At 28.0% G+C, this 230686-nt stretch carries 225 protein-coding genes, 8 tRNA genes, 3 rRNA genes and 1 pseudogene (2 of these 237 only partly in view); 118 read left to right on the forward strand and 119 right to left on the reverse strand.

Annotated features, from left to right (window positions below; all coding sequences use genetic code 11):
• The 9 genes from AACT_RS01235 to rpsT all read right to left on the reverse strand — a co-directional run.
• A protein-coding gene (locus AACT_RS01235) for a phosphate signaling complex PhoU family protein (RefSeq protein WP_172124229.1) crosses the window boundary here: on the reverse strand, positions 1-229 show its 5' portion. Its footprint begins 440 nt before the window's first position; the window shows 229 of its 669 coding nt (coding positions 1-229); its start codon is at positions 227-229; the stop codon falls past the left edge of the window.
• A complete protein-coding gene (gene pstB, locus AACT_RS01240; protein WP_172124231.1) occupies positions 229-1002 on the reverse strand; it encodes a phosphate ABC transporter ATP-binding protein PstB in 774 nt (257 codons plus the stop codon). Before pstB ends, AACT_RS01235 begins: the two co-directional genes overlap by 1 nt.
• Positions 1003-1017: 15 nt before the next feature.
• Positions 1018-2205, reverse strand: a complete 1188-nt coding sequence (gene pstA / locus AACT_RS01245) for a phosphate ABC transporter permease PstA (protein ID WP_172124233.1) — start codon at positions 2203-2205, stop codon at positions 1018-1020.
• A complete protein-coding gene (pstC, locus tag AACT_RS01250) occupies positions 2202-3131 on the reverse strand; it encodes a phosphate ABC transporter permease subunit PstC (protein ID WP_172124235.1) in 930 nt (309 codons plus the stop codon). The genes pstA and pstC overlap by 4 nt, the downstream gene beginning before the upstream one ends.
• 69 nt (positions 3132-3200) lie before the next feature.
• Positions 3201-4931, reverse strand: a complete 1731-nt coding sequence (locus tag AACT_RS01255; RefSeq protein ID WP_172124237.1) for a GGDEF domain-containing protein — start codon at positions 4929-4931, stop codon at positions 3201-3203.
• A 123-nt stretch (positions 4932-5054) separates the two neighbouring features.
• Positions 5055-6110, reverse strand: coding sequence for a substrate-binding domain-containing protein (locus tag AACT_RS01260; RefSeq protein WP_172124239.1), 1056 nt, complete (start codon positions 6108-6110; stop codon positions 5055-5057).
• 94 nt (positions 6111-6204) lie between these two features.
• A complete protein-coding gene (locus AACT_RS01265) occupies positions 6205-6423 on the reverse strand; it encodes a DUF1653 domain-containing protein (RefSeq protein WP_172124241.1) in 219 nt (72 codons plus the stop codon).
• Entirely contained in the window at positions 6413-7480 is a 1068-nt protein-coding gene (prfA, locus tag AACT_RS01270) for a peptide chain release factor 1 (protein WP_172124243.1), read from the reverse strand. The genes AACT_RS01265 and prfA overlap by 11 nt, the downstream gene beginning before the upstream one ends.
• A gap of 25 nt (positions 7481-7505) precedes the next feature.
• Positions 7506-7766: a 30S ribosomal protein S20 gene (gene rpsT / locus AACT_RS01275; RefSeq protein ID WP_172124245.1), complete on the reverse strand. Its 261-nt coding sequence runs from the start codon at positions 7764-7766 to the stop codon at positions 7506-7508.
• Between the two features lie 83 nt (positions 7767-7849).
• Here rpsT and glmM point away from each other — a divergent pair, with 83 nt between their 5' ends.
• The 6 genes from glmM to AACT_RS01305 all read left to right on the forward strand — a co-directional run bounded on the left by glmM (position 7850) and on the right by AACT_RS01305 (position 14561).
• Positions 7850-9184, forward strand: a complete 1335-nt coding sequence (gene glmM / locus AACT_RS01280; protein ID WP_172124247.1) for a phosphoglucosamine mutase — start codon at positions 7850-7852, stop codon at positions 9182-9184.
• Positions 9181-9654 (forward strand): signal peptidase II, encoded by a 474-nt coding sequence (lspA, locus tag AACT_RS01285; RefSeq protein WP_172124249.1) that lies wholly within the window; start codon positions 9181-9183, stop codon positions 9652-9654. Before glmM ends, lspA begins: the two co-directional genes overlap by 4 nt.
• A gap of 64 nt (positions 9655-9718) precedes the next feature.
• The gene (locus AACT_RS01290) at positions 9719-10999 is read left to right on the forward strand and encodes a 3-isopropylmalate dehydratase large subunit (RefSeq protein WP_172124251.1); all 1281 of its coding nucleotides are present in this window, start codon (positions 9719-9721) and stop codon (positions 10997-10999) included.
• 1 nt (position 11000) lies between these two features.
• Positions 11001-11606 carry a molybdenum cofactor guanylyltransferase MobA gene (gene mobA / locus AACT_RS01295; RefSeq protein WP_172124253.1) on the forward strand — a complete coding sequence of 202 codons (606 nt, stop codon included), beginning with the start codon at positions 11001-11003 and terminating at the stop codon, positions 11604-11606.
• Between the two features lie 83 nt (positions 11607-11689).
• Positions 11690-13156, forward strand: coding sequence for an NAD(P)/FAD-dependent oxidoreductase (locus tag AACT_RS01300; protein WP_172124255.1), 1467 nt, complete (start codon positions 11690-11692; stop codon positions 13154-13156).
• 229 nt (positions 13157-13385) lie between these two features.
• Positions 13386-14561 (forward strand): rhodanese-like domain-containing protein, encoded by a 1176-nt coding sequence (locus AACT_RS01305; protein ID WP_172124257.1) that lies wholly within the window; start codon positions 13386-13388, stop codon positions 14559-14561.
• A 68-nt stretch (positions 14562-14629) separates the two neighbouring features.
• On the opposite strand, the gene rplT is transcribed toward AACT_RS01305, so the two are convergent.
• The 4 genes from rplT to thrS form a co-directional block, all read right to left on the reverse strand.
• Positions 14630-14986: a 50S ribosomal protein L20 gene (rplT, locus tag AACT_RS01310; protein WP_172124259.1), complete on the reverse strand. Its 357-nt coding sequence runs from the start codon at positions 14984-14986 to the stop codon at positions 14630-14632.
• A gap of 104 nt (positions 14987-15090) precedes the next feature.
• A complete protein-coding gene (gene rpmI / locus AACT_RS01315) occupies positions 15091-15288 on the reverse strand; it encodes a 50S ribosomal protein L35 (protein ID WP_172124261.1) in 198 nt (65 codons plus the stop codon).
• A gap of 145 nt (positions 15289-15433) precedes the next feature.
• A complete protein-coding gene (infC, locus tag AACT_RS01320; RefSeq protein ID WP_172128471.1) occupies positions 15434-15928 on the reverse strand; it encodes a translation initiation factor IF-3 in 495 nt (164 codons plus the stop codon).
• A 29-nt stretch (positions 15929-15957) separates the two neighbouring features.
• Entirely contained in the window at positions 15958-17766 is a 1809-nt protein-coding gene (thrS, locus tag AACT_RS01325) for a threonine--tRNA ligase (protein ID WP_172124263.1), read from the reverse strand.
• A 152-nt stretch (positions 17767-17918) separates the two neighbouring features.
• Between thrS and AACT_RS01330 the strand changes: the two genes are divergently transcribed.
• Positions 17919-18392: a hypothetical protein gene (locus tag AACT_RS01330; RefSeq protein WP_228720510.1), complete on the forward strand. Its 474-nt coding sequence runs from the start codon at positions 17919-17921 to the stop codon at positions 18390-18392.
• A gap of 39 nt (positions 18393-18431) precedes the next feature.
• On the opposite strand, the gene AACT_RS01335 is transcribed toward AACT_RS01330, so the two are convergent.
• Together AACT_RS01335 and AACT_RS01340 are read right to left on the reverse strand one after the other, a co-directional pair.
• Entirely contained in the window at positions 18432-19922 is a 1491-nt protein-coding gene (locus AACT_RS01335; protein ID WP_172124265.1) for a DUF3373 family protein, read from the reverse strand.
• A 109-nt stretch (positions 19923-20031) separates the two neighbouring features.
• Complete coding sequence (locus AACT_RS01340; RefSeq protein WP_172124267.1) at positions 20032-20352, reverse strand: cytochrome C; 321 nt, start codon at positions 20350-20352, stop codon at positions 20032-20034.
• 90 nt (positions 20353-20442) lie between these two features.
• On the opposite strand from AACT_RS01340, the gene AACT_RS01345 reads away from it, so the two are divergent.
• A complete protein-coding gene (locus AACT_RS01345; RefSeq protein WP_172124269.1) occupies positions 20443-21771 on the forward strand; it encodes an NFACT RNA binding domain-containing protein in 1329 nt (442 codons plus the stop codon).
• 48 nt (positions 21772-21819) lie between these two features.
• Here AACT_RS01345 and AACT_RS01350 read toward each other — a convergent pair whose 3' ends face one another.
• Entirely contained in the window at positions 21820-23184 is a 1365-nt protein-coding gene (locus AACT_RS01350) for an IS4 family transposase (protein WP_172124271.1), read from the reverse strand.
• A 149-nt stretch (positions 23185-23333) separates the two neighbouring features.
• Here AACT_RS01350 and AACT_RS01355 point away from each other — a divergent pair, with 149 nt between their 5' ends.
• Both AACT_RS01355 and ruvX (AACT_RS01360) read left to right on the forward strand, forming a co-directional pair.
• Positions 23334-24245 (forward strand): methylenetetrahydrofolate reductase, encoded by a 912-nt coding sequence (locus AACT_RS01355; protein ID WP_172124273.1) that lies wholly within the window; start codon positions 23334-23336, stop codon positions 24243-24245.
• A complete protein-coding gene (gene ruvX, locus AACT_RS01360) occupies positions 24242-24622 on the forward strand; it encodes a Holliday junction resolvase RuvX (protein WP_172124275.1) in 381 nt (126 codons plus the stop codon). The genes AACT_RS01355 and ruvX (AACT_RS01360) overlap by 4 nt, the downstream gene beginning before the upstream one ends.
• A 16-nt stretch (positions 24623-24638) precedes the next feature.
• Here the strand turns inward: ruvX (AACT_RS01360) and acpS (AACT_RS01365) are convergent, their stop codons facing one another.
• Together acpS (AACT_RS01365) and AACT_RS01370 are read right to left on the reverse strand one after the other, a co-directional pair.
• Positions 24639-24992: a holo-ACP synthase gene (gene acpS, locus AACT_RS01365; protein WP_172124277.1), complete on the reverse strand. Its 354-nt coding sequence runs from the start codon at positions 24990-24992 to the stop codon at positions 24639-24641.
• Positions 24993-25156: 164 nt separating this feature from the next.
• Positions 25157-26716 (reverse strand): glycerol-3-phosphate dehydrogenase/oxidase, encoded by a 1560-nt coding sequence (locus AACT_RS01370; RefSeq protein ID WP_172124279.1) that lies wholly within the window; start codon positions 26714-26716, stop codon positions 25157-25159.
• A 502-nt stretch (positions 26717-27218) separates the two neighbouring features.
• Here AACT_RS01370 and AACT_RS01375 point away from each other — a divergent pair.
• From AACT_RS01375 to glpK, 7 genes are all read left to right on the forward strand, one after another.
• Positions 27219-28307 carry an ABC transporter ATP-binding protein gene (locus tag AACT_RS01375; protein ID WP_172124281.1) on the forward strand — a complete coding sequence of 363 codons (1089 nt, stop codon included), beginning with the start codon at positions 27219-27221 and terminating at the stop codon, positions 28305-28307.
• Positions 28308-28321: 14 nt separating this feature from the next.
• Positions 28322-29401, forward strand: a complete 1080-nt coding sequence (locus tag AACT_RS01380; RefSeq protein WP_172124283.1) for an ABC transporter ATP-binding protein — start codon at positions 28322-28324, stop codon at positions 29399-29401.
• Positions 29398-30267 carry a carbohydrate ABC transporter permease gene (locus AACT_RS01385; protein WP_172124285.1) on the forward strand — a complete coding sequence of 290 codons (870 nt, stop codon included), beginning with the start codon at positions 29398-29400 and terminating at the stop codon, positions 30265-30267. The genes AACT_RS01380 and AACT_RS01385 overlap by 4 nt, the downstream gene beginning before the upstream one ends.
• 2 nt (positions 30268-30269) lie before the next feature.
• A complete protein-coding gene (locus AACT_RS01390; RefSeq protein ID WP_216658210.1) occupies positions 30270-31100 on the forward strand; it encodes a carbohydrate ABC transporter permease in 831 nt (276 codons plus the stop codon).
• A gap of 11 nt (positions 31101-31111) precedes the next feature.
• Positions 31112-31390 (forward strand): DUF2160 domain-containing protein, encoded by a 279-nt coding sequence (locus AACT_RS01395; RefSeq protein WP_172124287.1) that lies wholly within the window; start codon positions 31112-31114, stop codon positions 31388-31390.
• 34 nt (positions 31391-31424) lie between these two features.
• Complete coding sequence (locus tag AACT_RS01400; protein ID WP_172124289.1) at positions 31425-33128, forward strand: ABC transporter substrate-binding protein; 1704 nt, start codon at positions 31425-31427, stop codon at positions 33126-33128.
• Positions 33129-33219: 91 nt separating this feature from the next.
• The gene (glpK, locus tag AACT_RS01405) at positions 33220-34590 is read left to right on the forward strand and encodes a glycerol kinase GlpK (RefSeq protein WP_172124291.1); all 1371 of its coding nucleotides are present in this window, start codon (positions 33220-33222) and stop codon (positions 34588-34590) included.
• A gap of 4 nt (positions 34591-34594) precedes the next feature.
• On the opposite strand, the gene AACT_RS01410 is transcribed toward glpK, so the two are convergent.
• Positions 34595-35158, reverse strand: a complete 564-nt coding sequence (locus AACT_RS01410) for an IS630 family transposase (protein WP_172124293.1) — start codon at positions 35156-35158, stop codon at positions 34595-34597.
• Positions 35159-35201: 43 nt separating this feature from the next.
• On the reverse strand, positions 35202-35600 hold the full coding sequence (locus tag AACT_RS01415; protein ID WP_172124295.1) for a helix-turn-helix domain-containing protein: 399 nt from the start codon (positions 35598-35600) through the stop codon (positions 35202-35204).
• Between the two features lie 389 nt (positions 35601-35989).
• Between AACT_RS01415 and AACT_RS01420 the strand changes: the two genes are divergently transcribed.
• A complete protein-coding gene (locus AACT_RS01420; RefSeq protein WP_172124297.1) occupies positions 35990-36721 on the forward strand; it encodes a GntR family transcriptional regulator in 732 nt (243 codons plus the stop codon).
• A gap of 139 nt (positions 36722-36860) precedes the next feature.
• On the opposite strand, the gene AACT_RS01425 is transcribed toward AACT_RS01420, so the two are convergent.
• On the reverse strand, positions 36861-37379 hold the full coding sequence (locus tag AACT_RS01425; RefSeq protein WP_228720511.1) for a pyruvate kinase alpha/beta domain-containing protein: 519 nt from the start codon (positions 37377-37379) through the stop codon (positions 36861-36863).
• Positions 37380-37492: 113 nt separating this feature from the next.
• On the opposite strand from AACT_RS01425, the gene AACT_RS01430 reads away from it, so the two are divergent.
• Complete coding sequence (locus AACT_RS01430) at positions 37493-39094, forward strand: IS1634 family transposase (RefSeq protein WP_172124149.1); 1602 nt, start codon at positions 37493-37495, stop codon at positions 39092-39094.
• On the opposite strand, the gene pyk (AACT_RS01435) is transcribed toward AACT_RS01430, so the two are convergent.
• The 7 genes from pyk (AACT_RS01435) to zwf all read right to left on the reverse strand — a co-directional run bounded on the left by pyk (AACT_RS01435) (position 39091) and on the right by zwf (position 48350).
• Positions 39091-40554, reverse strand: coding sequence for a pyruvate kinase (gene pyk, locus AACT_RS01435; protein WP_172124299.1), 1464 nt, complete (start codon positions 40552-40554; stop codon positions 39091-39093). The genes AACT_RS01430 and pyk (AACT_RS01435) overlap by 4 nt on opposite strands.
• Before the next feature lie 11 nt (positions 40555-40565).
• Entirely contained in the window at positions 40566-42188 is a 1623-nt protein-coding gene (locus AACT_RS01440) for an NADP-dependent glyceraldehyde-3-phosphate dehydrogenase (RefSeq protein WP_172124301.1), read from the reverse strand.
• Between the two features lie 91 nt (positions 42189-42279).
• Positions 42280-43938, reverse strand: a complete 1659-nt coding sequence (pgi, locus tag AACT_RS01445) for a glucose-6-phosphate isomerase (RefSeq protein WP_172124303.1) — start codon at positions 43936-43938, stop codon at positions 42280-42282.
• A gap of 13 nt (positions 43939-43951) precedes the next feature.
• Positions 43952-44584 carry a bifunctional 4-hydroxy-2-oxoglutarate aldolase/2-dehydro-3-deoxy-phosphogluconate aldolase gene (gene eda, locus AACT_RS01450; protein WP_172124305.1) on the reverse strand — a complete coding sequence of 211 codons (633 nt, stop codon included), beginning with the start codon at positions 44582-44584 and terminating at the stop codon, positions 43952-43954.
• Entirely contained in the window at positions 44584-46404 is a 1821-nt protein-coding gene (gene edd, locus AACT_RS01455) for a phosphogluconate dehydratase (protein ID WP_172124307.1), read from the reverse strand. The genes eda and edd overlap by 1 nt, the downstream gene beginning before the upstream one ends.
• Positions 46397-47095, reverse strand: coding sequence for a 6-phosphogluconolactonase (gene pgl, locus AACT_RS01460; protein ID WP_172124309.1), 699 nt, complete (start codon positions 47093-47095; stop codon positions 46397-46399). The genes edd and pgl overlap by 8 nt, the downstream gene beginning before the upstream one ends.
• Positions 47085-48350 carry a glucose-6-phosphate dehydrogenase gene (zwf, locus tag AACT_RS01465; RefSeq protein WP_228720512.1) on the reverse strand — a complete coding sequence of 422 codons (1266 nt, stop codon included), beginning with the start codon at positions 48348-48350 and terminating at the stop codon, positions 47085-47087. Before zwf ends, pgl begins: the two co-directional genes overlap by 11 nt.
• A 140-nt stretch (positions 48351-48490) precedes the next feature.
• On the opposite strand from zwf, the gene AACT_RS01470 reads away from it, so the two are divergent.
• From AACT_RS01470 to AACT_RS01560, 19 genes are all read left to right on the forward strand, one after another.
• A complete protein-coding gene (locus tag AACT_RS01470) occupies positions 48491-49855 on the forward strand; it encodes an IS4 family transposase (protein ID WP_172124311.1) in 1365 nt (454 codons plus the stop codon).
• Positions 49856-49934: 79 nt separating this feature from the next.
• Positions 49935-50711, forward strand: a complete 777-nt coding sequence (locus AACT_RS01475; protein WP_172124313.1) for a complement resistance protein TraT — start codon at positions 49935-49937, stop codon at positions 50709-50711.
• Between the two features lie 138 nt (positions 50712-50849).
• Positions 50850-51608, forward strand: a complete 759-nt coding sequence (locus AACT_RS01480; RefSeq protein ID WP_172124315.1) for a phosphatidate cytidylyltransferase — start codon at positions 50850-50852, stop codon at positions 51606-51608.
• The gene (gene dxr, locus AACT_RS01485; protein ID WP_172124317.1) at positions 51605-52672 is read left to right on the forward strand and encodes a 1-deoxy-D-xylulose-5-phosphate reductoisomerase; all 1068 of its coding nucleotides are present in this window, start codon (positions 51605-51607) and stop codon (positions 52670-52672) included. Before AACT_RS01480 ends, dxr begins: the two co-directional genes overlap by 4 nt.
• 43 nt (positions 52673-52715) lie before the next feature.
• Positions 52716-52946 carry a hypothetical protein gene (locus AACT_RS01490; RefSeq protein WP_228720513.1) on the forward strand — a complete coding sequence of 77 codons (231 nt, stop codon included), beginning with the start codon at positions 52716-52718 and terminating at the stop codon, positions 52944-52946.
• The gene (locus AACT_RS01495) at positions 52946-53371 is read left to right on the forward strand and encodes an Lcl C-terminal domain-containing protein (RefSeq protein WP_172124321.1); all 426 of its coding nucleotides are present in this window, start codon (positions 52946-52948) and stop codon (positions 53369-53371) included. The genes AACT_RS01490 and AACT_RS01495 overlap by 1 nt, the downstream gene beginning before the upstream one ends.
• Positions 53372-53383: 12 nt before the next feature.
• Complete coding sequence (locus AACT_RS01500; RefSeq protein WP_172128479.1) at positions 53384-53947, forward strand: RBBP9/YdeN family alpha/beta hydrolase; 564 nt, start codon at positions 53384-53386, stop codon at positions 53945-53947.
• An 11-nt stretch (positions 53948-53958) separates the two neighbouring features.
• Complete coding sequence (tsaD, locus tag AACT_RS01505; RefSeq protein WP_172128481.1) at positions 53959-54969, forward strand: tRNA (adenosine(37)-N6)-threonylcarbamoyltransferase complex transferase subunit TsaD; 1011 nt, start codon at positions 53959-53961, stop codon at positions 54967-54969.
• Complete coding sequence (locus AACT_RS01510) at positions 54960-55316, forward strand: SUI1 family translation initiation factor (protein ID WP_172124323.1); 357 nt, start codon at positions 54960-54962, stop codon at positions 55314-55316. Before tsaD ends, AACT_RS01510 begins: the two co-directional genes overlap by 10 nt.
• 147 nt (positions 55317-55463) lie before the next feature.
• A complete protein-coding gene (locus tag AACT_RS01515; RefSeq protein ID WP_172124325.1) occupies positions 55464-55898 on the forward strand; it encodes a permease in 435 nt (144 codons plus the stop codon).
• A gap of 203 nt (positions 55899-56101) precedes the next feature.
• Positions 56102-56401 carry a hypothetical protein gene (locus AACT_RS15670; RefSeq protein WP_346726246.1) on the forward strand — a complete coding sequence of 100 codons (300 nt, stop codon included), beginning with the start codon at positions 56102-56104 and terminating at the stop codon, positions 56399-56401.
• An 8-nt stretch (positions 56402-56409) separates the two neighbouring features.
• Positions 56410-57795 carry an NAD(P)H-hydrate dehydratase gene (locus AACT_RS01525; protein WP_172124329.1) on the forward strand — a complete coding sequence of 462 codons (1386 nt, stop codon included), beginning with the start codon at positions 56410-56412 and terminating at the stop codon, positions 57793-57795.
• Between the two features lie 103 nt (positions 57796-57898).
• Positions 57899-58678 (forward strand): thiazole synthase, encoded by a 780-nt coding sequence (locus AACT_RS01530; protein ID WP_172124331.1) that lies wholly within the window; start codon positions 57899-57901, stop codon positions 58676-58678.
• 116 nt (positions 58679-58794) lie between these two features.
• Positions 58795-58872: transfer RNA gene (locus tag AACT_RS01535), tRNA-Pro, on the forward strand.
• Between the two features lie 18 nt (positions 58873-58890).
• Positions 58891-58967: transfer RNA gene (locus tag AACT_RS01540), tRNA-His, on the forward strand.
• A 15-nt stretch (positions 58968-58982) separates the two neighbouring features.
• Positions 58983-59059, forward strand: a tRNA-Arg gene (locus tag AACT_RS01545).
• A 54-nt stretch (positions 59060-59113) separates the two neighbouring features.
• Positions 59114-59198, forward strand: a tRNA-Leu gene (locus tag AACT_RS01550).
• A gap of 7 nt (positions 59199-59205) precedes the next feature.
• A tRNA-Gly gene (locus AACT_RS01555) sits at positions 59206-59282 on the forward strand.
• A 75-nt stretch (positions 59283-59357) separates the two neighbouring features.
• Positions 59358-59434: transfer RNA gene (locus tag AACT_RS01560), tRNA-Arg, on the forward strand.
• Between the two features lie 208 nt (positions 59435-59642).
• Here AACT_RS01560 and AACT_RS01565 read toward each other — a convergent pair.
• From AACT_RS01565 to AACT_RS01575, 3 genes are read right to left on the reverse strand one after another with little or no spacing between them, the layout of a single operon-like run.
• Positions 59643-60446: an ABC transporter ATP-binding protein gene (locus AACT_RS01565; RefSeq protein WP_172124333.1), complete on the reverse strand. Its 804-nt coding sequence runs from the start codon at positions 60444-60446 to the stop codon at positions 59643-59645.
• On the reverse strand, positions 60443-61351 hold the full coding sequence (locus AACT_RS01570) for an ABC transporter permease (RefSeq protein WP_172124335.1): 909 nt from the start codon (positions 61349-61351) through the stop codon (positions 60443-60445). The genes AACT_RS01565 and AACT_RS01570 overlap by 4 nt, the downstream gene beginning before the upstream one ends.
• A gap of 14 nt (positions 61352-61365) precedes the next feature.
• On the reverse strand, positions 61366-62325 hold the full coding sequence (locus AACT_RS01575) for an ABC transporter substrate-binding protein (RefSeq protein WP_172124337.1): 960 nt from the start codon (positions 62323-62325) through the stop codon (positions 61366-61368).
• A 165-nt stretch (positions 62326-62490) separates the two neighbouring features.
• Here AACT_RS01575 and AACT_RS01580 point away from each other — a divergent pair, with 165 nt between their 5' ends.
• The 6 genes from AACT_RS01580 to rrf all read left to right on the forward strand — a co-directional run bounded on the left by AACT_RS01580 (position 62491) and on the right by rrf (position 69801).
• Entirely contained in the window at positions 62491-63726 is a 1236-nt protein-coding gene (locus tag AACT_RS01580) for a glycosyltransferase (protein ID WP_172124339.1), read from the forward strand.
• Between the two features lie 441 nt (positions 63727-64167).
• A 16S ribosomal RNA gene (locus AACT_RS01585) occupies positions 64168-65684 on the forward strand.
• A gap of 104 nt (positions 65685-65788) precedes the next feature.
• Positions 65789-65865: transfer RNA gene (locus tag AACT_RS01590), tRNA-Ile, on the forward strand.
• A gap of 95 nt (positions 65866-65960) precedes the next feature.
• A tRNA-Ala gene (locus AACT_RS01595) sits at positions 65961-66036 on the forward strand.
• A 425-nt stretch (positions 66037-66461) separates the two neighbouring features.
• Positions 66462-69417: ribosomal RNA gene (locus tag AACT_RS01600) — 23S ribosomal RNA — on the forward strand.
• Positions 69418-69685: 268 nt separating this feature from the next.
• Positions 69686-69801: ribosomal RNA gene (gene rrf, locus AACT_RS01605) — 5S ribosomal RNA — on the forward strand.
• The 16S, 23S and 5S rRNA genes sit together here with 2 tRNA genes alongside, the layout of an rRNA operon.
• A 415-nt stretch (positions 69802-70216) precedes the next feature.
• Here the strand turns inward: rrf and AACT_RS01610 are convergent.
• From AACT_RS01610 to AACT_RS01650, 9 genes and pseudogenes are all read right to left on the reverse strand, one after another.
• Positions 70217-70929 (reverse strand): annotated as a pseudogene (locus tag AACT_RS01610) (EAL domain-containing protein).
• A gap of 211 nt (positions 70930-71140) precedes the next feature.
• On the reverse strand, positions 71141-72742 hold the full coding sequence (locus AACT_RS01615) for an IS1634 family transposase (protein ID WP_172124149.1): 1602 nt from the start codon (positions 72740-72742) through the stop codon (positions 71141-71143).
• A gap of 146 nt (positions 72743-72888) precedes the next feature.
• Positions 72889-73626, reverse strand: a complete 738-nt coding sequence (locus AACT_RS01620; RefSeq protein WP_172124341.1) for a CRISPR-associated endoribonuclease Cas6 — start codon at positions 73624-73626, stop codon at positions 72889-72891.
• Between the two features lie 109 nt (positions 73627-73735).
• Positions 73736-77209, reverse strand: a complete 3474-nt coding sequence (locus tag AACT_RS01625; RefSeq protein ID WP_172124343.1) for an acyl-[ACP]--phospholipid O-acyltransferase — start codon at positions 77207-77209, stop codon at positions 73736-73738.
• 3 nt (positions 77210-77212) lie between these two features.
• Entirely contained in the window at positions 77213-78298 is a 1086-nt protein-coding gene (locus AACT_RS01630) for a cobalamin B12-binding domain-containing protein (RefSeq protein ID WP_172124345.1), read from the reverse strand.
• Positions 78288-80684 carry a putative bifunctional diguanylate cyclase/phosphodiesterase gene (locus tag AACT_RS01635; RefSeq protein WP_172124347.1) on the reverse strand — a complete coding sequence of 799 codons (2397 nt, stop codon included), beginning with the start codon at positions 80682-80684 and terminating at the stop codon, positions 78288-78290. The genes AACT_RS01630 and AACT_RS01635 overlap by 11 nt, the downstream gene beginning before the upstream one ends.
• A 1-nt stretch (position 80685) precedes the next feature.
• Positions 80686-83913: a chemotaxis protein CheB gene (locus tag AACT_RS01640; protein ID WP_172124349.1), complete on the reverse strand. Its 3228-nt coding sequence runs from the start codon at positions 83911-83913 to the stop codon at positions 80686-80688.
• 92 nt (positions 83914-84005) lie between these two features.
• A complete protein-coding gene (locus AACT_RS01645; protein ID WP_172124351.1) occupies positions 84006-84176 on the reverse strand; it encodes a hypothetical protein in 171 nt (56 codons plus the stop codon).
• Between the two features lie 12 nt (positions 84177-84188).
• Positions 84189-85370: an IS4 family transposase gene (locus AACT_RS01650; protein WP_172124353.1), complete on the reverse strand. Its 1182-nt coding sequence runs from the start codon at positions 85368-85370 to the stop codon at positions 84189-84191.
• A 213-nt stretch (positions 85371-85583) separates the two neighbouring features.
• Between AACT_RS01650 and AACT_RS01655 the strand changes: the two genes are divergently transcribed.
• Positions 85584-87074: a SulP family inorganic anion transporter gene (locus AACT_RS01655; protein ID WP_172124355.1), complete on the forward strand. Its 1491-nt coding sequence runs from the start codon at positions 85584-85586 to the stop codon at positions 87072-87074.
• Position 87075: 1 nt separating this feature from the next.
• On the forward strand, positions 87076-87915 hold the full coding sequence (locus AACT_RS01660) for a universal stress protein (RefSeq protein ID WP_172124357.1): 840 nt from the start codon (positions 87076-87078) through the stop codon (positions 87913-87915).
• Positions 87916-87932: 17 nt separating this feature from the next.
• Here AACT_RS01660 and AACT_RS01665 read toward each other — a convergent pair whose 3' ends face one another.
• Positions 87933-88553 carry a methyltransferase domain-containing protein gene (locus AACT_RS01665; protein ID WP_228720514.1) on the reverse strand — a complete coding sequence of 207 codons (621 nt, stop codon included), beginning with the start codon at positions 88551-88553 and terminating at the stop codon, positions 87933-87935.
• An 88-nt stretch (positions 88554-88641) separates the two neighbouring features.
• On the opposite strand from AACT_RS01665, the gene AACT_RS01670 reads away from it, so the two are divergent.
• Positions 88642-89046, forward strand: a complete 405-nt coding sequence (locus tag AACT_RS01670) for a DUF350 domain-containing protein (RefSeq protein ID WP_172124361.1) — start codon at positions 88642-88644, stop codon at positions 89044-89046.
• Positions 89047-89060: 14 nt separating this feature from the next.
• Here AACT_RS01670 and AACT_RS01675 read toward each other — a convergent pair whose 3' ends face one another.
• The 3 genes from AACT_RS01675 to AACT_RS01685 are packed head-to-tail and all read right to left on the reverse strand — an operon-like array spanning position 89061 to position 90596.
• The gene (locus tag AACT_RS01675) at positions 89061-89291 is read right to left on the reverse strand and encodes a thioredoxin family protein (RefSeq protein WP_172124363.1); all 231 of its coding nucleotides are present in this window, start codon (positions 89289-89291) and stop codon (positions 89061-89063) included.
• Between the two features lie 8 nt (positions 89292-89299).
• Positions 89300-89626: a YnfA family protein gene (locus AACT_RS01680; RefSeq protein ID WP_216658211.1), complete on the reverse strand. Its 327-nt coding sequence runs from the start codon at positions 89624-89626 to the stop codon at positions 89300-89302.
• Between the two features lie 4 nt (positions 89627-89630).
• The gene (locus tag AACT_RS01685) at positions 89631-90596 is read right to left on the reverse strand and encodes a permease (protein WP_172124365.1); all 966 of its coding nucleotides are present in this window, start codon (positions 90594-90596) and stop codon (positions 89631-89633) included.
• Positions 90597-90714: 118 nt separating this feature from the next.
• Between AACT_RS01685 and AACT_RS01690 the strand changes: the two genes are divergently transcribed.
• Positions 90715-91170, forward strand: coding sequence for a protein-tyrosine phosphatase family protein (locus AACT_RS01690; RefSeq protein WP_172124367.1), 456 nt, complete (start codon positions 90715-90717; stop codon positions 91168-91170).
• Between the two features lie 32 nt (positions 91171-91202).
• Here AACT_RS01690 and arsA read toward each other — a convergent pair whose 3' ends face one another.
• The 9 genes from arsA to AACT_RS01735 all read right to left on the reverse strand — a co-directional run bounded on the left by arsA (position 91203) and on the right by AACT_RS01735 (position 97283).
• A complete protein-coding gene (gene arsA, locus AACT_RS01695) occupies positions 91203-92933 on the reverse strand; it encodes an arsenical pump-driving ATPase (protein WP_172124369.1) in 1731 nt (576 codons plus the stop codon).
• A 1-nt stretch (position 92934) separates the two neighbouring features.
• Positions 92935-93258, reverse strand: coding sequence for an arsenite efflux transporter metallochaperone ArsD (gene arsD, locus AACT_RS01700; protein ID WP_172124371.1), 324 nt, complete (start codon positions 93256-93258; stop codon positions 92935-92937).
• A 23-nt stretch (positions 93259-93281) separates the two neighbouring features.
• Entirely contained in the window at positions 93282-93707 is a 426-nt protein-coding gene (locus tag AACT_RS01705) for an arsenate reductase ArsC (RefSeq protein WP_172124373.1), read from the reverse strand.
• A 15-nt stretch (positions 93708-93722) separates the two neighbouring features.
• Positions 93723-94196, reverse strand: a complete 474-nt coding sequence (locus AACT_RS01710) for an arsenate reductase ArsC (protein WP_172124375.1) — start codon at positions 94194-94196, stop codon at positions 93723-93725.
• A 21-nt stretch (positions 94197-94217) separates the two neighbouring features.
• Positions 94218-95468 carry an arsenic transporter gene (locus AACT_RS01715; protein ID WP_172124377.1) on the reverse strand — a complete coding sequence of 417 codons (1251 nt, stop codon included), beginning with the start codon at positions 95466-95468 and terminating at the stop codon, positions 94218-94220.
• A complete protein-coding gene (locus AACT_RS01720) occupies positions 95465-95824 on the reverse strand; it encodes a gamma-glutamylcyclotransferase family protein (RefSeq protein WP_172124379.1) in 360 nt (119 codons plus the stop codon). The genes AACT_RS01715 and AACT_RS01720 overlap by 4 nt, the downstream gene beginning before the upstream one ends.
• Positions 95821-96141, reverse strand: a complete 321-nt coding sequence (locus tag AACT_RS01725) for an ArsR/SmtB family transcription factor (protein ID WP_172124381.1) — start codon at positions 96139-96141, stop codon at positions 95821-95823. The genes AACT_RS01720 and AACT_RS01725 overlap by 4 nt, the downstream gene beginning before the upstream one ends.
• Positions 96142-96226: 85 nt before the next feature.
• Entirely contained in the window at positions 96227-96940 is a 714-nt protein-coding gene (locus AACT_RS01730; protein ID WP_172124383.1) for an LrgB family protein, read from the reverse strand.
• Complete coding sequence (locus AACT_RS01735; RefSeq protein ID WP_172124385.1) at positions 96930-97283, reverse strand: CidA/LrgA family protein; 354 nt, start codon at positions 97281-97283, stop codon at positions 96930-96932. Before AACT_RS01735 ends, AACT_RS01730 begins: the two co-directional genes overlap by 11 nt.
• 106 nt (positions 97284-97389) lie before the next feature.
• On the opposite strand from AACT_RS01735, the gene AACT_RS01740 reads away from it, so the two are divergent.
• Complete coding sequence (locus AACT_RS01740; protein WP_172124387.1) at positions 97390-99855, forward strand: transporter substrate-binding domain-containing diguanylate cyclase; 2466 nt, start codon at positions 97390-97392, stop codon at positions 99853-99855.
• Here AACT_RS01740 and AACT_RS01745 read toward each other — a convergent pair.
• The 9 genes from AACT_RS01745 to AACT_RS01785 all read right to left on the reverse strand — a co-directional run bounded on the left by AACT_RS01745 (position 99852) and on the right by AACT_RS01785 (position 110899).
• Positions 99852-100559, reverse strand: a complete 708-nt coding sequence (locus tag AACT_RS01745; RefSeq protein WP_172124389.1) for a glutamine amidotransferase — start codon at positions 100557-100559, stop codon at positions 99852-99854. The genes AACT_RS01740 and AACT_RS01745 overlap by 4 nt on opposite strands.
• A gap of 133 nt (positions 100560-100692) precedes the next feature.
• On the reverse strand, positions 100693-101085 hold the full coding sequence (locus tag AACT_RS01750; protein WP_172124391.1) for a tautomerase: 393 nt from the start codon (positions 101083-101085) through the stop codon (positions 100693-100695).
• A 12-nt stretch (positions 101086-101097) separates the two neighbouring features.
• The gene (locus tag AACT_RS01755) at positions 101098-101949 is read right to left on the reverse strand and encodes an NAD(P)-dependent oxidoreductase (protein WP_172124393.1); all 852 of its coding nucleotides are present in this window, start codon (positions 101947-101949) and stop codon (positions 101098-101100) included.
• 140 nt (positions 101950-102089) lie between these two features.
• Complete coding sequence (gene tkt, locus AACT_RS01760) at positions 102090-104006, reverse strand: transketolase (RefSeq protein ID WP_172124395.1); 1917 nt, start codon at positions 104004-104006, stop codon at positions 102090-102092.
• A 173-nt stretch (positions 104007-104179) separates the two neighbouring features.
• Complete coding sequence (locus AACT_RS01765; protein ID WP_346726259.1) at positions 104180-104653, reverse strand: tetratricopeptide repeat protein; 474 nt, start codon at positions 104651-104653, stop codon at positions 104180-104182.
• 6 nt (positions 104654-104659) lie between these two features.
• Positions 104660-105112, reverse strand: coding sequence for a tetratricopeptide repeat protein (locus AACT_RS01770; protein ID WP_172124399.1), 453 nt, complete (start codon positions 105110-105112; stop codon positions 104660-104662).
• Positions 105113-105129: 17 nt separating this feature from the next.
• Entirely contained in the window at positions 105130-106122 is a 993-nt protein-coding gene (locus AACT_RS01775; protein ID WP_172124401.1) for a hypothetical protein, read from the reverse strand.
• An 8-nt stretch (positions 106123-106130) separates the two neighbouring features.
• Complete coding sequence (locus AACT_RS01780; RefSeq protein WP_172124403.1) at positions 106131-108308, reverse strand: EAL domain-containing protein; 2178 nt, start codon at positions 108306-108308, stop codon at positions 106131-106133.
• Positions 108308-110899: a TolC family protein gene (locus AACT_RS01785; RefSeq protein ID WP_172124405.1), complete on the reverse strand. Its 2592-nt coding sequence runs from the start codon at positions 110897-110899 to the stop codon at positions 108308-108310. The genes AACT_RS01780 and AACT_RS01785 overlap by 1 nt, the downstream gene beginning before the upstream one ends.
• A gap of 501 nt (positions 110900-111400) precedes the next feature.
• Between AACT_RS01785 and AACT_RS01790 the strand changes: the two genes are divergently transcribed.
• Complete coding sequence (locus tag AACT_RS01790; protein WP_228720558.1) at positions 111401-112984, forward strand: transporter substrate-binding domain-containing protein; 1584 nt, start codon at positions 111401-111403, stop codon at positions 112982-112984.
• An 11-nt stretch (positions 112985-112995) separates the two neighbouring features.
• On the opposite strand, the gene AACT_RS01795 is transcribed toward AACT_RS01790, so the two are convergent.
• On the reverse strand, positions 112996-115788 hold the full coding sequence (locus AACT_RS01795) for a DEAD/DEAH box helicase (protein ID WP_172124409.1): 2793 nt from the start codon (positions 115786-115788) through the stop codon (positions 112996-112998).
• 113 nt (positions 115789-115901) lie between these two features.
• On the opposite strand from AACT_RS01795, the gene AACT_RS01800 reads away from it, so the two are divergent.
• Both AACT_RS01800 and AACT_RS01805 read left to right on the forward strand, forming a co-directional pair.
• A complete protein-coding gene (locus tag AACT_RS01800; RefSeq protein ID WP_172124411.1) occupies positions 115902-116552 on the forward strand; it encodes a hypothetical protein in 651 nt (216 codons plus the stop codon).
• Between the two features lie 50 nt (positions 116553-116602).
• On the forward strand, positions 116603-117199 hold the full coding sequence (locus tag AACT_RS01805; protein WP_172124413.1) for a GNAT family protein: 597 nt from the start codon (positions 116603-116605) through the stop codon (positions 117197-117199).
• Here AACT_RS01805 and AACT_RS01810 read toward each other — a convergent pair.
• From AACT_RS01810 to AACT_RS01825, 5 genes are all read right to left on the reverse strand, one after another.
• Positions 117158-117721, reverse strand: coding sequence for an IS630 family transposase (locus AACT_RS01810; protein ID WP_172124293.1), 564 nt, complete (start codon positions 117719-117721; stop codon positions 117158-117160). The two genes, AACT_RS01805 and AACT_RS01810, sit on opposite strands and share 42 nt — an antisense overlap.
• A 43-nt stretch (positions 117722-117764) precedes the next feature.
• Positions 117765-118163, reverse strand: a complete 399-nt coding sequence (locus tag AACT_RS01815; protein ID WP_172124295.1) for a helix-turn-helix domain-containing protein — start codon at positions 118161-118163, stop codon at positions 117765-117767.
• 222 nt (positions 118164-118385) lie between these two features.
• Positions 118386-118520: a hypothetical protein gene (locus AACT_RS15590; protein ID WP_272953562.1), complete on the reverse strand. Its 135-nt coding sequence runs from the start codon at positions 118518-118520 to the stop codon at positions 118386-118388.
• Between the two features lie 13 nt (positions 118521-118533).
• Positions 118534-119514: a calcium/sodium antiporter gene (locus AACT_RS01820; RefSeq protein ID WP_172124415.1), complete on the reverse strand. Its 981-nt coding sequence runs from the start codon at positions 119512-119514 to the stop codon at positions 118534-118536.
• A 60-nt stretch (positions 119515-119574) separates the two neighbouring features.
• Positions 119575-120450: an AraC family transcriptional regulator gene (locus tag AACT_RS01825; RefSeq protein ID WP_172124417.1), complete on the reverse strand. Its 876-nt coding sequence runs from the start codon at positions 120448-120450 to the stop codon at positions 119575-119577.
• A 130-nt stretch (positions 120451-120580) separates the two neighbouring features.
• Between AACT_RS01825 and AACT_RS01830 the strand changes: the two genes are divergently transcribed.
• From AACT_RS01830 to AACT_RS01840, 3 genes are read left to right on the forward strand one after another with little or no spacing between them, the layout of a single operon-like run.
• Positions 120581-120823 carry an OadG family protein gene (locus AACT_RS01830; RefSeq protein ID WP_172124419.1) on the forward strand — a complete coding sequence of 81 codons (243 nt, stop codon included), beginning with the start codon at positions 120581-120583 and terminating at the stop codon, positions 120821-120823.
• A gap of 5 nt (positions 120824-120828) precedes the next feature.
• The gene (locus AACT_RS01835; RefSeq protein WP_172124421.1) at positions 120829-122670 is read left to right on the forward strand and encodes a biotin attachment protein; all 1842 of its coding nucleotides are present in this window, start codon (positions 120829-120831) and stop codon (positions 122668-122670) included.
• A gap of 15 nt (positions 122671-122685) precedes the next feature.
• Complete coding sequence (locus tag AACT_RS01840) at positions 122686-124014, forward strand: sodium ion-translocating decarboxylase subunit beta (protein ID WP_216658184.1); 1329 nt, start codon at positions 122686-122688, stop codon at positions 124012-124014.
• A gap of 54 nt (positions 124015-124068) precedes the next feature.
• Here the strand turns inward: AACT_RS01840 and AACT_RS01845 are convergent, their stop codons facing one another.
• Positions 124069-124218 carry a hypothetical protein gene (locus tag AACT_RS01845; RefSeq protein WP_172124423.1) on the reverse strand — a complete coding sequence of 50 codons (150 nt, stop codon included), beginning with the start codon at positions 124216-124218 and terminating at the stop codon, positions 124069-124071.
• A gap of 235 nt (positions 124219-124453) precedes the next feature.
• On the opposite strand from AACT_RS01845, the gene AACT_RS01850 reads away from it, so the two are divergent.
• From AACT_RS01850 to AACT_RS01860, 3 genes are all read left to right on the forward strand, one after another.
• Positions 124454-125854 (forward strand): EAL domain-containing protein, encoded by a 1401-nt coding sequence (locus AACT_RS01850; RefSeq protein ID WP_228720515.1) that lies wholly within the window; start codon positions 124454-124456, stop codon positions 125852-125854.
• A 210-nt stretch (positions 125855-126064) separates the two neighbouring features.
• On the forward strand, positions 126065-127666 hold the full coding sequence (locus AACT_RS01855; RefSeq protein ID WP_172124149.1) for an IS1634 family transposase: 1602 nt from the start codon (positions 126065-126067) through the stop codon (positions 127664-127666).
• Between the two features lie 15 nt (positions 127667-127681).
• Positions 127682-127828 (forward strand): hypothetical protein, encoded by a 147-nt coding sequence (locus AACT_RS01860; protein WP_228720516.1) that lies wholly within the window; start codon positions 127682-127684, stop codon positions 127826-127828.
• A 12-nt stretch (positions 127829-127840) separates the two neighbouring features.
• Here the strand turns inward: AACT_RS01860 and AACT_RS01865 are convergent, their stop codons facing one another.
• Positions 127841-130381, reverse strand: coding sequence for a [protein-PII] uridylyltransferase family protein (locus AACT_RS01865; protein ID WP_172124425.1), 2541 nt, complete (start codon positions 130379-130381; stop codon positions 127841-127843).
• The gene (locus AACT_RS01870; protein ID WP_172124427.1) at positions 130378-131130 is read right to left on the reverse strand and encodes a sigma 54-interacting transcriptional regulator; all 753 of its coding nucleotides are present in this window, start codon (positions 131128-131130) and stop codon (positions 130378-130380) included. Before AACT_RS01870 ends, AACT_RS01865 begins: the two co-directional genes overlap by 4 nt.
• Before the next feature lie 173 nt (positions 131131-131303).
• Here AACT_RS01870 and AACT_RS01875 point away from each other — a divergent pair, with 173 nt between their 5' ends.
• Positions 131304-133055: an ATP-binding protein gene (locus tag AACT_RS01875; protein ID WP_172124429.1), complete on the forward strand. Its 1752-nt coding sequence runs from the start codon at positions 131304-131306 to the stop codon at positions 133053-133055.
• Positions 133056-133072: 17 nt separating this feature from the next.
• Here the strand turns inward: AACT_RS01875 and AACT_RS01880 are convergent, their stop codons facing one another.
• Positions 133073-133936: a hypothetical protein gene (locus AACT_RS01880; protein WP_172124431.1), complete on the reverse strand. Its 864-nt coding sequence runs from the start codon at positions 133934-133936 to the stop codon at positions 133073-133075.
• An 88-nt stretch (positions 133937-134024) separates the two neighbouring features.
• Positions 134025-134234: a hypothetical protein gene (locus AACT_RS01885; RefSeq protein WP_172124433.1), complete on the reverse strand. Its 210-nt coding sequence runs from the start codon at positions 134232-134234 to the stop codon at positions 134025-134027.
• 106 nt (positions 134235-134340) lie between these two features.
• Between AACT_RS01885 and AACT_RS01890 the strand changes: the two genes are divergently transcribed.
• Both AACT_RS01890 and AACT_RS01895 read left to right on the forward strand, forming a co-directional pair.
• The gene (locus AACT_RS01890; RefSeq protein WP_172124435.1) at positions 134341-134946 is read left to right on the forward strand and encodes an ISAs1 family transposase; all 606 of its coding nucleotides are present in this window, start codon (positions 134341-134343) and stop codon (positions 134944-134946) included.
• Positions 134947-135010: 64 nt separating this feature from the next.
• Entirely contained in the window at positions 135011-135514 is a 504-nt protein-coding gene (locus tag AACT_RS01895; protein ID WP_172124437.1) for a hypothetical protein, read from the forward strand.
• Here the strand turns inward: AACT_RS01895 and AACT_RS01900 are convergent.
• A complete protein-coding gene (locus tag AACT_RS01900) occupies positions 135511-137220 on the reverse strand; it encodes an ankyrin repeat domain-containing protein (protein WP_172124439.1) in 1710 nt (569 codons plus the stop codon). The two genes, AACT_RS01895 and AACT_RS01900, sit on opposite strands and share 4 nt — an antisense overlap.
• 184 nt (positions 137221-137404) lie before the next feature.
• Here AACT_RS01900 and AACT_RS01905 point away from each other — a divergent pair, with 184 nt between their 5' ends.
• From AACT_RS01905 to pyrC, 5 genes are all read left to right on the forward strand, one after another.
• Positions 137405-138619 (forward strand): ammonium transporter family protein, encoded by a 1215-nt coding sequence (locus tag AACT_RS01905; RefSeq protein ID WP_172124441.1) that lies wholly within the window; start codon positions 137405-137407, stop codon positions 138617-138619.
• A gap of 13 nt (positions 138620-138632) precedes the next feature.
• A complete protein-coding gene (locus AACT_RS01910) occupies positions 138633-138971 on the forward strand; it encodes a P-II family nitrogen regulator (protein WP_172124443.1) in 339 nt (112 codons plus the stop codon).
• 119 nt (positions 138972-139090) lie between these two features.
• Positions 139091-140278 (forward strand): ammonium transporter, encoded by a 1188-nt coding sequence (locus tag AACT_RS01915; RefSeq protein WP_172124445.1) that lies wholly within the window; start codon positions 139091-139093, stop codon positions 140276-140278.
• 86 nt (positions 140279-140364) lie between these two features.
• Positions 140365-140703: a P-II family nitrogen regulator gene (locus tag AACT_RS01920; RefSeq protein WP_172124447.1), complete on the forward strand. Its 339-nt coding sequence runs from the start codon at positions 140365-140367 to the stop codon at positions 140701-140703.
• Positions 140703-141734: a dihydroorotase gene (gene pyrC, locus AACT_RS01925; protein ID WP_172124449.1), complete on the forward strand. Its 1032-nt coding sequence runs from the start codon at positions 140703-140705 to the stop codon at positions 141732-141734. Before AACT_RS01920 ends, pyrC begins: the two co-directional genes overlap by 1 nt.
• A 15-nt stretch (positions 141735-141749) precedes the next feature.
• Here the strand turns inward: pyrC and fliM are convergent, their stop codons facing one another.
• Positions 141750-142847 (reverse strand): flagellar motor switch protein FliM, encoded by a 1098-nt coding sequence (gene fliM / locus AACT_RS01930; RefSeq protein ID WP_172124451.1) that lies wholly within the window; start codon positions 142845-142847, stop codon positions 141750-141752.
• Position 142848: 1 nt separating this feature from the next.
• Entirely contained in the window at positions 142849-143898 is a 1050-nt protein-coding gene (locus AACT_RS01935; protein WP_172124453.1) for a flagellar basal body P-ring protein FlgI, read from the reverse strand.
• A 96-nt stretch (positions 143899-143994) separates the two neighbouring features.
• On the opposite strand from AACT_RS01935, the gene AACT_RS01940 reads away from it, so the two are divergent.
• The 11 genes from AACT_RS01940 (at position 143995) to AACT_RS01990 (ending at position 150133) form a co-directional block, all read left to right on the forward strand.
• Positions 143995-145095 (forward strand): hypothetical protein, encoded by a 1101-nt coding sequence (locus AACT_RS01940; protein WP_172124455.1) that lies wholly within the window; start codon positions 143995-143997, stop codon positions 145093-145095.
• Positions 145096-145097: 2 nt separating this feature from the next.
• The gene (locus AACT_RS01945) at positions 145098-145358 is read left to right on the forward strand and encodes a flagellar biosynthetic protein FliQ (RefSeq protein ID WP_172124457.1); all 261 of its coding nucleotides are present in this window, start codon (positions 145098-145100) and stop codon (positions 145356-145358) included.
• Position 145359: 1 nt separating this feature from the next.
• The gene (locus AACT_RS01950) at positions 145360-145776 is read left to right on the forward strand and encodes a hypothetical protein (protein WP_172124459.1); all 417 of its coding nucleotides are present in this window, start codon (positions 145360-145362) and stop codon (positions 145774-145776) included.
• The gene (locus AACT_RS01955; protein ID WP_172124461.1) at positions 145773-146264 is read left to right on the forward strand and encodes a MotE family protein; all 492 of its coding nucleotides are present in this window, start codon (positions 145773-145775) and stop codon (positions 146262-146264) included. The genes AACT_RS01950 and AACT_RS01955 overlap by 4 nt, the downstream gene beginning before the upstream one ends.
• Before the next feature lie 2 nt (positions 146265-146266).
• The gene (locus AACT_RS01960) at positions 146267-146521 is read left to right on the forward strand and encodes a hypothetical protein (RefSeq protein ID WP_216658213.1); all 255 of its coding nucleotides are present in this window, start codon (positions 146267-146269) and stop codon (positions 146519-146521) included.
• A gap of 107 nt (positions 146522-146628) precedes the next feature.
• A complete protein-coding gene (locus AACT_RS01965; protein WP_172124464.1) occupies positions 146629-147804 on the forward strand; it encodes a transposase in 1176 nt (391 codons plus the stop codon).
• A gap of 170 nt (positions 147805-147974) precedes the next feature.
• On the forward strand, positions 147975-148298 hold the full coding sequence (locus AACT_RS01970) for a flagellar basal body-associated FliL family protein (RefSeq protein ID WP_228720517.1): 324 nt from the start codon (positions 147975-147977) through the stop codon (positions 148296-148298).
• A 4-nt stretch (positions 148299-148302) separates the two neighbouring features.
• Positions 148303-148731, forward strand: coding sequence for a hypothetical protein (locus AACT_RS01975; RefSeq protein ID WP_172124466.1), 429 nt, complete (start codon positions 148303-148305; stop codon positions 148729-148731).
• Complete coding sequence (locus tag AACT_RS01980) at positions 148721-149419, forward strand: flagellar basal body L-ring protein FlgH (RefSeq protein ID WP_172124468.1); 699 nt, start codon at positions 148721-148723, stop codon at positions 149417-149419. Before AACT_RS01975 ends, AACT_RS01980 begins: the two co-directional genes overlap by 11 nt.
• A 112-nt stretch (positions 149420-149531) precedes the next feature.
• On the forward strand, positions 149532-149888 hold the full coding sequence (gene fliS, locus AACT_RS01985; protein WP_172124470.1) for a flagellar export chaperone FliS: 357 nt from the start codon (positions 149532-149534) through the stop codon (positions 149886-149888).
• Positions 149864-150133, forward strand: coding sequence for a hypothetical protein (locus tag AACT_RS01990; protein WP_172124472.1), 270 nt, complete (start codon positions 149864-149866; stop codon positions 150131-150133). The genes fliS and AACT_RS01990 overlap by 25 nt, the downstream gene beginning before the upstream one ends.
• On the opposite strand, the gene tilS is transcribed toward AACT_RS01990, so the two are convergent.
• From tilS to AACT_RS02010, 4 genes are all read right to left on the reverse strand, one after another.
• Positions 150122-151102, reverse strand: a complete 981-nt coding sequence (gene tilS, locus AACT_RS01995) for a tRNA lysidine(34) synthetase TilS (RefSeq protein ID WP_172124474.1) — start codon at positions 151100-151102, stop codon at positions 150122-150124. The two genes, AACT_RS01990 and tilS, sit on opposite strands and share 12 nt — an antisense overlap.
• Position 151103: 1 nt before the next feature.
• Positions 151104-152444 (reverse strand): 30S ribosomal protein S12 methylthiotransferase RimO, encoded by a 1341-nt coding sequence (gene rimO, locus AACT_RS02000; RefSeq protein ID WP_172124476.1) that lies wholly within the window; start codon positions 152442-152444, stop codon positions 151104-151106.
• Between the two features lie 64 nt (positions 152445-152508).
• Positions 152509-153327 carry a pantoate--beta-alanine ligase gene (gene panC, locus AACT_RS02005; protein ID WP_172124478.1) on the reverse strand — a complete coding sequence of 273 codons (819 nt, stop codon included), beginning with the start codon at positions 153325-153327 and terminating at the stop codon, positions 152509-152511.
• A 29-nt stretch (positions 153328-153356) separates the two neighbouring features.
• Positions 153357-154316, reverse strand: coding sequence for an ABC transporter permease (locus tag AACT_RS02010; RefSeq protein WP_172124480.1), 960 nt, complete (start codon positions 154314-154316; stop codon positions 153357-153359).
• Positions 154317-154345: 29 nt separating this feature from the next.
• On the opposite strand from AACT_RS02010, the gene acpS (AACT_RS02015) reads away from it, so the two are divergent.
• Complete coding sequence (acpS, locus tag AACT_RS02015; protein WP_172124482.1) at positions 154346-154699, forward strand: holo-ACP synthase; 354 nt, start codon at positions 154346-154348, stop codon at positions 154697-154699.
• A 29-nt stretch (positions 154700-154728) separates the two neighbouring features.
• On the opposite strand, the gene ruvX (AACT_RS02020) is transcribed toward acpS (AACT_RS02015), so the two are convergent.
• Together ruvX (AACT_RS02020) and AACT_RS02025 are read right to left on the reverse strand one after the other, a co-directional pair.
• Positions 154729-155109 (reverse strand): Holliday junction resolvase RuvX, encoded by a 381-nt coding sequence (ruvX, locus tag AACT_RS02020; protein WP_172124484.1) that lies wholly within the window; start codon positions 155107-155109, stop codon positions 154729-154731.
• Positions 155106-156017, reverse strand: a complete 912-nt coding sequence (locus AACT_RS02025; RefSeq protein ID WP_172124486.1) for a methylenetetrahydrofolate reductase — start codon at positions 156015-156017, stop codon at positions 155106-155108. The genes ruvX (AACT_RS02020) and AACT_RS02025 overlap by 4 nt, the downstream gene beginning before the upstream one ends.
• Positions 156018-156098: 81 nt before the next feature.
• On the opposite strand from AACT_RS02025, the gene serB reads away from it, so the two are divergent.
• The 3 genes from serB to AACT_RS02040 all read left to right on the forward strand — a co-directional run bounded on the left by serB (position 156099) and on the right by AACT_RS02040 (position 159312).
• The gene (gene serB / locus AACT_RS02030) at positions 156099-156722 is read left to right on the forward strand and encodes a phosphoserine phosphatase SerB (RefSeq protein WP_172124488.1); all 624 of its coding nucleotides are present in this window, start codon (positions 156099-156101) and stop codon (positions 156720-156722) included.
• Between the two features lie 94 nt (positions 156723-156816).
• Positions 156817-157809 (forward strand): transaldolase, encoded by a 993-nt coding sequence (locus tag AACT_RS02035; RefSeq protein ID WP_172124491.1) that lies wholly within the window; start codon positions 156817-156819, stop codon positions 157807-157809.
• Positions 157810-157950: 141 nt separating this feature from the next.
• Entirely contained in the window at positions 157951-159312 is a 1362-nt protein-coding gene (locus AACT_RS02040) for a class II 3-deoxy-7-phosphoheptulonate synthase (protein ID WP_172124494.1), read from the forward strand.
• Between the two features lie 37 nt (positions 159313-159349).
• Here AACT_RS02040 and AACT_RS02045 read toward each other — a convergent pair whose 3' ends face one another.
• Genes AACT_RS02045 through tgt form a run of 3 tightly spaced genes read right to left on the reverse strand, consistent with a single transcriptional unit; the run spans position 159350 to position 161157 of the window.
• The gene (locus AACT_RS02045) at positions 159350-159691 is read right to left on the reverse strand and encodes an arsenate reductase family protein (RefSeq protein ID WP_172124497.1); all 342 of its coding nucleotides are present in this window, start codon (positions 159689-159691) and stop codon (positions 159350-159352) included.
• A gap of 8 nt (positions 159692-159699) precedes the next feature.
• Positions 159700-159990 (reverse strand): Asp-tRNA(Asn)/Glu-tRNA(Gln) amidotransferase subunit GatC, encoded by a 291-nt coding sequence (gene gatC / locus AACT_RS02050; protein ID WP_172124500.1) that lies wholly within the window; start codon positions 159988-159990, stop codon positions 159700-159702.
• A 45-nt stretch (positions 159991-160035) separates the two neighbouring features.
• Complete coding sequence (tgt, locus tag AACT_RS02055) at positions 160036-161157, reverse strand: tRNA guanosine(34) transglycosylase Tgt (RefSeq protein WP_172124502.1); 1122 nt, start codon at positions 161155-161157, stop codon at positions 160036-160038.
• A gap of 143 nt (positions 161158-161300) precedes the next feature.
• Here tgt and AACT_RS15595 point away from each other — a divergent pair, with 143 nt between their 5' ends.
• The 9 genes from AACT_RS15595 to nhaA all read left to right on the forward strand — a co-directional run bounded on the left by AACT_RS15595 (position 161301) and on the right by nhaA (position 171055).
• Positions 161301-161429 carry a hypothetical protein gene (locus AACT_RS15595; protein WP_272953563.1) on the forward strand — a complete coding sequence of 43 codons (129 nt, stop codon included), beginning with the start codon at positions 161301-161303 and terminating at the stop codon, positions 161427-161429.
• Between the two features lie 149 nt (positions 161430-161578).
• The gene (locus tag AACT_RS02060; protein ID WP_172124504.1) at positions 161579-162691 is read left to right on the forward strand and encodes a TolC family protein; all 1113 of its coding nucleotides are present in this window, start codon (positions 161579-161581) and stop codon (positions 162689-162691) included.
• Positions 162678-163559 carry a PhnD/SsuA/transferrin family substrate-binding protein gene (locus AACT_RS02065; RefSeq protein WP_172124506.1) on the forward strand — a complete coding sequence of 294 codons (882 nt, stop codon included), beginning with the start codon at positions 162678-162680 and terminating at the stop codon, positions 163557-163559. The genes AACT_RS02060 and AACT_RS02065 overlap by 14 nt, the downstream gene beginning before the upstream one ends.
• Positions 163560-163562: 3 nt before the next feature.
• Entirely contained in the window at positions 163563-165164 is a 1602-nt protein-coding gene (locus AACT_RS02070) for a HAMP domain-containing sensor histidine kinase (RefSeq protein WP_172124508.1), read from the forward strand.
• A gap of 78 nt (positions 165165-165242) precedes the next feature.
• A complete protein-coding gene (locus tag AACT_RS02075; protein WP_172124510.1) occupies positions 165243-166670 on the forward strand; it encodes a COG3400 family protein in 1428 nt (475 codons plus the stop codon).
• 13 nt (positions 166671-166683) lie between these two features.
• Positions 166684-167814: a succinyldiaminopimelate transaminase gene (locus AACT_RS02080; protein WP_172124512.1), complete on the forward strand. Its 1131-nt coding sequence runs from the start codon at positions 166684-166686 to the stop codon at positions 167812-167814.
• Complete coding sequence (locus AACT_RS02085) at positions 167807-168388, forward strand: hypothetical protein (protein WP_172124514.1); 582 nt, start codon at positions 167807-167809, stop codon at positions 168386-168388. Before AACT_RS02080 ends, AACT_RS02085 begins: the two co-directional genes overlap by 8 nt.
• Complete coding sequence (gene murC, locus AACT_RS02090) at positions 168389-169693, forward strand: UDP-N-acetylmuramate--L-alanine ligase (RefSeq protein ID WP_172124516.1); 1305 nt, start codon at positions 168389-168391, stop codon at positions 169691-169693. It abuts the gene before it with no gap.
• 180 nt (positions 169694-169873) lie between these two features.
• On the forward strand, positions 169874-171055 hold the full coding sequence (gene nhaA, locus AACT_RS02095; RefSeq protein ID WP_172124518.1) for a Na+/H+ antiporter NhaA: 1182 nt from the start codon (positions 169874-169876) through the stop codon (positions 171053-171055).
• Here the strand turns inward: nhaA and AACT_RS02100 are convergent.
• The 3 genes from AACT_RS02100 to ilvC all read right to left on the reverse strand — a co-directional run bounded on the left by AACT_RS02100 (position 171052) and on the right by ilvC (position 174149).
• Positions 171052-171825 (reverse strand): DNA-processing protein DprA, encoded by a 774-nt coding sequence (locus AACT_RS02100; protein ID WP_172124520.1) that lies wholly within the window; start codon positions 171823-171825, stop codon positions 171052-171054. The genes nhaA and AACT_RS02100 overlap by 4 nt on opposite strands.
• Before the next feature lie 41 nt (positions 171826-171866).
• Positions 171867-172958: a divergent polysaccharide deacetylase family protein gene (locus tag AACT_RS02105; RefSeq protein ID WP_172124522.1), complete on the reverse strand. Its 1092-nt coding sequence runs from the start codon at positions 172956-172958 to the stop codon at positions 171867-171869.
• 168 nt (positions 172959-173126) lie between these two features.
• Positions 173127-174149, reverse strand: coding sequence for a ketol-acid reductoisomerase (ilvC, locus tag AACT_RS02110; RefSeq protein WP_172124524.1), 1023 nt, complete (start codon positions 174147-174149; stop codon positions 173127-173129).
• Positions 174150-174282: 133 nt separating this feature from the next.
• Here ilvC and AACT_RS02115 point away from each other — a divergent pair, with 133 nt between their 5' ends.
• Entirely contained in the window at positions 174283-176133 is a 1851-nt protein-coding gene (locus AACT_RS02115) for an RNB domain-containing ribonuclease (RefSeq protein WP_172124526.1), read from the forward strand.
• On the opposite strand, the gene fliW is transcribed toward AACT_RS02115, so the two are convergent.
• Positions 176126-176497, reverse strand: a complete 372-nt coding sequence (gene fliW / locus AACT_RS02120; RefSeq protein WP_172124528.1) for a flagellar assembly protein FliW — start codon at positions 176495-176497, stop codon at positions 176126-176128. The two genes, AACT_RS02115 and fliW, sit on opposite strands and share 8 nt — an antisense overlap.
• A 66-nt stretch (positions 176498-176563) precedes the next feature.
• Between fliW and AACT_RS02125 the strand changes: the two genes are divergently transcribed.
• From AACT_RS02125 to rpsR, 4 genes are all read left to right on the forward strand, one after another.
• Complete coding sequence (locus AACT_RS02125) at positions 176564-177544, forward strand: DNA polymerase III subunit delta (protein WP_172124530.1); 981 nt, start codon at positions 176564-176566, stop codon at positions 177542-177544.
• 82 nt (positions 177545-177626) lie between these two features.
• On the forward strand, positions 177627-177983 hold the full coding sequence (rpsF, locus tag AACT_RS02130; RefSeq protein ID WP_172124532.1) for a 30S ribosomal protein S6: 357 nt from the start codon (positions 177627-177629) through the stop codon (positions 177981-177983).
• A gap of 21 nt (positions 177984-178004) precedes the next feature.
• Positions 178005-178511: a single-stranded DNA-binding protein gene (locus AACT_RS02135; RefSeq protein ID WP_172124534.1), complete on the forward strand. Its 507-nt coding sequence runs from the start codon at positions 178005-178007 to the stop codon at positions 178509-178511.
• A gap of 14 nt (positions 178512-178525) precedes the next feature.
• The gene (gene rpsR, locus AACT_RS02140) at positions 178526-178792 is read left to right on the forward strand and encodes a 30S ribosomal protein S18 (RefSeq protein ID WP_172124536.1); all 267 of its coding nucleotides are present in this window, start codon (positions 178526-178528) and stop codon (positions 178790-178792) included.
• Positions 178793-178844: 52 nt separating this feature from the next.
• On the opposite strand, the gene AACT_RS02145 is transcribed toward rpsR, so the two are convergent.
• From AACT_RS02145 to nusA, 3 genes are all read right to left on the reverse strand, one after another.
• Complete coding sequence (locus AACT_RS02145; protein WP_172124538.1) at positions 178845-180581, reverse strand: nitrite/sulfite reductase; 1737 nt, start codon at positions 180579-180581, stop codon at positions 178845-178847.
• A gap of 89 nt (positions 180582-180670) precedes the next feature.
• Entirely contained in the window at positions 180671-182074 is a 1404-nt protein-coding gene (gene cysS, locus AACT_RS02150) for a cysteine--tRNA ligase (RefSeq protein WP_172124540.1), read from the reverse strand.
• Position 182075: 1 nt separating this feature from the next.
• Positions 182076-183254 (reverse strand): transcription termination factor NusA, encoded by a 1179-nt coding sequence (nusA, locus tag AACT_RS02155; protein WP_172124542.1) that lies wholly within the window; start codon positions 183252-183254, stop codon positions 182076-182078.
• Between the two features lie 149 nt (positions 183255-183403).
• Between nusA and AACT_RS02160 the strand changes: the two genes are divergently transcribed.
• From AACT_RS02160 to AACT_RS02175, 4 genes are read left to right on the forward strand one after another with little or no spacing between them, the layout of a single operon-like run.
• Positions 183404-183646, forward strand: coding sequence for an HP0268 family nuclease (locus AACT_RS02160; protein WP_172124544.1), 243 nt, complete (start codon positions 183404-183406; stop codon positions 183644-183646).
• Between the two features lie 23 nt (positions 183647-183669).
• Positions 183670-184980, forward strand: a complete 1311-nt coding sequence (miaB, locus tag AACT_RS02165) for a tRNA (N6-isopentenyl adenosine(37)-C2)-methylthiotransferase MiaB (RefSeq protein WP_172124546.1) — start codon at positions 183670-183672, stop codon at positions 184978-184980.
• Complete coding sequence (locus tag AACT_RS02170) at positions 184980-185594, forward strand: lysophospholipid acyltransferase family protein (RefSeq protein ID WP_172124548.1); 615 nt, start codon at positions 184980-184982, stop codon at positions 185592-185594. Before miaB ends, AACT_RS02170 begins: the two co-directional genes overlap by 1 nt.
• Before the next feature lie 20 nt (positions 185595-185614).
• Entirely contained in the window at positions 185615-187186 is a 1572-nt protein-coding gene (locus tag AACT_RS02175; RefSeq protein ID WP_172124550.1) for a hypothetical protein, read from the forward strand.
• A gap of 29 nt (positions 187187-187215) precedes the next feature.
• Here AACT_RS02175 and mqnE read toward each other — a convergent pair whose 3' ends face one another.
• From mqnE to AACT_RS02215, 8 genes are all read right to left on the reverse strand, one after another.
• Entirely contained in the window at positions 187216-188277 is a 1062-nt protein-coding gene (gene mqnE / locus AACT_RS02180) for an aminofutalosine synthase MqnE (RefSeq protein ID WP_172124552.1), read from the reverse strand.
• Positions 188278-188285: 8 nt separating this feature from the next.
• On the reverse strand, positions 188286-188603 hold the full coding sequence (locus tag AACT_RS02185; protein WP_172124554.1) for a hypothetical protein: 318 nt from the start codon (positions 188601-188603) through the stop codon (positions 188286-188288).
• Complete coding sequence (locus AACT_RS02190) at positions 188593-189246, reverse strand: carbonic anhydrase (protein WP_172124556.1); 654 nt, start codon at positions 189244-189246, stop codon at positions 188593-188595. Before AACT_RS02190 ends, AACT_RS02185 begins: the two co-directional genes overlap by 11 nt.
• Entirely contained in the window at positions 189233-190336 is a 1104-nt protein-coding gene (locus AACT_RS02195; protein ID WP_172124558.1) for an aminotransferase class I/II-fold pyridoxal phosphate-dependent enzyme, read from the reverse strand. Before AACT_RS02195 ends, AACT_RS02190 begins: the two co-directional genes overlap by 14 nt.
• 211 nt (positions 190337-190547) lie before the next feature.
• Positions 190548-190880: a YraN family protein gene (locus AACT_RS02200; protein ID WP_172124560.1), complete on the reverse strand. Its 333-nt coding sequence runs from the start codon at positions 190878-190880 to the stop codon at positions 190548-190550.
• Positions 190881-190886: 6 nt separating this feature from the next.
• A complete protein-coding gene (thiS, locus tag AACT_RS02205) occupies positions 190887-191087 on the reverse strand; it encodes a sulfur carrier protein ThiS (protein ID WP_172124562.1) in 201 nt (66 codons plus the stop codon).
• A 49-nt stretch (positions 191088-191136) separates the two neighbouring features.
• Positions 191137-192144 carry an SAM-dependent methyltransferase gene (locus AACT_RS02210; RefSeq protein WP_172124564.1) on the reverse strand — a complete coding sequence of 336 codons (1008 nt, stop codon included), beginning with the start codon at positions 192142-192144 and terminating at the stop codon, positions 191137-191139.
• 69 nt (positions 192145-192213) lie between these two features.
• Positions 192214-192939 carry an OmpA family protein gene (locus AACT_RS02215; protein WP_172124566.1) on the reverse strand — a complete coding sequence of 242 codons (726 nt, stop codon included), beginning with the start codon at positions 192937-192939 and terminating at the stop codon, positions 192214-192216.
• A gap of 126 nt (positions 192940-193065) precedes the next feature.
• Between AACT_RS02215 and pyk (AACT_RS02220) the strand changes: the two genes are divergently transcribed.
• Complete coding sequence (gene pyk / locus AACT_RS02220; protein ID WP_172124569.1) at positions 193066-194526, forward strand: pyruvate kinase; 1461 nt, start codon at positions 193066-193068, stop codon at positions 194524-194526.
• Positions 194527-194548: 22 nt separating this feature from the next.
• On the opposite strand, the gene AACT_RS02225 is transcribed toward pyk (AACT_RS02220), so the two are convergent.
• The 8 genes from AACT_RS02225 to AACT_RS02260 form a co-directional block, all read right to left on the reverse strand.
• Positions 194549-195517, reverse strand: coding sequence for a L,D-transpeptidase (locus AACT_RS02225; protein WP_172124570.1), 969 nt, complete (start codon positions 195515-195517; stop codon positions 194549-194551).
• Between the two features lie 13 nt (positions 195518-195530).
• Positions 195531-196373, reverse strand: a complete 843-nt coding sequence (locus AACT_RS02230) for an SPOR domain-containing protein (protein ID WP_172124572.1) — start codon at positions 196371-196373, stop codon at positions 195531-195533.
• 9 nt (positions 196374-196382) lie between these two features.
• Entirely contained in the window at positions 196383-196895 is a 513-nt protein-coding gene (locus AACT_RS02235; protein ID WP_172124574.1) for a hypothetical protein, read from the reverse strand.
• A 69-nt stretch (positions 196896-196964) separates the two neighbouring features.
• Complete coding sequence (locus AACT_RS02240; protein ID WP_172124576.1) at positions 196965-197600, reverse strand: response regulator transcription factor; 636 nt, start codon at positions 197598-197600, stop codon at positions 196965-196967.
• Positions 197601-197618: 18 nt separating this feature from the next.
• Positions 197619-199244: a sensor histidine kinase gene (locus tag AACT_RS02245; RefSeq protein WP_172124578.1), complete on the reverse strand. Its 1626-nt coding sequence runs from the start codon at positions 199242-199244 to the stop codon at positions 197619-197621.
• Positions 199245-199266: 22 nt separating this feature from the next.
• Positions 199267-200457, reverse strand: coding sequence for a TolC family protein (locus AACT_RS02250; RefSeq protein ID WP_172124580.1), 1191 nt, complete (start codon positions 200455-200457; stop codon positions 199267-199269).
• On the reverse strand, positions 200429-201628 hold the full coding sequence (locus AACT_RS02255; protein WP_172124582.1) for an aspartate aminotransferase family protein: 1200 nt from the start codon (positions 201626-201628) through the stop codon (positions 200429-200431). The genes AACT_RS02250 and AACT_RS02255 overlap by 29 nt, the downstream gene beginning before the upstream one ends.
• 74 nt (positions 201629-201702) lie before the next feature.
• Positions 201703-204033, reverse strand: a complete 2331-nt coding sequence (locus AACT_RS02260; RefSeq protein ID WP_172124584.1) for a fatty acid cis/trans isomerase — start codon at positions 204031-204033, stop codon at positions 201703-201705.
• A 101-nt stretch (positions 204034-204134) separates the two neighbouring features.
• On the opposite strand from AACT_RS02260, the gene AACT_RS02265 reads away from it, so the two are divergent.
• The 3 genes from AACT_RS02265 to AACT_RS02275 are packed head-to-tail and all read left to right on the forward strand — an operon-like array spanning position 204135 to position 206571.
• Positions 204135-205013, forward strand: coding sequence for an aspartate carbamoyltransferase catalytic subunit (locus tag AACT_RS02265; RefSeq protein ID WP_172124586.1), 879 nt, complete (start codon positions 204135-204137; stop codon positions 205011-205013).
• A 1-nt stretch (position 205014) separates the two neighbouring features.
• Positions 205015-205986, forward strand: a complete 972-nt coding sequence (locus tag AACT_RS02270) for an aminodeoxychorismate synthase component I (RefSeq protein ID WP_172124588.1) — start codon at positions 205015-205017, stop codon at positions 205984-205986.
• A gap of 12 nt (positions 205987-205998) precedes the next feature.
• Positions 205999-206571 carry an aminotransferase class IV gene (locus AACT_RS02275; RefSeq protein ID WP_172124590.1) on the forward strand — a complete coding sequence of 191 codons (573 nt, stop codon included), beginning with the start codon at positions 205999-206001 and terminating at the stop codon, positions 206569-206571.
• Here AACT_RS02275 and AACT_RS02280 read toward each other — a convergent pair.
• Complete coding sequence (locus AACT_RS02280) at positions 206553-207194, reverse strand: transglutaminase-like cysteine peptidase (protein ID WP_172124592.1); 642 nt, start codon at positions 207192-207194, stop codon at positions 206553-206555. The genes AACT_RS02275 and AACT_RS02280 overlap by 19 nt on opposite strands.
• A gap of 40 nt (positions 207195-207234) precedes the next feature.
• Here AACT_RS02280 and AACT_RS02285 point away from each other — a divergent pair, with 40 nt between their 5' ends.
• From AACT_RS02285 to AACT_RS02295, 3 genes are read left to right on the forward strand one after another with little or no spacing between them, the layout of a single operon-like run.
• Entirely contained in the window at positions 207235-207669 is a 435-nt protein-coding gene (locus AACT_RS02285; protein ID WP_172124594.1) for a hypothetical protein, read from the forward strand.
• A 14-nt stretch (positions 207670-207683) separates the two neighbouring features.
• Positions 207684-208370 (forward strand): AzlC family ABC transporter permease, encoded by a 687-nt coding sequence (locus AACT_RS02290; protein WP_172124596.1) that lies wholly within the window; start codon positions 207684-207686, stop codon positions 208368-208370.
• On the forward strand, positions 208363-208683 hold the full coding sequence (locus AACT_RS02295) for a branched-chain amino acid transporter permease (RefSeq protein ID WP_172124598.1): 321 nt from the start codon (positions 208363-208365) through the stop codon (positions 208681-208683). The genes AACT_RS02290 and AACT_RS02295 overlap by 8 nt, the downstream gene beginning before the upstream one ends.
• Before the next feature lie 77 nt (positions 208684-208760).
• On the opposite strand, the gene AACT_RS02300 is transcribed toward AACT_RS02295, so the two are convergent.
• The 6 genes from AACT_RS02300 to AACT_RS02325 form a co-directional block, all read right to left on the reverse strand.
• On the reverse strand, positions 208761-209759 hold the full coding sequence (locus AACT_RS02300) for a beta-ketoacyl-ACP synthase III (protein WP_172124600.1): 999 nt from the start codon (positions 209757-209759) through the stop codon (positions 208761-208763).
• Positions 209760-209786: 27 nt separating this feature from the next.
• Entirely contained in the window at positions 209787-210794 is a 1008-nt protein-coding gene (gene plsX / locus AACT_RS02305; RefSeq protein ID WP_172124602.1) for a phosphate acyltransferase PlsX, read from the reverse strand.
• A complete protein-coding gene (gene rpmF / locus AACT_RS02310; protein ID WP_172124604.1) occupies positions 210794-210946 on the reverse strand; it encodes a 50S ribosomal protein L32 in 153 nt (50 codons plus the stop codon). Before rpmF ends, plsX begins: the two co-directional genes overlap by 1 nt.
• 11 nt (positions 210947-210957) lie before the next feature.
• A complete protein-coding gene (locus AACT_RS02315; protein WP_172124606.1) occupies positions 210958-211335 on the reverse strand; it encodes a hypothetical protein in 378 nt (125 codons plus the stop codon).
• A gap of 26 nt (positions 211336-211361) precedes the next feature.
• Positions 211362-211775 (reverse strand): nucleoside-diphosphate kinase, encoded by a 414-nt coding sequence (gene ndk, locus AACT_RS02320; RefSeq protein ID WP_172124608.1) that lies wholly within the window; start codon positions 211773-211775, stop codon positions 211362-211364.
• Positions 211776-211893: 118 nt separating this feature from the next.
• The gene (locus AACT_RS02325) at positions 211894-212169 is read right to left on the reverse strand and encodes an NADH-quinone oxidoreductase subunit I (protein WP_172124610.1); all 276 of its coding nucleotides are present in this window, start codon (positions 212167-212169) and stop codon (positions 211894-211896) included.
• A gap of 287 nt (positions 212170-212456) precedes the next feature.
• Between AACT_RS02325 and AACT_RS02330 the strand changes: the two genes are divergently transcribed.
• The 12 genes from AACT_RS02330 to AACT_RS02385 all read left to right on the forward strand — a co-directional run bounded on the left by AACT_RS02330 (position 212457) and on the right by AACT_RS02385 (position 224791).
• Positions 212457-213053, forward strand: a complete 597-nt coding sequence (locus AACT_RS02330) for a peroxiredoxin (protein WP_172124612.1) — start codon at positions 212457-212459, stop codon at positions 213051-213053.
• A gap of 182 nt (positions 213054-213235) precedes the next feature.
• Positions 213236-214564, forward strand: a complete 1329-nt coding sequence (gene rho / locus AACT_RS02335) for a transcription termination factor Rho (RefSeq protein WP_172124614.1) — start codon at positions 213236-213238, stop codon at positions 214562-214564.
• 125 nt (positions 214565-214689) lie between these two features.
• Positions 214690-215646, forward strand: a complete 957-nt coding sequence (locus AACT_RS02340; protein WP_172124616.1) for a methionine ABC transporter ATP-binding protein — start codon at positions 214690-214692, stop codon at positions 215644-215646.
• Positions 215646-216284, forward strand: a complete 639-nt coding sequence (locus tag AACT_RS02345) for a methionine ABC transporter permease (RefSeq protein ID WP_172124618.1) — start codon at positions 215646-215648, stop codon at positions 216282-216284. Before AACT_RS02340 ends, AACT_RS02345 begins: the two co-directional genes overlap by 1 nt.
• A 12-nt stretch (positions 216285-216296) precedes the next feature.
• On the forward strand, positions 216297-217121 hold the full coding sequence (locus AACT_RS02350) for a MetQ/NlpA family ABC transporter substrate-binding protein (protein ID WP_172124620.1): 825 nt from the start codon (positions 216297-216299) through the stop codon (positions 217119-217121).
• A gap of 354 nt (positions 217122-217475) precedes the next feature.
• Complete coding sequence (gene gdhA / locus AACT_RS02355; protein WP_172124622.1) at positions 217476-218828, forward strand: NADP-specific glutamate dehydrogenase; 1353 nt, start codon at positions 217476-217478, stop codon at positions 218826-218828.
• Positions 218829-218939: 111 nt separating this feature from the next.
• Positions 218940-219725, forward strand: coding sequence for a glutamate racemase (gene murI, locus AACT_RS02360; RefSeq protein ID WP_172124624.1), 786 nt, complete (start codon positions 218940-218942; stop codon positions 219723-219725).
• Complete coding sequence (locus AACT_RS02365; protein WP_172124626.1) at positions 219722-221866, forward strand: DNA polymerase III subunit gamma/tau; 2145 nt, start codon at positions 219722-219724, stop codon at positions 221864-221866. Before murI ends, AACT_RS02365 begins: the two co-directional genes overlap by 4 nt.
• A 66-nt stretch (positions 221867-221932) precedes the next feature.
• A complete protein-coding gene (locus AACT_RS02370; RefSeq protein WP_172124628.1) occupies positions 221933-222769 on the forward strand; it encodes a thioredoxin domain-containing protein in 837 nt (278 codons plus the stop codon).
• Positions 222770-222787: 18 nt separating this feature from the next.
• Positions 222788-223726 carry a hydroxymethylbilane synthase gene (hemC, locus tag AACT_RS02375; RefSeq protein WP_172124630.1) on the forward strand — a complete coding sequence of 313 codons (939 nt, stop codon included), beginning with the start codon at positions 222788-222790 and terminating at the stop codon, positions 223724-223726.
• A gap of 133 nt (positions 223727-223859) precedes the next feature.
• Entirely contained in the window at positions 223860-224402 is a 543-nt protein-coding gene (locus AACT_RS02380) for a hydrolase (RefSeq protein WP_172124632.1), read from the forward strand.
• A complete protein-coding gene (locus tag AACT_RS02385) occupies positions 224402-224791 on the forward strand; it encodes a thioredoxin domain-containing protein (protein ID WP_172124634.1) in 390 nt (129 codons plus the stop codon). Before AACT_RS02380 ends, AACT_RS02385 begins: the two co-directional genes overlap by 1 nt.
• A gap of 22 nt (positions 224792-224813) precedes the next feature.
• Here AACT_RS02385 and prpF read toward each other — a convergent pair whose 3' ends face one another.
• The 4 genes from prpF to prpB all read right to left on the reverse strand — a co-directional run.
• Positions 224814-225992: a 2-methylaconitate cis-trans isomerase PrpF gene (gene prpF / locus AACT_RS02390; RefSeq protein ID WP_172124636.1), complete on the reverse strand. Its 1179-nt coding sequence runs from the start codon at positions 225990-225992 to the stop codon at positions 224814-224816.
• A gap of 93 nt (positions 225993-226085) precedes the next feature.
• On the reverse strand, positions 226086-228683 hold the full coding sequence (gene acnD / locus AACT_RS02395) for a Fe/S-dependent 2-methylisocitrate dehydratase AcnD (RefSeq protein WP_172124638.1): 2598 nt from the start codon (positions 228681-228683) through the stop codon (positions 226086-226088).
• A 121-nt stretch (positions 228684-228804) separates the two neighbouring features.
• Entirely contained in the window at positions 228805-229959 is a 1155-nt protein-coding gene (gene prpC, locus AACT_RS02400) for a bifunctional 2-methylcitrate synthase/citrate synthase (protein WP_172124640.1), read from the reverse strand.
• 54 nt (positions 229960-230013) lie between these two features.
• Positions 230014-230686 carry the 3' portion of a methylisocitrate lyase gene (prpB, locus tag AACT_RS02405; protein WP_172124642.1) on the reverse strand. It continues 212 nt past the right edge of the window, so only the last 673 of its 885 coding nucleotides appear in the window; its start codon lies beyond the right edge, outside the window; it ends in the stop codon at positions 230014-230016.

Below are 230686 nucleotides of genomic sequence, written 5' to 3' on the forward strand. Positions count from 1 at the left end.
AATCTGTTGCTTCTGGTGAATATAAAGCTAAAGTTGTTACAATTAAATTATCAATTTCATTTGATTTGATTTGTAACTTTTTTTCAGTAATTTCAATATTTTTTAAATCGTTGATATTATTATCTTTTAATGCTTTTAGGCATAATTCTAATGATTCAACAACTTCTGTTCCTACTTTTAGGATTTCATCTTTTATATTTTGTAATTTTTGCTCATAAGGCTTTAACATTATCCAAATCTCCCTGTAATATAATCTTCTGTTTTTTTATTATGTGGATTAACAAAAATAGTTTCTGTTTCATCATACTCAATCAATTTACCTAAGTGAAAAAAGGCTGTATAATCTGCAACTCTTGCTGCTTGTTGCATATTATGAGTAACTGTAATAATGGTATAATCATTTTTTAATTCAAGCATTAAAGCTTCAATTTTTTCAGTACTAATAGGGTCAAGTGCAGATGTAGGCTCATCCATTAATATAACTTGTGGTTTAATTGCAATAGTTCTTGCAATACAAAGTCTTTGTTGTTGACCTCCTGAAAGTGATGTTCCTGGTTGATTTAATTTATCTTTTACTTCATTCCAAAGTCCCGATTTAATAAGAGATGTTTCTACTAATTCATCACACTCTTTACCTTTTTTTACAATTCCATGTTTTAATGGAGCATAAGCCACATTGTCATAGATTGATTTAGGAAAAGGGTTAGGTTGTTGAAAAACCATTCCTATTCTTTTTCTAACACTTACTTCATCAACATCTTTATCATAGATGTTTTTATTATCAATTACAATTGAACCATCAATCTTAACGATTGGGATTAAGTCATTCATTCTATTTATACATCTTAAAAACGTAGATTTTCCACATCCTGAAGGACCTATTAATGCTGTTATTTTATTTTCATATAAACTAGCCGTAATATCAAACAAAGCTTGATTTGTTCCATAAAATAAATTTAAGTTTTTTACGTCTATTTTAATTTTGTTATCATTTATTATCATTTTAATTTTTCCTTCTTACCATTTAACTTCGAATTTTTTTCTTAAATAAATTGCTATTGCATTTAATGAAATTAGTATTGTTAATAATACCATAATACCAGCTGCTGTTTTTTCTATATAAGTACCCTCTGGCATCCCAGCCCATGTAAATAACTGTGCGGGCATAACAGTTGCTGCTTGTGTTACCATTGTTGGAGCATCTGGAATAAATGCAATCATTCCTATAATAATCAATGGAGCTGTTTCTCCCATCGCCTGTGCTAAACCAATAATAGAACCTGTTAATACACCTGGAAATGCTAAAGGTAAAACATGGTCACGTGTCACTTGAATTTTATTTAATCCTAATCCATATCCAGCTTGTCTTATACTATCTGGAACGGCTCTTAAAGCTGCTCGTGAACTAACTATTATAATAGGTAGTGTCATAAGTGCAAGTGTTAAACCTCCAACTAAAGGTGAGCTTCTTGGCATTCCAAAAAGATTAATGAAAATAGCAAGTCCTAAAAGACCAAATAAAATAGAAGGTATTGCTGCAAGATTATTGATGTTTATTTCAATAAATCTTGTAAATTTATTATCACCTGCAAACTCTTCTAAATAAATTGCTGTCATTACTCCAATTGGAAAGGCAACAATCATAGTGATAATCAAAGTTAAAACTGAACCTATCATTGCAGAATATAAACCTGCATATTCAGGAATTTTTGAATCTCCATTTGTAAAGAAAACTGTATTAAATCTTTTTTCAATCAAACCTTGAGCATATAGTTCATCAACTAAAGCAATATTTTTACTTTTTAGTTTATTATAATGACCTTTAAGATATTGATCAACTTGATCGTCTGCTAGAACCCAAGTTTCTTTTGTAGTATTCATTAATTCTGGATTTTGTTTTACAAAATTTGGTACATCTCTTAACCAAGCTCTTGAAACAACGTTTCTATATTTACTTTCAACAGCATATCTACTATCTGCTAGTGTGCTTTCATTATAAGTTACATCAACTTTTATATAAGCTACATTAAAAGCAGGAAGACCTTTTCCAACTATATCAAATAAAAAGAAAGCTAAAAATGCAATAGAAAAGATTAATGAAGTTAATGTAAACTTTTTAAATCTATTTGCACTAGCATGTCTTGCTTTTAATGCTGGGTCATAAAATGGATTATCTTGTTTATTTTTCTTTTTTCTTTTAATCATAATGTGTTCACTTTATATTTTTCTTTAAATTTTCTAATAAGAGATAATGAAATCATATTTAGAATTAATGTAACGATGAATAGGATAAGTCCTAAAGCAAATGCAGAAAGAGTTTCAGGTGAATTAAACTCAAAATCTCCAACCAATGAATTAACAATAGTAACTGTTACAGTTGTCATATCTTCAAGTGGATTCCAAGAAAGATTTGGTCTTAAACCTGCTGCCATAACAACAATCATTGTTTCACCCAATGCTTTTGACAGACCAAGAAGTGAAGCTGAAATAATTCCTGGCATTGCAGATGGTAAAACAATGTTTCTAATAGTTTCACCATGTGTCATCCCAAGTCCAAAAGCTGCTTTTCTTTGACTATCTGGAACTGCTCTTATAACATCATCTGAAAGTGATGAAATAACAGGAATAATCATAATTCCCATTACAATTCCAGATGCAAGCGCTGAGTTAAATGTAGCTTCAAGCCCTACAGATTCAGCAATTTTTACAACTAATGGTGCAACAGTAATTGCGGCAAAGAAACCATAAACAACTGTTGGAATACCTGCTAATACTTCTAGCATTGGCTTTAAATAATCTCTTACTTTTGGACTTGCATATTCACTCATATAAATAGCACTTCCTAATCCAATAGGAATCGCAACTGCTAATGCAATAATTGTAATTACAAAAGTACCTGCGAAAATTGGAAGTGCACCAAATTGGCTTCCTATAACACCTGGAGACCATACGGTTCCTGTTATAAAATACCAAAAACTTCTAAGTTTAAAGAACTCAATTGCCTCAAATAATATTGAAAATAAAATTCCAAATGTAGTTAAAATTGAAATAGCAGCAGCACCAATTAAAGCAAATTTAATTAGTTTTTCATTAAGTTCTCTCTGTTTTTTTCTAGATTCAAAAGTGCTCAATACCTTTGCCTTTGTATTAAATTTAATGAAAGTCTAGAAGAACTTGATTACAGTATGGTTACATGGAAATTAAAGTATGCTAGAAATAGGTTCTCTTGAACCTTTAGAAGCTTTTTTTAGTATGTTAAGAGTATTGTCAAAATTGGAGATATTTGACTTAGAATTTATCTCAATAATTGCAGCTGATACAGATAATAAGTCAAACCTTCTTTCCATATTAAATCTATCTTTAGATAATATAAAGCCATTTTCTTTATCTGTTTTTTTGTAGATATTTTCAGCTGTTGATTTAAACTCTTTTTGAACTTCTTGAGTTAGATTTAAAATATCTTGATATTTATGATCTTTTAATCCAACAAAAAAGTCATCTCCCCCAATATGAGCAATAAAAGCATCTTTAGGGTATCTTTTTTGTAATAGTTCTGAGAAAATTAAAATAGCACGATCTCCTTGTCTAAATCCATAAATATCATTAAAAGGTTTAAAATCATTAAAATCAAAATATATAATATGAGTAATATTCTTTTGATTTTTCTTTAGAGTTTTCTCTATATATTTCTCAATTTGATTATTACCTGGTAACTTTGTAAGAGGATTTTGATTAGTAGCAATTTCAATATTTCTCTTATAAGATAAGGTAAGTAGTGAATTTAAATTTATAAATCCTTTGTATTTACCTGATTGTGTGATAAATATACCTAAAGAATCTTTTGATTTGAGATTATACATTTCTAGAATTTTGTCAATACCCCACGATATTTCAACACTAAGTGCTGGTTTGATATATTTAATCAAAGATGAAGAGTATGTCATATTTTGTGCAAGTGATAATCCATATTGTGAATATGAAATTTTCTTTATATCACTTTCATAGATTATTCCTAAAAAGTTTTCAAAGTCATCTACAATTGGAACAAAATTATTCTTTGTATCTTCTTTGAAGTGAACAAATAAATTATATAAAGAAGTATTAATATCAAGAGCAATAATAGATTCAATAAATTCACTGTCTATTGAGGCATTTCCATTTGCTCTTTTATCATCATTTATAAGACTTACTATATTTGGATATATGTTTTTAATTTCATTAATATCTAAAGTAGGATATTGTACTAAATATCCTTGAATAAAATCAGCTCCAATATCTTTGCAAGTATAAAATTCTTTTGCAGTTTCAATACCTTCTGCGATTACTTGCATTCCCATTATATGGGCCATTTCAATTATTGATGAACAAAATAGTTTTTTCTTTGAATCCTGATCAATATTTGTAATAAAGAATCTATCTAGTTTTATTACATGTGCTTCACTAAAATATAAAAGTTTAAGTCCAGATACACCAATACCAAAATCATCAATAGCTATTGAATATCCACTTTCTTTATATTTTTGAATCATAGATGAAAGGGCATTTTGCTCTATTGCTGTACCTTTTTCACTTAGTTCAAAACAGATTCTATTTTTATCTAATTTATATTTGTCTAAAATCTTTGCTGTATTACCTTGAGTATATTTTTTATTGTAAATTATTCTATTGTCTAAATTATAAAATATTTTCAGATTTTCGATTTCAATATTTGAAAATTTACTAATTGCTTTTTCTCTTAGTTGTAAGTCTAATTCATATAAGAAATCATCATTAAATGCTTTATCGAATAAATCATCAATACAATTTAATCCATCTATATTTTGAACACCTCTAACTAAAGCTTCAACAGCGTAAATCTTCCCTGTATGAGAATAAATAATAGGTTGAAAGGCATAGTCTAGTTTTGCAATTATTTCATTCCACTTTTGCATATATACCTTAATAATTTTATTATTAAGCCCTTATCTCTTCGTTCGCGTAAACAGATAAAAACTTAATAATAAAATTTGTTGTTGAATTTTTTTAATAAAGAAGAGAGTTTCTCTCCTTTATTTTTAGTGTTTTAAAGCTTCTAAAGTTAATTTCTCATTATTCATAACTTTTGTTCTAGCAGCACTTCTAACATCATCAGGTAAAACAATAAGACCTAATTCTTTTAAAATTCCATCTTTTCCAATCATTTTCTCAGACATAAATAAGTTTGTATAATCATTTAAAGGTTTAACATCTTTTGCATGTGAATTTTTGATATAGAAAAACATAGATCTTGCAATTGGGTATTTACCAGAAGAGATAGTTTCAGCTGTAGGCATTGTATTATCAATACTTAATCCAACAACTTTATCTTTATTCTCTTCTAAGAATGAGTAACCAAAAATACCGATAGCAGCTTCATTTTTTGTTAATTTTTGAACGATTAAGTTGTCATTTTCTCCAGATTCAACATAAACACCATCAGTTCTAATTACAGAATAAGCTTTATATTTTTTGTTAGCTTTTTCATCAGCTTTATAAAGGTTTGTATAAACATCCATTTTTTCAAAAACATGTTGTAATACTAATTCTTCGAATGAATCTCTAGTTCCTGAAGATTTTGGTGGTCCATAAACAATAATTTCTCTTTCTGGTAAAGATGCATCAATATCTGACCATTTTTTATATGGATTTGCAATTAATGATTTTCCATCAGTTGATGGAACTTCTGCTGCAACTGCCAATGCTAATTGAGCTTTTGTTACGTTAAAAGCTTTTACACTTGCAGATTGAGAAATTGCAATTCCATCAAATCCAATAATAGCTTCAGTGATATCAGTTACACCATTTTCTTGACACATTGTAAATTCTTTGTCTTTCATTCTTCTTGATGCATTAGTAATATCAGGAGTATCTATATCATTTCCAGCACAAAATAATTTCATACCTCCACCTGTACCTGTTGATTCAACAACTGGAGTTGGGAATTTTGTAGTTGCACCAAATTCTTCAGCTACTGAAGATGAAAAAGGATAAACAGTTGAAGAACCAACGATTTTAATTTGATCTCTTGCAGATAAAGTTGTTGCTAATAAAGCACTTGCGAATAAAGCCATAGATGTTTTTTTGAATGTCATATTTTTCTCCATAAATTTTTTATGTTGAAAGTTTAATGATTTCTGGTTACATTTTGGTTACTCAAGATATTCTGAGTGAGTTAATAATTATAGCTTATTTATTTGATTTAGTGAATTTTTCTTCAAATTCTTTGTAAGCTCTTACGAATAGTTCTTCACAATTATTTGGTTTATAAACTATTGCATTTACCCAAATATCATTTTCTTGGATTTTGCAAAAGTATAAAGTAGTGTAAGATTCTTTGTTCTTGTAGTGTGTATAAGTTTTGTTTAGTTCAATCATATTAAAAAAAGCTAATGGATTATAATCCATTAGCCTCGATAAGTCTAGATTGATGATCAGCAATAAGAGGATCAATTACTTCATCAAATAGACCATCATTCATGATGTAATCAAGTCTATATAAAGTCAAGGTGATTCGATGATCACTGATTCTATTTTGTGGATAATTATATGTTCTAATTCTTCCACTTCTATCACCAGTACCAACTTGTTCTTTTCTAGTAGCACCTTCTGATTCCATTTTCTTTTGAGTCTCAATATCGCAAAGTTTAGCTTTTAAAACTTTCATAGCTCTATCTTTGTTTTTATGTTGAGACTTTTGATCCTGGTTGGTAACTACAATTCCAGAAGGAATATGAGTGATTCTAACGGCTGAATCTGTAGTATTTACAGATTGACCACCATTACCACTGGCTCTCATAACATCAATTTTTAAATCATTTGGATCAATTTCAACTTCTACATCATCAACTTCTGGCATAACTGCTACAGTTATTGCTGATGTATGAACTCTACCTTGTGATTCTGTTGCAGGAACTCTTTGAACTCTATGTGTACCACCTTCGAATTTTAACTTCGAATAAACATGGTCACCTTTAACTAGAATTACAACTTCCTTATATCCACCAGATTCACTCTCACTAGAGCTCATGATTTCAACTTTCCAATTATTGTTTTCTGCATATCTTAAATAACCTCTGAAAAGGTCACCAACAAAGATAGCAGCTTCATCGCCACCTGCACCTGCTCTTAACTCTAAATAAATATTTTTATCGTCATTAGGATCTTTTGGAATCATTAAGAATTTAATTTCATCTTCTAAGATAGGTTTTCTTGTTTCTAATTCTTTAAGTTCTTCTTTTGCTAATTCTCCAAGTTCTGGATCATCTAACATAGATTTATTTTCGTCAATGTCATCCATTAACTTAATATACTCTCTTGCTTTAGTAACAATAGGTTGCATGTTAGACTGCTCTTTAGAAAGATCAGTCATTCTTTTTATATCATTTGTAATATCAGGAGCCATCAATAAATTATTGATCTCTTCGTGTCTATTAATAAATGGTAGTAATCTGTTTTTTAACATATATATATTTTAGTTTATATTCAAATTATATAGCGTTAACTTTGATTTGTAATCTACCAACTTTTCTTGATGCAGTTTCTTTTTTAAGAACACCTTTAGATACACAATGGTGTAAATATTTGTTTGCAGTTTTCATTGTTTCGATTGCTTTTTCTTTATCAGCTGATTCGATTGCTGCTAATACATTTTTTGTAACATTTTTGATTCTAGTTTTATAAAATCTATTTCTTTCAGTTTTAACTGCAGTCTGTCTTGCTCTTTTTTCAGAAGATTTGTGATTTGCCATTTTATTTAACCTCTTTGTAAAATTTTTAAGGGTAGAATATTACCTAAAGTATCTTAAACAAAGTTTAATTTTAGGAAGATTTAATGAAACTATTCGGAACTGATGGAGTTAGAGGGAAAGCTGGTGATTTTTTAGATGCCATGACAGTGCTAAAATTAGCTAAAGCTGCAGGCATTTATTTTAGAAAACATTCAACAACTAAGAAAATTCTTGTGGGGAAAGACACAAGACGAAGTGGTTATATGATAGAAAATGCACTTGTAAGTGGTTTAACAGCTGTTGGTTATGATGTAATTCAAATTGGTCCAATGCCAACACCTGCAATTGCATATTTAACAGAGTCAATGAGATGTGATGCAGGAATTATGATTTCGGCCTCACACAATCCTTATGAAGATAATGGTATCAAATTTTTTGATAATCATGGAAACAAGTTAAGTGTTGCTTGTGAAAAAGCAATTGAAGATATATTTAATGATAATGACGCAATGATAAATGAGCAAGTAACAGGTAGAGATATTGGAGCTTCAAAAAGAATCGATGATGTAATTGGAAGATATATTGTTTCAATAAAAAGTTCATTTCCAAAAGATTTATCTCTTCATGGACTAAGAATAGTTCTTGACTGTGCAAATGGTGCTGCTTATAAAGTTGGACCTACTATTTTAGAAGAATTAGGTGCTGACGTAATTGTAATTAATAATAAACCAAATGGATTTAATATTAATGAAAATTGTGGGGCTATGCATCCAGAAGCTACTGCAAAATTAGTACGTGAGTATAGAGCTGATATTGGTTTAGCACTTGATGGCGATGCAGATAGATTAGTAGTAATTGATGATAAAGGTGAAATCGTTGATGGAGACAAACTAATTGGTGCTTTATGTAAATATTTAAATGAGAGAAAATTACTTCAAGGTAATGCTTGCGTTGCTACTGTAATGTCAAATAAAGCTTTAGAAGATTATTTAGCAAAAGATAAAATAGAATTATATAGATCAGATGTAGGGGATAAATATGTTCTTGAAGTTATGCAAGCAAAAGGTATAAACTTTGGTGGTGAGCAAAGTGGACATATTATTTTCTCTGATGTTGCAAAAACAGGAGATGGATTAGCATCTGCTTTACAAGTTTTAGCTTTAGTTTTAAAATCAGGTAAGAAAGCTAGTGAAGTATTAAATCCTTTTTCTTTATATCCACAAATTTTACATAATATGAAAGTAACTGAAAAAATTCCTCTTGATAAACTAGAAGGTTTAGAAGCTATTTTAAAACCTATTAGAGAAAAAGGAATTAGAGATTTAATTAGATACTCTGGAACAGAAAACAAAATTAGATTACTTCTTGAAGGTAAAAAGAAAAAAGATGTTGAAGAAAGTATGGAAACTTTAATAGCATTTTTCAAAAAGGTATTATGAAAAAGAAATTAGTAATAGCAATATATTTATTTATAACAATTTTTATATTAGATCAAGTTGTTAAATATGGCTTTGCTAATTTAGCTTGGGATGTAGACGGTCCTTATATGTCATTAAAATTGGCATATAATTATGGAGTTGCTTTTTCAATGTTTTCATTTTTGGAACATAATTTAAAATATATTCAACTTTTAATTATAGTAATTGCAACAATTTACTTATTAAAAAACAAAGATGTTTTTGATGAGTATTATTTATCTATTGCACTTTTATATGCAGGTGGACTATCAAATATCCTAGATAGGTTTACCTATGGTGGTGTAGTAGATTATTTTTATTGGCATTATGGTTTTGAATTTGCTATATTTAATATAGCTGATGTGATAATAAATATGGCAGTTGCTTTGATTATTTATAAGCAAATAAAACAAATAAGAGAAGAAAAAAAGCAAAAAAACATCAAATCTTAGATTTGTAGCTTAAAATTAATTTAGCTATAATCCAAGAAATATTAGAAATGACAGGAAAATTGAAATGGGTCAAACAATAACAGAAAAGATTTTTAGTGAGCATGTAGGAAAAGAAGTATATGCAGGAGAAATAGTTAGAAGTCCGATTGATATGGTAATTGGAAATGATATTACAACTCCAATTTCTATTAAAGCATTTGAAGATGGTGGTTTTGAAAAACTTGTAAATCCAGAAGGTTTTGCAATTGTTCTTGATCACTTTATTCCAGCAAAAGATATTGCATCAGCAAATCAAGCAAAAATATCAAGAGATTTTGCTTATAAACATAATTTAAAATATTTCTTTGATGAAAAAGATATGGGAATTGAGCATGCGCTTTTACCTGAAAAAGGTTTAGTATTACCAGGTGATGTTATTATTGGTGCAGATTCACATACATGTACACATGGAGCTTTAGGTGCATTTTCTACAGGTATGGGAAGTACAGATATCTCTTTTGGAATGATTACAGGTGGTAACTGGTTTAAAGTTCCTGAATCAATTAAAGTTGTATTCAAAGGAAAACCAGGTCCTTATGTAACTGGAAAAGATTTAATTTTAGAAATAATTAGAATTTTAGGTGTTGATGGAGCTTTATATAAAGCTTTAGAATTCACAGGTGATACAATTGCTTACTTAAGTATGGATGATAGGTTTTCATTATGTAATATGGCAATTGAAGCAGGAGCTAAAAATGGTATTGTTGCATATGATGATGTTACAAAAGAATTTTTAGATACTGTTGGTGCAAATAACAATGGATTAAGAGCAGAGCCAAAAATTCATTATTCAGATGCTGATGCTATATATTGTCAAGTGATTGAAATTGATGTTGAAGCATTAAATCCTGTAATTGCATATCCTTTCTTACCATCAAATGGACACTCTGTAAATCAAGCTGTAATTGATGATATCAAAGTTGACCAAGTATTTATTGGATCTTGTACTAATGGAAGATTATCAGATTTTAAAGTTGCAGCTGAAATTTTAGAAGGTAAAAAAGTAGCACGACATGTAAGATTAATAGTAACTCCTGGAACTCAAAAAATTCTAAGAGATGCACAAAAAGCTGGATATATTGATATATTAGTTGATGCAGGTGCAGTTGTATCAAATCCAACTTGTGGAGCATGTTTAGGTGGATATATGGGTATTTTAGGTGATGGTGAAGTTTGTATCTCTACAACAAATAGAAACTTTGTTGGAAGAATGGGATCAAGATCTTCAAAAATTTATTTAGCAAATAGTGCAGTTGCAGCAGCATCTGCTATTTCTGGATATATTACAGATCCTAGAAGTTTATAATATGACAAATCCTCCATTCTTTGAAATTACCTGTGTAATTTTATGTGGAGGGAAAAGCTCTCGAATGGGAGAAGATAAATCTCTTCTTCCCTTTGCCTCTTCAAAATCTCTTACTCAATATCAGTATGATAGATTAAAACCTTATTTTAAAAATATTTATCTTTCTTCAAAAATTAATAAGTTTGATTTTATAAATAATGAAAAAATTATTTTTGATGAAAATAAAGATATTTTTTCGCCAATTTTAGCTTTACAAACTATATTTAAAGAATTAAATAATCAAAAAGTTTTTATTATAACTGTTGACACTCCTTTTGTTTCATTAGAGTCAATTTCAAAATTAATTAATGATTCAAAGCATGTAGATATTTGTGTTGCAAAAACAGAAAAAGTTCACAATTTATGTGGAGTATTTTCATCTAATATAAGTGAAAGTATTAATACAATGATAAAATCCGATATACATAAAATAGGTTATTTACTAAAAAATAATAATACAAAAATGATTGAATTCCAAAATGATGATGAATTTATGAATATAAATAATAAAGAAGACTACTCAAACTCACTTATTTTTATAAGTAAAAATAATAATTCTAATAAGTAAAAAAACATATCTCATAAGTATCTTATTATATCTTTTTTGCTATGCTAATGTTATACTCATTATCATAAATAAAGGAAGCTATTATGGCAAAAAATGAACTAGAAAAAGCATTAGAACTAGTTGATTCAGAAATAAAGAAATCAGGAATTTCAAGAAGGGAAGCTTTTAAATTAGCAGGATTAGGGAGTGCCGCTTATTTAATGGGTGGAAGTGAAGCAGAAGCAAGCACTGAATTAAGAGCTAGTGAAGCAACAGGTAAAATACTTATCATTGGTGGTGGACTTGCTGGTATTTCAACAGCTGCAAGACTTGTAAATACTTTATCAAATCCTGATATTACAATTATTGAGCCAAATCCAAAATCAGTTTCTTATCAACCAGGAACTACACTAATAGCATCAGGTGTTTATACAAAAGCAGATATTGATTATAACACTAGTGATTTTATACCAAAAGGTGTGACTGTTCTTAAGGATAGAGCAATTGATTTTAATCCAGAATCTAATAGTGTTGCATTAGAGTCTGGTGATACAATTACATATGATTTTTTAATTGTAGCTGCTGGAATTACTTTAGATTATGGATCAATTAAAGGATTAGAAGAAATTGGAGATGCTTATTCTTCTGGAGATGCATCTAAAATTCTAAAAGTTTTTGGAGATTCAGGAGTAACATCTGTTTATAATATTGATTCATCTGTTGCTATGTGGACTCAAATGCAAAAGTTTATAGAAAAAGCTAAAAATGGACAAAAAGTTAAAGGTGTATTTACAGATCCAGAAACTGCAATTAAATGTGGTGGAGCACCTAAAAAAGTAATGTATCTTACAAATGCAAGATTAGTTGAAGCAGGTGCTAGAGAAAATGCTGAGTTAACTTTTTATCCAGATGGTGGAAAACTATTTGGTGTTAAAGAGTATGCAGATGCTATAGAAAAACAATTTATTGCAAGAGATATGAAATGGAATTTTAACCATAATTTAATTGGTGTAGATATTGCTAAAAAAACTGCAACTTTTGACAAGCATTGGCAAGAAAAAGGTGCTTATGATAAAGATTTAGAAGAGTACGAAATGGTTACAAAAAACTTAAATGTAGAAGTACCTTTTGATTTCTTACATATAACACCACCACAAAAAGCACCTGATGAAATTGGGAAATCAGCAATTGGATCTGCAAAAGGTTGGGTTCCTGTTAATAAAGAAACTTTACAACATGTAAAATATAATAATATATTTGCATTAGGTGATATTGCAGCTGTTCCTATGGGTAAAACAGGTGGTACAGTTAGAAAACAATACAAAGTATTAGTAGATAACTTAATTTCTGTAATGGAAGGAAAAGAGCCAACAGCTAAATTTGGTGGATATACAGTTTGTCCTCTTATTACTGATATTGGAAAAGTAATGTTAGCGGAGTTTGATTGGACAGCTAAACCAACACCATCTTTCCCTCTTGATCCAACACAAGAAAGATACCTATGGTGGTTATTAAAAGTTTATTTACTTAAACCAATGACACAATATGGAATGTTAAGTGGAAAAGCATAGAGTTTAAATTGAAAAAGGAATTAATAATCTTTATAGTGATTACATTAGTTTTAACTATAGTTTTTCACCATAAAGAATTTCTAGAATATCCACTTCAACATCTAAAAAATTTTCCCAATTCAGGAGCTTATGGCTTGGGAATCTTCCATCCATTAATATTTTCTGCTTTAGTATACCTAATACTTTTAATCCCAAGAAGAATATATAATCTATTTAAAAGGAGATAATCATGAAAAAAATACTAAGTAGTTTTGCTCTTGCTGCATTACTAACAATGAGTCAATCTTACGCCCAAGAAAATAAAGTTACACCTGAAATTGCAGAGTTAATCAAAAAACATAATTTACAACAAGTAGATTTTGATTATGTACAAAAGAAAGTAGGTATTGGTTTTAGAGGTGATGCTCAAGCTATTTTAATAGATGCTAGACCTGCTTTAAAATATGAAAAAGGAACAATTCCTTCAAGTTTGAATATTACAGATGGAAATTTTGAAAACGACTATAAACAAATAATGAGCTTGGCAAAAGATAAAGAATTAATTGTTTTTTGTGCAGGTTATAATTGTGAGAAAAGTCCAATTGTTGCTCAAATGTTGAAAAAAAATGGTCATACAAATGTAAAAGTTTATTCAGCAGGTGAGCCTGAATGGGCAAAAAGAAGTTATCTTGAAATTGGTACAAATGTAGTAAAAGCATATCAAGAAAATAATAGTGCTTTACTTGTTGATACAAGACCTCAAATTAAATATTTGCAAGAAACAATTCCTGGAAGTTTATCTATTCCTGATACTAATTTAGATAAATTAATTGGAAGACTTCCTATTGATAAAAATGAAAAAATAGTTACATTTTGTGCAGGATATACATGTGAAAAATCAAATATTGTTGCAAATAAATTATATAGTGAAGGTTATAAAAATGTTTCTGTTTATGCAGCTGGAGTTCCTGCATGGAAAGAAGCTGGATTAGGTACTACTAGTTCTAAAGCTAAGGTAAAAGCAGAAGTAAAAGAAAAGAAACCATTTACTCCAAATGGAGCTAAATTAGGTGAAGATGAAGGTAGTATTGATGGAGAATGGCTAAAAGCACAAATTGTTGAAGATAAAGTTCCTGAATATATTCAAATTGTAAATGTTTTAAGTGAAAAAGATTTTAAAAAAGGACATATCAAAGGTTCTATAAATATTGAAGCTGATAAATTAAGTGCAAAAGAGTTATTTGAAAAATTACCAAAAGGTAAAACAATAGTATTTAATTGTTCTGCAGGTGCAAGATCTATTGAAGCTTGGAGTAAATTAAAAAAAGATCAAGTTGATGTTTCTGATATTTTATATTTTGATGCAAATGTAACTTGTGAAGGTGAGAATTGTAAAATCGAAGTTAACGAGCCTTTAGGAGCGTAAGACTTAAAATTTAGGCATAAAAAAAGGCTAGAAGTTTAATTTCTAGCCTTTTTTAGTGTTTTGCAAATTTATTTTAGTGCAGCTTTAGCAGTTACTACTAATGATGCAAATGCAGCAGAATCATTCATAGCCATATCAGCTAAGATTTTTCTATCTAATTCAATAGCAGATAATTTTAATCCATTCATGAATCTTGAGTAGTTAATATCATTTAATCTACAAGCTGCATTGATTCTTATGATCCATAATTTTCTTATGTCTCTTTTTTTCTGTCTTCTATCTCTGAAAGCATAAACTAAAGATCTTTCTAATTGTTCTTTAGCTTTTCTGAAGTGTTTTCTTCTACCACTGAAGAAACCTCTAGCAGCTTTTAATACTTTCTTGTGTCTTCTTCTTCTAACAACACCAGTTTTAACTCTAGGCATATATATTTCCTTTCTTAACCATTATTTTTGAAATAAGGTGTCAGCAAATGCTGAACTTTTCCATCATCGATGGAGGGACAAAAATTACTTTTTTATTAAAGTAATTACGCTTTACATAACGCTACAAGAATTCTACCAGCATCTGTTTTATGAACAGTTTTTGGTCCTCGTAGGTTTCTTTTTCTTTTTTGTGTCATTTTAGTCAAGATATGGCTTCTAAAAGCTGAACCTCTTTTAATTGACCCGTTTTTCTTCACTTTAAATCTTTTTAAAGCGCCACTAACACTTTTCATTTTTGGCATTGAAGAATCCTCCTTATAAATTTGCAATTTCATATAAACATGAAAAAGTTTTGGATTATACTTAAAATTTACTTGATTTTTCTTTAAAAATTTGTAATTGAGAAAAAAGAAGAGAAGAAATCTCTTCTTTATAGTTTGCTAATTATTAGTCTTTTTTAGGAAGAGCCATCATATTTACATATCTTCCTTCTAGTTTTGGTTCTTTATCCATTACAGCTAAATCTTCAATCATTGGCCATACTTTGTTTAAAACGTCTACTCCTGCTTGTGGATTAGCCATTTCTCTACCTTTTAGAAATACTCTAAATTTAACATGATTTCCTTCTTCTAAGAATTCTCTTGCATGTTTTACTTTATAGCTAATATCATTTTCAGCAATTTTTACAGAAAGTTTAATCTCTTTTACAACAATAACTTTTTGATTTTTTTTAGCTTCTTTTTTCTTTTTTTCTTGTTGGTATCTAAATTTACCATAATCCATAATTTTAGCAACAGGAGGTTTTCCATCTGGAGCAATTAATACTAAGTCAAGACCTAACTCATCAGCAATTTTAAGTGCTTCTGCAGTACTAATAATACCATAATTAGTCCCCTCATCACTTGTACATCTAACCTCTTTTGCTGTAATCATTTCATTCATGATTACATCGTCTTTTCTTTTATCTTTGCTCAAATTTCGCTTCCTTTAATTATTTCTTTTAACATAGACATAAACTCGTCTTTGCTCATGTTTGATTGCTCTCTTGTTCTTCTGTTTCTTAAAGCAACAGATTTATTAGCAACTTCCTCATCCCCAATAACAACTATCATAGGAACTCTTTGTTTCTCTGCCATTCTAATTCTTTTGTTTAAACTTTCGTTCATATCAAAGATTTTAGAATCCATATCATTTTGTTGTAACTCTTTTTGTAACTGTTTTGCATATTCAACATGTGTATCTGCAATTGGAACAAAAATTACTTGTGTAGGTGCAATTGCAAATGGAAACTCTCCCGCACAATGTTCAGTTAAAATACCAATAAATCTTTCAAAAGAACCAAGAATAGCTCTATGAATCATAACAGGTTGTTCTTTTTCACCTTTATCATTGATGAACTCAGCATTAAATCTTGAAGGTAAGTTCATATCTACTTGAACTGTTCCACATTGCCATTTTCTACCAATTGCATCAAGAATTTTAATGTCGATTTTTGGACCATAAAATGCTCCTCCACCTTCATCAATACCATAAGAGATATTTTTTTCATTTAAAGCATCCATAATACCAGCAGTTGTTTTTTCCCAGAAAATATCATCACCGATAGCTTTTTCAGGTTTTGTAGAAACTTCAATTTCATATTTGAAATCAAACATTTTTAACAATGCATCAACAAACTCTAAAACTTCAAAAATAACTTCTTTTATCTGATCTTGTGTACAAAATATATGTGAATCATCTTGTGTAAATTCTCTAACTCTAAATAATCCATGCATTGCTCCTGACATTTCATGTCTATGAACAACACCATATTCAAAAAGTTTTTTTGGTAGGTCTTTATATGAAACTAAATTGTTTTTAAAGATTTGAATATGTCCAACGCAGTTCATTGGCTTGATTCCATACTCTTGTTCATCAATAGTAGTAAAATACATATTTTCTTTATAGTTTGCATAATGTCCTGAAATTTTCCACATTTCTGCTTTTAAGATTTCTGGACCACGAACAGGTTCATAACCTCTAACTCTGTGAGCTTTATATAAAAGATGTTCAAGTTTACTTCTAAGTCTTGCACCATTTGGCAACCACATAGGAAGACCAGCACCTACATCGTCATTAAATGTGAAAAGTTCAAGTTCAGTTCCTAATTTTCTATGGTCTCTTTTTTTAGCTTCTTCAATCATTTTTGTGTAATCAAACAATGCTTGTTTATCAAAAAATGCAATACCATAAATTCTAGTAATCATTTCATTTTTTTCATCACCACCAAGATATGCACCAGCAACTCTTGTTAATTTGAAACTTCTAATCATTCTAGTATTTGGTAAGTGAGGACCTCTACATAAGTCTTCAAAATCACCTTGTTTATAAATTGTTAAGGTATCATCTTTGATATTTTTAAGAACAGCTTGCTTTAATTCATCATTTTTGAATTTTTCAAAAAACTCTTCTTTTGTAGTTTCATGTCTAGTAATAGGTAGTTTTCTATCTGCGATTTCTTTCATCTTTTTTTCAATAGTTGGTAAATCTTCATCTGAGATTTTACTTTCTACTTTAAAATCATAGTAAAAACCTTCTTTTACAACAGGTCCAACGAAGAATTTTGCTTCAGGATAAAGTTCTTTGATAGCTTGAGCCATCATGTGCGCACAAGAGTGTCTTAAAATGTCCAAAGATTCTTTTGAATCATCAGCTTTAATCTCAACTCCTTGGATATTTAAAGCCAAAGCAGTTTGAAGGTCGTAGACTTGACCATCTTTTAATATACCAATAGGTTCCAATAAATTCCTTTTTTTCTTAATTATTTATTAAATTACGAATATTTTACCTCAAAGTGACTTAAAGTTATTGAGATATAACTTAATTTAGTAAATTTTTGTTACAATTGAGCATGATTTTAAACTTATCAAAAATAAAAACGCAAAGCCTATTGTTGTTTTGTAAAGACTTGATTTTCTCGTATAAAGACCAAAATGATATAGAAAAATATATTATTGATAAAGATGTTATAGAAAAATTTAATAATATTGGAAATGATATGTTAAAACAAATTTCAAATGTTACATATCCTCAGAATTATTATTTAGAAAATAGAAAACATTATAGAATCAAAGCTATTTTAGATGGATACAATTTTATAAACAATGAAATATCAAAAAATTTAAAACAAAATGAAGAGTTCAACCCTTCGATGCTTTATTTTTCACTTCTTGATTTATGGTTTAAAGAGTTAAATAAAGAGTCACGATCAAAAGAGTATATATATTTTATTATATATCCATATTTTCACGCTTATGATAAATTGTTAGTTGAGATGAAAAATAAAGAGTTTAAAAAGTTAAATATTCAAATGATAGAGTTAGCAGAAAAAGTGATATATAAATTTGACAAATACTCTTTTATTTAAAAGAGTATAAAAAGAGGAAAACCTCTTTTTATTTTTATATTAGAATCTATATCTCATATATGCTCTAACGTCTTGTGCAGATACAACATTTAAAGTTGCATCTGGATCACCATCTGCTCCAAAGAATGAGTTTGAACCAGCGTAATCATAATCCATGTAAACATAACTAAGACCAAAACTTAAAGCATCTGTTAGTTTTTGATTTCTATAAACTTCCCATGCTTGACCACGAGTTGCTATTTTACTTCCTGCATATGTATCTTCACCATATGTCATAGATCTCCAGTATTTACTACCTTGATTCCATTCAAATCCAATTCTAGAGTCATCAGGGCTAATTGGACATGGTGCATTTATTCCTAGCCATACAGATGTACCAATTTCAGAATCAGGCGAACCTAACATTTCTAAAGCATTTGGATTTGTTTTACTCATGGCAAATGAAGCAAAAGCAATAGTATCATCTAAATAATCTGAAATACCATTTCCAATACCTTCTGTTTTAAATAAAATTGTTGCATAATCCATATCTCCAACATCTTTGAACTCTGAATCAGTATTATCAAATCCAATTAAATTCCATGCTTTTGCATAATTTGTATAAACAGAATATTGTCCATCATCATAAGGAACAGCTATTATTCCTAATAAATCAACATCTACATTTAAATCTTCATCTTCCGCATATGCTATGGCTGAATTATCTGGATCAGTATCAAATCTAGGAATTGCATTTGTTAATCCTCTTCCTCCACAAATTTTAAACCATGAACCTCTAAGCCCAGTAGTTAATTCTGTATCAAACCTAACTGAAAAACCATCAAACTCTACATCAACAACATGAGATAAAGGTGAGTTTGCTTTTTGATCATTTCTAAGATTTATAGGTAATCCATCAGTTGAAGGTCGTCTACCAACTGAAGCATTCCATGGAACATCTGTACCGAAGAAAGTATTATTTGTATATAACCAATAAGCTTCTTTTAGTTTAATTGTATTATCTGTTGCATTTTCATTTGTTACCCAATCAAAGTTTGAATAACCAGTAGTATTTACATTTGATTGAGAATGATTCGCTGTATCCCCAAATGCTTTGTTGTAAGATAATTTTCCATGAAAAGATGAATTATCATCAGCTTTATATCCCATGCCTAACCATAATCTATTTGTCATTAGTGCATTATTTTTTGATTTTGAGCCATCTGCATGTTTGTATTGAATATTATCAACTTGTGTTCTAAAGTCAACATCCCATTTCAGATTGTCATTACCACTTTGGATTTTCGCAGAAGTTGCTGTTTTTGAAACAGTATCAAGTTTCTTCTCAATATTCTCAATTCTTTTTTCATCAACAACAGTTTGTTGAACAACTGGCTTTTGAGCTTCTTGCTCAGCTACTTTTTTTTCTAAAGCTTCAATTTGTACTTTTAAAGCTTGAATTTGATTTAACATCTCTTTGTTCATATCACTTGCAAATGATGTAACAGAAAATGCTGCAACTGCAGACAGCATTATTAGACTTTTTTTCATATATTTCCCTTTTTAGATTTTTATGTAACAATAAAATCGTTAAAATTAAAGCATAAAAAAAGGGTGATATTACTCACCCTTTAAATTACTTAATCAGCGATTCCAACTACTAACAAGATGGAACGTTACCAGAGTCATTTGCGAATTCAATAGAGAAATCTATAATGTGCTCTTGTAAAGATTCTTTAACATCGCCAGCTTTTACATTTGGACAAATTTTAATAAGTTCTTCTTCAAATTTTCCAGAAGCTTTTAATGCTTTCCATTCTTCTTGAGAATGTTTAGCTGCAAATTTTGCACCAGTCATACCACAAGGTTCTTTTAGTAATTTACTAAATAGTTTTTGACCTTTTGCTGCATCTGCTGATAAAGTAGATGAAGCAATACCTAAAGCTAGTGTACCAGCCATAATGATTTTTAATAATTTCATATTATTCTCCTAATGAAAAGTTCGCTATAATTATAACTAATATTTATAAAAAAGTACTTATAAAAAATTATAATAATAAAGAGAATCAAAATGAAGTATTTCCTATTAAAAGAGATAGTCGCATATCTATCAACAAATGTCCAGAATATAAAGATAATCAAGAGAATTGACAATAATATAATTATAATTGAATTTAATAATAAGAATACCTTATATTTTGATATGTCAAAAGGCAATAGTACTATATTTAAATGTGAAAAAAGCATATCTTCTAAAAAAGATTTTAATGCACCATTTGATATTGCACTTCAAAAAAGATTTATTAATTCAAAAATTGAAAATATTGAATTATATAATGATGATAAAATTATAAACATAAGAGTAAATTCTTTTTCATCATATAAAAAACTAACAACAATTTTACAGTTAGAATTTACAGGAAAACATACAAATATAATTATATTAGATGAAAACAGAGTGATTTTAGAGGCACTTAGACATATAGATGAATTTTCATCAAGCAGAGTTGTAAAAGTTGGGATAAAATTAGAAGAAATCCCAAAACAAAGTTTCATTCCTAAAATAGAAGAAGTTGTTGATATTGAAAAGTATTTATATGAAATTTATGAAGAAAAACAAAAACAAAGTTTAGAAAATGTTAAAAAACAAAAAATCTCACAAATAGATAAGAAAGCTAAAAAACTAAAAAAAACAATTGATTCTTTACCAAAAAAAGAAGAGTTAGAACTTGAATCAAATGAATTTTATGAAAAAGCTAATCTTATTTTATCAAATTTACATAATCTAAAGCCATATCAAAAAAGTTTAAAGGTTTATAATTATCAAGGAATAGAAGTTGAAATTGATTTAGAAGAGAAACCATCAGCTTCAAAATACTCAAATGAGCTATTCAAAAAAGCAAAAAGAGCAAAACAAAAAGCATTAAATATCTCTTTAGAAAAAGATAATCTAGATGAAAAACTAGAGTTTTTATTAAGATTAATGTGTAATATCAAAAATGCAAATTCAATAGAAGAGTGTGATTTTTTATCTCCAAAAAAAGAAAAAAATCAAATAAAAACAAAAAAAGCACAAGCCTATGAAAGTTTTTATTTTGAAGGATTTAAAATAATGTTAGGAACAAGTGAAAGAGAAAATATATATCTTTTACAAAATTCAAAAGCAAGTGATTTTTGGTTTCATCTAAAAGATAGACCATCTTGTCATGTAATAGTTCAAAATACAAAAAAAACTATTCCAGATAGTGTTATAGAACAAGCTGCAATATTATGTGCAAAGTTTTCAGTAGATTTTACAGGAAATATCGATGTTGATTTTACTCAAAGAAGAAATGTGAAAATACAATCAGGCGCCAACGTATTGTACAATCCATATAGTACTATTGGTGTGAAGATTTAAAATAATAAAATAATTATTAAGAAATTTCAAAATTTTTATATAAAAATCTCAACTTTCGCACATAAAACCTAACTCTTTTTGAGTGAAAGCACTTATCACTGCGATAATTTGAAATAAATCTTTATTATCCTTGACAACATTTTGGATTTCAGAGATTTTTGTAAGTATTTGAATAAAAAGTTGCATTGAAATTGCCAGTGTTTCAAGTTCGCACTCTAAATCTCTAAAAAGTTCTCCTAGTGTTTGTGGCTCATGTTTTATACGGTTTATGTAACTTACAATGTTGTAAGTAAACATAGAAAGAGTGATTTTTCCAATAAGAGCTTCATAGATACGATTTTCTTCTTTTCCTAAGCCAAACAAGAGTCTTAGATCTTTATAACCTTGCTCAATATTCCATCTCTTTTTATAAGTTTCTAAAATCTCTTTACCTGAAATACTTATATCTGTTGATATAAAAACTAATAAATCTTTTCCAGTGTGTAAAAATACTAATTTAACTTTACCAAGGGTACCAAGTTCTAAAACTGAATCGAAATATTTATAAGATATCTTTCCATGTTTACCGCTATATTTGTGACGAATATTTTTTAAACTATCATATATTGCATTTAGAGTTTTATATTTACCTTTGAAGTTCCAAATAAGCTTATTATTTGGAAGTCTTGCAATTACAGGCATTCCTAAAGTATTTGCTTCTTTTATAAAATTTGGTTTAGCGTACCAGCTATCAACAAGTAGATAATCAGCATCAATTCCATTATCTAATGCTCTTTCTAACATCTCAAGAGCTAGAGTATTCTTACCTTTAATAATTTCACGCTTACGTTGATATGCGTTACTTCTATGATGCAATTTTGCTGTGAAATCTGATGTAGATTTTCTTTTACTATCATTCATTTTTATAGAAAAATCTAATTGAAATGTTGAGTGTGAATCTGCATAATTTAGAGACACGATATTTAGTGCATTAATACTTCTATGCTCTTTATTACTCCAGATATATTTACAAGTACCTTCAATAAATTTACCTCTTTTTGGTTCTACTGTATCATCGATAATTAGTAAGCGATACTCACCATTTTTATGCAATGGCTTTATCTTTTTTAAAAGTTCTGTAGCACTTAACAATAAAAGTTTACGCCAGTTATAGCGTTTTTCTTTGATAAATCTATAATATACATCTTTACCATAAGCCTTATCACTATTTTTTATAAAAGTTGATTGTCTTTTTTGCATAATAAGCATATAAAGAAAGTGTAAAATTATTTGAAATGGTGGATATCCAACTTCTCTCTTAACAAAGTTACTTTGTTTCAGTATTTTTGTGATTTTTATTTCTGATAACACTTCGTAAATTGGATTTTTTAATATGCTCTTCATAGCAGTTTCTATATAATTTGCAAGTTCCATAAGATAGACCTTTATAATGATGTTAGTGGTAACTTAATTATACTAAAAAGTGCCTACTTATGGGCTTTATTTATCAACTTTAGTTCATGAATTTAGTGGAATCTATGTGCGAAAGTTGAGTAAATTTAATAAAAGGAATATTTTTCCCTATGTTTGAAACACTTATCCAAAAACTACAAGAAGATAGATATTTAACACTTGAAACAACTCCTCAACACGAACCATCTATGCATAATATTATAGAAAGAATAAAAAAATTCAAATTGCAAGATAGAGTTGATGGTTTTTCATGTACAGATAATCCTCTTGCTAAACTAAAATATAATGCCCTTTTTGCCTCACTTAAATTACAAATGGAATTTAAAAAACCAGTAATTGCAACAATGAGTATGAGAGATAGAAATAAAATTGCTTTACAATCTGATTTAATGGGTGCAAATGATTTTGATGTTAGAGCTATTTTAGCCCTAACAGGAGATCCTGCAAAAATGAGTGATCAGCCACACTCAAAAGGTGTATTTGAATCAAATTCATTAATGCTTTTAAAAATAATAAAATCATTTAACTATGGAATGGATTATTCAGGACATCCTTTTAAAATTGAACCAAAGCAAATATTTCCCTTTGCCGTAGTAAATTCTTATGCTAAAAACTTTTCAAGTTTAGAAAGAAAAATGCACCAAAAAATACAAAATGGTGCTTTAGGAATAATTTCTCAACCTGTATTTGATATAGAAAACGCAAAAAAACTTTTGGAATCATTCAATATAGCTAAAGATGGAGTTGAAGGTGATAAGAAAAAAGCTCAATTAATTTTTGGATTATTTCCAGTTACAAAACTTAGAACTGCTCTATTTTTATCAGCACAAGTTCCAGGTATTCATGTACCTCAATTTTGGATTGATGCTTTAGAATCTGCTCATAGTATCTCAGAAGAAGAAGAGTACAAAGTTGGAATGAAACTAAGTTCTGATTTATTTAAAGAAATAAATAAACTTCATCCGAAAATTCACCTAATGACTGCAAATAGATTTGATGTGGCAAATGAGATTATTTCTTGAAATTAGCTTGTATTGATGTTGGTCTTAAAAGAATAGGTTTAGCTATTTGTTTAGCTTCAAATATAGTAACTCCACAAAGTGCAATTTTGAGAAAAAATAGAGACCAAGCAGCACGAGATATAAATACTTTTTTAAAAGAGTGGGAAATTGAAAAACTAATTGTAGGTTTTCCAAGTGCAAGCCAAGAGATGCAAAGAAGAATAATGCATTTTGTCTCTTTACTTAATCTTTCTATTCCCTATGAATTTTGTGAAGAAAATATGAGCTCAATTGAAGCAGAAGAGATGATGAAAGGTGATATCAAATATAAAAGAGATGGAAGAGTTGATTCACTTGCAGCTAAAATAATACTAGAGCGATTTTTAACTAAGAAATAAAGTTTATAAAACCGTCTTATTTTTTTAAACTATTCACAACAACAGCTATTACAAATCCTGCATCATGAGTTATTGATAAATGTGATTCTTTTATTTTAAAAGCTTTTCGAACTCTTTTTTTATATTTTATCAAAGGAGCTCCCAGCTCACTTTTTGATATTTTAATATCATGGAAACCGCAAGCTGCTCCTATTCCCGTACCAATAGCTTTTGAAGCAGCTTCTTTAGCTGCCCAAAATCCAGCAGCAGTTTCTGGCTTTTTAACAAGCTCTATTTCTTTTGGATTTAAAAACTTCTCATAAGCCCTTATTCCAAATTTTTCATACATTCTTTTAATTCTATCTACTGATGTTATATCTATGCCTATCATTTAAACCTATCTTTTTATAATATATTTTCTTAAAATTGTTTATATTATACCCTATCTGATTATAAACTATAAAATACTTATTAAAACTCTTATTACTAGATATTATATTTTCCCTTTTTTATAACATTTATAGACCTTGTGAGGTAACATACAAATCTAATTGTTTATATAGAATTATTTAAAATACTTAAAGCTTCCTCTTTTTCTTTTTGTGACTTTTCTTCATCCCAAAGTAACTCTTCTTGCATAATAGTTATTACTTTATCAAGAATTTCTTTTGAAGCCTTTTTATCAATTAATGACAAAGAAGTTCTCCTAACTAAAAAATCTAATGGTTTTTGTACAAATTCATTTCTTATACAATATATAAGTTCTGCATTTGTTATTGCATAATTTTCATGAAGTTTTTCTACATTTATTGCACTTTGAGCAACAATCATTGCTCTATCACCATACATACTAATTAAATACTCACTAATATCATTCGGTACAAAATCAATAGTTAAATCTTTTTTTAGATTTTCACTTCCAATAAGTTTTAATTCTTTTGTTTTACATTTATATTTAGTTAAATTGAATTTAGGAATAACATAATCTACTACTTCTTCTGCCATTTTTCGATAAGTAGTCCATTTCCCACCAATAATACTAACAAGTCCTGAATCAGAACTCATAATAACATGATCTCTAACAATACTTTTTGTTGATGCACTTTTAGGAGCAGCAACCAATGGTCTAATTCCACACCATGATGATAAAATTTCGCTTTCATCAATTTTTAAATCAAAATAGATTTCTAAATGTTTTAAAATATAATCTGTATCTTTCTTTGTAACTACTGGCCGTTCAGTTAATGTTGTTTTTTCATCAGTTGTACCAACTAAGCATTTTCCCATCCAAGGCAAAATAAAAAGAACTCTACCATCTTGAGTTTTTGGAATCATCAATCCTTCATTTGAAGGTAAATATTTTTTATCTAATACAATATGAATACCTGAACTTAAATCAAGCATTTTTTTAGCTTCTTTATCATCAATTATTCTAACATTATCAGAAAATGCTCCTGTTGCATTTATTATAATCGATGATTTATATGTAATATTTTCACCTAAAATTTTATCTTCTACTTCTACCCCTGAGACTTTTCCATTTATATATGTAAAAGCTTTTACTTCATTATAATTTTTACAAATCGCATTAAATTTCTTTGCAGTTTGTAGTAAAGCAATATTTAATTTTGAATCATTAAAGCTTCCATCATAATATTTAACTCCCGCAACTAAGCCTTCTTTTTTTATATTAGGAAACTTTTCAATCATTTTGTTTTTACATACAATAGAACTTCTTCCTAGTCCTCTTTTACCAGAAATTAAATCATATAAACTTAATCCTGCAAACATATAAGGTACTTCCCACCATTTATATAAAGGTGTTACTAAAGTTAATTTAGAACATAAATGATTTGCATTTTTCAATAGTCGTGATCTTTCTTTTAATCCTTCTTTAACAAGGTTAAATTGATCTATATCTAACTTTTTAACTGCTGCTTCTAAATATCTAACTCCCCCATGAACCAATTTCGTACTTCGTGAACTAGTTCCTTCTGAAAAATCATTTTTTTCTAAAAGTAAAGTTTTATATCCTCTTGATGAAGCATCAAGTGCTATACCACTTCCTGTTGCTCCTCCACCTATTATAATAATGTCAAATTGTGTATCTTGCATAATTGCTTATCCTTTTCATTATAAGGTTATAATGTTATATCACTAATTATAATAAGAGATTTATAAAAACCATCTTAATCTAGAAGCACTTTCAGTAGATAATATTTTATTCTCTTTTTTATTATAAGGTTATAATGTTATATCACTAATTATAATAAGAGATTTATAAAAACCATCTTAATCTAGAAGCACTTTCAGTAGATAATATTTTATTCTCTTTTTTATTATATTAATTCATTTTTTTAATACAGTCTTAAGTTTATATCTTATAAATCCCATAAAATAGGGATGCTATTTTAATGTTACGTTTGAAAAATTCAAAATTATACTAGAATTTGTTGAAACTCAATAATATTTTAAGCATATTTTAAAAGTCTATACGTCACTATTAAAAATAAGATTATAATGTTATGATGTAAAGAAAAAATCTAATTTAATTTTTCATATAATATTCACATTTTCAGCTTATACTTAATTTATAAATTTAAAAGGAGTAAACATAATGTCCTTAGAACTAAGAAACGTATCTATGAAAGTAGATGGACAAACATATATTTACAACACAAACTTAACACTAAAAAAAGGAACCATGAATGTACTTCTTGGTCGTACTTTATCAGGGAAAACTACATTAATGAGAATTATGGCTGGATTAGATGTACCTACATCTGGTCATATTTTTTGGGAAGGAAAAGATGTTACAGGAATGAGAGTACAAGACAGAAAAATAGCAATGGTTTATCAACAATTTATTAATTATCCTTCTATGAGTGTCTATGATAATATAGCTACTCCTTTACGAATCATGAAAAAAGATGAAGCATTCATTGATCAAGAAGTTAGAAAAACTGCTAAATTAATGAGACTAGATAATATATTAGATAGAAAGCCCCTTGAACTTTCTGGTGGACAACAACAAAGATGTGCACTTGCACGTTCATTAGTGAAAGGTTCAGGTCTAGTATTATTAGATGAACCTCTTGCAAATTTAGATTATAAATTAAGAGAAGAGTTAAGAGAAGAGATTCCTAAAATGTTTGAAGAATCAGGTGCAATATTTGTTTACGCAACTACTGAACCAGAAGAAGCCTTATTATTAGGTGGAAATGTAGCAACTTTATGGGAAGGGAATATAACTCAATTTGATGAAACTGCAAAAGTTTATCATAATCCTAATAATGCAATTACTGCTAAAGTTTTTTCAAATCCTGCAATGAACTTCCTTGATATAAAAAAAGAAGGTGCTTTCATTTATTATGGTAAAAATGAAAAAGTAGAGGCAACAGATGTATTAGAAAAATTAGAAGATGGAAACTATTTAGCTGGATTTAGACCAAATCATTTAGAACTTACTAAACATAGTGACAATTCAATAAAATTTTCTGCACATTTAGATGTTACAGAGATTACAGGTTCTGAAACTTTTTTACATATGCACCACGATGATGATAATTGGATTGGATTAGTTCATGGTGTTCATGACTTAGAATATAACTCAAAATTATCAGTATATTTAGATACACGTCATATTTTTATATTTGCAACAGATGGTGATTTAATTCATACAGCATCTTATGTACAAGAAAGATAGAAGGAGAAAATAAAATGGCAAAAATAACTCTTTCAAATTTAGCACATAGTTATAAAAAGAATCCAAAATCAATTGATGATTACGTACTAAGACCTTTAAATCATGAATGGGATGATGGTGCAGCATATGCTCTTTTAGGACCATCTGGATGTGGAAAATCAACTTTATTAAATATTATCTCAGGGATATTAACACCTTCAGAAGGAAGTATTTTATTTGATGGGAAAGATGTAACATTTGCAGATACTGCAAGTAGGAATATAGCACAAGTTTTTCAGTTTCCTGTAGTTTATGACACAATGACAGTAAGACAAAACCTAGAATTTCCATTAAGAAATAGAGGTGCAAATGAACAGTATATTCAACAAAGAGTTGGTTCAATTGCCAGAGCAATTAAAGTTGAAGATTTACTAGATACAAAAGCTCAAGGATTAACAGCTGATGCTAAACAAAAAATTTCTTTAGGTAGAGGAATGGTTAGAGAAGATGTTAATGCAATTTTATTTGATGAACCTTTGACTGTAATTGATCCTCATATGAAATGGGAATTAAGAACTCAACTAAAGGCATTACATAAAGAATTAAAACATACTATGATTTTCGTTACTCATGATCAAACAGAAGCATTAACATTTGCAGATAAAGTTGTTGTTATGAATAATGGTTCTGTTTTACAAATTGGAACACCAGAAGAATTATTTAAAAAACCTGCACATACTTTTGTAGGATATTTTATTGGTTCACCAGGAATGAATGTTTTTGAAGCAAAAATCGAAGAGAATATCGCAGACTTACAAGGTAATAAAATTAAACTTAATGCTAAATATAAAAATTTAACTGGAAAAGTTGAATTAGGTATTAGACCTGAATTTATTGAATTGTGTGAAGAAGGTGAAGGTATCAAAATTGAGATTAATAGAATCGAAGATGTTGCTCATCATAAAATTGTAAGAGCAAATTATAACAATAGAAAAGTAAATATTATAGTTCCAGAAGATATAAAAATTACGTCAACAATGAATAATATTAGATTTAAAGAAGAAGGTATAAATATTTATGTCGATGGTTGGCTAGTAGAAGGAGATTTATCATGAAAAAAATTGTAAACCAAAAAGCCTGGTTTTTAGTATTACCAGTATTATTATTAGTAGGTTTTTCTGCTGTAATTCCTTTAATGACTGTTGTAAATTATTCGGTACAAGATACATTTGGTAATAATGAATTTTTTGCAGTTGGTCTAGAATGGTTTAAAGAAATACTTCATTCAGAAAGAATACATGATGCACTGGGGCGTCAAATTCTTTTTACAGGAATAATTTTATTAATAGAAATACCATTAGGAATCTTCATAGCGCTTCATATGCCTAAAAAAGGTTTTTGGGCATCTGCTTGTTTAATTTTAGTTGCTTTACCACTTTTAGTTCCATGGAATGTTGTTGGTACTATTTGGCAAATTTTTGGAAGAACTGATATTGGACTTCTTGGGCATAGTTTATCATCTTTGGGTATTGACTATAACTATACACAAAATGTATTAGATGCATGGATTACAATTATTATTATGGATGTATGGCATTGGACTTCACTAGTTGTTTTACTTTGTTATGCAGGATTACAATCAATTCCTTCTGCTTATTATCAAGCAGCAAAAATTGATCAAGCATCTAATTGGAATATTTTTAGATATATCCAACTTCCTAAAATGATGGGAGTATTATTAATTGCTTCATTGTTAAGATTTATGGATAGTTTTATGATTTACACAGAACCTATGGTTGTAACAGGTGGAGGACCAGGAAATGCAACAACATTTTTATCTATTGACTTAGTAAAAATGGCGATTGGTCAATTTGATTTAGGTCCAGCAGCAGCATTTTCGCTAATTTATTTCTTAGTTATTTTGCTATGTTCTTGGGCATTCTTTACAATTATGACTAATATAGATAAAAAGGAGGCCTAACAATGAATAGTTCAAGAGAAAAAAAAGGTTTTTTTAGTAATAAATCGCCAATGATTATGTTTATTTATATAATATTTTTAATGTTACCAGTTTATTGGTTAGTTAATATGAGTTTTAAAACGAATGAAGAGATATTAGGAACTTTTTCTTTATTTCCTGTTAATTTTACATTTGATAATTACATTGTAATTTTTACAGATCCTTCTTGGTATTGGGGATATTTAAACTCAATGACTTATGTTACTATGAATACAGTGATTTCACTTTTAGTTGCACTTCCTGCAGCTTATGCTTTTTCAAGATATTCATTTATGGGAGATAAACATTTATTCTTTTGGCTATTAACCAACAGAATGGCACCACCTGCGGTTTTCGCGCTGCCATTTTTTCAACTTTATTCAAGTATTGGTTTATTTGATACACATATAGCGGTGGCTCTAGCTCATACATTATTTAATGTACCATTATCAGTTTGGATTTTGGAAGGCTTTATGCGCGGTGTACCAAAAGAAATAGATGAGACTGCTTATATTGATGGATTTAGTTTTTTTGGTTTCTTTACAAAGATATTCACTCCATTAATTGCTTCAGGTATTGGTGTTGCAGCCTTCTTTTGTTTTATGTTTTCATGGGTAGAACTTTTACTTAGTAGAACATTAACATCAGTTAATGCAAAATCAATTGCAGCAACTATGACAAAAACAGTTTCAGCATCAGGAGTAGATTGGGGCGTTTTAGCAGCAGCAGGTGTTTTAACACTTGTTCCTGGTGCAATCGTTATATATTTTGTTCGTAATCATATTGCCAAGGGTCTATCTCTTGGACGAGTTTAAGGAGGTTTAGTATGAATTTATCATGGATGGCTTGGACAAGTGGAACCGCAATATTTTTCATTTGTATTTTTGTCGCTTTACTAATCATGACTATTTGGGCTATTAAATGGCCTCAAGCACCAAGAGTAGGTATTTTAAGAATTGAAACCACACCTGGTGACCGACTTTTTCTTAGTCTATTAGGTTCGGCTTTTATTTGCCTTGCATGGTTAGCAATATTTGGTGCTCCAATTTTTGGAGGAATGATTGTTTGTGTTCTTTATGCTTTTGCGGTTTTCCGTTGGGTATAAAGACGTAATGTAACATATTAACTAAGGAGAGAAAATGGAAATTAGAAAAAGAATTACAACATCAGTTTTTGCAACTATTATAGGTTTAGGTGCATCTACTTTAAATGCAGCAGATATGACTAAATGGATGGATGAATTCCAACCTTCAGTTCTTACAAAAGCTGAACAAAAAGCTGAATTAGATTGGTTTGAAAAAGCTGCTATGCCTTATAAAGGAATGACAATTAAAGTTGTATCTGAAGGTATTGGAACACACGTTTATGAAAGTAAAACATTAACAGAAGCATTCTTTGATTTAACAGGGATTAGAGTAATTCACGACATCATTGGAGAAGGTGATGTAGTTGAAAAGTTACAAACACAAATGCAAACAGGTCAAAATATATATGATGCATACATCAATGATTCTGATTTAATTGGTACACATTGGAGATATAAACAAGCTAGAGATTTAACTGATTGGATGGCAGGAGAAGGTAAAGATGTTACAAATCCTGGATTAGATTTAAAAGATTTTATTGGAACATCTTTTACAACAGGTCCTGATGGGAAATTATATCAATTACCAGATCAACAATTTGCTAACCTTTATTGGTTTAGAGCAGACTGGTTTGCGGATCCAAAAAATATGGCTGATTTTAAAGCTAAATATGGTTATGAGTTAGGTGTTCCTGTTAACTGGTCAGCATATGAAGATATCGCTGAATTCTTTACTGGTCGAGTAATTGATGGTAAAAAAGTTTATGGACATATGGATTATGGTAAAAAAGATCCATCTTTAGGTTGGAGATTTACAGATGCATGGATGTCAATGGCAGGAATGGGTGACGTAGGTGAGCCAAATGGTCTTCCTGTTGATGAATGGGGAATTAGAGTAAATGAAAAATCTCAACCTGTTGGATCTTGTGTAGAAAGAGGTGGAGCTACAAACTCTCCAGCAGCTGTTTATGCAATTGAAAAATACAACGAATGGTTAAAAAAATATGCACCACCAAGTGCTAGTGGTATGGTATTCTCAGAAGCAGGACCAGTTCCAGCTCAAGGTGAAATTGCACAACAAATATTCTGGTACACTGCATTTACAGCAGATATGGTAAAAGAAAATATTGCAGTAGTAAATGAAGATGGGACTCCAAAATGGAGAATGGCTCCATCACCACATGGAGCTTATTGGAAAGAAGGAACAAAAATTGGTTATCAAGATGCTGGTTCTTGGACTTTAATGAAATCAACTCCATTAAAAAATTCTCAAGCAGCTTGGCTATATGCACAGTTTGTTACATCTAAAACGGTTGATTTAAAGAAATCACATGTTGGTTTAACATTTATTAGAGAATCATCTATTAACCATGAGTCATTTACACAAAGAGCACCTAAACTTGGTGGACTTATAGAGTTCTATAGATCACCAGCTAGAACACAATGGTCTCCAACTGGAACAAATGTACCTGATTATCCAAAATTAGCACAATTATGGTGGCAAAATATTGGTGATGCATCTTCTGGAGCAAAAACAGCACAAGAAGCACTTGACTCACTTTGTGAAGCACAAGAAAAAGTTCTTCAAAGAATTGAAAGAGCTGGAGTACAAGGTGATATTGGACCAAAACTTAATAAAAAAAGTGATGCGTCATATTGGTTAAATAAAGAAGGTTCTCCAAAAGCTAAATTAGTAAATGAAAAACCAACTCCAGTGACTATTTCATATGATGAATTAATCAAGTCTTGGACAAAATAATATTTATATAATTAGTAAAAGTTGAGATAACTTCTCAACTTTTGCTATACTAAACAAAATCTAACAAATGAATATACTTAAGTAGGCAATAATGAAATACATTTTAGCAATAGATCAAGGCACAACATCAAGTCGAGCTATATTATTTAGCAAGCAAATGAAAATTGAAGCTACTTCTCAAGAAGAGTTTCCTCAATACTTTCCAAACTCAGGATGGGTTGAACATAATCCAAATGACCTTTTTGAAACTGTTTTAAATAGTTGTAAAAATGTATTAAAAAAAGCAAATGCAAAAATTGAAGATATTGTATCTATAGGAATTACTAATCAAAGAGAAACAACAATTGTATGGGATAAGCACACAGGTGAAGCTATTTATAATGCCATAGTTTGGCAAGATAGAAGAACAGCAAAAGAGTGTAATGAGCTTAAAGAAAAAGGCTATGAAAAAACAATTGTAGAAAAAACAGGTCTATTACTTGATCCTTATTTTTCTGGAATGAAATTAAAATGGATTCTTGAAAATGTAGATGGAGCTAAACAAAAAGCTATTAATGGAGACTTATTATTTGGTACTGTTGATTCTTTTTTAATATGGAAATTAAGTGAGAAAAAAAATCACGTAACAGATGCTACAAATGCAGCAAGAACTATGCTTTTTAATATTAAAACAAACAAATGGGATGAAGAGATTTGTAAATTATTAGATATTCCTATGAATATACTTCCTGAAGTAAAAGATTGTGCTGATAATTTTGCTTTAATAAATAAGAAATTCTTTGGAAAGGAAATACCAATTAATGGTGTAGCAGGGGATCAACAATCAGCAGCTATAGGACAAGCATGTTTTGAAAAAGGAATGGTTAAATCAACTTATGGAACAGGCTGTTTCGCCCTTTTAAATATAGGCGATAAAATGGTTATTTCGAAAAATAAACTTTTAACAACCATAGCTTATAGACTTGAGGGGAAGACAACTTATGCTCTTGAAGGTTCAATATTTATTGCAGGTGCAGTTATTCAATGGTTAAGAGATGGATTAAAAATTATTAAAAATGCTAAAGAAGCTCAAGAATTGGCAAAAAATGCAGACACAAATCAACAATTATATATGGTACCTGCCTTTACTGGATTAGGAGCACCCTATTGGGATACTATATGTAGAGGAGCTATTTATGGCTTAACTCGTGCTACGGGACCTAATGAATTTTCTAAAGCTGCCCTAGAAAGCGTTGCTTATCAAACAAGAGATTTATTAGAAGCTATGAATGATGACTTATGCAATTTTAATGAAGAATCAAATACTAAAACTATTTTACGTGTTGATGGAGGAATGTCCTCTTCTGATTATACAATGCAATTTTTATCAGATATTTTAGGTGCAACAATAGATAGACCTGAAATTCTAGAAACTACAGCACTTGGAGTTGCGTGGCTTGCTGGTATGAAAGCAGGCTTTTAAGTACCTACTTAAAATTAATGTCATAATTAGTTCCAAAGCCAGCTAATAAATTTTTAACATGTTTATGTAAATTATCAAATGATAAATAAGCTTCTAGTTTATGATAGTGATATTTCATATGTTTCCACAATATTTCTATTTTATTTAGTTCAGGTGAATATGGTGGTAAAAATAATAATTGTAGTCCAAGCTTCTCCCACTTTTCTATCTCTGCTTTAAAAAGCTTACTTGTGTGAATAGATGCATTATCAAGTATGACAACAGTAGTTTTTGTAATCTGATTTACAAAATCATTAAAGAAATCTATAACAACTTGTGTATCTACTTTTGTTATTGTAGTTTTCGAAAAGAGATGATTATTCTTTGTATTTAAAAACCCTAAAACATTTATTCTTTTTGCAAATCTATTTGATGGAATTTCTACTGGCTTACCTATTGGTGACCAATAATAAGGGATATTTGAATCAAGTGAAAAACCACTCTCATCAAAATAATATGTATCAATCCAATCTTTAGCAGACCAGCTTAAAACATTAAGTATTTGAGCTTTTTTGGAAGAATAATTCATCCACTTCTTCTCTTTAAATATAGTGTTTCTAGCTCTTTTAAAACTATATTGTATATTTTTTTAAATATCTTTTTAAGATTTGAGGTGATACTTTTTTAACTCTTTTTGACTCTTTATTAAGAGCTATACAAGTCTCTTTGATACTATTTGTTTCAATAAGTTTTTTTACTTTATCAATATCATTTTCATTTAGTGCTGGTTTTCTACCACGACCAATTTCATCAGATAAATTTTCTATTTGTTCTTCTTTGAATCTATCAAACCATCTATAAACTGTTCTTGTTGACTTATTGAATATTTTGCATATCTCTTTTACTGTTATACCTTCATTACTTAAAAGTATAGATTTAGCTCTTTGTCTTAATTGCAATGAATTACCATTTTTTACTATTTTTTCTAATTCTTTTACTGTTTTATTATTTAAATTACTTATATATCTCATATAGTATTATAGCTAAAACTAGCTTATAAAACAAGACATTAATTTTGATTAATTACTTATCCTTCAAAAGAAGAATTTTCAAAAAATTGGATTTTAGAAAAAAGATTTGATTGTAAAATGAATAATGAAACTCGAACTAAACTTTACAATGGTTGGATTGACGCTGTTGAACGTACAGTAACAAAAAAATAACTTTTATACAACTATGTTATTTTAGAGATTTTTTATAATCTCTAAAATCTAAAGATAAAAAACAACTTATTATAGTATTTATTTTTTTTATTTCTTTAATATCTTAAGTGCGGTTTAAAACTGAATAATGTAATATGTATTGTAGATATGTTTTTAGAACAAAAATACAATACTATCTAAATTAAAGGATCTGACTTTTGTTCGCCAAAAATGGTATACCTCTATATATTCAACTAAAAGAAAAGTTATTAGAAGATATTAAATTAAATTATAAAGTTAATGATATTATTCCAGCAGAAGGTAAGTTAGAGAAAAAATATGAAGTTAGCAGAATAACTGTACGAAAAGCCATTGAAGAATTAGAAAAAGATAACATTGTTGTTAAAAAGCAAGGTAAAGGAACCTTTGTTCAAGAACAAAAAATTCTTTATGATGCAAACTCAATAGGTTCTTTAACGCAAAGACTATCCAAACAAAAACATTTGTTAACTACAAAGTCAATCTCATTTGAAATAATAGAAAAAGAAGAAGAGCATTTTGTAAAAGATATGTTAAATTGTGATAAATTACTTTGTATTAGAAGAACAAGGTTATTAGATGAAGTTCCATTTACATTAATGATTAACTATTTTGACGTTAATACTGTTCCTGATATTGATAAAAAACTAAATTTAGAATCTTTGTATGCTTTCTTAAAAGAAGAGTATAATATTGAATTTTATAATGCTGAAGAAATTGTAGAAGCAAAAGCAGCGGATGCTAGTGAAGCTGAAAAACTAAATATTAAAGAAGGTTCTCCTTTATTATCATTAAAAAGACTTTCTTTTGACAAAAATAACTATCCAATTGAATATTCAAATCTAGTAATTAAAGCAGATATGTATAAACATAAGATTATTTTATCTAATGATAAAATGTCGAATTTATAAAATTAAAAAGACCGTTAAATATTCTGTGTCAAATCACCTAAAGTAAGCTCTACTTTGTATATTTTTCAACAAAATAATGAGAAAATATACAAAGTGTTTATTAGTTAACTGTGAATTTACACAGTTTATTACATGCTCTTTAAATCTCTTCCTCTTTAAAATTCAAATAATACTCTATTTCAGATGGAGTTAATATTTTGATTGTATTTGTACTTCCTGGCATCCCTACTGGATATCCCACTGTTGCTACATACAATCCATTTCTATTTAACAATCCTTTTTCATCCAATGCTTTTAGCATCTTTTGAAACATCTTTGATGCTTGTGCCTCTTTTATTGTTCCTATTGGTTCTACTCCCCAAACGGCTGTTAGTGAGTTTAACACTTTTTTCTTATGAGTAAAGGTAAATATTGGCGTTTTTGGTCTATATCTTGACATTTTTAATGCTGATTTTCCTGAGCTTGTAAGAGCTAGGATACCATTCGCTTTTAAATCATCTGCCAATTTTGTAACAGTTGATTGAATAACATCAAATTCATCTAGGTATGGAAACTTATATTGTTTATCATAATTATAAATATCTTCTGTTTTTGCAATAATATTATGCATTGTATCAACTACATTTATTGGGTCTTCACCAACTCCTGACTTTCTCATTTTTATCAAAAATCAATTTTTCTAAAAGTGATATCCCTTATTAAAGGGCTTTATAGACTATAAAATTCATAAAAGTGTGTGTCCTATAGTCTAAAACCTGCTACAATTTTAGTATGAGTTTACATATTAGACAGAAGAAAAATAGTAGTGGAACAATCAGTATTCAGATTATCGATAGAGTTCATAGGAAATATAAGGTTATAGAAACTATTGCTTGTGTAAAAAATGATTTAGATTTACAAATTTATTTAGATGTTGCAAATAAACGTTTAGAAGAACTGCGTCAACAAATGTATCCTACTTTATTTGATGAAAATAAAAATGAAGAGTTAATATTCATAGAACTTGGAAATAATGATTTAATACCAATAGGTGATGAATTAATCTATGGAAAATTATTTGAACGATTGGGATGTTCTAGTGTAGATTTGGATTGTAAAAGACTTCAGATGTTTAAAAATCTTGTTGTATCAAGATTACTGTATCCTGGTAGTAAATTATATTTGATTGATTATCTTGAATATTTTAAAAAAGAGAGTGTAGATAAAAATGCTATCTATAGATTTTTAGATACACTTTATGAAGAGAATTTAAAACTACAAATTGAAAAATGTGTATTTGATCATACTTATGCAAAAATGAACCAAACTATTGCATTTACATTTTATGATGTTACAACCCTGTACTTTGAATCTGAGAGTGAAGACGATCTTAGACGTATTGGATTTAGTAAAGAGGGTAAATTAGCACGTCCTCAGATACAACTGGGATTGTTTACAACACTACAAGGATATCCATTAAGCTTTGAGGTTTATGAGGGTAATAAATATGAGGGACATACTTTAGTTGATGTACTTAAAAAGTTTCAAAATAAATTTCAATTAAAAAATAAACCTGTAGTTGTAGCTGATAGAGGAATGCTAAACAATAATAATCTAGTATATCTTGAAAATAATGGATATAAATATATCCTTGCAGCCAAAATAAAAAATATATCAAATGATTTAAAAGAGCAAATATCAAACTTGATATTTTTAAATGATGGAGTAACTCATACACTTAAATTTAATAAAGATATACCATATACTGATGAGAATGACAATAAACAATCCATAAATATCAATCAAAGGTTAGTTCTTTCATATTCAACGGCAAGAGCTAAGAAAGATAAACATAATAGAGATAAAGCACTTGAAAGATTAAAGAAAAAAATTGAATTCTCAAAATCTATCACAAAAAAAGATTTAAAACTATCATACTATGCTAAATATCTTAACATCGATGATCATAAATGTGATATCACTTTTAATATCAATAATCAAAAAGTTGATAATGATTCAAAATTAGATGGTATAAAAGGTTTTATTACAAATGATTTTACACTAACACCAAGTGAAATTATAGAACACTATAATAATCAATATGCAGTAGAACAAGCATTTAGAATATCAAAAACTGATCTTAAAATCAGACCCATATACCATAGGCTAGAAACCAGAATAAAGGCTCATATTCTTATTTCATTTGTATCATACTCAATTTATAAAGAGTTTGATTCAAAACTTAAAGAAAATAATATTAAATTTAAATTCTCACAAAAACTTTTAAGAGATATAATTAAACATATGTTTGCACTTAGAACAAATGGAAAATTAGTCTACTTGAAATTTGATGAAATTCAACAACAAGTTTATAATGCAATTAAAAATAGTTAAAAAGTGTGTGTCCATATGAGAAAGTCAGGAAAATTCAAATAATACTCTATTTCAGATGGAGTTAATATTTTGATTGTATTTGTACTTCCTGGCATCCCTACTGGATATCCCACTGTTGCTACATACAATCCATTTCTATTTAACAATCCTTTTTCATCCAATGCTTTTAGCATCTTTTGAAACATCTTTGATGCTTGTGCCTCTTTTATTGTTCCTATTGGTTCTACTCCCCAAACGGCTGTTAGTGAGTTTAACACTTTTTTCTTATGAGTAAAGGTAAATATTGGCGTTTTTGGTCTATATCTTGACATTTTTAATGCTGATTTTCCTGAGCTTGTAAGAGCTAGGATACCATTCGCTTTTAAATCATCTGCCAATTTTGTAACAGTTGATTGAATAACATCAAATTCATCTAGGTATGGAAACTTATATTGTTTATCATAATTATAAATATCTTCTGTTTTTGCAATAATATTATGCATTGTATCAACTACATTTATTGGGTCTTCACCAACTGCGCTTTCTTCTGAAAGCATTACAACATCTGTTCCATCTAGAACTGCATTTGCTACATCTGAGATTTCAGCACGAGTTGCTCTTTCATTTTGAGTCATTGACAAAAGCATTTGAGTTGCTGTAATTACTGGCATTCCTTTTAGGTTTGCTTTTTTAATAAGCATTTTTTGAATAGTTGGAACATCATAGTAAGGAACTTCTATTCCTAAGTCACCACGTGCTACCATTAATCCATCACTTGCATCAATTATTTCATCTATATTTTCAACAGCATCAAATTTCTCTATTTTAGCTATTAATTTACCTTTATAACCATTTAGAAGATTTCTAGCTTTTCTCATATCTTTTGCGTTTTGAACAAAAGAGATTGCAAAGTAATCTACTTCATTTTCTACACCCCAAGCGATATCTTTTTCATCTTTTTTTGTTATTACATCGATATCAATTACAGTATTAGGAAAGTTTACACCTTTTCTTGAAGACAGTATTCCATGATTTTCTATTTTTGCTTTTACTTCAAGTCCTGTTTCTATTACTCTTGCTCTTATTGTTCCATCATATAAATAAATATATTCATCAATTTTTACTTTATCTAAGATATCTGGATAATTTATAGATACTACATAATCTTTATCTGCTCTTTTATATCCTACTATTTCATCTTTTAAAAAAGTTATTACATCATCTCTAAATAGTTCAAATGGCTCTTTTAAATCTCCAATTCTTACTTTTGGTCCTGAAATATCTTGCAATATCCCTACTGTTTTTCCAACATTCTTCATAGCTGTTCGTATATTTTGCAATGTCTCTAAATGATATTCATGACTTCCGTGTGAAAAGTTTAATCTAAACATGTTTGCCCCAGCTTTTATTAATCCTTCTATTATCTCTATACTATGACTTGCTGGTCCTAAAGTTGCTAATATCTTTGTTCTTTTTTCCATAGATTCTCCTTTTAAAGAATAAAGTCTGTTGATAAGAAATTAGATTTATGATTTCTTAAAATATTTGTTAAAATCTCTTTATTTTCACTAGTTTCTTTAATTGCAACCATTGATCTAATACTAAATGCTCTTAATGCATCACTAACTGAAAGTGTACTTTGTGCTGAATCTTTTCTACCTGTGAAGGGGAAAATATCAGGCCCTCTTTGACATTGTGCATTAATATTTACACGACTAACCTGATTTACAAAACTATCTACCATTTTTGCAATTTCATCTGAATTATTTCCAAAAATACTTACTTGTTGGCCATAATTTGACTCCATTAGATACTGCATTGGTTCTTGTATATTCTTATAAGTAAGAATTGGAACTATTGGACCAAATTGCTCTTCATGATAAACTCTCATATTTTTATTCACTGGATATAAAACAGCTGGAAACATGAAGGTATCTTTAATAATTCCACCATTTTGATTTATTACTTTTGAACCTTTAGAAACAGCATCATCAATTAACTCTTTTAAATATTTTGTTTTATTTTTTTCAGGTAAAGCAGTTATTTGAACATCTTTATCCCAAGGTAGACCAAATTTAATTTCATTAATTTTCTCATTAAATGCTTCTAAAAAACTTCCTACAATATTTTCATGTACATAAAGTATTTTTAAAGCAGTACATCTTTGTCCATTAAAAGATAAACTTCCTGTTACACACTCATTTACAGCTATTTCTAAATTAGCATCAGGCATTACTATCCCTACATTTTTAGCTTCTAAACTTAATACTGATCTTAATCTATTTGGCTTTGGATGATGATGTTGTAATGTACTTGCAACTTTTGAACTTCCAATAAAAGCTAAAACATCTATTTTTCCACTCTTCATTAATGGTGTTAATAGTTCTTCTCCACTCCCATATAAAGTATTTACAACACCTTTAGGAAAAGAATCCCTAAAAGCTTCAAGTAAAGGCTTATGTAATAAAACACCAAATTTTGGAGGTTTGAAAATAACTGAATTCCCCATAATAAGTGCTGGAATTAAAGTGGTAAATGTTTCATTTAACGGATAATTAAATGGGCCCATACATGAAGTAACTCCAAGTGGAGATCTTTTTACTTGTGCTAAAATTCCTGATTCTATTTCTAATTGAGAATTTTTCCTATCTAAATTTTTTAATGCCTCAATTGTATCTTTAATATAGTCAATTGTTCTATCAAACTCTTTTTGAGAATCTTTAAGTGGTTTTCCAATTTCCCACATTAAAACATTTACTACTTCTTCTCTTTTTTCTAACATTTTGAATGTAAAATTCTCAACTGCTTTAATTCTATCACTTACTTTCATTTGTGGCCATTCACCCATTCCATAATTATACGCAGCAACGGCAGAATCTAAAGCTTCTTGAGCTTCTGTTTGAGTAAGGATTGGATATGATCCTAATTTTACTTGTTTATTTTCATTTTCTTTTAAACAAATTGGAGAATATACATCCTGCTTTGGACCTTTCCATTGTTTTATTACACCATTAATTAAATATTCATCTTGTATTAATTGTGTTTCTAATCTATACTCTTTTGGTATCTCATTTTTACTTATATAAATCTTTTCAAAATTCTTATTACTAGACATTATATTTCTCCTTTTTTCTAAATTCAATTTTCAAAGACAAGAATTCTTTGAAGTATTCTAACCTTACAATTAGATATCAACAGATATTTAATTATTCTTGGAAACTTTTTATTGCATTTAATAATCCCACTGTTGAAGCATCTTGTTCCCCATAGTTATTATCTTTATTTTTACTATCACTTGATTCATCAAGACAAGTTAGCATATCAGAAGCTAACTCTTTTCCTAACTCAACTCCCCACTGATCAAATGAGTCTAAATTCCATGTAATTCCTTCTACAAAAACTCTATGTTCATATAAAGCTATAATTTTTCCTAAAGTTTTTGGATCTAGTTTTTTGTATAGAATTGTAGAGGAAGGTCTATTTCCCATAAACTTTCTATGAGGTGCTAATCTAATAGCTTCTTCATGGGGAACACCTCTTTTTTTAAGTATTCTAATAACTTCTTGAATACTTCTACCTACCATTAAAGCTTGACTTTGAGCTAAGCAATTTGCAATAAGAAGATCTTTATGTTCTTTCATCCCCTCTTCATGTTCATTTGCTGCTAACATAAATTCACATGGAACTATTTCAGAACCTTGATGAAGTAATTGGAAAAAAGAATGCTGAGAGTTAGTTCCAGCAGCACCCCAAACAATCACACCTGTTTTTTCACTTACGTTCTCACCATCACTTGTAATACTTTTACCATTACTTTCCATATCTAATTGTTGGATATAAGAAGGAAAGGCATTTAATCTTTGATCATAAGGCAAAATTGCTCTTGTTACATAATTACAAATATTTATATGCCAAATACCTAAAAATCCTAAGATTACGGGCATATTATTTTCAACTGGCTCATTTAAAAAGTGTTCATCCATTTCATGGGCACCTTTTAAAAATTCTCTAAAATTATTCATACCTATTGCTAAAATAACACATAAACCAATTGAACTCCAAATTGAGTATCTTCCACCTACCCAATCCCAATATCCAAATACTCTATCATCTCTAATACCAAACTCTTTTATCTTATCTAAGGCTGTTGAGATTGCTACAAAATGTTCACCTGCATTTTCTTCTCCAACACTTTTGCTCATCCATTTCCATGCACTTTTTGCATTTGTCATTGTTTCAATAGTAGTAAAAGTTTTTGAGGCAATTAATACAAGTGTTTTTTTAGGATCCAAAGAGTTAATTACATCATAAATATGAGAAGGATCAATATTTGATACGAAATGAATCTTTGGTCCATCATGATATGGTTTTAAAGCCTTTGTTACCATTTCAGGACCTAAATGAGATCCTCCTATTCCAATATTTATAACATCTGTAAACTTTTCACCACTTGAAGATAATATTTCACCATTTCTAATTGCATTTACAAATATTTCCATTTTCTCAAGACTTTGTTTAACATCTGGCATAATATCTTTTCCATCAACTATAATAGAACTATTTATATCATTTCTAAGGGCAATATGTAGTACAGCCCTATTTTCTGTTATATTGATTTTTTTACCCGTAAACATATCATTAATTTTTTCTTTTAAATTTATAGCTTTTGCTAAATCTTTAAATGCATTAATAACATCTTTATCTATATGATTTTTTGAATAATCTAACAATAAATCATCATATTTGATACTAAAATCATCAAATCTATTTGGGTTTAGAGCAAATAATTCACTCATTGTTAATCTATCAAGTCTATTTTTTAATTGTCGTAAATTATTAAAAACTACAGTTCTTTTTTCATTCATAATTATTTCCTATCTACTTTAAAACTACTGCTAAAGATTCTTGAACAATTTTAGTTATTTCTTTAAACTTTTTTTCTTTTACAAGCTTTGATGATGATACCCAACTACCACCCACACATAAAACATTATCAAGTGCTAGAAAATCATTCATATTATTTAAATTTACACCACCTGTTGGACAAAAATTAATCCCAGGAAAAGGTCCACCAAAAGCTTTTAATATATCTACTCCACCTACTAAACTTGCAGGAAAAAGTTTACAATGTGTTAAATCATTCTCTTTTGCCAACATAATTTCAGAAGCACTTGAAACTCCTGGAATAAAAGGAATAGTTTGATTTTTACTCTCTTGTATTAATGACATAGTAATTCCTGGTGAAAAAACAAACTTAGAACCACTATTAACAGCATTTCTATAATCTTGAATATCACACACAGTTCCTGCACCAACAATCATTGAAGGAAATTCATTAGCAATTTTTTCTATTGCTTCAAGACCTGCTTTAGTTCTTAAGGTAATTTCCATAACACTTATACCACCTTCGTATAATACCTTTGCTAAATCTAATGCTTCATTAGCATTATCTACAACAACAACTGGTACGATTGGCGATATTTTCATTACACTATTTGCATTTAAAATCATTATTCTTTTCCTTCATAATCTTTAAAAATTGTTGCACCAAGTTCTGCATTAGAAATATTTTCTCTTATAGTATTAAATAAAAATCTTCCATATGTAATACCATTATTTAATTCAACTTTATTATTCTTTATTCTTTTAATAAGTTCTTCACTTGACTCTTCAAGTGCTAATTTACCATTTTTAACATCCAAACAAAGCATATCACCATTTCTAATATTATTTATCATACCACCTTCAACTGCTTCAGGTGTTAAATGTATTGCACTTGGTACTTTTCCAGAAGCTCCTGACATTCTTCCATCTGTAACTATTGCTACTTTAAACCCTTGATTTTGTATTAATCCCATAATCGGAAGTAATCCATGAAGTTCAGGCATACCATTTGCTTTTGGACCTTGGAATTTAACTACAGCAATAAAATCTTTATTTAATTCGCCCCTTGAAAATGCCTCTTTTAACGCACTTTGTGTTTCAAACACTATTGCTGGAGCTTTTATATATAATTGAGATTCTTTTAAAGCAGATGTTTTAATTACAGATCTTCCTATATTTCCTTTTAATAATTTTAATCCGCCCTCTTTACTATAAGGATTTTCAATTGAACTAATTACCTCATCATTTCTAGAAATATTGCAATCTTTTTGAAAAACAAGTTTACTATCTATTAATTTTGGTTCAACACAATAATCATCTAATCCAACACCCATAATAGTTTTTACATCATTATGAACAAGTCCTGCTTTTATAAGCTGAGAGATAACAACTCCCATTCCTCCTGCATCTCTAAAGTGATTAACATCTAAACTACCATTTGGATACATTTTGCATAAAAGAGGAGTTACTTTTGAAATAGCATCAAAATCATCCCATGTTAAAGTAATTCCTGCTATTTTTGCCATTGCAATTAAATGTATAGAATGATTAGTTGAACCACCAGTTGCCATAAGTCCAACAATTGCATTTACAAAACTTTTTTCATCAATAATATCTGCTAATGCATAGCCATCTTTTTTAACTAAATTTAAAATCTGTATTGAAGCCTCTTTTGTTAACTCTGTTCTTAAAGGCGTATTTGTATTTACAAAAGATCCATTTGGAAGTTGTAAACCCATCATTTCTAGTAACATTTGATTTGAATTTGCAGTTCCAAAGAATGTGCAAGTTCCACAACTATGATAAGATTGTGCTTCTACTTTTAGAAGTTCATCTTTGTTTATTTCACCTTGTTCAAAGGCTTCTCTTTTTTTAGCTTTTTCTGAATTTGAAATACCAGAAGGCATAGGGCCAGAAGGTATAAATACAGCTGGTAAATGTCCAAAACTTAAAGCCCCCATTAAAAGCCCTGGAACAATTTTGTCACAAACACCTAGATAAACAGCTCCATCAAACACATTATGAGATAAGCCAATTGCTGTTCCCATTGCTATATTATCCCTTGATAATAAGCTTAATTCCATTCCTTCTTTACCTTGAGTAATTCCATCACACATTGCTGGAACACCACCTGCAACTTGTGCCGTTGCTCTATTTTTAAGTAATTCTTCTTTTATAATACTAGGATAATTTTTATAAGGTTCGTGAGCTGATAACATATCATTATAAGCACTTACTATTGCAATATTTGCAATTTCCATATCCATTAAAAGTTCTTTTTCTCCATCACTCATTGGAGCAATTGTATGAGCTAGGTTACTACAACCCATTTTGTTTCTATTCATACCTTCAAATTTAGACTGTTCTATCATGTCAAGATAAATTTTTCTATTTGTTTTTGATCTTTCTATTATATTATTTGTAACTTCTTGGATAATCTTATTCATTGTAATATACCTCTATTTGTTTTTTTTCATTTTTTAAAACTGCAGATATAGGTGAAAGTAAAAAATCATTCTCTTTTAATGCTTTTTCGTATACTTCTTTTTTATTTTTACCTTGAATATGTAAATATATATTATCTGCTTTCAAAATAGCACTTAAAGTTAAACTCATTCTTGTATGTTTTGCTGTTGAAGGAGTCATACTTACACAATACTTTTCATTATTTAAATCAATTCCATCTTTTAATTTTTCATTATTTGGAAAAAGAGAAGCAGTATGAAAATCATCTCCCATACCTAAAATAAGTACATCACATGGAAACAACTTATTTTTAACCAAAGTTGAGCAAATATCAATAGATTTTAAAGGATCTAAATTTTCTTGATACAAAGGGATAAATAAAGCTTTTGAGGCCTTATCTTTTAGTAAATATTCTTTTACTAATTTTGCATTACTATCTTCATGCTTACCATCAAGCCATCTTTCATCAACTAAACCAATTTTTACCTTATTCCAAGAAATATCAAAAGTTCTCAATTTTTCAAAAAGAGGTTTTGGAGTATTTCCACCTGATACAAGTAAAACTGCTTCACCTTTTTTTTCTATTGCTTTTTCCAATTTATCAATTATTGTTTTTGAAAAATCTTCAATTAAAGTTTTTTGATTTGTAAAGGTATAAAAATTAGTGTTCATGCCAAACTCTTCCATCTTTTGCCATCATTGACACAACACTATTTGGACCATTTGTTCCTGCTTTATATGTTTCCATTGGAGTGATATTATTTTGCCATGCAGATATAATTTTATCAGTCCATTTCCAAGCAGCTTTAACTTCATCCAGTCTCATATATAAAGTTGGATTAGCTCTTATTACATCTAAAAGTAATCTTTCATAAGCTTCATTTTTTCTTACAAAACTTCTTGGGGGATTTAATTCTAAACTAACTTCTTGAAGTTTCATCTTTTCATCAAGTCCTGGTATTTTATGCATAAGATTAAGTGTAATACTTTCATCTGGGTAAAAAGATATTACTAATTTATTTGGCATTGTATAATTATCAAAAATTGAATATGGAATAGATTTAAACTGTATTACAATTTCAGAATTCTTACTTGACATTCTTTTACCAGTTCTTATATAAAAAGGTGTATTACTCCATCTAAAATTATCAATAAAAATTTTTAAAGCTACAAAAGTTTCTGTATCACTTGTAGATTTACCATCATCCAAATAACCTTGAACTTCTTTTCCATCAATTGTTCCTGCTACATATTGTGCTCGAACAGTATGATCTTTCATATCTTTTTCTTCAATATTTCTAAGTGAATTTAAAACTTTTAATTTTTCATCTCTTATTGCATTTGGGTCAAGAGAGTGAGGTGGTTCCATGGCAAGTAAACAAACTAATTGCATAAGATGGTTTTGAACCATATCTCTCATCGCTCCATATTCATTATAAAATTCCCATCTACTTTCAACACCTACACTTTCTGATAGTGTAATTTGTATATGATCAATATTATTTGCATCCCATAAAGGTACAAACATTTTATTTGAGAATCTTAAAGCTAAAAGATTTTGAACAGTATCTTTACCTAAATAATGATCAATTCTGTAAATTTGTTCTTCTTTGAAATACCCTAAAACTTTTTCATTAATTTCTTTTGAAGAATCTAAATCTTTTCCAATAGGTTTTTCTAAAACAACCCTTGAATTTTCACTTATTAATTTATAATCATTTAGTGATTTACAAATAGTTTCATAAAAATCTGATGAAGTTGAGAAGTAAAATATTCGTTCTTCATTTTGATTATTTTTTAATAAATTTTCTAAATTTTTAAACGTTTTTTCTTCTTTAAAATCAATATGGCAGTATTTAATCAAATCTTCAAATTTTTTAGATTTTTCTTCATCAAATAATTCTTCTGAATTTAAAAATATTTTCAATTTCTCTTTTATTAAATTTACTCAACTTTCGCACATAGATTCCACTAAATTCATGAACTAAAGTTGATAAATAAAGCCCATAAGTAGGCACTTTTTAGTATAATTAAGTTACCACTAACATCATTATAAAGGTCTATCTTATGGAACTTGCAAATTATATAGAAACTGCTATGAAGAGCATATTAAAAAATCCAATTTACGAAGTGTTATCAGAAATAAAAATCACAAAAATACTGAAACAAAGTAATTTTGTTAAGAGAGAAGTTGGATATCCACCATTTCAAATAATTTTACACTTTCTTTATATGCTTGTTATGCAAAAAAGACAATCAACTTTTATAAAAAATAGTGATAAGGCTTATGGTAAAGATGTATATTATAGATTTATCAAAGAGAAACGTTATAACTGGCGTAAACTTTTATTGTTAAGTGCTACAGAACTTTTAAAAAAGATAAAGCCATTGCATAAAAATGGTGAGTATCGCTTACTAATTATCGATGATACAGTAGAACCAAAAAGAGGTAAATTTATTGAAGGTACTTGTAAATATATCTGGAGTAATAAAGAGCATAGAAGTATTAATGCACTAAATATCGTGTCTCTAAATTATGCAGATTCACACTCAACATTTCAATTAGATTTTTCTATAAAGATGAATGATAGTAAAAGAAAATCTACATCAGATTTCACAGCAAAATTGCATCATAGAAGTAACGCATATCAACGTAAGCGTGAAATTATTAAAGGTAAGAATACTCTAGCTCTTGAGATGTTAGAAAGAGCATTAGATAATGGAATTGATGCTGATTATCTACTTGTTGATAGCTGGTACGCTAAACCAAATTTTATAAAAGAAGCAAATACTTTAGGAATGCCTGTAATTGCAAGACTTCCAAATAATAAGCTCATTTGGAACTTCAAAGGTAAATATAAAACTCTAAATGCAATATATGATAGTTTAAAAAATATTCGTCACAAATATAGCGGTAAACATGGAAAGATATCTTATAAATATTTCGATTCAGTTTTAGAACTTGGTACCCTTGGTAAAGTTAAATTAGTATTTTTACACACTGGAAAAGATTTATTAGTTTTTATATCAACAGATATAAGTATTTCAGGTAAAGAGATTTTAGAAACTTATAAAAAGAGATGGAATATTGAGCAAGGTTATAAAGATCTAAGACTCTTGTTTGGCTTAGGAAAAGAAGAAAATCGTATCTATGAAGCACTTATTGGAAAAATCACTCTTTCAATGTTTACCTACAATATTGTAAGCTATATCAATCGCATAAAGCATGAGCCACAAACACTAGGAGAACTTTTTAGAGATTTAGAGTGCGAACTTGAAACACTGGCAATTTCAATGCAACTTTTTATTCAAATACTTACAAAAATCTCTGAAATCCAAAATGTTGTCAAGGATAATAAAGATTTATTTCAAATTATCGCAGTGATAAGTGCTTTCACTCAAAAAGAGTTAGGTTTTATGTGCGAAAGTTGAGTAAAAATTAAAAAAAGAGTCATTTGAGAGTCATTTGAATTGTATAATTATTGTGAAAATATATTTATTAGGAGAATTAATGAAAAACATAAAAAAATTTGGTTTAAGTATCGCTCTTGCTTCAGTACTTTTTAGTGGTTGTGCAACAACTGAATTACAAACTAATGCAAAAATGACACAAAGTGTGTTTATTAATCCAGTGGCTAAAGATAAAAGATTAATATTTGTATCGAGTAAAAATACAAGTGGGCAACAAATAAATCTTGAGAAAACAATATTAAATGAATTAGAAGCTAAAGGTTATACTGTTGTTGATGATCCAGAAATGGCTACATATGTTTTGATGATGAATATATTATATTGTGATAAAAAACAAGAAAATAATGCAGCAGCGGGAGCAGTTGGAGCGGGAGCTTTAGGTGCAGGAATTGGAGCGTATAATAATAAGGGATTCGGTGCGAGTGCTGGAATTGGATTGGGTGCAGCATTAGTTGGAGGATTAATCGCTAAAGCTACTGAAGATACAATTTTTCAAATGCAAGTTGATATTGTAATCAGAGAAAAAGCAAAAGGAAAAGTATATGCATCAAATACAACGGCAGCTGGACAAGCAAGCGTAAATGATTCAAGAAAAGCTGGATTTATGAATGGTTTTGGAGGTCAAATTAAAAATGCAAATGCATCAGGACAATTAAACTCAAATATTGCAAATGCAAATTCACAACAATATGAAACAGATTATATTGAACATAAAACTATGCTATTTGCAGAAGCAACAAAAATGAACCTAACATTACCAGAAGCTACACCAATTTTAGAAAAGCAAATATCTAGTCAAATTGCAGGATTATTTTAAAATATTATTTTCAATTTATCCTACCTTTAGAGGTAGGGTAATACACATATCAGAAAATAAATCTTCAAATTGAGAATAAAACCAACCAAAAGCCAAATTTTAGTATAATCAAAAACTTTTAAATTCAAGGTTTGATAAATGACTACAATAATAAGAGAAAGCTCAACTCGTATAAAAACAGGAATCGTTTTAATCATTGGTATGTTAATACTAGGTTATATAGATTCATATTTTCTATTTTGGTTAGTATTTGGAATTATGCTAATGATTTCAATATCTGAATCAAAAAAACTTTTTGGTTTAAAAAGTGATAGTATTTATGTATATACATCGCTTTTATGGCTTACTGCATACTTCTATCCAATGCCAGAAGATTTGATTTTTATTGTTGCAATTGGTTATGCATCACAATTAGCATATAAGAAAACTTTAAATCAAAAACTGTTTTTACCTCTTTTATACCCAACTGCGTCATTTATATTTTTATTAACATTATATAGTGAATATGGGGTTATGACTCTTTTATGGTTACTTATTATTGTAGCAAGTACTGATATTGGTGCGTATTTCATAGGAAAAGGATTTGGGAAAACACAATTTTGTGAAACAAGTCCAAATAAAACAATTGAAGGTGTTATCGGTGGAGTTGGGTTTGCTGTAATTTTAGGTTCAATTTTCTCTATTAATGAAGTTGGTATTGTAGGAGCTATTGTTGTTTCATCTATTGTTTCTTTTACTTCTATTTTTGGGGATTTATTTGAATCTTACTTAAAAAGAGAAGCCGGAGTTAAAGATAGTGGAACACTTTTACCAGGACATGGGGGTGTTTTAGATAGAACAGATGGTTATTTATTTGGAGCAATTGTAATGTTGGTTCTACTTAGGATAATCATTTGATACTTCTAGGAAGTACAGGTTCTATTGGTGTAAATACTTTAAATATTGCACGTAAATTTAATCTAAATGTTGAGGTATTAGTAGCTGGAAGAAATATTCAGTTACTAAATCAACAAATCAAAGAATTTAATCCAAAAATTGTTGTTATTGATAGAGTTGAAGATATTCATCTTGTTTGTCATAACAATGTTTTATTTGGACAAGAAGCTATTTTGCAAGCAATTGAGCAAAGTACTTCAAGTACAGTTGTAAATGCTCTTGTTGGATTTTTAGGTTTAAAACCTACATTAAAAGCCATAGAATGTGGTAAAAAAATAGCACTTGCAAATAAAGAATCTTTAGTAGTTGCTGGAAAATTTATAGATCAAACAAACTTAAAGCCAATAGATAGTGAACACTTTGGTCTTTGGTATTTATTACAAGATAAAAAAATGGATTCTATGATGGTAACAGCTAGTGGAGGTTCTTTTAGAGATTATCCTTTGGATCAATTAAAAAATGTATCTATTAAAGAAGCACTTGCCCATCCAAATTGGTCAATGGGAAATAAAATCACAATAGATAGTGCAACAATGACTAATAAAATGTTTGAATTAATGGAAGCAGCTTGGCTTTTTGATATTAGAAAACTTGATGCAGTTATTGAAACAAAATCATTAATTCATGCTTTTATAAATTTTGCTGATGGTAGTACGACAGCTCATATTGCAAATGCTTCTATGCAACTTCCTATTGCTTATGCAATTTTAGGAAAAGTTGATGAAGAGATTTTAAAACCTGTTGATTTAGTAGAAGTTGCATCTTTAGAATTTAGAAAAATAGAAACATCAAGATATCCAATTTGGGAAATAAAAGATGAAATACTAAATAATCTTGATTTAGGTGTAGTATTAAATGCAGCAAATGAAATAGGTGTTGCCAAGTTCTTAAACTCTGAAATAGGGTTTTTAGATGTGGCTAAGATTTCATTAAATGCAATAAATAAGTTTAATAATGTAAAAGTTAATAGCTTAGATGAAATTTTTGAGATAGATAAAGAAGTGAGAAAATACTGTGAGTCTTGATTTACTAATTCCCTTTGGAATACTTCTTATAATGGTTATATATTTGATTTATTCAAGAAATAGTTTCGAAAAAGATATAACTTCATTATATGAAAAAAAATTTGATGAATGGAAAAAACATAGTACAATAGAAGTAGAAAAAACTTCACACAAAGAACTAGTTGGTTTAGTTTATAAAACTGATTATAAAGTGTCTATTGAATTATTAGATGAAAATGTTCAATCCGCATTAACTAGAGGAAAGTTTGAAGTATCTAATATAAAGGATAAATAATGAAATATTTACTTTTATTAATGATTTTTTTATCATTTCTAGATGCAAGAATATATAGAGATAGCACACGAGAAGTAGTTATAGATGATAGTTCTAAACTTATGTGGCAAGATGATATTTCTGTTATAAAAACTTTAAAAGATCATGATATTGCAGAAACTTATTGTAAAAACTTACAATATAAAGGCTTTGATAATTGGCGATTACCTGAAATTGAAGAGTTTGAATTAATAGTTGATAAAAAGAATACAAAGAATTATATAAATAAAGCATTTAAATATAATGTACCAGATGGATATTGGGCTTTAAAATCTCATTGGAGAACACTTTGGTTTTATGCTGATTATATGCATTTTATAAGTGGAACTGCATATTATGATAGTCGTCATAAAACTAAATATGTTAGATGTGTAAGAAATTATTAAAAGGATAGTATGTTGAGTAAAAGGGTTTTAATACTTCATGGACTTGGAGGAAGTGATTTCCCCCATTGGCAAGCACAATTAGCAAGTGATTTAATAAAAGAGAATTATATTGTTTCATTTCCAGCTTTTCCTTCAAGAGATAATCCAAAACTACAAGAGTGGAAAGAATTTTTAAAAAAAGAGTTAGCTCATTTCAAACCTGATATTGTAGTTTGTCATTCATTGGCAAATATTTTATGGTTTCATACCTGTGATGAACTAGATATAAAGCTTGATAAACTAATGTTAGTTGCTCCCGTTTCAAAAAATAGAAGTATAGAAGAAGCTAAAACATTTTATCCTTACCCACTAGCAAAAGATTTAAAAGCAACTGAAGTTATAATGGCAGCTTCAACTAATGATCCATATATGAGTATTGAAGAAGCAATAGAGCTTCAAACAAATCTAAATATTGGAATGAAAATCATGGAAAATGCAGGACATATAAATGCAGCTTCTGGATTTGGAAAACTTGATTGTGCCCTTGATTGGATAAAAAGAGAAGAAGAATGCAAAATAAATGAAGAGTTGAAATAATGAGTGATTCTTTGATTTTAAGTATTGAAAGCTCATGTGATGATAGCTCATTAGCAATAACAGATATAGAAACAAACAAACTAATTTATCACAAAAAAATATCCCAAGAACTTCAACATAGTATTTATGGAGGAGTTGTTCCAGAACTAGCAGCCAGACTTCATATAGAAGCACTTCCAAAAATTCTTGAAGAGTGTGTTGAGTATTTCCCAAAGCTAAAAGCAATTGCCGTTACAAATGCCCCAGGACTTTCTGTGACATTAACAGAAGGTGTAACAATGGCAAAGGCATTAAGTATTTCTCTAAATCTTCCTTTGATAGCTGTAAATCACCTAAAAGGTCATATCTATTCTTTATTTATTGAAAAAGATGAAATTTTACCAATGACAATTCTTTTAGTTTCAGGCGGACATACTCAAATTATAGAAGCAAATAGTTTAAATGATATGAAAGTAATAGCAAGTACTATGGATGATAGTTTTGGTGAGAGTTTTGATAAGGTATCAAAAATGCTAGGACTTGGATATCCAGGTGGGCCAGTTGTTCAAGAGTATGGTTTAAAAGGTGATGAGAATAGATTTGATTTACCAATTCCTTTAAAGCAAAGTCCTAAAATAGAATTTTCATATTCAGGTTTAAAAAATGCAGTTAGATTAGAAATTGAAAAACTAGAAAATCAAGAAGGTGGAATAACACTTCAAGATAAATACGATATATGTGCATCTTTCCAAAAGACAGCAGTAGCTCATATTATGCAAAAACTAAAAAAACTATTTAAACAAGATGTTCCTAAAAACTTTGCAATAGTAGGTGGGGCAAGTGCAAACATATACTTAAGAACTCAGTTAGAGGAAATGTGTGCTAAACATAAAACAAATCTATATTTGAGTGAATTAAAATACTGTTCTGATAATGCAGCAATGATTGGACGAGTAGCAGTTGAACAATACAAACAAAATGATTTTATTTCAATAGATGAAATTGATGTACAATCAAGAATCAAGGAGTTAGTATGGGCTTAGCAGATAAATTAGCTTTTTCAATGGGAGCAAAACTTGATGGTGATAGTTTTGATACAGTAAAAGAAGATAAGAAAAAATCAACAAATCAATCAAAATCTTCAAATGAAATAATTCCTAAAAATCAACATCAATTGGTTTTCACATGTGAAAAAAGAAAAGGGAAACCCGTTACTTTAGTTGGTAGATTTAATATAAAAGAAGATGAAAAAAAAGAGGTATTAAAACTACTAAAGAAAAAACTAGCCTGCGGTGGAGCTATCAAAGATGAATGGATAGAACTACAAGGTGATTTAAAAGAAAAAATTAAAACGGTTCTTGAAAGTGATGGTTGGAAATTTAGAAAATAGATATTATAAGTTTTGATTATAATTAATATAAGAAATTCATAATAATTAAATAGCTAGAATACTTTCATAAAATCTTTTTATAGGTCTTTTAAAGCAATTATCTTAGAAAAAGATAATTACAGCTTATAATAAAAGAAAGTAGATATTATGAAAGAAAAAAACAATATAAAGGATGCATTTAATAAATCTCTAAAAGGTTTTTTATCAATGCTTCCTATGCTTTTAGCCATACTCTTATTACTAGGAATATTTGATGTATATATTACAAAAGATATTTTACTCTCATTTTTTATATCAAATAATTTTATAGATACAATTACAGGAACATTACTGGGAGGTGTTTTAACAGGTAATCCTATGATTAGTTATATTTTAGGTGGAGAACTAACAGATGCAGGTGTTTCTCTATATGCTGTTACTGCTTTTATTTTATCTTGGGTTACAATAGGTCTTGTACAACTTCCTGCTGAAGTAGAAATATTTGGATTAAGATTTACTTTTTATAGAACACTATTTACTTTTATCACAACTATTTTAGTCTCATTGTGTACTGTATCAACAGTAAACTGGATTTTGTCATGAAAATAAAAGATTTAGATTTTAAAGGGATTAAATTTCTTTTTTTTGTTATAATAATTTATATATTGATATTTTTGTTTGATGGAGAAAGAAGTATTTTCGCTTTAACAAAAAGTTTTGAAATATTATTAAAGCTTCTACCTATTTTTGTAATGATTATTTTTATTACGACATTGATTAACTATTTTCTAAAACCAAAGATGATAATGAAACATTTTGGCAAAGATAGTGGAATCAAAGCTTGGATTTATTCGATTTTAGGTGGTGTTGTAAGTCACGGGCCTATGTATATTTGGTATCCAATGCTTAGTGAATTTCGAAAGAATGGATTAAAAGATGGATTGTTGGCTGCTTTTATGTATACCAGATCTATAAAAATTCCATTTATACCAATTATGATTGATTATTTTGGTGTCACATTTACTGTAGTTTTATTTACCTATATATTATTAGGTGGAATATTGCAAGGAGTAGTAATGGAAGCTTTAAGTAAAAAAACAGATTAGGATTATTAATGCAAAAGCTATTTGATGAGGTTAATTCTTTAGATAAGAGATGTTATGAGAAGTTTTTTTTAAGTGAAGATTTACTTATGGAACATGCAGCTTCAAGCATGGCTTTGTATATTAGTGAAAACTATTTACATCTTAACTCTATTTTAATTGTGTGTGGCAGTGGTAACAATGGTGCGGATGGAATAACACTAGCTAGACTTCTTCATACAAAATTCAATGTCAAACTTTTTTTAGCTTCAAGCCCTAAATCACCTATATCAGAACTTCAACTTAAAAGAGTTGAAGCTCTAGGATTAGAAATTGTAGATGCTCTTTCTCCTGCTGATATTATTGTTGATTGTTTATTTGGGACGGGTTTAAATAAACCTTTAAATGAAGACTCAATAAATATTATAAATACTCTAAACTCATATGACTCAATAAAAATTGCTTGTGATATACCAAGTGGAATAAATAATATAGGTCAAGTAGAATCAATAGCTTTTGAAGCTGATATTACGATAACTATGGGAGCTTTAAAAACTTCACTATTTACAGATCTTGCAAAAGATTATGTGGGAGAAATAATAGTAGCAAACTTAGGAGTTCAAAGAAATCTTTATGAAGTAGAATCAAATAAATATTTATTAGAAGCAAGTGATATGAAACTTCCTTTTAGAAATAAAAAGAATGCACACAAAGGAACTTATGGTCATTTAAATGTAATTGTTGGGTCTAAAAGAGGTGCAGGAATAATAGCTTCAAAAGCTGCTTTTGGATTTGGAACTGGACTTCTAAGTGTAATATCAAAAGAAGATTTAGATTTGCCATATCATATAATGCAAACAGATACTATAAGTGAAAACTGTACAGCAATTGCTATGGGAATGGGTTTGGGTAAATATGATAAAGAAGAAATTAGAAAATTATTAAATACAGATATTCCAAAGATAATAGATGCTGATTTATTTTATGATGAATTAATTTGTGAGTTTTTAGACAAAGAAATTGTTTTAACTCCCCATCCAAAAGAGTTTTGTTCTTTATTAAAGCTTTGCAAAATAACAGATATAGATGTAATTGAGTTACAAAACAATAGATTTAAATATGTAGAAGAATTTTCAAAGAAATATCCAAAAATTGTACTTTTATTAAAAGGTGCAAATGTAATTATTTCACAAAATGAAAAACTATATGTAAATACATTTGGAAGTGCAGTTTTAAGCAAAGGTGGGAGTGGTGATGTCTTAAGTGGATTAATCGGCTCTTTGCTAGCTCAAAAGTATAAACCTCTTGATGCAGCTATCTCAGCTAGTCTTGCTCATACACTAGCTGCAAGAAAATATAGTAAAAATAATTACTCAATGATACCATCTGATTTAGTTGAAGAAATAAGAAGATTGTGAAAGCAATATCAAAGAATTACAAAGTTATTATGTGCGCGAAATTATTCAAATAAATATTAAAATAGAAGTAAAAGAATATAAAAAATATTAGGAGAAAATACAAATGAATGATAAATTAATAGTTGGTAAATATGAATTTAATAGCAGGCTTATAGTTGGTTCTGGAAAATATAAAGATTTTCAAACAACTAAAGAAGCTACCCTTGCAAGTGGAAGTGAATTAATTACAGTTGCAATTAGAAGGGTAAATATTACTAATCCAAATGAAGAAAACTTATTAGATTACTTCAAAGGTACTAATATTAAATTATTACCAAATAGTGCAGGGTGTTTCACAGCAGAAGAAGCAATAACAACTTTTAGACTAATGAGAGAAGCAACTGGTATTGATATTATAAAGCTTGAAGTTATTGGTGATGCTAAGAAAACTTTATACCCAGATGTAATAGAAACAATAAAAGCTTGCGAAATCTTAAAAAAAGAAGGTTTTACAATTATGGCTTATACAAGTGATGATCCAATTATTGCAAAAAGACTAGAAGATGCAGGTGCAGATGCAATTATGCCATTAGCTGCACCAATAGGTTCAGGATTAGGAATTCAAAATCCATATAACATTGCATTTATTAGAGATGCAGTAAAAGTTCCAGTATTAGTTGATGCAGGTTTAGGATGTGCATCTGATGCTTCTTATGCTATGGAATTAGGTGCAGATGGTATATTAGCTAATACTGCTATTGCTCAAGCTCAAAATCCAATGGCAATGGCAGAAGCTTTTAGATATGCAACAATAGCTGGAAGATTGAGCTATCAAGCGGGTAGAATCCCTAAAAAACCCTATGCAACTGCTAGTTCTCCTATTGATGGATTAATACATTTTTAATGAAGAAAAGAGGGAATTTCGACAAATTTAGAAATTCCCTCTAAAAACACTTGACAAATAGTTTATAATTTATTATAATTCCGTCCACTTTTAGTGAAACTTCAAAAATATTTTGTCGGGGCGTAGCGCAGTCTGGTTAGCGCACCTGGTTTGGGACCAGGGGGCCGGAGGTTCGAATCCTCTCGCCCCGACCACTTTATTTTTAACCTGTGGTAGGTATAGCTCAGTCGGTTAGAGCATCTGGTTGTGGTTCAGAGGGTCGTGGGTTCGAGCCCCATTACTTACCCCATTTTTTATTATTGTTGCTTCCATAGCTCAGCTGGATAGAGCAACGCCCTTCTAAGGCGTAGGCCGTACGTTCGAATCGTACTGGGAGTACCACTTTTTTAGTTTAGATTACCAACTAAACTTTTTTTCTTAAAAACTTATTATAATGCGGATGTGGTGAAATTGGTAGACACGCCAGACTTAGGATCTGGTGCCTCACGGTGTGGAAGTTCGAGTCTTCTCATCCGCACCACTATTGAGCGGGAGTAGCTCAGTTGGCTAGAGCTTCTGCCTTCCAAGCAGACTGTCGCGAGTTCGAGTCTCGTCTCCCGCTCCATTTTCAAAAAGCCTTATATAAGAAGTATCTTTACTTTTTGTGTAAGGCTTTTTTGACTTAAACAACTTTTTAAATGCTTCCATAGCTCAGCTGGATAGAGCAACGCCCTTCTAAGGCGTAGGCCGTACGTTCGAATCGTACTGGGAGTACCATAAAACAAGCTTTCATCTATTTGAACTTAGGTTCTTTTGGCTGAAAGCTTTTTTTTTGCTTGATTTTTCAAGCTTAAGGCTATATCTAAAATATTAGAATCATACGCCTGTTCAAAAGATAATTACAGATTAAAAATTGTAAAGAGAGATTGATTTAATGGTATCCCGCCAATTTTGGCAAGATACTTATATTGTTTTGAATTGGGAATTAACTATCTAATAATAATTTATCATCGTCTAATTCTTCACCATCTTTACGTGCAAGTGCAAATAAATTAAGTAAATCTTTAACTTCATAGTTTGATCGTTCTTTCCCCTCTAAATCAAAGATGATTTTACCTTCATGTAGCATGATTGTACGAGAGCCATAATCCAATGCTTGACGCATTGAGTGAGTTACCATCATTACCGTTAATGACTTTTCTTTAATAATTTGTGCAGAAATATCCATAATAAGAGCAGCTGTCTTAGGATCAAGTGCAGCTGTATGCTCATCTAAGAGTAAAATACTACTTGGTTGTAATGCAGACATTAATAAAGAAACAGATTGACGTTGTCCTCCAGATAAAAGTCCCATTTGAGAATTCAATCTATTTTCGAGACCAAGATTTAGTCTACTTAACTGCTCTTGAAAGATTTTTCGTAATTGATTATTTAAGGCCAAAGATAAAGAACCTTTTTGTCCACGCCCATATGCAAGTGCCATATTTTCTTCTACTGTTAAATCACCGCAAGTTCCTGCCAGTGGATCTTGAAATACACGTGCTATATCTTTAGTACGACCAGTTGCAGGTAAATTTGTTACCTCTCTATCATTAAAAAAGATATGTCCATGAGTTGTTTCAATATCACCTGCAATAGTATTAAGTAGAGTTGATTTACCTGCACCATTTGAGCCAATAACAGTAACAAATTGACCACTTGGAATAGTTAAATCAATTCCACGCAAGGCTAGTTTTTCTGTTGCTAAACCATGATTAAAGGTAACATGTAAATTTTCACATTTGATCATATTTCTTTTCCTTTTACTTTGGCTTTTTTTGCCTTCCATTCACTACGTAATTTTGGAAAGATTAAAGATAATGTAACAAGAACTGCTGTAATTAGATTTAAATCAGAAGCTTGAAATCCTAGGAAATCTGAATTTAGTGCCATAGAAACTGCTAGTCTGTATAAAATAGATCCAAGTATACAGCTCATTACAATAATTAAAAGTGACCGGCTACCAAATAGAGATTCTCCAATAATAACAGCAGCCAAACCAACGACAATTGTTCCTATTCCCATTGTTGAATCAGCGAAACCATTAGTTTGTGCAAATAAAGCACCTGCAAGCCCAACTAATCCATTAGATAAAGCAAGTCCTACATATACTTTTTCATTAACTACAATTCCATTTGCCTGAGCCATTCGTTTATTTGAACCTACCGCACGCATTGCTAAACCGTATTGAGTATATAAAAACCAAGCTACTAATAAACCAGCAATTATGGCACAAAATCCAACAAATATAACCTTCATATACATAGCAGGAATCCCTAAACTCTCAAATGGAGTTAATACAGTTGGTTCCATAATTAACGCAACATTAGGCTTACCCATAACACGAAGATTAATAGTATATAAAGCTGTCATAGTAAGAATACTAGCTAAAAGATGAAGAATATTAAAACGAAGATTTAACCAAGCAGTTACTAATCCAGCACTTGCCGCCGCAAGTGTTCCTAATAATGTAGATAAATAAGGATTAAACCCAGTAACGATTAAAGTTGCTGTTACAGCAGCTCCCAGTGTAAAACTTCCATCAACTGTAAGATCAGGGAAGTCTAAAATACGAAATGTAAGATAAACTCCTATTGCAACTAAACCATAAATTAAACCTATTTCTAGTGTTCCTAAAAAAGCATAAAGTGACAATTTAACAACTTTTCTTATTCAATAATTTTAGTAGCACGAGAAAGTACTGCTTCTGGAATTTTAATTCCCATTTTTTTAGCCATTTTTGGATTAACAAATAAATTAGTACCTTTAGCCATCTTAACATCAATAGAACCTGGTCTTTCGCCTTTTAAGATACGAACAACAATATCTCCAGTTTGACGACCTAAATCAAAATAATCATAACCAACAGCAGCAACTGCTCCACGTGCAACAGTATCTGTATCTCCAGCAAAAACTGGAATTTGTGCATCTATACCAACTTTTACAACTGATTCAACAGCTGAAATAATAGTATTATCAATTGGGCAGTAAATAGCATCAACTTTACCAATTAATTGTTTAGCTGCAATCATAACGTCAGATGATTTTGGAGCTGCAGATTCTACAATTTTGATTCCCATTTTTTCAGCTTCTACTTTAATAGCAGCAAGCATTGAAACTGAGTTTGTTTCACCTGGATTATATGGAATTCCTACGGCTTTTAAATTTGGAACAAATTCTTTAATTAACTCAAGATGCTCTTTAACATTTGCCATATCTGATAATCCAGTAACATTCCCACCTGGCTTTTCAAGAGTAGGTACAAGTTTCGCAGCAATTGGATCTGTTACAGCTGAAAATACAACAGGAATTGAACTATTAGTTGAAACGGTAGCTTGTGCAGATGGTGTTGCAATTGCAACAATTATATCTGGATTATCACCTACCATTTTACGTGCAATTTGTGCTGCAATTTCTGGTTTTCCTTGAGCACTTTCATATGTGAACTTAAGATTATCTCCCGTATATCCATTGTCATTTAATGTCTGTTTGATTCCATCTCTTACAGCATCCAATGCTGGATGCTCAACTATTGCAGTCGTTGCAACATAAGCAGGTTTAGCTTGAAGTGCAGAACTTATCATTAACGTTGATATAATTGCACTTTTAAAAATCGATTTTAATCTCATATTTAATTCCTTTGAATGTAAATTATTTTTTGGCTTTAAAAATAATTGTATATTTTTATAACTAAATGGTTACTGAATTATCGGTGATAAAGCATATAGATATTAATTGACTAATTAAAAAAAAGCTTATTTAATACAAAGGTAAATCTTAGATATAATCTTAAAATGAAAAAAATATTAGTAATAGGTTATGTTTGGCCTGAACCAAACTCATCAGCAGCAGGTTCTCATATTATGTCAATAATGAGACTTTTTTTGAGCCAAAACTGGCAAGTAGAGTTTTGTACCCCTTGTTCAATTTCAGAACATATGATAGATTTACATCAAGAAGGAATTTCAAGTACTAGCATTGAATTAAATTCTGATACATTTGATACGTATATAAAAAACTATAATCCAGATATTGTAATGTTTGATAGATTTATGATGGAAGAACAGTTTGGGCATAGAGTAGAGGATAATTGTCCACGTGCATTAAAAATATTAGATACTGAAGATTTACAATGTTTAAGAAATGCAAGATATAGGGCATTAAAAGAAAATAGAGAAATGTCAAAAGCAGATTTATTCTCAGATTTAACAAAAAGAGAAATTGCAGCAATTCTAAGATGTGATATTTCATTAATAATTTCATCATATGAAATGAATCTTTTAATTGATACTTTTAAAATAGATAAATCAATACTTCATTACTTACCTTTTATGGTAGATTTAGAAAAATATCCAAAACAAAACAAACCTTTTGATCAAAGAGAACATTTTATGACAATAGGAAACTTCCGTCATGCTCCAAATTGGGATGTAGTTTTGTATTTACAAAAGATTTGGCCACTTATTAGAAAAGAACTCCCAAGAGCTCAATTACATATATATGGTTCATACCCACCACCAAAAGCAACAGCATTAAATAATCCAAAAACAGGTTTTTTAATAAAAGGTTGGGTTCAAAATGCCCATACTGTAATGGAAGAATCAAGATTATGTCTAGCGCCAATAAGATTTGGCGCAGGTATAAAGGGAAAGTTATTAGATGCAATGATTACACAAACACCAAGTATAACAACAACAATTGGAGCTGAGGGCATGTGTACTGATATAGAACAATGGCCTGGTGTAATTACAGATGATATGGAGGAATTTGCAAAAAATGCAATCTCCTTATATAAAGATGAAGATAAATGGATTGAGAAACAAAAAAATTGTAAGAACTTAATAGAATCAATATATGATAGTAAAATCCTAGGAAAAGAATTAATTTCTAAAATATTAGAAGTTGAACAAAATATTGAATCACATAGATTGGAAAATTTTACAGGTGCAATGTTAAAACATCATACAATGACAAGCACAAAATATATGTCACAGTGGATTGCAGCAAAAAATATGAATAAAAACATCTAAAAAGTAACAAAAAAATAAGAAAAAAACAAACAATTCTCCCCAAGACCCAATAAAAATAAAGTAAAAAAGAATAAAACAGTAAAAAATTGAAGAAATTGTAAAATTTGTACAAAAATCTCTTGACAAACCCATAGGAATCTATTATAATTCCCGTCCAATTTGACTGGAACGCATCAAACGAAAGTGTGATGGTAACGAGATAGTTTGAATGTGATGATCTTTAAAATAAATTATAACGTTTATAAAGTAATCTTTGTAAACCGAATATGTAATTCTTGTTGTTTAAATCTGTCAATTTATTCAGATTAAAAATAAGAATAATGTTAAATATATAAAACAAGAAAAGTATGGTAAAACATATTAAACTTGTCTATTAACTTATGAGTGATAATTTTGTAATTAGTAAAATAATACAGAAGAAGTCAAGTTCAAAAACTTCAATTTATGGAGAGTTTGATCCTGGCTCAGAGTGAACGCTGGCGGCGTGCTTAACACATGCAAGTCGAACGAGAACGGATTATAGCTTGCTATAATTGTCAGCTAAGTGGCGCACGGGTGAGTAATATATAGGTAACGTGCCCCAAAGAAGAGGATAACAGATGGAAACGTCTGCTAAGACTCTATATGCCTTTATGACAAAAGTCAGCAAGGGAAATATTTATAGCTTTGGGATCGGCCTGTACAGTATCAGTTAGTTGGTGAGGTAATGGCTCACCAAGACAATGACGCTTAACTGGTTTGAGAGGATGATCAGTCACACTGGAACTGAGACACGGTCCAGACTCCTACGGGAGGCAGCAGTGGGGAATATTGCACAATGGACGAAAGTCTGATGCAGCAACGCCGCGTGGAGGATGACACATTTCGGTGCGTAAACTCCTTTTATATGGGAAGATAATGACGGTACCATATGAATAAGCACCGGCTAACTCCGTGCCAGCAGCCGCGGTAATACGGAGGGTGCAAGCGTTACTCGGAATCACTGGGCGTAAAGAGCGTGTAGGCGGATAGGTAAGTCAGAAGTGAAATCCAATAGCTCAACTATTGAACTGCTTTTGAAACTGCTTATCTAGAATATGGGAGAGGTAGATGGAATTTCTGGTGTAGGGGTAAAATCCGTAGAGATCAGAAGGAATACCGATTGCGAAGGCGATCTACTGGAACATTATTGACGCTGAGACGCGAAAGCGTGGGGAGCAAACAGGATTAGATACCCTGGTAGTCCACGCCCTAAACGATGTACACTAGTTGTTGTGAGGCTCGACCTTGCAGTAATGCAGTTAACACATTAAGTGTACCGCCTGGGGAGTACGGTCGCAAGATTAAAACTCAAAGGAATAGACGGGGACCCGCACAAGCGGTGGAGCATGTGGTTTAATTCGACGATACACGAAGAACCTTACCTGGACTTGACATAGTAAGAACTTTCTAGAGATAGATTGGTGTCTGCTTGCAGAAACTTATATACAGGTGCTGCACGGCTGTCGTCAGCTCGTGTCGTGAGATGTTGGGTTAAGTCCCGCAACGAGCGCAACCCTCGTCATTAGTTGCTAACAGTTCGGCTGAGAACTCTAATGAGACTGCCTACGCAAGTAGGAGGAAGGTGAGGATGACGTCAAGTCATCATGGCCCTTACGTCCAGGGCTACACACGTGCTACAATGGGGTATACAAAGAGCAGCAATACGGTGACGTGGAGCAAATCTCAAAAATATCTCCCAGTTCGGATTGTAGTCTGCAACTCGACTACATGAAGTTGGAATCGCTAGTAATCGTAGATCAGCTATGCTACGGTGAATACGTTCCCGGGTCTTGTACTCACCGCCCGTCACACCATGGGAGTTGAACTCATTCGAAGCGGGGATGCTAAAATAGCTACCTTCCACAGTGGATTCAGCGACTGGGGTGAAGTCGTAACAAGGTAACCGTAGGAGAACCTGCGGTTGGATCACCTCCTTTCAGAGATAAGAGATCAGATTCGTTTCTGATTTCAAATATCAAATAAAGAAAATGGCAAAGATTTTATATATTCGGTTTATAAAGATTATTTAAATAGGTAGTAGGGGCCTATAGCTCAGCTGGCTAGAGCGCTCGACTGATAATCGTGAGGTCCCAGGTTCAAGTCCTGGTAGGCCCACCATGATAATCTTATAATGTTGAATGTTAAATTTTAAATGTTGAATTAATTTTTTTAATTCAAAATTCAGAATTTAGAATTCAAAATTATTAGTCCCAGGGGAATTAGCTCAGCTGGGAGAGCGCCTGCTTTGCACGCAGGAGGTCAGCGGTTCGATCCCGCTATTCTCCACCACCTATTTTAGAGTTCAGTAATCAGAGTTCAGTGCTCAGAAGATAGAATTTAAAGTTCAGTTATAATAATTTAGCTTGAGAGTAAAATTAAATATAAGTTCAAATTAGTTTGAATTTATATTTGATTTTCGAATCAAAACTTTTAGAGAAATCTAAAATGATATTTAAAAATATAATGTTAAAGTCTTTAATTTTTTCGTTTAATTTACGTTCGAAAGAACATAATTTAAAAACAAAAATTTAATTATCTAAAAATTGTTACCTTGAAAAAACTTGTTTTTTTAAGATAATTTGAAATAGATAGAACACAACTAATTTTATTAAGATGTAAGAGTTGATGATTAGATTCATTAATTTAAATATGTTTAATAAGATAGTAGCCAAAGAATAATTATCAAAAATGCGACAGAATTTAATTCTGTTTATTAATAAGCTATTAAGGGCTAATGGTGGATGCCTAGATTGTAAGAGGCGATGAAGGACGTATTAGGCTGCGATAAGCCCCGGGGAGCTGCCAAAGAGCTTTGATCCGAGGATTTCCGAATGGGGCAACCCAGTATAATGAGAATTATATTACCCTACGGGGAGCTAACCTGGTGAAGTGAAACATCTCAGTAGCCAGAGGAAGAGAAATCAAACGAGATTCCGTCAGTAGCGGCGAGCGAACGCGGATTAGGACAAACCCAATGCTTGCATTGGGGGTTGTAGGACCATGATATGAGACTAAAGAAGATAGATGAAATACTTGGAAAAGTGTAGCATAGAAGGTGAAACTCCTGTAATTTAAATTTTCAATAGCTCTAATGGTATCCTGAGTAGGTCGGAACACGTGATATTTTGACTGAAACTGGGGGGACCACCCTCCAATCCTAAATACTACTTACAAATCGATAGTGAACAAGTACCGTGAGGGAAAGGTGAAAAGTACTCCAGCGAGGAGAGTGAAATAGAACCTGAAACCATTAGCTTACAATCATTCAGAGCCCTATGATTTATCAGGGTGATGGACTGCCTTTTGCATAATGAGCCTGCGAGTTGTGGTGTCTGGCAAGGTTAAGTCAAGTACGAAGCCGTAGCGAAAGCGAGTCTTAATAGGGCGAAATAGGGTCCCCATTAAGAACTTTATGTTCTTAATGGGTTCCCTTAGTCAGATGCTGCAGACCCGAAACGAAGTGATCTATCCATGAGCAGGTTGAAGCTGGTGTAAGAGCCAGTGGAGGACCGAACCCGCAGGCGTTGAAAAGTCTTGGGATGACTTGTGGATAGGGGTGAAAGGCCAATCAAACTTCGTGATAGCTGGTTCTCTCCGAAATATATTTAGGTATAGCCTTGTGTTGTAGCATATAGGGGTAGAGCACTGAATGGGCTAGGGCTGCTTACCGCGGTACCAAACCCTATCAAACTATGAATACTATATGTGGAATCACAGGAGTCAGGCGGTGGGTGATAAAATCCATCGTCGAGAGGGGAACAACCCAGACTAACAGCTAAGGTCCCAAAGTCACATCTAAGTGGAAAACGATGTGGAGTTACTGTGACAACCAGGAGGTTGGCTTAGAAGCAGCCATCCTTTAAAGAAAGCGTAACAGCTCACTGGTCTAGTGATTCTGCGCGGAAAATATAACGGGGCTAAGATGTGCACCGAAGCTTTAGATTCAATTTTTAATTGAGTGGTAGGAGAGCGTTCTATTCAGCGTTGAAGATGTACCGGTAAGGAGCGTTGGAGCGGATAGAAGTGAGCATGCAGGCATGAGTAGCGATAATTGAGGTGAGAATCCTCAACGCCGAAAACCCAAGGTTTCCTACGCGATGCTCGTCATCGTAGGGTTAGTCGGGTCCTAAGTCGAGTCCGAAAGGGGTAGACGATGGCAAATTGATTAATATTTCAATACCAACATACAAGCGCGATGTGGGGACGCATAGAGTTAGTCGAGCTCACTGATGGAATAGTGGGTCGAAGGACGTAGGCTGTAACTTAGGCAAATCCGGGTTACATGAGGCCGAGATCTTACAGGCTCCTGACACTCTTCGGAGGAGAGGGAGAATCGATGATACTGTCGTGCCAAGAAAAGCCACTAAGTATATTGTATGTTGCCCGTACCGTAAACCGACACAGGTGGGTGGGATGAGTATTCTAAGGCGCGTGGAAGAACCCTGGTTAAGGAACTCTGCAAACTAGCACCGTATCTTCGGTATAAGGTGTGCCTACTTTGGTATAGGAACTTGCTTCCAAAAGCTAGAGAGGTTGCAACAAAGAGTCCCTCCCGACTGTTTACCAAAAACACAGCACTTTGCTAACACGTAAGTGGATGTATAAGGTGTGACGCCTGCCCGGTGCTCGAAGGTTAACTGATGATGTCAGCGCAAGCGAAGCATTTGATTGAAGCCCGAGTAAACGGCGGCCGTAACTATAACGGTCCTAAGGTAGCGAAATTCCTTGTCGGTTAAATACCGACCTGCATGAATGGCGTAACGAGATGGGAGCTGTCTCAACCAGGGATCCAGTGAAATTGTAGTGGAGGTGAAAATTCCTCCTACCCGCGGAAAGACGGAAAGACCCCGTGCACCTTTACTACAGCTTGACACTGTAGCTTGGATATTCATGTGCAGGATAGGTGGGAGGCTATGATATATGGACGCAAGTACATATGGAGCCATCCTTGAGATACCACCCTTGAATATTTGAGTTACTAACTGCGACGAGTCAACCTCGTTCAGGACAATGTCTGGTGGGTAGTTTGACTGGGGCGGTCGCCTCCTAAAAAGTAACGGAGGCTTACAAAGGTTAGTTCATGGCGGATGGAAATCGCCAGTTGAGTATAATGGCATAAACTAGCTTGACTGTGAGACATACAAGTCGAACAGAGACGAAAGTCGGTCATAGTGATCCGGTGGTTCTGTGTGGAAGGGCCATCGCTCAAAGGATAAAAGGTACGCCGGGGATAACAGGCTGATCTCCCCCAAGAGCTCACATCGACGGGGAGGTTTGGCACCTCGATGTCGGCTCATCGCATCCTGGGGCTGAAGTAGGTCCCAAGGGTATGGCTGTTCGCCATTTAAAGCGGTACGCGAGCTGGGTTCAGAACGTCGTGAGACAGTTCGGTCCCTATCTTCCGTGGGCGTAGGAAAGTTGAAGAGATTTGTCCCTAGTACGAGAGGACCGGGATGAACGTACCACTGGTGTACCAATTGTTCTGCCAAGAGCATCGTTGGGTAGCTACGTACGGATGTGATAAGAGCTGAAAGCATCTAAGCTCGAAGCCAACTCTAAGATTAACTTTCCCTGAAGTTCCCAGTAAGACTAACTGGTTGATAGGCTAGATGTGTAAGCGTTGTAAGACGTTTAGCTGACTAGTACTAATAGAACGTTTGGCTTATTTTATATTCTTTGGTTTACTATCTTATTAAATATATGAGAAACGTTATTAAAAGTGAACTGCTTCACTTTTATAGTTTCGGAACCGTAGCTTTTATGGTTATGCATAAGCGCAGGATATATTTAATAAACAAATTGTGTTTATTTTAAGACTTTAACATTATTTTTTCTTAACTCTAGTATAGAGTTGAGTGTTAAGTATAATTTACTTAATTTGGGTTTTAATTCAAAATTCAAAATTAAGCATTCAAAATTAAATTTAACACTCAACTTTGCTGGTGGCTATAGAGAAGTGGAAATACCCAGTCCCATTCCGAACCTGGAAGTCAAGCACTTCATCGCCGATAATACTGCCGGGTCCCCTGGTGGAAACGTAGGCCGCTGCCAGCTCTTGAGTTTATTAATCAAAGCTTTTACTTATTCATACTTTAAAAAGTATTTTTAGGTAGAAGCTTTTTTTTTAGTTTGTTTTTTTGGGTTTTATCTTTTTTGGCTTGACTTTCTGAGCACTGAACTCTGAGCACTGAATTCTGAGCACTGAATTCTGGTTTTTTACTTAGCGCTTAATACTTAGCATCAATTTTTAATACACTAATAGACCAATATACCAATTACAAATATACAAATCCTCTTTTCCATTCATAATTCACAATTAATCATTCAAAATTAATAATCCTCTATATTTCTATTATACGGGCTTTTTCTATTTTACTTAGTCTTGGTATGGGGTTTGTTGTTTTTTTGCTTTCTAGAAGAGGTTTTTTAGGTGTGAATTAACTTATCTTTATTATATTAATCTAAATAATCATTCTAGAAGATTTTCACTTGGTTTACCTATATAAAAGCCTTGTAAAAAATCAATTCCTATTTCTTTACTAATTAAATAGCTTGCTTCGTTATAAACAAATTCTGCAATAGTTTTTGAACCTATTTTTTTTGCAAAATCTACAATAGTTTCAACAATAATTTTATTCTTTTTGTTATTTTCCATTCCTTTTATTAATGAACCATCTATTTTTATATAATCTATATTTAATTTAATATATGTTCAAAATTAGAATAACCAGTTCCAAAGTCATCTACAGCAATCTTGGAACCAATTTCTTTTATTCTTTTAGTAAAATTTCGAACTTCTTGATAGTTTTCAATTTCTTCTGATTCTAAAATCTCAAAAGTAATTCTTGAAGCAGTTTTTGTTTCAATGATTGTTTTAATAATTTCATTTACGATATTTGTATCTTTTATATCATCGATTGATAAGTTAATAGAAAAGTTTTCTTTTCTATCTTTAAAAGTATTACATGCTTGATGAAGTACTTCTCTTGTGATATATGGATATAATTTTGTTTTCTTTGAAATCTCTAAAAATTCTATTGGTGGAATAATTTCACCTTCTTTAGTCAGCATTCTTACTAATGTTTCATATTTATAAATTTTGCCAGTTCTTTGATCTAAGATAGGTTGATAATGACAAATAATTCTTTTATCATTTAATGCCTCTCTTATGGCTGTTGCCATTGCAATATTTTGCTTATACTTTTGTTCTATATTTCCATCTTCTTTATATGTAGATATTTTTATTTTTTGCTCTTTTGCATAGTGAACTGCAATATCTGCTTTTGTTAATAAATTGTATTTAACTTTTGCAATTCCTGCTGAAAATGCAATTTGTATTTTCTCTTCTTCTATATAAAATATCTCCTGACTTTCTCATATGGACACACACTTTTTAACTATTTTTAATTGCATTATAAACTTGTTGTTGAATTTCATCAAATTTCAAGTAGACTAATTTTCCATTTGTTCTAAGTGCAAACATATGTTTAATTATATCTCTTAAAAGTTTTTGTGAGAATTTAAATTTAATATTATTTTCTTTAAGTTTTGAATCAAACTCTTTATAAATTGAGTATGATACAAATGAAATAAGAATATGAGCCTTTATTCTGGTTTCTAGCCTATGGTATATGGGTCTGATTTTAAGATCAGTTTTTGATATTCTAAATGCTTGTTCTACTGCATATTGATTATTATAGTGTTCTATAATTTCACTTGGTGTTAGTGTAAAATCATTTGTAATAAAACCTTTTATACCATCTAATTTTGAATCATTATCAACTTTTTGATTATTGATATTAAAAGTGATATCACATTTATGATCATCGATGTTAAGATATTTAGCATAGTATGATAGTTTTAAATCTTTTTTTGTGATAGATTTTGAGAATTCAATTTTTTTCTTTAATCTTTCAAGTGCTTTATCTCTATTATGTTTATCTTTCTTAGCTCTTGCCGTTGAATATGAAAGAACTAACCTTTGATTGATATTTATGGATTGTTTATTGTCATTCTCATCAGTATATGGTATATCTTTATTAAATTTAAGTGTATGAGTTACTCCATCATTTAAAAATATCAAGTTTGATATTTGCTCTTTTAAATCATTTGATATATTTTTTATTTTGGCTGCAAGGATATATTTATATCCATTATTTTCAAGATATACTAGATTATTATTGTTTAGCATTCCTCTATCAGCTACAACTACAGGTTTATTTTTTAATTGAAATTTATTTTGAAACTTTTTAAGTACATCAACTAAAGTATGTCCCTCATATTTATTACCCTCATAAACCTCAAAGCTTAATGGATATCCTTGTAGTGTTGTAAACAATCCCAGTTGTATCTGAGGACGTGCTAATTTACCCTCTTTACTAAATCCAATACGTCTAAGATCGTCTTCACTCTCAGATTCAAAGTACAGGGTTGTAACATCATAAAATGTAAATGCAATAGTTTGGTTCATTTTTGCATAAGTATGATCAAATACACATTTTTCAATTTGTAGTTTTAAATTCTCTTCATAAAGTGTATCTAAAAATCTATAGATAGCATTTTTATCTACACTCTCTTTTTTAAAATATTCAAGATAATCAATCAAATATAATTTACTACCAGGATACAGTAATCTTGATACAACAAGATTTTTAAACATCTGAAGTCTTTTACAATCCAAATCTACACTAGAACATCCCAATCGTTCAAATAATTTTCCATAGATTAATTCATCACCTATTGGTATTAAATCATTATTTCCAAGTTCTATGAATATTAACTCTTCATTTTTATTTTCATCAAATAAAGTAGGATACATTTGTTGACGCAGTTCTTCTAAACGTTTATTTGCAACATCTAAATAAATTTGTAAATCTAAATCATTTTTTACACAAGCAATAGTTTCTATAACCTTATATTTCCTATGAACTCTATCGATAATCTGAATACTGATTGTTCCACTACTATTTTTCTTCTGTCTAATATGTAAACTCATACTAAAATTGTAGCAGGTTTTAGACTATAGGACACACACTTTTATGAATTTTATAGTCTATAAAGCCCTTTAATAAGGGATATCACTTTTAGAAAAATTGATTTTTGATAAAAATGAGAAAGTCAGGAGAGTAATTCTCTGTTTTATTAAGCTCCTCTACCTAAACAAAACCCTCCACCAAAACTACTTTTTTCTCCAAGTCCAACTCCTAATGATAAGAATGCTAACTTTTGAGATAAGTCATCTTTTTTTGGAACAATTTTAAATTTATTACCTATTAATCTAACTAATTTTTCTTTTTGATTTCTTACTGTTTTAAAATATATTGATTGAGGCTTTTGATTTTTGATTTCTATTTTATCAATAAAATTATCCATAATATCTCTATCGTCAGGATAAAATAGTTTTAATTTTTTCTCTAAATTTTTTTGAAGTTGATTTTGTAATATTTCAATATCACCATTATAATCCATAGACCAATAAAGTTGTCTTCCATTATCATCTTTTCTTTCAGATACAATTACAGGCGTTGCACTATAAAGTTCTTTAATAAAAAATTGATCAATTTCTTTTTTTATAGCTGATAAAACTATTAAAAAACTATTATTCATATTTAAAATAAGAGCTTTTTCTAACTCAGTAATAAACTCTTCATCTATACTTCTTATAACAAATTCATAAATATTATTTTGTTTATAAATCTTGTCATTTTCTGTTGGATAAAAATTTCCAAAACAGTAGTTTTTTATTGAAGTATCTTTATTTTTGTAAATTTCATTTTGATATATAGAATAATTTAAATATTTTGATAGGACATCAAAACTATTTTTTAACTCTATATTTGTTTTTAAATATGCCTTGCATTTAAGTTCGAATATTTTCATTTGTAATCCCTAATCTAATAATCTTTTCTGCTTTTCCTAGATTATAAAAATTGTATCTAACAAATGACTCTCAAATGACTCTTTTTTTGATTTTACTAAATTTTAAATATTAAACTAAAAGTTTTGCCTTTGCAAAATCTTTCTTCCCACTACCTAATCTTGGTACTTCATCTATAATTTTTATATTACTAGGAATCATTAGTTTATTCTCAAAAGAATTTAAAATTTTTTCTTTTAGTAGTGAAATATACTCTTCATTTACATGAGAAATCAATAGAATTATCTTCTCACCTTTTTTATCATCCTCTATTGTAGTAATAATAAAATCAACTAAATTATTTTCTTCTAAATCTATTAATTTTGAAATTTTTTCTTCAATAATTCCTAGACTTATCATCTCTCCTGCAAGTTTTGCAAATCTTGAATATCTATCTACAATTGTTAAAAATCCATCTTCATCAATTTTTCCCTTATCTCCTGTAATATAATAGATCTTAGAATTAATTATTTTTAGAACTTTTGATGTTTTTTCTTCATCATTTAAATAACCTTTCATAACTTGAATTCCTGAAATCAATATCATTCCTTCTTCATTTTCTTTTAATTCTTTAAATGTTTCAGGGTCTACTATTTTTATTGTAGTTCCAGGAATCGCCATTCCAACACTTCCTTTTTTTTGACCAACTTGAACAGTATAATCAGGGGCTATTACATCGGGAAGATTACATGTTGCAACAGGTGAAGTTTCAGTTGTTCCAAAACCTTCTAAAATATCTTTCCCATATCTTTTTTTAAATTCAAGCCTTACATCTTCTCTTAATTTTTCAGCTCCTGAAACAGCTATTCTTAAACTTGAAAACATCAAAGGATGGATTTTCTGATTTTTTGCATACAATCTATAAAAAGTTGAAGTTCCAAACATAATAGTTGCTTTATATTTAGATACTAATTTTGCTATTGCTAAACCATCTGTTGGATCGGGATGTGCTACACATTTTATTCCTTCTATTAAAGGAAGATAAGTTGTAACAACTATACCAAAAGCATGAAATAAAGGAAGAGAACCTAACATAATATCTTCATCATTTACATTTATGATATTTGCTATTTGTTGGGCATTTCCTAGAATATTATCACCACTTAATTCTACACCTTTTGGTTTTCCTTCACTTCCTGAAGAAAATAAAATCAAGACAGTATCATCTTTGTTTGTTTTTGTTAGGTGAATAATTTTTAATAAAAAGCTAGGAAGAAACTTCACAGATAAAAATGTAAATAAACTTTTTCTTTTGGAAATCTTAGGTTTTAAATCTTCAAGATAATTAAGCTCCAGCATATGAAAAACTTCTTCTAAAATTATTCCTTTTAATTCAAGTTTTTCTACAAACTTTTTTGATGTGATTAATGTTTTTATTTTTGCTTCATTTATAGATTGTTTTATTGATTCTATTTCGCTAGTATAGTTTAAATTTACAGCTGTTTTTCCCATCAATAATAAAGAATAGTTTATAAACGCACCAGCAGCAGTTGAAGGTAATAATAGTCCTACATTTTGTGTTTTAATTTCACTTTTTAGTAAATCTTTAAATAAAATAGAAGCTGTTAAGAACTTCTCTGCACTTAATTCTAAGCCTGTTGAATCAGCAAAAATCAAATCATTTGAAACTTCTTTTAATCTATCAAATATTGTTTCATTTAAAGGACTTAAGTTTTTTATATGCTCTTGCCAAGATTTAGTTGATAAATCTATAATTTCTTGTTTTATACTTACAATATTTGCTTTTTCTTTTTTCATTAATTTTGAAAAAGATATTGTAACACTAGAAGTTTTTTTTGATTTTTTAAACTTTTTATTAGCTCTACTAAACATAGATTCCCAAAGGCCTCTAATATAAAAAGGAATAACCCTTACATCACTAGTGGTTAATTCTAATACTTTCTCAAAGCCTTTTTTAAACTCTCCTAAATGTCCATTTCTTGTGATATTTCCTTCAGGGAAAAGTACTATCATATTTCCAGCATCTAACTCTTTTGCAATCATTTGTATTGTTGTTTTACTAGAAGCGTTTGATATGGGAATTGCTTTAAACATTTTAAAAAGCCACTTTATATACCATTTACCATAAATAGTTTTATCCATTACAAACTTCACTTCTCTTGGAACTGCCATTAAAACAATAGCCCAATCAATCCATGAAACATGATTTCCTAAAAGTAAAACACCTCCTGATGCTGGAATATTTTTCACCCCATCAACTTCAAGTTTATATTTCAAGCCTACAATTGTTTTTAAAAACAATAAAAGTAAAGATTGTGGTAATTTATAAACCGTATAAACAGTACCAATTATAGTAATTAATAAAATCAAATAAACAGTATTTAAAGGATTTAAATCATAATAAGAAACGATAGTCGTCATACTTAACATTAAAAACATAAACAAAGAATTGTACCAGTTATTTCCTGCGAGTATTGTTCCTAATAGTTTTCTTTTAGAATTAAACTGTATTAATGCATTTAAAGGAACTACAAACATTCCCCCAAAAATTCCAAATAGTAAAAATGTAATTCCTAATAATAAAGGTGTTTGAACAATAGTTGAAATATAAAGTGTCAAAGACATACCAAAAGCAGCAAGTGGAATAGTTCCTATTTCAATATAATGTCTTGAAATTCTTGAATACAATACGGCACCAATAGCAATACCAATACCAGATGCTCCTATTATTGCATTTACTATAAATACATCTGTAATATTTAAATACATTTTCCCAAAAGATGGGAATACCGCCATTATAGACTGAGAAACTCCCCAAAATACTGATAAACCAATTACAGCTAAAAATATAACTTCATTTGATGAAATCATTTTTAAATTTTTAACTAATAATTTTCCTTTAAATAACTCTTCTTTGTTTAAAGATAAGGAATTATTCTTCATATATGAAGTATTAATTCGTCTTAAAAATAAAAATGAAACAGCCATTTCTAAAAAAGCTACGGGCAAAATATAATAAGTTAAAGGTAAAATTGCATTTAATAACTCTTCTTTACTTGTTAATAGTTGAAGATTATTAAGCTTATAAAAGCTTTCAAATATAAAAGAAGCAAGAACAATAGAAAATAAAATCGCGATTATTGAAATAGCTTGTAAGGCTGCATTTCCACGAGAAAGATTTTTTTTACCATATACATCTAATATCAAACCAAATTTTGCAGGAGAATAAATAGCACTTTGAACAGCTAGTAAAAATAATGCAAACATTGCAAAATAAAAGTTTTCACTCATATAAGAAATTATCATTAAAACAGATAATAAAAAAGAAGAAACAGCACCATAAACTAAAATATTTTTCTTATTATATTTATCAGACAAATATCCACTTACAGTAAATAATAGTAAAAATGGAAGAATTATCAATGCATTTATTATAGAAATCCAAATAACCTGCACACTTCCATCAAATACTTTAAAAGCTATATTTTGAAGTAAAACTTTATGTGAAACATCAACAACAGCATTACAAAAAACTACAAATAAAAATGCTAGTTTTATATTTATTAAATTATTTATTTTATTCATTATCTATTTTAAAGTTTGTAAAAACTCTTTTAAGTCCTCTAAATTTTTACTGCAAAAATCTGCTTCTTTTATGGGAATAATTTTATTATTCACAAATAATCCTTGCCCACCAACAACAATTTTTCCAGAAAAAAGATTATAGTCACTTTTTAACTCTTTTACTATTTGTTGTAGTGTTGCAACATTTGAAGATAGAGTAACACTTAAAACAACTAAATTTGGTTTTAAATCATAAATTGAGTTTATTAACTCTTTATTTGATATTTTTGAACCTAAATTTTTTACGTTGAATTCATTACTTTCTAAGAATTTTCCTACAATTTTTATACCTAAATTATGAGATTCATCTCCAACTGTTGAAATAATAGCTTTTTGTTTATTACTATCTTCAAAGAAATTATCTTTTATATAATAATTAACTACCTCGTCAATTAATGAACTAGCCAAATGCTCTTTTGCAACACTTAATTCATTTAATTGCCATAATAGACCTACTTTATACATCAAAGGATCTATTAATTCTTGAATAAAAAGAAAAATATTATCATCAAAAACATTTAGATTTTTCTGAACTAAATCATAAAATTTACTTTTTTTACCATTTAATAAACAAAATAAAAGCTCATCAAATAACTCTTGATATTTTTTGTTTACTACTATTTTTTTTGTATTTTGGACATTTAATTTAAATTTTTCATGGTTCAAAATCAAATAATCATAGATAATATTTATTTCACTTGAATGGGAAATATAAAGACTATTTGATATAACTTCTTTCCAAAGTTCATACTCTTTTAAAAAACAATCTGTATCTACACCTCTACTTTTGTAAACACTATATTTCCATATAAAAAAATCTTTTAGCAAATCATAATTCTTTGTCAAAATTGAACTATAAACAATATCATAATGATATTTCAAAGATTCATATAACTCATCACTTCCAATAATTAAAATATACTCTTTTATTAGCTCATCGTCTAATGTATTCATAGAATTAAAAACTTCAAATATTATCTCAAAACTTCTTTGTTTGAAATATTCTAAAGAAATAGGTGTTACATCATATTTTAATTCACTAATTTTCATTTTTATCCTTGATTACAAAATCAATAAACTTGTTCAAATTCATTGGTTTATTGTAAAAATACCCTTGTGCTAAGTTGCAATTTAAAGCTTCAAGTAATTTTTCATGCTCTTTTGTTTCAACACCTTCTGCTTGAACTTTTAAATTAAATATATTTGCAAGATTTATAATAGCTTGAACAATTGCTTTATCATTATTATCTTCTAAAAAATCTCTTATAAATGATTGATCTATCTTTAGTTTATTTACTTTAAAATTTTTTAAATAACTAAGAGATGAATACCCTGTTCCAAAATCATCCAATGCAATATTAAAACCTTTTTCATGTAAGATTTCTATCTTTTTTTGAGATATTTCTGAATTTTTCATAATATTTGTTTCAAGCATTTCAAGTTCTATTTGTTTAGAATCTATTGAAAAATCGTTACAATACCCCTGAATATCTTCAACAAAAGTATATTTAAAAAAGTGTTCAGGAGAAATATTTATAGAGACTTTAAACTTTTGCTGTTTTAATTTTGAATTTAATATTTGAATATCATTTAAAACTTTTTTAAAAACCAACTCACCAAATTCAACACTCATTCCGCCATTTTCTATAAAATCAATAAAATGAATAGGAGTTAAAACTCCTCTTTTTTTATGATTCCATCTAACAAGTGCTTCAGCTCCAACTATCTTTTTTGTTTGAACATCCACAACAGCTTGATAATACATCTCAAACTCATCTTTCGCAATAGCTATTTTTAACTCATTTTGAACTGTAACTTTTAAAGAAATTTTATCAGTCATATCTTGATTATATAACCTATAACCATTTCTTCCATTTTCTTTTACTTCATACATAGCAGCATCTGAGTGTTTTATTAAATCTTCACTATCTTTTCCATGGTCTGGAAAAATTGAAATCCCAATTGACAAACTCATAAAAAACACTTTATCTGTTAATACAATTGGTTCTTTTATATTTTCATTTATTTTAGCCCCAAGATTAAGCATATCTTCATTGGTTTTCACATCTTTAATAATTAAAACAAATTCATCACCACCAAGTCTAGCAATAAAATCTTCTTTTCTAATACTTTGTTCTAATCTTTTAGCAACAGTTTTTAACATTTCATCTCCAACTGTATGACCATAAGTATCATTTATATCTTTGAATTTATCTAAATCAATAAAAAATAAAGCAATCTTAGTATTTCTTCTTTTACACGATTCAATAGTACTTTTTAAGTGTGATTCAAACTGAACTCTATTTGCTAATTTTGTTAAAACATCGTGATTCGCATAAAAATGAAGTTTTCTATCTGCTTCTTTTAAAGAAGTAATATCTGTAAAAATTGATATATAAAACTCTTCATTATATTTTGGATTTACTACTTTTGCTATACTTAACCACTCAGGATATATTTCGCCATTTTTTCTTTTATTCCAAATTTCACCTTGCCAAGCTGAGTTATTTTTTAAACTCTCCCACATACTTTCATAAAACTGATTATCATGAATTCCAGAGTTTAAAATAGAAGGTCTTTTCCCTATTACTTCATCTTTTCTATAACCAGTAATTCTTGAAAAAGATTTATTTGTAGATACTATTTTACCTCTTGAATCAGTAATAATTATCCCTTCATTGCTATTTTCAAAAAATATTGCTGATTGTTCTAGTTGTAACTCTTTTTGTTTTTGAGCAGTTATATCAATACAGTTATGAATTATAAACTCATTTGAAATAATATAGAAAGTTGATTCAAACCAATGATTATTCTCTTCTCTTTGATTTATAAAACTATTTGTTATTTGAAGTTTTTCTTTTATATTTTTAAAACCAATATTACATTGACTTATCTTATCAAAAGTTAGTTTATCTATATGATTTAAAATTAAATTATTAGATTCCAAATAATTACTATTTGCATAAAATAAAACTCCATTCATATCATAAACCGCTATTTTTGCAGGATGTAAATCAACAACTTTTGCCAAAATATTATTCTTTTTTTCAAGAATATTTCTTTTTTCTAGCTTTTCACTCTCATTTTTTATAAAATTCTTTAATTTTTGAACATCTATAGGTTTTGATAAAACTAAATTAAAAAAGAGTGTATCATCTAAAGTTAAAGAAAAATAGTTTAAATCATAAGGAGTAACTAGAATTATTTTACTATTTTTAGTATTCTTTTTTGTAAGTTCGTTCAAACTTGAAATATATTTTTTTCCACTTAAATCAATCAAAACTATATTAAACTGATTAAAATCAATAGTTTCAATAAAATCATAATCTTCTATTAATAAATTTTTAACATCACTAAAATAGTCTTTAAAAAGTAGCTCATAAAGTTTAAATACACTTTGTTGTTCTGATACTATCAAAAACTTTGGCTTTGGCATATTAACTCTTTATTTCAATTTTTGTTATTTGACTATCAAATAATTCCTCTAATATTTTACTATTATAATGTTCTATAAAAATATTGATATTATTTTTATTGTACTTTTTTTGTTTTATATTTAATATTAGTTTTTTGTCAATTAATGTTAATTGTATATTTTTTGCTTCTGTTGATATGATGGCTTCAATAAATCTTATTATAAATAAAACAGCCTCTTTTGAATTTACCATAAGAGTTATATCTTCAGAAACTAATATTTCTAATTTTATATCTTCTTGTTCAAAAGAATAAGCAAAAAGATTAATACTTTTTTTCAATAACTTAACAAAATCAAGTTTTCTATGAATATACATATCATTATAATAAACTAAATTTCCATTTATAAATGTATTCATATCTAATAGAAGATTATTTAATTGAGAGCCTAATTCTTTATTTATTTTCACATCTTCATTATTTGAAATGTTTAATCCTAAAAGAGATGCTTCTGAAATCATATTTTTAAGATTTGTTGAGATATCAAGCATAGCAATTTGAAGAAGATTAAATTGGTCTATTGAAGAGTTTAAAATACCTGAAACTCTGATTTTTTCAAAGGATTGTTCTATTTTTTCTCCAATAGAATTATTTTGTTTATATTTATTTATCTCCTCTTGCATCAACTGTTTTTGAGTAATATCTTCTATACTAAATACAATTCCAACAAATTCACCTTTTATATCAAAAATAGGTGAACCACTCATAGAGACTAATATTCTATATTTTTCACCTGTTTCCATAGAATATTTCATATTTCTAACAGTCTCATAACTCTTTTTTATCATATTTACTATCATATTTTCACTATATAATTTTTCACCATTTATATCTAAAATATTCCAGCTAGTCCCATCTATGTATCTATTTAATATCTCTTTTTTTGTAAGTTTAAAAAGATTCTGAGCATTTGTATTTGCAAAGTTTATTTTTCCTGTTGTATCAGTCATAATTATTGCAATTGGTGTAGTGTTTATAATAGCTTCTGTTAACTCTTTTTGTTTTCTCAAATCTTCTGTTTGAAATTTTAATTTTGAAGTCATATCTTCAAGTTGTTTAGTTCTATACTCTTTATCATCATATAAAACTTTTAGTTCACTATAAGCTGTTTGAAGTTCTTCATTTGTGCTTTGTAGCTCTTCATTTGTTGTTTCAAGCTCCTCATTTGAACTTTGAAGTTCCTCATTTGATGAACTTAATTCTTCATTTAAGCTTTGCATCTCTTCATAAGATGTTTCAAGTTCTTCTATTACATTTTGCAGATGTGATTTTGTTCTTTCAAGCTCATTTGTTAAACTTGCTATTGTTTCATTATCATTTTCATTTTGAGTGATATATCCTTTTAAGTTTTGAATATCCTCACTTTGAAAATATAAAGCATAAAACCAATCATCATTTTTTTCATTTTTAATTGGAACTATTATAACTCTTACATATTTTAAATAAGTATCAAAAAGTGTAACTGACCTAAACTGAGTAGCTCTATATTTTTTATCTTTTTGAACTTCATTTAAAACACTTCTTACATCTAAAGTAATCTCTTCTTTTAGACATTTAAAAATATTTGTAGTTGCTCTTCCTTGTGAAAGACTAATAAAAGGGTTTTCACCTTTTATATAAACAATATCATTTGAACTATTTATTAAAACACATTGGTTTAAAATAAATTTTGAAGTAGCTTCAACTATTTTTTCTTCTAAAAGTTCTTCTTCATTTTTGAAAGATATTATTTTTGGTTCTTCATAGTTTTTATTTACACTACTATAATTATAAAGCTTAGGTAACTCTTTTAAACCTGTATATTGTGATTTGAAAATTTTCAGATTTTTATTTATAGTTACAAATAAATCATGATATTCTGAAATACTTTCAGATTTTCCTAAAAGTAAAATTCCATTATCTTTTAATGCATAATGAACAATTGGGAAAAATCTACTTTGTAGTGTATTATTAAAATAGATAAGCATATTTCGACAAGAGATTAAATCAGCTCTTAAAAATGGAGAATCACTAATAATATTGTGTTTAGAAAATACAACCAATTCTCTAATACTTTTTTTAATTTCAAATTGATTTTTATGGATATTAAAATATTTACTAATAAGATTTTTATTTACATTTGTTAAACTTGTTTCTGCATAAATTCCAGCTCTAGCTATTTTTAATGATTCATCATCAATATCTGTTGCAAAAATTTTAATCTTATATTTAGTGATTTTTTCTTGTAGAACTTCACTTAAAATTATGGCTAAAGTATAAGCTTCTTCACCTGTTGAGCAACCAATTGACCAGAATCTTATCTCTTCTCCTTGCTCTTTTTTTTCTAATAAAATTGCAATTTGCTCTTTTATCTCTTCAAAAACTTCAGCATCTCTAAAAAATTCTGTAACACCAATTAAAATATCATTATAAAGATTTGTTACTTCATCAATATTCATTTTTAAATAATCAACATAATCATTTAAAGTCTCTATTTTTAAAGCTGCTAATCTTCTTTCAATTCTTCTTGTTAGAGTATTTTTTTTGTATTGAGAAAAATCAACTCCCTTTTCTTCGAAAATTATTCTATAAATTTGAGAAATAATTGTACTATTTATACTATCGCCAACATTTTTGCCAAGATTATCAACAATCCTTGCTATCTCATTTGAAATATTTTCAATGGGAACAACCATATCAACTTTTCCTGTATTTATGGCAGATATTGGCATTCCGTCATATTTAGCACTTTGAGGAGATTGAGCAATTGTTATTCCACCTGATGCTTTTATAGCTCTAATACCAAAAGCTCCATCACTTCCCGTTCCACTTAAAATAACACCTATTGATTTAGAACCATAAGTTTGAGCTAAAGAGTTGAAAAAATAGTTAACTGAAGGTTTTGGTCCATAAGTGTGTTCAATAGATTTTAAATAAATTCTTCCATTTGAAACAAAGATATCTGTATTTTCAGGAGTCATATAAATAGTTTTTGCTTTAATTACCATTCCATTTTGTACTTCAATAACGGGGATATTTGTAATTCTGCTTAATAATTCAACCATCATAGACCTATGAGTAGGACTTAAATGTTGAGCAATTATATAGGAACAATTAAGATTGTCTGAGAGTTTCGATAACATAACTTGTAAAGCTTCAAGCCCGCCTGCACTTGAGCCAATTCCAACAACAACTAAATCTTTTGAGGGCATACCTTACACTCCAATACAATGTATTTCAAATATTATAATTAATTATAATATCATAAAAGTTTATAAAATCAATATAAAATAATCTAAATAACTCAACTTTCGCACATAAAACCTAACTGTTTTTGAGTATAAGCACTTATCACTGCGATGATGTTGAGTAAATCTTTATTATCCTTGACAACGTTTTGAATTTCAGAGATTTTTGTAAGTATTTGAATAAAAAGTTGCATTGAAATTGCCAGTGTTTCAAGTTCACACTCCAAATCTCTAAAAAGTTATCTTAGTGTTTGTGGCTCATGCTTTATGCGATTGATATAGCTTACAATATTGTAGGTAAACATTGAAAGAGTGATTTTTCCAATAAGTGCTTCATAGATACGATTTTCTTCTTTTCCTAAGCCAAACAAGAGTCTTAGATCTTTATAACCTTGCTCAATATTCCATCTCTTTTTATAAGTTTCTAAAATCTCTTTACCTGAAATACTTATATCTGTTGATATAAAAACTAATAAATCTTTTCCAGTGTGTAAAAATACTAATTTAACTTTACCAAGGGTACCAAGTTCTAAAACTGAATCGAAATATTTATAAGATATCTTTCCATGTTTACCGCTATATTTGTGACGAATATTTTTTAAACTATCATATATTGCATTTAGAGTTTTATATTTACCTTTGAAGTTCCAAATGAGCTTATTATTTGGAAGTCTTGCAATTACAGGCATTCCTAAAGTATTTGCTTCTTTTATAAAATTTGGTTTAGCGTACCAGCTATCAACAAGTAGATAATCAGCATCAATTCCATTATCTAATGCTCTTTCTAACATCTCAAGAGCTAGAGTATTCTTACCTTTAATAATTTCACGCTTACGTTGATATGCGTTACTTCTATGATGCAATTTTGCTGTGAAATCTGATGTAGATTTTCTTTTACTATCATTCATCTTTATAGAAAAATCTAATTGAAATGTTGAGTGTGAATCTGCATAATTTAGAGACACGATATTTAGTGCATTAATACTTCTATGCTCTTTATTACTCCAGATATATTTACAAGTACCTTCAATAAATTTACCTCTTTTTGGTTCTACTGTATCATCGATAATTAGTAAGCGATACTCACCATTTTTATGCAATGGCTTTATCTTTTTTAAAAGTTCTGTAGCACTTAACAATAAAAGTTTACGCCAGTTATAACGTTTCTCTTTGATAAATCTATAATATACATCTTTACCATAAGCCTTATCACTATTTTTTATAAAAGTTGATTGTCTTTTTTGCATAACAAGCATATAAAGAAAGTGTAAAATTATTTGAAATGGTGGATATCCAACTTCTCTCTTAACAAAATTACTTTGTTTCAGTATTTTTGTGATTTTTATTTCTGATAACACTTCGTAAATTGGATTTTTTAATATGCTCTTCATAGCAGTTTCTATATAATTTGCAAGTTCCATAAGATAGACCTTTATAATGATGTTAGTGGTAACTTAATTATACTAAAAAGTGCCTACTTATGGGCTTTATTTATCAACTTTAGTTCATGAATTTAGTGGAATCTATGTGCGAAAGTTGAGTAAATTATCCTTATAAAAATCTAAGTTTTTTTAGATATAATCGAAACTCTTTCAAATTAAATAATCAAAAATTTTATAAAAATAAGGATTTTTATGTATCAAACCATAAAAAAAGAATGGTTTTCCAATATTCGTGGAGACATTTTATCAGGTTTAGTGGTAGCGCTTGCTCTTATACCTGAAGCAATCGCATTTTCAATTATTGCAGGAGTTGATCCTAAAGTTGGTCTTTATGCATCATTTTGTATAGCTGTTGTTATTGCCTTTGTGGGAGGTCGACCTGGAATGATAAGTGCAGCAACTGGAGCTATGGCTTTGGTTATGGTTACACTTGTAAAAGATTATGGACTTCAGTATTTACTAGCAGCTACCCTTTTAACAGGAGTTATTCAAATAATTTTTGCATATATAGGAGTTGCAAAACTTATGAGTTTTGTAGCAAGGGCTGTTGTAGTAGGATTTGTTAATGCCTTAGCAATTTTGATTTTTATGGCACAATTGCCTGAACTTACAAATGTTACATGGCATGTATATGCTCTTACTATTGTGGGTCTTGGAATCATATATCTATTTCCTTATGTTCCAAAGATTGGGAAGATTCTTCCATCTCCACTTGTAACTATTGTTGTTTTAACAATCTTTGTATATTTTACAGGAGTTGATGTAAGAAATGTTGGTGATATGGGAGCTTTACCTGATACTTTACCAATATTTTTATTGCCTGATATTCCTTTTAATTTTGAAACATTACAAATAATATTTCCATACTCAATTGCTTTAGCAGTTGTTGGTTTATTAGAATCTTTTATGACAACAACTATTGTTGATGAATTAACAGATACAAAAGGTGATAAAACAAAAGAAGCTAGAGGTCAAGGTATTGCAAATATTGCTTCAGGATTTCTAGGAGGAATGGCTGGTTGTGCAATGATTGGACAATCAATCATCAATGTAAAATCAGGAGGAAGGGGACGCCTTTCTACTTTCATTGCTGGATTCTTTCTTTTAATAATGGTTGTATTTTTAAGTGATATTATCTCTATTATTCCAATGGCTGCGTTGGTTGCTGTTATGATTATGGTTTCAATTGGAACATTTGATTGGGGTTCAATAAAAAGATTAAAAACACTTCCTCTTTCAACTAATATTGTAATGCTTTCAACGGTAATAGTTACAGTTTATACTCATAATTTAGCTCTTGGAGTAATAACAGGAGTTTTATTTGCTTCACTGTTTTTTGCAAATAAAATTTCACACTTTATGTATTGTAATATTTCATATAATGAAGATAAAACTTCTAAAACTTATCAATTTGTTGGACAAGTATTTTTTAATAGTGCAGATAAGTTTTATGAAACAATTAATTTTAAAGAAGTTTTAGATAAAGTTATTATCGATATTAGTCGTGCACACTTTTGGGATATTTCAGCTGTTTATGCCCTGGATAAAGCTGTTATTAAATTAAGACGAGAAGGTGCCGATGTGGAAGTTATAGGTCAAAGTGAAGCTAGTAAAACTATTATTGATAGATTTGGAATTCATGATAAACCAGAAGAGATTGAAAAAGTAATGGGAGGACATTAAAATGAGTTGTGTATTATGTTGTGTCGATGGGAAAAATTATTCACAAAGTGCTTGTGATTATGCAGTTATGATTTCAAATAATATGAAGCTTCCATTAAAAATTTTAAATGTTATTGAACACTCTTCAAAATCTGATATTTTAGATTTATCAGGTAATATCAAACTTGGTGAAAAAGATGATATTTTAGAAAAATTAACAAATGAAGAATCAATTAAAAGTAAGCAAACAATAAAAGAAGGAAAAGATCTTTTACTTGCATTAAAAGAAAAAGCTTTGATTACAGCCGAACAAGATGTTATTCTTATGCAAGCACATGGAGATATTCTTGATAATATTTTAGAATTACAAGATGAAATATTTATTTTAATAATTGGAATTAAAAGCCATGATAAAAATAAAATAGGTGAAAATGTAAAAGATATAATAAGAGAATTAAATAAACCAATATTACTTGTAAATAGTGAGTTTATAACTCCTAAAAAAATTCTAATTGCTTATAATGGTTCAGAAGAATCTAAAAAGATTTTAACAACTGCTGTAAGAAACCCTATTTTTAAGGATGTGACTAGAGATATCGTAAATATAAATGACGATAAATTATTTTCAGAAAAAATTCTAGATGAAGCAAAAAAAATATATGCAAAAAGTGAAATTGATATAAAAACATCAGTTTTAAGCGGTGATGCTAAAACTGAAATATTAACTTATATGTATGAAAATGATTGCGATATCTTGGCAATGGGAGCATTTGGACATTCAAGAATAAAAGAGTTTATTTTTGGAAGTTTTACAAGTGAAATAATTGCACAATCAAAAAAACCTATTTTGTTTTATAGATAAAGAAGAGTCAATCTTTTTTATCTAGATAATCTAATAAAATTCTTTTCAATCTTCATATCTTTAAAAGCAAACTCTTTTTTTATCCACTCAAAGGTTTCTTCTTGAAAGATAAAAACATGGGTTAAATCATTTTTATACCACCACTTAGAAAAATCGATATTAGAGTTATAAACTCCAGTCATTAAATATAAAACTCCCTCTTCTTTTAGAAGTTTTTTAAGTAATTCAAACTCTTTTTTTGGATTATAAAAATGTTCAATTACTTCACAACAAGCTATATAATCATATTTTTCCTCTAAAAGTTTTTTATCATCAAAAAAATATGGGTCATATTCAAATATTTGATACTCCTTTTGTCTTAGAACTTTTACAATAGGAGAGTCTTTCCCACAACCAAAATCAAGTCCTAAATCATCTTTTTTATACTCTTTTAAAACACTTGATGTGATTGGTAAAACAAAGTTTTGATAACCTAAATCATCCGAATCATTAGTATGACTTTCATATCGTTGTTTCTCTTTTTCATTATCAAGAAGTTTTTCAGCAGGCCTAAATATTCCTTTACACTTTGAACATTCATAAAATTCTTCTTTGTAAAAAGCTTTTGAATTACTATTACAAAGTGGACAAATTGGCATTAATATACTCCTATATTTTATAAAATATTTTATCATAATAATTCATATAGCAAGTTTTAGATAAAATGCAAGAAAAAAAAGGATTGAAATGGAAATTGAATTATTTATTGGCTTTATTAGCTTCTTCTTAACTGCACTTGCACTTGTAATTGTATTTCTTTATTTATACGCAATTGTTACACCTTATGACGATTATAAATTGATTTTTGAGGAAAATAACACTGCTGCTGCATTAGGTTTTGGTGGAGCTATTATTGGTGTTGCTATTCCTATGTATAGTGCTTTAACTAACTCTATATCATATATTGATTTTGCTATTTGGGGAGGAGTTGCGATTATTATTCAACTAATTTTTGCATTTATTGTAACTAGACTAAATGGTAAATATTCTTTTAAAACAAAGATATCTGAGGGTGTAATTCCTGTTGGAATTTTAATGGCATTTTTATCAATTTGTATTGGACTTTTAAATGCTGGATCAATGAGTTATTAAAACTCATTGATTTGCTATTTTAGTAACTCTATAATTTCATTTGAAGTTAATGTTTTTCCACTACTTTTTACTTTTCCATCAACTACCAGTGCTGGTGTACTCATAACACCATAATTCATAATTTCAACTATATCTTCTACTTTTTTAACTTCATGAAAACCACCAATTTGTGCAATTGCTTTTTTTGCGTTTTCTTCTAAAGTTTTACATTTTGAACATCCTGTTCCTAAAATCTCTATTTTCATTTTTTCTCCTATTTTTGATTTCCAATTAAAATAATGCTTGCACCTAAAATACAAACTGCTGAACCTATTATATCCCATTTATTAAAGCTTTGTTTTTCTACGAAATATAACCAAAACAGTGAGGAAACTATATAAATTCCACCATAAATTGCATATGCACGACCTGCAAATTCTAAATTAACTTTTGTTAATAAATATGCAAAAATTGCCAGTGATATTATTCCAACAAAAAGCCATAAACTATTATGTTGGAGTTTAAAAAACATCCAAAAACTATAACAACCTAATATTTCAAAAAAAGCTGCTGCTATATATATGAAGATTTCAAATATCAATTTATTATCCTAAAATCATATTAAATAAATATCCAGTTAGAAGTATAGCAAATCCAACAATACCAAAGAATATTCCTATTAATTTCACACTTAAAACTCTTTTTAAAATCATAGCTTCAGGTAAACTCAATGCAACAACTGCCATCATAAAAGAAAGTGCCGTTCCAAGTAACATACCTTTTTGTGTTAAAACTTCCACAAGGGGTAAAATTCCAGCTGCATTTGAATACATAGGTATTCCCATAATAACCGCAACTATAGGAGCATACCAAACCGAACCACCTGCATATGAGCTAATAAAATCTGTTGGAACATATCCATGAATAAAAGCTCCAATACCAACACCAATTATCACATATAAATAGATTTTTTTGAATATATCACTTGTATATTCCCACGATTCTTTTAGTCTTTGATTAAATGAAATTTTGTTCTCTTCATTGGGGCCACAACAATTATTTATTGCTTTAACTTCAATTAAAACTTCTTTTTCAAGATTCATAGAACCTATTACTAATCCTGCAATTATAGCAATCAAAAGTCCTAGACAAACATATAATAATGCTATTTTCCAACCAAAAAGTGAAAACAGCATAGCAATAACAACAGCATCACTAAGAGGTGCTGAGATCAAATATGAAAATGTAACTCCAAGTGGAATTCTAGCTTGTAAAAATCCTAAAAATAAAGGTATCGCACTACATGAACAAAAAGGAGTTATTACCCCAAAAATTGCTGCTAGAAAATGTCCTACAATTTTATTCTTACCACTTATATAATCCCTTGCTTTTTCTATTGGGAAATAACTTCTTAATAGTGTAACCAAATAAATAATAGTAATTAAAAGTATAAATATTTTTATTGTATCAAATATAAAAAACTCTAAGGCATCACCTAAGTGTGTTCCTTTTTCAAATCCTAAAATATTAAATACAAATATTGCGCTTAAATTTACAAGCCAATCAAACATCTTGACCTCCTTAAATTAAATTAATAAAAGTATAACAGAATTAAAACAAAATATCAAGATATGTTGATATATTAATTTAATTTTGCTATTATTATATTAATATTAACAAAGGAAAAAAATGCATAATAATTTACACATCTCAAAACTTTGGAATGTACTACCTAATAAATTGTATGGTATGCCTGCTCCAGAAAAAAAAGATTTACAAAATCTTTCTGATAAAAAAATTAAATCAATTGTTTGTTTGCTTGAAGATAATAGCAATATAGAAGATTATAATACAAATGGTTTTGAAAGTTTATGGCTTCCAGTTCCAGATGACAAAGCACCTACTTTTGAACAAGTAGAAAAATTAGTAGAGTTTGTTGATGAGCAAATTCAAAAAAATAATCCAGTTGCTATTCATTGCCAAGGTGGGAAAGGAAGAACCGGGACTTTAATAGCTTCTTATTTAATATCAAAAGGTACATCATATGAGGAAGCTATGGAGAAAATCGAACTTAATCAAGCAAATGCTATAAAAAAAGATTTTCAAATAAATTTTTTAAAAGAGCTTTCTAAAAAAGTAAGATAAAAGTCCTAAATTTAGGACTTTTATTAATATGTTTAATTTTTATCCCAGGCTTTAATCAAAGTCTTAAAGCTTAAACTCTCTTTTATCTCTTTAATATATTTGATCTCATTTAATGCTTTTTGACAAAGTAAATTATTTGAACTATTTGTTAGAGCAAAACTTCTATTAATTACCCAAGCGTAAGGTTTTATTCCCGCTCTTTTTAAATCTTCTTGCAAATCTTTTGCTTCATGTGTTGGTGTGGCTTCTGGTAGAGTAACTAATAAAATCTTAGTATATTTTTCATCTTTTATTCTAGGTAAAAGTTCAATTAAATCCTCTTCTAAAGCATCATTCTTATTTTTTAAAACTTCTTTATGATAAGCTTGTGATGCATCAAGTAAAAGTAAAGTATGACCTGTTGGTGCGGTATCAAGGACTACAAAACTATTCTTTGCTTTAGATACAGTTTTTGCAAAAGCTTTAAATACAGCTATTTCTTCAATACATGGAGCACTTAACTCCTCTTTTAAAAGAGCCATATCTTCATTTGAAATTTTTCCTTCATTTAGAGCAATTACTTCATCTACATGTTTTTGTGTCTCAATTTTTGGATCAATTTTTTCAATTGTAAGATTTTCATTTGTTTTAGAAACATACTCTAAATGTGAGGCTGGATCTGTAGTAGAAAGTACAATTTTATGCCCTCTTTTTGCTAATTCTAAAGCAATATTTGAAGCAATTGTAGTTTTCCCAACTCCACCTTTTCCCATAGTCATAATCAAACCATTTTTATCATTTTCAAAATCTTCTATTAAACTATCCCAAGAATATATATCTTCTAAAATAGTTTTTAAAGAGTTTTGCAATTGTTCTTTTACATCTGAATACTCTTTTGGAGTGATATTATCTATTATATTATTTAAAGCTTCAAGCCCAACTGCACCATTTGGATAAAAACCAATAGTTGTTTTTGCTAGATTTGATATTATTTCATCAAGATTTTCTAAAGCTTTTTTTGATTTTTTTTCAAAACTTTTTGCAATTTCATCTTCATCATTTGCTCTAAAAACTCCATTTATAATTAAATGTTGATTTTTTATTCCTTGATTTGCTAACTCATGTGAAGCTTTTGAGGCTTCTATTAATGACAATTCTTCAGCCCTTGAAACTAAAATCAATAAGGTTTTATCTGCATTTTTTAGATTTTCCACCACATTTTCATAAAGTTTTTTATTATGACTTAAACCTGAAACTGCACCCAAACATGAACTTCCAGTACTATTATCTTCTATAAAACTATTCCAAGCACTTGGAAGTTTTAGAAGTCTTAGAGTATGCCCTGTTGGTGCAGTATCTAAAATAATATGCTCATAATTCTTTGAAATATCAATATCACCAACATATTTTGAAAATTCATTAAATCCTGCAATTTCAACCGTACAAGCACCGCTTAGTTGCTCTTCCATTTGCTCAATGGCACTTTGTGGTAAAACTCCTCTAAATGGAGCTACCATTTTCTCTTTGTATTCATGTGCTGCAACTACTGGATTTATATTCATTGCTTCAAGATTTTCAACACCATTTATTTTCGTTGGTATACTTTTTAGTTTAGTTTCTAAAACTTCATCCAAATTTGAAGCCGGATCAGTTGAAATAAGTAATACTTTTTTACCTTCTTTTGCAAGAGCAAGAGAAATAGCACAAGACATGGAAGTTTTACCAACTCCTCCTTTTCCTGTAAAAAAGAGGAATTGTGGTATTTTTTCTATTAAATTTTTCATATTAAAATTTTGCTACAAAAGAGCCTAAACCCATTTTTGAACTAAGGCTTGGAACACTTGGATAGTCACCTTCAAATAAAAGTTCCTCATCCAAAAATATTAAAGGTAAAACTTCAACACCCTTTTCATTTAGTAATCTTGCTACTTCCTTATTTGATACATATTCACTTGGCTCTGTACTTAAGCCAAATCTTTTTACTTTAAATTTAGTTTTATCTAAACTATTTATAAAGTTAGCTAATTGCACTAGTTTTGTATCTACACTTGTTCCACAAACACCTGTAGGACAACACATAGCAGGGTCATAAATTTTTAAAATTTTCATTAAGCTAAAGCCTCGATAACTTTTCACAGAAAGTTTTTATCATCATCCAATGATAAAACCGCATTTGCTACTTTTGGAAGTAATACTTCTTCAATCTCTTTATAAGTATCTTCAAATGCTTCAAAACCTTTTCCATCTGGATCTTCAAATCCTACGTGAATAACTTTCACTGCTTTTGGAAACATAGGACAAGTTTCATTTGCATGGTCACACACAGTTACTACTAAATCATAAGCATTATCTATTACTTTATCAATAGTTTTTGAATGATATTCACTTTTCCAAATTCCTTTTTCTTCAAGTAATTTTTGAGCATTTGGATTTACTCTTCCACTTGCTTTTACTCCACTACTATCAGCACTGATTCCATCTAATTTTGCATTAATTAATGCTTCTGCAATAATACTTCTACAAGAATTTCCTGTACATAAAATTAAAACTTTTTTCATAAAATATTCCTTTTTTTATTGATTTACATGCCATGATTCTGGAAATCCAGATTTTATATGTTGTTCTTTTACAAGCTCTGCAAACTGTAAAACATTTACTTTTAACTCATCTTTTGACTGGATAACTTTTGCTTTTTTCTCTTCATAATTCCCATCACATGCTGGACTTGAAATATTCCAATGTAAAACTCCATCAAGACCAGGAAAAATTGGACAAGCCTCTTTTTTCGCTTCGTCACAAACAGTTATTACATAATGAAAATGTAATCCTTGTTTAAAATATTCTATTACACTATTTGTAGTATATGATGATATATCCATATTTTCAGATTCAAGTATTACTTCAACAGCCATTGGGTTTAAAACCCCTGCATTTACACCTGCACTTAAAACCTCAAAATCCTCTCCACCATATTTTGATAATAAAGCTTGAGCCATTTGGCTTCTTGTCGTGTTGTGACTACATATAAATAAAACCTTAGTTTTCAACTATTTTCTCCTATTAAATTTTTAAATTGCTAAAAGTACTAATAATAGTACGGGTGGTGTGATAATTAAACCAAATTTACTGTATTGAGCAAAAGATATTTTCACACCTTTTTTTGCCAAAACATGAAGCCATAATAGCGTAGCAAGGCTACCAAATGGTGTCATTTTTGGTCCAAGATTACATCCAACTATATTTGCATAAATCATTGCTTGATTTCCTATATCATGCATTGCTATATCCATAATCATAATTGTTGGCATATTGTTCATAATAGCACTTAAAAAAGCTGCTATAAATCCAGTTCCAACAACCGCAATAGTATCACCTCTTAAACTTAAATCTTTTAAAACTATTGTTAGATAATCCGTAAGTCCTGCATTTTTAAGTCCATAAACAACTATATAAAGTCCAATACTAAACCAAACAACTTGCCATGGAGCCTCTTTAATTATACGAATTGGCTCTACTGTTTTTGACATTGTTGCAATAATTAAAAATATAATTCCTCCACCTAAAGCAAAAATAGAAATTGGTAAATCATAAGCATCACCAATAAAGTAACCAGCTAATAAAATAGCTAAAAATACCCACGAAAAATAAAATAGTTTCATATTTTTTATTACACTTTTTGGATCTTTTAATAAAGATATATCAACTGTTTTTGGAATATCTTTTCGTAAAAGTAACCATAAAAAAAGTATTGAAACTACAACACTTACAATAAAAGGAATAATCATATTTAAAAAATATTCTACAAATCCAATACTAAAATAATTAGCTGTAACTATATTTGTAAGGTTTGAAAATACAAAAGGCAAAGAAGCACTATCGCTTATAAATCCACCTGCTAATAAAAATGCAACTATTGTTTTTATATTCAATTGTAATATTCTCATTTTAGCAAGTAAAATAGGAGTTAAAATAAGTGCCGCTCCATCATTTGCGAATAAAGCTGAAACAAAAGCTCCAAGTAAAATAGAATAGATAAACATTTTAAGTCCATCTCCATTTGAAAATTTCGCCATTTTTAAAGCTGCCCACTCAAAAAAACCAATCTCATCTAAAACCATAGATAAAATTATAATTCCTATAAAAGCGAGTGTTGCATCCCAAACTATGTTTGTAACAGTTAATACATCAGTAAAGCTAACAACTCCTAGAACTAAAGCTACGATTGCTCCAACAACAGCTGTCGTTCCAATTTGTAGATTTTTTGGTTGCCATATCACAAATATAAGTGTGATTATAAAAATAGAACTTGCAAGTATCATAGGTCTGACTCTTTTATTTCATCATTTGTAGCTTTTAATTCATAAATAAAAGTATCAATATCAATTTCATCATATCTTTCAACTGTTACTTCTTTACGTTCAAACTCTAAGCCCTCAAACTCATCTAATTTTTCCCAATGGTTTATTAAATTATCTGAATAAAATAAAAATCCATGAACTGTATCCCCATTAGTGTCTAGCTTAATCCCAGGATATCCCATACTAGCACTCCAACCTGCATCTTTTAGATAACCTCTTACAGTTGCTGGTACAAATTTTCCTACGATATTTTCCAGAACATGACCATTTGGACAGTTTGGCATTAAAGTTCCATATACAAAAAGTGTCTCTTTCAATTGTTTTCCTTTGTTTCACAAGCTTTTTTTAAAACTGGTAATTCTATTTGTAAAGTATTAATCTCTTTTATACAAGAGTTTCTAAACTCATCAAGGGGAAAACGAACACTATAATAAGCCCATCTTCCTTCCCTTTGAACATTTAAAAATCCTGCTTCTTTTAAGATTTTTAAATGTCTTGAAAGTCTTGATTGAATCATATCAAATGAATTTTCCAAATCACAAACACAACATTTACCATTTATATTTATAAATTTAAGTAGTTTTACTCTTGTTTCATCATTTAAGGCACTAGTTGTTTTTAAAAATATATCCATATTAGTTCCTTCTTTTTTAAAACTATATCATAATTAAATTAATATATCAAGATATCTTGATGTATTAATTTAAAATATTTGATAATTACTTAAAAAAAGTAATTATCATAGGAAGAAAAACAGCTGTAAATATTCCACTAAGTCCCATTGCAAGTGCTGAAAAAGCAGCGGCTTTTTCACTTATTTCAATGGCCCTTGCAGTACCAATTCCATGTGATACCAAACCAAGTGCAAAACCTTTTGAAGTATCATATTTTATATTTATAAGTTTAAAAACAATTGTTCCAAACAAAGCCCCTATAATTCCAGTTATTAAAACAAATCCAACAGCCAATGATGGAATAGCACCTATTTGCTCTGATGTTATAATTGCAATCGGAGCAGTTATTGATTTTGTAGTCATTGATAAAATTGTTGGAAGTTCTGCTCCAAAAATCCATAATAAAGACACTGCAATTGCTATTGAAAAAATACCTGCAATAAAAAGAGTAAGAACTATTGGAATAAAAAGTGATTTTATATATTTTAGATTTTTATATAAGGGTAAAGCCAAGGCGACAGTTGCAGGGCCCAAGAAAAAGTGAATAATTTCAACACTCTTAAAATACTCTTCAAAAGATGTATTTGTATATATTATTAAACTTAAAAGTATCACATAAGCTATAATTATTGGTTGTAATAGTGTGTGTTTATTAAACTTTTCATAGATTATGATTCCTAGTTTAAAAGCAGCTAATGTTAAAATCAACCATGTAAGGGGAGTTGAATGTATATAATTTATTAATGCATCATAATTCATTTTTTTCCCCTTTAATAGTAAGATAATCCATAAATTTTGCACTAAAAGCCAAAGCTACAATCGTTCCCACAAATAAAGCAATTGCAATTGCCCAAAACTCTTTTGTAATAATATCAATTTGAGTAATTATTCCCATAGCAGCAGGTATAAATAAAAGTGGCAAATATCTTAAATGCAAAGCAACTGCATTATCAAGACTAATAAAACTTCCTTTTCTAACTAATAAAAACAACAATAATAAAATCATACCAATAACAGGTCCAGGCACTAAGAGTTCAAAAAACTTAGCAATACACTCCCCTAAAAATTGGAAGAACAATAAAACAATAATACCTTTTAACATATAAATCCTTTTAATAATTTGTACTATACTAAAATTTCTCTTAGGATAAAAAGTTAAAGATTTTAAATAATTGTTATATAATTAAGTATATAACATAAGGTTTAATATGTACAGATTTTTTATTAGTTTAATATTTTGTTTATTATTTGTTCAAAATACATTTTCTTCTGAAATAGAAGCAATAAGTAACAATACAAAACAAAATATCGACAACCTTTCTTTACAATTAAAATATCTAGTTCAAGACCATCAAGATAATAAAAAAGAGATAAATAACATTTTAAATCTTTATTATCAACATCACGAAAAAATTCAAGCTTTTGAGATTGTTTATAAAAATAAATATATTTATAGCTCATATAAAAATGATTCTACAATTATTATTAATGATGATTCTCTTTTTTTTGATATAAAAGAAAATTTAGAAACTTATGAAAAAGATATTTTGGACAATAAAAACAATTCTCTAGGAAAACTAATAGTATATTTCAAAAAAGAAATTGACTTTACTCCTGAAGAATTAGCTTATTTAAAAAATAAAAAGATTATAAGAATTCAAAATGACTCAGATTTAGCTCCTTATAATTTTAATGAAAATGCAATTGCAAAAGGTTATTCTATAGATTATATGAATTTAATTGCAAATAAATTAGCAATACAAGTAGACTACCAAAATGTTATTTGGAATGAAGCTATGAATATGCTTGAAAATAATCAATTAGATCTAATGGTTAATGTATTAAAATCAAAAGAAAGAGAAGATAGATTTTTATTTTCTGATATACCTTACAGATTATCCACTGTAGCTATGGTTTCTAGAATATCAGAAAAAGAGTATAACTCTTTTTCTGAACTAGATGGGAAAACAATAGCTTTAGTAAAGGGCTATTATACTTATGAGAAAGTAAAAAGAGATTTTCCTAAGATTAATATATATTCTACTAATAACTCTTTAGAAACAATAACTGCCGTCTCGTTAAAAAAAGCAGATCTTACATATGGAATAAGGGATGTTTTAGAATATAACATTAATAAAAATTTTATTTCCAATCTTAAAATTACAGAAAGTATTGAGAATGAAAATAATTTTGGTTTTTATTTTGCTTATAATAAAGAAAATAGTGTTTTAAAATCAATTATTTCAAAAGCTGAAAAATTAATATCAAAAAATGAAATTGAAAAATTAAATAATAAATGGTTTAATAAACTTCAATCATTAGAAAATAATAGTAAAAATTTCTTATTTACTCAAGAAGAAATATCTTATTTAGGAAAAAAGAAAAATATCACCATGTGTGTTGATCCTAACTTTTTACCATATGAAGAAATTACAGAAAAAGGGAATTACAGTGGAATAATCTCAGATATAATTAATCAATTAAATAAAAATACCAATATTAAATTTCAACTAAATATCACTACTTCTTGGGAAGAATCATATGAACTTGTAAAAAATAAAAGATGTGATATATTACCTTTTACCCTCCAAACAAAAAGTAGAGAAGAGTATTTTAACTTCACTCAACCCTACTTAAATTTCCCAATAGTAATAGCTACAAAAGATAGTGAATCTTTTATTAATTCATTAAAAGAAATTCAAAATAAAAAAATAGCTTTAATTAAAAATTTTGCTTTAATTGAAATAATTAAATATTCATATCCTAATATTCAAATAATAGAAGTTAGAAATGCAAAAGAAGGACTAGAAAAAGCAAGTTCTAAAGATGCTTATGCATATATTGACTCTATGCCAACAGTAGCATATATAAAACAAAAATATAATATTCAAGATATTAAAATTAGTGGGAAAATATCAGATGAATTTTTAGTTAGAATTGCTGTAAGAAATGATGAAATGATTCTACAAAACATATTAAATAAAGCTATAAATTCGTTAAAAGAGGAAGATAAAGAAAGAATAGTTAATAAGTGGCTTACCCTTGTAAAAGAAAAGCAATTTAACACAAAGGTCTTTATTCAAATTGTTATCTTGATTATTATAATTTTTGTATCAATAATAACTGCTTTAATATATCGTTCAAATATAAAATTGAATGCTTTAAATAAAGAGCTAAGAAAATTATCTCAAACAGATAAACTAACCTCACTTTATAACAGAGTAAAATTAGATTTTATTTTAGAAAAAGAGATCAAATTTTCACAAAGATACAACTCAGCTTTAACATTAGCAATTGTAGATATAGATTTATTTAAAAATATAAATGATACTTATGGACATACAATTGGTGATATTATTTTAAAAGAGTTTGCAAATATTTTATCAAAAAACATTAGAGAAACTGACTATGTTGGAAGATGGGGTGGTGAAGAATTTTTACTAATTTTCACCCATACCCAAAGCCAAAATGCTCAAATAATTGCAGAAAACTTAAGAAAAATCATAGAACAATATGATTTTTCTAATAAAATAAAATTAACTGCAAGTTTTGGTATATATGAATGTAAAGATCAAAATCCTACTAAATGTTTATCAAAAGCAGATAAGGCATTATATGAAGCAAAAAATTCAAGTAGAAATTGCGTAAGAGTTTTCATTGATAAACAAAATTAATAGTTTGAGGCTTTTACTACATTTACAAAAAGTTTTATAATTTCATTTGAATAATTACTTTGTTTTACTTTTTTTAATAATCTATTTTTTTCTTCGTCATTGTTTTTTAATACCTCTTTTATATATCCTCTCATCACATTTTCATCATATTCAGGATGAAACTGAACTCCCCAAGCATTTTCACCGACTCTAAAAGCATGATTTTGCTCATGATTATTTGAAGCTAGTAAAACTGCATTTTTAGGTAAAGATATTGCACTTTGAGAATGAACAACATGAACATCAAAAGAAGAAGGCAAATATTTAAAAATATCATCACTAAGAGCTTCTTTTGAAACAGATATATTAACAGTTCCTAATTCTATTCCTTTTGGATGATAATCAACCTTTGCCCCTAAACTTTTAGCTAAAAGTTGATGTCCATAACAAATTCCTAAAAATGGAATTTTTGCAAGAATAACTTCTTTTATAAATATTTCTAACTTTAAACTCCAAGGAAGTTCTTGAGTAACCATGGCATGTGAGCCTGTAATTATTACACCCAAACAATCATTTAAAGATGGTATTTCTTCATTATTTTGAATATCAATAATTTTAATATTTTCATAATTTATATATTTTAAAATCCAATCTTCAAAATCAACATGTTCACTAATAATAGTGTCAAAAGTTTTTCCAGCTTTTATAATAAATAGTTTTTTCATAAATTACCTTTGAATTATATAAGGTATATTAACAGTAAAATAATTTATTGTTAATTCTATATTGTAGATTATTTATACAAATATTGAAGAAAAAAATAGCTTAATCAAAATTTATAATTAAGCTTTTTTTATTTTAAGCAAGCGGGTCTTCACCTGTTTCCCAAGAGGCTAAATATTTTTCAACTAAATGAAAATCTTCACCTTTGTGTTCCGTAAAAGTGATATACTGATTTTTTTGATTTATTCCAAAATTCTCTTTTACAATCTCCATATATGCAAGAGCTAACTCTCGTCTTTTTTCAATTGTTCTGCCCTCTCTAATATCAAGGTTCATTAAACAAATATCATCAGTAAAAGAGGCTCTTCCAATTGTTAAAGAGTATTTATCATACTCTCTAATTGATATTGCAATATGATCAACTCCAGTATCCATAATCTCACTAAAAGTTTTTCTTATTTCATTTACAAACTCTTCTTTTGAATCATCTGATACTTTTTTATTTATTTCAAACTGTAAATGTGGCATGCATTATCCTTTTTATTTTTTAAACAACTGATATATCGAAGAAAAATCTTCTTCCCCTTTACCCATCATTTTCATTTTAGAAAACAGCTCCTTAGGAATTGCTGCACTATAAAGTGGTAATTTCAAATTATATGCTAAATCTTGTAATAAATGCAAATCTTTATTTATTGCATTATTTGAAAAATGTGCAGAAAAATCTTCATCAATTAGTTTTTGTGTTTTTGCTTTTAAAACAAGAGATTGTCCGCCACCAACACCTAAGATTTGTAAAGCCTTAGCTTTTGGAATTTCACAATTTTCAGCTAATGCAGTACATTCAGCAAGGGTAGCCATAAATGAACCTAAGCATAAATTATTTATAAGTTTCATTTTTGTAGCACTTGAAGGTGCCTCTAAGTGAAATATTTCTACAGCAATTTTTTCTAAAATTGGTTTTACATTTTCAAATACTTCTGTTTTTCCAGAACTTACAACCGTTAATGCTCCACTTAATGCAGGTGCAACACTTCCAAATACTGGATTTTCAAGATAATTTGCACCAATATCATTTACCATTTTATGAAATTTTAAAACATCTTCATAATGATTTGTAGTTAAATCAATAATTGTTTTACCTTTTAACTCATCACATAATATTCCATTTTCACCACTTAAAATATTTTCAACCGCAGGTGAATCAAATAGACATAAAAAAATAACATCACACTCTTTTAAAATATCTTTTGGAGTATTTACTATTTTGTACGGTAAATCTTTGATTTTATCTTTGTTTCTATTATAAACAATTAGTTCATCCCCAAGTGATGATAGTCTAGAACAAATTGCAGTTCCCAGATTTCCAAGTCCTATAAATCCTATTTTCATAAGTTCTCCTATATTTTATTTATATTTATAGAAGTATTATAAGTGCTTAATATTAAAAAAAGATGATATTTAATAAGAAAGTTTAAATTTGTAGTTTAAAAAGAAAAATAGATGAGAAAAACTCATCTATTTTAAAAGAATTATTTCTTGAAGTCAGCAATAATATTAGCTTTTAATTTAGGAATTGTAAATCCAAATTCTTCAAATAAATCATTAGCAGGTCCGCTAGCTCCAAATGTATCCATTCCAAATACTTTATGTGCAAATCTATAATACTCTAAACCTCGAGCAGCTTCAACAGCATATACTCTTGTATTTTTATCAATAATTTGAGCGATATAAGACTCATCTTGCTCTAATAATAGATCAAAACAAGGAACAGAAACAACATTTGCAATAATTCCTTCTTCTTCTAAAGAACAAGCCGTTTGAAGTGCAAGCATTAATTCAGATCCAGATGCCATAATAGTAATATTTGCATTTTCTCTTTTTTTAAGTAAATATCCGCCATTTGCAACGCTTCCAAATGCTTTTTCATCTTTTAATACTTTTAATCCTTGTCTTGAACATACAAATGCTGTAGGAGCATTCATTTTAAGTGCAACTTTCCAAGAATCAACATTCTCTGTAGCATCAGCTGGTCTAAATGTATAGAAGTTTGGTAAAGCTCTAAACTGAGATAAATGCTCAATTGGTTGGTGAGTTGGTCCATCTTCTCCAACACCAATTGAATCATGTGTCCAAATGAAGTGTTGAGGAATAGAAGCAAGTGCTGCGATTCTAGCTGCTGGTTTTAAGTAATCAGAAAATACAAAGAAAGTAGCTGAATAAACTCTAAATAAACCATATAAGTTCATTGCATTTGTCATAGCTGCCATTGCATGTTCTTTAATACCAAAGTGAATATTTCTTCCATTTGGGAAATCACCCTCACCTTTTAATTCTGTTTTATTAGAAGGTCCAAGGTCAGCTGATCCTCCTAAGAATCCAGGAACTGCTGCTGCAATTGCATTTAAAATCTTGTGATTTGAATCTCTTGTAGCAACACTAGAATCAGCTTCAAATGTTGGATAAACAACTGAATCAAAATCAGGATTTTGTAATTGAGCAATTTTTGCTTTAGCTTCAGCACTTAAAGAGTCATTCCAGTTATTTTGAGCAACTGAACCAATAACTAACTTGTCAAATGCACCTTTAACATCAGCAGGAACATAGAATTTTTCTTCAGGATTAAATCCAGCTTTCGCTTTTGAAGCTGCAATTTCATCATTTCCAAGAGGAGCTCCATGGGCATGGTGGCTTCCTTCCATAGTAACAGCACCTTTAGCAATTGCTGTTTTTGCAATAATTAATACAGGCATAGTTGATGTTTTTGCAGTAACTAATGCTTTATCAATTTGCTCAAAATTATGTCCATCTATTTCAATAACTTCAAAATCAATAGCTTGGAATCTTTTTTTAACATTTTCACTCCATGCTAAAGAAGTATCACCTTCAATTGTAATATTATTTGAATCATAAATAATTACTAAGTTATCAAGTTTTAAATGTCCTGCACTTGCAGTTGCTTCATAAGAAATACCTTCTTGTAAATCTCCATCACCACATAAACAATAAACTTTATGATTAATAACTTCTTTCCCTAAAATATTTTGAGCATATTTTCCAGCTGCAGCAAAACCAACAGCATTTGCAATCCCTTGTCCTAAAGGTCCAGTTGTAATTTCAATACCATGAGTATGTCCATATTCTGGATGTCCTGGAGTTTTAGAGTGAGTTTGTCTAAAGTTTTTCATATCATTTACAGATACATTAAATCCCCAAAGATGTAATAATGAATAAACTAATCCAGTAGCATGACCACCTGAAAACACCAATCTATCTCTATTTAGCCATTTCTCATCAGCTGGGTTAACATTTAAATGCTTACTTAATACTGTTGCAATATCTGCTAAACCCATTGGAGCACCTGGATGTCCTGAGTTTGCTTGTTGAACCATATCTGCTGCTAAAAATCTGATAGTATCTGCTTGTTTTTGTAGTAATTGTTTTGACATAATTATCCTATTTGAAAATGAAGTTTTGTAATTTTTACAAAATTGTATCTAAACTTCGTTAAATACAATATGAAGTAATGGCATATAAATAGCCTGAATAGTTGCTAAAATTAATATGTTATTATAAAAAATAATTTTTTTGTTTTTAAAGTGATAATTTAAATTAATTAATACTATCTAATATTATTTAATTTAAAAAAATTCTCAGCTCTTTTATAACCTTTATCTTTTGCTTCTCTTATATATTTAATCCCTTTGTCCACATCTTTTTGCACTCCATAACCATGATAGTAATATAAACCTACATGATAAATTGCACTTGTGCTATTTAATTGGGCAGCTTTTTCATACCAATAAAAAGATTTTTCATAATTTAAAGACGTTTCATTTCCTTTACCATATAAATCAGCTAATCTTAACATCGATGGTAAGTTGTTTTGCTCTGCTGCTTTTGTAAATAATACTATAGCTTTTTCAACATCTTTGCTTACACCATCTGCACTTAAATACATCATTGCTAAATTTGCTTGAGCTACAGGATTTGAAGCATCTGCTGCTTTTGTAAACCAATAAAGTGCTTGTTCTTTATCTGTTTTAGTTCCTCTTCCCATATAATACATTTTTGCCAAGTTATTCTGTGCAATTATTACACCTTATAAAGAAGCTTTTGTATACCATGCAAATGCCTCTTTAACTTTTTCTTCACTTGTGCTTGAATCATACATCATTGCAAGATTAAGTTGAGCAAGGGGATAATTAGCTTCAGCAGATAATTTGTACCATTTTTCTGCTAACACTAAATCTTTTTTTACTTCTTCACCTAAAAAATACATATGAGCAAGATTATTTTGTGCAGCAGAATTTCCGTTTAATGCAGATTTTTCATACCAAAAAAAAGCTAATTTATTGTTTTTAGTTACACCTATTCCTTTATAATTCATTAGTGCTATATTGTATTGCGCATTTGCATCATCATCAAGAGCTAACTGACTATATTGTTCATATGCTTCAATATAATTTTTTTTATTAAAATTCTCAGTAGCTTCATCAAAAGTTACTCCATATAAAGTTGTAATAAATAATAATATATATGCTGTTAATTTCATAAAGTGCTCCTTTTAATTTACTGCTTTTTTTCTTCTGACTTAAACTCAAATTCACTATTTTCTTTTAAATCACTACTTTCTGAAATGATTTTTTCTAAATTAGTATTTTCATTTTGAGGTTTTACATTTACGATTTTTTCTAAATCTTGTTTAAATTTATTCATTTGCTTATCAACATCTAGTAATTCACCCTCTTTTAAATTTGAGAATCCTAACTTTTCTGGGATTGCAGCATCTTGTGTTTTTGCTACTTTTGCTTTCTTTTGTGCTTCTGTTTCAAAAATTTCATCTGTCATAAGTGGTGTTAATAAATATGTATCTTCGATATTTTCTTTTTGATTAAAGATATCATCATCTGTTTTTTCTAAACTTAAACCAGTTGTTTTGTAAATATCAGCTTTTACTGTATCAATTGTATTTTTATTAATTTCTTGCTCAGATATTAAAATATTTTTTTGAATATATTTATTATCAGGAATTGAAGTTATAAAATAATCACTACAAAAATCATATTCAATAATATTATCAAAACTATCTAAGGCTACATCAGTAAAATATTTATTACATTCTTGCCAATCTTTTTTTAAGCCCAATAAATAATCTAATCTATCCCAAAAAAGTTTAACTATATTTTTATCAATACTTTTAATTTCATTTTCATTTAAACCATCTCTTCTAATCACTATTAGATTAGCTCTAGTTTCTTTTTCCGTTTCATATAATTCTAATTGCCATTTATCTAAAATAATATCACCTGAGATAACATTGTATTCAAAGATTATTTTGCTTACTTCTAGTTTATTTCTATATGAATCAATCACAAAACTTTTATCTTTATTATTTTCATTTGAAATAGTAAAAAGTATTTTAGCAGCATCAAAAACTGCATTTTTTGAAATATTTGGATAATTCTTTTTTGCTACAATAATATTTTTTGATGCATCAATATCTTGTTTTTGTGAGCAACCTGCGAACACTAGTATTATTAATATAATTATAATTTTATTCATAAAATACCTTATCTATTAACTGCATACAAATCTAATTTACTTAAAAATTTATAATCTTGATCTGATTCAACATTTTCAACTATTAGTTTTATATCATTTACTTCTGCATAAACTACAATATTTTTTATTCTATGTTTTTTTACTAAATCATTATGAATATTTTGAGTTAAGTCTTTATCTATTTTTATGTAATTGATTTTTGCTTCTGATAAATCATCTAAAGAGTACTCTTTAGTTTTAAATCTTTTAAGTAATATTTCAAATTTTAATTCACTTGCTTGTTTAACGAATTTAACAAAATCACCCTTATTAGCAGATGCTGTATAAGATGTTATACTAAATAAAATATTATTTACTACATTTTTATCTTCATGTACTAAATCATATAAAAACTTCATAAACTCTTTATCTATAATAGTTTTAATTGATAGATTAATAGCTATTTTATAGTTTATTTTATTTTTTCTAATATACTCTAGAGCTTTGACAATAACTTGCTTATCAAAAGTAGTATTTAAATGTAATTTTTCACTAATTGACATAAATGATCCAATTGCTATCTCATTACCATTTTCATCTCTTAATATTGGTTTTAATTCTCTTAATAATAACTCATCATCAAAAGAATAAGAATCATAGGCAAATGATATATTAAAGAAGTTATTATTTATAATATATTTTACTTTTTCTTCTGTTTTTTCTATTTCATTATGAATAAGATTTTCTTCAACAATTTTATAAGAATTTACACCACTTGAAACTGCATCTAAATAAGCACTATTTACTGAATCTAAAATTGAATCAATTGTTCCGTACTTATCAATTTTTGTTCCACCTATATGAAAAATATTTTCAGGTAATTTATAGTTTTTATATATTTCTTCATTTAATCCATTAATAATACTATTAGAAAAAGTATCTGCATCGTTGTATTCTAAACCTTTTACTAAGATAATAAATTCTGGACCATGAATTCTATAAAAAGTAATTTTATTATCCTTATGTTGAAAAATGATATTATTTATAACATTGACATAAGACAAAATAAAATCATCTGTTTTTACACTACCATTTACATTTTCTATTTGGCCTAATTTTGCAATTTTTAATAAAAAGATATAACCTTCAGCTGAAGATACAAACATACTTTTCATATCAATATCAAACATTTTTTTATCATATAAACCTGTTAAACTATCTGTTAATAAATTTCGCTCCATAGACTCTTTATTAATATTTAATTCATTTGCCATAGAAGCTATTTTATTTGATAACTTTGATATATTTGTTACTAGATTTTTATATTCACTATTTTGATTTATAATTTTGTCATTTATATTCATAAATTTATGTTCAATAATATTTGTGACAATCTTATCAAGATATTGAATTGGTTCTATTACATATTTTTTTTCTATATATTTACTATAAAAAACAACAATTATCGTAATTGGAATAAATAAAAGAAATGCTAAAAATAAAAGTTTATTAAAGTATTCGTAAATTTCTTTTTTTAAATAATAATCATTAATAGTATATTCAACACTAGCATAATTAATATCTGCTATTTTTAACTCTTTTGTGATAGATTCATCTAATTTTATATTATAAAAATATTTATATATACTGAAAAGATCTTCCTCTTTATTTACTATATCTTCATTATTTAGTAAATTTAAATCAAGTGAAACTAAGAAATTTATAATCTCATTATTTCTAAATAATTGATATTTAATTATTAATTTTTCATTTGGATTGAAACTAGCAGATGGAATAAATTCAAAAAAAGATGTACCTTCTATTTTTTGTATTTCCCCAAATTTTGCATCAGTAGTTACGTCAGCTAAATTCCAAGAAGAGTGAGAGAAATTATTTGTTTGATAAATCAAACTTTCTTTACTAAGTAATATTTTATTATATTTGATTTTTATATTACTTATAAAAGAAGTACTCAAAGCATCTTTTCTATATTCATTTAATAATGTTTTATCAAATAATAGAGTAGGATCTTTGAATTTATTTGTATATTTATCTATGTTTAACTCATAATTTGTTTTAGCATTAATAAAAGCATTTTCTTTAAAATCAAAGAAAATAGACCAAAATAATAAAAATAAAACAGCTACAAACATCAATAGAATGATGCTTATATTTTTTATTGTTCTACTTATTATATTTTTTTGCATTATTGAACCTCAGAAGTAGGAACTTTTACATCATCCAAACCAAATTCTGGTTTTCTTGGAATAATTCTTACTTCATCATCAATAAATTTATTTGGCATTTCTTCTTCACCTATTGGATTTACCTCTTTTGCTTCATTCACTTTTGTTTCTAGTTTTTTAATTGGAATTGTTTTTTCTTCTATTTTATCTTCAACTAATCTTTCAATTGGATTAGCTAGTTTTTCTTGAGCTTTTTCTTCATCTAATTTTTTTATAAAATCCTCTATTGATTTTTCTTTAACAACTGATTTTTCAATTTCTACAGTTTTCTCAGCCATAACTGGCTTTTCAACTTCTATAGGTTTTTCAGCTATAACTTGTTTTTGGATTTCTACAGGTTTTTCTTGAACATAATCTTTTAAAGGAACTGCCTTTTTATATTCAGTTTTAGAACTCTCTTCTATATATTCAAATTCTGGTTTTTTCTCTGGCTCTTTTTTATCAGGTAAAATATTTGAATTATATAATCCTTGCTCTTTTGAAACTTTTTGTACAGTCGGATAATATAAAACTCCACTATCCCCTAATAATTGAATATCTCTTTGAGCCTCATCATATGTTTTATATACTCCATAATTCCATCTAATTAATTGAGTTCCATTGAAATAATCAAATTTATAAGACTTCTCATATAAACTAGGTTTTTCTATTAATATTTTTTCTAATTCTTTTTTATCATTAAATGATGTTATATTAATAGTAAAACTTTCTGGATTAGCATTTATAAATTCTAATTTACTTTCTTCATTAAATTGGAATTCTTCTATTTTTTTCTCTTGTTTAATTTTCTCAATTGTATTTATTTTCTCTACAATTTTAATTTCTGCAGGTGGAGCCTTAACTGTTAATCCTACAATATAATCATTATATGCTTGTTTCGCATCTTTTACTTTTACAAGCGTTAATGATTTTTTATTATTAGCTTTTGCTAATTTATTCATTTCAATCTTAGCAATATCTGGATTTTCGTAAATTCCATGTACAATTTTAGAATTAAGTACAAAATTATTTACAGTGCTATATGCAAATGAGTTTTTATCTAAATTATTACTTTTTATAAAAGCAGTTGCGTCTTCTTGATTATTAAATGTTGCCATTTCAATAGTGTAGAAGTTATCATCAGCTGAAAGGAAAGTTTTTATAAAGTTATTAATATTTTCATCTTTTAATGCTTTTCCAGCTAATGAATTTCTTAATTCTTCATCTTTTCTTCTCTCATCTTCTCTTTCTAATCTTTCTTTTTCAGTTAAAAATTTATCATCTATATAAATATTTTGTGTGTAATTACTTTTTGAGAAATCAATAAATTTAGGATGTTCAGGATCCATATCAAAAAATACTAATAAATCCCCCGTATAACCTAATAATGTAAAGAAATCTGTAATATTACCACTTTCATATTTTATTAGCTCAATTTCTGCTGCATTTAATTGTTTATGTCCTTGAAGTAAAGATTGTAAATCTTGTTGACCTAAATTAAATTCATCCCAATATGCTTCGACCATTTTTCTTAATGATATAACTTCTGAAATATTACTTTTTAGTGATTCATTTGTTGATTTTATAGAAGTAAATAATTTAGAAATATTCCATTTTAATTTTTTCTTCTCTTCATCCAATTGAAAATTTAATTCTCTAATAGTACTAAAAGAGCTTAAAATCTTATTTTTATCTCTTCCACCATTGTATAAATTGAATGTAAGTTTAAGAAGACCATTGAAGTTTTGTTCTCTACTTTCTGCATCTTCTGCATCCATTATATTATCAAGTGAAACTTCAAAATCTAACTTAGGAGAAAATGATGATTCTTTAGATTTTAAATTAAATTTTTCTGATTCTATTGATTCATAATAATTTAAAATTGTTCTATTTCTTTTTAGTCCTCTTTCATATAATAAATCAAATGTTGAAACATTAATATTAAAATTTTTCTCATAAGGAAGAGTTTCTACATAGTTATTTCCCACTATATATTCATAATATCTAACAGACTCAACAAGTTTAGATCTTACTTTTGTAAGTGCAGTTTGTGCATTTGATACATTTGCTTTTATTGCTGTTAAATCTCCAATAGTAGCTGCACCATTATCATATTTGATTGTAACAATTTCTAAAATTCTATTTAGATTTTTCATATTGTTTTCACTTGCAAGTACAGTTCTATATGCAAAAACAACATCAAAATATGCTTTTATTGCTTTTGTTATTTGTTCTTGCAAAACAAGATGATATTTATTTTTAGCTACATTTAACTCTTTTTCTAAACTTTTAACATTGTTAGAAGTTTCTCCACCTGAATAAATATTTTGGCTTAGAATAAATTTATAATTTCTATCGTTGTAGTATTTAAAGAATTTATCATTTGCATTACTTCCAGATTGTGTTCGTCCTGTTTCTGATTCAAAACCAAAAGTTGGATAATACCCTGCTATTGCATCCTTTAGTTTAATTTCACTTTGAATTACTTGTTCTCTTGATGCTTTTAATAAAGCACTATTAGATACTGTTTCTAAAACAACATCCATCAATGACACTTTTTTGTAATTAGTCATATCTGTTTTTATGAAATTAAGAGTTCATTTTTTACATTAACAGAGAATAACATATCAATTGAAGCAAAAGAAAGATTAACTATTGGAATAATTGGAAATGACTATGAAAAGATATTATCAGAAAAATTTCCTAATGCTAATATAAAAATTTATGAAGATTACATTTATTCAATAGAAGCTTTAAAAAATAAAGATATTGATTTTATTTATGAAGACCAAATTCCAATTAATTTTTATACTGTAAAAAACAATTTCTTTCATTTAATCAAAGCTACGAATAATCTAATTTTAAAAAATCCTGTACATGCAATAGCCTATGATAAAAAAAATGCAAAGATATTTAATGAAGGATTTATAAATATACCTCTTAGCGAGTTACTAAAATTAGAAAAAAAATGGATAATCAATAACAATGATTACTATTATTTAAATTTTAAACAACAATTTAATCTAACAAATGAAGAAATTGCATTTTTAAAAAAGCATACTATTAACACTTCTATTTCAAATTCATGGGCACCTTTTACTTTTAAATCAAATGCAGGAGAAGCTCAAGGTATTTCTTCTGAATATTGGGAATTGATTTTAGAAAAATTAAATGCAAAAAATAAAAATGTCTTTTTTGATAATTTCTCAGATCAACTTGAAGGAATCAAAAATAAAGAAAATGATTTAATCTTTAGCGTAGGAGAAACTCCTCAAAGAAAAGAGTATGCACTCTTTTCAAAAGAGTATGTGAGATTTCCAATATCAATTGTCACAAAAAAAGATGAAAATTTTATAGAAAGTTTTTCTTCTATAATTGGTAAAAAAATAGCAATTGGGAATAATTTTACTGCTCATAATATTCTAAAAAACAACTATCCAAATTTAGAATTTATTTTAGTTGATAGTGTTAAAAAAGGATTAGACTTAGTCTCAAAAAATAAAGCTTATGCATATATTGATATTAAACCTGTACTTTTTTATAATATTGCAAAATATGAATATACAGATCTTAAAATATCAGGAAATACAGGAGCAGACTTTAGCTTGAAGTTTATGATAAGAGATGATTACCCTATATTAGAATCTATTTTAAATAAAGCAATATCATCTATTTCTTTAAATGAATTAAATACAATAATAACAAAATGGAATAATATTCAATTTCAGACTACTTTTAATTACGACTTGTTCTGGAAAATTGCTTTTATAATTTTACTAATATTGCTAGCTTTTGTTCATCGAACAAGAACACTTAAAAAACTAAATAGCAAACTAAAAATTACAATTGAAGAAAAAACTCAAAAACTAAATGAAATAAATAAAAATCTAGAATCATTAGTAGAACAAAAAAGTCAAGAATTACTTCAAAAAGAAAATATCCTAAATCATCAATCAAAAATGGCAGCAATGGGAGAGATGATTGAAAACATAGCTCATCAATGGAGACAACCATTATCTGTAATATCAACCGTTGCCACAGGAGCAAAATTAAAAAAAGAGTTGGGATTATTAAAGGATGATGACTTTTATGAAACTATGAATATTATAAATAATTCATCACAACACTTATCTAATACCATTGATGATTTTAGGAATTTCTTTAATAATGATAAAGAAGTTGTTTTATTTAATATAGATATTCCAATAGAAAAAGTTTTATATTTAATTAGTACAAAACTAAAAAATAGAAATATAACTGTTATTAAAAATTGTAAAGAAATTTTTGTAACAGGACTTGAAAATGAGTTTATTCAAGTTATTTTAAATATTATAAATAATGCCATGGATGCATTTGAAAATAAAAAGAACAATCACAAGTTTATATTTATTGATGCTTATAAAGAAAAAAATAATGTACTTATAAAAATTAAAGATAATGCAGGTGGGATAGAAAAAAATATCATTGATAGAGTTTTTGAACCATACTTCACAACAAAACATAAAAGCCAAGGAACAGGTATAGGGCTATATATGTCACTTGAAATTATAAAAAAACATATGAATGGAAATTTAACAGTATGCAATAAAAACTACACATATAAAAATATAGAATACTCAGGTGCAGAATTTATCATTGAAATTCCATGTGAGAAATAAAAATTCATACTTTATATAACTTTAGTAAACTCTTCAAAAAGTCTATTATCAAGTGGAATTTCAAGTTTTAACTCCAAAGATATTGGTCTATTTCCACTATATTTCACACTATTTGCAAAACCTAAATATATAAACTCTTGAGTTTTTTTATCCACTTGAACAAATTTTCGTACAAAAATATGAAGTTTTACTTTATGTTTTTGATTTTCGACTAATCTCTGTCCATCACCTTTATCTTGACTTTGACTTGGTTTACTTTGATAAGTAAATGTATCTTTAGATAAAAATGCATTATGATAAATTGCTGATTTTGAGAACTTCTCTTTTTCTAAATTTATAAATAAGAAAAAATCATCTTGGTATTTTAAAAATCCACTTCCTCTAAAAGAACTATGAATTTTTGGAAAATTACAAAGTTGCGCAATATTTAACATATTGTATTTTGCATATAGTTTTAGAAATGGCATTGCAAAATCAGCTGTTCCAAACTCCTCTTCATAAGTGTAAATTCCATAATTTATGCTATCTTCAAAAATCTCTTTATATTTTAAATTTTCTAAAAGAGATTCAAACTCTTTTGTTTTTACTATTTTTTTTCCATCAAAATCTATAAGTTTTAAGTATCTGCTAATTTGTCCTGAATCAAAATAATCTTGATTTAAATAATAAAAACTATGAATAATAGTATCTTTAGAAACTTTTTTTAGATATTTTCCTAAAATCTTAAAAGCTATCTTTTCATCACAAAAGTCATGGGATATTAGATATTTTAATATTACAAATTCATAAACTCTTTTTATTGGAAGTTGATTTTCTATAAATCTAATTGCTTTTATAAAATCTTCATTTTGACACAAAATTTTATATTCACTTTTTTTCTTTTCATCTTCTACTTTTGATAAAAATTCTATATATGATTTACTTTCATCTATAAACTTCAAAGGATTAATCACATCATCAAAGGCTAAGTAATCTACAAGCTTTGGCACTTGATTATTCATCAAAAGTTTGAACTCAAAGTATTGCTCTTTTAAATATTTTAAGTTATTGAAGTTTTCACTATCTATTTGCTCTAAAATTCTATTTTTTGAAATTTCATCCATAGAAATAAAGGCATTTTTAAAATCTGCAAAATTGTTTTCTAATGAGATTTTAATGCTCTCTTTATCAATAACTTTATTTCCAACAAGTGCAAGAGCTATTAAATATGCTTTTTTATGATTTCCTATAAAATCTAAAACCGTTAGAAATTCTTTGTTTTTATGCTTTCTTAAACCTCTTCCCAGTTGCTGAATAAAAACTATTGGAGAATTGGTTGGTCTTAAAAACAAAACAGTATTAATAGATGGAATATCCACACCTTCATTAAAAATATCAACTGTAAATATTACTTCTAAAGAGTCATTTTCATCTTCAAGTTTTTTTATATACTCTTCTCTTTTTTCTATACTATCAACACTTGTAAGAGAAATTGAGTTAATTTTATTTTCATTAAACTTTTCACTCATAAAAGAAGCATGCTCTTTTGAAACACAAAAACCTATTACTTTTCTTTTATTTCCAATATGTGAGTAAAAGTTCATTTGTTCTACTATAAATTCAGCTCTTTTATTCACATTTAAAAGTTTTGCTAATTCATCTATTTTAGATAAATCAATATTTTCATAGTCAATACTTTTTATATCAGAAATTCCAAAATAGTGAAAAGGAACCACAAGATTATGTTCTAAAGCATCATTTAGTCTTATATCACAAGCTATATTTTCGTCAAAAACTTCATAAATACTATTTCCATCCATTCTATTTGATGTGGCAGTAAGACCTAATAAAAACTTAGGATTAAAATAATCAACAACTTTTTTATAAGAAGGACTTGTAATATGATGGGCTTCATCAATTATTATATAATCAAATTGCTCACTTGAAAAATTTTCATAAGAGTTATTCATAGTTTGTATGGTAGAAAATATATAATCTTTATCCTGCTCTTTTTTATTTCCAGTATAAAGTCCATAAGAAAACTTTTCACCTAAAATATTTTCAAAGCTATCTTTTGCACTTAAAAGTATGTTTTCTCTATGAACTAAAAACAAAACTCTCTTTGCTTTAAACTTTTTCACATCAAAAGCACTTAGATACGTTTTTCCACTTCCAGTTGCTGCTATTATTAAAGCTTTTTTTTCACCACTATTTCTTAGCTCCTCCAATCTTTGCAAGGCTTTTTCTTGCATAAAATTTCTTTTTATATCTTTTTTGAAAGAAAAACTTGGAACAAACTCTTTTTTTTGATTCTGTAAAAAGTTTGAGTATTCAAGTAAAAACTCATCATTAGCAATATAAGAGTTATTCCAAAGAGTATCAAACTCACTTAATACATCTTGCAAAAATATATCATCTTTTTTTGAAAGAGTTTTTACATTCCATTCTATATTTGATTTAAAAGCAGAAGCTGTTATATTTGATGAGCCTATTATCACTTTATAATCATTTTTAAATTCATAAATATAAGATTTTGAGTGAAAACCTATATTTGACTCATTACTATCATAGATTCTTAATTCTATATTTTTAAATTCTTTTATTTTTTCTAAGGCTTTAACTTGAGTAAAATTCAAATATGTAGAACTTAGAATTTTTCCTTTTATACCTTTTTGTTCTGATATTTTAAAACTATCAAGTAATAGTTGCAATCCTGAGAAGCTTATAAAGGCTACATTAAAAGTAAATGACTCACATTCCACAAGTAGTTTTGTGATATTATTATAAAAATTTGTTGTTTGATTATTTGTGATTAAAGTGTTCAAAAAATCCCTTATTAAAAAAATCATTATAATTAAATCAAACGTAAAAGATTATAAATCACAATTTATTCACACAAAGTATCTATACTTTTCAAAATTACTATAAAGGTCTAAGCATGAAAAAATTAATTTTAATATCATTATTAACACTAGGATCATCACTTTTTGCAGCAGATATAGGAATAAGAATAACGACTCCTATTGGAAATAATACTAACCTTGACATTGGCTTTAGATCAGATGATCACAGATATGACAATAGATACAAAAACTTTGACTACCATAGAAATGGATACTATGATGATTTTGGTTATTTTTATGGTTATTTTGATAGATATGGTTATTTTTACAATAATATCTATTTTGTTTATGATAATAGATATACGTATTATGATAGATTACATCATAGAGGTTATTTTAAACCAAATAGAGGGCATTATAGAACGTACAGATATCATGACCATAATGATTGGAATAGAAAACATCAATTTAGAGAAGTAAATAAACCAATTTATGGTGCATATTATGATAGAAACTATAATAAACAAAGAATTGTAGAAAAACAATATAATAATAAAAAAGAATATGAAAATAGAAATGATTTTAGAAATAATTCAAATCATCAAAATGATAGAAACTACAAAGAACAAAAATCTAATGAGAAACAAAGAGATTATAGAAATAACTCTAATCAACAAGATAATAGAAATAAAAATGATAAAAACAATAAAGATCAAATTATTGAAGATAAGAGAAACAATCGATAATAAAAGTAAAATACCTATTAACTTAGGTATTTTATTTATAGGAAGTAAATTTGAGTAAACAAAATTTAGTATATTATTTAACTTTTGAAGATATACAAAATCGAAATATTTTATATAATAGTATTTATATGAATGAAAAAACAAATTACTATATAAGCGAAGATTTTTCTGAAAATTTTTATATTTATTTAGCTTATTATGGTTTTATTTGTACATCAACTAGCCTTCAAAATAAATTTTATCTACTAGCTGAAATGCAATTTGAATATGCAATTTTAGATTTTAAAGATTTACACATAAGTAAAAAAATAGCACAACTTATAAAAAAAGATGAATTCACATTTTCAATAAATACAAAATTTGAAGAAGTTATCAACAAACTAGAAGAGTATCACAAAACAAATTGGGTAGAAGACAAATATAAAAATTTATTATTATCATTAAAAGATTATAAGACTTCAAATATTGATTTTAAAATAATCAGTGTTGAGTTAAGTGATAAAAATACAAATGAATTAATAGCAGGAGAGATTGGCTATAAAATAGGCTCAACATATACTTCACTTACAGGTTTTTCATCAAAAGAAAAGAAATATAATAAGTACCTACTTAAAATTAATGTCATAATTAGTTCCAAAGCCAGCTAATAAATTTTTAACATGTTTATGTAAATTATCAAATGATAAATAAGCTTCTAGTTTATGATAGTGATATTTCATATGTTTCCACAATATTTCTATTTTATTTAGTTCAGGTGAATATGGTGGTAAAAATAATAATTGTAGTCCAAGCTTCTCCCACTTTTCTATCTCTGCTTTAAAAAGCTTACTTGTGTGAATAGATGCATTATCAAGTATGACAACAGTAGTTTTTGTAATCTGATTTACAAAATCATTAAAGAAATCTATAACAACTTGTGTATCTACTTTTGTTATTGTAGTTTTCGAAAAGAGATGATTATTCTTTGTATTTAAAAACCCTAAAACATTTATTCTTTTTGCAAATCTATTTGATGGAATTTCTACTGGCTTACCTATTGGTGACCAATAATAAGGGATATTTGAATCAAGTGAAAAACCACTCTCATCAAAATAATATGTATCAATCCAATCTTTAGCAGACCAGCTTAAAACATTAAGTATTTGAGCTTTTTTGGAAGAATAATTCATCCACTTCTTCTCTTTAAATATAGTGTTTCTAGCTCTTTTAAAACTATATTGTATATTTTTTTAAATATCTTTTTAAGATTTGAGGTGATACTTTTTTAACTCTTTTTGACTCTTTATTAAGAGCTATACAAGTCTCTTTGATACTATTTGTTTCAATAAGTTTTTTTACTTTATCAATATCATTTTCATTTAGTGCTGGTTTTCTACCACGACCAATTTCATCAGATAAATTTTCTATTTGTTCTTCTTTGAATCTATCAAACCATCTATAAACTGTTCTTGTTGACTTATTGAATATTTTGCATATCTCTTTTACTGTTATACCTTCATTACTTAAAAGTATAGATTTAGCTCTTTGTCTTAATTGCAATGAATTACCATTTTTTACTATTTTTTCTAATTCTTTTACTGTTTTATTATTTAAATTACTTATATATCTCATATAGTATTATAGCTAAAACTAGCTTATAAAACAAGACATTAATTTTGATTAATTACTTAACTGGGGAAAATTGCAACTAGTTCTTCTTTCTCTTTACTTAGAAAAAGAAAACTACTCTTTTTGGAATTTAGGGCATCCATATATGCAGTATAAATTTGACTTAGGTGCGAAAACCTATTCTAGATTGGAGTTTCTAAAAAGATGGTTAACGCAACATCAAATTTAATTTTCTTTTTTGATTTCGCTATTTTGTTTTATTAAATCGATTTTCTCTTTATGCATATCATTTCCTTTTAATACATAAAATAAAGCAATTAATCCTAATGTAATCCAAAAGAAATAATCCATTTTTTTCAAAATATCATCCTTTTTATAAAGAGCCAGATAAAGTCATTCCTAAATAACTATTATAAGCGATATAACAAACTACAAGAATCATACCTTCAAATCTTGTGATTTTTCCCTCTTTATTTCTAAATCCATAAGACATTACTAAAAGAGCTATTGTTAATACAAACATCACGATCCAGTCTCTATTTAATACTTCTACTGGAATTCCATTCATAGGAGCAATAATAGTTGCAATTCCAATTACAGCTAGGATATTAAACATATTAGAACCAACTACATTTCCAATAGCAATATCATGTTCACCTTTACGTGCTGCTATCACAGATGCTGCTAATTCTGGTAAAGAAGTTCCAAGAGCTACAATTGTAAGTCCAATAATTAAATCACTAACTCCAAATTCATGAGCAACACCCACTGCACCCCAAACAAGAAGTCTAGAACTTGCAATTAATAACACAAGCCCAATAATAAGCCAAATAATTCCAGCTTTTAAAGTCATTTCATGTTCAATTAATTCACTATCCATTTCAGCTTCTAAAGTATCTCCTCTTCCTCTAAAAGCAGAAACAATTGACCATGCAATTAAAGTAAAGAAACCACTTATTAAAACTATTCCTTCACCTAGTGTTAATGAATTATCTAAAAGTAAATATCCACTTGCTAATACAATTAATAAAAGTAAAGGAATCTCTTTTTTTACAATCTTCGAATTTACTGTAATTGGAGCAACTATTGCTGTAATCCCTAGAATTAAAGCAATATTAACAATATTTGAACCTAATGCATTTCCTAAAGCAAGGGCTGGATTTCCCTCCATTGCTGCTATTGCAGATACAACCATTTCAGGGGCACTTGTTCCAAATCCTACTATTAAAATACCTATTAATAAACTAGGCATTCCCAAATGTTTTGCAGTTGATGCAGCACCTTCTACAAATTTATCTGCACTCCAAACGAGAATTGCAAATCCAGCTATAATAGCTGCTAAATATAAAATCATTTTTTACCTTTAATTTTGTTATACTTTAAAAATTTTGCCATTATATTTAAATTTAGTTAATCAAAAGTTTATAGAAACATAAAAGCTTAAATCAAACTCATTGGACTCATCTAAAAAATCTATTTTATTATAGATGGCATAAGATGGTTTTGTAGTAGTTTCATATTCATTTTTAGGTAACCATTCATGATAAACCCAATGAATAAAAGGTAAAACATCTCCAGTTTTTCCCTTTAAATCAAACTTTGCATAAACACCCTCTGCTATTTTAAATTTTGGTAATCTATCACTTTTAACCTCTTGATTATCTTCAACCATAACACATCCAATATATTGACATTCATTTAAAGGAGTGATTGTAGGATTATCATGAAAAAGTGCGATTCTTTTATATGAAATAATATCATTTGTAAGAATCCATGTTTGAAGTTTTTGCCATGTTTCTTTTATATTTATGTTGTAACCTTTATTCCTAATATAATAACTCTCAATAGCAGGCATTTTTACAATAGTTGGAACTATGTCTTTAAAATCAGCTTTAGATTGACTAGCCCTTTGTGATTGTTGTAATATTTTTTGAGAATACTCTTTATATCCTCCATTTTTCCATTCTTTTGGCGTCATTTCAAATCTATCTTTAAATATTTTAATAAATGAAGATTGAGATGAATATCCACATTGGTTTACTATATTTGAAATAGTGGAATATTTATTTGTTAAAAGTAAATTTGATGCTTTTTGAAGTCTTATTGATTTGATACTTTCATAAATGTTTTTTCCAAAGGCTTCTTTAAAAATTCTATGCATATGAAATTTACTAATACCTAAATCAATACTAAGTTCTTCTATGTCAATATTCGTTTCTATATGAGTATAAATATAATACATTATATCATTTGCTATTTTTGTTCTTTTTTGTAATGTTTCTTTTTTCATAAAATGATTATAGCAAAAATAAAATATAAAATAAGCACTATAAAACAATTTTCTTAGCACCAAATAAGAAGAACTATTTACTAAATTTCCCTAAAATTACACACGTTTAAATCGTACTAAAGGATTCCGTATGGAAATAAACTTAATCGCAGAATCAGTAAAGTTCATGTTCTTAGGTATGGGTGTAGTATTTGCATTCCTAACAATAATGATATTTGTACTAAAAGCACAAGGTGCAATTTTGACAAAATATTTTCCAGCAGAAAATAAAGTAGCAAATGTAACACCAAAAAGTACAAATAAACAAACAGATAACGCAAAAATAGCAGCAGTAATAGCAGCTGTACAACATCATAAAAATCTAAAGGGTTAAATTATATGTCTAAAAAATATATAGATATCATGGACACTACTTTTAGAGATGGATTCCAATCTGTCTTTGGAGGAAGAGTTTTAATGAATGATTTCTTTCCAGCTGTAGAAGCTGCAAAAGAAGCCGGAATAACTCACTTTGAGTTTGGTGGAGGAGCTAGGTTCCAATCGTTGTTCTTCTATCTGCAAGAGAACGCATTTGAAATGATGGATAAATTTAGGGAAATAGTAGGCCCTGATGCAAACTTACAAACTTTGGCTCGTGGTATAAATACAGTTATGCTAGATACGGGTTCAAGAGAACTAATCGACTTACATGCTAAAATGTTTGCCAAACATGGTACAACAACTATTCGAAACTTTGATGCTTTAAATGATGTTCAAAATCTTGAATATAGTGCAGAATGTATTAAAAAATATGGTCTAAACCATGAAGTAGTAGTTACTTTAATGGACTTGCCTCCAGGTTGCTTTGGTGCTCATGATGTACCTTTCTATGAAAAAACTCTAAGACAAATTCTTGATAGTGGTTTACCATTTGATTCAATCTGCTTTAAAGATGCTTCAGGAACAAGTTCTCCTCAAAAAATCTATGAAACAATACAAATGGCTAGAAATCTAGTTGGATATGATACTCATATTAGACTTCATACCCATGAAACAGCAGGTGTTTCAGTTGCTTGTTATTTAGCTGCACTTGATGCTGGTGCTGATGGTATTGATTTAGCTGCCTCTCCAGTTAGTGGTGGAACTTCTCAACCTGATATCCTAACTATGTTACACGCAGTTAAAGGTAAGAATTATGATTTAGGTGGTTTAGAAATTGAAAAAGTTCTAAAATACCAAGAAACATTAAAACACTGTTTAAAAGATTACTTTATTCCACCAGAAGCTACTCAAGTATCTCCTTTAATTCCTTTCTCTCCAATGCCAGGTGGAGCATTAACTGCTAATACTCAAATGATGAGAGATAATGGAACACTAGATAAATTCCCTGAAGTAATTAAAGCAATGAGAGAAGTAGTTGAGCGTGGTGGATATGGTACATCTGTAACTCCAGTTTCTCAATTTTATTGGCAACAAGCATACGCTAATGTAATGTTTGGTCCTTGGAAACAAATTGCTCCTGGTTATGGAAAAATGGTATTAGGTTACTTTGGTAAAACTCCAGTTCCTGCTGATCCTGAAATTATTGCTCTTGCAGCAGAAAAATTAAAACTAGATCCAACTAGTGAAAATCCTTTAGATATCGCTGATAGAGATGAAAAGAAAAAAATCTCTGTTTGGAAACAAAGATTAGAAATGGAAGGTATAGAAGCTAGTGAAGAGAATATCTTTATTGCTGCTGCTTGTGATGAAAAAGGAATTGCATTCTTAAAAGGTGAATCACCTTTAAATGTTAGAAAAAATGATAATGTTTGTGATAATGATAAAGATTGTAAATTAGGAGAAAAAGATATGGCAAATGCAAGTGGAAACTATACAGTAATAGTTGATGGTCAAAAATTTAATGTAACAATAGCTGAGGGTAATGATGCAAATATTCAAGTAACTCCTGTTTCTAATACAACATCAGCTCCAGTAACAGCTGCTCCAGTTGCTGCAAGTGCTGCACCTGTATCTTCAAATGGAAATGGAACTGAAGTTCCAGCTGCTGTTAATGGTGCTGTTTGGAAGATTTTAGTAAAAGAAGGTGATATGGTTGAAGCTGATCAACAAATTATGATTCTTGAAGCTATGAAAATGGAAATAGATATTAATGCTCCTGTTGCTGGAAAGATTACTAAAATATTAGTAAATAATACACAATCTGTTGAAGAGGGACAAACATTAGCCATTATTGGTTAATGTTTGAAAAAATATATGAAAAAAAGTATATTAATTTCTTTTCTTCTTATCTTTAGTTTGTTTACAACAAATATCTTTGCTTCACAAAGTGTAGATGTTGTAGAAAATACTACAGAAAAACCAGCATACCATTCAAAAACAATGGGTGAATTAGTAGAATCATTTTATGCTACAACGGGAATAAAAGCATTGCTTCAACCCCAAGCTGGTGTATTAGATTCTCATGGTCATGAAATGTCTTTCTTTGCTCAAGGTGCAGGAAGAATTATTATGATAATAATCTGTTTTTTATTGTTTTATTTAGCAATTAAAAAAGGATTTGAACCATTACTATTAATTCCAATTGGATTTGGTGGTTTATTAGCAAATATACCAATTGCTAATATGGCAGGACCAGGTGGAATGTTAGGAATTATTTATGATATGGGTATTACAAATCAATTCTTTCCATTATTAATCTTTATGGGTGTAGGAGCTATGACAGACTTTGGTCCACTATTAGCTAATCCAAAAACTGCATTATTGGGTGGTGCTGCTCAATTTGGTATCTTTGGATCATTAGTGGGAGCTGTTGTACTTTCACAATATTTCCCAGGGATTGATTTTACACTAGAACAAGCTGCTGCTATTTCTATTATTGGAGGAGCTGATGGACCAACATCTATTTTTATAGCTTCTAGATTAGCACCTGAATTACTAGGAGCAATTGCAGTTGCTGCATACTCATATATGGCATTAGTACCAATTATACAACCGCCAATTATGAGAGCATTAACTACAATGAATGAAAGAAAAATTAAGATGCCAGCTTCAAGAAAGGTATCAAAATTAGAGAAAATTGTATTCCCATTGGTAGTATTAACTTTAACTATTTTAATACTTCCAGATGCAGCACCATTAATTGGAGCACTATGCTTTGGAAATTTTGCAAAAGAATCAGGAGTTGTTGATAGACTTTCTGATACAATGCAAAATGCATTAATCAATGTTGTAACTATTTTCTTAGGATTAGGTGTTGGTTCAAAACTAGCATCAGAGCAATTCTTAGTAGCAGAGACAATGGGAATTATGATCATAGGTCTTTTAGCGTTCTCAGCAGGTACTGCTATGGGTGTTATAATGGCTAAGTTAATGAATTTAGTTAGCTCAAAAGATAATCAGATAAATCCTTTGATTGGAGCAGCAGGAGTATCAGCTGTACCAATGGCAGCAAGGGTAGTAAGTAAAGAAGGTCAACTTTATGACAAATCGAACATTTTATTAATGCATGCGATGGGTCCTAATGTTGCTGGGGTTATTGGTTCAGCAGTCGCTGCTGGTGTACTTTTATCGATATTTAAATAAAAATCAATACCAACTTCAATTAAGCCTAAGTAGACTTGTTCTATTTAGGCTTTTTTATTTAGAAATACTTCCTAAATTCATTTGAACTCCTAAAATAAAACCATTTTCCATAATATAAAACTTATTCTCATCTAATTCATCTTTCACTAGATGGAAATCACAACTATCAATTTTATCATCAATGTAGTTTAATACACTTTCCATTTTATCTCCTTTTTTTATTTAATTATAAAGTCTGAAATTCTATTAAAACATAGTTACAAATTGATTTCATTAAATACAATTTTAAGAGATAATGTTTTATTTTACGATATAATCAAATCTATATATCAAAAATAATAATAAATTATTAAATTATACTTTTATTTAACTTCATTTAATTTTTGTTTAAATTCAATTTAAATGGTTTATTTATTATTGCTAGAAATAGGACACCTCTATGAAATCAACACTACAAGCTGGAAATTTTTTAAAACTTATATCAAAACATTTACCAGATATGTTGTGGGCAAAAGATTTAGAAGGTAATTATTTGTATGCAAATGAATCAATTTGTAAAAACTTATTAATGGCAAAAACAAATGAAGTAATAGGAAAAAATGACATTTATTTTGCAACTAGAGAAAGAGATAAACATCAATCAAATAAGCAATGGCATACTTTTGGAGAATTATGTTTTAATTCAGATTATGTAGTATTAGAACATATGAAACCAATGATATTTGAAGAGTATGGAAATATAAAAGGACAACTTGTTTATTTAGAAGTGCACAAAGCCCCATTGTATGATTCAAATGGAGTATTAATTGGAACCATAGGAAGTGGAAGAGATATTACTTCACAAATTATGCTTGAAGAAGAAAACAAAAAATTAGCTTTTTATGATCAATTAACAGCTTTACCTAATAGACAAAAAATAATCCTTGATATTTCAGAAAATAATCCTTGTGCTTGTGTTATATTTAATATAGATGAATTTAAAGAAATAAATGATTTTTTTGGTACAGAAAATGGAGATAAAATATTAAAAGATATTGCTTCTTGGTTTTCTAAATCCAATTATGAAACATATAGAATAGATGGAGATGAATTTGCAATTTTATTCTATGACGATGATTGTATAAAAAGCATAGAAACAAAAGTAAAAGATATTTTAAATCTTTTCGAAAAAGAGATATTTTATATAGAAGAAGAGAAAATACAAATTGCATTTTCAGCAGGAATTGCAAAAGTTAAATACAATTTATTAACAAAAGCAGATATTGCAGTTCACTATGCAAAAGAGCAAAAAATAAAAATATCTACATATAAAGAAGATGGAAATATAGAACAAAAGTATAAGCAAAATATTGCAATGGCAACAGCCATAAGAGAGGCATTAAATGATAAAAGAATTATTTGTCATTATCAACCTATCTTAGATCAAAGAACTGGCAAAATTTATAAATATGAAACATTAGTAAGAATGCTGACTAAAGAAGGTGAAATTATTCCACCAATAGAATTTTTAGAGATTTCAAAGAAAACAAAATTATATCCATATATCACAAGAGAAGTACTTCATCAAGCATGTAATACTTTTAAAGATAGAAAAGAAAACTTTTCTATTAACTTATCAATCGATGATATAAAAGATACAAATATCGTAAATGAAATTATTAAAACAATCATTGAAACAAAAACTGCTTCAAGAATTACTTTTGAGATTTTAGAATCAGAAGAAATTGAAAACTATCAAGAAGTTCGAAATTTTACTAAAAGAATAAAAGAAATTGGTTCCAAGATTGCTGTAGATGACTTTGGAACTGGTTATTCTAATTTTGAACATATATTAAATTAAATATAGATTATATAAAAATAGATGGTTCATTAATAAAAGGAATGGAAAATAACAAAAAGAATAAAATTATTGTTGAAACTATTCCTGACTTTCTCATTTTTATCAAAAATCAATTTTTCTAAAAGTGATATCCCTTATTAAAGGGCTTTATAGACTATAAAATTCATAAAAGTGTGTGTCCTATAGTCTAAAACCTGCTACAATTTTAGTATGAGTTTACATATTAGACAGAAGAAAAATAGTAGTGGAACAATCAGTATTCAGATTATCGATAGAGTTCATAGGAAATATAAGGTTATAGAAACTATTGCTTGTGTAAAAAATGATTTAGATTTACAAATTTATTTAGATGTTGCAAATAAACGTTTAGAAGAACTGCGTCAACAAATGTATCCTACTTTATTTGATGAAAATAAAAATGAAGAGTTAATATTCATAGAACTTGGAAATAATGATTTAATACCAATAGGTGATGAATTAATCTATGGAAAATTATTTGAACGATTGGGATGTTCTAGTGTAGATTTGGATTGTAAAAGACTTCAGATGTTTAAAAATCTTGTTGTATCAAGATTACTGTATCCTGGTAGTAAATTATATTTGATTGATTATCTTGAATATTTTAAAAAAGAGAGTGTAGATAAAAATGCTATCTATAGATTTTTAGATACACTTTATGAAGAGAATTTAAAACTACAAATTGAAAAATGTGTATTTGATCATACTTATGCAAAAATGAACCAAACTATTGCATTTACATTTTATGATGTTACAACCCTGTACTTTGAATCTGAGAGTGAAGACGATCTTAGACGTATTGGATTTAGTAAAGAGGGTAAATTAGCACGTCCTCAGATACAACTGGGATTGTTTACAACACTACAAGGATATCCATTAAGCTTTGAGGTTTATGAGGGTAATAAATATGAGGGACATACTTTAGTTGATGTACTTAAAAAGTTTCAAAATAAATTTCAATTAAAAAATAAACCTGTAGTTGTAGCTGATAGAGGAATGCTAAACAATAATAATCTAGTATATCTTGAAAATAATGGATATAAATATATCCTTGCAGCCAAAATAAAAAATATATCAAATGATTTAAAAGAGCAAATATCAAACTTGATATTTTTAAATGATGGAGTAACTCATACACTTAAATTTAATAAAGATATACCATATACTGATGAGAATGACAATAAACAATCCATAAATATCAATCAAAGGTTAGTTCTTTCATATTCAACGGCAAGAGCTAAGAAAGATAAACATAATAGAGATAAAGCACTTGAAAGATTAAAGAAAAAAATTGAATTCTCAAAATCTATCACAAAAAAAGATTTAAAACTATCATACTATGCTAAATATCTTAACATCGATGATCATAAATGTGATATCACTTTTAATATCAATAATCAAAAAGTTGATAATGATTCAAAATTAGATGGTATAAAAGGTTTTATTACAAATGATTTTACACTAACACCAAGTGAAATTATAGAACACTATAATAATCAATATGCAGTAGAACAAGCATTTAGAATATCAAAAACTGATCTTAAAATCAGACCCATATACCATAGGCTAGAAACCAGAATAAAGGCTCATATTCTTATTTCATTTGTATCATACTCAATTTATAAAGAGTTTGATTCAAAACTTAAAGAAAATAATATTAAATTTAAATTCTCACAAAAACTTTTAAGAGATATAATTAAACATATGTTTGCACTTAGAACAAATGGAAAATTAGTCTACTTGAAATTTGATGAAATTCAACAACAAGTTTATAATGCAATTAAAAATAGTTAAAAAGTGTGTGTCCATATGAGAAAGTCAGGAATAGGTAATAAATTTAAAATTGTTCCAAAAAAAGATGACTTATCTCAAAAGTTAGCATTCTTATCATTAGGAGTTGGACTTGGAGAAAAAAGTAGTTTTGGTGGAGGGTTTTGTTTAGGTAGAGGAGCTTAATAAAACAGAGAATTACTCTGTTTTATTTCCAATACACATAAGATTAACTATATCATCTTGCATTGAGCAAAAACATCCATTTTTTTCTATTAAAAGTAAATCTTTTGCATAACCTTTTGAAGTGTGAAGTTTCGCACTTTCAATTTCTACATTAAAATCATCAAAAATCTTAGCAATATAAGCAAATAAACCTTTTTGATCTTTTGCAACTATATGCATAGAAGCTAGGTATGTTGTATGATTTGTATCAATTTTTATATTCTCTTTTTTAATAATAGGTGTAAGTAAATTTGTTGTTTTATTCATATCAAAAGAGTCTTTTATTATTTCTTCTATGAAATAAATATCTTCTTTGTCTATTTTTTCGGAAAATGAAATCTCGAAAGCTTTTTTATTATCATATAATTTAAAAATATTCATTGATGCAATATTTAGAAATTCTAACTTCCCAAGTAAATAACCAAGATTTAGAGGTGATTTTCTAATAATTCTAATGGTTAGTTGTGAATCATTTGTTATTTTATAAATATATGTATCAATATCTTTTGCTTTAATTGCAATATCTAAAATATCTTCTGCTTTTAATCGTAAGAAAATTTGATTCGAAGCTATATACATAATCTTTTTTTGTAACATAATAGGTAACTTTTTATATCTCTCTAAGTTTTTTATTGTGTTTTGCTTTGCTATTCTTCTTGTGCTTTCTTTTAATAAATCTTCATTTTCAAAAGCAGGTAAAGATTGAGTATAAAGCTGTCTTAATAATGATGAAGTAGAGCTATTAAAGATATTTTCTCCCACAGCAGAGATATCTGCATAGGTAATCACATAAAGCATTTTAAGAGATTCTTTTGTTTTTATAAGACCTGTAAAGTTTAATATAGTTTTTTCTGAATATATATCTTCCCTTGTTGCTATATATGACATCATATTGTGATATCTTACTAGTCTAGCCCCAATTTTTATAATTTCTTCATCAAAATAAAAAGATTTAAGCATACTTTTGAAAAGCTTTTCTCCGACAATATGATGATCTTCTGTTCTACCTTTTCCTATATCATGGAAAAATGATACTAGTCTTACAATTAATTTTTGTTCATTTGTTAGTTCTTCATAAATAGTTTTTATTTCGTCTTTTTTAATTTTTTCTGAAAATTTTAATGCATTTATTGAATGAACATCAACAGGATGTTTATGATAACCATCAAACTGAGGTTGATCAATAATTTTTTTTGTACTTGGAAGAATTGTTTGAAATAATCCTGCATTATAAATCAATTTCATAATTGGATATAAATTTGGTTTTGATAATAAAGCTTTAACGTTTTTCTTTAAATCTTTTCCTTGAATTTTAGGAAGTTTTGCACGACTAACATAATAAATATAAGATCTATCAAACTCTTTAATGTTTGTAGGAATATCTATTAATTCTTTTATCAAATTATTTAATGTTTGTGGTGTAGTATTAAATGAACAAAATAGTTTATTATCAATTATATAAAGATTTTTTTTATATCTTAATTCTTTTAGTTTAGGTATATTAGAGGCTTCAAATAATACTTGTCTCGTGAATTTTTTGACCATAGTAGCTGTAAAATTATGAATAATATGAAGAGTTGATAATAATTTTGACATGCATTGTCTATCTTTTGTATGTCTTGGTTTATTTACAAATCCTAATTTAGTACTTAAGTCAGGTAATATATCAAAGGTAACTTGATCTTGTTTTTTTCTTGCAATATTATGTAAGGCATTTCTTACTTGAAAAATAAACTCTAATGCTTGTCTATATTTTTTATATTCTTCTTCTGTAAACTGCTTACCAATTAAATCTTTTGTATTAGTCACACCATATAAAATATTTGCCATCCAATACATCATATTGGACTCTCTAATTCCACCATATCCATCTTTGATGTTTGGCTCCATTCTTAGAGGATATTTTAACAATCTTTCTTTATGTTCTTCAAGTTTATCAAGTACAAATTCTTTTTGGTTAGTTTTTCTAATTCTATTTAAGACATTTTCATATCCAAACCATAAAATTTTTGAACCATAAATTAATCTTGATTCTAAAATGGAACTTTTTATTGTAATATCTTCTTTTACGGCTTCACTTATTTCTTTTAATTCATGAACTCTAGAACCTAATTTTAAACCACAATCCCATGCAAGAGTAATAAACTCTTCCATAATAACTTTTAAGTTATATCCTTTTATATTTTCATATAAAATCATAATATCAATATCAGAATAAATACATAATTGCTCTCGGCCATAAGATCCAAGGGCTACTAAAGAAATAGGTATTGAAGTACTCATAGGTTGGTGTGAACTGAAGTTTTTTCGTAAGATGTACTTATAAAGTAGAATTAAAAATTTATCAGTATGTTTTGTGTGTTTTATAAAAAAATCTTTTCCACCTGTAGTTTCAACTCTTGTGTCAATGGATTCTAAATAATTCTTATAGTAATTTTTAAATACTTTTGAAATCTGAAAATCCGTAGCATTTTTAGATATTAATTCTTCTACTTGTAAATTTAGTTCAATCATAATAATTCTTTGTAAATCTCCAATTTCTTTCTTAATGTAATTCTATTTAATCCAAGATGTTTTGCCACTTGAACCTGTGATTTATATTTTTTTGTGGAAGCTTTCAATAAAGGTACTTCAAAAATATAAGATAGTTCTTTATAAGAGTTTTCTCCATGTAAATTTTCACTGATATATTTTTCTAAGAACATTAAAATTTCATGTTCACCAATTGTTTCAAAAAGGTAAGAAAAATAAATAGATTTTCTTAAACTATGAGTATTGTTTGATATATTTACAATTAATTTTGACTGTGAGATTAAAGTCATATCTAAAATAGTGCTAGCTTCTTGTGAGAATTTTGTCACTAATGCTTTTGTATCTTCTTCTCTTTTACATAAAGGTGGAATTTCTAAATTAATTGAAAATATATCTTTTAATTTTTGATTTAAGTTTTCAGTATTAGATATTGCAATAATTCGTATTGAATTATCTTCAATCCATTTTAAGAATACATCAATATTTGTGATTTCATTGATTTTATCTATTATAATTGCACGATTTTGAAGTATTACGATATCATCAATTATATCTTTTTGTAAATCTTTTGCATCATAAACATCTGAATTTGGTAGTATATATTTTGCTAAAGATTTTTTCCCCACACCACTTTCTCCTAGTATTAAGGCATTTACTTCAACAGCTTGTAAAAGTTTGGCTGAATTTAATATCTCTTTTGAAATACCATCTTTTGCTATGTATTCTTGCATTTTATATTACCTTTTTCTAAATCTTAAAAAGTTACAGTTAGAAAATATTATACTGTATAAAAATGAAAACTTTATAAAAAATTGTATATAAAATAGACAAATATATCATTAAAATAAAAATAATATTTTAACTTAGTATATGCCATAATATAAAAACTAAAAAAGAGTATATCTTGGAAAATAAAAATACATTTCTTATTAAAAATCTTGTTCTTCTTATTTCTATTTGTGTTGTAATTATTTTAGCAGGAAGTAATTGGATTTTAACAAAAGAAAAAGAGTTGTTATCCCAAAAATACACTAATATAACTTCCAATTTACAAGATAAAATTAACTCTTTAATCGAAACAAAAAAAAATGCTACTTTGGCTATTGCATTAACACTTGCAGAAAATGATAAAGCAAAAGATGCACTTCTTCATGAGAAAAATTTAGATTATGATTTAAATGAATTATCAGAAAAACTTAAAAATTATACTGACTATAAAAATGTATGGTTTCATATTATTGATAGTTCTGGAGTTTCAGTTTATCGTAGTTGGACTGAAGATAAAAATGATAAAATAAAAAATTATAGATTAGATTTACAAGAAATATTATTAAACCCTAAAGTAAAAAATAGTATTAGTGTGGGAATTTATGATATTACCTTTAAATCTATGATTCCTATTTATAAAGATGAAAAATTTATAGGAATTTTAGAGTGTATAACTCATTTTAATTCTATTACAAGAGAGTTAAGAAATAATCAAATGTTAGAACCAATAATTTTAGTTGATAAGTTATTTACAAATCAATTAAGGGAAAATAGTTTCACAAAAATATTTTTACAAGATTATTATGTTGCTAATTTATCAGTTTCAAATGAAATATTGAAATATTTAGATTCACAAGATTTAGAAGAGTTTTTAAAAATAAAAGATTATTTAATAAAAGATGAAAATTTAGTGATAAATATTCCAATTATGGAAGATGGAGTAAAACTAGCTGATATGTTGATTTTTCAAAATATAAATAAATTAAATGTATCAGAAATTAGTGAATTTAAAAAACGTTCATTTTCATATCTAATCTTTTTTGTGCTTATTTCATGTTTAATAATTTCTATTTGGAATTATTATATTTATACTAAAAGATTAAAAGAACTCAATAATATTTTACAAGAAACAGTAAATGATGCTGTTATTAGAAATGATGAAAAAAACAAAATACTATTTCAGCAAAATAAAATGGCTGCAATAGGAGAAATGATAGGAAATATTGCTCACCAGTGGAGACAACCTTTGTCAGTTATTACAACAGCTGCTTCATCAATAAAATTAAAAAAAGAATTAAATATTTTAGAAGATAATGAGCATAAAGAATCATTAAACTATATTATTGAAGCATCAAATTACTTATCAAATACTATTGATGATTTTCAATATTACTTTTCTCCAGATAAATCAAAAAATGTTTTTTATACAGAAGATTTAATAAATAAATTACTAAAACTAATAGGTGCAGAGTTTAAAAAAAATAATATAAATGTAATTAAACAAATAGAAAACTTAGAAATACTTAATTATGAAAATGAAATATTACAAGTATTAATTAACATTTTAAATAATGCGAAAGATGAATTAAAAAAAGATTCTAGTAAATCATTTGGATATGTTTTTATTGATTTGTATAAAGAAAATGAGACTTTAATAATTAAAATAAAAGATAATGCAGGTGGAATTAAAGAAGAGATTATTGATAGAATTTTTGAACCATATTTTACCACTAAACATCAAAGTCAAGGAACAGGAATTGGACTTTATATGTCAGAAGAGATTATTGTTAAGCATATAAAAGGAACTATTAAAGTATCAAATGAGAAATTTACCTATTTAAATAGAGATTTTATTGGTGCAATGTTTGAGATTACTATACCTTTATAGGTAATTCTAAAATAGAATTACCTAACTCTCTTTGTTGAGAAATAAATAAAAATTGTTAAAGAAATCAAAATTAATGCAATTCCTGCGATTAAATAAAATGCATTTATCATTTGAACATAATCATTTAAAGCTATTTTAAATACAACAATTAAAGCTTCAATAGAAAGTGCAATAATAATAGTTGTTAAAAACTTAGTTAATATTTTAGTTTCAACTTTAGCATTTTTTGAATAGGATTTGAAAAATACCTCTTGCTCTAATATGGTTTTAGCCAAATCAAATATTGCAATACTCAAAGTCAATGCAATAATAGGTTTGAATATCATCTCTAAAGATAATTCATGACTAGAAACAAGATACATAATAAAATCATATAAAGAAAATAAAATAGTAATTATTGATAAAACTATCATTGAAAATCCAGCAAGAATATAAAACCCTTTTGTTATACCGTGGAATGGTTTATTTAATTCTATTAAGTTTAATTTTTGTAATAATATATCAATTTGGAAATCAAGAAAATATATCTCATCACCTTCTTTAACAGTTATTGTAACACAGTTACTTCTTGTGGCACTACTAATATATGGTTTAGAAAATGCTATATTAGATTCTTTAAAATGTAATTTAGATATTAAATGTGATCTATCTTTATCTTTTGCATTTATGTCATTTCTATATCTATAATAATTACAAGAAGTTTGTATCTTAGTCTCTTTATTAACAATATATACAAGCTCTAAAGATGGAAATACCTTATAAAGCTGTGCAAAATCATTTTTTTTATGACCATTTAAATTTCCAATATTTTTTATACTCTCTTGTAAAAAATATTCTATATCTTCTTGATGTTGTATATAGGTTTCGAAAAATTCTCTCATATATATCCTATGTATTTTTTTCTAATTATATGAAAAAATTTACTAACTAAGATTTATTTATTGTATATTATTTAAACATATGTTTGTTTTATATTTCTATATTAAATTCTTTAATCATATTATCTGCCAACTGTTGTAAACTATTTTGGTCTACAGTTTTATCAACATTTTCCGTTATTTTAATAATATTTTGATGGTACTTTTTAAGATAATCTAATATCTTAGGATCTTTTTTATATGGATTATTAATTAAAGCTCCTGAATCTAACATTAGAATTACAAGATCTTTTTTCCCCATAAATGCAGCATAATTTATAGGTCTAATTCCATATCCTCATCCACCAAAAACTCTTAATTAAGTAAATAGATAAAATCAGCTATAATAAGCATAAAAAAGAGATATTATGGCAAATAGATTTAGAGAGAAATTAGCAGAGAAAAGATCTAAAAAAGGTTATAAGGAAATAGCTTCTAAAAATAGATTATTGCAACTATTAGGTGAGATACCAGATCATAGAAAAGGTCAAGGTAAACTTCATAAATTGGAACATATTTTGTTTTTGTCAGTTATTGCACAATTAATGGGAGCAGTTAATTATAAAGAGATATGGGTATGGATTACAAAGCATATTCAAGATGATAAAATTAAAAAACTTTTAGGTGTAGAGTTTATAAAAACACCAGGAAGAAGTGCTATTGCAGAGATTTTAGCTGAAGTTAATTATCTAGAGTTAGAAAAAGTTTTTAGAATATGGATAAATGAATTGGTTGATACTTCTAATTTACCACAATTAGCTGTTGATGGTAAAGTTATGAATGGTAGTAGTGTAAATGCAAAACAATCAACACAAGTACTAAATGCAGTATTAGCAAATAGTGGAATAATATTAGCTCATAAAAAAATTGTAGAAAAATCAAATGAAGTACCCGCATTAAGAGAACTTATTGATGAATTAGATGATAGCTTTATATATACCTTTGATGCTATGAATAGTAAAAAAAACACTTGATAAAATTGAAAAGACAAATGATAATAAGTATTATTCTAAATTAAAAGGAAATCAAAAAAAGCTTTTGCAAAAAGCTATTAAAATATCCGATACACAAATACCTACAGATATCTATATATCTTCGTTAAAACAAGAAAGTAAATATCTTGTTCAAAGAAAAGTGTCTACTTTTACAAATGATAGTTGCTTTTACCATAATGGAATGACACATATAAAAACTATAATTAAAATTGATAAAACAATATACTCAAATAATAAAAAAACAGGTGAGATAAAAGAAATAGTAACAACATCATTTGCAATTGCAAACTTTAAAAATAGTGCAGAATTTTTCCATAATCTTCAACTCAATCATTGGAAAGTGGAGACAATGCACTTTTATAAAGATAAATCACTTTATGAAGATTTACATACTGCAAATATAAATCCAATGACTATGACAATATTAAGAAGCTTTGTTATAAATATTCTACACCTAAATAAAGTTAAATCTATCAAAAATCAGTTATTAGAAAACAGATGGGATTTAGATACTACTTTAGGATTATTATTAAAAATTTGTTTTTAGTGGATTGGAGTACTAATTCCAAATAAATCAGGTATATTTATAATCTCTTTATTATAATTATATATAAGTTTAAAATATTTAGTTGTATTCTTCCATATGCAAGTATGCATTATGGTTCTGCCTTTATTATCTGTAATTGTACAATCAGCTCTCATTTCTAATAATAACCTAATTGTATATTCACATTTTCCCCCAACTGCTAAATGTAAAGCTGTTAAGCTTTCATTGTTTTTAGCATTAATATCTACTCCTGAATTAATTAAGCTTTTTATTGTATTCAAGTACAACTTTTTATCTTTTATTAAATCCTTATTGTCATAATCCATTAATCTAAAAATTATATTATTTCCATCTTGATCTTTCTCATTTATATTAATACTTTTAGTTCTAAGTAACTTAAATAGTTTAAAATTAAAATTTAATATAGAATCAAAAAATAAAGGTCTTCCCTTTGAATTAAGTTTATTCATATTTGTATCTGATGTTTTTAGAATATTTTCTAATACAGTTGGATATTCAGCATTTTCATTTAATAGCTTTATATATTTATTTTCTAGAGTTCTTTTATTTTCTATGTATAAAATTATGTCAATTAATATTTCAATAAGTGATTTCCCAAATATGTTTTCAAGACTTGGATTTGCTCCATTTAATATATAAAAATTAATTAAGTCATTATTTCTAATACCATTTAAAGCTAAAATAGATAATACAGTTTCTCCATCATTATTATTGTGATTCATATTTAAGTTTGATTTTTTTAAAAATATATCTATTAATTCTCTATTTTCACTTCTTGTTACAAGGAAAAAAGCATTTTCATTTTTATTATCAAGTGCATTTAGATTAACTCCTAATCTAATAAGTTCTTTTATCATTTCTAAATGGCTAAATTTTAAATCTTCTTTATCTTTAGAAGTATTTAGATAATGAGTAATAGATTCCATTAATAAAGTACTTTTATGTCTATTTTTTACATTAATATCATGACCTAGTTTAACTGCTTTTTCAATTATTTCTAAGCTAGTAATTCCTTTTGAAACAGCACTAAACAAATAACAATTTCCATCTTTATCAGTAATGGTAGGATTTGCTCCTAATTCTAATAATAAAATTGCTAGATTATCATTTCTTAATACACTTTCTTTGTGCATAATTGTTTGACCATCTTCATTTATTTGATTAATGTTGATTTTATCAATACTCCCAATTTTTCTAATAATATCTATATTACCATTTGCAATTGCATCAAAAATTAGATTATTTCCATGAATATCACAATTTGAAAGGTTCCCTGTAACTTGAATTAGATAGTTTACAATTCTATTGTTTGCACTAATTACTGCATCTTGAATAGCTGTTCTTTTATAGATATTTAAGTGGTCTATGTTTATTCCATTTTCTACTAGTGCTTGAATAATTGCAGTAGTTTTGGATTGTGTAGCATAAAATATAGCGGTTTCTTTTTCACTGTTTTCTAGCTCTAGGTTTATTTTTTTATCAATAAACCAAAGTACTGCTTGAAACAAGTCTTTTTTACAGCAAATGTGAAAAACTAATTCTTCTTCAAAATAAAGATGATTTAAATCCACAGATAATGAATTCATAATTTTATCTATTTTGTCTAAATTAAACGAAGGATTCAACAACTCTTTGATTAATTCTTCTTCATTATATTTATTATTGTTAAGAAATTTTTTAAACATTTTCTACCTATATTTTCTTTTTATAATATTATCACGATTATATTGTAATTATATTAATATAAAACTTTTTTGTATATAAATATCTAGAAAACATTAATAATGTATATTTTATATACAGCTATCTGTTTACAAATTATTTTTAAACTTCTATAATTTACCTATAAAAAAATGACAAAGGGGTCTTATGGAAAATTTTGCAGATGTAAAATATATATTAGATGGCTTTCTGTTTATATTTGCAGGAATCTTAGTAATGTGGATGGCAGCTGGTTTTGCCATGTTAGAAGCTGGTTTAACAAGAACAAAAAATAATGCGACTGTATTAACAAAAAATATGGCATTATTTGCTATATCTTGTATTATGTTTTATTTTATTGGTTATAACTTAATGTATGGTGAAGGAAGTGCTTTCATTGGAAGTGGAGCAATGTTATCTGGAAAAACAAATGAAGCTATGGGTTATCCTGTAATGGCTGACTTCTTTTTTCAAGTAGTATTTGTTGCAACTGCTGCTTCTGTAATTTCAGGAACAATTGCTGAAAGAATGAAATTATGGCCATTTTTAATATTTACAGTTGTTTTATCAGGTGTTATTTATCCAATTCAAGGTCACTGGTCATGGGGTGGAAGTGAACTTGGCGGAATACTTGCTGGATTTTCTGACTTTGCTGGTTCTACAATTGTACACTCTGTTGGTGGATGGGCTGCACTTGCTGGAGTTTTAATTCTAGGAGCTAGAAAAGGTAAATATGGAAAAGATGGACAAGTAAGACCAATACCTGGTTCAAACTTAACATTAGCGACTTTAGGAACATTCATTTTATGGATGGGATGGTTCGGATTTAATGGTGGTTCTCAATTAGCTTTAGGTTCTAAAGAAGATATTGATGGAATTGCTTCAGTTGTTGCAAGTACAAATATGGCTGCTTGTGCAGGTGCTGTTATGGCTGCTATTTTAACTCAACTTATTTATAAAAAAGTTGATTTAACTATGGTTTTAAATGGTGCTTTAGCAGGACTTGTTTCTTGTACAGCAGGACCTGACTTAGGTATGAATGTGGCATTTATTGAAGGTTTAGTTGGTGGAGCTTTAGTTGTATTTGCTATTCCATTTTTTGATAAGTTAAAACTTGATGATCCTGTTGGTGCCTTATCTGTTCACTTAGTTGCAGGTATTTGGGGAACATTAGCTGTTGGAATTTTCAATCCTGAAGTTACTATTATGGCACAAGTTAAAGGTATAGTTGTAATTGGAGCATTTGTATTCATTTCATCATTCATTGTATGGAAAATACTAGATTTAATCATTGGATTAAGAGTTGATGAAGAGACTGAAATAAATGGTCTTGACATTCATGAAACTGGACTTGAAGCATATCCAGAATTTAAAAGAGCGTAATTAAGGACGAATAATGAAAAAAATAGAAGTAATAATTAAACCTTTTAAATTAGAAGATGTGAAAGATGCACTTGTAGAAATTGGAATTACAGGAATGAGCGTTTATGATGTAAAAGGTTACGGAAGACAACAAGGTCACTCTGAATTATATAGAGGGGCTGAGTATGTGGTTGATTTTTTACCAAAAATAAAAATCGATATTGTGGTAAAAGATGAAATGGTAGAATCTACAATTAATGCAATAGTAAATTCTGCAAAAACAGGAAAAATCGGAGATGGAAAAATATTTGTTTCATCTTTAGATGAAGTAGTTAGAATCAGAACAGAAGAAAGAGGAAGCGAAGCTGTCTAAATCTTAATTTAATTCAAAGAAAATATACTTTTTTCTTTGAATTGTATATAAAGTATACAACAGATAATTGTTGTATATTTTATATTAGTGTTATAATATTCAAAACACAAAGGAATATTATGAACTTAGAATCAATATCTTACATAATAGATACTCTTTATGCAATTTTTGCCATGACACTTATCATTTTTATGGTGCCAGGTTTTGCAATGCTAGAAGCAGGTATCGTACGAACAAAAAATGTCACTGCTGTATTAACAATTAATACTCTCATCTACGCTGTTGCCTCATTATCTTTTTTGCTTTTTGGTTATTCTTTAGCTTTTGGAGATTTAGGAAGTGATAGTATGAGTAAATATGCTGCCTTTTTATTTCAAATGGCTTTTGTTGGGAAAGTTGTAAATATTATGAGTGGTGGAGTTAGTGAAAGAGCTAAAATTATTCCATTAAGTTTATTTACTATAATTATGGCATCAATTCTGTATCCATTAGTAGTAAATGTTACTTGGGGTTCAAATTTTCTTGAAGGAACAATTTTAGAGTTGAGTATGTATGATTTAGCTGGTTCTACAGTTATTCATTCAACAGGTGGATGGGCCTTACTTGCAGCTATTTTAATTATAGGAGCAAGAAAAGGTAGATATCCAAAAGAGGGTGGGATTAGAGTTATTCCTGCATCAAATATTCCTTTAGTCACATTAGGTGCTTTTTTATTATGGATTGGATGGTTTGGCTTTAATGGTGGAAGTGTAGGCTCAATTGCATCAAAAGAAAATGCAGATCTAGTTGCACTTACTATTATGAATACAAATACTGCTGGTTTATGTGGTGCTATAGTTGTAGCAATTATTATGCAAATAATGTATAAAAAACTAGACCTTACTATGATTTTAAATGGTGCACTTGGTGGTTTAGTTGCTGTCACTGCTGGACCTGATCTATATGATATTTATACTCCTATATTAATAGGATCAGTTGGTGGAATATTAGTTGTAATTGGCGTGTCATTTTTTGACAAACTAAAAATTGATGATCCAGTTGGAGCTTTATCTGTACATTTACTTAATGGTATATGGGGAACAGTTGCTGTTGGATTATTTGCCTCAAATGGTGATGATATAACTTTATTAGGACAATTAAAAGGAATAATAGTAGTTGCTATTTTTGCTTTTGTTTCTTCATATATTATTTTATATATAATAAATAAAATTATGCCTTTAAGAGCAGGAAATGATGAAGAAATGCAAGGATTGGATGTTGAAGAATGTGGAATTGAAGCTTACCCTGAATTCAAAAGAGCATTTTAAATTTAATATTATGTAAATTCTTTATAAAGATAATATTAATTTAAAAAAATTTTGTTAAAATATAAGAACTAAAAAAAGGATTAATAGTGAAAAAAATTGAAGCTGTAATTAAGCCGTTTAAACTTGAAGATGTAAAAGATGCTTTAGCTGAAGCTGGTGTTACAGGTATGACTGTATCTGATGTAAAAGGTTATGGAAGACAACAAGGACATAGTGAACTTTATAGAGGTGCTGAATATGTAGTTGATTTCTTACCAAAAATCAAATTAGAATTAATTGTTGCAGATGAAGATGTAGATTCTACAATTGCTGTAATAATAGAAGCTGCAAAAACTGGAAAAATTGGAGATGGTAAAATATTTGTTTCTCCAATTGAAAAAATTGTAAGAATTAGAACAGGTGAACAAGACGAGGAAGCTATTTAATGGGAAATGAAATGGTATTTGAATTAAATGAACCATTAGATATGCATTTGCATCTAAGAGATGCAGATATGCTAAAACTAGTTGGTCCATTAACTTCTAAAACTTTTTCAGGTGCTTTAATAATGCCAAATTTAGTACCTCCTGTTACTACAAAAGAAGCTTTATTAGCTTATAAAGAAAGAATCAAAGAAGCTTGCAAAGATGATAACTTTGAACCTTTTGTAACATTGTTTTTTAAAAATGATTATTCATATGAATTTTTAGAAGATATAAAAAATGATATTATAGGTATTAAATTATATCCTGCTGGAATTACTACTAATTCCGAAACAGGTGTTTCATCTATGAATGTTGAGAATTTAAGACCAACATTAGAATCTATGAGTAAATTAGGTATCCCTTTATGTATTCATGGAGAAACAAATGGTTTTGTAATGGATAGAGAAAAAGAGTTTATGCCAATATATGAATCATTAGCGGTTGCTTTCCCTGATTTAAAAATTATTATGGAACATATTACAACTAAAGAGGCTATTGAATTACTTGATAAATATGATAATTTATATGCAACCGTAACTTTACATCATTTATTAATAACACTTGATGATGTTGCAGGTGGAATGTTAGCTCCTCATTTATTTTGTAAACCAATTGCAAAAAGACCTGAAGATAGAACAGCTTTACTAAATGCTGCTTTAAAAGCTCACCCAAAACTAATGTTTGGAAGTGATTCAGCTCCTCATCCAAAACATAAAAAAGAGTGTTGTGGTTGTGCTGCAGGTGTTTTTACTTCGCCAATTGCTCTTCAAGTTTTAGTAGAACTTTTTGAAAAACACAATTGTTTAGATAAATTAAATGCTTTTGTTTCTACAAATGCAAAAAAGATTTATGATTTAAATTTAACAAATAAAACAATAAAATTAATAAAAAAAGATTTTGTAGTTCCAGCTATTTATGAATACAAAAATGAAAATGTAGTTCCTATGTATGCAGGTGAAACTATTTCTTGGAGTATTGAATCAATTAATTAAAAATGAAAAGATAGCTTATTTGCTATCTTTTTGATTTAGAAGTCTTCTTATATTCTCAGCAGATTCTTTAGCTTTTTGTTCTCTTTCTTCTCTCATTAATCTTAATGCATCAAGTGTCTCTTGTTTTTCTCTATCTAAATTAGCTCTAATTTGTATAGCTTTTCTATTATTTGAAATACCAGATATCGCTGAAAATTTTTCTTTTTTATTAATATAAATGGTTGCAGTTGATGAAGTTGCATTTTTATTAAATACTATAACATCATCTTCTTTTAGATTTAAAATTTCTTGTGCGTTTAATTCTGTCTCTGCCATAATAGACTCAACTCTCATTCTAGCACCGGAAATTAGAGTTTTAATATCTCTTTTCCTACTTGATTTTCTATTGGTACTTTCTGAAAATATTTTTTCTACAATTTTATTAAGTAATGCTTCAAAATATGAAATTGGGTAACATATTGATAAAAATCCTGATTCCTCATCAATTGTAATTTCTAAAACAACTAATAATACGATTTCATGGTCAGAAACGATTTGTATAGCATTTGCATTTGTATCCCTTGATTCTATTTTAAAGTTTAAAGTAGATACATCATTCCATGATTTGTATAAATTTTTTATAAACATTTTATAAAAATGCTCTAAAATCTCTATTTCAATTTCTGTTAATTCTCTATCAATATTATCACTTGTATTAACAGCTCCTGAGCCTAATAATTCAGCAATTATCTTATGAGAGATTGCCGGATTACACTCAACAACGATTCGGCCTTCAAGGGGCTTTATAGATAAGGTATTTAAAGATGTAATTTGAGGAATTGATAAAATAAATTCTCCATAAGTCATCTGCTCAATAGAATAAAGTTTTACATCAACAATTTTTCGTAGCATTGAAGATAAATCATTAATAAACTCCCTTAGCATTTTGTCATGCATAGTAGAGAATGCTTTTAATTGTTCAGCCGTTATTCTATTTGGTTTTTTAAAGTCATAAATAGAGTAGTTTTTTTCTTTAGATATAACTTTTTCTATAGGTGAATTATCAATATCTTCACCTTGTTCTGCTATATCTAGAAGAGCATCAATTTCATCTTGACTTAAGAATTCAGCCATATTATCCTCTTATCTCAATATCAACATCAATTGCGCCCATTTCTTTTATCATTTTTAGTGTATCAATTATTTCACTCATAGGTAATTTCATAACTTTCATAGCTCGTACTAAATCAGAGATAGTTGGAGCAGCTTTTGTATTTATCATTGCATTGTCAATGTTAACTACAGGTTTATCTGCAATTTTTACATTATCTCCTATATCAACACCTGGATTTTGTTTTGGATCATTCCAAGCTTCATTACTAAGTCCTGATTTATCAATTCTTATTGTAAAACTATTTCTTGCAATTGTCACAGGATCAATAATTATATCTCCTCCAGTGATTAAAGATTCTCTACTAATATCAATAATAACTTTCTTTTTGAAAGAAGAATCAAGTTCAATATTTTGAACCATTGATAAAAATTTTACAATAGAAATATCTGCTGGTTTCATAACTTTTATTGTTCTTGTATCTATAGCAGTTGCAAGTTTTTTACCAAATTTATCATTTATTTTTGTTTCTACTAAATCTGCATTTTTTGCAGAATTCTGTAAAAGACTTAGTTCAATAAAGTTCTCATCTTTTAAACTAAAATCAATTTCATTTTCAACCGTTGCACCCTCATAAATAAAACCTGAAGTTTTATTATTTTCATTTGCAGCAATGGTTCCTTGTGCAAGTGCATATACATTTCCATCAACACCTTTTAATTGGGTGATTAAAAGCTCTCCATTATCAACTGATTTTGCATCACCAATAGTTGAAACTTTTACTTTTATTTTGTCACCTTGTCTAGAAAAAGGTGGTAAATCAGCAGTTACCATAACCGCTGCTATATTTTTTGAAGTAATAGAAGATGCTGGAATTTTTATATATGAATTTCTTAAAAGATTTTGTAAAGATTGTATCGTGAATTTTGATTTATCACCTGTTCCTGCAAGTCCTACGATTAGTCCATAGCCTATTAGTTGATTTTCTCTAATTCCTATTACATTTGAAATGTCTTTAATTGTTTGGGAATATAAAGATGATAATAAAATTGTTATCATAAAAAAATATCTCATATATCATCCTTTGTTATTAATTGCTTTTATTTTATCGAAAATTTAATAAAAAAAGGTATAATCAATGCTAATAAAATTATTTTGTAGGGTTATAGATTGAATATTTACATTTATGGTAATCATAGTTTTAAAAAAGAAATACACGAAACTTTAGAACATTCAAACATCAAATTTAAACTTGATACAAATTCTATAATAAAAGAGATAGATGACTTATCTGAATTAAAAAAAACCATAAAAAACAATCCTAAAGATATTTATTTAATAGATGATGAAAAAATTATTAAGAAAAATTCATTGAATCAAAAGATTAAATTTTTAGCACCAAAAGATGGTATTGAAGAAGAATTTTTATTGGATAGTGGAATTGCTGATTTATCAGTTAACTCTCTAGCTGAAATCCCAAAGTATATACTTAGAAAACATGAAGAAGAAAAAGAACAATTAGATCCTAATATTCAAGCATCTATTGAAAATATTGTTGATGAAGCTTATGAAAAAGAGAGTATTGAACTTGATGAAGAGTTATCTCAATTACTTGCTAAAGAAGAAGTCGATATTGAAGAAAAAAATATTAGTCAAGAAGAAGAGAATTTAGATGATATTTTTGATATGCCATCGGATGTTGATTTAGGTATTCCAAAAGATGCCTTTGACAATATTGATGAATCATTGAATATATCAAAAGAAGAATTAGATGATATAATGAATTTTAATGATAATTTTGGATTAAGTAATATATCATTAGATTACGATGATAAAAATATTGAAGATGATTTTCATGGGGATGAAGAACCTGAAGAAGGACATTTGAGTGAAGATGATAAAATGTTTGATGATTTAGATTTTTTAGAAGATGTTTTTAAAGAAAAAAAAGTAGATATTCAAGAAAAAGACGAAAAAGAAAATAAAAAAGAAGAAAATTTTGATAAATCTTTGCAAGGAGAATGGAGCATGAAGGATGATAAGTTTTTTGAATTAGATTCTCTTAAAGAAGAGGATTTATTAGATGCTTTAAATTGTACAGCTACTAAAAAAGAAAAAAAAGATGAAGGAATTGATACAAAAAATCTGCTTGAAAAAAATGCTAATTCTATAAATATTACAAATTCATCAAATGCAGATGAGCTAGCTCAATTAATTTCTAAATTATTAAACAATAAAACTTTAGAGATAACAATTAAAATTAAAGACTAAAAATGGATTTAATTGCAATTGCTGAAAATACAGTTAAAATTATATTAATATTAGGTCTTCCTTCTTTACTTGTTAGTATGGTAATTGGACTTATAATTTCTATATTTCAAGCAGTAACTCAAGTAAGTGATGCATCTTTATCTTTTGTTCCTAAAATGATTTTTGTTTCTGGATTTATTTTAATTTCTTTACCATGGATTGGTGATAATATAGAGGCATATACAAAAGATTTATGGAATATAATATTGGTTTTTGGTAATTAATTTGATAGAAAAGTTACATAATTTAAAGAAAAATCAAACAGATTTAAAATTAATGGAAAAAGCACAATTAGAATCTAGAATTGAAAAGATAGATATAGAAGTTGCTTTGACAAAAAATCAAATAGATACAGCATCTGTTCAAAAACATGGTGCAATATCAGATTTTATGATTTTAACTATACATAAAAACACTATGAGATCTCACATATTAAAGTTAAACAATGAAAAAAAAGGTTTAAATTTAGAAATTGAAAAAGTAATAAAAGAGATAATAGAATTGCAAAAAGAAACAGAACAATTTGCTTATATTTTAGAAGAAGAAAGAAAAGAAGCAATAAAAAAGATATTATTAGCTGAAGAAGAAGCTTCAACAGAATATATGCAAAGTAAATATATAAATGAAAGGACAAACTTTTGATTAATAAATTATGTATTTTGATTTTAATATCAGTTTTTTTAAATGCAAGTGAAGAAACAAGTAGTAGTTTAACTAGACAAAAATTTGAAGTTTTAGAATTAAAAAAAGAATTAAACGATTTTTATAAAGATAAAGAACAAGAATATCAAGAAAGAAAAAAAGAGTTAGAAGGAATACTTTCTCAAATAGAAAAAGAAAAGAATGAAATAAAAGATCTACATGATAAAAATTTAGAAATATTGCAAGATATTAAATTAGCAGTAGAGAGTAAAACATCAAAAATTTATAATCAAATGAAACCAAAAATTGCAGCAGATATTTTTAATCAAATGATAGGTGAAGGCAAAATTGATGATGTTTTTGATATAATTTTAAAATTAAAAGAGAGTAATGTTACACAAATAATGAAATTTTTAAGTGTACCAAATGCCTCAATACTTACGCAGATGTTAGAAAATTTTAATATAAACAAAGAGAAGAAGGACTAAAAATGGCAGAAGAAAATAACCAAGAAGCAAAAAGCTCAGGTGGCGGAAAAGGATTAATGATTGTTTTAATCGCTTTAGTTGTTATTCTGTTATTAGCAGTTGTTGGTGGAGGATACTTCTTATATTCACAAGGAATCCTTTCTGGAAATAATCAAGCAACAACTCAAGAAGTTGCAAAAGAAGAAGCAAGTGATCAGGGTGCTTCATTTAAAGCTGATATTAATGACTTAGTATTAAGAGCCACTTGCAGATTATAAAAAACAACCCGTAATTTAAGCTGATTTAAATTTTAAAAAGTTGAATCAAACTTCAGATAAGTTATAATTTTTTACTACAAAAATTTAACAGAAGAGCGATTCAACTTATGGAAATTATTCTACCAAAAATATCTTCAAGTCTATCTAAAATGTGGACTAAGGTTTTAAATCTTGAAAATTCACTTTTTCCTTCTTTGAAAAGAGAGCTTCAATTAGAAGAGTTGTCAAATAAAGAGCAAAAGCTTATTAAGATATTAGACTTTGCTGCGATTGAAAAAAATATCACTGTCGTATCTATTACAAACACTCCAAAGCATAGAGAAGAGATTGCACGAGCATTTATTGCAAAGAGTGTTTACAATATCCAAACAACCAGAGACCTTATCGATAGACTTCATAGTGATAGAACGCTGAGGATCTTGTGTGGGTGGAGATATAAAAACGATATTCCAAGTGAGTCTAAATTTAGTAGAGTATTTAAAGAGTTAAGTGCTCTTAAAATTGCACAAAAGACGCATGAGCAGTTTGTGAAGGAGTATCTAAGGGATACACTCTTTTTTTATAATGCAAGTGATGCAACAAAAATACCACTGAGAGAAAAACCTGTAAAAGTTGAAAAAGAAAAGTTTAAACCAAAAAGAAGAGGACGACCTAAAAAAGGTGAAACAAGAGAGCCTAAAACACCCAGTATCTTGCAGCAACAAGAAGATATGAAAACCACAAAGCAGATGCTATCTTTGGTATCAACGCAGTGTGGAGTTGGAAGAAAACAGAATTCCAAAGGCAACTTTGAAACATGGATAGGAGGGAAACTCCATATCAGTGTAGTAGATGGAGATATCCCTATTACTGCTATTTATTCAGGGGCAAATGTTCATGATAGCTCAGTAGCACTTCCTCTTATAAACGAGACAAGCAAAAAAGTATCATATCTTTATGACTTACAAGATGCAGGATACGACAGCAATATTATCAGAGATTTTTCCAAAAAACTAAATCATAGACCGCTTATTGATATCAATCCGAAGAACTCCAAAGAGTTAAAAGGAAAAATTCAACTTATAAAAGATGAAAAAAAGAAATTTGAAATTCTAAACCTTACTCAAAGTTTAGATACCCATCACTATAACCAAAGAAGTATGGTTGAGCGTGTAAATAAATACCTCAAAGAAGACTTTGGATGCAGTAATATTTATTATAAAGGAGCTACAAAAGTAGCTTCTGTTTTAGCATTTGGTATTTTATCAGTTTGTATTCATCAGAGTTTGAAAATGGTAACATAACTTTTAGCTAAAAACACTAAAAATTAGCCATTTTTAAAACTCAACCATCAAGCACGCACCCAATAATAGTTTTTTATCTAAAATTGACCCATAAAGCGGTAAAATGATTAAAAGTTTAAAAGATCTGCTTGATAAGTTTAGTAGGTTTACAAATTCACTAGTTTATGATGGTGGAATTTGCAAGCGGCTCATTAAACTTAACTGATTCAAGAGGAAAAGAAAAATTAATGAAATTGTCTTTTTCTATTAAAAGTACAGAACCAACAATTGTTGCAATCGTTGAAAATTATAAAGCTGAAATTATTGATGTTGTAATTTCTCAAATTAGTGCAAGAGGTTCAGAAGAGTTATTAACAGTTGGTGGAAAAAATCTTTTAAAAGATGAATTAATGCAAGATATCAACAATGTAATAAATGAGGTTACAGCTTCAAATACAGAAGTTAAAAGAAATAATGTAAATGCAATTTTATTTACAACTTTTGTAATAAAATAAAATTATGATAGTAGCTGTTAAAAGAAATAAAAAACAAAAACTAATAAAGTTCTTCTCTTTATTTGTTTTAGTTTGTATGTTTGGTGGCTACTATTATTATACAAGTAAGGCTTTTGAAGAACAACAACAAAAAGAATTAGAAGCAAAACAAGCATTAAAAATAGAAGAAGATAAGCAAGAAAACAATAAAAAAGAGATTGAAAAAGCTATCTTAGTTGAAATTGAAAAGGCTGTTGATTTGGTTGGACAAGAAAATATTAAACATGTAAAAATTATTGAAAATAAAGTTGTATTAGTTTGTGAACTTGATACAAATTTAGATGCATTAATGGTTAGATATGGTGTAATGGCTTTCGTTAAAAAAACACTAAACGAAATCATTATTGCAGTAGATATTGATTTTATATTAAAAAGTAAATTAAATGCGAAATAGTAATTTTATTCTTATTCTTTTACCCTTTATTTTTTTAGGTTGCGCAGTTACATCAGAACCAGAACTTGATTTTAATAAACCAGACGTTCAAATTCCTAAAAAGCCACCTGAACCCATAAAAAATAAAGGTTCATTATATTCACAAAGAGGGACTTCTTTATTTGCAGATAAAAAAGACTTGCAGGTTGGAGATATTATCCAAATAGTTATTAGTGAAGATTTAACATCAAAAAGTACTAACAAAAGAGAATTATCAAGTACAAGAGATAATAGCTTAGGTGGTGGACTTCTTGCTTCTACAGGAACAAATGGATTAAGTAGTGTTGCTAATAAAGTAAATTCAACTCTTGGTGTTGGTTTCTCAACAAATAGTGATAGCTCTGATAAAGGTTCTGTAAAAACTTCATTGGATGAAACTTTTGAAACTACAGTTTCTGCAATAATTGAAGAAACTTATGAAAATGGTAACTACTACATAAAAGGTAGAAAAGAGATGCTTGTTGAGGGACAAAAGCAAGAGATAATTGTAAGTGGAGTAATCAGACCTTATGATATTACATCTGATAATTCTATAAACTCTTCTCAAATAGCAGACTTAAAATTACTATATGACAAAGATGGAACGGAATCTGAAATATTAGAAACTCCATGGGGATTAAAACTAATTAGAAAAATTTGGCCATTCTAATTTATTTATTCTAAATGGATGAAAAATAAAAGTTATTTATTCCCATTTTTTCCACCTTTAAGGGAATCTATAATATACTTTTATGTTAAAATAATTAATATGGAGTTAGTATATGGGAATAGAAGCTTATAATCAACAAAACGCAATTTCAGATGATCCTTATGTTTTAGTATTAAAACTTTATGAGGGTGCAATCAAATATCTTTCTTTTGTAAAAAACTCAATGCAAGATGGAAATATCGAATTAAAATTTACTTATATTAATAAAACTATAGCAATTTTTGACGAACTAAGAAATGTATTAGATTTTGATGGTGGAGAAGTTGCTTATTATTTAGATGGTTTATATTTATATCAAATAGAAACACTATTTAGTGCTGGAATTGATGATAATATCAATTCAGTTAATCAAGTTATAAAAGTTACTCAAGGACTAATTGACGCATGGAAAGAAGAAACAGGTCTTTAAAAGCATTAAATGAATTAGTATATATTGATTCTTTAGATTCTTTTGCAAAAGCTGATGCTTTAGTAAAATGGTATAACGATTATTTATCAGAAGATACAATAGAAGATTTTCAGTTAGAATTTGAAGAATTAAAAAAACTAGAAGAGCTATTTTTTAGAAATATTAACTTTTTAAAAAAGCATAAAGAAGAAACTCGAATAGAGTTGATAAACACCCAAAAGATGAAAAGGTTTTTAAAGCATTAATTCTTTAGGGTTTATTTTTTTATAAGAAATATAGGCTCTTATATTTTTTGGAATATTATTTATTCTACACGTATCTTTAAATTTTTTATCCATTATACTTTTATTTAGGGGCGCAATCCAAATATATTTTTCACAAATAGATATATTTATTTTATGAGAAATTGTAAGCTCTTTTTGTTTTATTATCTCATTTCTTTGGGCACTACTTAGAAGAAATCCTCTTTTCTTTAAAGATAAATCAATTGTTCTAATATTTAAATTATCATCATTTTGATTTAAAAATATTTCTAATTCATCTATCTTTTTCATTGCTTCATTTTGTATATTCATAGAGTTTAAATCATTTTGTAAATATTCAAAAGATTTTTTGATTCCCGGGCTAAACTCTTCTAGAAATTTATTTGAAAAGTTATGTCTAAAGAAATTTCTTTTATATTTTTCATCAAAATTTGATTCATCAATAAAATACTTGTAACTATTTTTTTGTAGATAAATTATTAACTCATCTTTTGTAATATTTAATAGAGGTTTATAAATCTGATAGTTTTCTTTGTGTTCAAACTCATTAAATCCAATAAGTTCAATTAATCCTGCACCTTTACTTAATTGCATCATAAACCACTCTAATTTGTCGTTTAATTGGTGTGCAGTAATTAGAGTTTCATAAGAGTGCTTATTTATAATCTCTTCAAAAAAAGTATATCTTATATCCCTAGCTTTTTTCTCAAAATTAGAGCTGTTTTCAATGATTGTATCAAATATAAAAATCTCTTTATTATATTTTTTTGCTAGCTCTTTTGCATAAGAAACTTCATCGTTACTTTGAGCTCTTAGATTATAATTAACAATGGCAATATCAAAGGGAATGTCTTTTTCAATTAGTAAAAAAAAAAGTGCAGAAGAATCAATGCCTGCTGAAAATGCTAGCAGGTTTTTTTGATTCTTAATTGCACTAAAATCTAAGTTCATATTATTTAATAATAGTTGCTAGTAGTTTATCGCCTGCTAATTCAGTAACTCTTACTGTATACATTTGTCCAAATTTAATTTGCTCACCTTCAGCTAATTCATTATCATTGATATATATTTCACCATCAATATCAGGTGCCCATAATACTTTTCTAGCACTTAATAAATATTCATGTTCATCGCTTTCACCATCAATGTACACATCAAAAACTTGTCCAACTTCTGCTTCTAAAGACTCTTGAGTAGTTTGTGCAATTATATCTCCAATAACTTCAGCTCTTTCATCTATTATTTCTTGCTCAATTAATTCTTTTGAAGCAGCAGCTGCTGTTCCTTCTTCAGTTGAATAAGAAAATACATTTGCTCTATCAAATTTAAACTCTTCGATATATTTACAAAGTGCTTCATGATCTTCAAGTGTTTCACCTGGGTGTCCAGCAATAAATGTTGTTCTTACAAAAGAGTTTGGTTTAGTTCTCATATGATTCATAAGCTCATTTAGTTTTTCAACACCTTTTCCTCTTTTCATGATTTTAAGCATAGAAGGAGTGATATGTTGTAATGGCATATCAAAGTAGTTTACAAATACAGATGAATCTGCAATTTTATCAATTAAAGATAAAGTTGTAGTTGATGGGTAAAGGTATAAAATTCTAGCTGTTTTTATTCCTTCAATTTTTTCAACTTCAGAAATTAACTGCTCTAATCCATCTTTATGTCCTAAATCTCTTAAAAATGAAGATGAATCCTGTGATACAAAAGAAAAATCAATATAACCACGAGCTACAAGTGATTTAACCTCTTTTACAAGTGATTCAAGAGTTCTTGAGTGAAGTTTTCCTTTAAATGAAGGAATTGCACAAAATGAACAAGTTTGATTACATCCTTCACTAAGTTTCACATAAGCATGATATGAAGATCCTGTAATTACCCTTTCATTTGTGTCAGAAGCTAAAAATACTTCATTTGTAAAAGCACTTCTTTTCTCATTTACAAGTAAATCTATTTTATCATAGTCTCCAACTCCTGTGAATACATCAATTTCTGGTAACTCTTTTTGAAGTTCACCTTGATATCTTTCACTTAAACATCCAGCCATTACTAAAACTGATTCTTTTTTTCTTTCATCGTGAAGATTTAAAATAGTATTTAAACTCTCTTGTTTTGCACTATCAATAAACCCACATGTATTTACAATAATAACATCAGCACTTGCTGCATCATCTGTCATTGTATAATCTTTTAATTTACCTAACATAATCTCTGAGTCAACAAGGTTTTTTGTACAACCAAGACTTACTAAGTGTAGAGATTTTTTAGGATTTTGTGTTGAAAATTTCATATTATTATTCTTTTTATTTTATTTTTTTTGCAATTTTATCATAAACTCTTTTTAAAACAAAATGTTAAAGCCAAATATTATCAAGTAATCTAGTGTTTCCAAATCTAGCAACCACAAGTATTATTGTATTTTTTGGCTCAATTACTGTTATTTCATCAAATTCTCTATTAACAATTGCCACATATTCTACTTCTAATGTTTGCATTATTTCATAGATTTTATCTTTTACTTTTTGCACATCTCTTTCACCCTTTGAAATAAGTGAACCTGCCATATAAAGTGATTTAGAGATTAAAAGTGCTTCATGTCTTTGAGTAGAGTCTAAATAAATATTTCTAGAGCTTAGTGCTAAGCCATCATCTTCTCTTATGATTTCACATGGAATTATATTTATTGGCATAAAGAAATCCTTCACCATTTGAGTAATAAGTGAAAGCTGTTGAGCATCTTTTTTACCAAAGTATGCATTTGTTGGTTGAACTAAATTAAATAGTTTTAATACAACCCTTAAAACTCCATCAAAGTGTCCAGGTCTTGTTTTTCCTTCTAAAATATAACTTTTATTAGGAGCTTTTACTAAAACTTCTTCCTGTGAATACATAGTAGAAATTTCAGGCATAAAAACATAATCAACTTTGCACATTTGACAAATTCTCTTATCCGCTTCATCTTTTCTAGGATATGCATCTAAATCTTCTGTTGGTAAAAATTGAGTAGGATTTACAAAAATAGAAACAATAACTATGTCATTTTCTTCTCTTGCTTTTTTTATAAGTGAAATATGACCGTTGTGAAGTGCTCCCATTGTTGGAACAAAACCAACTGAACCGTTTATACTTTTTCTTATTTCTTGTAACTCTTCAATGGTTTTTAAAACTTGCAACTTTTTTCCTTATTTTAAATATATAAAATTTATTTTTCTTCATAATTTGGATTTAATTTTAATAAAACTAGATCTGCAATCATATTACCAATTAGTGTCAAAAAGGCACCAATTATCAAAATTCCCATAATAACTGGATAATCATGTGCCAAAGCACTTTGATAAAACAACAATCCCATTCCATCTATTGAAAATATTGTCTCAAGAATAACTGATCCCCCAATAATTCCTGGAAGTGAAAGTCCAAGTAAAGTAATAACTGGAGGATATAAGTTAGGTAAAATATAGTATCTTAAAATCTGTTTTTGACTTAAACCTCTAGCTTGGGCGAAAAATATATAATCAGATTTAAGTATTTCAATAGTTAAGCTTCTAATATATAAAATTAAACTTCCAATACCACCAAAAACGATAATAAATATAGGTAAAACTAAATGCCAAGCATAATCTAAATAATAAGCAAAACTTCCATCATCAGGAACACTATGTAATCCTGCAATTGGAAGAATTTCAAAATTTATAGAAAAAACTAGAACCAATAAAAGTGCTAAATAAAATGAAGGCATTGAAAAACTAAGAAGTGATAACTGTCCTGTAAATCTATCAAAAAAACTGTTTTTATTTAAAGCAGATTTGATTCCAAAATATAGTGATATTATAAATATCAATACCATAGAAAGTATGTTTATAATAAGAGTAATTGGAATTCTAGTTAATATTTCATTTTTAACCATTTCTCCACTTGAAAAAGATATTCCAAAATCAAGTTGAATTATAGAATAAAGCCAAGAAAAAAACTGAACATATAAAGGCTTATCTAAACCATAAATAGCTTTTAATTGTGCTATTGATTCAGGAGTTATATTTGGATTTAATTCACCACTTGCGAAAAATGAGTTAGGAGCAGCATTTATTGCTATAAAAGAAATAAGGCTAATAATAAATAACATGATGATAAGGTATAATATTTTTTTAATAAATAGTTTCATATGGGACATTATACAAAAGATAGGTTTAAATGATAGGCATAGATATAACATCGGTTGATAGAATTAAAAGAATGTATGAAAAGTTTGGAATAAGAGCTTATGAAAAGTTTTTAAATCCAAAAGAAATAGAGCTTGTAAAAAAGCCTGAAACTGCTGCTGGATTTTGGGCAGCTAAAGAAGCTGCTTCAAAAGCTATTGGTACGGGAATAGGAGCAGCTTGCGGTTTCCATGATATTAAAATATCAAAAAGTGAACTTGGGGCTCCATTGATAAAGTATAAAAAAAGAGTTCGTAAAGCTTTTAATATAAAAGATTCACACCTTTCAATTACTCATGATGCAGGATTTGTAATAGCTGTTGTGGTAAATAGTTTAAAGAAATAAAGTTTATTCTCTAAGCTTTTCTTTAGCCTTTATTTCTTAGCTAAAAATCTTTCTAATATGATTTTAGCAGCAAGAGAGTCAACTCTTCCATCTCTTTTATATTTAATCTCACCTTTTATCATATCTTCTGCTTCAATAGAACTCATATTCTCTTCGCAGAATTCATAAGGAATAGTAAGATTAAGTAAAGAGACAAAGTGTTGAATTCTTCTTTGCATTTCTTCATTTGCACTTGGAAAACCTACTATTAGTTTTTCGATTTCCCACTCTTTTAAAAAAGTATTTATATCTCGTGCTGCTTGGTCTCTATTTTTTCTCAAAATTGCACTTTGTGGAGTTACTATATTTGAAGCTAAACAAATAGCTAAACCTATTCTTTTAAGACCAACATCAATACAAGCTAATTTCAAGAAATAATCTCATTTGCCACATCAAATCTATTTGCAGTCATTAGGTGAATTTTCGGATGAAGTTTATTTATTTCTTTAAATAAATCAGAACTTAGTTTCATTCCAACTTTGTACTCTTCTTCTTCTGAGATACTATGAGCAGATTCTAAAGCATCAATCCAAAATTGAGGTACATGAATACCTGGAACTTGTGCTGATAAAAATAGAGCAGTTCTAAGTTTTGTAACTGGAAATAATCCAAAAATTAATTGAGCTTTTTTCTTATCACCTTCAACTCCATCTTTAGCTATATTGAATGATTCCAAAAGTTTTTTTGCATTTTCTATATCAAATACAGGTTGAGAAATTATTCCTAAAGCACCATTTTGTATTTTTTGGTGCATTTTTCTTTCTAAACTTGAAAAGTTTTTAGCATAAGAATTTACTACGGCAAAGGGAAATATTTGCTTTGGTTCAATTTTAAAAGGATGTCCTGAATAATCCATTCCATAGTTAAATGATTTTATTATTTTTAAAAGCATTAATGAATTTGATTCAAATACACCTTTTGAGTGTGGCTGATCACTCATTTTTGCAGGATCTCCTGTTAGGGCTAAAATAGCTCTAACATCAAAATCATTTGCACCCATTAAATCAGATTGTAAAGCAATTTTATTTCTATCTCTCATACTCATTGTTGCAATTACTGGTTTTTTAAATTCCATTTGTAATTTAAGTGAGGCAAAAAGGGCATTATATTTTAGTTTAGCAAGAGGATTATCTGTGCATGAAAAACCATCAACTCTATCTTGCAATTTAAATTTTTTAATTCTTTCTATAATATTATGCATAGATGGTTCGTGTTGAGGTGTTGTTTCAAGTGTTAAAAATCTATCTTCTTGAAGTTTTTGTATTAGTGTTTCAAACATAGTGAAAAACATTCCTTTTAGTATATTTAGTTAAATTTAGCTAATATTATACCTTTAAAAGACTAAAACTAGGGAAAATTAATGAAATTAGCTGTTTTTGATTTTGATTCAACACTTATGGATGGTGAGACTATTGATTTTCTTGCTGATGAATTAGGTATTGGAGAAGAGGTTGCAAAGATTACTGAAGAAGCAATGAGTGGGAGATTAGATTTTTTTGAATCTTTAACTACAAGAGTTGCTCTTTTAAAAGGTATGGAATATAATAAAGTTGTGGATATTTGTGCTAATTTACCTTTAATGCCAGGGGCAGAAGAATTAGTTCCTGCGCTTCAAAAAATGGGATATAAAGTAGTATGTTTTTCAGGTGGATTTAGATTAGGTACAGGTCCTGCTGCTAAAAGATTAGGTCTTGATGCAGATTTTTCAAATGTATTACATGAAAAAGATGGAAAACTAACAGGTCTAATTGGTGGAGATATGATGTTTGGATATTCAAAAGGTGATATGCTTCAAAGAATTCAATCTTTAATGGGAATAACAAGGGCTGATACATTAGTTTGTGGCGATGGAGCAAATGATTTATCAATGTTCGCACATGCTGATACTAGAATTGCTTTTTGCGCAAGAGAAATTCTTAAAAAAGAAGCAAATGTTGTTATTGATACAAAAGATTTAAGAAAAATTTTAGATTATATAAAATAGGCTTCTTTGTAAAGATTTTGTCGTTTGCTTCTTTTAATTAAAAAGAAGTTAGAAATATAGGTCCATTTTAAAAGGACATTTTAAAGGAATAAAAATGAGTTTAAAAGAAGAAATTAACTACTCTTTATGGTGTGATTTTATTGAAAGAGATTTTTTAGAAAATAGATTTAAAGAGATTATCAAAAAACAAATTATTCAAGGTGCAACATCAAATCCTGCGATTTTTGAATCATCAATTTCAAACTCTGTTGCTTATAAACAACAACTTGATATGTTACAAGCAAATAATGCAAAAACAATTTATGAAGAATTAGCATTAACAGATATTAAAAGAGCTGCTTTTCTACTTGATAAATTACATAAAAACGATTCTGATGATGGATTTATTTCTATTGAAGTTGACCCATTATTATGTGATGATGCAGCAGGAACTATTGAAGAAGGTGTTAGACTTTATTCTCAAATTAATGCTGAAAATGTAATGATAAAAGTTCCTGCAACTGAAGCTGGATATATTGCTATGAGAGAATTAACATCAAGAGGAATTAATGTAAATGCAACTTTGATTTTTTCACCAGCTCAAGCTATTAAATGTGCACAAGCTTTAGATGAAGGAATTAAAGATTCAAATAAAGATATAAAAGCAGTTATTTCTGTTTTTGTTTCAAGATTAGATAGATTAGCTGATGGTGATTTTGCATTAAAAGGACTTCAAACTTCAAAGCTTGGAATTGTTAATGCAACAAAATGTTATCACGAAGTAAATAAGTTTAAAAATCCAAATATTAGAACATTATTTGCAAGTACGGGTGTTAAAGGAAATGAGTTAAGTCCTACATATTATGTAGATAATTTAATTTTTCCAAACTCTGTAAATACAGCACCTCTTGCTACTATTGAGGATTGGTTAACTGATGGTTCAAAAGAGCCAACTGCTATTATGAGTGAAGTAGATTGTGATAAATATTTTGATACTTTAAAACAAAAAGGTATTAAAATGCAAGCAATTTATGACAAACTTTTAGTAGATGGACTAGACTCTTTTAAAGTTTCTTTTAGAGATTTACTTTCAAAACTAATTAACTAATATATTTAAGTAGCTATTTTTAGCTACTTAAATAACTATACCAAAAACTACTATTACAAACTAATAACAAAACAAACTCAACAACTTAAGAATTATTTAGATAAAATTTATTCAATTAATTAAAAACAAAAGGCAGATTAAATGAATAATTGGAATCCAAGCTCTTGGAGAGATTTCCCTATAAAGCAACAACCTACTTATACTGATTTAGAAAAACTAAAAAAAGTAGAAAGTGAATTAGCTTCTTATCCACCTTTAATTTTTGCAGGTGAAGCGCTAAATTTAAAAAAACAGTTAGCTGATGTAGTAAATGGGAAAGCTTTTTTACTTCAAGGGGGAGATTGTGCAGAATCATTTTCATCATTTAATGCGGCAAATATAAAAGATTTATTTAAAGTAATGATGCAAATGGCTGTTGTTTTAACTTTTTCAGGTGGTTGTCCAGTTGTAAAAGTAGGGCGAGTTGCAGGGCAGTTTGCAAAACCTAGATCTTCTGATTTTGAAGAAATAGATGGAATTTCATTACCATCTTATAGAGGTGATATTGTAAATGATATTGAGTTTACAGAAAAAGCAAGAAATCCAAAAGCTAAAAAACTTTTAAAAGCATATAACCAAAGTGCAGCAACAATGAACCTTTTAAGAGCATTCTCAAGAGGTGGAATGGCTGATTTAAATCAAGTTCATTTATGGAATTTAGACTTTGTTAAAGATAATTATTTAGGTGCTAAATATGAAGAGTTAGCAGATGAAATTTCAAAAACATTGAAGTTTATGAAAGCATGTGGAATTACAAGTGAATCAACTCCTCAAATCAATCAAACAACACTATTTACTTCTCATGAAGCATTATTATTAAACTATGAGCAAGCACTTACAAGAAGAGATTCAATTACAGGTGACTGGTTTAACTGTGCTGCTCATATGTTATGGATAGGGGATAGAACAAGAGATTTAAGAGATGCTCATATTGAATATTTCAGAGGTATTAAAAATCCTATTGGTTGTAAAGTTGGTCCAACTATGAGAGAAGATGAACTAATTCAATTAATAGATACTTTAAATCCTGATAATGAAGCAGGAAGATTAAATCTAATTGTTAGAATGGGTGCAAATAAAGTAGGTGATTATCTACCTAAACTATTGAAAAAAGTAAAAGCTGAAGGTAAAAATGTATTATGGTCTTGTGACCCAATGCATGGAAATACAATTAAAGCTGATAATGGTTATAAAACAAGAGATTTTGAAGCAATATTATCTGAAGTAAAACAGTTTTTCCAAATCCATAAAGCAGAAGGTACATACGCAGGTGGAATTCACTTAGAAATGACAGGACAAAACGTAACTGAATGTACAGGAAGTGCAAGTTCTGCTGTTACTCAAGAAGGATTAGCTTCTAGATATCATACACAATGTGACCCTAGAATGAATGCTGATCAAGCATTAGAATTGTCATTTATGATAGCTGATACTTTAAAAGAAGCTAGAAGCGATTTATTTTAGAAAAATAGACTAAAAAATAGAGTAGAAATTTCCTACTCTATAAAAAAGTTTTTTTATAAATATCTTCATCCCAAGCTACAAGAACTTTGTTATCAAACTCAATAACAGGTCTTTTGAAAAGCATAGGTTCTTTACATAACCATTCAAATTTTCCATTTTCATCTAAGTTTAATTCTTTTAGATTTAATGTTTTATATTTTGTACCTTTTGAATTAAAAAGTATATTTATATCAGACTTTTGTGTCCAAGTTTTTATTTTGTCACTAGATGGAGTTTCCTTTTTAAAATCAAAAAATTCAACTTCTATATTATTGTCTTTGAAAAATTTCAAAGCGTTTCTAACACTTCCACAAGTTTTTATTCCATAAACTGTAATCATTTACTTTCCTATTCAATAATTTTTGGAACTACGAAATATCCATCTTCACTTTTTGGTGCATGTTTTAAAATATGATTTGATAGTTCTAAATCTTGAACTGCAACATCTTCTCTTAATGGAGTTCCACCTTCAATTGTACTAAATGTTGCTTCAATTCCTGAAACATCGATTTCATTTAAATTTTCAACAAAGTTTATAATATCACCTAACTCTGCTTTTAATTTCTCTTTTTTTGAATCATCAATTTCTAAACTAGATAGTTTAGATAGTTTTGCTATTAAGTTATCATCAACAGTCATAATTTTCCTTAATTTTTAATATTTTTTATTTTAGCTAAAAAGAGTTTATTTGCTTCTTTTCGCATAAAACTCTTTTTTAAATTCAATCCAATTATCGGCTAAAATAGCCTCTCTTGCTTCTTTCATAAGTGATAAATAGTAGTGAATATTATGAATTGAACCAAGTCTAAAATATGTTATCTCTTTTGCTCTATAAAGATGATTTAAATATGCTTTTGAAAAGTTTTTACAAGTATAACAATCACAGGCTTCATCAATTGGAGTAACATCGTCTTTATACTCAGCTTTTTTGATATTTAATCTTCCAAAAGTAGTAAATAAAGTTCCATTTCTAGCATTTCTAGTAGGCATTACACAATCAAACATATCAACACCTCTTTCGATGTTTTCAATTAAATCCTCAGGAGTTCCAACACCCATTAGATATCTTGGTTTATCTTTTGGCATAAATTGTGTAGTCCATTCAACAGTTTCATACATATCAGCATTTGGTTCACCAACACTTAATCCACCAATTGCAAAACCATCATAATCTGAAAGTGCACAAAGTTGTTCAGCGCTTTGTTTTCTAAACTCTTTATCTGTTCCACCTTGGATGATTGCAAAGATATTTTGATTTACTCCAATTCCTTTTTCTTTTTGACTCATATGATATTCAATTGCTTCTTTTGCCCATTTAGTAGTTCTTTCAATTGATTTTGAAATTCTTTCTTGAGTATTTGGTAAGGCAACTAAATCATCTAAAATCATCATAATATCAGAGTTCAAATCATATTGAGTATCAAGTACACTTTTTGGTGTAAAATAGTGTTTACTACCATCATGATGTGATTTAAACATAATTCCATTTTCATCAGGTTTTGAATTATCACTTAAAGAAAATGCTTGAAACCCACCTGAGTCTGTGAGAAAAGAGTTTGGAAATTTTGAAAATCCATGAAGTCCACCAAATTTTTTAACTAGTTTACTTCCTGGTCTTAAATATAAGTGGTAAGTATTTCCCAGTATGATTTTAGCACCTAGTTCTAACATATCGTTAGCATCAAGTGCTTTTACAGTTCCTTGAGTACCAACTGGCATAAAAACAGGAGTTTGAATTGTACTATGAGCTGTAACTATAGTACATGCTCTAGCTTTGTTTGAAGTTGCGTTTATTGTGAATTGCATAAAATATATAAACCTTAATTAAAATATTTTGATTATATCTAAAGTTAAATAATAATAAAATTTTATAATAATTATATACTATTTTAATTATAAAATAATAATTTTGGTGTATAATATAATAATATTTTTAAGCAAGGCAATTAATGAAAAAAATTCTACTAATCTCATTTCTTATGATCTCTTCGATTTTTGCAAAAGAAGTAAAAATAAGTTTAGATGAGGCTATATCCTTAGCTTTAGAAAATAATGGTTTAAATAAATTTCAAAGATAAATTTAGAAATTGCAGAGGCTCAATATCAACAAGCTCTTAGTGCAAACTACCCAAGTTTAGATGCTGTTTTATATGCAAATAGAGATAAAAAAGATTTAATATATCAACAAAGAGGAACATTTACCTTACCTGCAAATTTAGCTGGTGCATTGTCATATGTTACGGGACAACAAATAACTACAATTCCTGCTGATATAGATGCAACTGCATATGGTAGAGATACAGTTAAAGGTTCACTTGAACTAAATTATCCACTTTATACAGGTGGAAAAATTGAAGCTATTATTAATCAAGCTAAACTAAATAAAGAATTAGTGAAAGTTGTAATAATAAGAAGTCAAAATGATGTTACTTTTGATGTAAAAAGATACTATTATGGATACATACTAACTAATGAATTACATAAAATAGTAGAAAAGATTTATAAAAATATGAAATTTAGTACAGATTTAGCAAAAGAGTTTTTAGAAAGTAGTACAACATTAAAAATAAACAGAACAGATTATTTAAATGCAAAATTAACAACTTCTTTACTTCAATCAACACTTTCAAAACTAGAATTAAATAGAGAACTATTAAAAAATGCAATGGGAAATTTAGTTGGTTTAACTTGGGATGATAAGGTTGAAATTTCTTATGAAGAAAAAGAAATATTAAATCAAAATCTTTCTTTACAAAAAATAATAGAAAAAGCTTATTCATTAAATCCAGATATTCATCAAGTAAATCTAGCAGTTAAAATAAAAGATGAGCAAATAAATGAAGCCCAATCTGCTTATTATCCTCAGGTTGGAGTTTTTGGTAGTGTTAATCGAACTTATAATTCTTATGAATATGGATATTTAAATGATGATAATCAAGATACTTGGAATATAGGAATTGCAGTTAAAATGTCTCTTTTTGATGGCTTTAAAACTAAAAATACAGTCTTAGAAAAGAAATTAAATAAAAATGTAATGGATGAGCAAAAAATATTACTAGAAAATGCAGTTGCTTTACAACTAAAAAATGAGTTTTTAACTTCTACTTTAGGATATGAGCAGATTAATATATTAAAAGAAGCAGTTGCGACAGCAGCTGAAAATAGTGAATTAAATCTAAAAGGCTTCGAATATGAAATGGTTGAAGCAAGAGATTTAGTTCAATCCCAGTTAACAGAAGCTTACATCAGAGCAGATTATTTAAAAAATGTGCATGATTATTTGCTTTCATTAGCTACAATTGATAAATTGATAGGACAAAAATTAGATGAAAGTTTTTAAAAATGTTTTAGTTTTTATTTTTCTATTTTTAAACATATCTTCAAATGCTGAAGAAAAATTAGTTTTTGGGATTACAGTTTCAGAAAACTATGCTGGAGATGAACATCGTATAAGAAAATTAGCTTCTAATATGATTAATAAAATGAATATTGAATATGAGAAAGAATTTGATGCAATTTTTTATGATAATCAAGAATTGTTATTAAAAGATTTTAAAGATAAAAAAAATATTAATGCAGTTGTGCTTTACCCAGCGTTTTATTTTGATAATAAAAACTTAATAAAAAAGATATCTAAAAATCCATTTATTTATAAAACTAGCACAACAAGTAGCTCTCAATTATTTTTAATAGCAAATACGAACTCAAAAATTAATTCAATCAGTGATATAAAAAATAAAACGTTTATGAATACAGATTTTAATGATACTTATTCAACTTGGTTAGATTATTTAACACTAAAAAATTTAAATAACACATATAAGAAAGTAATAGGAAATCAATTAAAATCTAGTAAATCATCAACAGCATTGTTAGATGTATATTTTAATAAAGCAGATTTCTGTGTTATTGAAAAAGAAACATATGTAAATATGTTAATACTTAATCCATCTTTAGAAAAAAAATTAAAAGTCGTAGAAAAATCTCCAGAAATATTTTTCTCTGCAATTACAACAATTCACAAAGAGGCAACGCCAGAGTTAATAACTTTAATAAATGAAATATTAGATAAGAAAACTTTTAAAGATGATTTTAAAGAATTTTTAAAGTTGATAAATTTAGATTCAGCTTTAAGAGTTGAATTTGAAGACTTGAAAAATTTTGAAGATTTTTATTCTGAATATAGATTTTTAAAAGGGAAAGAATAATTAATGTTTTTTACTAAAAATACAATATTCTCTAAAATATTTAGATTACTTTTTGTTCTGTTTGTATTTGTTAGTATTCCATTAATAATATATTCTATTTCTACTCAAAAGAAAATGCTTTTAGATTCTTTAGAAGTTGAAGCTAAAGATATAAATAGATTTATTGAATTTGCATTGTCTGATGCCTTGCTTTTAAATGATAATTCAGCAATTGTAGAATTTTTAATAGATTATTCAAAGAAAAATGAAAAGCTGGAAAATATAATTATTTCAAAAGAAAACAATGATTATATAATTATTGAAAAAAATTCTTGGTCATTTGAACCTCAAATAGATCAAAAGTATAAAGATTTAGAAAAAAATGTTGAAAATTCTTTATTATTTAAATCACCCATCTTAAATACACAAGTTTTTCATCATACTTTCCCTATATATTCTTCAGGAATACATTTAGGATGGATTCATTTAAGTATGAGTCTTGATGAATATAATAAAAGATTAGAGACTGTTTATTTAGGTTTTTTTACATTTTTTATTATACTCTTGGGATTTTCTTTATTTATCTCATATATTCTTTCAAAATCAATTTCAGATCCTATTGTTTCATTAAATAATGTTGTAAGTAATATTTCTAAAGGAAATTTAAAATTAAGATCAAATTATGAAAGTGATGATGAAGTAGGAGCTTTAGCTCAAGGTTTTAATACAATGATATCTGCAATTGATGAAACACAAATACAGTTAAAACTTTCCCATGAAAAACTTGAAGAAAGAGTAGAATTAAGAACAAAAGATTTAGATAATACAAATAAATTATTAGAAACAAAAACAACAGAACTTGAAGAGTTAAATAAATCTCTTGATAAAAAAATAAAAGAAGAGATAGAAAAAAGAATTCAACAAGAAAGTATTCTAATACAACAATCAAGACTTGCAGCAACAGGTGAAATGATAGGTAATATTGCTCACCAATGGAGACAGCCATTATCTTTGATTACCACATGTGCAAGTGGAATAAAACTTGAAAAAGAGTTTGGTGTTTCAACTAAAGAAAGTGAAGTAGCAAAATTAGATACTATTATTCAATCTTCAAATTATTTATCTAAAACAATAGATGATTTTAGAAACTTCTTTAAGCCAAATAAAGAAAAAAACTATTTCTCTATTGAAGAAATGGCAAACCAATCTATCTCGTTAATAAGCGCAAGTTTTGCTTTTCATTATATAAAGATAAATAAAAACTTTGCCAATATAGAAAAAGTTTTTGGTTTTCCAAATGAATTTTCACAAGCAATATTAAATGTATTAGCAAATGCAAAAGATGTTTTAGTTCAGAAGGAAATAGAAAATCCACAGGTAAATATTAATATATATGAAAATGAAGAGTTTGGTTTTTTGGAAATAGAAGATAATGGAGGTGGTATAAATCCAAATATTCTAATAAAAATATTTGAACCATATTTTACAACAAAAGAAAAGAATCAAGGTACTGGAATTGGGCTTTATATGTCTAAAATGATTGTTGAAAAAAATATGAGTGGAAAATTAACCGTTATTAATACTTCAATTGGTGCAAAATTTATTTTTGCTATTCCAAAGGAATAAAATTACTTTCTAAAATTTGTTTTTAAATCATAATATCTTCGAACCAAATATTTAGTACGAAAAAGATATAATCCTTCCATGAAAAAAATATTAATTATACTAGATGGTATTGTTGCAAAGAAATTAATGCAAAGAATTATTGAAGCTAATACGGGCGACAATAGTTACGATGTTATTTATATGAGTGATGTGATATTACCTGTACAAAAACCTTCAAATTTTACATTTTATAAGTTTGATCCAACATCTAAATCAAAGCTAGCAATGGTTTTAGATAAAAATATTCATACTGAAGTTTTAATTGCACTTAACTCTAAAGACGAGATGTTAAATGTAATAAAAAATATTAGAGAACATACAAAAAATCTTCAGATGACTATTTTGGATTATTGGGGAATGAAATCAAGTGACCCTTTAGTAACTATATATAGAGGTATTGAAGTTCTTGCTAATGGAATGGTTGAGAAACTTCCAAATGTACCTGTTTTAGCTCAAAATATTGGATTAAAACAAGGTGAAATTATGGAAATTAGAGTTCCTTTTGGAAGCTCTTATGCATATAGATATATAGGTTCTATTGAGCAAAAAGAGTGGAAAATATTTGGACTTTATAGAAACCAAAAAATGATTACAATAAAACCATCATTAGTTTTAAAACCAAATGACCTTATTTTAGTTATTGGAAAACCTGAAGTTTTAATGCAAGTTTATAATGTAATAGGAAAAACACAAGGGCAGTTTCCTATGCCATTTGGAAGTAATATTTATTTATATTTAGATTTATATTTCGAAGATGAAAATAGTGTAAGAAAAGCTATTGAAGAAGCTAAATATTTAAATCAGAAATTAAAAAACAATTTATTAATAGTTAGAATCACAAGACCAACTACTGTTGAGATTATGGATTTTATAAAAAGTGAATTAAAATATTTCCCAACAATTAATTTAATTATTGATTATTCAAATAAGGGTTTTGCAAAAATTATAAAAGAAGATTCAAGAAAAAACAATATTGGTATGATTATGTTAACTTCTGAAATGTTTAAAAATAAAGAGAATACTAAATCTGTTATGGAATTGAAAATTCCAGTTTTTAAATTTGGTAAAGAGAAGTTAAAATCAATTAAAAGAACAGTAATTGTATTAAATGATACAAACTCTTATGAACAAATTTCTCCAATTGTATTTGATATTTCAAGTCAATTAAAAGTAAAAACAAAAATATTTGATTTAGATCCTATTGGAGAAAAAGATGGAAAGTCTACTCTTTTAGATCATTTTGAAAATCTTGCAAAAATATTTAATGAAAAATTAGAAGTTGTAACAAGTGGTGAAAATCCTATTAGAGAATTAAAAAAACAAAGAAATATGCTACAGATATTACCTTTAAAAGATGAAATGTTCAAAAAAAGATTCTCTTTTAAATTTTTATATACAAATAGTGATTTTATAGCATTTGATATGAATAAATTTAATCAACTATTAATTCCAATAGTTGAAGAATAAAAGGAAAAAATTAATGAATTTTGAAAAATATCCATTTGAAAGATTAACTGAGTTATTGCAAGATATAATTCCAAATGAAAAATATGAATTATCAGCTTTAACAATAGGTGAACCAAAATTTGAAACACCTCAATTTATACAAGATAAATTAAAAGAAACAAGCTCTTTATTAAAAAAATATCCATCAACAATTGGTGAGCCATTTTTAAGAGAATCAATGATAAATTTTGTAAAAACAAGATTTAATGTAAGTTTGCAAATGAATCAAATTATTCCATCATTTGGAACAAGAGAAGTTTTATTTAACTTCCCTCAATTTGCTTTATTTAATAAAAAAAATCCAGTAATTGCTTTTACAAACCCTTTTTATCAAATCTATGAAGGAGCTGCTATTGCTGCAAGAGCAGAAGTTATTCATATTGATTTAACAAAAGAGAATAACTTTAAAGCAAATCTTAGTGATGAAGATTTAAAAAGATGTGATTTAGTAATAATAAACTTTCCAAATAATCCAACATCAGCTTCAATGAGTATTGAAGAGCTTGGATCTTGGGTAGAAAAAGCTTTAAAATATGATTTTATTTTAGTAAATGATGAGTGTTATTCAGAAATTTATTTTGATGAGAAAACAAAACCAGCTTCACTTTTAGAAGCTTCACTTCTTGTTGGAAATGAAAGCTTCAAAAATATTCTTGTTATGAATTCTATATCAAAAAGAAGTAGTGCGCCAGGTTTACGAAGCGGTTTCATAGCAGGTGATGAGCAAATTTTAAAAGAGTATTTACAATATAGAACTTATGTAGGATGTGCAAGTCCTGTTCCTCTACAAGAAGCAGCAGCTGTTGCTTGGAATGATCAAGAACATGTAGCTGGTTTTAGAAAAATCTACAAAAAGAATTTTGAAATAGCAAACGAGATTTTAGGTACACCAATTCCTGATGCAACTTTTTATATTTGGCTTGAAGTAGAAGATGAACTTGAATTTACAAGAAACTTATATAAAGAAAAAAATGTAAAAGTATTACCAGGAAGCTTTTTAGGAAGAAATGGTTTAGGAAAAGGATATATTAGAATTGCTCTTGTGGAAAATGAAATTAAAACAAGAGATGTACTTACAAGATTAAAGGATTTTATAGATGGATAAAGAAGCATTATTTGAAGCAAGAACAAACCCAGATTTTTTAAAATATTTAGAAGAAGCCAGAATTAACTCTATGAAAGCTGAAGATATTGGATTAATGTATGAAACATTAGATTCTATGTTAGTTTTAGATTTAGATGAAGAAAAAGTAAATAAATTATATGAGCAAATTTTAAAAACATCATTTTCTAATGTGGAAAAGATTTTAAGTAAACATGCAAAATTAAATCTTGAAGATGATAATTTATTATACGTAAGAGCTTTATATGAACATGCTATTGAAAAATGGTCCCATGATAATTTTGATGGGGCAAAAGATCTGATTTTTGTTTTGGCAAATATCGTTGACGACGAATCTTTAGTAAAATCTTTAAAGATTTTAATTGTATTTTTATCATCAAAAATAGGACTTGATGATTTTTATGATACAAGAGTTGATTTAGAAGCTGATGTTGATGATGAAAAATATGGATATTTTATTACAAATTTTAACTTTGATAATCAAGAGTTTTTAGATGAAAATAAAGATATTTTAGAAACTGAATATAAAAATTTAAAACATTTATTAGGAAATTAATTGAAAGTACATTTTATAGGAATTGGTGGAATTGGTCTTTCTGCCTTAGCAAGATTTTTAAATTTTGACGGGCATGAAGTAAGTGGTTCTGATATGAAAAGCTCTTTAATTACAAAAGCTTTAGAGGATGAAGGAATAAAAGTTTTTTGTCCACAAAGTGAAACAAATATAAAAGATGATTTTGATTTAGTTATATACTCAGCCGCTGTTACAGATGAAAATCCTGAATTAATAGAAGCTAGACTTAAACAAATAAGAACACTTTCAAGAAAAGAAGCACTTCCTATTATTTTAGGGGATAAGAAAAACTATTGTGTTGCAGGAGCTCACGGCAAATCAACTACAACTGCTATCTTAGCTTCGATACTTCAAAGTAGCGCATTAATAGGAGCTATTTCAAAAGATTTTGGTTCAAACTTTAGATATGTAAATGATTTAATAGCTTTCGAAGCTGATGAGTCTGATGCATCTTTTTTACTTTCTAATCCTTATTGTGCAATTGTTACAAATGCTGAACCTGAGCATATGGAATATTATCACTATGATTATGATAAATTTTATGAGTCATATGAAAGATTTATCTCACTTGCTACAAAAAAAGTAGTAAATGGTGAAGATAAAGATATTAAAAAATTGAAAATCGAAGATGCAACTTATCTATATCCATCTAAAGATATTAAAAATCTTTGTTATACCCTAAGAGATAATCAACCTTGTACTAAATTTGATTTAAAAGATTTAGGTACATTTGAGGTTTGGGGGTTTGGTTTTCATATGGCTTCAAATGCTTCATTAGCGATACTTGCTGCACTGAATGAACTTGATGTTGAAACTATTAGAAAAAATCTTTTAAACTATAAAGGTATTAAAAAAAGATTTGATATTGTTCAAGCAAATGATAAATTTGTTGTAATTGATGATTATGCTCATCATCCAACAGAAATTGAAGCAACTATGAAATCAATTGAGTTATATGATAATCTTACTAATCTAAATAAAAGAATAGTTCTTTGGCAACCACATAAATATAGTAGAACTAGTGATAATCTAGAAGGTTTTAAAAAATGTTTTAGAAGATGTGACGAACTTATTATTTTACCAATTTGGACGATTCCAGGTGAGAAAAAAATTGATATCGATTTCCAAAAAGAATTTGCAGCATATAATCCAATTTTTGCAGATAGAATCTCTACAACAGAAGGTAGAGTTGATTTAATAAAAGATGAAAAGATTATAAAAAGTTACGATGAAGGTATTTTTTTAGGTGTTGGTGCTGGTGATATTACTTATCAGTTAAGACACTAAAACTTTATAAATTCCCCATTTTTTACTTTACCTTTTTAAGTAAAAAATGAGTGTTTATCTTCTATAGATTCTAAAATACCATCTTTTTTAAAAGTGCATTTTTTATCTTATGTTTAATATTTAAAAATAAATAAAGCTTTCTACACTAAAATATATGTATTAACTTTAAGGATAATTATTATGAAAGTTTTAGTTGGAAAATTTCTAGAAAAAGAGTCTTCTTCTGGCATCATCTTAATTTTTGTTACTATTATTGCATTAATATTTAGTAATACTTTTCTTTCAGAATTTTATAATACATTTTTACATACAAAAATAGAGTTTAGAGTAGGAACTTTTCTTGAAATTTCAAAACCTTTAATTTTGTGGGTAAATGATGGGCTTATGGCAATTTTCTTTCTAATGATTGGCTTAGAGATAAAAAGAGAATTAATACTAGGACATCTTTCAAAACTTTCACATGTAACTCTTCCTTTAATTGGTGCTCTTGGTGGAATGGTAGTGCCTGCTTTAGTTTTTGCAGCTTTTAATAGTGCTGATGATTTTGCATTAAGGGGTTGGGCAATTCCTACCGCCACAGATATAGCCTTTGCCCTTGGGATTTTATCTTTACTTGGAAAAAGAGTGCCAACATCATTAAAAATATTTTTAATGGCACTTGCAATATTTGATGATTTAGGTGCAATTTTAATTATTGCATTTTTTTATACTGCTGAATTATCTGTTATATCTTTAGTTTTTGGAACAGTATGTATTTTTATTTTGATACTATTAAATAGATTTAAAGTTACATATTTAAGTATTTATGCAGTAATTGGGTTTATTCTTTGGATTTGCGTTTTAAAAACAGGAGTTCATGCAACTTTAACAGGAATAATTCTCGCTTTTACAATACCTTTGAGTGTTGTAAATGAAAAAAGAAAACATATATCTCCTATTAGAACTTTAGAGCATTTTATCCATAATTGGGTGGCATATTTTATATTACCAATGTTTGCTTTTGTAAATGCTGGAATTGATTTAAGACTTATATCTTTAGAACAAATGAATAATTCTGTTTCATGGGGAATATTTTTAGGACTATTTATAGGAAAGCAATTAGGAGTATTTTCTTTTGTATATCTTGCTGTTAAATTAAATTTAACAAAGCTTCCTACAAATGTTTCATGGCTTCAATTATATGGAGTCGCAGTTTTAACAGGAGTAGGCTTTACTATGAGTTTATTTATTGATTCTTTAGCTTATGTTGATTCATCTATATTCTTTTATACTGATAAACTAGCTATTTTATTGGGTTCTTTATTTTCAGGAATCATTGGATATATAATTTTGTTAAATGCAAAAAAGAAAAAATTAATTTAAATTACTTGAACTTTTCCATTTTCTATTTTTATTTTTCCTTCTAGTTCATATTCAAATATCTTATTAGGGAATTTATTCATAGCTTCTTCATAACTTGGATTATTTTTACAAAATCTTAAAACTTCATCTTGTGTAGGATTATTTTTAACTCCTGTAATCTCTTCAATAAACCCATCAATATCATAAATTACAGTGATTAAATTTTGTTTAACTAAATTTTGAGTACCTAAACTTTCATTTAATCTATGAGGCAATGTATAAACTTTTTTACCCATATTTAAGGCATAGTGAATTGAAGTTAATGTTCCTGAATTTATATCAGCCTGTGTGACAATTAATATATCTCCTAAAGATACAACTATTTCATTTCTTAGAACAAAAGTATAGTTTCTTGCTTTTTCATTTTCTTTATAAGCTGAAAGAATCAATCCATTTCTTTCTATATCAATTATCAGGTTTTTATTTATTGCAGGATATCTAATATCTAAGCCGTTTGCTACAACTGCTATTGTGTTAGTAGATTTTGCTCCTTGATGTGCAATTGCATCTACTCCCATAGCTGCACCACTAACTATGCAGATTCCTGAATCTGATAGTTTTGACGCTAATTTGTAGGTAAACTCTTTTGTATAAGAATTTGGTCTTCTAGTTCCTACTATAGAAATCTTTTTTTTCTTTAGTAGGGTAGTATTTCCAATATAAAAAAGTTCATTTGGGTATTTTTTCATTGATGATAACTCATCAATTTTAAAGTTTATTTTTGAAATCATAAATCTCCATTATAATAAAATAAATTATTATAACAGATTTTTTATAAATATGGAAGTTTATTCATATAAATAGGTTCAACATCTTTAAGAAGATGTTTTGACTCTTTTAGAACTTTTAGTGTGATATCATGAGGATGCCCAATTGCTATTGCATATCCTTGTTTTTTTGCTATTTCAATAGCTTTTATTAATTGAGTTTGAATAGATTTATAGTCTCTATCATTATCTATAAAAGTATTTCTTACAATATACGGCATATCATATTTTTTTGCATATTTTTTAATTACTGATTTAGCACTTGTTCTACTATCAACAAATATAAAATTATATTTTTTTAGTGCACGAAATAATTTATCAACAGCTTCTTCATTTTCAGTAAACACTGAACCTGTATGATTATTTGTATAAATTGCATTTGGATACCAATCTCTAAGTTGTTTAACTCTTTTTTCAATAGTTTCATATGAGTCTGTAATTTTCAGAGTATTTATTTCTTCACCTTTAAATGCACTCGATGCTTGCATAGGAAAATGTATCATATAAAATGGTAAATTTTGAGCTATACTTGCAGAATCTTTGTGTGTTTTTGTTGGTGGTAAAAACGCCATATTAACTGTGTAGCCAATATTTAAAATCTTGTCTTTTTGTGCTTTTGTACTAACATCATCAATTAATATTACAAGTTTTGCTTTAGTATCTTTGTTATATTTAAAAGTATCTTTTTTAGTAATAATATTTTTTTCATCTATAGGGATTACTTTTTTTACTTCTTTTATCTCTTTTATTATTTCTTTAGGTTCTTCTTTCTTTTCTTCTTTTTCTTTATTATCATTAATTATTGTTTCTAATTTTTTCTTATCTTCTTTTATTTCTTCAACTTTTTTTAATACTTCTTCATTTTCTTTATTTATTAATTCTGTTGCTTCATCTTTTTCTATAATTATATTATCAAATTCTTTTGTATATTCTTCAAATTTTTCATGTTTATCTTGTGTTTTATTCAGTTCATCAAAATATTCTTCGGGTGTTTTTTCTTCAAAAGTTTTGATTTCATTTGTTGGTATATTTATAATTTCTTTTTTATTTTCTAAGATATTATCTGTTTTTACTGAACTGGGACTTTCTTTTTTCATTAAGTAATAGCTAAGAGCTGATGCTATTATAGTAATTATTAATAATGATAAAAAATATAGTGGTAATTTATTTTTCTTAATATTATTTTTTTTACTTTTTGATTTATTTTTTTTATGATTCATATAAGTAGTTTTATTTAAGGAAGAAAATCTTCCTTAAATTAATTTTTAGTTAGTTTCTGTATTAACAATTTTGTTAGAAGAAATCCAAGGCATCATATCTCTTAATTTAACACCTGTTTGCTCAATTAATGAAGCTCTAGCGTTTGCTCTTTCAGCATTCATTCTTGGGTATCCAGCTTGACCTTCTAAGATGAAATCTTTTGCAAATCTACCATCTTGAATTTCTTTTAAGATTTCTTTCATAGCTGCTTTTGATTCAGCATTAATAACTCTTTTACCAGATACATAGTCTCCATACTCAGCAGTATTAGAAATTGAATATCTCATATCAGCAATTCCACCTTGGAACATTAAATCAACGATTAATTTTAATTCGTGTAAACATTCAAAGTATGCAAGTTCAGGAGCATATCCAGCATCTGTTAAAGTTTCAAATCCAGCTTGAACTAAAGATACAGCTCCACCACATAATACTGCTTGCTCTCCGAAAAGGTCAGTTTCAGTTTCATCTTTGAAAGTTGTTTCAATAATTGCAGTTCTACCACCACCAATTGCAGATGCGTATGCTAATGCAATTTCTCTAGTGTTTCCAGCAGGATCTTGGTGAATTGCGATTAAGTCAGGAATCCCTGCACCTTTAACAAACTCAGATCTTACAGTATGACCTGGAGCTTTAGGAGCAACCATCATTACATTGATGTTTTTTGCAGGTGTAATTCTTCCATAATGAATGTTAAATCCATGTCCAAAAGCAACAGTTGCACCAGCTTTTAAATTAGGAGCAATTTCGTTTGCATAGATTTCACCTTGATTTTCATCAGGTAATAAAATCATGATGATATCAGCTTCAGCAGTAGCTTCAGCAACAGTTTTAACAGCGAAACCTTTAGCTTCAGCTTTTCCCCATGAAGAACCATTTTTTCTTAAACCAACAATAACTTCAACACCTGAATCTCTTAAGTTCTCAGCGTGTGCATGCCCTTGTGAACCAAATCCAATCATTGCTACTTTTTTTGATTTAATTAAATCAATATTACAATCTTTATCATAGTATACGTCTAATGCCATATGTAAACCCTCTAAATATAAAATTTTTTGTCATTATACAAAAAACAATCTAAATGTTAGATAACGTAAAAAATTAAAGGGAAGAATACTTTTAGTTTAGCTATTATTATGAGATTATTAAAAAGGAATAAATTTGCTAAAAGAACTATTTAAAAAAATTCAAACAGATTGTAAGACATACTCAAAAGAGGAGCTAATACAAATTGAAAATTTTTTAAAAGAAGATATTATTGTTAAAAATGAGAATAATAACTATGAATTAAATTCAAAATATAAAGTTGCAATTGTAAATGTTGGAAAAAATTTAGTTATTTTAGAAGATTTATTAAGTGAGCATAAAAATATTAAAATTGAATTTGATGATTTAAATGGTGCTTATAATGGTGATTTAGTTTTAGCAAAAAGAATTTTTAATCCAAGAAGCAGAGTAAAAGCTAAAATAGTAAGAATTCTTGATGGTAAAAAGAATGAAGTATTAGTTTATATAAAAGATAAAGCATTTCATACTGTAAAAGAAAATATAAGATTAGAGAATAAAAATGCATTAAAATATAATGAAGGTGATGTTTTATTAGTAGATAATAAATCACTTGATTTAATTAAAAATCTAGGAAATATAGAAGATCCTAATATTGATGAATTTATTTCTTTACATTTATATCAAGAAATATATAGACTTGAAAAGCATCTAGAAGTAGATGCAAAAATGGATGATACAAAACAAAGAGTAGATTTAAGAGATTTATGCTTTTGTACAATTGATCCAAATAGTGCAAAAGATCATGATGATGCAATTTATTTTGATACAAAAGAAAATATTTTATATGTAGCAATTGCAGATGTTTCTTATTTTGTAAAAGAAGGAAGTGAGCTTGATTTATTAGCATTTAAAAAATCAACATCTATTTATCTACCTCAAAAAGTACTTCCAATGTTACCTCCTGTTTTAAGTGAAGATATGTGTTCTTTAAAAGAAGGGCAAGATAGATACTCTTATGTTTTTAAAATGTATTTAGATGTACAAAATCAAAGTGTTAAAAAATCAGAACTTTTTGAAGCAATAATAAAATCCCACAAAAATTTTTCTTATGGAAGAATAGATAGGGTAATTGAAGGACACTTAGATCAGTATTCAAAAATTGAAAAAGAGATATTTGATTATTTGATTCCTTTTTATGAAATAAGCAAAAAATTTAGAGCAAAAAGATTACTAAAAGGTTATGATTTTAGAACCAGTGAAAATAGATTAAAATTAAGAAACTCTAAGCTTGAATCAATAGAAGTTGAAACATCAACATCCTCTCATCAATTAGTTGAAGAGTGCATGTTACTCGCAAATATAGAAGCCAGTAAAAAAGTTAATACAGTTGGAATTTATAGAATTCATGAAGAACCTGCTTTCAAAGCAATTTCAAAACTTGTTGATGATGTGAATATTTTAGGAGTTAATGCAAAACTTCAAAGTGATGTTCACGAAACTATTTTGCATATTCAGCAAAAAGCTAAAATAGCTATGTTAAGTGCTGAAATTGATGAACTTATAATTCAATCACAAACTCAAGCAAAATATTCATCAAAAAATCTAGGACATTTTGGTTTAGGATTTTCTTCTTATTCACACTTCACATCTCCAATTAGAAGATATTCAGATTTGGTTTTACATAGAATTCTAAAAACAAAACAAACTCCAAAAAATATAGATGATGTTTGTTCACATATTTCATTAAATGAAAGAAAAGTTGATCAACTAGTTTGGGATTTTGAAGACAGAATTTATGCACGTTGGGCAGCAGATAATATAGGTGAAGATATAAAAGTAAAAGTTGTAGATACTGAAAAAGGAAGAGCAGTTTGTTATGAAAATATGATTGGAATGAAAGTGGTTTTAGAAAATTACAAAGGGCAGAAATTATTTTCTAAAATGGGAGTAAAAATAAAATCAGCCGATATAGTAACAAAAATTATAATAGCAACAATTAAATAGCACACTCATCAATTGAGGCTAAACATGGGTCAACTTTTAAAGAAGTAAGATATTGACCGATTAGTTTCTCTTTTTCATTAATTAAAATAGGTGAAATAAGATTTACAATTGAATTTTCAATAGGATTTTGAGAAACAACTACAAAATAAGTATCAAAATCATTTTTAGATTTAATTTTTAATTTTTCTAAAGCGCTATCATCTATTTCAAAATTAAATGATATTTTATTTAAAGCCTTGATATTCATAACTGTAATTTTTGTTTTTTCATTCAAAACTAGAAATGAAAAAGACTCATCAATCTTCTCAATTGATAAACTATTAAAGCCCTCAAAACCTAATATTGGAAGAACTATTTTGTACATAATCTTACTCCTAATTTAATCTATAATTAAATTGTATTAAAAGTAAACTTAGGATATCATCTGCCCATGTATAAAAATGAGTTTGATAATTATTTGAAACAAAATAAAAAGTTTAAATCTTATATGTTTTATGGGCAATCAATGTTTTTGGTTGAACAATATTCTCTTGCAATTGCTCAATCATTTGGAGAAAATGATGAAATAGAAAAATTATATTTTGAGGAGTATAATTTTAAATATGCAAAAGATAAATTGTTACAATCTTCTTTATTTTCTTCAAATAATATATTATTGATTAAAGTAGAAAAAAAACTGCCTAAAAAAGAAGTTGATACTTTAATTGAAGCCTGTAATGCTAATCCTGACAGCACGCTTATTTTTGCCTGCTTGGGAGATGGTGATTTTAAGACTATGGAAAGTAGTTTCTCACTAAAAACAAATTCAGTAGCAGTTAGATTTTTCCAACCAACTGATACAGAAGCTATTAGATTTTTAGAATATGAAGCAAAGTTACTTGAAATGCAATATGAAATATCTGCTTTAAATCATCTATATTTCATGCATAAAAACGATTTAGCACTATGTGTAAATGATTTAAAAAAATTAGCTATTTTAGACCAATTAATAACAGTAAATTTGGTTGATGCCAATTGTTTTGGAATTGGTGTTATTAATTTTGAAGATTTCTTACATGATTTAATAAGTGGTAAAGATGTTGGTGATGATTTAAGTTTAATACTAGAAGAGGGTATGAACGAAATCTTTTTATTGACTCAAGTCACATCTTTTGTTCAACAACTATTTATGATAAGTTCATATGCAAGGACTTTAGGGCAACCAAATCCAAAAGAAATATTGGGTTTTATACCTCCAAAAAATATTTGGGAAAAAAAATCAAAATTAGCTATTAATAAAAAACCAGAAACATATCAAGAAATTTTAGAGTATCTTTTAAATATTGAATTAGAATTAAAATCTTCAAAAATTAACGATCAAAATTCATATATTCAGGCAAGCCTAAGAAAGTTTACAGTTTTATTTAGATAAAATCTCGAACTTTACAAAAAAAGAAATCCTTGCTGATATTAGGAAATGTAAAGAATACCGGCACAATCTATAAGGAGAATTAATGTCAAAATTAAAACATTACGAAACTATGTTTATCTTAAAACCTACTCTTACTGAAGAAGAAACAGTAGCACAAATTGATGGTATCAGAGCTATCATTGAGAAAAACGGTGGAGAAATTGTATCATCTGATAACGTAGGAACAAGAGAACTTGCTTACGAAATCGAAAAATGTAAAAGAGGTTACTACTATGTAATCTATTTCAGAGGTAATCCATCAGGAATTGCTGAAATCGAAAGAAATTATAGAATCAACGAAAACTTAATCAGATTTATTTTCATTAAATATGATAGTAAAAAAGAGATTGTTTCTTGGACTAAAATGAGCGACGAAGCAGCTAAAAAAGCTAACAAGTAACAATTATTTAGGAACCTTAACATGTATAATAAAGTAATAATGGTAGGAAATTTAACAAGGGATATTGAATTAAGATATTTGCCTTCAGGTTCTGCGATTGCAAAATCTGCGATTGCAACATCTTTTAAATACAAATCTTCAACTGGTGAACAAAAAGATGAAGTTTGTTTTTTAGATTTTAATATTTTTGGTAGATCTGCTGAGGTTGCTAATCAATATTTGAAAAAGGGTTCTAAAGTTTTATTAGAAGGAAGACTTGTATTTGAACAATGGACTGCTCAAGATGGATCAACAAGAAGTAGACACTCATTAAGAGTTGACTCTATGAAAATGTTAGATTCTAAGGGTGATTCATCAAGTTCTGGGGACAACCAAGGTTATAATCCACAAGGATCATATAATCAACCAGAACCTCAATACAATGAATCAAGTTCACAAGGAAGCTACGGTGGTATGAATCAAGCTAAACCAAAAGTTGAGCAAAGAATACCTGAAATTGATATAGACGAAGACGAAATACCGTTTTAGAAAAGGAAAATCAAATGGCAGAAAGAAGAAAATACGGAAAAAAATATTGTAAATATACTGAAATGAAAGTTGATTTCATCGATTATAAAAATACAGATTTATTAAAACTATCAATGAGTGAAAGAGGTAAAATTATGCCTAGAAGACTTACTGGTAACTCTAAAAATTCACAAGAAATGGTAGAGAAAGCAATCAAAAGAGCTAGACATATGGCATTAGTTCCTTATATTGTTGATACTAAAAATATCACTGATTCTGCATACGCAAGATCATTTTACTAAGAATTATTTTTAGTAAATCAAAGAGGGAAGAAGTTTAACTTCTTCCCTTTTTTTATGCTCTTAAAATATATGTATTTTTTAATTTTTTATCTTCATTTGAATCTTCACTAAACCATAATTCTTGATATAAGTTTTTAGTAATATTTCTTAAATCATTAGAGTCTAATAAAGATACAAAACTATATTTATTAAATAAACCATTAAATAAATCAATTTCATTACTAGTTTTTTTAAGATATACTTTTTCTTTTGTTTTAAATTTTGCTAGGAACCAAAGAGCTAGAAAATCTGCACTAAAGGTATTTAATATATTTTTAGAGAATAACTCAAATTGTTCATATTCACTTTCTTCATATTCATCAATTATTATTTCTAATAATTCTTTTAGGCTATGTAAAGGTATTGCTTCAAATATAAATCTTGCAGTACTTTCTCCAAATGTATATAATCCACCAAGATAAATACGAGCTGTTTTTTCTCTTTTCCCATGTAAATCAGATTTTAAACCTACTAATCCTATATCACTATGTTCATGTTTAGCACAGCCTTTTAAACATCCCGAAAATCCAACTAAGATACTATTCTTTTCAATCTTATCTAGAGGTAAACATTGAATCTCATCTTTTATATTCCAATAAGAATAAGGACAGAAATCACTACCTGCGCATGCTAACATAGTTCTATTTCCATTATAATGCACTATAGGTACTTTGGGTTTAATTAAGTTAAATAAGTAAATTTGTTGATCTGTTCCAAATCTAATTTCTAAATTATCTTTAATTGCCCATGAAGCAATTTCATAAAGCTCAGATGCTTGAATTCTAGCAAATAATGAACGATAACAAAAACTATATTTATTATTTTTTAGTTTTTCAAATTCATTAAAATCTATTTTCTCTAATAGTGTTTCACCTTTTGATTGCCATGTTTTTTTATAAGATGTTTGTATATACTCTTTTAATTTGTCAATTCCTATCTCTTCTATTAAATGAAATAATCTATTATTATTTCTATCTATTCTTGAACCATGTTTATTAAAAACATCAATAAATGCAATAAAAAAATCTAATAAATCTTCTTTTTCTAAAAATATATTTGCATCTTTAGCAATTTGTGTGTTCTTACCACCTAAATATACATTAAATCCATAAATATCATTTTTCTTTGCTAGAGCAAAATATAAATCACTAGCAAAAAAAGAGTTTACATTGGCGCAAGATCCAGATATTCCAAGCGATAATCTTCTAGGAAGTAATCCTAAATATTCTTCATTATTTAAAATATACTCTTGCATTTTGATAATATAAGGGTAAACTTCTATAATATTGTATTTTCCAATACCATCAAATATATCTCCTGTAATATTTCTAATATTATCACCAAAACTTTGAAAAGTTGTAATTTCAGAGTTGTTTATTTTATTAAATACTTCAAGTATATTATTTGAATTGAGTCCATGAAGTTGCATACCAGCTCGTGCTGTTAATATTATTTGAAGATTGTATTTTTTTGCTAAGTTTGCAATTAAAAGTACAGAATCATTTGATACTCTTCCTCCTGGAAAACGGATTCTTAACATAAACTCTTCTTCATTCAGTTCATTGTTGTATATACCAAAATCTTGTAAAAAAAATCTATCACTAGATGCTAATTGTTCAAAATCTAAATCTTTGATTTCTTTAAAATAATTATATGGTTTTTTAGCTTTTTTGAGTTTTTCTCTGAAGTTGAAACACTCAAAATCATCTGTAGTGTTCATTTCAATATAGCTTAAGTTTTTTTTAGACATCCATAGCCTTAATCTTAAAATTTAATAATATTTTAACATTAAGTTATGAATTTTTTATAGATTTAAGTCAAGAAGTAATTATTAAATAATTATAACTTCTCCCAAACCGTTCCATTTACAGTATCCATTAAAGATATTTCAAGTGTAGTTAATTCATCTCTAACTGCATCTGCTGTTGCAAAATCTTTTACTTTTTTTGCTTCATTTCTTTTTTCAATTAGTGTTTCAATTTTAGATTTTGTTTGCTCATCAATTCCAAATTGGAAGTATTCATATGCATCGTTAAAGCCAATTCCTAAAATATCATTGATAAATAAAATATTCGCAATTAACTCTTTTTTTAGATTCTTATCTTTTGCATTAGCATCAAGTTTATCATTTGCATTAGAAATCATTTCATCTATTAAAGATAATGCTTTTGAAGTGTTAATATCATCGTTTAAAGCATTTAATATATCTTCTTTAAATTTAGCATTTACAATAGATGCTTCCATTCCATAAACTCTTTTTTTAATTCTATAAAGTTTATCAAGTCTTTTTTTAGATGAAATTAAATCCTCTTCATTGAAGTTAAAATTTGCTCTATAGTGTGCGCTCATTAAATAAAATCTAATAATCTCACCTGAATATGATTTTAAAACATCTTTTAAGAAAAATGAGTTTCCAAGTGATTTACTCATTTTTTCACCATCAATATTTACAAAACCATTATGCATCCAATATTTTGCTAGATTTTGTCCACTTGAACATCTTGTTTGGGCAGCTTCATTTTCATGATGAGGAAAAAGTAAATCAGCACCACCACCGTGAATATCTATTTGAAAATCACCTTCTTTATAGGCTAAGTGCTTTTCAATCATAGCAGAGCATTCAATATGCCAACCAGGACGCCCAAGTCCAAAAGAGCATTCAAAACTTACATCATTTGTTTTAGCAAACTTCCAAAGAGCAAAATCCGATGGATTTCTTTTTTCATTATTAGTTTCAACTCTTGCTTGTGCATTTTCATCACTTGCTTTATGTGAAAGTGAGCCATATGAGTTATCTTTTGAAGTATCAAAATATACACTATCACTTGTTTTATATGCAATATCTTTTGAGATAAGATTTGAAATCATATCTTTCATAATTTCAAGATTTTCAGTAGCTTTTGGTTCAATCGTATTATTTAGAATATTTAAAGCTTGCATATCAGCTTTATAAGCATTTATATATTGAGTAGTTATATCTTCAAGAGTTCTTGAAGTTTCATTCATTTTTTTAATGATTTTATCATCAATATCTGTAAAATTTTTAGTCATGATTACTTCATAGTTATTAGCTTTTAAAACCCTATGAAGTAAATCAAACGCGATTGCACTTCTAGCATGTCCTAGATGTGAATCGTCATAAACAGTAGGACCACAAACATAAATCTTAGCAATATTTTCTTTAATAGAAACGAACTCTACTTTTTCTTTTTTTACTGAGTCATAGATGTGTATTTTATTCATTTTATTTAAATAATGCCTCTAAAGATGCTGTATCAGTTGTTTTCTCTTCAGCTGTATTATTATTTTCATTATTTGCTGAACCTGTATTTAAAGATGCAATTTCAATAAGTTCAATGTCATATTTTGTAAGCATCGAAGCTAATCTAATATTTAAACCAGCTTTTCCAATTGCTTTTGATTTTTGATCACTTGGAATTGTAACAATTGCTTTTCCTTTTTCTCCATAACTTGGATGTTTTTCAATTTTAACACTATTTACCATCGCAGGTGATAATGCTCTTGAAATAAACATTTCTGGAATTGTTGAGAACTCTACACAATCTATATTTTCACCATGTAGTTGTTTTGAAACAGAACCAATTCTAACACCTTTTACTCCAACAACAGCGCCAATTGGATCTATTTGAGGCTCAATAGTCGATAGAGCAATTTTAGATCTAGTCCCTGGAATTCTAGCACTTGCTTCGATAGTTACTTTTTTATCTTTTAATTCAGGTACTGCATTAATTAATAAATTTTCTAAAAACTTTGGAGAAGTTCTTGAAATATCTACTAATAATCCACTTGTTTTGTCAATATTTACGCCTTTAACAACAGCTTGAACAACGTCTCCAACTTTAAAAGTTTCACCTTTAATTCTACTTTTTCTTTGTAAAATACCTTTTACTTCACCAATTTCTATGAATGTATTTTCTTGTTTATCAATTCTTGTAACTGTTCCTGAAACAGTTTTTCCGATTTTGTCTTTGTACTTATTAACAATATTTTCTTCAACAAATCTTTGAAGTCTAAATTCAAAATTACTATGTAATATAGTAGCTGCATTTCTACCCATATTTTCGAATTCTAAATCATAATTCATAAAATCACCAATTTCTAAATCTGGATCAATCTCTTTTGCTTCTTCTAATGTAATATAATTTTCAAAATTAAGTGCTTCACCATATTTGTTAACTGCATTTGCAAGTAATCTTTCATCATCTTGATTTACAACCTCAATTTTTTGAAATAATTCAAGCTTTTTATTTGCCCTGTCTATGTTTGCATCAAATGTTAAAGTTTCATCAACCATTTTTTGTGCAGTTTTAATCAAAGCCTCTTTAAGTGCATTTTCAACGTCGTCAATTTTAAGACCTTTTTCATATGCAATTGAATCTAAAATATCTATTATTTTATCCATTAATAACCTTTTATTTGTTGACATTGAAATGATTGTTTGATTTCCAATGTAGTATAGAATATTAGTATAGCTAAAATAGCCTTTTATACAAATTAAAGTAATTTTGAGATAAAATAGATGATTAATAAAAAAGATAAAAGGCTTAGTATATGGAATTATTATTTGCAAGAAATGAGTTAAATGAAAAACCAAAAAAAGTGCAATTAGATAAAATAAAAGATGAGTTAAAAAAAGATGGTCAAAGAATATTTTATTTTGACAGAGATAATTCACACAAAGACATGATGGCATTAGTAGATGCTTTAGAAGCAGATAGTTATAATGTATATTTTAGAGAAGTAAAATATGGTTTGGCTGATGATGAGTATATGTACGAGGTTCATGCACTTTAATCTTTTGATAGTGTTATAAAAATATGAGTTCAAACAAAAAACTATTTATACAAACATTAGGCTGTCAGATGAATGATACTGACAGCCAACATATGGCATCTGAGTTAGAAAAACATAAAGATTATGTTCAAACAAATATAATGGAAGAAGCTGATTTAATTATCATAAATACTTGTTCTGTTAGAGAAAAACCTGTTTCTAGACTTTTTTCTGAAATTGGTCAATTTAATAAAAAGAAAAAACAAGGTGCTAAAATCGGAGTTGCTGGTTGTACAGCATCTCATTTAGGTGAAGATATTATTAGAAGAGCACCTGCAGTTGATTTTGTTTTAGGTGCTAGAAATATATCTAAAATAAAAGATATTGTAGATATCAAAGGTTCAGTAGAAATTTCCATTAATCATGATGAATCAACTTATGAATTTGCAACTGCAAAAACAAATAAATATAGAGCAAGTGTTAATATCTCTGTTGGTTGTGATAAAAAATGTACTTATTGTATAGTTCCAAGCACACGAGGTGAAGAGATTTCTATTCCTCCTGAAATGATTGTTGATCAAGTACGAAGATCTGTTGCAGAAGGTGCTGTTGAAGTTACACTTCTAGGACAAAATGTTAACTCTTATGGAAGAAATTTTTCTGATGGAAGAGGTAAATATACTTTTACAAATCTTTTACAAGATGTTTCAAAAGTAGAAGGATTAGAGAGAATTAGATTTACATCTCCACATCCATTACATATGGATGATGAATTTATTGAAGAGTTTGCAAAAAATCCAAAAATTTCAAAATGTATTCATATGCCTTTACAAAGTGGTTCAACTAGTATATTAAGAGCTATGAAAAGAGGGTACACTAAAGAGTGGTTTTTAAATAGAGCTGCAAAACTAAGAGCTCTTGTACCTAATCTTAGAATTACAACAGATATTATTGTTGCATTTCCAGGTGAAACACAAGAGGATTTTGAAGATACTTTAGATGTAGTAAATCAAGTTAGATTTAATCAAATTTTTAATTTTAAATATTCTCCAAGACCAGGAACTGAAGCTTTAAATTTTGCTGATATTGAAATTCCTGATGAAAATGGAAGTGCTAGATTAATTGAGTTAATTGAATTACATAAAAAACATTTAGTTGAAATAATGGATACTTATGTTGGTGAGACAATGACTGTATTAATTGAGTCTTTAAAACCAAATGGTGAAGTTTGTGGATTTACTGATAATTTTTTACAAGTATTCACAAAAGGTAGCGATGAACTTTTAGGACAATTTGTAAATATTAAAATCACAGAAGCATCTAGAACTTCTCTAAAAGGTGTTGTGGTTTTATAATGAAATATTTTTTTAAATTAAAGATATTACCTTATGTATTATATTTAATAGTAAAATTTATTTATTTAACAAATAGAAAAGAATTTCATCACCCAAAATTAAAAGATGGTGAAGCTTTGATATTTGTTACTTGGCATGATGATTTAATTTGTCAGCCATTGAATTATTATAAAAATAGACCAAATGGTAAAATAAAAACATTAATTAGTCAAAGTAAAGATGGTGAAATTTTATCTAAGATTTACAATTTGTTTGGAGGAGAAACAATAAGAGGTTCTTCTTCTAAAGGTGCAACTAAAGCATTAATTAGTACAATTAGAGAAATTAAAGCGGGAAGTGATATTGCGTTAACTCCTGATGGTCCAAGAGGACCCCGACACACCGTAGCTGATGGTGTTATTGCTATTGCTCAAAAAAGTGCTGCTAGAATTGTAGTTTTAAATTCTAAGCCTTCATCTTATTGGCAATTTAATTCTTGGGATAAATTTATTTTGCCAAAACCTTTTGGGAAAATAGATTTCTATATGTCTGAGCCTTTTAATATAAATGATTTAGAGTTTGAAGAGGCAAGAAATTTTATCAAAGATAAAATGATGTTAAATGCTATACTTTAAAGAATTACAATAGGAAATATATGTTTACTACTAAAGAGTCTTTGTATATTAATGTTATCAAATATGATTCTCAGCTAAGGCTTGACTATAAAAAAATAACTAATGAAATTATTATAGATAATACTAATGCTATATATTTAGTTGATGATGATATCTTATCTTCAGAAATTTCTGAAAAATTAAATCATGCACAAGAGGAAAATGATTTTACATATATATCTACACTTTTAATTAGTGATACTACAAAGCTTGTACCTAAAGCTTTGTCTTCAAAATTAAAAGATTGTGAAATTGCAAAATTTAATAATGAATTTGATATTGCAGTATTAAAAACTACACTTTTTGAAACTAAAAACTATTTTATAAAAACAGGTATTGATTATATTTATTCAGCTTTTCATATAATGAATTTACATTTAGAAAAGAAAATATGTAAGAATGAATTATTAGTATTTCTATTTAACAATAAAGCTTTTACTTTAATTGTTAATCAAAAAGGATTGATTGCTTTTCATCAAACATTTGATTTACCAACTTTTGAATCGGTTAAAAAAACACACTTCTATGAAGATGATGTTGATGGTCAGAAATTATTTGATGAGATATATTATTTAGAATTAAATGAAATTATTCATAATGTACTGGCAACTTTTTATGAAAAGAAAACTGATGTATTTATAGAAAAAGTTACTCTTCTTTACGTTCTAAAACAGCTTTCAAGTGAACAAATAGAACAGTTAAACGATGATTTAATGCTAGAAGTAGAATATCATTCAATAAATATTGATGAAGAAATATTCGAATTATCAAAAGATAAACATCTAAAAAAGAGCTTCACAAAACCTCGAAAGAAAGTTAAAAAGAGAAATTACAATAATATTTCTGCGATTATTCTTCTAATATTATTACTAATTGGTCTTTATTATTTTTATGAATTAGTTATGGTAAAACAAAATATTCCACAAAAAGTGCTAGAACCTAAAAAAATTGAACAAAAATTAGAATTACCTGATCATATAAATATAAATGATAAAATAGAACAAAGAATAAGAGCTATTTTTAATACTATTGAATATGATATTATTTTAAAAGAGTTGAAACTAGAAGAAAATACTTTAGAATTAAAAGGAATATTTTTAAAAGAAGATACTTATATTACTTCTTTAAAACCAAGATTAGAGTTATTATATAAAAATATTGAATATAAAGCCCTAGATGAAACTAAGAAAGTAAATATAGAAAGTTCAGTTATTGCAAAAGATATATTTGAATTAAAAGATATAACATATAAAACTAATACAAAAAAATATATTACTGATGAGCTTATTTTAGTAGATAGAGTTAGTGAGCAATTAAAAATATTAATGCCAGAAAATTCAATTATAAAACTTTTATCTTCAACAGATAATTATATAATTGAATACAACTATATTGTTAATATTTTAGTAAAAGAGCCAAGTGAATTTTTTGAGTTGATTAATACTTTAAATAATGAATTATATTCTATTAATTTATCTTATCCTTTAAGTATGATAAGAACTGAAACAGGAATTGAAATAGAGTTTAATTTGGTGTTTAATCAACCAAAATAGAAGATTAAAGATAAATTAAAAACTTGGAATTACCAAGTTCTTAATTCATTATAAATAGAGTCTCTCTCAACTGGAATAAATCCAGAATTTTTAATCAAATCAACAAATTCTAATTGAGCAATTCCATTTGCACTTGTAGCACCTGCTGCACTTTGGATTGATTCTTTCTCAATAGTTCCATCAACATCATTTGCCCCAAACTCTTGAGCTATTAATGCTAATTTTACAGTTGAAGTTGCCCAATATGCTTTTATATTTGGAATATTATCAAGTAGTATTCTAGCAATTGCATAAGTTTTTAGTATCTCTTGACCTGTTAGAGGCTCTTTTACTTTTAAGTAATTGTTTTCTGTTTGAAATACTAAAGGAATAAAGGCATTAAAACCACCTGTAATGTCTTGTAAGTCTCTAAGTCTTAACATATGGTCAATTCTATGGTTTCTATCTTCAACGTGTCCAAAAAGCATTGTAGCATTAGATTTTTTACCAGCACTATGCCAAAGTCTGTGAATTTCTAACCATTGTTCTGATGTAACTTTCCCACCACAGATTTTTTTTCTTACTTTTTCATCAAAAATTTCAGCTCCACCACCTGGCATTGAGTCAATTCCATGTTTAATCATCATATTTATAATTTCCTGATATGAAAGATTGTACTCTGTACTTAAGAAATGAATCTCAGCAGCTGTTAGTGCTTTTACATGAATTGATGGAAAATTTTCTTTTATTTTTCTAAATACATCCATATACCATTGTAATCCTGTATCTGGATTATGTGCTGATACTATATGTACTTCTTTTATATCATTTTTTGAAGAGTTTTTAACTATTTCTAGAATCTCTTCATGTGTCATTGTCCATTGATTTGGATTTTTCCTACTTGCACTATATGCACAGAATTGACATACATCTTTACAAACATTTGTTGGGTTTATATGTCTATTTATATTAAAGTAAGTCTTTTTCCCATGTCTTTCTTCTCTAATCTTATTTGCGTATGATGCAAGTGTGAATAAATCTAAATCATATAATTTTATTGCATCTTCGTAATTTAATCTTTCTTGTTTTTCTAATTTTTCTATTATGCTCATTTTTTTTCCTATTTACAATCAAAATCTTTTGTATGACTTCCATCTCTATTTTGATGAACAAACCCAATACAAGTTTGTTTTAAATCATTATCATAAAATGTTACTTTAAATACACTACTTTTGTATCTAGTTTCTGTATCTTCAACGCTTAATTTGTTAATCACTTCTAAATTTTTTATATTAGAGTGACCTATAGTAGCTAAAACTTCTTCTAACTTTAACTCTTTTAACTCTTTTAATAAAAAGAATACTACAAATCCCATTGCAATTAAGATAGAAATTATTAATACTGTTTTTTTAGGTAATTTTCTTACTTCATTTTGCATTTGCATTCTCTTTTAATGGTTTAAATGAACATTCTTCTCCATCATAGTACTCAATAGTTCCATCTTCAATTCTATAATACCAACCATGAATTTGTAATTCACCACTTTTAACTTTTCTTTCAACTTCTGGAAAAGTTAAAAGGTTTTCCATTTGATGTACGATCGAAATTCTTTCTGTTGCTCTATATAATTTTTCTTGATCTGATTTGTCTTGAATTGCAAGAAGAGTATATTCTTTAGCTCTTTTCCCAAGTTCTAGCCATTTTTTAACGTGAATTAAATCAGGTGAAGGACCAATATCTTGATATAAACTTTTACATGCTCCACAATGAGAATGTCCACATATGATAATATGTTTAACACCTAAAATAGAAACAGCATATTCAATAACAGCAGAACTACCATGAAAATCATCATCAGGACTATAAGGTGGTACAAAATTACCAACATTTCTTAAAATAAACATATCACCTGGTTTTGTATCAAGCATTAAATCAGGTGTAACTCTACTATCACTACACCCAACAAAAAGAATCTCTGGTTTTTGACCTTTTTCTACAAGTTCTTTTACATCACCTTCATATCTTGGAAAACTAACTTCCCTAAATTTTTTGTTACCCTTAATTAAATCATTTATTAACATTCAATTCCTTCAATAATTTACATATATTTGTTAAAACATCACTTTGTATATCAATTTTTGCAATTAATCTAATAATTGCTTCCTTAACGGTTGGTTGCCTAATAGCTCCAACTAAATAACCATATTTTTTTAAAATTTCTTGAATTTCTTTGGCTTTTTTGTTATCTCCTATTAAAATAGGAATAATCAAACTTTGCGATTTTATTCCTAACTCTTTATAAATAATATTTAAATTTTCTTCAATTCTTTTTTTTAATTCTTTTTTATTTTCTATAATAAATTTTAATGATTCATAACCAAGTGCTGTATCAAATAAAGATGGAGCAGTTGAATATATAATAGGTTTAGCTCTATTTACTAAAAAATCTATTATTTCTTGTGATGCTAAAATATAAGCACCATATGATCCATATGCTTTTCCAAGAGTTCCCATTTTTACATGATATTTATTTGGTTTAATTTTATAATAATCAAAGATACCTAATAGATTCTCACCAATAACTCCTGAACTATGTGCTTCATCTACAATTAAAATAGCTTTATATTCATCTGCTATATTAAATATTTCAATAGGTGCTAAATCACCACCCATTGAATAAACACCTTCAATAGCAATTACATTTCTTCCAGTTCTTTTATTATCTAAAATTTTAGTTTTTAAGTCATTGAAATCATTATGATTAAAAACAATTACTTGTTCAGGTCTTAATAATTTACTAGCTAAAATACCACTTGCATGATACTCTTCATCTATAAAAAGTGTATCATTTTTTCTACAAAGTGCTTCTATCATAGAAATATTAGCTAAAAATCCAGAACCAACTGTAACTGCTGCTTCAAATTTATTTAATTCACATAGTTTATCTTCAAATTGTTTATGTATTTTACTATATCCATTTACAAGCATTGAAGCTTTTGGTGAGTGATAATTTTCTTTTAAAACTGTTTCATAAGCTTTTTGAAAAATTTCTTTTTTTGTTGATAATCCTAAATAATCGTTTGATGCTAAGTCAATAAGATTTTCATCGAATAATTCTCTTGTTCTAAAGCGGTTTGATTTTTTAATAGATGATAGTTCTTTTGAGTACAAAAAATTCTCCGTAAGTATTTTTGTATGTTAACTAAAAACTATTAAGAAGAAGATAAATTAACAAATTTATGAGATGCTAGACTATTGCTATTTTATATTGTTACAATTCCTTCTACTAATTTTAAATACAAACACAAACTAGTAAGAGGTGTTTTTTGCGACCTTCACCTCTTGCTTTATTCTTCTTTGAAAATCATTTTATAATTTAAAACTAAAGAGTTATATTTTCTAAAAAAGTTATATCTTGATCAGTTACAATAATTGCATCAATACAATAAGTAACATCTAATTTTTTTGTTTGTAAATAGTAATCAACACTTCTTTTTATTTTTGATAGTTTTGAATTTGTTAGATTGTTTACAGCACTTTCATAATCACTTGCTGATTTTACTTCGCAGAAGTGATAGATATTATCTTTTTTTGCAATAATATCTATTTCACCTAATTTTTTTGCATAAAAATTTGTTTCAATTATTTTGAAATTGGAGTCTTCTAAAAAAGATATTGCTCTTTTTTCAGCAAAATCACCTTTTTCTTTACTCATAAAAAATCATCCACCACCAACAAATTGTAAAAGCTCAAGTTTGTCATCGTTTTTTGGAACAAAGCTATTCCAATCATCTTTTTTTACTATATTCATATTAACAGCTGCTGCCATTACTTTATTTTCTATTTGTAATTCTGTAATTATATTTTGTAGTGTTAAATTATCTTTAAATTCTTTAGTTTCGCCATTTACAATAAGTGTCATTTTATACCTTTTTAATATTTTTAAAAGTTCGATTATACAAAGAGTTAACTTATTTTCTTATATTCAAGGTTTTAAATCTATCTCCCATTCCCGTTGGTTCTAATAATACTTTAACTTTTTGGGTTTGTCTTAGATATTCATCTTCACTTACATTTGCTTTTAAAATCTCTAATAAGTCTAAAATACCAAATTCTACCAATGATTTTAATTGGGTATTAAATTTTATTTCTTTTATATTATTTTCTTTAAAACAATCACTTAGATAATTGAAATGCACATCATAGGTAATATCTGATTTTTTGAATAGTTTTTCTAAGGGTAAATTATCTTCAAAAATAGGATAAACATTATGCTTTTCATAAACTCTTGTGGAAAAATCATTTCTTGGATATCTATCTCCATAATCAAATGTTAGAAATTCAAAACTGTTTATATTTTCACAAATAGTATTTGTAAAATCTTTATATGAAAGTGCAACTTCACCCTTTGTAATACTATATTTATTGCAGTGATTTATTATATTATCATCAATACAATCTATAAATTCTATTTTATTATCTGATACAAAAGCCTGCTGTAAAATATTTTCTTTATTTGTATAAACTAAATCACATCCAAAAGCATCAAATATCTCATTTGCTAAAACATAAGCATTTTGTAGTTTTACTTCACTTATGTCATTGTAATGTTTTAGTTTTACAATATCGCCAAAAGAGTCATTTATATATTTTTTTTGCTGTTCTTGTAAGTCTTTAAATCGCTCTACAATTGCAAAATTTAAAGTATCTAAAAGTTTTGGTTTAAGTGTATAAATAAATTGAATTATATCAGCTAATAAATATCCATGGTGTGCACCAATTTCTATAATAGTTGTATTGGATGGTAAAAACCCACTTTCAATAGAATCAATTATTTTTTTAGCAATTGATCCACCAAAAAAAGAGCTTGTCGAAACAGAAGTAAAAAAATCACCATCTTTACCAATTTGTTTGTAGTTTGAGTAATATCCATTTTGACCGTAAAGCCAATCATTAAAGTAATTAGAAAATTTTATCATGTGAGAATTGTATCAAAAAGAGTATTTTATTGATGTAAAAAAGAGTTGTAAATAAAAAGATTTCTCTTTTTATTTACAAACATCAATTACTGATTCTTGATTTGGATATAAGTAAACTTCTACTCTTCTATTTAATCCCATATTAGCTTCACTGTTATTTAAAGCAACTGGTTTATCAAATGAACAACCTCTTGAGAAGATTTGATTTTGAGCACCTGAGTTAAAAATAATATTTCCAACATTTGTAGCTCTTTGATTCGATAGATTTAAGTTATATGAATGACTTCCTCGACTATCCGTATGCCCTACAACTTGAACTAAAGTATTTGGATATTTTTGTAAAACAGAGTTTATTTTTGCAATCTTAGCACTAGCACTTGCTGTTGGATTTGCAGAGTTTGTTTCAAACATCATGTCATCTCTAAACATTATTTTTACGTAATTATCAGTATTCGATACGATTAAATCTTGGTTTGGATCTAAGGCTGCATTTGGGTTATTATTAACATTTGTATTTAAACTTTGTGCAACTTCTTTAGCTTGTTTATCCATACTATAACCAATAGCTCCACCAATTGCAGCACCTGCAACGGCTCCAATTACTTTGTTTCTACTTTTACTTCCACCACCAACATTATTTCCAAGAACAACACCTGCAATTGCTCCTAATGTTGTACCAATAATTGCATTTTGATTTTGGTCATAAGTTTCATTTCCAGTTTTTTGCGCACAACCACTAATCATAGTAGCAATCAAAGCACTTGAGAATAAAAATTTTGTATTAATTAGTTTCATAATTAGACCTTTTTTGTTTTGTAATTAATTTTAACATAATTATTGTGAAATAATAGTTGAGCAGATTAAGTTACTTTAATGTAATAATTTTATGTTATAATTTTTATAAGTTAAAAAGGAGAATTTATGCAAAAAAGAACAAAAATATTAGCAACATTAGGCCCAGCGAGCCACACTATTGAAATGATTGAAGGATTAATTAAAGCTGGCGCGAATATGTTTAGATTGAACTTTTCTCATGGTAGTCATGAATATCACTTAGAAACATTAAATAATATTAGAACAGCTATGAAAAATACAGGAAAAACTGTTGGAATTTTACAAGATATTTCAGGACCAAAAGTAAGAATTGGTGATGTAAAAGAGCCATTTGAACTATATAGAGATGATATTATTACGTTTTTAAAAGATGATATGGTTGGATATAAAAGAGGTGATAAAGATTATGTAGTATCAATTAATTACCCAGATATCCTAGACAAAGTAAAAATAAATGAATATATCTACCTTTATGATGGAACTATAAGAGCTAAAGTTATAGAAACTGGAGAAACAGTAAAAGCACGAATCGAAAACCATGGAATCTTAGGTTCGAAAAAAGGTGTAAATTTCCCAAATACTGTAATTGATATTGATGTAATTACAAAAAAAGATGAAAAAGATATAGCTTGGGGAGTTGAAAATCAAGTTGATTATTTTGCAATCTCATTTGTACAAAATGCAAAAGATATGAAAAAAGCAAGAAGTTTGCTAAATGGTTATAAAGGTAAATTAATAGCAAAAATTGAGAAGTTTGATGCAGTTGAAAATATAGATGAAATTATAGAAGAAAGTGATGGAATAATGGTTGCAAGGGGTGACCTTGGAATAGAAGTTCCTTACTATGATGTTCCAACAATTCAAAAAATGCTTATAAAAAAAGCAAATGCTGTAGGAATTCCAGTAATCACTGCAACTCAAATGCTTCTTTCAATGACTCAAAATGAAAGAGCAACTAGAGCAGAGATTTCAGATGTTGCAAATGCTGTTTTAGATGGAACTGATGTTGTGATGCTAAGTGAAGAAAGTGCAGTTGGAGAAGATCCTATAAATGTTGTTGATACTATGAGTAATATTATTGCTAAAACTGAGTGTATTTATAACTATGAAAAACAGTATAAAATGCCATATTTAGACGAGTTTGATGTAATTCAAGCAACAGTTACAAAACTTGCAGATGATTTAAAAGCAAATGGTATTTTAGCACTTACAAGCTCTGGAAAATCAGCTCTTAAAATGTCAAGATATAGACCAAAAACACCAATTTTTGCTTTTACACATAAGAAAAAAGTATTAAACTCATTAACAGGAATTTGGGGAGTTGAACCAATTGGAACAATAAAAGAAGCACAAGCTTCAAAAATGTTTCAAAAAATGTTAAAAGCTCTTTTAGAAAAAGGATTGTTAAATACTAATGGTATATATGTAGCAACTGTTGGATATCCAGTTGGGATGCCAGGAAGTACTAATACTATTAAAATTTTAACTCCATCTGAAATAGAATATTATTTAAACTTTAAAGAAGAAAAAGAAAAAAAATCTAAATAGATAAAGGAGGATTTTCCCTCTTTTATTTTAAAACCACTTTTATATTATCAAAACTTTTAATAGAGGCAAAATTATTTAACAAAGATGCTAATTCTACAACTTCACTATTTTTCATTCTAATACAGCCACTTGATTCATATGTTCCAATAGTCTCTTCATTTATTGTTCCATGTATTCTATAAACTTCATTACCATTAACCCTATGACTTAAATTTATTTTTGCAGCACCCATATAATTTAATCTATGACCATAAGGGACAGAAGAAGGTAAATTTATTCCTTTTTGTCTAAAAGCTTTTAATGTTTTTTGAGTTGGATACCAAATTGGTTCTAATGAAATAGCTGTAATATCGCCAATTCCAAGAGGTTTTTTTATATTTGTTCTTGCAGTTGAAACTTTGTAGGATTTTATATTTGTTAATTTTTTATCTTCTTCACCTTTTAAAAACATAATATTTTTCTTTGAATCCACTTCTACAATTAATGAATTAAAATCTTCAATTTTAGGCATTATTGTTTTAAAAATATTTTCTTTTTTAGATTTTTCAACTATAGGAATATTATCTTCTTTAGGTTTTTCAACAATAGGATCTTTACTAAGGCCCTTTAAATAAAAGGCTTCAAGTAATTTATATTCATCTTTAATTTCAGGTGTAGGAATAAGAGGGAGTGTTTTTATAGTAGTACTTGGTTCTTTTTTAAGTTCTTTTATAAAAGGTTTTTGTTTTTTAATAAAACTACTTGAAGTATTTAAAAACTTTTTTGCATCAGCATAGCTATCAAATAATCCTACATATGTTCTGAATTGATTATTTTTTTCATCTTTAATTATAAAAATATTTTCTTTTGTAGATTCTGAAATATCATTTTTGCAGTTGTTTGCACTATCTTTTGATGAGGTAGTGCAAACAGATATTGAGAAGAAAGTATTTGAAGCAAAAGAATTTATATTTAAAATTATAAATATTAAAATATAAAGAATAATGTTCATACTTTCCTAAAGTTTATTTATTTGATTTAAAAGCAACTATACTTATATCTGGATAATTATTTTTAAAATCATTCATGATTTTTTCAGCTTCAACTCTAGTTTTATATCTACCAAGTCTAACAACTTGATATTCATAAAATGGATGAATTCTAACATCAAGATTTTTAGACTTCAAGTTATTGTACTCTGTTAAAGCTTGTTCTTTATTTGATGAACATAAAAATTGTACACTATAAACTAAAGGTGCATTAGTACATTTAGCAGAAGTACATTTTTTAACTACTTTTTTAGCAGCGCTTTCTTGTTTTACAACTTTTGGTGCTACAACTTCATGTACATCTACTTTAATTTTCGTATTTATTTGTGTATTTACTTCTTGCGTATTTTCAGTTTGATAAAACTCTTGATCTAAAAATAGAGATTTTCTTAATCTGTCAAATAAATATCTATAAATCAAATCATCTTCAATTACAATGTATGATTTAAAAGCAAGGCTTTTATCAATAGCATTTATACTAAATCTTACTAAAAATGAATTGTTTTTTAACTCTTTTACAACTGAAACTATATCTAGTTCAGGATTATTCTTGCTATTTTTAGCACTAATTACTCCAGCTTTTGTATCAATCATATTTACAAAATATCCATCATCCAATAAAGTATCAACAATAGCATTAATTAAATCTTCTTTTGTTGTATTTTCAAATGTTCTAGTTTGAATATCTCTTATTTGTAATGATGATTCTTTGTTAATTATATTATTTTCTGGGGTCATTTCTAATGTTTTTACATTACTGCAGCCTGTAATAAAAAATAGAACTCCCAAAGAAATAAGTAAATTTTTTTTGCTAAACATTAACATCTCTTAAAATGAAGAATACATATATGAGAAATTAGATAATTTATCATTTTCATCAAAATCAAGAATTATAGTCATTGTTTTTTGTTCAGTTTTATATTCATAATCACCTTGAACATTAATTAATGTTGCTAATCCAATTGCTGCTGCAGAGATTAAAAAATTTGTTGGATTAGAATTTGATAATGCAGCTGCAGTTCCAGCCACGATTCCACCTGTAATAACGAAATCATTTGCATTCATTCTTACAAAATTTAAACCACCATTTGTTTTTGAATGGTAAGTACTAACTCTGTCATAAACCCAAGTAGTTTTTCCCATTTTATCTTTTGTGATAATATTTGGAGAACCAAGAGCTTTTACTACATCTGTTGAAAACATACCTTTTGAAACATGTTGTTGAACTTTTCCTGGAGTTAATTTACTTTCAGGAACTTCAGGTCCTTGAATATTTTCACAACCTGCAAAAATAAATAGTGCACATACACCACTTAATAAAATAATCTTTGACTTTAACAAAATACCATCTCCTATATATAAAATAATTTATATTCTATAAAATAGATGTGTCAATAAAGGGGCAAAATGTCATTTTATATAATATCCTTCATCTAAACTATTAAAAATTATATCTTTTGTTATTTTTCTTCTTAATCTTTTTACTAAACTTCTAATTGCATCAGAGCTTTTTGAAACTCTATCGTATATATAATCTTCTATTTGAGAATGACTTACTTTATTACTTTTATTATTTATTAATAAAATAAGAAGATTTCTTTCATTTTTTGTGAGTTCTATTTCTATATTATTTAAAAATAGTTTTTTATCATTTTTATTAAAATAAAGATTTTCATCTAAAATAATAATATGAGGTTTTTGAGTATATTTATTTATCTTTAATAATAATTCTTCAATATCAAAAGGTTTTTTAATATAGTCATCACAACCTTTTAAATAGGCTTCTTTGATTTGATCTATATTTATATTTGCACTAATCATTATAACTTTAGAGTTAGGATTTATATTTTTAATATGTTCAAGTAGATATAAACCATCAATATTTGGAACATTTATATCAAAAATATATAATTCATAATCACCTATGATATTCTCATATGCTACATCACCTTCATAGAAACTATCAACTATAAAGTTTTCAGTTTCTAACATCTCTTTTATTGATTCATTTAATGAGTAATCATCTTCTAGTAAAAATATTTTCATGGGCTAATAATATTCTTTTTATATGTCAATATTGTGGCAATTAAATTTATAAGAAAAAATATTTAAACTATTTTCCATAGATGTTACTTTTACATCAATATTATATTTTTTACATATATCTTTTACTATTGAAAGACCTAATCCATGACCGCCTGAACTATCATTTTCCCTTGCATATTTATCAAAAATTTTATTTACATCAATTATTTTTTTCCCAAAAGATTGAAATTCTAAAACATTATCTTTTAATATGATTTTTATTGTACTTTCAATTTTACTGTACTTAATTGCATTTGAGAGATTGTTATCTATTAATCGGTGTAATTCTATTTTACTTGTATCAATATATATGTTATTAATAACTTCTAAATCAAGTTTTCTATTTTGGGTTGAAGCAATTATTTCAAAATATTTTATTCTATCTTTCAATATTTTTTGTAAGCTTATATGTTCAATGTGATAATTTATTTTCTCTTTTGTATGTAAAAATGTCATGTCTTCATAGGAGTTTTCCAAGGTTTTTAATGCCCCTTCAATCTTTTTGGAATATTTATCTTGTCCAAAAAATTTATTTCGAAGTTGAATATTTAAACTTATAATTGCCAATGGAGTTTTAATCTCATGAACAGAGTGCTCTATAAATTTATCTTTATACGTTAAAAGGTTCTCTTTAAATCTTACTTTATAAATTATATATATAGTAATAATTCCAATAAAGCAGATAAATATCATTGCTAAATTTAATTTGATAAGATTGTTATTATATTCACTTTCATCAAAAACAATACTATATACTATCTTTGCTTCATCAAAAATAGGACTTTTTTGTGAGAAATAAGTAACTTTATATTTATTGTTTTCTTTTTCTAAATATGCAGTTTTATACTCATTCTCTTTAATCTCATTTGATAACTCTTCTCCTTTTTTTATTCTTTCTTCAATATCTTTAAGGGTTGGTTTATATGATTTTAAAGATTTAAAAATAAAATCACCAATATATCCATCATTAAATAAAATATAGGCATTCGAAGCTTTTATCTTAGGATTTGAATCAATAACATGTTGAAGTTTTTTTAAGTCATCATTTAGTTGATTAAATGTGTAACTAACTTGTAAAACTTTGTTATCTTTTTTACTTAGATATGAATCAGTGTAACTGAAGAATTTTAAAGAGTACATCTCAAATATAGGAGGAGATACTGCAATAATATTACTTTTATAATGATTTTCAAATAACTCTTTTGCAAAACTCAAATCAAAATCTAAATCAGCAGGAAAAGTAGTGTTTTTTATGATTAAATTTTCATCTGTGATATAAATATTATATTCAGAATCACTAGTATTTTCATTTATCTTTTTATAAATTTCATCTAAAGGTATATCATAAGATTTATCTTGAAGATAAGTTAAAACCTCTTTATGTTTAGCTAATAAAATCTCTTTTTGAGTTGAAAATTTATATAAAAGTTTTGTTAATAAATTGTTTGTATCTTTTTGAATTTGGTAAAAAGTGATTTCTTGATTTTTTAAATGATCATCAGATAGATTTTTTACTAATAATCTATAACTAATAAAACTAAATAATAAGAATAATAAAATTGTAAAAAATAAAATAGTAGATGATTTAGGTAAAAAATCCTTCAAATAAATCCTTGTTGTAAAACTTCTATTGAAGTTTTACATACATTTCAAGAAGTTCTAATTGTTTATCTATTTCATAAACTTTTATATCTAAAGATTTGATTTTTTGTGAATTTTGCAATGTGTCTAAATCACTTTGTGTTTTGATTTGCGCATCTTTTTCTTCATTTATAATTTTTAAAATAGAATCATAAACATCCAAATCATCTTTTGTGATTTGCAATCTTTCATCAATCATTGATAGCTTATCAAGTTTAGTTTTGAAGAAAGTTTTTTCATCATCTTTACTATTTTCCAGGTTTAATTTTGATTTTAGATAATCTATTTTTTTACTTTGGATATCATTAAAAGTTCTACTATCAAGTGGAATATTAAGTGTTAATCCAACAGTGTGGTCATTGCCTTTATCTAAACTTGAATCATCATCATCATGATATTTTGAATAAGTATAATAAGCATTTACACTTGGCAAATATTTTGCCATAGTCATATATGAATAATTTCCTTTTTTCATAACATCTGCTTCAATTTTTTTAAGATTTATATTATTATCTAAAAACTCTTTTTCATCAAATAATTTAAAAGTTGGCAATTCAAAATTTGTATATTCTTTTGAAGAAATATTATTAAAATTGTTTATCAATTCTTGTTTTTGATATTTTAAATCTACTAAATTATGTTTTGTAGTATTTAGTGTTAAAAGTGCATCATCTAAAAATGATGCATCTAAAAAGCCATTTAATACTTGTTCTTTTTTTCTATTTACATCTATTTTTGCATTTTCTAAAGTGTATTTCGCTTTTTCAATATTTAAATTAGTTTTTTCAATATTGAATAAGATATTTAGCGCATCTTTTATAAGCTCTTTTTTTTGCTGTTCTAAATCTAAACTAGCATATTTATATGTTGAATCTGCATATTTAATAGCTTGATAAATACCACCACTTTGGAAAATTGGCTGATTTATTGAAATTACTGAACGTTGAGTTTTATACTCTTCACCTAAATTATTTGTATATTGATAAGTGATTGGATTTATCCAGTCTTTTTTTAACTTTGAACTATCTTCTTTTATTTGTTCACTAGAAAGTTCAAAGTTTTTTAATCTTTTATCAGAGATTATCTTATCATCAAATGCATCATCTGCTGCGTATAAGTTTATAGTGATTAAACTACAAAGTAGTAGTTTAATCTTGCTTGATTTTATCAAGTGCATTTTCTAACCTTTTAAATCCTTCATTCATCTCTTCTTTTGAGATAGTAAGTGCAGGAAGAAATCTAAGAGTATTTTTTCCAGCTTTTAAAACTAGAACACCATGTTCAAAAGCTGTTTTAATAACTAAAGCTAAAGTATCAGCATCTTTAACTCTTAATCCTCTCATAAGTCCAAGACCTACATTTCCTGTAAAGATTTCTTTATTCTTTTCATATACTTCATTTAGTTTTGAATTAAAATAAATAATAGTTTCATCTAAAGCTCCATTATCTTTAATTTCTTCTAATATATCTAATACTTCTAACGCAGCAGCTGTTACAAGATAGTTTCCACCAAAAGTAGAACCATGATCTCCTGGGCTAAAAATATCTTTATGAGTAGTCATAATAGCTCCAATTGGAACTCCTCCACCTAAACCTTTTGCAAGAGTTATGATATCAGGATTTATTTCATAAAGATTTGATGCTAAAAATTCACCTGTTCTGTATACACCTGTTTGAACTTCATCAATAATAAGTAAAATTTTATTTTCTTTTAAAAACTTAGCTAATTCTTGAATTTCTTGTTTAGCAAATGGTTGAACACCACCTTCACCTTGAACAAGTTCAATCATAACTGCAACAGTTTCATCATCAATTGCATTATAAATATCATTTATATAATTATAATATGAAAAACCATCAGGATATGGAGCAAAATTTGGAGTATGCATTGAGCTTTGTCCCGTTGCTTTTACTGTTGTTATTGTTCTTCCATGAAAAGAGTGTGTTAACGTTATAACTTTATATTTTTTCTTTTCGAAATTTGTTTCACCAAACTTTCTTGCAATCTTAATAGCGCCTTCATTTGCTTCAGCACCACTATTTGAAAAAAATGTTCTAATATCGTATCCACTTAATTCTTTTAATCTTTTTGCAAGTTTTGCTTGTGGCTCAATTCCATATAAATTTGAAATATGTGTAATATTTAAAATTTGTTCATAGATTTTATCTGCAACTCTTTTATTTCCATGACCTACACTACAAACTGCAATTCCAGATGTAAAATCAATATAATCTTTATCATTTTCATCAAAAAGAGTAGCGTTTATACCTTTTTTGAAATTAACATAATTTCTGGCATAAGTATGAAGTACATACTCTTTATCTAATTGTTCTAATTGTTCACTCATTTTTTTTCCTAAAAAAATTAAAATATCTTAATTGGCAAGATTATATCTAAAAATTTTAAACCAATTATTAATTATTATTGATTTCTTGCACGACTTATATATCTATTTAAATCAAATAATCCATAATTTAGAGGATCTTGTTTTTTAAACTCTTTATCAAACCAATCAAACACTTCCCAAAAGTCAGGATTTGCTCTATTAACTGCAAATTTCTGCACTTTTATATTGTCTCTTGGAATATCTTTATAATTTTGCAATAGACTAAAGAATTCACTTAAATCATCTTGTTTTACATTAACAAAAACATTTGGATATGAACCAATAAATCCTTTTACAAAATTTATTCTATCTTTTGTTGAATCAAGCCTTGCGTCTTCATTAAAAAGAAGCGCTACATTTTTGTGCCATCTATTTATAACAAGAGTATAAATTAGATTTTCTCCTGAGTTCATTTGAATTCTTATATAGGCTAAATTTGATTTGCTATCTGTAAACTTTTTTATAATTTCTGAACTATTAGGAAGTGTCAAAGTTTTTAAAGTTTCTTCAATATCTTTTTTATCATTATATGTATCTTTTATTGGACTTGCTGTGTAATTACTGTCGATAAAATTTATAGGATCTTTTTTTACATTAGCGTATTGAAAAATTTTATCAACAAACTCTTTTTTATATTCTGTTGATGTGTATTTTATATTTACATTACTACTAGTAGGTACATATACACTTAAATATTGAGCTAACCAACCTTCATACCAAGAATTAAAATAATTTACTCTAGAACTTCTTGGTAAGTACTCTAAAAAATTACTTTCCCCTTCAATTCTTAATCGATCCATATGTGTTCGTACAAGTAATTGATGAGCAGTATTTCCAAATACATCAAAACCTGCAACCAATGAATAATAAATTCGCTCAAGTAAAGGATAATCAATTACCCATAAAGTTTTTGGTGTATCTCCATATGCACCTTTATGAACTGATGCTGAATCAAAATGTCTATAAATTGTTAAAATAGAATCATTTTCTTCTTTTTGATTCCCTTTCCAAATACTATTTATTGATAAGCCATCTGGATAATAACTGTTATAGATTTTTGCTTTATTTGTATGATATTTTTTTGATAATTCATAGTTATCTAAAACTTTAAAAGTTTTGAATAAACTAGGATCTTCTCCATATTCATTTGGTATAGAAAGATTAGGAATATTATCATGTAAGAAATATTTATCTTGAAGTGATAAATCATAGTTTGGATCCATAAACATTACCCAAAAATGGTCTTGAATTACATTTAAAGCAATTTGTCCTTTACAAACAGGGCCTCTAATAAATGTCATAATTATATAATGAACATCATCAAGTAAAAATTGATATCTACTTTTTGAAGGTATTTGTTCAAAAGTCTTTAAAGGATTTGCAGAAATTCCAACTTCATAAGATGGTAAAAATGGTTTTTGATCCCATGGTGTATTTATAAATAATTCATGATATCTTTTTAATTTTTCATCATTTAATTTATAAACCATATGTGTTTTATGAACAATGGTTGATTCTATTTTTCTAAATCTATAATAAAATGGTTCTTTAACTTCATCATATGGAAATCTAGTTGCAATTACTTCAGGTAGATATCCTGTTGGTGTAGTTGAACGAATTAATTCAAAGAAATTTCCACTTTCATCATCAAAAGTAATATGAGCTAGAAAAAGATGTTCATAAATATATCTTGCACTTATTTTATGTTTTATTTCTTGATTATTTAGAAAATCTTCAAACTTTTTTATTTCATTTTGTTCAAAAGTTGTTTTTGTATTTTTAATAGTGTCATCAACAGCACCTTGTTTTAGCCATGTCATTAAAAGATTGTATTCATGTTTTTTTAGCGCTGGAAATCCATAAGGCATACCTTTATGAGGGTTTTCTTCAAAAAAAGTTGCTAATTCATCTTTATCTTTAACGCAAGTTAATTCATCTGTTTCAGGTGAATACTCTCCTATAATCTGTGGGTTTGTATCTTTTTGAAAAAGGTATTGCATCATTATAGATTCATTTGAATTTTCTAAACTATCTACCATTGAGAAAAATCCTTTTTCTCTCCATTGTTTTTCATTAACAGCATCAATAAAAAGTCTAGTTGGACTATCTGCACTTATTCTATTTGCATAGATATCTTTTTTTGAAGCTCCCCTTTCTAATCCTTCAAAAGAAGATAGTTTCAATTGGCAAGGTGAGTTATAACAAGAGTGACAAGAAACACATCTATTGTCTAATATAGGTTTTATATCTTGTGTAAAAGATATGTGTTTTTCTACTGTATCAAATTTTACAGGATCAAGTGGTTTAACTGAACATGCTGTAAATATAAAAGCAAAAATGGTGATGATAATGAGTTGAATTTTCATAATAAAGAGTTCCTAAAAAATTTAAGTTTCTTTATTATACAAAAAGTTTTATTTTTTAAAGAGCTTTTTGCTAAAATCAAAACTAAAATTAAAGGAAAAAAATGCAGCACTTAATTAGAACTTCGGATTTTTCAAAAGATGAGATTTTAGGCTTATTTGATGACGCTAGAGAATTTTTAAAATTTGAACCAAATGAAATTTTAAAAGGGAAAATAATAGTTACACTATTTTTTGAAAATTCTACAAGAACAAGAAGTTCATTTGAAATTGCAGCTAAAAGATTAGGTGCTGAGGTTGTATCTTTAGATGTTAGCACATCATCTGCATCAAAGGGTGAAACTATATTTGATACAGTTGCAAATATAAATGCAATGAAACCTGATGCAATCATTATCAGACACTCAGAGTGTGGTTTACCTGAATCACTTGCTGGATATGTTGATTGTCCTATTATTAATGCAGGCGATGGTAAACATGCCCATCCTACACAAGCTTTACTTGATTTATTTACTATATATGAACATTTTAATGGAAACACTGAAGGTAAAAAAGTGGCAATCGTGGGAGACGTAAGAACTTCAAGAGTTGCTGGATCTAATAGAAGATTATTACCAAGATTTGGAATGGATGTTAGTTTTATTTCACCTGAGTGTTTTAGATATGATGGAGACGAATTTAAAACTTATATCCATATTTCAGATGTTATTGATGACCTTGATGTAATTATGAGTTTAAGAACACAACTTGAAAGACATTCAGAAATTTATTTTGAGTCTTTAAATGAATATGCAAAAGATTATTGTATAACAAATGAAGTAGTAGGAGATAGAGATATCTTATTATTACATCCAGGTCCTGTAAATAGAAATGTTGATATTAGTGATGACATGTTAAAAGACCCAAGATGTAAAGTATTAACACAAGTTACAAATGGTGTTGCTATTAGAGCTGCTGTTTTAAAGAAATTAATATTAGCTTAGTTTGAGTATAGATTTAATAAAAGAAAAATTAAATAAATTTGGTTCAAAAAAAGAACCATTTTTATTTGTTTTATCTTATAACTTAGAAGAGTTTTATATTGAAAAACTCTCAGAACTTCCAAATAATATTAGATTTGAGTTAAACTCAAAAGAACATCATAAATCTAAAATAAATAAAAAATATAAACTAGAAAAATTCCCAATATCTTTTGATGAATACAAAAAAAAGTTTGATTATATTCAAGAGCAAATAAAAAGTGGAAATTCATATCTTTTAAATCTAACTGCTCAAACAAAAATAAAAAGTACTTTAACTTTGGATGAAATATATGATAGTGTTAGTGCAAAGTTTAAACTAAGATTTCAAAATATTAAAGATGATTTCGTTTGTTTTTCACCTGAGCGGTTTATTGAAATTAAAAAAAATAAAATTTATACTTATCCAATGAAAGGCACCATTGATGCTTCAATTACAAATGCACAAGCTAGAATATTAGGTGATTTAAAAGAAATGGCTGAGCATACAATGGTTGTTGATTTATTAAGGAATGACTTGGGAATAGTATCTTCAAAAGTAAGAGTAAATAAATTTAGATTTTGTGAGAAAATAAATGCAGGGGATAAAAAACTTTTACAAGTAAGCTCTAAAATATCAGCTCATTTAGAAGAAAATTGGAATGAGAGAATAGGGGATATTTTAACTTCTATTTTACCAGCTGGCTCAATTACAGGAACTCCAAAGAAAAGCACTGTAGAAATTTTGGATAATATTGAAAAATATGAAAGAGGTTTTTATACGGGAATTTTTGGTGTTTATGATGGAGTGAATTTAGATTCTTCTGTTATGATAAGATTTATTGAAAAAAATCAAAATGGAGAAACTTTTTATAAAAGTGGTGGTGGAATTACTTGTGATTCAAATGCTTCTTTAGAATATCAAGAGCTTATAGATAAAATTTATTTACCCCTTTAAAAAGGATTTACTATGGAAGAAATAAAATACTTTGAAACTATCAAATGTGATGATTATGAGATTTTTAATTTAGATTATCATAATAAAAGAATTGCAAATACAATAGGACTAAATATAAAATTACAAGAGTATGTTTATCCAGCTAGTTCAGATTTACTAAGATGTAAAGTCATATATAATAATGATGAAATACTAGATGTAGAATATTTTACTTATAAAAAAAGAGAAATAAAGTCTTTTAAACTAATTAACGATGACAAAATAAGCTATTCAAAAAAATATTTAAATAGGGATGCTTTAGATAAATTATTTGAAAAAAGAGATGCTTGTGATGAGGTTATAATTATAAAAAACAATATTGTCACAGATACAAGTATTGCAAATATTGCTATTTATTATGAAAATACTTGGATAACGTCTAAAAATTGCTTATTAAAAGGTACAACTAGAGATAGATTAATAAATGACAAAATTTTGATTGAAAAAGATATCACTGTTGAAATGTTAAAAGAAGCAACAAAAATAGCACTTATGAATGCTATGATTGATTTTGATATTAAAGAGGATTATTCACTTAAAACATAAACTTTATTTAGAAGTTTATTCCACCTATCTTCTTTTCCCCAATTTATTTTTATCTTTTCGGTAAATCTATTTTGTGTGAATTTATAAGAATCATTTTCATTAAAAGCAAATTTAGGTATTAGTTTTTTTCTTTTTGTAAGAGGAATCACTTTAAAACTTAGATTGTCTAATACTAAAGGAGTAGAGTTTTTATTATCTAAATATAAAAGAACCATATGTGAATTTCTCTCACCTTTTATATCCACAACCCCAAAGTAAAGCTTTTCTTTTGGAATGTTGAGTTCTAGTAGTGTAAAATATTTTGCTATTGCATAATCTTCACAATCTCCATGGCCTTGAAGTAAGAACTCTTTTGGTGTTGACCAGTAATCAATAGAAGAAGAAGTTGAAATATCATGAGCTGGTAAAATTCTATTTATAAATGAATTCACATGGGATAATTTTCTTATAAGCTCATAATCTTTTACTTTTATTTTTAGTGTTTGATATTTATCTATTCTATTTAGAATAAAAGATTTTTTTGTAGAATTATTAATATAGTTAATATCTTTTTCATTTAACTTGAATTCATATGCAAAGGCATAATTTAATAAGATAAGGATAAGGAAAATAAGTTGTTTCATAAGCTATAATAACATTTAATTTTAAAAATAGGGATTAATTATGATTAATGATATTATAGAAGATATAGATTATAAAAAGCTAGTTGAAGCTCAAATAAAAGAAAATGTGACATTTTTATTAAATAAGAATCAAGAATTCTCAATCACTGCAAATATTGAATCAGCTACATTTACTCCTGAATTACCAAAAGTAATAAAAGAAAGTATGCATAAATTCTCACTATTTATTTTGAGTAACTATACTTATTCAACAGTTCAAATAAATGATACTCATATAAGTTTTGAAGCAGGCTTTGGAAATGAAAATTTTGGAAGTGTAGTTAAAATTCCTTTACATTCTATTTTTCAAATAATCGTTGATGAATCAATTTTATATATAAATTCAGTTGCAACTGTAGATAAATTTAATAAAGATCTAAAAAAGAATTCATTTGATGTATTTAAAAATAATCCAAATAATAAAAAATTTAACTAAAAGCAATAAAAAGTTTGAAATATAATAATGAATTAAAAAAAGCATTTCAGGTTTCTATACCTGTAATGATGGGTTATTCTGTTTTGGGCTTTGCCTTTGGCTTACTATTAGTTTCTTTTGAATACTCATGGTACTTAGCTCCTCTAATGTCATTATTTATATATGCAGGTGCCTTACAATTTGTTGCAATAAGCTTTTTTAATGTAAAAGCTGGAATGATTGATATAGCTATTGCTTCTTGGTTTATAAATATTAGACAATCTTTTTATGGTTTGTCTTTACTTAAAAGATTTAAAGATACAGGTAAATTTAAAACATATTTAATATTTGGTTTAACAGATGAAACATACGCTCTTTTAACAACAATAAAAGATGATGAATCACTAAATAAAAGATGGTACTATTTTTTTCTTACAGCTCTTAATCAATCTTATTGGTTTATAGGATCAACTTTAGGAGCAATAATAGGATCAAATATAAAATTTAACACAGTAGGTTTAGAATTCTCCCTAACAGCACTTTTTGTTGTTCTTTGTATTGAACAATATAAAAATTTAAGAAATTTTGTTCCTTTTTTAATAGGAACAATTGCTTCTGTGTTTTCATTAATATTTATTCCAAGTGATAAAATGCTTATAGTGTCAATTATGATTGCTTTAGTTCTAATGTTTACTTTTAAAAATAGAGTTGGAAATGAGTAATTATGAAATATACATAGCTATTGCTATTATGACTGTTGTTAATTATTTTACAAGAGTTTTTCCTTTTTTATTCTTTAGAAAAAATGATTTGCCTTCTTATATCTTATTTATAGAAAAGTATTTTCCATCAGTTATTATGACTATATTGATTTTTTATACATTAAAAGAGATCAATTTTTCTTTAGTTCCCTATGGTATGAAAGAGCTAGGTAGTATTGTTTTTACAGCACTTTTACATTTAATTTTTAAGAATTATTTAGTATCTATTTTTATAGGAACACTTTTTTATATGGGATTAGTTCAGTATTTGTAATCTGTAATATTTATAATTTTAGAATAGATAGTTTTAGAGTATTAAAGTAGAAATAAAATAGGAAAATCCTATTTTATCTATTTCTTTGGTGCGAATTTAAATAGAGCAGAGCCCCAAGTCAATCCACCACCGAAGGCGTCAAAAAGTATAGTATCACCTGCTTTTATTCTACCTTCTTCATATGCATGATTCATAGCCATAGGAATTGATGCTGCTGATGTATTACCGTATTTGTGTACAGTAACAACAGTTTGCTCATCATTAAATCCTAAAGCTTCACCTACAGCTTTTATGATTCTAAGGTTTGCTTGATGAGGAATAAAGTGATTTATATCCTCATTTGATAGATTATGTTTTTTCATCATTACTTGAACATCTGATGTTAATGTTTTAACAGCAAGTTTGAAAGTTTCGTTACCTTTCATTTTTATACATGCCATTTTATTTTCTAAAACTTCAGTTGAACAAGGATGTTTACTTCCTCCACCTGGAGTTTTAATTAAATCTTCATAATTACCATCACTTGAACAATTAACATCAATAATAGCTTCATCTTTATTATCTGTAGCAGAAATGATAGCAGCACCTGCTCCATCTCCGAAAATAAAACATGTACCTCTGTCTGTATAATCTAAAATAGATGTATATGTTTCAGCACCAACAATTAGTACATTTTTTTTCATACCAGATTCAATAAATGCTTTAGCAATTGAAACAGCATATACAAATCCAGTACATGCAGCACTAATGTCAAAGGCCATAACAGGAGGTAATCCTACTTTTGCTGCAATTAAACATGCCGTTGATGGCATACATAAAAAATCAGGAGTAACCGTGGCACAAATTACTAAATCAACATCTTCATATGCAATTCCAGCTCGTTCTATTGCAAGTTTTGCTGCTCTTGCTCCTAAATCAGATGAAGCTTCATCAACTTCAGAAATTCTTCTTTCTTTAATACCAGTTCTTTTTGTAATCCACTCATCACTTGTATCAATAATTTTTTCAAAATCTGCATTTGTCATAATCTTTGGAGGAATATAAGCTCCAATAGATCTAAAAGCTGCATATGTCATTTACATATCCTTATATTAAATATAGTATTAATTAATTTCTTGTTCAGTACTATATTTTACTAATCTTTGTTCAATTATACTATCTAAATTTGAACTTGCTGCATTTATAGCTTGAAATATAGCATTTTGTATTGCTTTTGGATTAGATTTTCCATGGGCAATGATAACAGGAGCTTTAACTCCTAAAAGTGGAGCTCCTCCATATTCAGCATAATCAACTCTTACTTTTAAGTTTTTGAAAACTTTTCTCATAAGAACTGCACCAGCAATTGAGATTAGAGATCTTTTTAAATTTTTCTTAATAATTTTACCGATTGTGTCTGCAACACCTTCGGCAGTTTTAAGTAAAATATTACCAACAAAACCATCACAAACTACAACATCAACTGTTCCTTTGAAGATATCACTACCTTCAACATTTCCTGCGAAATTTGGAATTTTTGCTAATAGTTTATATGCTTCTTTAGTAACTTCATTACCTTTACTATCTTCTTCCCCATTACTTAATAATCCAACTATTGGTTCATCAAGTCTAAGCACATATTGCGCATACACTTGACCCATAATTGCAAATTGAAATAAGTTTTTTGCATCACTATCTACATTCGCTCCAACATCCAATACTAAAGTATTTTGGTTTTCACTTGTAGGCATTAATGTTGCAATCGCAGGTCTACTTACGCCTTTGATTCTTCCTATTCTTAATGTTGCTAATGACATAGAAGCTCCAGAATGACCAGCGGATACTACAGCACCAGCTTTTCCTTCTCTTACTAATTCTATAGCTTTATAAATAGTTGATTCTTTTCTTTTAAGTGCATCTGTTGCAGAATCACTCATACTAATTACATCATCTGTATCTAATATTTCAATTCTTGATAAAAGGTTTTGTGGAAGTAATGGTAAAATTTCACTTTTTTTACCAACTGCAATCGCAGAGAAGTTATTGTTTTTTTTAAGCGCTGTTACTAAGCCCTCAATTATAGGTTCAGGACCGAAGTCCCCACCCATAGCATCTATTGCAATTTTTAGCATTAGTTTTTGTATTCACCAGTAGTTGGATTAACCATATGAGGCATCTTCCAAGTTCCATCAACGTCTTTAACAGGTTTTTTTAATGTTATTTTATAGTGAGTTCTTCTCTTTGCTGCTCTAGTATGAGATACTCTTCTCTTAGGTACTGCCATTTTAATTCTCCTTAAAATTCTTTTTCAAAATTATCACCAAGTTGTAAGCAATCCTTACAAATGTGATAGTCGCTTTTTATACTATTTAATTCACTTTCGATGATTTCATCGAAATCAATTAAATTATTTTCCACTTCAATTACTAAATATTCACTTTCATCTTTATTGTAAACACCATCACTTAATAATAAATGAAGTTCTTCATCAACTTCAATTACTTCAGCAATTCCACATCTACAACAATCAATATCAGTATTACCTAATAATACTGCGTCAACTTTTACTAATGATTGCGATATTTTACAAAAAGTACCTTCAATTTTAACTGAATTGTATTCAACTTCCAATTCCTTGGGAGTTTGAGGAACTTTTCTAAATTCTATTTTCATTATAAAACTAATTAATTAATAGATAATTAACAAATTTCTTTTTGTGCAAAGAAGAAATTGATCTCATTTGCTGCATTTTCTAATGAATCTGAACCATGAACTGCATTTGCATCAATTGATTCTGCAAAATCTGCTCTAATTGTTCCAGCTGCTGCTTCTTTAGGATTAGTAGCACCCATTAATTCTCTGTTAATAGCCATTGCATTAACACCTTCTAATACTGTAACTACAACTGGTCCTGAAATCATGAACTCAACTAAGTCTTTGAAGAAAGGTCTTGCTGCATGAACTGCATAAAAAGCTTCAGCGTCAGCTTGGCTTAATTGCATTTTTTTAGTAGCTGCAATTCTTAATCCAGCTGTTTCAAATCTGTCTAAGATTTTTCCAACTACATTTTTTGCTACAGCGTCTGGTTTGATGATTGATAATGTTTGTTCCATTACTTATATTCCTCGATTTTTTTTTAAGTCGCGGATTATACCTAAAAAATAAAAAAAAGGCAAGTAGTAAAAACTACTTGCCTTTTTTTACAATAAAAATCTAGTTAATTATTTGATATTAATCTTCAACTACAGGAGAACCAACAGTTCCTCTGTCTTCTCTTTCAACTGCACTAGAACCAACTTCGTCCCATACTATACAACCTTCAGTTGGACATGCATCAGCACATGCAGGTGCGTCATTATGACCTACACACTCAACACATTTGTCTGCATGAACATAATAAACATCTTCACCAGTTGGATTCTCATCATTATCTACAATCGCTTCTACTGGACACTCATCTAAACAAGCATCACAACTAATACAAATATCAGTAATTCTAACTGCCATAGTATTTCTCCTTAATCTTAATAAATTTTAGAAAACTTTATCACAGTAAATATAAAACTATCTTTAAAGTTTCTAAATTACCTATTTAAAATTTAATCTTATTTGCAATGTAACGAAACTGGACAATATTATAGAAGGATTTAAATGTTTAATTTTTTATTGATAAACTTTATTAAGTGATAATATTTTGTATAAATATTGAAATTTAAGCTAAATTACAGAAGATTTTAAAGTTATTGTTATATAATTTCTTATTGAATTAATAAAAAAATAAAAAGGATTTAAATATGTTAGTAACAAAGAAAGCTCCAGATTTTACAGCAACAGCTGTACTTGCAGATGGTCAAATTGTAGAAAATTTTAACTTATATGAAAACATTGGGGAAAAAGGTGCAGTATTATTTTTCTATCCATTAGATTTCACTTTTGTTTGTCCATCAGAAATCATTGCATTCTCAAAAAGAATTGAAGATTTTACATCAAGAGGTGTATCAGTAATAGGTTGTTCAGTAGATTCTCAATTCTCTCACTTTGCATGGAGAGAAACTCCTGTTGAAAATGGTGGAATTGGAAGAGTTAAATTCCCATTAGTAGCTGACCTTTCAAAATCAATTTCAAGAGATTATGATGTATTGTTTGGTGAATCAGTAGCATTAAGAGGATCATTTTTAATAGATTCAGATGGAACAGTAAGACATGCAGTAATCAATGACTTACCACTAGGAAGAAATATTGATGAAATGATTAGAATGGTAGATACAATGATTTTTACAAATGAGCATGGTGAAGTATGTCCAGCTGGTTGGGTAAAAGGTGACGAAGGAATGAAAGCTTCTACTGCTGGTGTTGCTGAGTACTTAGGTAAAAACGAAGGAAAATTATAATATTTAAAATATTATATGTATAAAAGGGTGTCATATTCAGTGACACCCTTTTTTTTGTCCTAAGCAAAATTATTGACAATTTTAAAAATAAACACTACAATAATGCTAATACTTTAAAAAAACTACAAAAAAACTACAAAAACTACATATCTTATTATGTAAAATCAAAGGCAAACATACTCATGGAAGAGTCTAAAGAAGAAACAAAAACAAAAACCACAAACTCTAAAAAAGCAAGAACTCATATACCTGTTGAAGGTTATAGAATAGAACAATTAAGAGAACTGCCATTAGAAACTTTAATTAATATTGCAAATGACTTAGATGTTGAAAACCCTCAAGAATTAAAACGACAAGATTTAATGTTTATGATTTTGAAATCACAAATTGATGCAGGCGGTTTCATTTTATTCACAGGTATTTTAGAAATAAAAGAGGGTGGATTTGGATTCTTAAGAGCAATTGATGGTAATTTCTCTGATACATCTAATGATTCTTATGTTAGTGCAACTCAAATTAGAAAGTTTGCTTTAAGAACAGGTGATATTGTTTCAGGACAAGTTAGACCTCCTAATAAAGAGAGTGAGAAATATAATGCTTTATTAAAAATTGAAGCAATTAATTACCTACCTGTAAAAGAGTCTAAAAATAGACCTCTTTTTGATAACTTAACTCCACTTTATTCTACTGATAGATTCAAATTTGAATATGATGCAAATAAAATGACAGGAAGAATGCTTGATTTATTTGCTCCTATGGGTAAAGGGCAAAGGGGATTAATTGTTGCTCCTCCAAAAACTGGTAAAACTGAGTTATTAAAAGAATTAGCTCACGCAATTTCTAGAAATCATCCTGAAGTTCATTTAATGGTATTATTAATTGATGAAAGACCAGAAGAAGTTACAGATATGCAAAGAAGTGTAAAAGGTGAAGTTTATTCTTCTACTTTTGATTTACCTGCACATAATCATGTTAGAGTTGCTGAAATTGTTATTGAAAAAGCAAAAAGACTTGTAGAAATGAAAAAAGATGTAGTTATCTTATTAGATTCAATTACTAGATTGGCAAGAGCATATAATACAGTTACACCATCTTCAGGAAAAGTACTTTCTGGTGGGGTTGATGCAAATGCATTACATAAACCAAAAAGATTTTTCGGAGCGGCTAGAAATATAGAAGAAGGTGGTTCTTTAACTATTATTTCAACTGCACTTATTGAAACTGGTTCAAAAATGGACGAAGTTATTTTTGAAGAGTTTAAAGGTACTGGTAATAGTGAAGTTGTATTATCAAGAAATGCAGCAAACAAAAGAGTTTATCCAGCTCTTGATATTATTAAATCTGGAACTAGAAAAGAAGAATTACTTCTTTCTCCTGATGTATTACAAAAAACTTGGATATTAAGAAATGCAATTGCAGCAATGGATGAAGTTGAAGCACTTAAATTTTTATACTCAAAAATGCAAAAGACAAAAGACAACGAAGAATTTTTTAACTCAATGAACGAATAGTAGAGGCGCCCTTGCGCTTCTGTATCTTTTTTATACAAAAAAACAATTAATTACATATTAATTACTTATTTAACTCACATTTTATAAACTTTCCTATAGTATTGCTGCCTTAATAAGGATAGATTATGATAAATATAAAAAATCTAAATAAATATTATTCTAATACAAAAGTTTTAAATAACATATCCATAGATATTAAAAAAGGTGAGATTTTCGCAATAGTTGGACACAGCGGTGCTGGGAAGTCAACACTTTTAAGATGTATTAATGGCCTTGAAGATTATGCTGATGGAATATTATTAGTTAATAATAAAGAGATAAAAAATTTAAAAAAAGATGAACTAAGAGAATTTAGAAAAAATATTGGAATGATTTTCCAACACTTTTCACTAATTCAAAGAAAAACTGTATTTGAAAATATTTCATTACCGATGCAACTTTGGGGTTATAAGAAAGAAGAAATATCAAAAAAAGTAAATGATTTATTAGCTTTAGTAGGTTTAGAAGAAAAAAAAGATGCATATCCTAGTCAATTAAGTGGTGGACAAAAACAAAGAGTTGCAATTGCTCGTGCTTTGACTTTAGATCCAGAAATTTTACTTTGTGATGAGGCGACTTCTGCACTTGATCCAAATACAACTACATCTATTTTGAATTTATTAAAAGAAATAAATGAAAAATTAAATATCACTATTGTTATTGTTACCCATGAAATGGAAGTAGTTAAACAAATTGCACAAAAAGCACTTTTATTAGAACATGGGAATATTATAGGATTTGATGATACAGAAGAATTATTTTTAAAACCTGATATTAAAATGAAAGAATTTTTAGGTGAAACAGAAGTTGTTCCGAAAACAGGTGTAAATGTTAAACTTTATTTTCCAAAAGATAATGTTTTTCAATCATTCATTACAAAAATGGCAAGAGAGTTGAATATGGATTTTAATATTGTTTGGGGGAAACTAGAAGAAATTAACGGTCATATTGTTGGAAATATGGTTATTAATATTGAAGATGAAACTCGAGATATTGTAATTGATTATATAAGACAACATGATATTGTTTGGGAGGTATTATAATGTTTGATATTTTATTTCCAGCACTTGGTGAAACAATATATATGTCATTTGTTTCTACTTTTTTTGCTGTTGTAATTGGATTTTTTTTAGCGATTATTTTAATATTTACATCTAAAGATGGATTAAAAGAAAATTTAAAAGTGTATTCAATTTTAGATGTTGTTATAAATACACTAAGATCATTTCCCTTTATTATATTAATGATAGTTTTATTTCCTCTTACAAAATTTTTAATTGGAAAAAGTATTGGGACAAGCGCTGCTATTATTCCTCTTACAATTGGAGCTGCTCCTTTTATTGCAAGATTAATTGAAAGTGCATTTAAAGAGGTGGATAAAGGTGTAATAGAAGCTGCTAAATCATTTGGAGCAAGTGATTTTCAAATTGTATTTAAAGTAATGTTAGTTGAAGCACTTCCTTCAATTATATCAGCAATCACACTTACTTTAATAACAGTTATTGGGTTTTCTGCGATGGCAGGAGCGGTAGGTGGTGGAGGTTTGGGAGATGTGGCTATTAAATATGGTTATTATAGATTTCAAACTGATACTATGATTTACACTGTACTAATTTTAATCGCATTAGTACAGATATGTCAAAGTTTGGGCGATTATTTATATAAAATTACAAAAAAATAAAGGAAAAAAATTATGTTAAAAAATATATTAAAATTTACAATTGCAGGTGCTGTTGCACTTGGACTTGCAGCTTGCGATTCAAAAGAAACAAAAAAAGTAGAAGAAACTAAAGTAGAAGCTAAACAAACTGTTATTAAAATTGGAGCAACACCTGTTCCTCATGTTGAGATATTAGAAGCTGTTAAACCTCTATTAAAAGCTAAAGGTTATGATTTAGAAATTGTTGAATTTACTGATTATGTTACGCCAAATATTGCAGTTAACGAAGGTGAATTAGATGCAAACTTTTTTCAACATTTACCATATCTAGAAGAGTTTAATAAGAATAAAAATACAGATTTAGTAAAAACAGTAAATGTACATTTAGAACCAATGGGATTATATTCAAATAAAATCAAAGCATTAAGTGAATTAGAAGATGGTGCTACAATTGCAGTTCCAAATGATCCAACAAATGAAAGTAGAGCTTTAGATATTTTAGTTAAAGAAGGTTTATTAACATTTAAAGATGTAGATTTTAAAACAGTTGTTGATATTATTGAAAATCCTAAAAATCTTAAAATTAAAGAATTAGATGCTCCTCAATTACCAAGAGTTTTAGATGAAGTTGATGCTGCTATTATTAATACAAACTATGCTTTATCTGCAAATTTAAATCCATTAAAAGATGCAATTATTATTGAATCAAAAGATTCTCCTTATGCAAATATTGTTGTAGTTAAAAAAGGAAATGAAAATAAAGATTCTATAAAAGCTTTAAATGAAGCTATTAATTCAGAAGAAATTAGAACTTTTATTAAAGAAAAATATCAAGGTTCTATCGTAGAAGCTTTTTAATTTAAAGGGAAATTACTTCCCTTTAAATATTTTTGTACATTTCTAAATAATTTAAAATATCCTTTAACTTTATTTCACTCATCCCTAAATCACTTGTATCAATTTTTTTTCTCTTACAAGAATTAACAATATCACAAACTCCAATTTTATTTGTAATTTAAAATTCTTTTCTTCTTTTAATCTCTTCCTTTGTATTTGAATATTCTAATTAGATTCTATCATAGATAAATTTAATCTAGAAAAATACTATTTAAGTTACTTTTTCTTTAAAACATATATAAAATATATACAATTGTATAAAAAATATTAATTTTCTGATAAAATATTTTTTCAATTAAAAAAGAAGGAAAGCACATGTCATATTTAGAGGAAGTTTTTAATTATCTTAAGCGAACGAGCCCTGCTCAAACAGAATTTTATCAAGCTGCAGAAGAAGTTTTGTATTCGTTACAGCCCTTATTAGATAAATATCCAAAATATAGAAAACACAAAATTATTGAAAGAATTGTTGAACCAGAAAGACAAATTATGTTTAGGGTAAATTGGGTTGATGATAATGGTGAAATTCAAGTAAATAAAGGTTACAGAATAGAGTTTAATTCTGCTTTGGGTCCATACAAAGGTGGTCTTAGATTTCATCCAAGTGTAAATGCTGGTGTAATTAAATTTTTAGGATTTGAACAAATATTTAAAAATGCATTAACTGGTCTTCAAATTGGTGGAGGAAAAGGTGGAAGTGACTTTAATCCAAAAGGAAGATCTGATAATGAAGTTATGAGATTCTGTCAAGCATTTATGAGTGAATTATTTAGACATATTGGTGCAAATACAGATGTTCCAGCTGGAGATATTGGTGTTGGGGCTAGAGAAATTGGATATATGTTTGGAATGTATAAAAAACTTGCAAATAAATATGAAGGTGTATTAACAGGAAAATCCCTTAAATGGGGTGGATCTTTAGCAAGAACGGAAGCAACAGGATATGGTTGTGTTTATTTTGCTAAATATATGTTAGCTGCACGTGGGGAGACTTTAGAAGGTAAAAAATGTATTGTTTCTGGTTCTGGAAATGTTGCTATTTATACTATTGAAAAATTATATCATTTAGGTGCCTTACCTATTACATGTAGTGATTCACGAGGGATGATAATTGATGAACAAGGAATTGATTTATTATTGTTAAAAGATTTAAAAGAAAAACAAAGAGCTAGTTTATCAGAGTATGTAAAACATAAACCTATGGCTAAATATATTCCTGTTGAAGAATATCCAGAAGGTAGAAATGCAGTTTGGTCTGTTCCTTGTTTTGCTGCATTCCCAAGTGCAACTCAAAATGAATTAAATTTAGAAGATGCAAAAGCATTATTAGAAAACGGTTGTAAATGTGTAAGTGAAGGTGCAAATATGCCTTCAACAGCTCAAGCAGTTGATTTATTTATTGAGACTAAAATAGCTTATGGTCCAGGAAAAGCTGCAAATGCAGGTGGAGTTTCTACAAGTCAATTAGAAATGGCACAAAATGCTTCAATGCTTTCATGGACTTTTGAAGAAGTTGATGCAAAACTTGATCAAATTATGAAAAATATATTTGAATCAGCAAGTTCAACAGCAGCTGAATTTGGACAACCTACAAACTTAGTTTTAGGGGCTAATATTGCAGGATTTAAAAAAGTAGCTGATGCTATGATTGAACAAGGTTTAGTATAATTTTTTATGCAATACTCTAATTTTAGAGTATTGCATCTTTTCTTTTTTCCACTAATCATTTTCTTTAAAAACTTATGATAAAATATTCGCTTATTACTAAAAAGGTAGAAATTGAAAGTAGGTGTATTTGATTCAGGATTGGGAGGATTAACTGTTGTTAGTTCTATTCAAAAGATATTTAAAGGTGCGCAACTTTTTTATATTGCAGATACTGCATATGCTCCATATGGAGAAAAAACTCCAGAAGAAATTTTAAATAGATGCGATAGTATTACTAGATATCTATTAGAAAATCATGGAATTGAAGCTTTGATTGTTGCTTGTAATACTGCAACTTCTGCTGCAATTAAACACTTACGAGAAAAATTTCCTTTTTTGATTGTGATTGGAACAGAACCAGGTGTAAAACCAGCCATATTAAATACTAAAACATTAAATATCGGTGTTTTGGCAACTCCTCGAACTTTAAAGGGAGACAAGTATCAAATTTTAGTAAATGAATTATCTTCAATAAAAAAAGTTAAATTACACGAGCAAGCTTGTGTTGGCTTAGTTGAACAAATTGAAAAAGGTGAAATTGATACAAAAGAAACTTTTGATATGCTAGAAAAGTGGTTAGAACCCATGAAAAATGATAATGTAGATACGATAGTTTTAGGTTGTACTCACTATCCTTTGATTGATTTTGTAATCAAAAAGATTATGGGGAATGATATAACATTAATTGAAACAGGTGATGCAATAGCAAAGCGCTTAAAAATTTTAAGTGAAGAAAAAGGTCATATAAATGAAGGACCTTTGAAAATAAACGTTTGTCATACTGGCGAAATAAACAGATTTATGATTGATAAAATTTTAAATAATAAAAATATAGAAGTTAGGAAATGCGCAATATGAGTCAAGAAATTTTAGAAAAAAGGGTTTTAGCCTTAAAGTATAGACCTCATAGATTTGAAGATTTGGTAGGTCAAAGTACTGTTTCACAGACATTGTCTTTAGCTCTTGATTCAAATAGATTATCTCATGCATATTTATTTTCAGGTTTAAGAGGAAGTGGGAAAACTTCAACTGCAAGAATTATGGCAAAGGCACTTTTATGTTCAGAGGGTCCAACTTCTAAACCTTGTGAAGTTTGTGATAACTGCAAAAGTGCAAATTCAAATAGACATCTTGATATTATCGAAATGGATGCGGCATCTAATCGTGGTATTGATGATATTAAAGATTTAATTGAGCATACAAAGTATAAGCCAAGTAGTGCAAGATTTAAAGTATTTATAATCGATGAAGTTCATATGCTTACTACTCAAGCATTTAATGCACTTTTAAAAACACTTGAAGAACCTCCTGGATTTGTAAAGTTTATTTTAGCAACGACTGATCCTTTAAAACTTCCAGCAACAATATTAAGTAGAACTCAACATTTTAGATTTAATAAAATTGCTGATTCTGATGTTATTCATCATCTTGCACATATTTTAAATGAAGAGAATATCTCTTATGAAAAAGAGGCTTTAGAGATACTTTCAAGAAGTGGACAAGGAAGTTTAAGAGATACTTTAACACTACTTGATCAAGCAATTATTTTCTCAAAAGGAAGAATAACAACTGCAAGTGCTGTGGATATGTTAGGACTTATTGATCCAAAATTAATGGATAATATTTTTTCAGTTATTTTAAATAAAGGTGATATAACTCAAATCATAAAAGATCTAGAAATCTATGAGGTTTCGCAAATATGTGATGAAATTACAATATATTTAAAAGATAAAATGCTTACAAAAGATAGAAGATTTGATTTACTATTATTTGATAGATTTTTTAGAATATTAAGTGATGCAAAACATCTTCTTGCTATTAATAGTGATGGTGGTTTTGTTTTAATTTTAACATTCTTGAAAATGATAGAAGCTACAAATATTAGAACTATTGATGATATTATTAATCAAGTTGAAAAAATAGAGCCTAAAAAAGAGACAATGATTTCTAAACCTATTGAACAAATTATTGAAAAGCCAATTGAAAAACCAGTCGTAAAGCCTATTGTTGAAAATATAGTTGAAAACAAAGTTGAGCCTGCTGTTAATCCTATTTTTGAGTCTATAAAAATTGAAGAAGAAACAAAAATTGAAGAGCTAACAATTGAAGATAAAATATTGGTTGAATCAAATAATATGGTTGATTTACATGCAATTGATGCAATTGAAACAGTTGATTATTCAACACCATTTGATGATTTACCAACTACAAAAATAGTAGTTAATGAAACACCAAAAACTGAAATAAAAGAAGAAGAGAAAAAAGAAGAAGCAAAAGTAGAAGAAATAAAAAAAGAAAAAGTTCGTGAAGAGAGAAAAGAAGATTTTTATGAGCTAGAAGTTGAACCAATTGTTAGTGAAAGAGAAGCTTATGTAAATATTCATCAAGATGTTGAAATTATTCCTTTAGATGATGATGAAGAGGGTAATGAAGGAATAAACGATTTATACGAACAATTAACATCTAAAGTTTATGATAGAGATTATGATTTAGGTGAATGCTTCCAAAAGAATTTTATCTTTAATGGTTATGAGAATAATAAATTATATATTATTTCAAAAGCCCAAGATGAAGATAGAAAATTATTATATAAATATTTTGGAATAATAAAAACATTTGCTCAAGATGTTTTTGGAAATGATGTTGAGCTAGATTTTAAAAAGGAGGAACCCTCCGAAGAAGTAGAATCTAAGAACGAGCAAAATGATGAAGTACAAAATGATAATTCAGATGAATTAACAAGTATAAATTTAAGTAAAATAGCTCAAAATGATAGTTCAGAAGAAGATATTCAAGAGGATTCCCAAACAGAAGATACAAGTTCAATGCTTGAATCTATTGAAATGAGTGCAGGTTGTGTGGCTGATATGACAAAAAGTTCAGTAACAACGCCTTCTCAAAAAGAGTTACAACTAAATGATATATTAAACTCTAAAATGCTGGATAAGGCTAAAGAACTTTTTGATATAAAGAAAATTACAGTAAAATCAAGGAGTTAAATTATTAACTTATCATTAATATAAAATAGATAGACTTATAGCCATTAAAAAAAAGGAAAATTATAAATGAATAAAATATCAAAACTATTATCTACAACATTATTATTATCGGTTTCATTATATGCAAATAACGACAATTCAGTTATTGAATTTGAAAAAAGTAGAGTTTCTCAAAACCCAAATGTAACAATAAAAGAAGTAAGTATTAATACTAAAAAAGAGATTCCGTTACCTGGTTGGAATGGATATATACTAGATGTAAAAGTTAACGTTCAAGGTAAAGATGTAAATGCGAAAGATATATTATTTTCTGATGGAAAATATATTTCTTTAGATTTAATAGATTCTACAACTGGAAAATCTTTAAAAGATTTAGTTACTCCAAATTTAACAGATAAATATCATGATAAAACAAAATTAATTGCTGGAAATGCAGATGCAAAAGATAAAATTGTAATTTTTTCAGATCCTTTATGTCCATATTGTATAGATTATGTTCCTGAAGTTATAAAACATGTTCAAAAAAATAGTGATTCTATAGCTTTATATTATTACCATTTCCCATTATCAACAATTCATCCAGCAGCAACAGTACTTGTTAAACTAATTGATATTGCTAAACATAAAGGAATAAAAGATGTTGAGCTTAAAACTTATCAAATTGATTGGGAAAAATATTTTGATGTAAAATCAACTGATGAGAAAGTAATATTAGATGCTTTCAATAAAGAGTTTAAAACAGATATAAAGTCAGAAGAATTAGCAAAAGCTGAAATAGGAAAATCTATTGATAGTGATATTTCAATGGGTGAAGATGTTATGGTTCAAGGAACACCAACAATATTTGTGAATAAAGTAAAAGATTCTACTAGACTTAAATATGAAGATTTAGGAAAAAAATAAATTTATTAAGAGGTTAACATGGAAAAATTAGTAATAGCAACAAGAAGAAGTCAACTTGCGCTTTGGCAATCAGAATATATAAAAGCTCAATTACAAGAATTTTACCCAGATATGCAAATTGAACTACAAGAATTTGTAACAAAAGGCGATAAAATTTTAGATGTGCCATTGGCTAAAATTGGTGGTAAAGGTCTTTTTACAAAAGAGCTTGAAGTTGCAATGCTTGAGGGAACTGCACATTTAGCTGTTCACTCATTAAAAGACGTACCAACTCAATTTGAAGAGGGATTACAACTTGCTGCTGTTACAAAAAGATTTGATCCAAGAGATGCCTTATTAAGTAATAAATACTCTTCAATTGATGAGTTACCACAAGGTGCTGTTGTGGGAACTACAAGTTTAAGAAGAAGAATGGCAATTATGATGTTAAGACCTGATATTGTTTTAAAAGATTTAAGAGGAAATATCAATACTAGAATTGCAAAACTAAATGCAGGTGAGTATGATGCAATTATTTTAGCAGCAACTGGTATTCAAAAATTGAAAATTGAAAACGAAGTAAAATACTTCAATCCAATTCCAACAGATGTTATGATTCCATCAATGGGACAAGCAACTCTTGGAATTGAAACTACAACAGATCCTAGAATTGTTGAATTAGTTTCAGTGTTAAATGATAAAGATGCACATATTGAATCTACAATTGAAAGAAGTTTTGTTGATGCACTGCAAGGTGGTTGTCAAGTTCCAATTGGTGTAAAAGCTACTATTATTGATGAACATTCTATTAGAGTTCAAGCAATTGTAGGTCTTCCTGATGGAAGTGAATCAATTAGTGAAGATATCACAGCTGATATTGAAGAGTTTGAAACAATCGGACAAACTCTAGCACAGACTTTCATAGATCAAGGTGCAAAAGAACTTCTTCTAAGAGCTGAAGAATTAGCTTTTAAATAAAACTATTAACAGGAGAATTTCTCTTGTTAAATCTACTTAAATCTACAAATAAAATTTCAAACTTCTCAAAATTTTCCAAGATATTTAATTATTAATTCAGTATCATAGTTATAAATATACTAAGGAGTTTAAATTGAGAATAAATGTTGAAGACGCACTTTTTTGTTTAGTTGATGTACAAGAAAGATTATATCCCCATGTAACAAATAAAGATGAAATTGAAAAAAACTTAATAACTTTAGTAAAAGGTTTAAAAGTTCTTAGTGTTCCTTTTATTGTAAATGAACAATATAAAAAAGGAATAGGTGAAACAATTCCTTCATTAAGAGAATTGGTTGATGAGTATCCACATTTTGAGAAAACAACTTTTTCTTGTTATAAAAATGAAGAGACTATAGATGCAATTAATGAGATGAATAAGAAAGTTGTAATTGTTGCAGGTATTGAAACCCACGTTTGTGTTTTACAAACTTGTATAGATTTACTAGAAGGTGGATTTGAAGTTGTTTTAGTAACTGATTGTTGTACTTCAAGAAAACAAAATGATACAGATATGGCAATTACTAGACTTGTTCAAGCAGGTGTAATTCCTACAACTTATGAATCATTACTTTTTGAATTAACTTTAAATGCTAAAAATCATTGTTTTAAAGAGATTTCTTCTTTAGTAAAATAATGAAAAAGCTATTTATTTTATTTTCACTAATTGGTGTTTTATTTGCAGCAGAGATAAAGGATATAAAAAGTATCAAAGATTTGTCTTCTACTAAAGATATTATTTTGATGTTTAGTATTGATTCTTGCCCTTGGTGTATAAGACAAGAAAAAGTTTTAAAAGATATTCAAGAGCAAAAAGATATTCAAATAGTAAAAGTTAAAAATGGAAGTGATATTTATAAAGAGCTAGTAGAAAAGTATCCTTTTCCTATAGCCTATTATCCAACATCTTTTATTGTTACTAAAGAAGATGGTAAACTAAATATTAGTTATGAATTTCGAGGTTATCAAAAAAAGAGCAATATTATAGAAGTTTTAGAAAATAAAGATGAATTTTTAATGGACTGATTATCTCAGTCCATTATATTTATTATAAATCCATAGTTCCTTCAGGAACATGAACATAACCTTCCATTATAATTCTAGCACTTCTACTCATAGTTGCTTTATCAACTACAAATTTACCATCATTATTTTGAATAACTGCACCAACTTTTAAAGTTCCTGATGGGTGTCCAAATTCAACAGCAGATTTTTGTCCACCACCGCTAGCAATATTTACTAAAGTTCCTTCAATACAAGCAGCAACACCAATAGCAACTGAAGCTGTTCCCATCATTGCGTGATGTAATTTTTGCATAGATAAAGCACGTACATGTAAATCAATTTCGTTTGCTTTAATCTCTTTTCCACTTGAAGTAGTAAAATCAGAAGCAGGTGCAACAAAGGCAATTTTTGGAGTATGTTGTCTAGTTTCTGCCTCTTTTAAATCAGAAATTAAACCCATTTTTAATGCAGCATAAGATCTAATTGTTTCAAATCTAGTAAGTGCCGCTGCATCACTATTAATATCAGCTTGAAGTTCAGTTCCTTTGTATCCAATATCTGCAGCATTAACAAAACAAGTTGGAATTCCAGCTGTTATCATAGTTGCTTTAAATGTACCAATTCCTGGAACTTCTAAATCATCTACTAAATTTCCAGTTGGAAATAATTCTTCACTTGGATCTACAGGTTCAGCAAATTCTAAAACGATTTCTTCAGCAGGGAAAGCAACACCATCAATATAGTAATCACCCATTTCTTTAACTATTCCATTTTCCATTGTTACATAACAAAGAATAGTTTTTTTGATATTTGCTTGCCAAATTCTTACACAACAAACACCATTTTGTGGTACATTATCAACTAAACCTTCTTTAATTGCAAAAGGTCCAACGGCGCTAGATAGGTTTCCACAATTTCCACTCATATCAACAAAATCTGCATCAATTGCAACTTGACAAAAATAGTAATCTACATCGTGATTTGGCACAGTTGATTTACCAACTAAAATAGCTTTAGAAGTAGATGAAGTTGCTCCTCCCATACCATCCATTTGTTGTTTATAAACGTCTGGAGAACCTACGATTCTTTGTAATAATTTATCTCTTTTTCTAGAATCTTCTTGCGCTTCTTTTGGTAAATCAGCTATATTAAAAAATGTTCCTTTAGAAGTTCCACCTCTCATATATGTAGCTTTAACTTTAAATTGTGGTTGATAAGACATTTTTTCTCCTGTTTAGTATAAAATTATTTACAAAAATATTTTATTAATAGTTTTGTAAATAATTTTAGGGCAAAGCCCTAAAATTATGATGTTTTACTTACCTGAAGCAATAACATCTTTAGCGAATTTTTGTAAGATTCCACCATTTTTGTAAACATCAACTTCAGCTGAAGTATCTAATCTACATAAAACGTCAAATTTAACAACTTCACCATTTGCTCTAGTCATAACAACTGTTACGTCACATCTTGGAGTGATTTCACCTTCGATGTCAAATACTTCTGAACCATCGATTGCATAAGTATGTCTTGTTTCACCATCTTTGAATTGTAATGGTAATACACCCATTCCAACTAAGTTAGTTCTGTGAATTCTTTCAATTGATTCAGCAATTAAAACTTCAACCCCTGCAAGTCTAACACCTTTTGCAGCCCAGTCTCTTGAAGACCCTTGACCATAGTTAGTTCCAGCAATAATAATTAAAGGTTGTTTTCTAGTTGTGTAAGTTTCAATTGCTTCCCACATTCTAGACTCAACACCTTCTGGCATAATCATAGTTAAAGAACCTTGTTTAACGCTTCCATCTTCTTTTTTAACCATTTCGTTAAATAGTTTTGGATTTGCTAAAGTAGCTCTTGAAGCTGTATGATGATCCCCTCTATGTGTTGCATAAGAGTTTAAATCTTCAACAGGTAATCCCATTTTTAAACAATATTCACCAGAAGCAGAGCTTGGTAAAATTGCATTTGATGGAGATAAGTGGTCTGTTGTAATATTATCAGGGAATACACCTAATGGTCTCATACCTTTAAGTGCTGGCATTTGCATATATTCATCTTCCCAATAAGGAGGTTTATTAATATATGTAGATTGAGTATTCCATTTATAGAATGGATTTACTTTAACATTATCTAATAATTCCCTTTTGAACATTGGCTCATAAATGTTGTTATACATTTCAGGTCTAACGCAAGATTTTTCAACAGCATTAATTTCAGCATCAGTTGGCCATAAATCTTTTAATTTAATATCATTACCATCTTTGTCTTTACCTAAAACATCATTTTCAATATCAAATCTAATAGTACCAGCTAATGCATAAGCAATAACAAGTGCAGGAGATGCTAAAAACGCTTCTTTTACGTATGGGTGGATTCTTCCATCAAAGTTTCTGTTTCCAGATAATACAGCAGTTGTATAAATATCTCTATCTACAACTTCTTGTTGAATTTTTGGATCTAAAGCACCTGACATACCATTACAAGTAGTACAAGCAAATCCAACAACACCAAATCCTAATTTTTCCATTTCGCTTAATAATCCAGCTTCTCTTAAATAAACTTCGATTACTTTTGAACCTGGTGCTAAAGAAGATTTAACCCATGGTTTTCTAGTTAATCCAAGCTCATTTGCTTTTTTAGCTAAAAGTCCTGCAGCAATAACATTTCTTGGGTTTGAAGTATTTGTACATGAAGTAATTGCAGCAATTAAGATACCACCATCAGGGATGAAATCACCCTCTTGAGTCCACTCTTTTACAATTCCTTCAGCTTTTAAAGTTGAAGTAGGAACTAGTTTATGAGGTTTAGAAGGACCTGCTAATGATCTAGTTACTTTTGATAAATCAAATTCAATAGTTCTTGCATATGTAGCATCTGCAAATTGATCAGCCCATAATCCATTAGCTTTTGCATAAGCTTCAACTAATTTAACTTGAGCAGCATCTCTACCTGTTACTGTTAAATAATCAATAGTTTGCTCATCAATAGCGAACATACCAGCACTTGCACCATATTCAGGAGTCATATTAGCAATTGTAGCTCTATCACCTAAGTTAAGGTATTTAATACCAGAACCATAGAATTCTAAGTATGCAGAAATAACATTGTTTTCTCTTAAGAAAGAAGTCATTGCTAATGCAATATCAGTAGCTGTAATACCTTCTGATCTAACACCTGTGATTTCAACACCAATGATTTCTGGAACTCTCATATAAGAAGGATTTCCTAACATTACGTTTTCAGCTTCTAATCCACCAACACCAACGGCGATAACACCAAGTGCATCAACGTGAGGAGTATGTGAGTCAGTTCCTACTAATGTATCAGGAGATGCAATACCATTATCTAAATGAACTACTGGAGACATTTTTTCTAAGTTGATTTGGTGCATAATACCATTTCCTGGAGGAATAACATCAACATTGTTAAATGCTTCTTTAGTCCAGTTAATAAAGTGGAATCTATCTGCATTTCTTCTATCTTCAATATCTCTATTTTTTTGGAAAGCATCTGGATCAAATCCACCACACTCAACAGCTAGTGAGTGGTCAACGATTAATTGAGTAGGAACTACTGGATTTACTTTATCAGGATTTCCACCTTTAGAAGCAACAGCTTCTCTTAAACCTGCAAGGTCAACGAATGCAGTTAATCCTAAGATATCGTGACAGATAACTCTTGAAGGAAACCAAGGGAAATCTTTGTCTGTTCTTTTTTCAATTAATTGAACTAGTGAATCTTTTAAATCCTCACTAGGACATTTTCTAATTAAATTTTCTGCTAATACTCTTGAAGTATAGTTAAGTTTTGCGAAAGAACCAGGAGTGATATCTTCTACTGCTGATTTTACATCATAATACTTAACACCATCAATACCTGCAAGATCTTTTAGATATTTGTCATTTGTCATTTTTTATATCCATATATTTTAATTTTAAAAAAGGATGGAATTTCTCCCATCCTTTTATTTTGCTAAGATTAGCACTGTATATTTTGTAAGTTCTTCCCTAAATATTGAGAGAAAAAAAGAGTTATTTTCTTTCTTCTATAGGAATGAATTTTAAACCTTCAGGACCTGTATAAGTAGCAGATGGTCTAATAATTTTTCCATCTTCTCTTTGCTCAATTGCATGTGCTCCCCATCCAGTAACTCTAGCGATAATGAAAATTGGAGTAAACATATCTGTTGGAATTCCCATTTGGTTATAAGAAACAGCAGAGAACCAATCTAAGTTAGGGAACATTTTTTTGTTATCCCACATGATTGTTTCAATTCTTTCTGCAACATCATACATTAATGTATTGTTGTTCTCTTTTGATAAAGATTCAGCAACTTTTTTAATTACTACGTTTCTTGGATCACATGAAGTATAAACTGGGTGTCCAAATCCGATAATAATCTCTTTTTTAGCCATTCTTTCTAAGATATCTTTTTCTGCTTCATCAGCTGAAGAGTATCTTTCTTGAATATAAAATGCAACTTCATTTGCTCCACCATGTTTAGGACCTCTTAAAGCTCCAATTGCACCAGTGATACAAGAGAACATATCTGAATTAGTTCCAGCAATTACTCTTGAAGTAAATGTAGATGCATTAAACTCATGCTCTGCATATAAAATTAAAGATGTATGCATAGCTTTAACCCAAGATTCTCTTGGTTTTTCACCATGTAATAAATGTAAGAAGTGACCACCAACTGAATCATCATCAGTTACAACATCAATTCTTTTTCCATTGTATGCAAAGTGGTACCAGTAACATAACATAGAACCAAATGATGCCATTAATTTATCAATGATAGCTTGAGCTCCTTCTTTTGGATGAGACTCATCTTCAGACATAATAGCTCCAAGAACTGAACAACCTGTTCTCATAACGTCCATTGGGTGAGCAGTTTTTGGTAATTGCTCTAATGCAATTTTAACACCTGCTGGAATGTCTCTTAAACCTTGTAATTTAGTTTTATAAGCAGCTAATTCAGCTTTTGTAGGTAGTTTTTCGTGAACAATTAAATATGCAATCTCTTCAAATTCTGCAGTGCTAGCGAATTCTAAAATGTCGTAACCTCTATAGTGTAAGTCATTTCCACTTTTACCAACTGTACAAATAGCAGTATTTCCTGCTGATTGTCCTGATAGTGCAACAGATTTTTTTGGTTTAAATGCCGTAGTTGTTTCAGTACTCATATTTTCCCCTTAGTTTAAGTTTAATTTTGTTTTATATTTGTGAGATAAAGCTAATTATTTAGCTTTACCTTTTGAAAATAATTCATCCATTTTTTGCTCATAAGCATGGTAATTTAACATATCGTATAATTCCATTCTTGTTTGCATAGTATCAAGAACACCTTCTTGAGTACCTTTATCTTTTAACTCTTGGTAAACTGCAAGTGCAGCTTTATTCATTGCTCTAAATGCTGATAATGGGTAAAGAACCATATCAATTCCAACAGAAGCTAATTCTTCAGTTGTGAACATTGGAGTTGCTCCAAATTCAGTAATATTAGCAAGAACTGGTACAGACATTTGATCTGTGAACTCTTTATACTCTTTTAAAGTATGAACAGCTTCAGCGAAAATTGCATCAGCTCCTGCTTCAACATAAGCTTTTGCTCTATCAATTGCAGCTTGTTGACCTTCAGATGCATGTGCATCAGTTCTAGCAATAATGTAGAATTCTGGGTCTAATTCCATTTTAGCATCAACAGCAGCTCTAATTCTGTCACACATTTCTTCTGTAGATACTAACTCTTTGTTAGGTCTGTGTCCACATCTTTTTGCAGCTACTTGGTCTTCAATATGCATACCAGCTGCACCTGATCTGATAAATTCTTTAACAGTTCTAGCAACATTAAATGCATGTCCCCAACCTGTATCAGCATCAACGATTAATGGAGTATTACAAATAGAAGTA

Origin of the sequence: Arcobacter acticola, assembly GCF_013177675.1 — a bacterium.
Taxonomy (GTDB): domain Bacteria; phylum Campylobacterota; class Campylobacteria; order Campylobacterales; family Arcobacteraceae; genus Aliarcobacter; species Aliarcobacter acticola.

Excerpts from the sequence above, each read along its gene's own strand:
- pstB (WP_172124231.1), bottom strand. The coding sequence starts at position 1,002 with ATGATAATAAATGATAACAAAATTAAAATAGACGTAAAAAACTTAAAT.
- pstA (WP_172124233.1), bottom strand. The coding sequence starts at position 2,205 with ATGATTAAAAGAAAAAAGAAAAATAAACAAGATAATCCATTTTATGAC.
- AACT_RS01255 (WP_172124237.1), bottom strand. The coding sequence starts at position 4,931 with ATGCAAAAGTGGAATGAAATAATTGCAAAACTAGACTATGCCTTTCAA.
- AACT_RS01260 (WP_172124239.1), bottom strand. The coding sequence starts at position 6,110 with ATGACATTCAAAAAAACATCTATGGCTTTATTCGCAAGTGCTTTATTA.
- AACT_RS01265 (WP_172124241.1), bottom strand. The coding sequence starts at position 6,423 with ATGGATTATAATCCATTAGCTTTTTTTAATATGATTGAACTAAACAAA.
- prfA (WP_172124243.1), bottom strand. The coding sequence starts at position 7,480 with ATGTTAAAAAACAGATTACTACCATTTATTAATAGACACGAAGAGATC.
- rpsT (WP_172124245.1), bottom strand. The coding sequence starts at position 7,766 with ATGGCAAATCACAAATCTTCTGAAAAAAGAGCAAGACAGACTGCAGTT.
- glmM (WP_172124247.1), top strand. The coding sequence starts at position 7,850 with ATGAAACTATTCGGAACTGATGGAGTTAGAGGGAAAGCTGGTGATTTT.
- lspA (WP_172124249.1), top strand. The coding sequence starts at position 9,181 with ATGAAAAAGAAATTAGTAATAGCAATATATTTATTTATAACAATTTTT.
- AACT_RS01290 (WP_172124251.1), top strand. The coding sequence starts at position 9,719 with ATGGGTCAAACAATAACAGAAAAGATTTTTAGTGAGCATGTAGGAAAA.
- mobA (WP_172124253.1), top strand. The coding sequence starts at position 11,001 with ATGACAAATCCTCCATTCTTTGAAATTACCTGTGTAATTTTATGTGGA.
- AACT_RS01300 (WP_172124255.1), top strand. The coding sequence starts at position 11,690 with ATGGCAAAAAATGAACTAGAAAAAGCATTAGAACTAGTTGATTCAGAA.
- AACT_RS01305 (WP_172124257.1), top strand. The coding sequence starts at position 13,386 with ATGAAAAAAATACTAAGTAGTTTTGCTCTTGCTGCATTACTAACAATG.
- rplT (WP_172124259.1), bottom strand. The coding sequence starts at position 14,986 with ATGCCTAGAGTTAAAACTGGTGTTGTTAGAAGAAGAAGACACAAGAAA.
- rpmI (WP_172124261.1), bottom strand. The coding sequence starts at position 15,288 with ATGCCAAAAATGAAAAGTGTTAGTGGCGCTTTAAAAAGATTTAAAGTG.
- infC (WP_172128471.1), bottom strand. The coding sequence starts at position 15,928 with ATGAATGAAATGATTACAGCAAAAGAGGTTAGATGTACAAGTGATGAG.
- AACT_RS01335 (WP_172124265.1), bottom strand. The coding sequence starts at position 19,922 with ATGAAAAAAAGTCTAATAATGCTGTCTGCAGTTGCAGCATTTTCTGTT.
- AACT_RS01340 (WP_172124267.1), bottom strand. The coding sequence starts at position 20,352 with ATGAAATTATTAAAAATCATTATGGCTGGTACACTAGCTTTAGGTATT.
- AACT_RS01345 (WP_172124269.1), top strand. The coding sequence starts at position 20,443 with ATGAAGTATTTCCTATTAAAAGAGATAGTCGCATATCTATCAACAAAT.
- AACT_RS01350 (WP_172124271.1), bottom strand. The coding sequence starts at position 23,184 with ATGGAACTTGCAAATTATATAGAAACTGCTATGAAGAGCATATTAAAA.
- AACT_RS01355 (WP_172124273.1), top strand. The coding sequence starts at position 23,334 with ATGTTTGAAACACTTATCCAAAAACTACAAGAAGATAGATATTTAACA.
- acpS (WP_172124277.1), bottom strand. The coding sequence starts at position 24,992 with ATGATAGGCATAGATATAACATCAGTAGATAGAATTAAAAGAATGTAT.
- AACT_RS01370 (WP_172124279.1), bottom strand. The coding sequence starts at position 26,716 with ATGCAAGATACACAATTTGACATTATTATAATAGGTGGAGGAGCAACA.
- AACT_RS01375 (WP_172124281.1), top strand. The coding sequence starts at position 27,219 with ATGTCCTTAGAACTAAGAAACGTATCTATGAAAGTAGATGGACAAACA.
- AACT_RS01380 (WP_172124283.1), top strand. The coding sequence starts at position 28,322 with ATGGCAAAAATAACTCTTTCAAATTTAGCACATAGTTATAAAAAGAAT.
- AACT_RS01385 (WP_172124285.1), top strand. The coding sequence starts at position 29,398 with ATGAAAAAAATTGTAAACCAAAAAGCCTGGTTTTTAGTATTACCAGTA.
- AACT_RS01390 (WP_216658210.1), top strand. The coding sequence starts at position 30,270 with ATGAATAGTTCAAGAGAAAAAAAAGGTTTTTTTAGTAATAAATCGCCA.
- AACT_RS01395 (WP_172124287.1), top strand. The coding sequence starts at position 31,112 with ATGAATTTATCATGGATGGCTTGGACAAGTGGAACCGCAATATTTTTC.
- AACT_RS01400 (WP_172124289.1), top strand. The coding sequence starts at position 31,425 with ATGGAAATTAGAAAAAGAATTACAACATCAGTTTTTGCAACTATTATA.
- glpK (WP_172124291.1), top strand. The coding sequence starts at position 33,220 with ATGAAATACATTTTAGCAATAGATCAAGGCACAACATCAAGTCGAGCT.
- AACT_RS01410 (WP_172124293.1), bottom strand. The coding sequence starts at position 35,158 with ATGAATTATTCTTCCAAAAAAGCTCAAATACTTAATGTTTTAAGCTGG.
- AACT_RS01415 (WP_172124295.1), bottom strand. The coding sequence starts at position 35,600 with ATGAGATATATAAGTAATTTAAATAATAAAACAGTAAAAGAATTAGAA.
- AACT_RS01425 (WP_228720511.1), bottom strand. The coding sequence starts at position 37,379 with ATGAGAAAGTCAGGAGTTGGTGAAGACCCAATAAATGTAGTTGATACA.
- AACT_RS01430 (WP_172124149.1), top strand. The coding sequence starts at position 37,493 with ATGAGTTTACATATTAGACAGAAGAAAAATAGTAGTGGAACAATCAGT.
- pyk (WP_172124299.1), bottom strand. The coding sequence starts at position 40,554 with ATGGAAAAAAGAACAAAGATATTAGCAACTTTAGGACCAGCAAGTCAT.
- AACT_RS01440 (WP_172124301.1), bottom strand. The coding sequence starts at position 42,188 with ATGTCTAGTAATAAGAATTTTGAAAAGATTTATATAAGTAAAAATGAG.
- pgi (WP_172124303.1), bottom strand. The coding sequence starts at position 43,938 with ATGAATGAAAAAAGAACTGTAGTTTTTAATAATTTACGACAATTAAAA.
- eda (WP_172124305.1), bottom strand. The coding sequence starts at position 44,584 with ATGATTTTAAATGCAAATAGTGTAATGAAAATATCGCCAATCGTACCA.
- edd (WP_172124307.1), bottom strand. The coding sequence starts at position 46,404 with ATGAATAAGATTATCCAAGAAGTTACAAATAATATAATAGAAAGATCA.
- pgl (WP_172124309.1), bottom strand. The coding sequence starts at position 47,095 with ATGAACACTAATTTTTATACCTTTACAAATCAAAAAACTTTAATTGAA.
- AACT_RS01470 (WP_172124311.1), top strand. The coding sequence starts at position 48,491 with ATGGAACTTGCAAATTATATAGAAACTGCTATGAAGAGCATATTAAAA.
- AACT_RS01475 (WP_172124313.1), top strand. The coding sequence starts at position 49,935 with ATGAAAAACATAAAAAAATTTGGTTTAAGTATCGCTCTTGCTTCAGTA.
- AACT_RS01480 (WP_172124315.1), top strand. The coding sequence starts at position 50,850 with ATGACTACAATAATAAGAGAAAGCTCAACTCGTATAAAAACAGGAATC.
- AACT_RS01495 (WP_172124321.1), top strand. The coding sequence starts at position 52,946 with ATGAAATATTTACTTTTATTAATGATTTTTTTATCATTTCTAGATGCA.
- AACT_RS01510 (WP_172124323.1), top strand. The coding sequence starts at position 54,960 with ATGGGCTTAGCAGATAAATTAGCTTTTTCAATGGGAGCAAAACTTGAT.
- AACT_RS01515 (WP_172124325.1), top strand. The coding sequence starts at position 55,464 with ATGAAAGAAAAAAACAATATAAAGGATGCATTTAATAAATCTCTAAAA.
- AACT_RS15670 (WP_346726246.1), top strand. The coding sequence starts at position 56,102 with ATGAAACATTTTGGCAAAGATAGTGGAATCAAAGCTTGGATTTATTCG.
- AACT_RS01525 (WP_172124329.1), top strand. The coding sequence starts at position 56,410 with ATGCAAAAGCTATTTGATGAGGTTAATTCTTTAGATAAGAGATGTTAT.
- AACT_RS01530 (WP_172124331.1), top strand. The coding sequence starts at position 57,899 with ATGAATGATAAATTAATAGTTGGTAAATATGAATTTAATAGCAGGCTT.
- AACT_RS01565 (WP_172124333.1), bottom strand. The coding sequence starts at position 60,446 with ATGATCAAATGTGAAAATTTACATGTTACCTTTAATCATGGTTTAGCA.
- AACT_RS01575 (WP_172124337.1), bottom strand. The coding sequence starts at position 62,325 with ATGAGATTAAAATCGATTTTTAAAAGTGCAATTATATCAACGTTAATG.
- AACT_RS01580 (WP_172124339.1), top strand. The coding sequence starts at position 62,491 with ATGAAAAAAATATTAGTAATAGGTTATGTTTGGCCTGAACCAAACTCA.
- AACT_RS01615 (WP_172124149.1), bottom strand. The coding sequence starts at position 72,742 with ATGAGTTTACATATTAGACAGAAGAAAAATAGTAGTGGAACAATCAGT.
- AACT_RS01620 (WP_172124341.1), bottom strand. The coding sequence starts at position 73,626 with ATGAAAATATTCGAACTTAAATGCAAGGCATATTTAAAAACAAATATA.
- AACT_RS01625 (WP_172124343.1), bottom strand. The coding sequence starts at position 77,209 with ATGAATAAAATAAATAATTTAATAAATATAAAACTAGCATTTTTATTT.
- AACT_RS01630 (WP_172124345.1), bottom strand. The coding sequence starts at position 78,298 with ATGAAAATTAGTGAATTAAAATATGATGTAACACCTATTTCTTTAGAA.
- AACT_RS01635 (WP_172124347.1), bottom strand. The coding sequence starts at position 80,684 with ATGCCAAAGCCAAAGTTTTTGATAGTATCAGAACAACAAAGTGTATTT.
- AACT_RS01640 (WP_172124349.1), bottom strand. The coding sequence starts at position 83,913 with ATGCCCTCAAAAGATTTAGTTGTTGTTGGAATTGGCTCAAGTGCAGGC.
- AACT_RS01650 (WP_172124353.1), bottom strand. The coding sequence starts at position 85,370 with ATGGAACTTGCAAATTATATAGAAACTGCTATGAAGAGCATATTAAAA.
- AACT_RS01655 (WP_172124355.1), top strand. The coding sequence starts at position 85,584 with ATGTATCAAACCATAAAAAAAGAATGGTTTTCCAATATTCGTGGAGAC.
- AACT_RS01660 (WP_172124357.1), top strand. The coding sequence starts at position 87,076 with ATGAGTTGTGTATTATGTTGTGTCGATGGGAAAAATTATTCACAAAGT.
- AACT_RS01665 (WP_228720514.1), bottom strand. The coding sequence starts at position 88,553 with ATGCCAATTTGTCCACTTTGTAATAGTAATTCAAAAGCTTTTTACAAA.
- AACT_RS01670 (WP_172124361.1), top strand. The coding sequence starts at position 88,642 with ATGGAAATTGAATTATTTATTGGCTTTATTAGCTTCTTCTTAACTGCA.
- AACT_RS01675 (WP_172124363.1), bottom strand. The coding sequence starts at position 89,291 with ATGAAAATAGAGATTTTAGGAACAGGATGTTCAAAATGTAAAACTTTA.
- AACT_RS01685 (WP_172124365.1), bottom strand. The coding sequence starts at position 90,596 with ATGTTTGATTGGCTTGTAAATTTAAGCGCAATATTTGTATTTAATATT.
- AACT_RS01690 (WP_172124367.1), top strand. The coding sequence starts at position 90,715 with ATGCATAATAATTTACACATCTCAAAACTTTGGAATGTACTACCTAAT.
- arsA (WP_172124369.1), bottom strand. The coding sequence starts at position 92,933 with ATGAAAAATTTAATAGAAAAAATACCACAATTCCTCTTTTTTACAGGA.
- arsD (WP_172124371.1), bottom strand. The coding sequence starts at position 93,258 with ATGAAAATTTTAAAAATTTATGACCCTGCTATGTGTTGTCCTACAGGT.
- AACT_RS01705 (WP_172124373.1), bottom strand. The coding sequence starts at position 93,707 with ATGAAAAAAGTTTTAATTTTATGTACAGGAAATTCTTGTAGAAGTATT.
- AACT_RS01715 (WP_172124377.1), bottom strand. The coding sequence starts at position 95,468 with ATGATACTTGCAAGTTCTATTTTTATAATCACACTTATATTTGTGATA.
- AACT_RS01725 (WP_172124381.1), bottom strand. The coding sequence starts at position 96,141 with ATGGATATATTTTTAAAAACAACTAGTGCCTTAAATGATGAAACAAGA.
- AACT_RS01730 (WP_172124383.1), bottom strand. The coding sequence starts at position 96,940 with ATGAATTATGATGCATTAATAAATTATATACATTCAACTCCCCTTACA.
- AACT_RS01735 (WP_172124385.1), bottom strand. The coding sequence starts at position 97,283 with ATGTTAAAAGGTATTATTGTTTTATTGTTCTTCCAATTTTTAGGGGAG.
- AACT_RS01740 (WP_172124387.1), top strand. The coding sequence starts at position 97,390 with ATGTACAGATTTTTTATTAGTTTAATATTTTGTTTATTATTTGTTCAA.
- AACT_RS01745 (WP_172124389.1), bottom strand. The coding sequence starts at position 100,559 with ATGAAAAAACTATTTATTATAAAAGCTGGAAAAACTTTTGACACTATT.
- AACT_RS01750 (WP_172124391.1), bottom strand. The coding sequence starts at position 101,085 with ATGCCACATTTACAGTTTGAAATAAATAAAAAAGTATCAGATGATTCA.
- AACT_RS01755 (WP_172124393.1), bottom strand. The coding sequence starts at position 101,949 with ATGAAAATAGGATTTATAGGACTTGGAAATCTGGGAACTGCAATTTGT.
- tkt (WP_172124395.1), bottom strand. The coding sequence starts at position 104,006 with ATGTCAAAACAATTACTACAAAAACAAGCAGATACTATCAGATTTTTA.
- AACT_RS01770 (WP_172124399.1), bottom strand. The coding sequence starts at position 105,112 with ATGAAATTAACAGCATATATATTATTATTTATTACAACTTTATATGGA.
- AACT_RS01775 (WP_172124401.1), bottom strand. The coding sequence starts at position 106,122 with ATGAATAAAATTATAATTATATTAATAATACTAGTGTTCGCAGGTTGC.
- AACT_RS01780 (WP_172124403.1), bottom strand. The coding sequence starts at position 108,308 with ATGCAAAAAAATATAATAAGTAGAACAATAAAAAATATAAGCATCATT.
- AACT_RS01785 (WP_172124405.1), bottom strand. The coding sequence starts at position 110,899 with ATGACTAATTACAAAAAAGTGTCATTGATGGATGTTGTTTTAGAAACA.
- AACT_RS01800 (WP_172124411.1), top strand. The coding sequence starts at position 115,902 with ATGAAAAAATTAATTTTAATATCATTATTAACACTAGGATCATCACTT.
- AACT_RS01810 (WP_172124293.1), bottom strand. The coding sequence starts at position 117,721 with ATGAATTATTCTTCCAAAAAAGCTCAAATACTTAATGTTTTAAGCTGG.
- AACT_RS01815 (WP_172124295.1), bottom strand. The coding sequence starts at position 118,163 with ATGAGATATATAAGTAATTTAAATAATAAAACAGTAAAAGAATTAGAA.
- AACT_RS01820 (WP_172124415.1), bottom strand. The coding sequence starts at position 119,514 with ATGATTTTATATTTAGCAGCTATTATAGCTGGATTTGCAATTCTCGTT.
- AACT_RS01825 (WP_172124417.1), bottom strand. The coding sequence starts at position 120,450 with ATGAAAAAAGAAACATTACAAAAAAGAACAAAAATAGCAAATGATATA.
- AACT_RS01830 (WP_172124419.1), top strand. The coding sequence starts at position 120,581 with ATGGAAATAAACTTAATCGCAGAATCAGTAAAGTTCATGTTCTTAGGT.
- AACT_RS01835 (WP_172124421.1), top strand. The coding sequence starts at position 120,829 with ATGTCTAAAAAATATATAGATATCATGGACACTACTTTTAGAGATGGA.
- AACT_RS01840 (WP_216658184.1), top strand. The coding sequence starts at position 122,686 with ATGAAAAAAAGTATATTAATTTCTTTTCTTCTTATCTTTAGTTTGTTT.
- AACT_RS01845 (WP_172124423.1), bottom strand. The coding sequence starts at position 124,218 with ATGGAAAGTGTATTAAACTACATTGATGATAAAATTGATAGTTGTGAT.
- AACT_RS01850 (WP_228720515.1), top strand. The coding sequence starts at position 124,454 with ATGAAATCAACACTACAAGCTGGAAATTTTTTAAAACTTATATCAAAA.
- AACT_RS01855 (WP_172124149.1), top strand. The coding sequence starts at position 126,065 with ATGAGTTTACATATTAGACAGAAGAAAAATAGTAGTGGAACAATCAGT.
- AACT_RS01860 (WP_228720516.1), top strand. The coding sequence starts at position 127,682 with ATGAGAAAGTCAGGAATAGGTAATAAATTTAAAATTGTTCCAAAAAAA.
- AACT_RS01865 (WP_172124425.1), bottom strand. The coding sequence starts at position 130,381 with ATGATTGAACTAAATTTACAAGTAGAAGAATTAATATCTAAAAATGCT.
- AACT_RS01870 (WP_172124427.1), bottom strand. The coding sequence starts at position 131,130 with ATGCAAGAATACATAGCAAAAGATGGTATTTCAAAAGAGATATTAAAT.
- AACT_RS01880 (WP_172124431.1), bottom strand. The coding sequence starts at position 133,936 with ATGAGAGAATTTTTCGAAACCTATATACAACATCAAGAAGATATAGAA.
- AACT_RS01885 (WP_172124433.1), bottom strand. The coding sequence starts at position 134,234 with ATGGGGAAAAAAGATCTTGTAATTCTAATGTTAGATTCAGGAGCTTTA.
- AACT_RS01890 (WP_172124435.1), top strand. The coding sequence starts at position 134,341 with ATGGCAAATAGATTTAGAGAGAAATTAGCAGAGAAAAGATCTAAAAAA.
- AACT_RS01900 (WP_172124439.1), bottom strand. The coding sequence starts at position 137,220 with ATGTTTAAAAAATTTCTTAACAATAATAAATATAATGAAGAAGAATTA.
- AACT_RS01905 (WP_172124441.1), top strand. The coding sequence starts at position 137,405 with ATGGAAAATTTTGCAGATGTAAAATATATATTAGATGGCTTTCTGTTT.
- AACT_RS01910 (WP_172124443.1), top strand. The coding sequence starts at position 138,633 with ATGAAAAAAATAGAAGTAATAATTAAACCTTTTAAATTAGAAGATGTG.
- AACT_RS01915 (WP_172124445.1), top strand. The coding sequence starts at position 139,091 with ATGAACTTAGAATCAATATCTTACATAATAGATACTCTTTATGCAATT.
- pyrC (WP_172124449.1), top strand. The coding sequence starts at position 140,703 with ATGGGAAATGAAATGGTATTTGAATTAAATGAACCATTAGATATGCAT.
- fliM (WP_172124451.1), bottom strand. The coding sequence starts at position 142,847 with ATGGCTGAATTCTTAAGTCAAGATGAAATTGATGCTCTTCTAGATATA.
- AACT_RS01935 (WP_172124453.1), bottom strand. The coding sequence starts at position 143,898 with ATGAGATATTTTTTTATGATAACAATTTTATTATCATCTTTATATTCC.
- AACT_RS01945 (WP_172124457.1), top strand. The coding sequence starts at position 145,098 with ATGGATTTAATTGCAATTGCTGAAAATACAGTTAAAATTATATTAATA.
- AACT_RS01960 (WP_216658213.1), top strand. The coding sequence starts at position 146,267 with ATGGCAGAAGAAAATAACCAAGAAGCAAAAAGCTCAGGTGGCGGAAAA.
- AACT_RS01965 (WP_172124464.1), top strand. The coding sequence starts at position 146,629 with ATGGAAATTATTCTACCAAAAATATCTTCAAGTCTATCTAAAATGTGG.
- AACT_RS01975 (WP_172124466.1), top strand. The coding sequence starts at position 148,303 with ATGATAGTAGCTGTTAAAAGAAATAAAAAACAAAAACTAATAAAGTTC.
- AACT_RS01980 (WP_172124468.1), top strand. The coding sequence starts at position 148,721 with ATGCGAAATAGTAATTTTATTCTTATTCTTTTACCCTTTATTTTTTTA.
- fliS (WP_172124470.1), top strand. The coding sequence starts at position 149,532 with ATGGGAATAGAAGCTTATAATCAACAAAACGCAATTTCAGATGATCCT.
- AACT_RS01990 (WP_172124472.1), top strand. The coding sequence starts at position 149,864 with ATGGAAAGAAGAAACAGGTCTTTAAAAGCATTAAATGAATTAGTATAT.
- tilS (WP_172124474.1), bottom strand. The coding sequence starts at position 151,102 with ATGAACTTAGATTTTAGTGCAATTAAGAATCAAAAAAACCTGCTAGCA.
- rimO (WP_172124476.1), bottom strand. The coding sequence starts at position 152,444 with ATGAAATTTTCAACACAAAATCCTAAAAAATCTCTACACTTAGTAAGT.
- AACT_RS02010 (WP_172124480.1), bottom strand. The coding sequence starts at position 154,316 with ATGAAACTATTTATTAAAAAAATATTATACCTTATCATCATGTTATTT.
- acpS (WP_172124482.1), top strand. The coding sequence starts at position 154,346 with ATGATAGGCATAGATATAACATCGGTTGATAGAATTAAAAGAATGTAT.
- AACT_RS02025 (WP_172124486.1), bottom strand. The coding sequence starts at position 156,017 with ATGTTTGAAACACTAATACAAAAACTTCAAGAAGATAGATTTTTAACA.
- serB (WP_172124488.1), top strand. The coding sequence starts at position 156,099 with ATGAAATTAGCTGTTTTTGATTTTGATTCAACACTTATGGATGGTGAG.
- AACT_RS02035 (WP_172124491.1), top strand. The coding sequence starts at position 156,817 with ATGAGTTTAAAAGAAGAAATTAACTACTCTTTATGGTGTGATTTTATT.
- AACT_RS02040 (WP_172124494.1), top strand. The coding sequence starts at position 157,951 with ATGAATAATTGGAATCCAAGCTCTTGGAGAGATTTCCCTATAAAGCAA.
- AACT_RS02045 (WP_172124497.1), bottom strand. The coding sequence starts at position 159,691 with ATGATTACAGTTTATGGAATAAAAACTTGTGGAAGTGTTAGAAACGCT.
- gatC (WP_172124500.1), bottom strand. The coding sequence starts at position 159,990 with ATGACTGTTGATGATAACTTAATAGCAAAACTATCTAAACTATCTAGT.
- tgt (WP_172124502.1), bottom strand. The coding sequence starts at position 161,157 with ATGCAATTCACAATAAACGCAACTTCAAACAAAGCTAGAGCATGTACT.
- AACT_RS15595 (WP_272953563.1), top strand. The coding sequence starts at position 161,301 with ATGAAAAAAATTCTACTAATCTCATTTCTTATGATCTCTTCGATTTTT.
- AACT_RS02065 (WP_172124506.1), top strand. The coding sequence starts at position 162,678 with ATGAAAGTTTTTAAAAATGTTTTAGTTTTTATTTTTCTATTTTTAAAC.
- AACT_RS02070 (WP_172124508.1), top strand. The coding sequence starts at position 163,563 with ATGTTTTTTACTAAAAATACAATATTCTCTAAAATATTTAGATTACTT.
- AACT_RS02075 (WP_172124510.1), top strand. The coding sequence starts at position 165,243 with ATGAAAAAAATATTAATTATACTAGATGGTATTGTTGCAAAGAAATTA.
- AACT_RS02080 (WP_172124512.1), top strand. The coding sequence starts at position 166,684 with ATGAATTTTGAAAAATATCCATTTGAAAGATTAACTGAGTTATTGCAA.
- AACT_RS02085 (WP_172124514.1), top strand. The coding sequence starts at position 167,807 with ATGGATAAAGAAGCATTATTTGAAGCAAGAACAAACCCAGATTTTTTA.
- nhaA (WP_172124518.1), top strand. The coding sequence starts at position 169,874 with ATGAAAGTTTTAGTTGGAAAATTTCTAGAAAAAGAGTCTTCTTCTGGC.
- AACT_RS02100 (WP_172124520.1), bottom strand. The coding sequence starts at position 171,825 with ATGATTTCAAAAATAAACTTTAAAATTGATGAGTTATCATCAATGAAA.
- AACT_RS02105 (WP_172124522.1), bottom strand. The coding sequence starts at position 172,958 with ATGAAAAAAGAAAGTCCCAGTTCAGTAAAAACAGATAATATCTTAGAA.
- ilvC (WP_172124524.1), bottom strand. The coding sequence starts at position 174,149 with ATGGCATTAGACGTATACTATGATAAAGATTGTAATATTGATTTAATT.
- fliW (WP_172124528.1), bottom strand. The coding sequence starts at position 176,497 with ATGTACAAAATAGTTCTTCCAATATTAGGTTTTGAGGGCTTTAATAGT.
- AACT_RS02125 (WP_172124530.1), top strand. The coding sequence starts at position 176,564 with ATGTATAAAAATGAGTTTGATAATTATTTGAAACAAAATAAAAAGTTT.
- rpsF (WP_172124532.1), top strand. The coding sequence starts at position 177,627 with ATGTCAAAATTAAAACATTACGAAACTATGTTTATCTTAAAACCTACT.
- AACT_RS02135 (WP_172124534.1), top strand. The coding sequence starts at position 178,005 with ATGTATAATAAAGTAATAATGGTAGGAAATTTAACAAGGGATATTGAA.
- rpsR (WP_172124536.1), top strand. The coding sequence starts at position 178,526 with ATGGCAGAAAGAAGAAAATACGGAAAAAAATATTGTAAATATACTGAA.
- AACT_RS02145 (WP_172124538.1), bottom strand. The coding sequence starts at position 180,581 with ATGTCTAAAAAAAACTTAAGCTATATTGAAATGAACACTACAGATGAT.
- cysS (WP_172124540.1), bottom strand. The coding sequence starts at position 182,074 with ATGAATAAAATACACATCTATGACTCAGTAAAAAAAGAAAAAGTAGAG.
- nusA (WP_172124542.1), bottom strand. The coding sequence starts at position 183,254 with ATGGATAAAATAATAGATATTTTAGATTCAATTGCATATGAAAAAGGT.
- AACT_RS02160 (WP_172124544.1), top strand. The coding sequence starts at position 183,404 with ATGGAATTATTATTTGCAAGAAATGAGTTAAATGAAAAACCAAAAAAA.
- miaB (WP_172124546.1), top strand. The coding sequence starts at position 183,670 with ATGAGTTCAAACAAAAAACTATTTATACAAACATTAGGCTGTCAGATG.
- AACT_RS02170 (WP_172124548.1), top strand. The coding sequence starts at position 184,980 with ATGAAATATTTTTTTAAATTAAAGATATTACCTTATGTATTATATTTA.
- AACT_RS02175 (WP_172124550.1), top strand. The coding sequence starts at position 185,615 with ATGTTTACTACTAAAGAGTCTTTGTATATTAATGTTATCAAATATGAT.
- mqnE (WP_172124552.1), bottom strand. The coding sequence starts at position 188,277 with ATGAGCATAATAGAAAAATTAGAAAAACAAGAAAGATTAAATTACGAA.
- AACT_RS02185 (WP_172124554.1), bottom strand. The coding sequence starts at position 188,603 with ATGCAAAATGAAGTAAGAAAATTACCTAAAAAAACAGTATTAATAATT.
- AACT_RS02190 (WP_172124556.1), bottom strand. The coding sequence starts at position 189,246 with ATGTTAATAAATGATTTAATTAAGGGTAACAAAAAATTTAGGGAAGTT.
- AACT_RS02200 (WP_172124560.1), bottom strand. The coding sequence starts at position 190,880 with ATGAGTAAAGAAAAAGGTGATTTTGCTGAAAAAAGAGCAATATCTTTT.
- thiS (WP_172124562.1), bottom strand. The coding sequence starts at position 191,087 with ATGACACTTATTGTAAATGGCGAAACTAAAGAATTTAAAGATAATTTA.
- AACT_RS02210 (WP_172124564.1), bottom strand. The coding sequence starts at position 192,144 with ATGATAAAATTTTCTAATTACTTTAATGATTGGCTTTACGGTCAAAAT.
- AACT_RS02215 (WP_172124566.1), bottom strand. The coding sequence starts at position 192,939 with ATGAAACTAATTAATACAAAATTTTTATTCTCAAGTGCTTTGATTGCT.
- pyk (WP_172124569.1), top strand. The coding sequence starts at position 193,066 with ATGCAAAAAAGAACAAAAATATTAGCAACATTAGGCCCAGCGAGCCAC.
- AACT_RS02225 (WP_172124570.1), bottom strand. The coding sequence starts at position 195,517 with ATGAACATTATTCTTTATATTTTAATATTTATAATTTTAAATATAAAT.
- AACT_RS02230 (WP_172124572.1), bottom strand. The coding sequence starts at position 196,373 with ATGTTTAGCAAAAAAAATTTACTTATTTCTTTGGGAGTTCTATTTTTT.
- AACT_RS02240 (WP_172124576.1), bottom strand. The coding sequence starts at position 197,600 with ATGAAAATATTTTTACTAGAAGATGATTACTCATTAAATGAATCAATA.
- AACT_RS02250 (WP_172124580.1), bottom strand. The coding sequence starts at position 200,457 with ATGCACTTGATAAAATCAAGCAAGATTAAACTACTACTTTGTAGTTTA.
- AACT_RS02255 (WP_172124582.1), bottom strand. The coding sequence starts at position 201,628 with ATGAGTGAACAATTAGAACAATTAGATAAAGAGTATGTACTTCATACT.
- AACT_RS02260 (WP_172124584.1), bottom strand. The coding sequence starts at position 204,033 with ATGAAAATTCAACTCATTATCATCACCATTTTTGCTTTTATATTTACA.
- AACT_RS02265 (WP_172124586.1), top strand. The coding sequence starts at position 204,135 with ATGCAGCACTTAATTAGAACTTCGGATTTTTCAAAAGATGAGATTTTA.
- AACT_RS02275 (WP_172124590.1), top strand. The coding sequence starts at position 205,999 with ATGGAAGAAATAAAATACTTTGAAACTATCAAATGTGATGATTATGAG.
- AACT_RS02280 (WP_172124592.1), bottom strand. The coding sequence starts at position 207,194 with ATGAAACAACTTATTTTCCTTATCCTTATCTTATTAAATTATGCCTTT.
- AACT_RS02285 (WP_172124594.1), top strand. The coding sequence starts at position 207,235 with ATGATTAATGATATTATAGAAGATATAGATTATAAAAAGCTAGTTGAA.
- AACT_RS02295 (WP_172124598.1), top strand. The coding sequence starts at position 208,363 with ATGAGTAATTATGAAATATACATAGCTATTGCTATTATGACTGTTGTT.
- AACT_RS02300 (WP_172124600.1), bottom strand. The coding sequence starts at position 209,759 with ATGACATATGCAGCTTTTAGATCTATTGGAGCTTATATTCCTCCAAAG.
- plsX (WP_172124602.1), bottom strand. The coding sequence starts at position 210,794 with ATGCTAAAAATTGCAATAGATGCTATGGGTGGGGACTTCGGTCCTGAA.
- rpmF (WP_172124604.1), bottom strand. The coding sequence starts at position 210,946 with ATGGCAGTACCTAAGAGAAGAGTATCTCATACTAGAGCAGCAAAGAGA.
- AACT_RS02315 (WP_172124606.1), bottom strand. The coding sequence starts at position 211,335 with ATGAAAATAGAATTTAGAAAAGTTCCTCAAACTCCCAAGGAATTGGAA.
- ndk (WP_172124608.1), bottom strand. The coding sequence starts at position 211,775 with ATGGAACAAACATTATCAATCATCAAACCAGACGCTGTAGCAAAAAAT.
- AACT_RS02325 (WP_172124610.1), bottom strand. The coding sequence starts at position 212,169 with ATGGCAGTTAGAATTACTGATATTTGTATTAGTTGTGATGCTTGTTTA.
- AACT_RS02330 (WP_172124612.1), top strand. The coding sequence starts at position 212,457 with ATGTTAGTAACAAAGAAAGCTCCAGATTTTACAGCAACAGCTGTACTT.
- rho (WP_172124614.1), top strand. The coding sequence starts at position 213,236 with ATGGAAGAGTCTAAAGAAGAAACAAAAACAAAAACCACAAACTCTAAA.
- AACT_RS02340 (WP_172124616.1), top strand. The coding sequence starts at position 214,690 with ATGATAAATATAAAAAATCTAAATAAATATTATTCTAATACAAAAGTT.
- AACT_RS02345 (WP_172124618.1), top strand. The coding sequence starts at position 215,646 with ATGTTTGATATTTTATTTCCAGCACTTGGTGAAACAATATATATGTCA.
- AACT_RS02350 (WP_172124620.1), top strand. The coding sequence starts at position 216,297 with ATGTTAAAAAATATATTAAAATTTACAATTGCAGGTGCTGTTGCACTT.
- gdhA (WP_172124622.1), top strand. The coding sequence starts at position 217,476 with ATGTCATATTTAGAGGAAGTTTTTAATTATCTTAAGCGAACGAGCCCT.
- AACT_RS02365 (WP_172124626.1), top strand. The coding sequence starts at position 219,722 with ATGAGTCAAGAAATTTTAGAAAAAAGGGTTTTAGCCTTAAAGTATAGA.
- AACT_RS02370 (WP_172124628.1), top strand. The coding sequence starts at position 221,933 with ATGAATAAAATATCAAAACTATTATCTACAACATTATTATTATCGGTT.
- hemC (WP_172124630.1), top strand. The coding sequence starts at position 222,788 with ATGGAAAAATTAGTAATAGCAACAAGAAGAAGTCAACTTGCGCTTTGG.
- AACT_RS02385 (WP_172124634.1), top strand. The coding sequence starts at position 224,402 with ATGAAAAAGCTATTTATTTTATTTTCACTAATTGGTGTTTTATTTGCA.
- prpF (WP_172124636.1), bottom strand. The coding sequence starts at position 225,992 with ATGTCTTATCAACCACAATTTAAAGTTAAAGCTACATATATGAGAGGT.
- acnD (WP_172124638.1), bottom strand. The coding sequence starts at position 228,683 with ATGACAAATGACAAATATCTAAAAGATCTTGCAGGTATTGATGGTGTT.
- prpC (WP_172124640.1), bottom strand. The coding sequence starts at position 229,959 with ATGAGTACTGAAACAACTACGGCATTTAAACCAAAAAAATCTGTTGCA.